General features: G+C 72.2%; 196 protein-coding genes, 2 tRNA genes, 9 pseudogenes and 1 riboswitch (2 of these 208 cut by a window edge). Of the genes and pseudogenes, 92 read left to right on the top strand and 115 right to left on the bottom strand.

Features of this window, described 5'->3' with window-relative positions:
* Positions 1–1772, bottom strand: the 5' portion of a protein-coding gene (locus tag FRADC12_RS21835; protein WP_157488983.1) for an ATP-binding cassette domain-containing protein. It extends 1138 nt beyond the left edge of the window; 1772 of the gene's 2910 nt are visible here — the first part of the coding sequence; it begins with the start codon at positions 1770–1772; its stop codon lies off the left edge, out of view.
* Positions 1773–2334: 562 nt separating this feature from the next.
* Here FRADC12_RS21835 and FRADC12_RS21830 point away from each other — a divergent pair.
* Positions 2335–4122, top strand: a complete 1788-nt coding sequence (locus FRADC12_RS21830) for a recombinase family protein (protein WP_084011093.1) — start codon at positions 2335–2337, stop codon at positions 4120–4122.
* Positions 4123–4738: 616 nt separating this feature from the next.
* On the opposite strand, the gene FRADC12_RS21825 is transcribed toward FRADC12_RS21830, so the two are convergent.
* The 5 genes from FRADC12_RS21825 to FRADC12_RS31630 form a co-directional block, all read right to left on the bottom strand.
* Positions 4739–6124 carry a replication initiator gene (locus tag FRADC12_RS21825; RefSeq protein WP_349305894.1) on the bottom strand — a complete coding sequence of 462 codons (1386 nt, stop codon included), beginning with the start codon at positions 6122–6124 and terminating at the stop codon, positions 4739–4741.
* A gap of 2 nt (positions 6125–6126) precedes the next feature.
* Positions 6127–7887 carry an FtsK/SpoIIIE domain-containing protein gene (locus tag FRADC12_RS21820; protein ID WP_052711077.1) on the bottom strand — a complete coding sequence of 587 codons (1761 nt, stop codon included), beginning with the start codon at positions 7885–7887 and terminating at the stop codon, positions 6127–6129.
* 131 nt (positions 7888–8018) lie between these two features.
* Positions 8019–8366, bottom strand: coding sequence for a hypothetical protein (locus FRADC12_RS21815; protein WP_045880005.1), 348 nt, complete (start codon positions 8364–8366; stop codon positions 8019–8021).
* Positions 8367–8482: 116 nt separating this feature from the next.
* The gene (locus FRADC12_RS21810) at positions 8483–8683 is read right to left on the bottom strand and encodes a hypothetical protein (protein ID WP_045878040.1); all 201 of its coding nucleotides are present in this window, start codon (positions 8681–8683) and stop codon (positions 8483–8485) included.
* Positions 8680–8844 (bottom strand): hypothetical protein, encoded by a 165-nt coding sequence (locus tag FRADC12_RS31630; RefSeq protein ID WP_157488982.1) that lies wholly within the window; start codon positions 8842–8844, stop codon positions 8680–8682. Before FRADC12_RS31630 ends, FRADC12_RS21810 begins: the two co-directional genes overlap by 4 nt.
* A gap of 364 nt (positions 8845–9208) precedes the next feature.
* Here FRADC12_RS31630 and FRADC12_RS21805 point away from each other — a divergent pair, with 364 nt between their 5' ends.
* Positions 9209–9781: a hypothetical protein gene (locus tag FRADC12_RS21805; RefSeq protein WP_045878039.1), complete on the top strand. Its 573-nt coding sequence runs from the start codon at positions 9209–9211 to the stop codon at positions 9779–9781.
* Entirely contained in the window at positions 9778–11808 is a 2031-nt protein-coding gene (locus FRADC12_RS34075; RefSeq protein ID WP_045878038.1) for a WD40 repeat domain-containing serine/threonine protein kinase, read from the top strand. Before FRADC12_RS21805 ends, FRADC12_RS34075 begins: the two co-directional genes overlap by 4 nt.
* Positions 11809–12142: 334 nt before the next feature.
* Here the strand turns inward: FRADC12_RS34075 and FRADC12_RS21790 are convergent, their stop codons facing one another.
* The 4 genes from FRADC12_RS21790 to FRADC12_RS21775 all read right to left on the bottom strand — a co-directional run bounded on the left by FRADC12_RS21790 (position 12143) and on the right by FRADC12_RS21775 (position 14608).
* Positions 12143–12670 carry a hypothetical protein gene (locus FRADC12_RS21790; RefSeq protein ID WP_157488981.1) on the bottom strand — a complete coding sequence of 176 codons (528 nt, stop codon included), beginning with the start codon at positions 12668–12670 and terminating at the stop codon, positions 12143–12145.
* Positions 12667–13680 carry an SAM-dependent methyltransferase gene (locus FRADC12_RS21785; RefSeq protein ID WP_232303953.1) on the bottom strand — a complete coding sequence of 338 codons (1014 nt, stop codon included), beginning with the start codon at positions 13678–13680 and terminating at the stop codon, positions 12667–12669. The genes FRADC12_RS21790 and FRADC12_RS21785 overlap by 4 nt, the downstream gene beginning before the upstream one ends.
* A gap of 38 nt (positions 13681–13718) precedes the next feature.
* A complete protein-coding gene (locus tag FRADC12_RS21780; RefSeq protein WP_157488980.1) occupies positions 13719–14231 on the bottom strand; it encodes a hypothetical protein in 513 nt (170 codons plus the stop codon).
* A 92-nt stretch (positions 14232–14323) separates the two neighbouring features.
* A complete protein-coding gene (locus FRADC12_RS21775) occupies positions 14324–14608 on the bottom strand; it encodes a DUF397 domain-containing protein (protein ID WP_052711302.1) in 285 nt (94 codons plus the stop codon).
* 275 nt (positions 14609–14883) lie between these two features.
* On the opposite strand from FRADC12_RS21775, the gene FRADC12_RS21770 reads away from it, so the two are divergent.
* A complete protein-coding gene (locus FRADC12_RS21770; protein WP_502685279.1) occupies positions 14884–16305 on the top strand; it encodes an NsdA family TPR-like regulatory protein in 1422 nt (473 codons plus the stop codon).
* A gap of 315 nt (positions 16306–16620) precedes the next feature.
* On the opposite strand, the gene FRADC12_RS21765 is transcribed toward FRADC12_RS21770, so the two are convergent.
* On the bottom strand, positions 16621–17025 hold the full coding sequence (locus tag FRADC12_RS21765; protein ID WP_045878033.1) for a hypothetical protein: 405 nt from the start codon (positions 17023–17025) through the stop codon (positions 16621–16623).
* A gap of 842 nt (positions 17026–17867) precedes the next feature.
* Here FRADC12_RS21765 and FRADC12_RS21755 point away from each other — a divergent pair.
* From FRADC12_RS21755 to FRADC12_RS21745, 3 genes are all read left to right on the top strand, one after another.
* Positions 17868–18275 carry a recombinase family protein gene (locus FRADC12_RS21755; RefSeq protein WP_045878031.1) on the top strand — a complete coding sequence of 136 codons (408 nt, stop codon included), beginning with the start codon at positions 17868–17870 and terminating at the stop codon, positions 18273–18275.
* Entirely contained in the window at positions 18272–18724 is a 453-nt protein-coding gene (locus FRADC12_RS21750; protein WP_084011092.1) for a hypothetical protein, read from the top strand. Before FRADC12_RS21755 ends, FRADC12_RS21750 begins: the two co-directional genes overlap by 4 nt.
* Before the next feature lie 416 nt (positions 18725–19140).
* Complete coding sequence (locus tag FRADC12_RS21745; protein WP_045878030.1) at positions 19141–19803, top strand: Hsp20/alpha crystallin family protein; 663 nt, start codon at positions 19141–19143, stop codon at positions 19801–19803.
* A gap of 149 nt (positions 19804–19952) precedes the next feature.
* Here FRADC12_RS21745 and FRADC12_RS21740 read toward each other — a convergent pair whose 3' ends face one another.
* From FRADC12_RS21740 to FRADC12_RS21720, 5 genes are all read right to left on the bottom strand, one after another.
* On the bottom strand, positions 19953–20870 hold the full coding sequence (locus tag FRADC12_RS21740; RefSeq protein WP_045878029.1) for an exodeoxyribonuclease III: 918 nt from the start codon (positions 20868–20870) through the stop codon (positions 19953–19955).
* Positions 20871–21260: 390 nt separating this feature from the next.
* Positions 21261–22454, bottom strand: coding sequence for a ferritin-like domain-containing protein (locus tag FRADC12_RS21735; protein ID WP_045878028.1), 1194 nt, complete (start codon positions 22452–22454; stop codon positions 21261–21263).
* Between the two features lie 276 nt (positions 22455–22730).
* The gene (locus FRADC12_RS21730) at positions 22731–23624 is read right to left on the bottom strand and encodes a crotonase/enoyl-CoA hydratase family protein (protein WP_084011394.1); all 894 of its coding nucleotides are present in this window, start codon (positions 23622–23624) and stop codon (positions 22731–22733) included.
* 423 nt (positions 23625–24047) lie between these two features.
* Positions 24048–24803, bottom strand: coding sequence for a DUF4230 domain-containing protein (locus FRADC12_RS21725; protein ID WP_045878027.1), 756 nt, complete (start codon positions 24801–24803; stop codon positions 24048–24050).
* 175 nt (positions 24804–24978) lie between these two features.
* Positions 24979–26838 carry a PP2C family protein-serine/threonine phosphatase gene (locus tag FRADC12_RS21720; protein ID WP_045878026.1) on the bottom strand — a complete coding sequence of 620 codons (1860 nt, stop codon included), beginning with the start codon at positions 26836–26838 and terminating at the stop codon, positions 24979–24981.
* 419 nt (positions 26839–27257) lie between these two features.
* Between FRADC12_RS21720 and FRADC12_RS21715 the strand changes: the two genes are divergently transcribed.
* The gene (locus FRADC12_RS21715) at positions 27258–28679 is read left to right on the top strand and encodes an ABC transporter ATP-binding protein (RefSeq protein WP_045878025.1); all 1422 of its coding nucleotides are present in this window, start codon (positions 27258–27260) and stop codon (positions 28677–28679) included.
* A complete protein-coding gene (locus FRADC12_RS21710; RefSeq protein ID WP_045878024.1) occupies positions 28679–29464 on the top strand; it encodes an ABC transporter permease subunit in 786 nt (261 codons plus the stop codon). The genes FRADC12_RS21715 and FRADC12_RS21710 overlap by 1 nt, the downstream gene beginning before the upstream one ends.
* A gap of 31 nt (positions 29465–29495) precedes the next feature.
* Here FRADC12_RS21710 and FRADC12_RS21705 read toward each other — a convergent pair whose 3' ends face one another.
* From FRADC12_RS21705 to FRADC12_RS21695, 3 genes are all read right to left on the bottom strand, one after another.
* Complete coding sequence (locus FRADC12_RS21705) at positions 29496–29747, bottom strand: hypothetical protein (RefSeq protein WP_198152998.1); 252 nt, start codon at positions 29745–29747, stop codon at positions 29496–29498.
* A gap of 256 nt (positions 29748–30003) precedes the next feature.
* Positions 30004–30984, bottom strand: a complete 981-nt coding sequence (locus FRADC12_RS21700; RefSeq protein WP_232303952.1) for a glycosyltransferase — start codon at positions 30982–30984, stop codon at positions 30004–30006.
* 338 nt (positions 30985–31322) lie between these two features.
* Positions 31323–32957, bottom strand: coding sequence for a lipopolysaccharide biosynthesis protein (locus tag FRADC12_RS21695; RefSeq protein ID WP_045878022.1), 1635 nt, complete (start codon positions 32955–32957; stop codon positions 31323–31325).
* Between the two features lie 158 nt (positions 32958–33115).
* On the opposite strand from FRADC12_RS21695, the gene FRADC12_RS21690 reads away from it, so the two are divergent.
* Positions 33116–34762, top strand: a complete 1647-nt coding sequence (locus FRADC12_RS21690) for a glycosyltransferase family 4 protein (RefSeq protein ID WP_045878021.1) — start codon at positions 33116–33118, stop codon at positions 34760–34762.
* A 99-nt stretch (positions 34763–34861) separates the two neighbouring features.
* Here FRADC12_RS21690 and FRADC12_RS21685 read toward each other — a convergent pair whose 3' ends face one another.
* Positions 34862–35764, bottom strand: a complete 903-nt coding sequence (locus FRADC12_RS21685) for a dolichyl-phosphate beta-glucosyltransferase (RefSeq protein ID WP_045878020.1) — start codon at positions 35762–35764, stop codon at positions 34862–34864.
* A gap of 333 nt (positions 35765–36097) precedes the next feature.
* Here FRADC12_RS21685 and FRADC12_RS31625 point away from each other — a divergent pair, with 333 nt between their 5' ends.
* On the top strand, positions 36098–36553 hold the full coding sequence (locus FRADC12_RS31625) for a hypothetical protein (protein WP_052711073.1): 456 nt from the start codon (positions 36098–36100) through the stop codon (positions 36551–36553).
* A gap of 16 nt (positions 36554–36569) precedes the next feature.
* Here the strand turns inward: FRADC12_RS31625 and FRADC12_RS21675 are convergent, their stop codons facing one another.
* The 3 genes from FRADC12_RS21675 to FRADC12_RS21665 form a co-directional block, all read right to left on the bottom strand.
* A complete protein-coding gene (locus tag FRADC12_RS21675; protein ID WP_045878019.1) occupies positions 36570–37064 on the bottom strand; it encodes a ribose-5-phosphate isomerase in 495 nt (164 codons plus the stop codon).
* A gap of 308 nt (positions 37065–37372) precedes the next feature.
* The gene (locus FRADC12_RS21670) at positions 37373–38071 is read right to left on the bottom strand and encodes a mycothiol-dependent nitroreductase Rv2466c family protein (RefSeq protein WP_045878018.1); all 699 of its coding nucleotides are present in this window, start codon (positions 38069–38071) and stop codon (positions 37373–37375) included.
* A 107-nt stretch (positions 38072–38178) separates the two neighbouring features.
* The gene (locus tag FRADC12_RS21665; RefSeq protein ID WP_502685318.1) at positions 38179–39570 is read right to left on the bottom strand and encodes an AI-2E family transporter; all 1392 of its coding nucleotides are present in this window, start codon (positions 39568–39570) and stop codon (positions 38179–38181) included.
* Between the two features lie 491 nt (positions 39571–40061).
* On the opposite strand from FRADC12_RS21665, the gene pepN reads away from it, so the two are divergent.
* A complete protein-coding gene (gene pepN, locus FRADC12_RS21660) occupies positions 40062–42620 on the top strand; it encodes an aminopeptidase N (protein WP_045878017.1) in 2559 nt (852 codons plus the stop codon).
* Positions 42621–42753: 133 nt separating this feature from the next.
* On the opposite strand, the gene FRADC12_RS21655 is transcribed toward pepN, so the two are convergent.
* From FRADC12_RS21655 to FRADC12_RS21625, 7 genes are all read right to left on the bottom strand, one after another.
* Entirely contained in the window at positions 42754–43365 is a 612-nt protein-coding gene (locus FRADC12_RS21655; RefSeq protein ID WP_052711072.1) for an MFS transporter, read from the bottom strand.
* A gap of 80 nt (positions 43366–43445) precedes the next feature.
* Complete coding sequence (locus tag FRADC12_RS21650) at positions 43446–43976, bottom strand: DUF5130 family protein (RefSeq protein ID WP_045878016.1); 531 nt, start codon at positions 43974–43976, stop codon at positions 43446–43448.
* Positions 43963–44355 (bottom strand): hypothetical protein, encoded by a 393-nt coding sequence (locus tag FRADC12_RS21645; protein ID WP_232303950.1) that lies wholly within the window; start codon positions 44353–44355, stop codon positions 43963–43965. Before FRADC12_RS21645 ends, FRADC12_RS21650 begins: the two co-directional genes overlap by 14 nt.
* Positions 44356–44648: 293 nt before the next feature.
* Positions 44649–47042, bottom strand: coding sequence for a 4-alpha-glucanotransferase (gene malQ, locus FRADC12_RS21640; RefSeq protein ID WP_045879996.1), 2394 nt, complete (start codon positions 47040–47042; stop codon positions 44649–44651).
* A gap of 34 nt (positions 47043–47076) precedes the next feature.
* Positions 47077–48876: a HAMP domain-containing sensor histidine kinase gene (locus FRADC12_RS21635; RefSeq protein ID WP_045878014.1), complete on the bottom strand. Its 1800-nt coding sequence runs from the start codon at positions 48874–48876 to the stop codon at positions 47077–47079.
* Positions 48873–49616 carry a response regulator transcription factor gene (locus FRADC12_RS21630; RefSeq protein WP_045878013.1) on the bottom strand — a complete coding sequence of 248 codons (744 nt, stop codon included), beginning with the start codon at positions 49614–49616 and terminating at the stop codon, positions 48873–48875. The genes FRADC12_RS21635 and FRADC12_RS21630 overlap by 4 nt, the downstream gene beginning before the upstream one ends.
* Before the next feature lie 84 nt (positions 49617–49700).
* Complete coding sequence (locus tag FRADC12_RS21625) at positions 49701–51035, bottom strand: mechanosensitive ion channel family protein (protein WP_045878012.1); 1335 nt, start codon at positions 51033–51035, stop codon at positions 49701–49703.
* A 565-nt stretch (positions 51036–51600) separates the two neighbouring features.
* Here FRADC12_RS21625 and FRADC12_RS21620 point away from each other — a divergent pair.
* Positions 51601–52116 carry an HNH endonuclease gene (locus tag FRADC12_RS21620; RefSeq protein ID WP_045878011.1) on the top strand — a complete coding sequence of 172 codons (516 nt, stop codon included), beginning with the start codon at positions 51601–51603 and terminating at the stop codon, positions 52114–52116.
* A 252-nt stretch (positions 52117–52368) separates the two neighbouring features.
* Here the strand turns inward: FRADC12_RS21620 and FRADC12_RS21615 are convergent, their stop codons facing one another.
* On the bottom strand, positions 52369–54789 hold the full coding sequence (locus FRADC12_RS21615; RefSeq protein ID WP_157488978.1) for an ATP-binding SpoIIE family protein phosphatase: 2421 nt from the start codon (positions 54787–54789) through the stop codon (positions 52369–52371).
* A gap of 420 nt (positions 54790–55209) precedes the next feature.
* Here FRADC12_RS21615 and FRADC12_RS21610 point away from each other — a divergent pair, with 420 nt between their 5' ends.
* Together FRADC12_RS21610 and FRADC12_RS21605 are read left to right on the top strand one after the other, a co-directional pair.
* Positions 55210–57072, top strand: a complete 1863-nt coding sequence (locus FRADC12_RS21610) for an alpha-amylase family glycosyl hydrolase (RefSeq protein WP_052711071.1) — start codon at positions 55210–55212, stop codon at positions 57070–57072.
* A gap of 117 nt (positions 57073–57189) precedes the next feature.
* A complete protein-coding gene (locus FRADC12_RS21605) occupies positions 57190–57627 on the top strand; it encodes a globin (RefSeq protein WP_502685278.1) in 438 nt (145 codons plus the stop codon).
* A 132-nt stretch (positions 57628–57759) separates the two neighbouring features.
* On the opposite strand, the gene FRADC12_RS21600 is transcribed toward FRADC12_RS21605, so the two are convergent.
* Positions 57760–59481, bottom strand: a complete 1722-nt coding sequence (locus FRADC12_RS21600; protein WP_045878010.1) for an MFS transporter — start codon at positions 59479–59481, stop codon at positions 57760–57762.
* Positions 59482–59648: 167 nt separating this feature from the next.
* Between FRADC12_RS21600 and FRADC12_RS21595 the strand changes: the two genes are divergently transcribed.
* Both FRADC12_RS21595 and ettA read left to right on the top strand, forming a co-directional pair.
* Positions 59649–59981: an ArsR/SmtB family transcription factor gene (locus FRADC12_RS21595; protein WP_045879992.1), complete on the top strand. Its 333-nt coding sequence runs from the start codon at positions 59649–59651 to the stop codon at positions 59979–59981.
* Positions 59982–60065: 84 nt separating this feature from the next.
* A complete protein-coding gene (ettA, locus tag FRADC12_RS21590) occupies positions 60066–61748 on the top strand; it encodes an energy-dependent translational throttle protein EttA (RefSeq protein ID WP_045878009.1) in 1683 nt (560 codons plus the stop codon).
* A gap of 166 nt (positions 61749–61914) precedes the next feature.
* Here the strand turns inward: ettA and FRADC12_RS21585 are convergent, their stop codons facing one another.
* The 3 genes from FRADC12_RS21585 to FRADC12_RS33350 all read right to left on the bottom strand — a co-directional run bounded on the left by FRADC12_RS21585 (position 61915) and on the right by FRADC12_RS33350 (position 67421).
* Complete coding sequence (locus FRADC12_RS21585) at positions 61915–63171, bottom strand: type II toxin-antitoxin system HipA family toxin (protein WP_052711070.1); 1257 nt, start codon at positions 63169–63171, stop codon at positions 61915–61917.
* Entirely contained in the window at positions 63172–64770 is a 1599-nt protein-coding gene (locus FRADC12_RS21580; protein WP_045878008.1) for a DUF262 domain-containing protein, read from the bottom strand.
* 236 nt (positions 64771–65006) lie between these two features.
* On the bottom strand, positions 65007–67421 hold the full coding sequence (locus FRADC12_RS33350) for an ABC transporter ATP-binding protein (RefSeq protein ID WP_232303949.1): 2415 nt from the start codon (positions 67419–67421) through the stop codon (positions 65007–65009).
* Between the two features lie 293 nt (positions 67422–67714).
* On the opposite strand from FRADC12_RS33350, the gene FRADC12_RS21565 reads away from it, so the two are divergent.
* The 4 genes from FRADC12_RS21565 (at position 67715) to FRADC12_RS21550 (ending at position 72478) form a co-directional block, all read left to right on the top strand.
* Positions 67715–69136 carry a PP2C family protein-serine/threonine phosphatase gene (locus FRADC12_RS21565; protein ID WP_045878007.1) on the top strand — a complete coding sequence of 474 codons (1422 nt, stop codon included), beginning with the start codon at positions 67715–67717 and terminating at the stop codon, positions 69134–69136.
* Between the two features lie 90 nt (positions 69137–69226).
* Positions 69227–70354: a phenylacetate--CoA ligase family protein gene (locus FRADC12_RS21560; RefSeq protein ID WP_045878006.1), complete on the top strand. Its 1128-nt coding sequence runs from the start codon at positions 69227–69229 to the stop codon at positions 70352–70354.
* Positions 70354–71730 (top strand): aldehyde dehydrogenase family protein, encoded by a 1377-nt coding sequence (locus tag FRADC12_RS21555; protein WP_045878005.1) that lies wholly within the window; start codon positions 70354–70356, stop codon positions 71728–71730. The genes FRADC12_RS21560 and FRADC12_RS21555 overlap by 1 nt, the downstream gene beginning before the upstream one ends.
* A gap of 472 nt (positions 71731–72202) precedes the next feature.
* The gene (locus FRADC12_RS21550) at positions 72203–72478 is read left to right on the top strand and encodes a hypothetical protein (protein ID WP_045878004.1); all 276 of its coding nucleotides are present in this window, start codon (positions 72203–72205) and stop codon (positions 72476–72478) included.
* A 236-nt stretch (positions 72479–72714) separates the two neighbouring features.
* Here FRADC12_RS21550 and FRADC12_RS21545 read toward each other — a convergent pair whose 3' ends face one another.
* A complete protein-coding gene (locus FRADC12_RS21545; RefSeq protein ID WP_045878003.1) occupies positions 72715–74454 on the bottom strand; it encodes a serine/threonine-protein kinase in 1740 nt (579 codons plus the stop codon).
* A 183-nt stretch (positions 74455–74637) separates the two neighbouring features.
* On the opposite strand from FRADC12_RS21545, the gene FRADC12_RS28645 reads away from it, so the two are divergent.
* The 3 genes from FRADC12_RS28645 to FRADC12_RS31620 are packed head-to-tail and all read left to right on the top strand — an operon-like array spanning position 74638 to position 75549.
* Positions 74638–75024 (top strand): hypothetical protein, encoded by a 387-nt coding sequence (locus FRADC12_RS28645; protein ID WP_052711069.1) that lies wholly within the window; start codon positions 74638–74640, stop codon positions 75022–75024.
* Entirely contained in the window at positions 75021–75317 is a 297-nt protein-coding gene (locus tag FRADC12_RS28640) for a DUF6036 family nucleotidyltransferase (protein ID WP_052711068.1), read from the top strand. The genes FRADC12_RS28645 and FRADC12_RS28640 overlap by 4 nt, the downstream gene beginning before the upstream one ends.
* A 58-nt stretch (positions 75318–75375) precedes the next feature.
* A complete protein-coding gene (locus FRADC12_RS31620) occupies positions 75376–75549 on the top strand; it encodes a hypothetical protein (protein WP_157488977.1) in 174 nt (57 codons plus the stop codon).
* Between the two features lie 49 nt (positions 75550–75598).
* On the opposite strand, the gene FRADC12_RS21530 is transcribed toward FRADC12_RS31620, so the two are convergent.
* From FRADC12_RS21530 to FRADC12_RS21515, 4 genes are read right to left on the bottom strand one after another with little or no spacing between them, the layout of a single operon-like run.
* On the bottom strand, positions 75599–78721 hold the full coding sequence (locus FRADC12_RS21530; RefSeq protein WP_045878002.1) for a type I restriction endonuclease subunit R: 3123 nt from the start codon (positions 78719–78721) through the stop codon (positions 75599–75601).
* Positions 78718–79968: a restriction endonuclease subunit S gene (locus FRADC12_RS21525; protein ID WP_045878001.1), complete on the bottom strand. Its 1251-nt coding sequence runs from the start codon at positions 79966–79968 to the stop codon at positions 78718–78720. Before FRADC12_RS21525 ends, FRADC12_RS21530 begins: the two co-directional genes overlap by 4 nt.
* Positions 79965–81947, bottom strand: a complete 1983-nt coding sequence (locus FRADC12_RS21520; RefSeq protein WP_232303947.1) for an HsdM family class I SAM-dependent methyltransferase — start codon at positions 81945–81947, stop codon at positions 79965–79967. The genes FRADC12_RS21525 and FRADC12_RS21520 overlap by 4 nt, the downstream gene beginning before the upstream one ends.
* On the bottom strand, positions 81944–83728 hold the full coding sequence (locus tag FRADC12_RS21515; protein ID WP_045877999.1) for an N-6 DNA methylase: 1785 nt from the start codon (positions 83726–83728) through the stop codon (positions 81944–81946). The genes FRADC12_RS21520 and FRADC12_RS21515 overlap by 4 nt, the downstream gene beginning before the upstream one ends.
* 625 nt (positions 83729–84353) lie before the next feature.
* Here FRADC12_RS21515 and FRADC12_RS21510 point away from each other — a divergent pair.
* Positions 84354–86867 carry an AAA family ATPase gene (locus FRADC12_RS21510; protein ID WP_045877998.1) on the top strand — a complete coding sequence of 838 codons (2514 nt, stop codon included), beginning with the start codon at positions 84354–84356 and terminating at the stop codon, positions 86865–86867.
* Positions 86864–87280: a hypothetical protein gene (locus FRADC12_RS21505; RefSeq protein ID WP_045877997.1), complete on the top strand. Its 417-nt coding sequence runs from the start codon at positions 86864–86866 to the stop codon at positions 87278–87280. The genes FRADC12_RS21510 and FRADC12_RS21505 overlap by 4 nt, the downstream gene beginning before the upstream one ends.
* Positions 87281–87377: 97 nt before the next feature.
* Here the strand turns inward: FRADC12_RS21505 and FRADC12_RS21500 are convergent, their stop codons facing one another.
* From FRADC12_RS21500 to FRADC12_RS21485, 4 genes are all read right to left on the bottom strand, one after another.
* The gene (locus FRADC12_RS21500) at positions 87378–88850 is read right to left on the bottom strand and encodes an AAA family ATPase (RefSeq protein WP_045877996.1); all 1473 of its coding nucleotides are present in this window, start codon (positions 88848–88850) and stop codon (positions 87378–87380) included.
* 125 nt (positions 88851–88975) lie between these two features.
* Complete coding sequence (locus tag FRADC12_RS21495) at positions 88976–89749, bottom strand: alpha/beta fold hydrolase (protein WP_052711067.1); 774 nt, start codon at positions 89747–89749, stop codon at positions 88976–88978.
* Positions 89750–89848: 99 nt separating this feature from the next.
* Positions 89849–91111, bottom strand: a complete 1263-nt coding sequence (gene glyA, locus FRADC12_RS21490) for a serine hydroxymethyltransferase (RefSeq protein WP_045877995.1) — start codon at positions 91109–91111, stop codon at positions 89849–89851.
* A gap of 160 nt (positions 91112–91271) precedes the next feature.
* Positions 91272–91358, bottom strand: a riboswitch (ZMP/ZTP riboswitch).
* Positions 91359–91481: 123 nt separating this feature from the next.
* The gene (locus tag FRADC12_RS21485) at positions 91482–93266 is read right to left on the bottom strand and encodes an alpha/beta hydrolase (RefSeq protein ID WP_045877994.1); all 1785 of its coding nucleotides are present in this window, start codon (positions 93264–93266) and stop codon (positions 91482–91484) included.
* 258 nt (positions 93267–93524) lie between these two features.
* Here FRADC12_RS21485 and FRADC12_RS21480 point away from each other — a divergent pair, with 258 nt between their 5' ends.
* Positions 93525–94298 (top strand): maleylpyruvate isomerase family mycothiol-dependent enzyme, encoded by a 774-nt coding sequence (locus FRADC12_RS21480; protein WP_045877993.1) that lies wholly within the window; start codon positions 93525–93527, stop codon positions 94296–94298.
* A 48-nt stretch (positions 94299–94346) separates the two neighbouring features.
* On the opposite strand, the gene FRADC12_RS21475 is transcribed toward FRADC12_RS21480, so the two are convergent.
* Together FRADC12_RS21475 and FRADC12_RS21470 are read right to left on the bottom strand one after the other, a co-directional pair.
* Complete coding sequence (locus FRADC12_RS21475) at positions 94347–95336, bottom strand: isopenicillin N synthase family dioxygenase (RefSeq protein WP_045877992.1); 990 nt, start codon at positions 95334–95336, stop codon at positions 94347–94349.
* Between the two features lie 65 nt (positions 95337–95401).
* Complete coding sequence (locus FRADC12_RS21470) at positions 95402–96382, bottom strand: LysR family transcriptional regulator ArgP (RefSeq protein ID WP_045877991.1); 981 nt, start codon at positions 96380–96382, stop codon at positions 95402–95404.
* A gap of 61 nt (positions 96383–96443) precedes the next feature.
* Between FRADC12_RS21470 and FRADC12_RS21465 the strand changes: the two genes are divergently transcribed.
* On the top strand, positions 96444–97157 hold the full coding sequence (locus FRADC12_RS21465; RefSeq protein WP_045877990.1) for a LysE/ArgO family amino acid transporter: 714 nt from the start codon (positions 96444–96446) through the stop codon (positions 97155–97157).
* Positions 97158–97178: 21 nt separating this feature from the next.
* Here the strand turns inward: FRADC12_RS21465 and FRADC12_RS21460 are convergent, their stop codons facing one another.
* On the bottom strand, positions 97179–98330 hold the full coding sequence (locus FRADC12_RS21460; protein ID WP_045877989.1) for a DmpA family aminopeptidase: 1152 nt from the start codon (positions 98328–98330) through the stop codon (positions 97179–97181).
* 195 nt (positions 98331–98525) lie between these two features.
* Here FRADC12_RS21460 and nudC point away from each other — a divergent pair, with 195 nt between their 5' ends.
* Positions 98526–99554 carry an NAD(+) diphosphatase gene (gene nudC, locus FRADC12_RS21455; protein WP_084011090.1) on the top strand — a complete coding sequence of 343 codons (1029 nt, stop codon included), beginning with the start codon at positions 98526–98528 and terminating at the stop codon, positions 99552–99554.
* A gap of 15 nt (positions 99555–99569) precedes the next feature.
* On the opposite strand, the gene FRADC12_RS21450 is transcribed toward nudC, so the two are convergent.
* On the bottom strand, positions 99570–100178 hold the full coding sequence (locus tag FRADC12_RS21450) for a Maf family protein (RefSeq protein WP_045877988.1): 609 nt from the start codon (positions 100176–100178) through the stop codon (positions 99570–99572).
* A gap of 220 nt (positions 100179–100398) precedes the next feature.
* Here FRADC12_RS21450 and glnT point away from each other — a divergent pair, with 220 nt between their 5' ends.
* The 6 genes from glnT (at position 100399) to FRADC12_RS21420 (ending at position 107057) form a co-directional block, all read left to right on the top strand.
* Positions 100399–101763 (top strand): type III glutamate--ammonia ligase, encoded by a 1365-nt coding sequence (glnT, locus tag FRADC12_RS21445; RefSeq protein WP_045877987.1) that lies wholly within the window; start codon positions 100399–100401, stop codon positions 101761–101763.
* Positions 101764–101821: 58 nt separating this feature from the next.
* Positions 101822–102742, top strand: coding sequence for a class II glutamine amidotransferase domain-containing protein (locus FRADC12_RS21440; protein WP_045877986.1), 921 nt, complete (start codon positions 101822–101824; stop codon positions 102740–102742).
* A 284-nt stretch (positions 102743–103026) separates the two neighbouring features.
* Positions 103027–103626, top strand: a complete 600-nt coding sequence (locus tag FRADC12_RS21435) for a GltB/FmdC/FwdC-like GXGXG domain-containing protein (protein ID WP_232303946.1) — start codon at positions 103027–103029, stop codon at positions 103624–103626.
* Positions 103627–103635: 9 nt separating this feature from the next.
* Positions 103636–105093 carry an FMN-binding glutamate synthase family protein gene (locus tag FRADC12_RS21430; protein WP_232303945.1) on the top strand — a complete coding sequence of 486 codons (1458 nt, stop codon included), beginning with the start codon at positions 103636–103638 and terminating at the stop codon, positions 105091–105093.
* Positions 105090–106277: an NAD(P)/FAD-dependent oxidoreductase gene (locus FRADC12_RS21425; protein WP_045877985.1), complete on the top strand. Its 1188-nt coding sequence runs from the start codon at positions 105090–105092 to the stop codon at positions 106275–106277. The genes FRADC12_RS21430 and FRADC12_RS21425 overlap by 4 nt, the downstream gene beginning before the upstream one ends.
* Positions 106278–106391: 114 nt before the next feature.
* The gene (locus FRADC12_RS21420; RefSeq protein ID WP_045877984.1) at positions 106392–107057 is read left to right on the top strand and encodes a helix-turn-helix domain-containing protein; all 666 of its coding nucleotides are present in this window, start codon (positions 106392–106394) and stop codon (positions 107055–107057) included.
* 124 nt (positions 107058–107181) lie between these two features.
* Here FRADC12_RS21420 and FRADC12_RS34070 read toward each other — a convergent pair whose 3' ends face one another.
* From FRADC12_RS34070 to FRADC12_RS21400, 4 genes are all read right to left on the bottom strand, one after another.
* Positions 107182–109170 (bottom strand): TerD family protein, encoded by a 1989-nt coding sequence (locus tag FRADC12_RS34070; protein ID WP_045877983.1) that lies wholly within the window; start codon positions 109168–109170, stop codon positions 107182–107184.
* 154 nt (positions 109171–109324) lie between these two features.
* The gene (locus FRADC12_RS21410) at positions 109325–109837 is read right to left on the bottom strand and encodes a hypothetical protein (RefSeq protein WP_045877982.1); all 513 of its coding nucleotides are present in this window, start codon (positions 109835–109837) and stop codon (positions 109325–109327) included.
* A 68-nt stretch (positions 109838–109905) separates the two neighbouring features.
* Positions 109906–111135 carry a toxic anion resistance protein gene (locus tag FRADC12_RS21405; protein WP_045877981.1) on the bottom strand — a complete coding sequence of 410 codons (1230 nt, stop codon included), beginning with the start codon at positions 111133–111135 and terminating at the stop codon, positions 109906–109908.
* 259 nt (positions 111136–111394) lie between these two features.
* Entirely contained in the window at positions 111395–111910 is a 516-nt protein-coding gene (locus FRADC12_RS21400) for a DUF4232 domain-containing protein (RefSeq protein ID WP_232303944.1), read from the bottom strand.
* Positions 111911–112331: 421 nt separating this feature from the next.
* Here FRADC12_RS21400 and FRADC12_RS21395 point away from each other — a divergent pair, with 421 nt between their 5' ends.
* Both FRADC12_RS21395 and FRADC12_RS21390 read left to right on the top strand, forming a co-directional pair.
* Entirely contained in the window at positions 112332–112994 is a 663-nt protein-coding gene (locus FRADC12_RS21395) for a response regulator transcription factor (protein WP_045879982.1), read from the top strand.
* A complete protein-coding gene (locus FRADC12_RS21390; protein ID WP_045877980.1) occupies positions 112994–114406 on the top strand; it encodes a sensor histidine kinase in 1413 nt (470 codons plus the stop codon). Before FRADC12_RS21395 ends, FRADC12_RS21390 begins: the two co-directional genes overlap by 1 nt.
* Before the next feature lie 11 nt (positions 114407–114417).
* Here FRADC12_RS21390 and FRADC12_RS21385 read toward each other — a convergent pair whose 3' ends face one another.
* The gene (locus FRADC12_RS21385) at positions 114418–115332 is read right to left on the bottom strand and encodes a COG4705 family protein (RefSeq protein WP_045877979.1); all 915 of its coding nucleotides are present in this window, start codon (positions 115330–115332) and stop codon (positions 114418–114420) included.
* Between the two features lie 13 nt (positions 115333–115345).
* Positions 115346–115600, bottom strand: coding sequence for a hypothetical protein (locus tag FRADC12_RS32465; RefSeq protein ID WP_198153182.1), 255 nt, complete (start codon positions 115598–115600; stop codon positions 115346–115348).
* On the opposite strand from FRADC12_RS32465, the gene FRADC12_RS21380 reads away from it, so the two are divergent.
* Together FRADC12_RS21380 and FRADC12_RS30295 are read left to right on the top strand one after the other, a co-directional pair.
* Positions 115599–116456: a COG4705 family protein gene (locus tag FRADC12_RS21380; RefSeq protein ID WP_232303943.1), complete on the top strand. Its 858-nt coding sequence runs from the start codon at positions 115599–115601 to the stop codon at positions 116454–116456. The two genes, FRADC12_RS32465 and FRADC12_RS21380, sit on opposite strands and share 2 nt — an antisense overlap.
* 37 nt (positions 116457–116493) lie before the next feature.
* Positions 116494–116895 (top strand): annotated as a pseudogene (locus tag FRADC12_RS30295) (LLM class flavin-dependent oxidoreductase); the annotation flags it as partial.
* 1 nt (position 116896) lies between these two features.
* Here the strand turns inward: FRADC12_RS30295 and FRADC12_RS21375 are convergent.
* Entirely contained in the window at positions 116897–117370 is a 474-nt protein-coding gene (locus FRADC12_RS21375; RefSeq protein ID WP_045879980.1) for a nuclear transport factor 2 family protein, read from the bottom strand.
* A 379-nt stretch (positions 117371–117749) separates the two neighbouring features.
* Between FRADC12_RS21375 and FRADC12_RS21370 the strand changes: the two genes are divergently transcribed.
* On the top strand, positions 117750–118655 hold the full coding sequence (locus FRADC12_RS21370) for a phosphatase PAP2 family protein (protein WP_045877978.1): 906 nt from the start codon (positions 117750–117752) through the stop codon (positions 118653–118655).
* Between the two features lie 569 nt (positions 118656–119224).
* On the opposite strand, the pseudogene FRADC12_RS35090 reads toward FRADC12_RS21370, so the two are convergent.
* Both FRADC12_RS35090 and FRADC12_RS21360 read right to left on the bottom strand, forming a co-directional pair.
* A pseudogene (locus FRADC12_RS35090) lies at positions 119225–119575 on the bottom strand (MmgE/PrpD family protein); the annotation flags it as partial.
* A 706-nt stretch (positions 119576–120281) separates the two neighbouring features.
* Positions 120282–120695, bottom strand: coding sequence for a GNAT family N-acetyltransferase (locus FRADC12_RS21360; protein ID WP_045877977.1), 414 nt, complete (start codon positions 120693–120695; stop codon positions 120282–120284).
* A 511-nt stretch (positions 120696–121206) separates the two neighbouring features.
* Between FRADC12_RS21360 and FRADC12_RS21355 the strand changes: the two genes are divergently transcribed.
* A complete protein-coding gene (locus FRADC12_RS21355) occupies positions 121207–121503 on the top strand; it encodes a hypothetical protein (RefSeq protein WP_045877976.1) in 297 nt (98 codons plus the stop codon).
* A gap of 900 nt (positions 121504–122403) precedes the next feature.
* Here the strand turns inward: FRADC12_RS21355 and FRADC12_RS32455 are convergent.
* From FRADC12_RS32455 to FRADC12_RS21340, 3 genes and pseudogenes are all read right to left on the bottom strand, one after another.
* Positions 122404–122724, bottom strand: a pseudogene (locus FRADC12_RS32455) (transposase); the annotation flags it as partial.
* A 104-nt stretch (positions 122725–122828) separates the two neighbouring features.
* Positions 122829–124286 carry an IS66 family transposase gene (tnpC, locus tag FRADC12_RS21345; RefSeq protein WP_045875598.1) on the bottom strand — a complete coding sequence of 486 codons (1458 nt, stop codon included), beginning with the start codon at positions 124284–124286 and terminating at the stop codon, positions 122829–122831.
* 93 nt (positions 124287–124379) lie between these two features.
* Positions 124380–125021, bottom strand: coding sequence for an IS3 family transposase (locus FRADC12_RS21340; protein ID WP_052711064.1), 642 nt, complete (start codon positions 125019–125021; stop codon positions 124380–124382).
* A gap of 214 nt (positions 125022–125235) precedes the next feature.
* On the opposite strand from FRADC12_RS21340, the gene FRADC12_RS30290 reads away from it, so the two are divergent.
* Both FRADC12_RS30290 and FRADC12_RS21330 read left to right on the top strand, forming a co-directional pair.
* Positions 125236–125931 carry a Clp protease N-terminal domain-containing protein gene (locus FRADC12_RS30290; RefSeq protein WP_198152996.1) on the top strand — a complete coding sequence of 232 codons (696 nt, stop codon included), beginning with the start codon at positions 125236–125238 and terminating at the stop codon, positions 125929–125931.
* A gap of 292 nt (positions 125932–126223) precedes the next feature.
* On the top strand, positions 126224–126664 hold the full coding sequence (locus FRADC12_RS21330) for an ATP-binding protein (protein WP_045877973.1): 441 nt from the start codon (positions 126224–126226) through the stop codon (positions 126662–126664).
* An 890-nt stretch (positions 126665–127554) separates the two neighbouring features.
* Here the strand turns inward: FRADC12_RS21330 and FRADC12_RS30280 are convergent.
* A pseudogene (locus FRADC12_RS30280) lies at positions 127555–128043 on the bottom strand (IS701 family transposase); the annotation flags it as partial.
* Positions 128044–128785: 742 nt separating this feature from the next.
* On the opposite strand from FRADC12_RS30280, the gene FRADC12_RS21320 reads away from it, so the two are divergent.
* A complete protein-coding gene (locus FRADC12_RS21320) occupies positions 128786–129889 on the top strand; it encodes a cytochrome P450 (protein WP_232303942.1) in 1104 nt (367 codons plus the stop codon).
* A gap of 747 nt (positions 129890–130636) precedes the next feature.
* Entirely contained in the window at positions 130637–131023 is a 387-nt protein-coding gene (locus tag FRADC12_RS34475) for a transposase (RefSeq protein ID WP_349305892.1), read from the top strand.
* Between the two features lie 162 nt (positions 131024–131185).
* On the opposite strand, the pseudogene FRADC12_RS21315 reads toward FRADC12_RS34475, so the two are convergent.
* A pseudogene (locus FRADC12_RS21315) lies at positions 131186–131377 on the bottom strand (DDE-type integrase/transposase/recombinase); the annotation flags it as partial.
* A 275-nt stretch (positions 131378–131652) separates the two neighbouring features.
* Here FRADC12_RS21315 and FRADC12_RS21310 point away from each other — a divergent pair.
* The gene (locus FRADC12_RS21310; protein ID WP_045877970.1) at positions 131653–132714 is read left to right on the top strand and encodes an integrase core domain-containing protein; all 1062 of its coding nucleotides are present in this window, start codon (positions 131653–131655) and stop codon (positions 132712–132714) included.
* A pseudogene (locus FRADC12_RS35085) lies at positions 132596–133216 on the top strand (recombinase family protein); the annotation flags it as partial. The gene FRADC12_RS21310 and the pseudogene FRADC12_RS35085, both read left to right, overlap by 119 nt.
* Before the next feature lie 616 nt (positions 133217–133832).
* Here FRADC12_RS35085 and FRADC12_RS21300 read toward each other — a convergent pair.
* Together FRADC12_RS21300 and FRADC12_RS21295 are read right to left on the bottom strand one after the other, a co-directional pair.
* Positions 133833–133908 (bottom strand) — tRNA-Arg (locus tag FRADC12_RS21300).
* A 326-nt stretch (positions 133909–134234) separates the two neighbouring features.
* Positions 134235–135116, bottom strand: coding sequence for an aldo/keto reductase (locus FRADC12_RS21295; protein ID WP_045877969.1), 882 nt, complete (start codon positions 135114–135116; stop codon positions 134235–134237).
* Positions 135117–135581: 465 nt separating this feature from the next.
* Here FRADC12_RS21295 and ssb point away from each other — a divergent pair, with 465 nt between their 5' ends.
* Both ssb and FRADC12_RS21285 read left to right on the top strand, forming a co-directional pair.
* Positions 135582–136184, top strand: a complete 603-nt coding sequence (gene ssb, locus FRADC12_RS28630; protein WP_052711063.1) for a single-stranded DNA-binding protein — start codon at positions 135582–135584, stop codon at positions 136182–136184.
* 170 nt (positions 136185–136354) lie between these two features.
* Entirely contained in the window at positions 136355–138556 is a 2202-nt protein-coding gene (locus tag FRADC12_RS21285; RefSeq protein WP_232303941.1) for a DUF7846 domain-containing protein, read from the top strand.
* 100 nt (positions 138557–138656) lie between these two features.
* Here the strand turns inward: FRADC12_RS21285 and FRADC12_RS21280 are convergent, their stop codons facing one another.
* The 3 genes from FRADC12_RS21280 to FRADC12_RS21270 all read right to left on the bottom strand — a co-directional run bounded on the left by FRADC12_RS21280 (position 138657) and on the right by FRADC12_RS21270 (position 141008).
* Positions 138657–139193: a glutathione peroxidase gene (locus FRADC12_RS21280; protein ID WP_045877967.1), complete on the bottom strand. Its 537-nt coding sequence runs from the start codon at positions 139191–139193 to the stop codon at positions 138657–138659.
* A gap of 76 nt (positions 139194–139269) precedes the next feature.
* The gene (locus tag FRADC12_RS21275) at positions 139270–139740 is read right to left on the bottom strand and encodes an acyl-CoA thioesterase (protein WP_045877966.1); all 471 of its coding nucleotides are present in this window, start codon (positions 139738–139740) and stop codon (positions 139270–139272) included.
* A gap of 251 nt (positions 139741–139991) precedes the next feature.
* The gene (locus FRADC12_RS21270; RefSeq protein ID WP_045879975.1) at positions 139992–141008 is read right to left on the bottom strand and encodes a TIGR03617 family F420-dependent LLM class oxidoreductase; all 1017 of its coding nucleotides are present in this window, start codon (positions 141006–141008) and stop codon (positions 139992–139994) included.
* A 788-nt stretch (positions 141009–141796) separates the two neighbouring features.
* Here FRADC12_RS21270 and FRADC12_RS21265 point away from each other — a divergent pair.
* Positions 141797–143857: a glycoside hydrolase family 26 protein gene (locus FRADC12_RS21265; RefSeq protein WP_232303940.1), complete on the top strand. Its 2061-nt coding sequence runs from the start codon at positions 141797–141799 to the stop codon at positions 143855–143857.
* Here FRADC12_RS21265 and FRADC12_RS21260 read toward each other — a convergent pair.
* From FRADC12_RS21260 to FRADC12_RS21240, 5 genes are all read right to left on the bottom strand, one after another.
* Entirely contained in the window at positions 143832–144626 is a 795-nt protein-coding gene (locus tag FRADC12_RS21260; RefSeq protein ID WP_045879974.1) for a DUF222 domain-containing protein, read from the bottom strand. The genes FRADC12_RS21265 and FRADC12_RS21260 overlap by 26 nt on opposite strands.
* 99 nt (positions 144627–144725) lie before the next feature.
* On the bottom strand, positions 144726–145133 hold the full coding sequence (locus tag FRADC12_RS21255) for a DUF3037 domain-containing protein (protein WP_045877964.1): 408 nt from the start codon (positions 145131–145133) through the stop codon (positions 144726–144728).
* Positions 145126–146019 carry a HipA family kinase gene (locus FRADC12_RS21250; RefSeq protein WP_045877963.1) on the bottom strand — a complete coding sequence of 298 codons (894 nt, stop codon included), beginning with the start codon at positions 146017–146019 and terminating at the stop codon, positions 145126–145128. Before FRADC12_RS21250 ends, FRADC12_RS21255 begins: the two co-directional genes overlap by 8 nt.
* Before the next feature lie 135 nt (positions 146020–146154).
* On the bottom strand, positions 146155–146907 hold the full coding sequence (locus FRADC12_RS21245) for a Crp/Fnr family transcriptional regulator (RefSeq protein ID WP_502685277.1): 753 nt from the start codon (positions 146905–146907) through the stop codon (positions 146155–146157).
* Between the two features lie 177 nt (positions 146908–147084).
* On the bottom strand, positions 147085–148053 hold the full coding sequence (locus tag FRADC12_RS21240) for a pirin family protein (RefSeq protein ID WP_045877962.1): 969 nt from the start codon (positions 148051–148053) through the stop codon (positions 147085–147087).
* Between the two features lie 705 nt (positions 148054–148758).
* Here FRADC12_RS21240 and FRADC12_RS21235 point away from each other — a divergent pair.
* Positions 148759–148834: transfer RNA gene (locus FRADC12_RS21235), tRNA-His, on the top strand.
* Between the two features lie 170 nt (positions 148835–149004).
* Here FRADC12_RS21235 and orn read toward each other — a convergent pair.
* From orn to FRADC12_RS21220, 3 genes are all read right to left on the bottom strand, one after another.
* On the bottom strand, positions 149005–149703 hold the full coding sequence (gene orn / locus FRADC12_RS21230) for an oligoribonuclease (protein ID WP_157488974.1): 699 nt from the start codon (positions 149701–149703) through the stop codon (positions 149005–149007).
* 81 nt (positions 149704–149784) lie between these two features.
* Complete coding sequence (locus FRADC12_RS21225) at positions 149785–150258, bottom strand: hypothetical protein (protein WP_045877960.1); 474 nt, start codon at positions 150256–150258, stop codon at positions 149785–149787.
* Positions 150259–150384: 126 nt separating this feature from the next.
* Entirely contained in the window at positions 150385–151176 is a 792-nt protein-coding gene (locus FRADC12_RS21220) for a ferric iron reductase (RefSeq protein ID WP_052711062.1), read from the bottom strand.
* A gap of 424 nt (positions 151177–151600) precedes the next feature.
* Here FRADC12_RS21220 and FRADC12_RS21215 point away from each other — a divergent pair, with 424 nt between their 5' ends.
* Entirely contained in the window at positions 151601–152140 is a 540-nt protein-coding gene (locus FRADC12_RS21215) for a DUF1697 domain-containing protein (RefSeq protein ID WP_045877959.1), read from the top strand.
* A gap of 155 nt (positions 152141–152295) precedes the next feature.
* Positions 152296–153249 carry a ribokinase gene (locus FRADC12_RS21210; RefSeq protein ID WP_232303939.1) on the top strand — a complete coding sequence of 318 codons (954 nt, stop codon included), beginning with the start codon at positions 152296–152298 and terminating at the stop codon, positions 153247–153249.
* Positions 153250–153359: 110 nt separating this feature from the next.
* Here FRADC12_RS21210 and FRADC12_RS21205 read toward each other — a convergent pair whose 3' ends face one another.
* Positions 153360–154991, bottom strand: a complete 1632-nt coding sequence (locus tag FRADC12_RS21205; RefSeq protein WP_232303938.1) for an aldehyde dehydrogenase family protein — start codon at positions 154989–154991, stop codon at positions 153360–153362.
* A gap of 674 nt (positions 154992–155665) precedes the next feature.
* Between FRADC12_RS21205 and FRADC12_RS21200 the strand changes: the two genes are divergently transcribed.
* The 5 genes from FRADC12_RS21200 (at position 155666) to cobT (ending at position 160365) form a co-directional block, all read left to right on the top strand.
* Entirely contained in the window at positions 155666–156385 is a 720-nt protein-coding gene (locus FRADC12_RS21200; protein WP_045877958.1) for a response regulator, read from the top strand.
* A gap of 321 nt (positions 156386–156706) precedes the next feature.
* Positions 156707–157027: a hypothetical protein gene (locus FRADC12_RS21195; protein ID WP_198152994.1), complete on the top strand. Its 321-nt coding sequence runs from the start codon at positions 156707–156709 to the stop codon at positions 157025–157027.
* Positions 157024–157650 carry a bifunctional adenosylcobinamide kinase/adenosylcobinamide-phosphate guanylyltransferase gene (gene cobU, locus FRADC12_RS21190; protein WP_045877957.1) on the top strand — a complete coding sequence of 209 codons (627 nt, stop codon included), beginning with the start codon at positions 157024–157026 and terminating at the stop codon, positions 157648–157650. The genes FRADC12_RS21195 and cobU overlap by 4 nt, the downstream gene beginning before the upstream one ends.
* Positions 157651–157803: 153 nt before the next feature.
* Entirely contained in the window at positions 157804–159105 is a 1302-nt protein-coding gene (locus tag FRADC12_RS21185; RefSeq protein WP_052711061.1) for an adenosylcobinamide-GDP ribazoletransferase, read from the top strand.
* A 147-nt stretch (positions 159106–159252) separates the two neighbouring features.
* A complete protein-coding gene (cobT, locus tag FRADC12_RS21180; RefSeq protein ID WP_198152993.1) occupies positions 159253–160365 on the top strand; it encodes a nicotinate-nucleotide--dimethylbenzimidazole phosphoribosyltransferase in 1113 nt (370 codons plus the stop codon).
* 520 nt (positions 160366–160885) lie between these two features.
* Here the strand turns inward: cobT and FRADC12_RS21170 are convergent.
* The 3 genes from FRADC12_RS21170 to FRADC12_RS32450 form a co-directional block, all read right to left on the bottom strand.
* Complete coding sequence (locus FRADC12_RS21170; protein WP_045877954.1) at positions 160886–162379, bottom strand: hypothetical protein; 1494 nt, start codon at positions 162377–162379, stop codon at positions 160886–160888.
* On the bottom strand, positions 162376–165018 hold the full coding sequence (locus FRADC12_RS21165; protein ID WP_045877953.1) for a GMC oxidoreductase: 2643 nt from the start codon (positions 165016–165018) through the stop codon (positions 162376–162378). The genes FRADC12_RS21170 and FRADC12_RS21165 overlap by 4 nt, the downstream gene beginning before the upstream one ends.
* Before the next feature lie 612 nt (positions 165019–165630).
* The gene (locus FRADC12_RS32450; protein ID WP_013426324.1) at positions 165631–165801 is read right to left on the bottom strand and encodes a hypothetical protein; all 171 of its coding nucleotides are present in this window, start codon (positions 165799–165801) and stop codon (positions 165631–165633) included.
* A gap of 593 nt (positions 165802–166394) precedes the next feature.
* Between FRADC12_RS32450 and FRADC12_RS21160 the strand changes: the two genes are divergently transcribed.
* Both FRADC12_RS21160 and FRADC12_RS21155 read left to right on the top strand, forming a co-directional pair.
* Positions 166395–166604, top strand: a complete 210-nt coding sequence (locus FRADC12_RS21160; RefSeq protein WP_045877952.1) for a hypothetical protein — start codon at positions 166395–166397, stop codon at positions 166602–166604.
* A 234-nt stretch (positions 166605–166838) separates the two neighbouring features.
* The gene (locus FRADC12_RS21155) at positions 166839–167714 is read left to right on the top strand and encodes an acyl-CoA thioesterase (RefSeq protein WP_502685275.1); all 876 of its coding nucleotides are present in this window, start codon (positions 166839–166841) and stop codon (positions 167712–167714) included.
* Here FRADC12_RS21155 and FRADC12_RS21150 read toward each other — a convergent pair.
* The 6 genes from FRADC12_RS21150 to FRADC12_RS33335 all read right to left on the bottom strand — a co-directional run bounded on the left by FRADC12_RS21150 (position 167652) and on the right by FRADC12_RS33335 (position 177190).
* Positions 167652–169271, bottom strand: a complete 1620-nt coding sequence (locus tag FRADC12_RS21150) for a flavin-containing monooxygenase (RefSeq protein ID WP_045877951.1) — start codon at positions 169269–169271, stop codon at positions 167652–167654. The genes FRADC12_RS21155 and FRADC12_RS21150 overlap by 63 nt on opposite strands.
* 128 nt (positions 169272–169399) lie before the next feature.
* On the bottom strand, positions 169400–170554 hold the full coding sequence (locus tag FRADC12_RS21145) for an ATP-binding protein (RefSeq protein WP_052711060.1): 1155 nt from the start codon (positions 170552–170554) through the stop codon (positions 169400–169402).
* 279 nt (positions 170555–170833) lie between these two features.
* Positions 170834–173443, bottom strand: a complete 2610-nt coding sequence (locus FRADC12_RS21140) for a beta-glucosidase (protein ID WP_045879965.1) — start codon at positions 173441–173443, stop codon at positions 170834–170836.
* Between the two features lie 285 nt (positions 173444–173728).
* Positions 173729–175024 carry an SAF domain-containing protein gene (locus FRADC12_RS21135; protein ID WP_052711059.1) on the bottom strand — a complete coding sequence of 432 codons (1296 nt, stop codon included), beginning with the start codon at positions 175022–175024 and terminating at the stop codon, positions 173729–173731.
* A gap of 173 nt (positions 175025–175197) precedes the next feature.
* Positions 175198–176505 (bottom strand): apiosidase-like domain-containing protein, encoded by a 1308-nt coding sequence (locus tag FRADC12_RS21130; protein WP_045877950.1) that lies wholly within the window; start codon positions 176503–176505, stop codon positions 175198–175200.
* A 325-nt stretch (positions 176506–176830) separates the two neighbouring features.
* A complete protein-coding gene (locus tag FRADC12_RS33335) occupies positions 176831–177190 on the bottom strand; it encodes a hypothetical protein (protein WP_232303937.1) in 360 nt (119 codons plus the stop codon).
* 380 nt (positions 177191–177570) lie between these two features.
* Between FRADC12_RS33335 and FRADC12_RS21120 the strand changes: the two genes are divergently transcribed.
* The 3 genes from FRADC12_RS21120 (at position 177571) to FRADC12_RS21110 (ending at position 179902) form a co-directional block, all read left to right on the top strand.
* Complete coding sequence (locus FRADC12_RS21120) at positions 177571–178326, top strand: enoyl-CoA hydratase-related protein (RefSeq protein ID WP_045877948.1); 756 nt, start codon at positions 177571–177573, stop codon at positions 178324–178326.
* Between the two features lie 87 nt (positions 178327–178413).
* Positions 178414–178971, top strand: coding sequence for a hypothetical protein (locus tag FRADC12_RS21115; RefSeq protein ID WP_045877947.1), 558 nt, complete (start codon positions 178414–178416; stop codon positions 178969–178971).
* 292 nt (positions 178972–179263) lie between these two features.
* Positions 179264–179902: a LysE family translocator gene (locus tag FRADC12_RS21110; RefSeq protein ID WP_045877946.1), complete on the top strand. Its 639-nt coding sequence runs from the start codon at positions 179264–179266 to the stop codon at positions 179900–179902.
* A gap of 184 nt (positions 179903–180086) precedes the next feature.
* Here FRADC12_RS21110 and FRADC12_RS21105 read toward each other — a convergent pair whose 3' ends face one another.
* Complete coding sequence (locus tag FRADC12_RS21105; RefSeq protein ID WP_052711058.1) at positions 180087–181199, bottom strand: enoyl-CoA hydratase/isomerase family protein; 1113 nt, start codon at positions 181197–181199, stop codon at positions 180087–180089.
* Between the two features lie 143 nt (positions 181200–181342).
* Between FRADC12_RS21105 and FRADC12_RS21100 the strand changes: the two genes are divergently transcribed.
* From FRADC12_RS21100 to FRADC12_RS21090, 3 genes are all read left to right on the top strand, one after another.
* The gene (locus tag FRADC12_RS21100) at positions 181343–182839 is read left to right on the top strand and encodes a CoA transferase (protein ID WP_052711057.1); all 1497 of its coding nucleotides are present in this window, start codon (positions 181343–181345) and stop codon (positions 182837–182839) included.
* 34 nt (positions 182840–182873) lie between these two features.
* On the top strand, positions 182874–184298 hold the full coding sequence (locus tag FRADC12_RS21095) for an amidohydrolase family protein (protein WP_045877945.1): 1425 nt from the start codon (positions 182874–182876) through the stop codon (positions 184296–184298).
* Between the two features lie 195 nt (positions 184299–184493).
* Positions 184494–185390, top strand: coding sequence for a sterol desaturase family protein (locus FRADC12_RS21090; RefSeq protein ID WP_045877944.1), 897 nt, complete (start codon positions 184494–184496; stop codon positions 185388–185390).
* Between the two features lie 42 nt (positions 185391–185432).
* Here FRADC12_RS21090 and FRADC12_RS21085 read toward each other — a convergent pair whose 3' ends face one another.
* The 3 genes from FRADC12_RS21085 to FRADC12_RS28625 form a co-directional block, all read right to left on the bottom strand.
* Positions 185433–185933 carry a pyridoxamine 5'-phosphate oxidase family protein gene (locus tag FRADC12_RS21085; protein WP_045877943.1) on the bottom strand — a complete coding sequence of 167 codons (501 nt, stop codon included), beginning with the start codon at positions 185931–185933 and terminating at the stop codon, positions 185433–185435.
* A 141-nt stretch (positions 185934–186074) separates the two neighbouring features.
* Positions 186075–186620, bottom strand: a complete 546-nt coding sequence (locus FRADC12_RS21080) for a DUF1442 domain-containing protein (protein ID WP_232303936.1) — start codon at positions 186618–186620, stop codon at positions 186075–186077.
* Between the two features lie 21 nt (positions 186621–186641).
* Positions 186642–187055 (bottom strand): hypothetical protein, encoded by a 414-nt coding sequence (locus FRADC12_RS28625; RefSeq protein WP_052711056.1) that lies wholly within the window; start codon positions 187053–187055, stop codon positions 186642–186644.
* Positions 187056–187137: 82 nt separating this feature from the next.
* On the opposite strand from FRADC12_RS28625, the gene FRADC12_RS21070 reads away from it, so the two are divergent.
* Positions 187138–187344 carry a helix-turn-helix transcriptional regulator gene (locus FRADC12_RS21070; RefSeq protein WP_052711300.1) on the top strand — a complete coding sequence of 69 codons (207 nt, stop codon included), beginning with the start codon at positions 187138–187140 and terminating at the stop codon, positions 187342–187344.
* Positions 187345–187404: 60 nt separating this feature from the next.
* Here FRADC12_RS21070 and FRADC12_RS21065 read toward each other — a convergent pair whose 3' ends face one another.
* Positions 187405–188082 carry a TetR/AcrR family transcriptional regulator gene (locus FRADC12_RS21065; RefSeq protein ID WP_052711055.1) on the bottom strand — a complete coding sequence of 226 codons (678 nt, stop codon included), beginning with the start codon at positions 188080–188082 and terminating at the stop codon, positions 187405–187407.
* A 141-nt stretch (positions 188083–188223) separates the two neighbouring features.
* Positions 188224–189339 (bottom strand): NDMA-dependent alcohol dehydrogenase, encoded by a 1116-nt coding sequence (locus FRADC12_RS21060; protein WP_045877940.1) that lies wholly within the window; start codon positions 189337–189339, stop codon positions 188224–188226.
* A gap of 320 nt (positions 189340–189659) precedes the next feature.
* On the opposite strand from FRADC12_RS21060, the gene FRADC12_RS21050 reads away from it, so the two are divergent.
* The 3 genes and pseudogenes from FRADC12_RS21050 to FRADC12_RS30265 all read left to right on the top strand — a co-directional run.
* Entirely contained in the window at positions 189660–189959 is a 300-nt protein-coding gene (locus FRADC12_RS21050) for a type II toxin-antitoxin system Phd/YefM family antitoxin (protein ID WP_045877938.1), read from the top strand.
* The gene (locus FRADC12_RS21045) at positions 189956–190246 is read left to right on the top strand and encodes a type II toxin-antitoxin system RelE family toxin (protein WP_045877937.1); all 291 of its coding nucleotides are present in this window, start codon (positions 189956–189958) and stop codon (positions 190244–190246) included. Before FRADC12_RS21050 ends, FRADC12_RS21045 begins: the two co-directional genes overlap by 4 nt.
* 96 nt (positions 190247–190342) lie before the next feature.
* Positions 190343–190615, top strand: a pseudogene (locus FRADC12_RS30265) (transposase); the annotation flags it as partial.
* A gap of 89 nt (positions 190616–190704) precedes the next feature.
* On the opposite strand, the gene FRADC12_RS21040 reads toward FRADC12_RS30265, so the two are convergent.
* On the bottom strand, positions 190705–192243 hold the full coding sequence (locus FRADC12_RS21040) for a class I adenylate-forming enzyme family protein (protein WP_045877936.1): 1539 nt from the start codon (positions 192241–192243) through the stop codon (positions 190705–190707).
* 669 nt (positions 192244–192912) lie between these two features.
* On the opposite strand from FRADC12_RS21040, the gene FRADC12_RS21035 reads away from it, so the two are divergent.
* Positions 192913–193662, top strand: a complete 750-nt coding sequence (locus tag FRADC12_RS21035; RefSeq protein ID WP_045877935.1) for an enoyl-CoA hydratase-related protein — start codon at positions 192913–192915, stop codon at positions 193660–193662.
* Positions 193663–193796: 134 nt separating this feature from the next.
* Positions 193797–194726, top strand: coding sequence for an aldose 1-epimerase family protein (locus FRADC12_RS21030; protein ID WP_045877934.1), 930 nt, complete (start codon positions 193797–193799; stop codon positions 194724–194726).
* A 90-nt stretch (positions 194727–194816) separates the two neighbouring features.
* On the opposite strand, the gene FRADC12_RS21025 is transcribed toward FRADC12_RS21030, so the two are convergent.
* The 4 genes from FRADC12_RS21025 to FRADC12_RS21010 all read right to left on the bottom strand — a co-directional run bounded on the left by FRADC12_RS21025 (position 194817) and on the right by FRADC12_RS21010 (position 199545).
* Positions 194817–195626 carry an SDR family NAD(P)-dependent oxidoreductase gene (locus tag FRADC12_RS21025; protein WP_045877933.1) on the bottom strand — a complete coding sequence of 270 codons (810 nt, stop codon included), beginning with the start codon at positions 195624–195626 and terminating at the stop codon, positions 194817–194819.
* Positions 195627–195650: 24 nt separating this feature from the next.
* Positions 195651–196862 (bottom strand): acetyl-CoA C-acetyltransferase, encoded by a 1212-nt coding sequence (locus FRADC12_RS21020; RefSeq protein ID WP_045877932.1) that lies wholly within the window; start codon positions 196860–196862, stop codon positions 195651–195653.
* A 355-nt stretch (positions 196863–197217) separates the two neighbouring features.
* Positions 197218–197943 carry a GntR family transcriptional regulator gene (locus tag FRADC12_RS21015; RefSeq protein WP_045877931.1) on the bottom strand — a complete coding sequence of 242 codons (726 nt, stop codon included), beginning with the start codon at positions 197941–197943 and terminating at the stop codon, positions 197218–197220.
* A gap of 456 nt (positions 197944–198399) precedes the next feature.
* Positions 198400–199545: a thiolase C-terminal domain-containing protein gene (locus FRADC12_RS21010; protein ID WP_045877930.1), complete on the bottom strand. Its 1146-nt coding sequence runs from the start codon at positions 199543–199545 to the stop codon at positions 198400–198402.
* A gap of 242 nt (positions 199546–199787) precedes the next feature.
* On the opposite strand from FRADC12_RS21010, the gene FRADC12_RS21005 reads away from it, so the two are divergent.
* The 8 genes from FRADC12_RS21005 (at position 199788) to FRADC12_RS28620 (ending at position 205547) form a co-directional block, all read left to right on the top strand.
* On the top strand, positions 199788–200279 hold the full coding sequence (locus FRADC12_RS21005) for a MaoC family dehydratase (protein ID WP_045877929.1): 492 nt from the start codon (positions 199788–199790) through the stop codon (positions 200277–200279).
* On the top strand, positions 200276–200689 hold the full coding sequence (locus tag FRADC12_RS21000) for a Zn-ribbon domain-containing OB-fold protein (protein ID WP_045877928.1): 414 nt from the start codon (positions 200276–200278) through the stop codon (positions 200687–200689). Before FRADC12_RS21005 ends, FRADC12_RS21000 begins: the two co-directional genes overlap by 4 nt.
* Before the next feature lie 8 nt (positions 200690–200697).
* Positions 200698–201186: an FAS1-like dehydratase domain-containing protein gene (locus tag FRADC12_RS20995; protein ID WP_045877927.1), complete on the top strand. Its 489-nt coding sequence runs from the start codon at positions 200698–200700 to the stop codon at positions 201184–201186.
* A gap of 275 nt (positions 201187–201461) precedes the next feature.
* On the top strand, positions 201462–202706 hold the full coding sequence (locus tag FRADC12_RS20990) for a CaiB/BaiF CoA transferase family protein (protein WP_045877926.1): 1245 nt from the start codon (positions 201462–201464) through the stop codon (positions 202704–202706).
* A 249-nt stretch (positions 202707–202955) separates the two neighbouring features.
* Entirely contained in the window at positions 202956–203300 is a 345-nt protein-coding gene (locus FRADC12_RS20985) for a hypothetical protein (protein WP_045877925.1), read from the top strand.
* 229 nt (positions 203301–203529) lie between these two features.
* A complete protein-coding gene (locus FRADC12_RS20980) occupies positions 203530–204348 on the top strand; it encodes a helix-turn-helix domain-containing protein (RefSeq protein WP_045879959.1) in 819 nt (272 codons plus the stop codon).
* A gap of 9 nt (positions 204349–204357) precedes the next feature.
* A complete protein-coding gene (locus tag FRADC12_RS20975) occupies positions 204358–204807 on the top strand; it encodes a GNAT family N-acetyltransferase (RefSeq protein WP_045877924.1) in 450 nt (149 codons plus the stop codon).
* Positions 204808–204974: 167 nt separating this feature from the next.
* On the top strand, positions 204975–205547 hold the full coding sequence (locus FRADC12_RS28620; RefSeq protein WP_198152992.1) for an NUDIX domain-containing protein: 573 nt from the start codon (positions 204975–204977) through the stop codon (positions 205545–205547).
* Positions 205548–205621: 74 nt separating this feature from the next.
* On the opposite strand, the gene FRADC12_RS33910 is transcribed toward FRADC12_RS28620, so the two are convergent.
* From FRADC12_RS33910 to FRADC12_RS20950, 5 genes and pseudogenes are all read right to left on the bottom strand, one after another.
* Positions 205622–205909 carry an acetate--CoA ligase family protein gene (locus FRADC12_RS33910; protein WP_045877923.1) on the bottom strand — a complete coding sequence of 96 codons (288 nt, stop codon included), beginning with the start codon at positions 205907–205909 and terminating at the stop codon, positions 205622–205624.
* A 101-nt stretch (positions 205910–206010) separates the two neighbouring features.
* A pseudogene (locus tag FRADC12_RS33905) lies at positions 206011–206343 on the bottom strand (acetate--CoA ligase family protein); the annotation flags it as partial.
* Between the two features lie 109 nt (positions 206344–206452).
* Complete coding sequence (locus FRADC12_RS20960; RefSeq protein WP_045877922.1) at positions 206453–207307, bottom strand: enoyl-CoA hydratase/isomerase family protein; 855 nt, start codon at positions 207305–207307, stop codon at positions 206453–206455.
* Positions 207308–207376: 69 nt separating this feature from the next.
* A complete protein-coding gene (locus FRADC12_RS20955; RefSeq protein WP_045877921.1) occupies positions 207377–208435 on the bottom strand; it encodes an acyl-CoA dehydrogenase family protein in 1059 nt (352 codons plus the stop codon).
* A 3-nt stretch (positions 208436–208438) separates the two neighbouring features.
* Entirely contained in the window at positions 208439–209686 is a 1248-nt protein-coding gene (locus FRADC12_RS20950; protein ID WP_232303935.1) for an acyl-CoA dehydrogenase family protein, read from the bottom strand.
* A 393-nt stretch (positions 209687–210079) separates the two neighbouring features.
* Here FRADC12_RS20950 and FRADC12_RS33900 point away from each other — a divergent pair, with 393 nt between their 5' ends.
* Genes FRADC12_RS33900 through FRADC12_RS35080 form a run of 3 tightly spaced genes read left to right on the top strand, consistent with a single transcriptional unit; the run spans position 210080 to position 212429 of the window.
* Complete coding sequence (locus tag FRADC12_RS33900) at positions 210080–210208, top strand: hypothetical protein (RefSeq protein WP_255355218.1); 129 nt, start codon at positions 210080–210082, stop codon at positions 210206–210208.
* A 30-nt stretch (positions 210209–210238) separates the two neighbouring features.
* Positions 210239–211963 carry an alkaline phosphatase D family protein gene (locus FRADC12_RS20945; RefSeq protein ID WP_084011084.1) on the top strand — a complete coding sequence of 575 codons (1725 nt, stop codon included), beginning with the start codon at positions 210239–210241 and terminating at the stop codon, positions 211961–211963.
* Positions 211857–212429, top strand: coding sequence for an aldehyde dehydrogenase family protein (locus FRADC12_RS35080; protein ID WP_255355217.1), 573 nt, complete (start codon positions 211857–211859; stop codon positions 212427–212429). Before FRADC12_RS20945 ends, FRADC12_RS35080 begins: the two co-directional genes overlap by 107 nt.
* A 54-nt stretch (positions 212430–212483) precedes the next feature.
* On the opposite strand, the gene FRADC12_RS20935 is transcribed toward FRADC12_RS35080, so the two are convergent.
* Both FRADC12_RS20935 and FRADC12_RS20930 read right to left on the bottom strand, forming a co-directional pair.
* Entirely contained in the window at positions 212484–213701 is a 1218-nt protein-coding gene (locus FRADC12_RS20935) for a CaiB/BaiF CoA transferase family protein (protein WP_045877919.1), read from the bottom strand.
* 159 nt (positions 213702–213860) lie between these two features.
* A complete protein-coding gene (locus FRADC12_RS20930; RefSeq protein WP_045878932.1) occupies positions 213861–214994 on the bottom strand; it encodes an IS630 family transposase in 1134 nt (377 codons plus the stop codon).
* 146 nt (positions 214995–215140) lie between these two features.
* On the opposite strand from FRADC12_RS20930, the gene FRADC12_RS20925 reads away from it, so the two are divergent.
* On the top strand, positions 215141–215476 hold the full coding sequence (locus FRADC12_RS20925; protein ID WP_045875263.1) for a hypothetical protein: 336 nt from the start codon (positions 215141–215143) through the stop codon (positions 215474–215476).
* Positions 215477–215643: 167 nt separating this feature from the next.
* On the opposite strand, the gene FRADC12_RS20920 is transcribed toward FRADC12_RS20925, so the two are convergent.
* On the bottom strand, positions 215644–216480 hold the full coding sequence (locus FRADC12_RS20920) for a mycofactocin-coupled SDR family oxidoreductase (RefSeq protein ID WP_045877918.1): 837 nt from the start codon (positions 216478–216480) through the stop codon (positions 215644–215646).
* A 229-nt stretch (positions 216481–216709) separates the two neighbouring features.
* On the opposite strand from FRADC12_RS20920, the gene FRADC12_RS20915 reads away from it, so the two are divergent.
* From FRADC12_RS20915 to FRADC12_RS20900, 4 genes are all read left to right on the top strand, one after another.
* On the top strand, positions 216710–217000 hold the full coding sequence (locus tag FRADC12_RS20915) for a hypothetical protein (protein WP_045877917.1): 291 nt from the start codon (positions 216710–216712) through the stop codon (positions 216998–217000).
* Positions 217001–217047: 47 nt separating this feature from the next.
* Positions 217048–217416 (top strand): AMP-binding enzyme, encoded by a 369-nt coding sequence (locus FRADC12_RS20910; protein ID WP_045877916.1) that lies wholly within the window; start codon positions 217048–217050, stop codon positions 217414–217416.
* A gap of 92 nt (positions 217417–217508) precedes the next feature.
* Positions 217509–218780, top strand: a complete 1272-nt coding sequence (locus tag FRADC12_RS20905) for a cytochrome P450 (protein WP_045877915.1) — start codon at positions 217509–217511, stop codon at positions 218778–218780.
* A 248-nt stretch (positions 218781–219028) separates the two neighbouring features.
* Positions 219029–219718 carry a TetR/AcrR family transcriptional regulator gene (locus tag FRADC12_RS20900; RefSeq protein ID WP_045877914.1) on the top strand — a complete coding sequence of 230 codons (690 nt, stop codon included), beginning with the start codon at positions 219029–219031 and terminating at the stop codon, positions 219716–219718.
* 317 nt (positions 219719–220035) lie between these two features.
* Here FRADC12_RS20900 and dmpG read toward each other — a convergent pair whose 3' ends face one another.
* The 6 genes and pseudogenes from dmpG to FRADC12_RS33305 all read right to left on the bottom strand — a co-directional run.
* Positions 220036–221103, bottom strand: coding sequence for a 4-hydroxy-2-oxovalerate aldolase (dmpG, locus tag FRADC12_RS20895; protein ID WP_084011083.1), 1068 nt, complete (start codon positions 221101–221103; stop codon positions 220036–220038).
* The gene (locus FRADC12_RS20890; protein WP_255355216.1) at positions 221103–222116 is read right to left on the bottom strand and encodes an acetaldehyde dehydrogenase (acetylating); all 1014 of its coding nucleotides are present in this window, start codon (positions 222114–222116) and stop codon (positions 221103–221105) included. The genes dmpG and FRADC12_RS20890 overlap by 1 nt, the downstream gene beginning before the upstream one ends.
* Before the next feature lie 5 nt (positions 222117–222121).
* Positions 222122–222916 (bottom strand): 2-keto-4-pentenoate hydratase, encoded by a 795-nt coding sequence (locus FRADC12_RS20885; RefSeq protein WP_045877913.1) that lies wholly within the window; start codon positions 222914–222916, stop codon positions 222122–222124.
* Positions 222913–223443, bottom strand: a complete 531-nt coding sequence (locus tag FRADC12_RS34065; protein WP_045877912.1) for an SDR family NAD(P)-dependent oxidoreductase — start codon at positions 223441–223443, stop codon at positions 222913–222915. Before FRADC12_RS34065 ends, FRADC12_RS20885 begins: the two co-directional genes overlap by 4 nt.
* 139 nt (positions 223444–223582) lie before the next feature.
* Positions 223583–223879, bottom strand: coding sequence for a hypothetical protein (locus tag FRADC12_RS33310; RefSeq protein ID WP_052711053.1), 297 nt, complete (start codon positions 223877–223879; stop codon positions 223583–223585).
* 61 nt (positions 223880–223940) lie between these two features.
* A pseudogene (locus tag FRADC12_RS33305) lies at positions 223941–224207 on the bottom strand (TauD/TfdA family dioxygenase); the annotation flags it as partial.
* Positions 224208–224360: 153 nt separating this feature from the next.
* Here FRADC12_RS33305 and FRADC12_RS20870 point away from each other — a divergent pair.
* Positions 224361–225827 carry an aldehyde dehydrogenase gene (locus FRADC12_RS20870; RefSeq protein ID WP_045877911.1) on the top strand — a complete coding sequence of 489 codons (1467 nt, stop codon included), beginning with the start codon at positions 224361–224363 and terminating at the stop codon, positions 225825–225827.
* Between the two features lie 138 nt (positions 225828–225965).
* Positions 225966–226112 carry a hypothetical protein gene (locus tag FRADC12_RS31600; RefSeq protein WP_232303934.1) on the top strand — a complete coding sequence of 49 codons (147 nt, stop codon included), beginning with the start codon at positions 225966–225968 and terminating at the stop codon, positions 226110–226112.
* Between the two features lie 66 nt (positions 226113–226178).
* Here FRADC12_RS31600 and FRADC12_RS20865 read toward each other — a convergent pair whose 3' ends face one another.
* From FRADC12_RS20865 to FRADC12_RS20845, 5 genes are all read right to left on the bottom strand, one after another.
* Positions 226179–226889 carry a Fic family protein gene (locus FRADC12_RS20865; RefSeq protein WP_052711052.1) on the bottom strand — a complete coding sequence of 237 codons (711 nt, stop codon included), beginning with the start codon at positions 226887–226889 and terminating at the stop codon, positions 226179–226181.
* The gene (locus tag FRADC12_RS20860) at positions 226886–227092 is read right to left on the bottom strand and encodes an AbrB/MazE/SpoVT family DNA-binding domain-containing protein (RefSeq protein WP_045877910.1); all 207 of its coding nucleotides are present in this window, start codon (positions 227090–227092) and stop codon (positions 226886–226888) included. Before FRADC12_RS20860 ends, FRADC12_RS20865 begins: the two co-directional genes overlap by 4 nt.
* A gap of 86 nt (positions 227093–227178) precedes the next feature.
* Positions 227179–227469 carry a DUF1330 domain-containing protein gene (locus tag FRADC12_RS20855; RefSeq protein ID WP_045877909.1) on the bottom strand — a complete coding sequence of 97 codons (291 nt, stop codon included), beginning with the start codon at positions 227467–227469 and terminating at the stop codon, positions 227179–227181.
* Between the two features lie 326 nt (positions 227470–227795).
* Positions 227796–228701 (bottom strand): LLM class F420-dependent oxidoreductase, encoded by a 906-nt coding sequence (locus FRADC12_RS20850; protein WP_045877908.1) that lies wholly within the window; start codon positions 228699–228701, stop codon positions 227796–227798.
* A gap of 165 nt (positions 228702–228866) precedes the next feature.
* Positions 228867–229196 (bottom strand): cytochrome P450 family protein, encoded by a 330-nt coding sequence (locus tag FRADC12_RS20845; protein ID WP_349305891.1) that lies wholly within the window; start codon positions 229194–229196, stop codon positions 228867–228869.
* Positions 229197–229328: 132 nt separating this feature from the next.
* Here FRADC12_RS20845 and FRADC12_RS35075 point away from each other — a divergent pair, with 132 nt between their 5' ends.
* Positions 229329–229919 (top strand): CoA transferase, encoded by a 591-nt coding sequence (locus FRADC12_RS35075; protein ID WP_084011082.1) that lies wholly within the window; start codon positions 229329–229331, stop codon positions 229917–229919.
* Positions 229920–230147: 228 nt separating this feature from the next.
* On the top strand, positions 230148–230686 hold the beginning of the coding sequence (locus tag FRADC12_RS20835) for an acyl-CoA dehydrogenase family protein (RefSeq protein WP_045877905.1). Its footprint extends 625 nt past the window's final position; 539 of the gene's 1164 nt are visible here — the first part of the coding sequence; the start codon lies at positions 230148–230150; its stop codon lies beyond the right edge, outside the window.

Below are 230686 nucleotides of genomic sequence, written 5' to 3'. Positions count from 1 at the left end.
TACTCCGAGCCGCGGAACCGGGCCGCCATCTGCTCGCCCGGGGTCTCCTCCAGCTCGCGGAAGGTGTCGACGAAGTCCTTGAAGTCGGTGCGCTGGAAGTACGTCAGCGCGCCTTCCGGCGGCCCGAAGTAGGCGATGTACCCGCCCGGCGAGAGCACCAGCACGTAGTCGCAGCGGTCGAGGAACAGCACGCTGTGGGTGACGACGATGACGGTGCGGCCCTGCTCGTCCGCGGAGCCCGCGCCACCGCCCTTCGCCAGGTTGCGCAGCGTGTCCATGACGGCCTTGTCGTTGGCCGGGTCGAGGCCGGAGGTCGGCTCGTCGAGGAACAGCAGCGACGGCCGCGTCAGCAGCTCGAGGGCCACGCTGGTGCGCTTCTTCTGGCCGCCCGACAGCCGCGAGACCGGGGTGTCGGCGTGCTGGGTGAGTCCGAGCTCGCCGATCACCTCCTCGACCCGGACGCGGCGCTCGTCCGCGGTGGTGTCGGCCGGGAACCGCAGCTCGGCCCCGTACTCCAGCGCCTCCCGGACGGTCAGCTGGGCGTGCAGCGGGTCGGCCTGCGGCACATAGCCGATCCGGCGGCGCAGCTCGTCGTACTCGTCGTAGAGGTCGCGGCCGGCGTAACGGACGGTGCCCGCGTCGGCCGGCCGGAAGCCGGTGAGCGCGTTCAGCAGCGTCGACTTGCCCGCGCCGGACGGCCCGACGACGCCGAGCAGCGAACGGGCCGGCAGCCGGAACGTCATGTCGTGCATGAGCTGTTTCGTGCCCGCCCAGACGTTGAGGCTCTGGGCCTCGAACGCGACGTCGCCCGAGTCGCGGTACTCGACCAGCGACGCGCCGTCGAGCTGGAAGAGGTGATGCCCGACCGCGATCACGTCCCGCTGACTGATCGGGGCCCGCGCCACCCGCTGGCCGTTGACGAACGTGCCGTTGGCCGTGCCCAGGTCGACGACCTCGGCCGCACCGTTCGGGTGCAGGTAGATCTCCGCGTGGTGGCGGGAGGCGAGCAGGTCGGGGACGGTCACGTCGTTGTCCCGCGACCGGCCGAGCCGAATCCGCCCGGCCGTGATCGCGTGGAACTTACGGGCGGTGGGCACGGACGGGTTCGCGCCGGTCGGCAGGTCGATCGCACCGCTCGCCGGGCCACCCGGGCCGTGCTGGCCCGGCTGGTCGTGCCGGGCCGTGCCGCGGGCCGAGAGATCGGCCGCATCCGATGGCACCGGCGCGCTACTCGCCGCGGGCGACAGCGGCGCAGCGGCGGGGCTGACGGGTCTGACGGGTCTGGGCGGTCCGGCGGGGCCGGCGGAGCTAGCGGGGCTGGCGGGGCTGGCAGAGCCAGACAGGCCGGCAGGGGTGGCGCTGTTCCATGGTCGCTCGGTCGGGGCCGAGGGTGAGGCCGGGGCGGCGGACGGCGTCAGCCGCCCGCTCGCCACAGGCGGCGAGACCGGCGGTGCGGCCGGCGACGCGGTCGCGGAGACAGCGGCGAGTACGACCTCCGGGCCGTCGACGCCGCCGAGCCGGATCCGGGCCTCTTCACCGAGGGACAGCTCCAGCTCGGTAATTTGCCGGCCGTCGCGCCAGATCCCATTGGCACTCTTGTCGACGGCCCGCCAGCCGGCGGCGGACGGCGAGAGCTGCACGTGCTGCCGCGACACCTTGCTGTCATTGACCCGCACGGCCGAGTCCCGGGACCGGCCGATGAACGCGGGTTCGGAGCCCTGGAGCCGCACCTCGCCAGAAGATGTCGTCACTCGAAGCGTGGTGCTGCCCACCCGGATTCCCCCAAAGAAGTCGACCTTTGGCCTGACAGGCTAGTGCGCCTGGGTAGCTGACGGAACGGACAGATGCCCCCCAGCCTGTCTCGTTTGCGACCCGAAAGGCCTCCGGCATCCAGTTACCTCGCGCTATCGGCAGAAGTCCGCCCCGGCCCGGTCGTGCCCCACGTCGCCGCGGGCCGCCCGCGCGAGGCCTGTCTCAGCGTGCCCGCGAGGCCGGCTCGACTCATACGTGGCGGTCACTGGCCAAGCCCCAGCCACAGCCACAGCAGATGAGTGACGAGACATTCCGCGGAGCGTCGCGCCTACATCGGCGGTGCCCCGGAGCCGCCAGCACCTGCGGTGTCCCTCCCCGGTTCGGACCTCGCCCCATTCCGCCAGCACGCGCGCTGTCCCAGCTCGGCCCAGACCTGGCGGTCACCAACCAGGCCGCCACCACAGCCAGGGCACATGAGTGAACACAGAGATTCCAAGAAACATCGCCCCAGTGCCTGCTGCACCGCGGCGCTTCCGACGCCCGGCCCGGACCCCGGCCCCCGTCCGCCCGCCCGCACTCCCGATGCCCGGCCCCATGATCCGCCAGCCCCCCGACGCCCGTGCCTGGGCTCCCCCGGTCACCGGCGCCGTCCCGCCTGATCCCAGGCGCCGACTTGCCTGCGCAGACGCCGATCAAGCGGCTACCTGGGCATTCTGCTGCACTTTGATCGAGAACTGCGCACCCATGTCTCAGGTGGTACACGCTTCCGGTCGGTCGAGGTCAGGCCGTAGGTTTGATCCCATGGCGCACCGTCGGTCACGGTATGTCGCGTATCTTCGTCGGTCGGTTGACCAGACGGGCGAAGCGTTGGGCGTCGAGGCGCAGCGGCAACTGATCTTGTCGTGGGCTGCGGTCCAGGGTGTGGAGATCGCCGAGTTCTACTGCGACAACGGGATCACGGCGAGCCGTGACGATGTCGTGCGGCCGGACTATGAGCGGATGATCGCGGAGGTCGCTGCCAGCGCCGATGTGCCGATGGTGCTCGTGGTGGAGGCGTCCCGGCTGAACCGGGAAGAGGTCGCGGTCGCCGCGTTCTCCAAGTTGATGCGCCAGGCCGGCGGTTCGGTCGTGGCGATCGACATCACCGGCGGGGCCACGGTCTATGACCTGGCGACGACAGCCGGACGGGTGGCGTTCCGTGACAAGGCGACGGATGCGGTCAACGAGTCCGAGCAGATCTCTGACCGGATGTACCGGTGGCACGCCCGTAAGCGGGCCGCGCACGAGTGGTCCGGTGGCGGACGGCCGTATGGGTGGCGCCGGACAGCGGCGCTGTCCCCGAACGGCAAGAAGATCATTGTGACGTGGGTGGTCGACGACGAGGCCGCGGCGGTCGTGCGGGAGATCGCCCGTCGTCTGACCGGTGGTGAGGCTACGGGGACGATCTGCTCCGACCTGAACCGCCGGGGTATCCCCGGGCCGGGTAAGACCCACCACGACCATGAACAGACGTGGTGGGCGATGACGTCGATGCGTCAGATCATGCGGAACCCGCGTCTGGCCGGCTGGTACGCCGAACGCACGGGTGATGGTGGCTGGTCACGGGTCGAGCGGACCGACCGGTTCCCCGCCCTGCTGTCTGACGCCGAGTTCGACGCGGTCCAAGTCGCGTTGGACGCGGTCAGCCGCCGGCGGGCCACGGGTACGGCCGCGCGCCGGCTGCTGTCCGGGATCGTGGTCTGTGCGGTATGCCAGTCGAAGCTACGGGCCGTCCCGCTGGGCGAGGGCTACCGGTACCACCACGCCCTGTTGACGATGTCGCGCAAACGGACCGTGAAGGACTGCGCCGGGCCGACGTCGATCGACGGCCCAGCCCTGGAGAACGCCGTCCGCAAGGCCGTAACCGGCTACCTGGCCCGCGAGCGCTGGGACCGGCCCGAGGACACCCCGGCAGGTCTGGTCGAGCAGAAAGCCGCGAAGGAACGCCGCCTGGACGAACTCGCCGCCCAGGTCGCCGCCGAGACGATGACGTTGGAGCTAGCCGGCCGCACCGAGAAAATCATCCTCGCCGAGATCGCCGAACTCGACCGCAAGATCCGAGGACGCCGCCAGGTCCGCCGCTCACTCGCCGGGCCAGACGCCGCGAAGACGTGGGCGACCGCGAACACGACCACCCCGCAGGGACTGGCCGCCGCCCGCAAGGTCCTCACCGACGTGGTCGACCGCGTCGAGATCACCCCGGGCCTGCAAAGCCGCCGGGCATTCGACGTCACCCGTGTCCGTATCCGCTGGGCCGACGAACTCCCCGACAACGACGGCCAGGACCCAGACCGCGCCGAGCGCCCCGACAGCGACACCGCGCACACCTAACCCGCCGGCACCCCACACCGTCCGGTCGCAGCGGCCCCCGATCCCCAGCCAGGATCGGGGGCACCGGCCCCCAGGCGCCCGACCCGTCAGCGGCGACCCGCAGAAGGTTCGCCGGTCTCACCGTCCGCCAACGCCGTCAGAACATCCACGATCGACGCCACCCGGGCAGCACTCGGCGCAGGAGCCCGCGCGAGCTGCGCAGCCACCCACCGCCCGACCGCATCCGACTCAGACACACCGGCAGCCGTCACCGCCCCGTCATCGCCGGCCAGGACCGGCGAGCCAGCCGCCCGCGCCACCGGCCGAGCACCACGCCCACCAGGCCCAGCCGCACGGCGACCCGCCCGCCGGGCAGACGCGGACCGGGCCGATCGGCCCGCCGCCGTGACCTCCGCCGCCGCGGCGGGGGCCCACCCACCCACCCCCGACACGTCCGCTCCCACCTCGTCGACCGACACCACCGGCACAGGGACAGGGTCAGGGTCAACAGCCAGAGCGGCACCTACGGTGCTCACCTCCACCCCGGCCAACAGCCCGCCAGGTTCGCCGGAGGGCTCCGGTTCGACGTCGAACGGCAACGCGTTCTCTCCCGGCAGCGGACCAGACCGACGCCCTCTCATGACCCACCACCCCGCACGGGGTCACGGCCACGGCCGGCATACCGCCAGGACCCGAGAACCACGGTCTGTGGGTCACCGTCGAGCCGGCCGAACTCATCGACCGCCACATAGCCGCCGGTCTCATCGGTGGCGAACGGACGGCCGGTCAGGGCCGCCGCGAGCATCCGCGCCCACCGGCGCCGCACCGACCGCACCGCCCCGAACGTCGTCGAGTACCGCCGACTTTTCGTGATCCAGTGGCCGCCGAACCCGAAACCGTGCGACCAGCGCAACAGCCCGACGGTACGGCCCGGAGCACGGCCCGCCGCAGCGTCGAGCGCTTCGGCAAAGGCCCGGTCGGTGCCCAGCCGCCAGCACGCTTGCACCAACCGCCGAGGGTGATCCCGCAGCCGCAGCCGCGCCAGGTGCGCCAGCGACCGGACCCGGGAGTCGAGCGCGCCGCCGTCGAGCGTCGATTTCGTCAGATACTTCGCGAGGTAGTTCGCGACCTTCCCCGCGTCCGTGTCCCCACCGAGGCGGATACGGCGGATATCGACCTGTCGGCCCCAGCCCACCGCGTACCGGCCATCCGTCGCAGGCTGCACGGGCAGCGCTCCGGCCGTGTCCAGCAACGCCACCCCGGCAGGGTCGGGAGCATCCACGGCCACCGTCGCGAGCACGTCACGCAGGCAGTCCGCGACCAGCTCCCCGGCCGCCCAGCCCGGCGCGACCGTCAGCCCGCCATCACCGTCCCGCCCATCAACCCGGATCACCACATGCAGGTGGACCAGGCCCCGCCGCTGCATCTCCGCAACCTTGATAAACGACACCCGGACCGCACGGCGCAGCCCGGTGACCGTCAGACCGGCAGCAGACGCCACCGCGGATTCCAACCGATCCCGCGTCGCCTTCCACAACGTGGGCAGCATGCTGTTCCAGACGACCGCCCGGCCGTAGTCAAAGCAGCGCGGACAGAGCGGTTCCCCGAGGCGCCGGTCATCGGCGCCGTGGCGCACGGTGCAGCCGAGCGCCCGGCCGTGTTCACAGGTCCCGCGTCGTTGCCGGCACACCTGCGATTCGGCGCCCTTGCCGGCCCGGCGGGAATGCACCGCCCCGAACGACGGAGCGGTCAACGTCACGAACCAGGCGGGACATCCCGCGAGCCGGGCCGCGCTGTCTTTCCCGCCGGCCAGGCCGGTCACGACGATCCGCCGCGCGTCGCGCTGGTAAAGCTTGGAGCAGGTAGGGCACGCCGACGCCCGCCGGTTGCTGCACCGCACATGCACCACCGGCGGACCCGACGCCCGGCGGATCTCCCCCGTCGCCAGGTCAACGTGATCGGTCTGTCCGGCCAGCCGGATCGGACGGACACACTCCCCGCCGCCTGCCGTGTCGGTGGCCATCGTCAGGCCCCGCCGCCGTCGAGACCGTCGAGGCCGTTGCGGCGCCGCCAGTCGGCCGCCCACCGCTCCCAGCCGTCTACATCGTCCTCGTCGATCCGGGGCGGACCAGCCGGCTCGGCAGGGGGCAGAGCCGCCGGCGGGGGCGGGGGCCACCAACCACGCAGCGGCACCGTCGGCGGATCGGCCAGGCCGCCGCCGTCCGCCCACGCCACACCACTGCCAGGCGCCGCCTGGTAAGGAGTCAGGTCCGGTACCCAGCCGCCCACCGGCCCCGGCAGCGCCGGCACATCCGGCACCCCGGGCATGTCCGGCGCGTCGGCTAGGTCGGGCCGGTCGGGTGCGGGGAACGGGTCCCCAGTGCCGAAGATCCGCGCGACTAGACGTATGTCGTCGTCGTCCTGCCAGGCCGCCCGGACCAGCGAGGGCACCGGCTGGTCATCGGTGCGGACGTAGCCCGTGCCGCCCGCGTCCATCGCGATCGTCTCGGCGTGCGCGCCGGCCGCCCACGACCCCCGGCCAAGGACAAGGTCCGCCTGCCCGGCTTCGGTCATCCGCAGCGCAACCCGGGTAGGGAACAGGTCCCGGAACGGGACCGTCTCCTTACGCGGGTCCTGCACCCCAGCGACTACGACGAAGCCGGGTGCGCGGCCTTCCGCGAGCAGCAGCGGCACCGACAACGCCACCCGCTGACGAATCGCCGACGGCGCATACGACGCGGCATGCGCCAGCTCATCGAGCAGGATGACCACCAGCGGATCACCCGGCGCCGGCACATGTGTCCGCGCGACCCCGCGCAGCCGCCCAGCACGGGCCTGCATCCGCTCCACCGCCTCATCGAGGAGATCGGCGATGTCGTCCAACGTGTAGGCGAACTTCGCGAACAGGGGTGCGCCGAAGGCGAGTTCCATCCCGCCCTTGGGATCACACGCCCAGATCTCGACGAGCCCGGCACGGACCGCCGGGGCGAGTGCCCGCACGATCGCCCACAACACCGAGCCCTTACCGGCCCCGGTCGCTCCGGCGACCAGGACGTGGGAGCCGGCCAGCGGCAGCAGCCACGGACGGCCGTCCTCCCGCCGCCCCACCGGCACCGCCCGCAGGTCCACCAGACCCGACCCGGCAGACCGTGTCGCCGGCCGCGAACCCGACCCCGGCAGCGACCGCGCCGCCGGCACGCCCGATCCGTCGTTGCTGTCCGTCGTGGCTGGCAGTGGGTCCGGGTCCACCGTCCGGGCCAGCGGGTCGTGCATCCGCAGCAGGACCGTGGCCCGCCCGGCGTGCAGCGGGTCACCGGACAGGGCCAGTGACCGGACGCCGAGTGCCGCCGCGAGCGCCGGACGGGCGTTGTCGAGGTCGCCGAGGGACTGGCCGGCGCGGACCTGGACCGCCAGCTCCAAGCCGGCCGGGGTCGTGCGTATCCGGCGGACCCGAGGGGTTCGCTCCCAGGCCACCGACAGCCGGCACGCCCGGCACGCTCCCGCCCACCGCCGCCGCCACCGGCCCCCGGCCAGCCACCCGGCCAGGCCCGCGCGTAGCCGGCCCACGCCCAGGACCAGCCCGCCGGCCACCACCAGCACCACCCGGCCGCCGGTCGAGCCGCTGAACATGCCCAGCGTCAGCAGCACACCGACCCCGAGGGTCAGCTCACGCCGCCAGTCCCACACCCACCGGGCCACCACCCGCCCGACCATCCAGGCCACCGACGGGCGCACCAGAAGGCGAAACCCCCGCGACGTCATCCGCGCCGAGCCCACCGTGAACATCCTTGACATCACCCGCACCCCACTTCCGATCACAGACCGAAGACCAGGACGAACCGGCGCGAAGGGCCGGGAGACGACGACGGGCGGCCAGCCCAAGGCCCGAAGGCCAGGGCCGCCGCCCGCCGCAGTGATCAGTTCTCGCGCTTACCGGGGTTGCCCGCCGGGGGCGTCGCGCCCAGCGGAGCCACCGTCTCGACGCTCCACGCGACGCCGTGGCGGCCGTTCATCTCCCAGACCCGCGCCCGCAGCCCGGACAGCGTCACGGGCTGGCACATCTCGACCTTCGGAGCCGACGCCAACGCGACCCGCAGCTTCAGCACCGACGCGCCGGCCCCGCTCACCGCGACCGTCACGTCCAGGTCCCACAGCGGAACCCCGTCGAAGTTCGTCCGCTGCTTGCCGTCGTACAGCGACGGCACCGGGTCCGACATCACGACCGCCGAAATCACCTTCGACATGTCGACCGGAATAACGTTCATGACCACTCCAATACGAAAGGAAAAAGGTTCCGGCCAGCCGGGTACCGGCCGGTTTCAGGGCGCACGAAACCAGCGCCCCGGCTAGGGAAAGGGAAAGAGGGGGGAGAGAGAAGGGGTTAGGTCTGGATGAGGTAGACCGGGTTAGGTGCCGGCGGCGCCGCGCGTTCCTCGTACCGGGCCGCGAGCCAGCCGAGCATGATCCCCGCCGCACCGACCGCGATCATGCACAGCACGTAGAGGATCAGCGCGGTAGCCGCGATACGTTCGGCGGCGCGGCGTTCCCGCTCGTCACGGGCCTGCTGTCTCGGGCTGGTCATGGTCGGCCCCGGCGTAGCCGCAGCCCGAACCAGCACATCCCGCCGCCGAGCAGCGCGACCGGCCACGGGAGCTGACCGTCCAGGCCCGCGAGCGTCAGATACAGGCCGCAGAACCCGAGAACCAGCGGCCGGAACAACGGCCGCCGCTCTGAGGGCAGCATCAAAGGAAACCTCCCAGCGTCAGACAAACGGAAACGACCCCCGGCCGGTGGTGGCCCGTGCCGGTGCCCTTTCAGGTTCCGCTGCCCGCGTGGATCGCGCAGTACGCAGACCGTCAAATATGGCCAGGTGTTTCCGGCGCCAACCCGGCGCCAACCCGGCGCAGAACCGGCGCCGATCCGGCGGCGCGAACCCGGCGCGAACCCGGCGCCGATCCGGCGTGGATCCGGCGTGGATCCGGCGGGAAGTGGGCGCCGCCGTCACAACACCGCGACAAGCCACCCGCGAACGCCGTGGTGTAGCTGTCTGATCGCGATAGGTGTTCGATGTGTCTTCCGTACGCGGACTGATCATCCGGGAGTAGCCGTGCCACAGCCTGACCCGCCCGCCGCCGACCCTGTTGACCTGCTCGACGGGCTCCTGCACGAGCTGTTGGCCTATGGGGTGTCCCACGCGGCTGACCTGGTCGCGACTGATCCGGGCCAGGCGCTGACCGACCTGCTCTGCCCGCCCGCGCAGGGAGCTGGGAGTCGTCATGACCGGGCGATCCGGGCGCACCGGGTCCTGGTCGCCGCCGTCGCCGCGCTCGGCCGGCCCGCCACACCCGCGTTGGAAGCGTTGCTCGACCTGCACCCGGCCGCGCGGCCCGTATCACGACGGGCGCCGTTGACCAGGACGGAGCGCCGCGAGCAGGCCGGCACCTACTACCGCGTCACGAGCGAAACGGTCCGCCGCCACCATGAAGACCGTCTGATCCACCGGCTCGCGGTGGAGCTGTACCAGCGGGCACACCTCGGCGAGGCCACCACCCACGCCACCGACCCGCAGCCCGACCACACCCCGCCACCGGCCGACCGTTTCCCCACCGCCGGCCCGCCGCCGCCGAGCCAGTACCCGGCGCCGGCCGGTGAGCGGGTGGCGGGCGTGGACCGGCCGTGACCGTGCCCGACGGGCCAGGAGGTGAGCCCCTCGGCGACACGGACCCGCGTTGGGTCGGCCCCTACCTGATCCGCCGCCGCCTCGGCACAGGCGGCATGGGCACCGTCTATCTGGCCCGCAACCCCGACGGCTACCTGGTCGCCGTCAAAGTCATCCACACCCCCAGCGGCCCCGGAGCCCGCGCCCGCCTGGCCCGCGAGGTTGCCTACGCCCGCCGCGTCCCACGCTTCTACACCGCCGCTGTGTTGGATGCGGTGGTCGAGGCGACGCCGCCGTACTACGTCACCGACTACATCCCCGGCGCCACGCTGGCCGACGCCGTCCGTACAACCGGGCCGCTCCCGCCATTGGAAGTCCTCGGCCTGGCCGTCAACGTCGCCGCAGCCCTCTCCGCGATCCACGGCGCCGGGCTGATCCACCGCGACCTCAAACCGTCAAACGTGATCCTGTCGCCGTCCGGCCCCCGGGTCATCGACTTCGGGATTTCCCGGGCCACAGACACCGACGTCACGCGCCTGACCGTCGAGGGCGCCCGCGTCGGGAGCCTGCCGTTCATGGCCCCCGAACAAGCCGACGCCCTACCCATCACCTCAGCCGTCGACGTGTTCGCCTGGGGTGGCCTGGTCCTCTACGCCGCCACCGGCCGCTACCCCTTCGGCCGGGCTACCACCGCCGAGGATCTGATCGAGAAGATCCTGTTCGAGCCGGTCGACCTGACCGGGATCGACGCCCCGCTGGCAGCCGTCGTCGCGGCCGCGATGGCGAAAGACCCCACCCGCCGGCCCAGCGCCACCGACCTGCACCACACCCTGGTCGATCTGCCCGCCGCCCACCAGCTCCCCGCCGGCCCGGTCACCCACGACGAGCCACCCCAGCATCCCGGCCCGGCCGCGCTCACCCCGCTATGGCCAGACCCACCCGCACCCCCACGCCACCGGCCAAGCCGCGGGCGTGCCGCTCTCGCCGCCGCGACCCTCACCGCGGGCGTTCTCGCCGTCGTCCTCACGCTCACCCTCACCCGCCCCCACCGGGCAGACCCGCAACGCTCCCGTGTCGTGGCAGGCACACCCACCAGCCAGACCACAACCCCCGGCCCGGACGTCTCACTCTCGCCGCTGACCAGCGCCAAGCCTCTCGCGACCCTGAAAGCCCCCGGCGCGATCACCGCCGTGCGCTACCTACCAGGCGCCCCGGCGCTTCTCGTCGCCTCGACCGGGGGCAGCGCCCGCCTGGTCGACATCCACGACCCCGCCCACCCCCTCACCCTCGGCTACCTACCCGGCCCGCCTACGCTCGCCGCCGTCTTCACGCCCGACGGGCGGACCCTTGCGACGACCGACAGCGGGACAGTCCGGCTCTGGGACGTCTCCGACCCCACGCACCCCACACTCACCGCGTCGATGCCCGACACCGCCGACCACCACATCGCGATCAGCGACGACGGGAAAATCCTCGCCGCCGGCAACAACGCCGGACGTGTCTCCCTCTGGAACATCACCAACGCGGCCACCCTCACCCCCAACGGCGCACTCCAGTTCCCCGGCCGCGCCGTGACCGGCCTCGCCTACGACTCCCGCGCCGATGACTTCCTCATCACCGTCCCCGACGGCATGCAACTCCGCCACGCCGACACGTTCACCATCGACACCTCCGACGCGGCCACCACCGGGCACCCCACCAGCATCGCGATGGCCGCCGACGGAACCCGCGCCATCGCGGCCCAGGACGACGGCACCGTCTTCCTCTGGAACATCGCCGACCCCGCCCACCTCACCGCATCTGGCATCGCGGTCGTCGCACCCGCCGGAACTGCGATCGCGCTCAGCCACGACGGCACGCTCGCCGCGATAGCCGCCGGCCCCGACCTCTACCTCATCCACATCGACGACCCGAAGGCCCCCACCGACGCAGGCGCGTTCGCCACCGCAGGCGCCCCCGTCACCGACCTCGCCATCAGCGCCGACGCCACGACCATCGCCACCGGCTCCACCGACGGCACCGTCGCTCTCTGGCACCGCCCCACCTGACCCGCACGACGCCGACCCGATCCGCACCCGAGCCATCCCCGGACACGAGACAGGGGCACAGACATCGTTGTCTGTGCCCCTGCCCGACGGAACGCGCAGCCGAAGGCCCATCTCCTGTGTGGTGGCCTTGTCGGACCACATTTTCAGCGTGAACCCTCACGACCTGTCGCGTCCGTACCCGCGCCTGGTTGGTCACCAGGCCGGGCAGTCTTCTTCTCGGCCGCCGCGTAGAGCCGGGCCGCCGCGAGCTGTTCCACGAACGACACCGGCGCCAGGTACGGCGGCACTCGCCACCCGTCTGACCACGGCAGGCTGATCGGTATGGTCCGGTCGTTCACGCGGTCGCCGCCGTGGCCCGGTCGGGCGACAGGCCCGCCAGCCAGTCCGGCGCGTACCACTCCGGGGTGACTTCCCAGACTGCCCGGACCCGGGTGTGACCGCCGTGGGACACGAGGACCTCATGAGGGATCGCGAGCTGACGCGGAGCCGGTAGCGGCCGGTCCGCGTAGGTCACCACCGTGCGCAGGTCATCGCGTCCGGCCCGCAGTACGTCCGCGACCGCCAGCGCGAGCGCCACCCGCACCGGCCACGCGCCGGCCCCGCAGATGACCGCCGATGCCACCGACGACGACCGGCGCAGGTCCCACGCGACCCGGGTCCGTTCCGACCACACGACCGGCACGAACCCGACCCCGTCAGCCGTGGCCGACAGCGACAGATCCAGTTCGGGATCACGGTTGCGGTACACCACACCGCCCCGCCGGGCCGGAAGCTCCACCGTCAGGCGCGGCACCGGCACGGTGATCTCGCCGCCGCCCTCCCGGGCCACCGTCACCGTCACCGGGGTTCCCGGCCTGCTCATGGCTTACGCGCCAGCAGCCCGTAGAGACCGACCTGCCCGTCTGTGACCCCGCCGGGTCCATGGTCCGGCCGCCAGCGCTGCACCGGCACGACCCCCGGAGCGCCGATCCGCATCCCAGCCGGCACCAGCGCCGTGACCTCGGCCCGGCTACGGACCCGCACGGTGATCCCGCTATCCCGGTAGGCCCGCACACCCGCGTCGGCCTCCTTCGGGCGGAAGTCCCCCGTGCCATGGCTCAGCACCAGGCAGCTTCCCGGCGCCAGCGCGCCCAGCAGATCGGCGACCATGCCGGCCGGGTCGTCCTCGTCCGGGATGAAGTGCAGCAGCGCGCCGACGCAGACCGCCACCGGCCGCGACAGGTCCAGCCAGTGCCCCGCGTCCCGCAGGATGTCCGCCGGCCGACGCACGTCCGCATCCACGTAGGCCGTCACACCTTCCGGCCGGCTGGTCAGCAGCGCGCGGGCATGAGCCAACACCAGCGGGTCGTTGTCGACGTAGGCGACCCGTGCCGCCGGAATCAGCCGTTGCACGACCTCGTGCAGGTTCGGATCCGCCGGCAGACCGGTACCGACGTCCAGGTACTGATCGATCCCGTCCTCCGCCAGGACACGCGCCGCCCGCAGCAGGAACGCCCGGTTCTCCAACGCTCCGGTTCGCAGGTCCGGCACCACCGCCAGCGCTCTCTCGGCCGCCAGCCGGTCCGCCGGGAAGTGATCTTTCCCGCCGGTCAGGTAGTTGTAGACCCGCGCCGCATGCGCCACATCCGTGCGCAGATCGACCGCCGTCACGGCCCGAGACCCGGACAGGCCGCTCAGCGGCCCGTACTCACCGTCAGGCCCGACGCCCTCAAACCCGCCGGAACCGATCCTGACCACGCCCGTTCCGTCCCGTCTCCTAGAACCACCGGCCCGCGCCACGCAGACCGGCCGAACACTTCCCGCCGACGCCGGCCCGGTAGCGCGCAGCCGGTCCGCGACCCGCCGCAGCGTGACCAGGTCGGTTGCGAACACCGCCGGCACATCCCGCCACACGGCTACCGGCCCGGCCCTCATCCGGAACCGGCCAGTCGGTCCAGCCAGCCGCGTACCGGCGCCCACGGGACGACCTGCCACACCAACGCCGCCGTGACCGCACCCGCCGCATCCCGGACCAGGACCGGATGCCCCGTCGCCCCAGGACCCGACACCATGCGCGGCATCACCTCGCACATCACCGCCGGGCGCCCCGTCCGGGCGTAGAGCACGTCACCGACCGCCAACGCCAGCGCCGACCGCTGCGCCGACACCCCGACCGGGCACAGCACCACCACCGACACCGCGACCGCCGACGACGCCACCAGGCCCAGACCCACCCGCGTCAACGACGACCGTTCCGCCGCGATGAAATGCAGATCCGCCGGATCCCCGACGACCGCCGCCGCGTTCTGTTCCAACACGGACAACGGGCTATGCGCCGCGACCGGACCCGCCGGGCGCACCAACAGCCCCGACCGGTCCGCCGGCAGCTCGACCGGCAGCACCGGGACGAACACCGCGCCGGACCCGTCCGCCAACGCCGCCATCCACATCACCGGGCACCCCCAGTCCGCCGGCCACACCCGCCCGCAGGTGCCGAGCCGGCCCCCACGAGCAGACCGACCCGGCACCCGGCCGGCTAGGACGTCGCGCGCTCCGCCGCGATCAGGAACCGATCCAGCTCCCCGCCCTTGGCTGCCCGAATGTGGCTGTCCAACTCACCGGCCGAGAACGCCAACAGCCGGTCCGGGTCCATCGAGTCGCGCATGGCGAACCCGCCACCCGGGATGGGTGCGATCTCCACGCACATCCCGCCCGCGCCGTTGCTCTCCGCCGAGTGAAACCAGTCCAGATCCCCAGCCGACACACCCGACAGGTCAGGCTTCCGACGCTGCGCAGCCGAATACTCATGCCGCTCGTCCATGATCAATCCCTTTCGCTGAGGGGGCCGCCCGGCCCGCGCGCCAGGCGAGGAGGGACGCGGACCGGGCGAGTCATCGCGGCCAAACGGCCGACAAGAGTCACTATCCGTCGCTTCTCGCCGTCTGCCAGTGACAGACCGAGGGCAGTCAAGGGCAACCATGGGCCACAGAAAGGCGGCTTAGCCACGCACCGAGGGCCATCGCGTGGCCCCGCTAGTGACATGACGACACCAACGCGCCACGATCAGCAGCAGTAGCCGACCACCCTGGAGCCCAGATGCCGCCCAGGCCACCGCGCACCCTGCTCGCTCAGCTCATGAACGAGCGAGCCTGGTCCGTCGCGCCGTTCTGCCGGCGTTTCAACGACACCGCCCAGACGATGGGCCTGAACGTCACCGCCAGCGAGCGGACCGTAAAGCACTGGCGAGCCGGTGCCGTAGGCCGTCCCCATGAGTCCGCATGCCGGGTTCTCGAACGGATCTTCGGAGTATCTGCCGATGACCTATTGGCCCCGCCGAAGCCGCGAGTTGCCTCACAACAGGTAGGCCGGGCGGAGCCACACGTCCAGGCTCCGACCTACCGTGGCGAGAGGGGCGCTGACGTACCCCGGCAGGCAGAGCTATCCGAGCCGCGCGGTCCAGCAGAGAGGGCATCTCTCGTGACAGGCGACGCTGGGGACGCCCTGCGCTTCCTCGTGCGCGTCGACGATGCCCTGCCGGCCGAGTTCGTTGACCTCCTGTCCTCCGACGTCCGCCGTCTCGCACGTGCGTACGGAGATCAACTGACCTTCCTAGCGGATGACCTGGTTGTGGCCCGTCGCGCCGCGTTCCGTCTTCTTGACCGATCGAACTCGCCAGCGCGCGGTCGTGACCTCTACTTCCTTGCCGGCACCATCTGCGCCATGCTTGCCCACACAGCCCGCGACATGGGACAACGCGAAGCCGCCTTGTCCTACCAACAGAGCGCCCTTCTATGCGCCGAGAGATCCGGCCATCACGGGCTGCGTGTCTTCGTGCGAACGGAACAGTCCGCCACCGCCTACTGGACTGGCGATTACACCGAGTCCGCCAACCTCGCCATGCTTGCCGCAGCCGAAGCCCCGTCGTTCACGGGATCACTCTCTGTCCTGCCAGCCATCCAGGAAGCCCGCGCCTGGGCCGCTGCCGGTCGAGCCGACCTCTCAGCCGCCGCCATCGGCAAGGCCACCGACCTCCGTGACCACGTCCGCTTGGACGACCTCGACGCCATCGGCGGCATCCTCGCTCTGCCCCTACCCGAACAACTCGGCATCGTCGCGGGAACCGCCGCTTGGCTTCCCGACGCTCCCAACGCCGAACGCGCGGCCCAGAGAGCCGTAGAAGCGTTCCAGACCGCCGCCCCACACGAACGCTCCTACAACTCCGAAGCGATAGCGCGCGCCGACCTGGCCCTAGCCCGTCTCCGGCAAGGAGTCCTGGACGGTGCCGCCGACGCGGTCACTCCGATCCTCGACATCCCACCTGAGCGTCGCGTACACCAGATCCGGACCAGCGTCGCCCGCGTCGCCCATGCCCTCAGGGACGACCGATTCCGCGACTCGACCGCCGCCCGCGACACCGCAGCCGCCATCGAGTCGTTCACCACCACTATGCAGACACATACGGCTGGCATTGAGTCATTCCCGCACCGAGACGGTGCAAGCGAAGATCGTCGCCAATAATCTGTACTACTTCAAGGGCCGGCTCCGCCGGCCGCGCCGTGCCGCCGCACGCGCCACGCACGGCCGGGGCCCCGTCAGCCCGCCACGCCCCGGGGCCCCGCCTCGCTTCGCTCGGCACCCCGGACGTGTCGGGCTGCCACCCCGCCCGCGCGTGTCGGAGACGTCGGCCCGTCGCTGACGACCGAAAGCGGCCCAGTGAAATCCGTCGGCGGTCGGCAGCTCCCATCGGACAGCGATCACGCACCACCGGGATCCGCCCGTGCGTCGCCAAGCGCCCGCCATGCCTTGCCCCTACCGTCGCGGGACCTGACGGTTCTAGATCGTCGTGCCGATTAGCAAGTCCCGAGCGCTCCGCACCAGCACACCCGCCGCATATACCTGCTCCTCTGACGCTGACGCCAGCCCGATCAAGATTTCGCCCAGAGCCGCGTACAGAAGGTCTCGCTCGTCGCTGCCCGAATGGGCTGGACCCGCGCTCGCCTCATCGAGCCGGGTGATCGTACCCACGGCGAGGCGGTAGGCCGTGCCGGCAGGCCAACCACCATCTGTCCCAGCCAGGGACTCGTCAAGCCGCTTAAGCGTCCCAGCCTGGATCGGTTGAAGCCGCAGAAGCCGCTGGTAGGTGCCAGGAGCCAGCACTTGGCCCATCGTCAACCCGAGTGCGATCCGCCGCCGCTCTACCTCTGGCTTGAGTCGAGCAAGCTCATCGGCGGTGACCATCCCCCCACCCGAGCCCTTGCGGCTACCGCCTGGGCCCCGGCGGTCTGGTGCAAGCGCATCCCCCGTGTCCTCCATCGACCGATTATGCCAACAGGGCCGCGCACCTCGGAAACTCCCTCCGAGAACGACTAGGTACAGCCGGCCCAGTCGGCGCGATGGAGCCCGGACCCACTCTGAGCCGTTCCTGCGTGCGCCAGCAGATCCCCCATTCGCGGCGTCGACCGATTCAACGGCTTACCGCCGGAATCCAGACGTGACCGACAGGCGACGTCGCACGGCGAGGACGGCCACACCGCGTCGCGCGGCGGGTAGCAGAGGGTTGCCCATTCCCCGGCTGTGCCGATGATCTAACGGCATGGCGACGGTATCAAGGGCGGGCTACGCCCGTCGCTACGCGATCACCCTTCGGGCGACCCTTGACACCGCCACCATGCCGCTAAGTGCGGCACCTATGGGGGATGGGGGAGGAAAAATGGGAGGGCCGAAGACAGCCGCTCCAGGCCGTCTACCTGCGCGGAAGCGGAAAGGGCTGGACGCTACTAGCGCACGGAGAAAGAAACGCCACGCAGCCGGGAAACCCCACGCCGCACGGCGCGGAAAGTCCCGCAAGAGAGCACGAGAAAGGTTCCACGTGAAACCAGGAAAGCGCAGGGAATGCGGCATCCGAGGGCCGGTAAATGTTCGCCTTTTGGCCGCTCGAATTCTCCGAATCGGCTGCACCATACGGCCCGATCCGGTATCGTGAGACACGAAAGATAAATCAATAAAGCGGCCCGGGAAGGTGCTACCAACACCAATCCCGGGCCTAGATCCCAATCCTTACGCAGAAGGAGTGGAACCTGATGGCGAGTATGTCAGATGGGGTACGGGCCGTGTGCTTCGCCCGTCGCGGAGCCGGAGCGGCTTCGCTCGCGGAGCAGCGGGCAGCGTTCGAGACCGAGTGCGCGGCGCGTGGCTGGATCGCGGGCACCGTGGTCTGCCAACTCGGACGGGGTGGCGGCGACGGCCGGGCCTGGGCAGCAGTCCGCCGGATGGTCCGGACCCGCCGGGCGGATGTCGTCCTGGTCGACACGTTGGAGACGATCGGCGCGACCGAGCGCGACATCGCCCGGGAGCTGGTGTTGCTGCGGCATGCCGGTGTCCGGCTACTGATCAGCGAATTCGGGTGGGACACCGCCGACACCGCATCGTTCGGCCCCCAGGCCGCCGCGTTCGGCGCCAGCGTCGCCCTGACGGCGGTCGCGGCATGAGTAGCTGGCCACTGGCCCGCGTCGTGCCCCTCCCCGGCAACGGCTACGGCCTGGAGATCCTCACCGGAGCGACCCCCGCCGAGATCGCCACCGTCGCGGCAGGACTCCCACCGGCCGCGTTCATCGACCACACCTCCCTAGACGGCGGGACCACACTGCTCTTCCGCCGATTCCCACGCGGCGTGCCCGACCCCTCCGCACCCGACACCACCCACCACGCCGACCCCGACGCGCAGACTGTGGCCGACGGCTGGACGCCCGACGTCACCGGCATGCCCGACCGAGGCCTGACCCCCTACCAGGTCGCGGTAGGAACACTTCTGACCGCCACCGACGACCCGGCCATCGGCGCCCGGATCTTCGGACTCATCCAACGCGAAGACCCAAACGCCGTCATCGCACTCGCCAGCATCACCCGGCCGCCAGGCTGCCACTGCCAGCCCCAATAGACCAATCCTCACACCAGGTCACATGTCCTAAATGAAAGATGGGCAGAGATAAAGAGGACAAATTGGGGTATAGAACGCCGCCCCGCCTGCGCGGCTAGTGATCAAAGCGTCGCGATGGGGCGCGCGACCGCCTTGATCACTGACTGCGCAGGGGAACTGGTGGCGCACCGCCCCCGGTTTCGACGCCACCGCGATCCGTCACCGGCCACGATCTTGGCCCGCGCGCCGCCCGTACCCGCGCCCACGTGGCAGGACGGCGTCGGACCTGGGCCAGTGGCGCCAGATTGCTGCCGTTCGACGAATCAACCTGCGTGATCGACAGTTGTAAGACTGAGCGTTCTGGACTCAATATTTGGTAGCCTTCAGGAGTGGTAGCCGACCCGGGCGCGCCCGGGCAACGAGAGGGGCGTCGTGGAATGAACACCTACGTGTGGGACCCGTTCGCGGTACTGGACCGTCTGGACCGGGAGTTCGACGCCGTCGTGCGTGGTTCGCTCGGGTGGGACCGGCCGCGTGCGCGGCGCGCGAGCCTCGCCCCGGCAGCGCGGACCGCGCCGGCCGGCAAGGCCGTGGCGGCCTTCGGCCCCGGGTTCCGGAGCGTCGTCCCGTCAGCGGACGTCGTGACCACCGGGGGCGACATCGTGATCAACCTGGAGTTGCCGGGTCTGGACGTCGAGAAGGACGTTGCGGTCGAGATCGCCCGTGGCCGACTGGTCGTGCGTGGCGAGCGCGGAAGCTCCACCGAGTCGACGGAGGGCAGCCGGATCCGTCGCGAGAGCTGGCACGGTTCGTTCCGTCGCGAGTTCTCGCTGCCGGAGAGCGTCGCGGCCGACAAGGTCGTCGCGACCTATGACCGCGGCGTGCTGTCCGTCCGCCTGCCAGGCGCGGGAGCGGCGCCCGCGAGCACCCGGGTTCCGGTGACGACCGCAGTCCCGGCCGCCGAGGCTTACGCCAGCGAGCCAGCCCCGGTGGCCACCACGGTGCCCGCCGCCGAGGTTCCCGCTGATGAGCCGGTCGCGGTCGGCCCGGCGGCCGAGGTCGGTACCTCCGTGGAGTCCGGCGACCAGGCCGCGGCCTGACGCAGGACCAGATGGCGGTCCGCTCGGCGGCGCAGGGCCAGCCGTCCGCGTCCCCCGGACGGCCCGGGACCGCGCCGCCAGTGTCTCCCCGGCGGCAACGAGCCGGGCACCCTGGCCAGGGTGCCCGGCCCGTTGCGCGTGCGCTCCGGTCAGTCGTCGGTGGCGGGTGGGCTCGCCGCCTTGCGGCGCATGGTCGCGGCGGCACGGTCACGCTGGCCCGAGCCCCGGCCGGAGGAGCTGCGGGCGGACGGGGGCGGGACCATCGGGCCGATGTCGCCGTCGGGCGCCGTGTCGAGATCGACGATCACCGGGGCGTGGTCGGACGTGCCGGTGCCCTTGCGGGCGGCTCGGTCCACGTAGACCGCCGCGACCCGCTTGGCCACGTCGGCGCTCGCCAAGGTCAGGTCGATGCGCATCCCCATGTTCTTGGGGAAGCACAACGCGCGGTAGTCCCAGTAGGTGTAGACGGCCTCGTCCGGCCAGCGGGCCCGCAGCACGTCGATGAGGCCGACGTCGGTCAGCTCGCGCAGCGCGGCCCGCTCCGGCTCGGTGACGTGGGTGGCGCCGACGAAGTCGGCCGGATCCCAGACGTCGGCGTCCGTCGGGGCAATGTTGAAGTCGCCGAGGGCGATCGCCGGCTGGTGCTCGGCCACCTCAGCCACGGTGTCGCGCAGCGCGGCCAGCCACCGCAGCTTGTAGGCGTAGTGCGGGTCGTCGGGAGCACGCCCGTTCGGCACGTAGAGCGACCAGATCCGGATGCCGCCGCAGGTCGCCGCGATCGCCCGCGGCTCCGGGTCGGGGAAGCCCGGGTCGTCGGCGAAGCCACGCGCGACGTCGTCGAGGCCCGCGCGCGACAACAGCGCCACCCCGTTCCACCGGCCGTCGCCGTGATGCGCGTAGCGATAGCCGCGGCGGAACAGGTCCTCGTCGAAGGTCTCCGCGAACGTCTCGTCGTCGAGCTTCGTCTCCTGCAGACAGAGCACGTCGGGCTGGGCGAGGTCGAGCCATTCGATCAGCCGAGCCTGCCGCGCCCTGGCCGAGTTGATGTTCCACGTCGCGATCCGCACATCGAGAACGTTAGTCCCCCGGTCCGACAGCCCCCGAGATCCCACCCGGAACTGTGACGGGAGGGCGGGGCCGGGGCCGGCAGCTCCGCGGCGTCAGCCTGCTCGCCGTTTCCACCCTCGGCTGATCCTGCTGGCCAATTACACGCAGCTACGATTCGGCCGGGGCTGGCCGCCGATCAGGGGGCGAGCGGCCGCTCCGGCGTCCGTTATGCGGCGTATGCCTGGGCGCCTCTTCTAGATCACCGAGGCTCTCCTGAATGAACCAGCAGGGTCTCGGCTGGTTGCGAACCGGCGGCTGGCGCGACCGCGGGAGGTCCGCAACGCCGATCAGGCTGGACGAACGCCTGGCTGACCGGTGCGAGGCTCACGGCTGGCCCGCGCGAGCGGGGATCAGATGCTGGCCTGCGCGGGCACGTCGGGTAGGGAGTGCAGGACCTCGAGCCGGGCGTCAGGGTCCGCCGCCCCGGCGGTGCCGTCCGCCCCGGCGATCGTCGCGGCGACCTCGGCGCGGCGGGCGGCGAGGCCGGCCTCGGCCCTGACCCGCTCGCGCTCGCGGTCGAGGTCGTCGGCGGACCGCTCGTCGGCGGCCATCAGCGCGCCGAGGTCGACGTTCGCCATCTCCAGCACGCCGAGCTTCTCGTAGGCGTCCCGGATCGTCGGCCCCCACAGCCCGATGTCCCGCATGCACGGCACGATCCGGCTGAACAGCAACGTCTGGAACATGCGCATGTAGTCGGACCGCTTGACCAGCTCGGTGCTCTCGGCGATGTCGAGCCCCAGGGTCGCCCACACCTCGGCGCCGTTGATCCGCTCGTACATCAGATAGCAGCCCTCGGCCGCGAACTCCTCGCGCTCAGCCCGCTCGGCGTCGGACAGCTGCCGGTAGTAGTCCCGCAGGGCGAGCCGGCCGAACGCGACGTGCCGTGCCTCGTCCTGCATGACGTAGGCGAGGACCTGCTTGGGCAGTGGCAGCGGCGTCAGATCCCGCAGCACGCCGAACGCGGCCAGCGCCAGCCCCTCGATGAGCACCTGCATGCCCAGGTACGGGATGTCCCAGCGGCTGTCGGAGAGCGTCTGGTCCAGCAAAGCCTTCAGATGGTCGTTGATGGGGTAGACGAGGCCGAGCTTCTCGTGCAGGAAGCGGGAGTACACCTCGACGTGGCGCGCCTCGTCGATGGTCTGCGTCGTCGCGTAGAACTTCGCGTCCAGGTCGGGGACCGACTCGACGATCCGGGCGCTGCAGATCATCGCGCCCTGCTCGCCGTGCAGGAACTGGCTGAACTGCCAGCTGGCCAGGTGGCGGCGCACCTCGTCGCGCTGGCGGTCGTTCATCTTGTCCCAGACGGCGGTGCCGAACAGGGCGACCGACTCGTCGGGCAGGCCCAGCGGCCTGCCGTAGGGGACGTCGAGCGACCAGTCGATCCGGGTGCCCGCGTCCCACTGCTTGTCCTTGCCCTTCTGGTACAGGGCCAACAGCCGCTCACGCCCGTCGTCGTACTCCCAGCTGAACCGAGCGGCCCCGAAGGAGGGCACGTCCCAGGTCCGCGGCGCGACGGGAGCGGTGTAAAGCGGAAAGGTGGACATGGCGCGCGGCCCCCTCACGGTCCGCCGGCTCGGCGCGGCCGGCGGAGTTCGGATCGGTTCCTGCTCGGTGCTCCCACTGGGCGCACGCCCTGAATTCGCTGTCGCGGATGACGATCGGCGACGGCGGTGCGGCCGCCAGCCAGCCGGCCGTGGTCCGGACGGTTCCCGCGGCGCCTGCCCGAGGTCATGGAACGTCAGCGGAACACCTCCCCTGATCGTGCCAAATCCGCCGCCCGCACACCACCCGCGCGGTGATCATCTTCCGGCGGCGGCCGGTCAGCGGCCCTCATAGTGCGGTGGCCGGCGCTCGAGGAAGGCGGTGACCGCCTCGTCCAGATCGTGGGAGGGCAGGAAGGCCGCGTTCCAGGTGGAGACGTAGCGCAACCCGGCGCCGACCGCACCGGCTCGGCCGGCGTCCAGAATCTCCTTCACCCCCTGGACGACCAGCGGCGGGTTCGCGGCGGCCGCGTCGGCGAACTCGTGCGCCGCGGCCAGGGCCGCGGCCTGGTCGGGCAGCACATCGTTGACCAGGCCGATCTTCTCGGCCCGGGCGGCGTCGATGTCCTTGCCGGTCAGGGCCAGCTCGCGCAGGTGGCCGTCTCCGATGATCGCCGGGAGCCGCTGGAGGCTGCCGAGGTCGGCGACGATCGCGACGCGCACCTCCCGGATGCTGAACCGGGCGTCCTGGCTGGCGAACCGGACGTCGCAGGCCGCCAGGAGGTCGACACCCCCACCGATGCACCAGCCCGAGACCGCCGCGGCGACCGGCTTGCGGCAGTCGGCCACCGTGTCGATGGCGCGCTGCAGGGCCCGGATGTTCCCGAGCATCGCGGTGCGGGCGCCGGCAAGCCCGCCGTCCCGCTCGCCGGCGCCGGTCAGCTCACCGAGCATCGAGGCCAGGTCGAGCCCGTAGCAGAAGTTCTTGCCGGAACCGGTCAGGACGACGGCCCGGACCGAGGGGTCCGCGTCCAGCGCGGCGAACACCACAGGGAGCTCCGCGAAGAACGCGGAGCCCATCGCGTTGCCCTTGCCGGGGCCGAGCATCGTCACCTGGGCGACCGGCCCGTCCGGCCCGCGCCGCTGGACCCGCAGCGCCTTGCCCGCCGCGACGGGATAGTCGGTGAGCTCGCCGACCGAGCCGTCGGTCGCGCGGTCGTCCGTCGTCGTCATCGCGGCGCCTCCCAGGTCCGTGGAACCCGCGACCGCGCCGCGTCGGGCCATGCCCGCCCGACGCCCACCCGGTCCGTGCCTACCGTCGCACAACCGCGCCGCCCGGGGCCTCCCCTCCCAGGCCGCCCACGCCCTCGACACACCGCCCGGGCTCACCTCGCCCACAAGCTCCACGCTCGACCTCGAGACAGATCTGCGGGCTGGGCCCACCAGGACCCAGCCCGCGACCCGACCGAGAAGACGGCCACCCGAGAGACCAACCGAGCCGGGAGCCCGACCAGCAGCGCAACTCGACCGAGGTAGCGACCAACGGTAGGGACCGGCCACAAGCTTCCAGGTCCGCGCCCGGCCAGCGTTGGGAGGGTGCTCGGCGCCCGACAGGCGGGGCCCCGCGGGCGCTCCGCGCCCGCGGGAGGCCTCGCCCTATTTCTTGTCCTCCTCGAAGTTGATGGTGACGTTCGTGTAGCCGAGGGCACCGAGCAGGCCACGCAGCATCCCGGCCGTGTTCTGCTTGCCCAGGTTGACCAGCTGACCGTCGGCGGAGGCGGCCGAGGTCATCTGCTGGGTGGCCTTGATGTAGACGTTCTTGTCGGAGCTCTGCCCGCCGAAGAAGTTGCCGATCCGGGTGAGCGCACCGCGCTGCCGGGCGACGACGTAGCTCTTCTGCAGGTCGAGGTTCGGTTTGCTCAGCGTCGGCGGTGGCAGCGTGATCGTCACGGACTTCCCGTCGGGAGAGACCTTGACCCGGCTCGCGTCGAGCCCCTTGAAGCTGACGACCGAGTCGACGGTGCCGACGCCGACGAAGAGCACCTGCTCCCCCGACAGCCAGGACGGGATGTACTTGGTGGAGCTCTGGGTGTCGACGACGACCTCGAAGTGCCCGCTGGCCGCGTGGTAGTCGTTGATCGTCTCTAGGGAACGCAGCACGGCAGGCTCACTGCGGTCGATGGTCTGGTGCTTGAAGGGGTTGTGCAGGAAGGAGGGCCGCCAGCCGACGACGAAGCTGATCGCGCCGACGGCGACCGCCAGCACGACCAACAGCGCCACGAGCCTGATCAGGCCCCCGAAGCCGGGCAGCTGCAGGCCGCGCCGGCCACCGCGGCCGGATGCGGCATCTGGGGTGGTGGGAGGCAGGGTGCCGGTGGACTTGGTGTCCCTCCGGCCGGACTCGTCGCTCATGGCGCGGAAAGTACCCAGAAACCCTGCTATCACGCAGGTCCGTCACCTGCAAGACAAACGGCGGGCTACAGGTTTGCCGAGATCCGGCCCGGCCACCCCCACCATTGGGCGAGCCGACGGCCCGAGCTGCCCGCACGAGGCCGCCCGGCCACCCGGGCCGCGGTGGCGCCGCTGCTCAGGCCTGTATCTGGCCGTCGCCGGACAGCGACAGTGCGATCGCGGTGCGGTCGTCGCTGGGCCGGCCCGGGGCGTGCCGGCGCACGGCGGCGAACACGTCGTCCAGCAGCTGTGCCGGGGTCCGCCCGCCGACCCGGACCAGCTCGTCGACCAGGCGGTGGCGCCCGAACAGCCGCCCTTCGTCGTCGCGGGCCTCGACGAGGCCGTCGGTGTAGACGAACAGCACGTCCCCCGGCCCGAGGCGCAGCCGGCCGGCCCGCCACGCCTCGGGCGCGGCGACCAGGCTGGACATCAGCGGTCCCGTCGACGCCAGCGGCTCCACCTCGCCCAGCCTGGCCAGCTCGTCGAGATCAGCCAGGTTGACCTCGCCGGCCAGGTCCTCGCAGCCGGTGCCGCCGAACTCGGCTCCGTCGAGGGCCGCGCCGTCGGTCGGCTCACGGTGCACCAGCCCGCGGGCGACGACCGCCCCAGGATCCAGGTCGCCACCGGGACCGCCGGGATCGCCCGGACGCTCCTCGACCGCCGCGAGGGCGAGGGCCGCGTGAGCGCCGGCGCGCGGTCGCGGCGGCCGGGCCGCCGTCCAGTCGGCCCGCAGCACCAGCGCGTCCGGATGGCCGGCGTTGGCGAAGACCACCTCACCGTCAAACGGGTCGATGAGCGCCACCAGCGCGGTCGCGAACGTCTCCCCGGTGTCACCGAGCGCCTCGACCACCCACTGCACCGCGGCCGCCGGCTCCATGCCACGGGTCAGCGCGGCGGTGAGCAGCTGCTTGAGCCGCAGCGCGAAGACACCGGAGGCCGCGCCGTGCCCGGCGACGTCGCCGACGACCACCGCCACCTGGCCTCCGGACAGCTCGATCGCGTCGAACCAGTCGCCAGCCAGTTCGCCCTCGGCCGGATCGACCCGGCCGAGCAGCTCCAGCCCGGCCGTGTCGCGCAGCGAGGACGGCGTGAGCGCGTCGCGCAGGGCGAGCACCGCCGGGCCCTCCTGGGCCAGCGCCTCCCACGACCGCTCGTTCTGGCGGACCAGGGTGACCAGCTGGGCCCGCATCGCCTCGACGTTGCCGGCCAGGTCGATGATCTCGCGGGGGCCGACGGCGGGGATGGTCGTGTCGTACCGGCCGGCGGCGACCGCGTTGACCGCCCACCGCAGCTCGTTGATCGGCACGAGCAGCCAGCGCCGCGACAGGATCAGCATCAGCGCGGACATCGCCAGCAGCACCGCGACGATCGTGCCGAAAGAGCTGAGCATGATGTCGCCGGAGCTCTGCACCCGGCCAGCCGCCTCGGCCTGCTCGGCGGTGATCGCGCCGTCGAGCTTCGTGACCGCCGCACGCAGGGCGACGAAGCGGTCCCGGCTGTCCGCGCCGAGCTCGAGAGCCTGGGCCTGCGCGGGCTGCCCGGCGTCCATCAGAGCGATCTCGGGGGTGACCGAGCCGGTCTGCCAGCGCTGGTGGGTCGCGTCGACGCGGTCGATCTGGGCGAGCAGCGTCGGGAAGTCACCCAGCCGCGCGCGCAGGTCCCGGCCGCGGGCCGCGATGTCGCCGAGCGCCTTCTGGTAGGGATCGAGCCGGTCGAGGTCGGCCGCCCCGCCACCGGAGGACGGCAGACCGTCGGACGAGACCGGGCCGGCGGAGGACATCAGGTAGCCGCGCAGCGCGTTGCGCTCGTCGACGTAGGCGGTCTGGAGCTGGGCCGTCAGGGTCTCGGCTGGGTCGAGCCGGTCGGCGCGCTCGGCGGCGGCGTGGTTGGCCCGTCCCGACGAGTACAACGTGAGCAGCAGCGTGGCCACGATCGCGAGGCCGGCGAGCCCGACGACCACCCAGATGCCGTGGCGCAGTCCCGTGGATTCACGCACGGTCTCACCCCTCCTGGCATCCGCGGGCCGCTACCCGCTGCGCAGGCGCCCGCTCGGCGCGGCCTTGCCGCCGTTGCGCGCGGCCGCTGTGGTCGGCTGTTGGGTCGTTCGCCCGCCTCTCACGCTGCCCGCCATCTGCCCGGGGCTGGCAGGTCCCGGCCAGGCGGGCTCTGGGGCCATTGTCGCCCGGCCACCTCACCGGGCCGTCGCCGGGCCGGCGCCATGACGCGCCGTCACGACTCTGGACGGTCTGGCAGCCGGTTGCTCCGCGTCGGTGCGCAGGCCACACCGGACCGTGCGACCCGGTACGGCCAACCCAACGGTGGGTAGGTCTCGACCACACCCACCCACCGTTACCAGTCGAGCGCTTCGTGTACCGATCGCCGGGACAACGACACCTCGCGGGAGGAAGCACGCCGATGACGCCGGGCGAGCGCAGGGACGTGGACCGGCGCGGAGACCTGGGCCGGCGCGGCCGCGGCCGGGCCGCCGAGGTCCGGGAGCCGAGCCGTTCGATCTTCCCGAACCTGGAGAACCTGCGGCTGCCGCACCCGGTTCACGGCCACCTGCACGTGCCGCACCTGCACCTGCCACACCGGGACCCGCACCGGGACCCGGCCGTGGGCGCCGCCCGCCGCCCGGACGCGGCGATCTGGACCCGTGGGCTGACCAAGTGTCACGATCACCGGGTCTCGGTCGACCACCTGGATCTCGACGTGCCGGTCGGCTCGTTGTCCGGTTTCGTCGGGCCCAACGGCGCCGGGAAGTCGACGACGCTGCGGATGCTGCTCGGGCTGGTCACCCCCACCGAGGGTGTGGGCTATGTGCTCGGCGAGCCGGTGAGCCATCCGGAGCGCTACCTGTCCCAGGTCGGCGCCATGATCGAGGGCCCGACCTTTCACCCCGGGCTGTCCGGCCGCCAGAACCTGCGCCAGCTGGCGTTGCTGCGCGGGGTCGACCGTCACCGGATCTACGAGGTGCTGCGGATGGTCCGGCTGACCGGCCGGGCCGGCGACCCGTTCGCGACCTACTCACTGGGCATGAAGCAGCGGCTCGGCATCGCCGCCGCGCTGCTTCCCGACCCGGAGCTGCTGATCCTCGACGAGCCGACGAACGGGCTGGACCCCGCGGGCATCCGGGAGATCCGCGCGCTGCTGCGTGAGCTGGCGGACGGCGGGATGACCGTCTTCGTCTCCAGCCACCTGCTCTCCGAGATCGAGCAGATCTGCGACCACGTCGTCATGATCCGTGGCGGGCGGCTGCTCTACCAGGGCCGGACGGGCGACCTGCTCGCGGTCGGGGACCCCCACATCCTGCTGTCCCCCGAATGCGGCGCCGACGCGCGCCGGCTGCTGCACGTGCTGGCCGGGTTCGGGGTACGCGCCGAGATCAGACTGGACGGGCCGCCGAAGGTGGCCGCCGGCTCCTGCGACCAGCGCACGCTCGTGGTCGCGCACGCGCCCGAACGGATGGCGGCCGACCTGAACCGGGCCGCCATGAACGCCGGCATCGCGCTGCGCGGGCTGCGCACCCACCGGCCCAGCCTGGAGGAGACCTTCCTGCGCGCCACCGGCGGCGCCGACGGGGATCTCGGCGCGACCGAGCAGGCGGCCGGGACCGGCCCCAGGGCGGACCCGGGGCGCGCCGCGGCCACCGGCGGCCAGGGGCCAGACCCGGCAGCACCGCGCTACTCATCCGAAGGCCGGCGGGCCGCGGCCGGGCGCCCGCGACGGCGCTGGGCCCGCCCGCAGGCGGCCGAGCCGTACCCACACGACGGCGACCCCACCGGACCGGGCGCGACCCGCCGGACCGGGGCCGGTCGGCTCTGGGGAGGTCACTGATGTTCCGCGCATTCCTGGCCGAATGGCCACAGCTGCTGCGGCGGCGGTTCGTCGTCGGCACGTTCGGCGCGACGGCGGCCATCGCCGCGCTCGGCGCCGTGCTGACCTTCGTCGCCAGCGACGGGCGTGCGATCTACGGCGAGACGCCACGGGCCGCCGAGCTGGGCCGGCCCGCTGGCCTGGTTCAGGGGCTGAACGCCATCAGCATCCTGCTCGGCGTCGTCGGGCTGTGCGTGGTCGCCGCGGCGCTGGCCGGCGACTACAGCCGCGGAACCCTGCGCAACCAGCTCGTCGCCCAGCCGCGTCGGCTCCGGCTCCTGCTCGGCAAATGCCTGGCGCTGGGGGCGTTCCTCGCGCTGGTGGTGCTCGCCGCCGCCGCCGTCAGCGTCGCGCTGTCGTTCGCGCTCGCGCCGATCAAGAACGTGCCGACAGGGGCCTGGAGCTCGCTCGCCGGGCTGGGCGAGCTCGGCAAGGCGGTGCTCAACAACGTGTTGAACGCCTGGGGGTTCGGCGTCCTCGGCGCGCTCGCCGCGATCGTGTTCCGGTCACCGGCGGCCGCGATCTCGGTCGGGGTCGCCTACGTCCTGCCCATTGAGATCATCGTCAGCGGTATCTGGCGGCCCGCCGAGAGCTGGCTGCCCGGCCAGCTGCTCCAGGACATCGCCAACGGTGGCTACGGCTACGCCACCGCGTACGCGGACGCGGGCCTGCGGGTCCTGTGCTACGGCGCCGTCGCGGTCCTCATCACCGCGCTGCTCTTCCGCTACCGGGACGTGACCTCCTGAGAGCGGGAGACACCTGCGGGACGGCCGTCCGTCACACCACCAGGGAGCCGTCAGCCGACGCGACGACGACCTCGCCGCCGGGGCCGCGGTCCTGGCGGACCAGTCCGGCCCGGATCGGGGCGGCGAGCAGCCTCGACGGCGCCGCGCGCAGGACCGCGTCGCCGGAAATGATCGCGAACCCGGTCGACACTCCGTCGACCTCGTCGGTCTCCACCCCGCGGACCGCGGACTCTGAGCCGCAGGGTGCCGGACGTCGTGTCCCGCCGGTCGCCGCCGCGTTCACGGTTCCCGCCTTCCCCGACAGGTCAGTGAATCCAATCGGTCCATGGGCTTCCCGGCAGACGCGCCCGCCGTGCCCGTGAGCCCAGCGGGGCCAGCCACGGCGTCGGCGGGCCGCAGCGCCCGCAGGAGTGGCACCAGCATCCACGGGAGCATGGCCCGCGCCACTCAGCGCGGCCGAGGTGGCCCCGCCCCCCCTGGCCCAGGCGCCGCCGGAGCGGCCGCCGGCCGGGCGTGGCGTCCTGGCCGGGCCCGTCACGTCAGGGCTGGCGGCGGGCGGCTGGCCCGGTCCTAGCGGTCCTGAGGGCGTCGCGCGGGCCGCTCCACCCGGGTGATGACGTCCATGGCCAGGCCGGGGCGACGCGTCGGCCGCTCCACCAGGCCGTTGGAGGCTGGCCGGTGCAGCGGGCCGGCCGCCGCCTGGCCAGCCCGACCTCGTGGGCCGAGGCGAATCCGTTCAGCTCGCCGCGTGGCCGGACGCGCCGCGGCGGCTCGGGTGCGGCGAGGCCAGCGTGCCGGACCGCCCGGCGGACGTTGCGGCGGGCCCGGACCACGTCGGCCAGCATCGCCGGGGTGTGCCGCAGGGCGTTGAACGTTCCGTGTGGCTGCTCGGTCCAGCGCACCGGCACCTCGGCGATCCGGTAGCCGAGCGACCGGGCGACGGCCAGCACCTCGATGTCGAACGCGAAGCCGGCGACCTGCGAAAGGCCGAAGATGATCTCCGCTTCGGTGTGCCGGAAAGCTTTGAATCCGCACTGGGTGTCGGCCAGATCGAGCGGGATGAACATCCGGGTGATCTGGTGGAACACCCAGCTGCCAAATCGGCGCCTGGCGGAACGGTCGGCGCACCCGCCGAGCCGGCGCGAACCGAGCGCCACCTCGGCGTGCTCCAGCGCCGCCAGCAGCGCCGGCAGGTCTGCTACGTCGGAAGCGAGGTCAGCGTCCATGAAGACGATCGCCTCGCCCGCGGCGGCGGCCACGCCCGCGCGGACCGCGGCGCCCTTTCCCCGGTTGCGAGGAAGCCTGATTACCTGGCTGTTTGGCACGTCGCGCAGCAGGTCAGCCGCTATCCGTGCCGTGTCGTCGAGACTGCCGTCATCGACGATGATCACCTCGGCGGCGTGAAGATGAAAGCGCCGTAAGGCCGCCACAAGTACAGGTAGCGATGACGGTAGCCGGCGGCTCTCGTTGAACGCCGGGATGACAACGCTTACTGGTACTCGGTCCAAGTCCAGACCCACGCCGCAGACCCCCTCAGCGACAGTTGCCCGTCGGCCGTAAACGGTTGACCTTTGTCATCATTCGGGAGGAGTCGACTATCGCACAGGACGCCCCACGTGTCGCACTTTGTCTGGGAAGCTAACGATCCGCGCAGATCGTTGAACCTTCATCGAGAAGCGCACGGGCGAAAACCCGCTGGTCCAGGCATTGACACGGGACGCGGTACGACTGGCACGCACCATCACCGCCCGCAAGAGATCCCAACCCCGCGGCACCCCGAGTCGACCGAGCGCGCAGGCAAGGCCACGAACCGCCGCGCGGCCGCCGTACCAGCGCGGCTCCCGTCGGCGGTGTGGTCCTAGGCGGAGGCGGGGCCGGGCGTCTCCATCGCCGGGGCCGCCGGGCCGGGCCGGCGCCCAGACGCCGGCGCCGCGGGGGCCAGCTCGGCGAACACGACCCGGGAGCCGCTCGTCGGCCGGCGCCGCGCGACCGTCCTGTCGTAACCGGCGGAGCCAGCCCGGCCGGCCTCCGGCTCGGCCGACGCGGCGGATCCAGCCACGCCCGACGGCCGCGCCGCCCCGGTGAGGTCACGGTCCGCCGGCCGCGCGGAGCCGTCCACAGCGCGGTCGCCCGCCGCGGCGAAGTGCCGGCGGTCCAGGCGGTACACCAACGCGCCCGCGACGGCCGCGGTGAACGCCTGGCAGCCGAGGCCCGCGGCGGCGGTCCGCCCGATGTCGCCGTTCGCGAGCGTCAGCACGGCCGCGGTCAGCGGCGTGCAGCAGGCGAGCGCCCAGACGATCTTGCGGTAGCCGGCGCCGAGCAGGTAGGTGGCGAACATCAGGCTGGCCGCCAGGTACGTCATCGCGAGGGCCAGCACCCACAGGTCGGGCGCGGCCCCGGCCAGCTTCGGGCCGAACACGAGCGAGAGGATCAGGTGGCCCGCCACCGCGCCGACCGCGGCCAGGAACAGGCCGGGCGTCACCACGCAGACCAGCGCCATCGTGAGCGCCCGCCCAGCGGGCAGGCCCTCCTTGCGCCGGCGGGCCGCCTCCGGGAGCAGGAAGTTCGCCACAGCCAGGCCGATGAACACCGGGACCTTGCAGGCTGTGGAGATCGCCGCGTAGCTGCCCACCCCGTCGGGGTTACGCCACCCGACGATCACGATGTCCATGTTCTGCAGCAGTGCGAGCGGCACCAGGGTGGCCAGCGCGACCGACGCCTCGGCGATCAGGCTGTCCCGGGTCCGCCGCGGGGCCGCCGCCGGCGGCATCATCGGGATCGGGCCGGTGGCGGTCGGGGTCGGTGTGACCACGTCGTCGCCACCGCGCAGCCGCGCGCGCGCGGACGGCGACCGACGGATCAGCGACGGGGTGCGGGCGACGGCCAGCCGGGCGTGCTCCCCGCCGGCCAGGCAGCCGAGCGCGAGCCCGATCCCCGCGCCGTTGACCCCCAGGCCCGCGGCGACCAGGACGACGACGCAGGTGATCCGGAAGGCCGACTCGAAGACCAGGTTGCGTGCCAGCGCCGGGTAGTTGCCCCTGGCCTGCAGCAGGCCGCGCTCGACGCAGAGCCCCACCCAGATCGCGGCCGCGATGGCCGCCTCGGCGATCGCCAGCGGATGTGGGTAGGACAGCAGGAGGGAGACCGGTTCGCACAGGGCGAGCGCGAGCAGTGAGGCCAGCACGACCCCCGCCAGGGTCACGTTGCGCAGCCGCCGAATCCAGATCCGCCGCTCACGACGGGTGTCGCCGATTTCGGCCGACTCGCGGTGCACGGTCGCGGTCAGCACGGAGTTGCCGACCACCGACAGGATCATGAAGATGCTCGTCTGGACGCCCACGGCGCCGTAGCCGGCCGGGTCCAGCGCGCGGGCCAGGACCAGGTTCATCACCAGGTTGAAGCCGTTGGTCACGGTTCCGGCCGCGGCGAGTGCCATCGGGCCACGCAACAGTTCCGCGACGAGATCCCGCCGCATCACCACCGCGAGTCCCATGGACCGCCTCCGCGTCGTGTCGCCGCCGGCCGTACTGGCCGTGGACCCGGGCAATCGTATGACCCCGGGCGGATGGGATATTCCTCGGCTAGGTTGGCCGGGCACTCCCCGCGCGCCCGGCGCCCGCACCGCCGACCACGAAGGCGAGGACCGCCCCCGTGCCCTCATCAGCGCCCGCCACCACCGGCCAGGCCGGCGGTGCGGCCGCGCGGCGCGCCCTGGAGGCGCTCGCGGGCCGGCATGTCGTCTTCCTGAACTGGCGGGACCTCGACCATCCGCAGTCCGGCGGCGCCGAGCTGTTCTGCCAGTCGGTGGCCGCCCAGTTCGCGGCCGGCGGTGTCGAGGTGACCCTGCTGACCGCCCGCCCGCGCGGCCTGCCGGCGACGGCGACCGTCGACGGCGTGACCGTGCGCCGCGGTGGTGGCACGTTCGGCGTCTACCCGGCGACGCTCGCACGGCTGGCGAGGCTCGCCCGGTCCGGCCGCGGGGTGGACGCGGTGGTCGACTGTCAGAACGGCATCCCGTTCTTCAGCCCGCTCGTCCTGCCCGGCCGGACGCCGGTGGTGCAGGTGCTCCACCACGTGCACCAGAAGCAGTTCCCGCTCTACTTCCCCGGCCCGGTGGCGCGGGCGGGCCAGCTGCTGGAGAAGCCGGGGAGCCGCCTGGTGTACCGCCGGCGCCCGGTCGCGGTCGTCTCGCCCTCCACCCGGGACGAGGCCCGCTCGGTGCTGGGCCTGCCCGGGCCGCGTTTCCTGGTGCCCAACGGGGTGACCACCTCCCCCACCGCCGGCTCCGCGGCCGGCGGCCGGGCCGTTGTCCCGACCATCGTGTGCGTCGGCCGGCTGGTGCCCCACAAGCGGATGCACCTGCTGATCGAGGCGATCCCGACGCTGGCCGCGCGCCACCCCGGCCTGGTGGTGCACTTCATCGGCGACGGCCCCGACCGCGAGCGGCTGGCCACGCGGGCCGCCGAGCTGGGGGTCTCGCAGGGCGGCCCGGCGACCGGCGCGGCGCTGCGCTGGCACGGCCACGTCGACGCGGCCACCCGGGACGCGGTGCTGGCGTCGGCCTGGCTGACCGTCAACCCGTCGCACGGCGAGGGCTGGGGCCTGTCCGTGCTGGAGGCGGGGGCGCTGGGGGTGCCCGCGGTCGCGTTCCGGGTTCCCGGGCTGCGCGACGCCGTCCGGGACGGCGAGACCGGCTGGCTCGTGGACTCCCCCGACCAGTTCGGCGCCGTCGTCGACGCGGCCCTGACCGAGCTGAGCGACCCCGCCCGCGCGGGGGCGTGGCGGGCGGCGGCCAGCCACTGGGCGGGCGGGTTCACCTGGGAAACGAGCGCGGCCCTGCTCGCGACGGTCCTGGCCGGCGAGCTGACCAGGGCGGGCCGGCGCGACCGCCGCCGGCTCGACGACGCCGTCACCCGGGTCTGGTTCCCGCTCGCCCCCGACGACCCGCCGCCCCCGCTGCGCGGCACCGACCTGCTGTACCGGACCAGGCCGGTCACCGCCGGCGCCCTCCAGGCTGCCGGAGCCGAACCTGGCCGGTTCGAGCCCGGCGGTGCGCCCGAGCCGGGCACCGACGAGCCTGGCGCCGTCGCGCTGCTCTACGGCGCGTCACAGGCGGCCGCCCGGACCGCGCTCGCGCGGCTCGGCATCGCGGCGAGCACGGCGCGGATGCGGCCGGCCAGCGGAGCGGACCTGCTCGTCGGCACCGGACGCGCCTGGGCAACGGACAGCCCGGGCCTCGCCGCCCGGCCGGTGGTCCCAACATCACCAACCACGCGGGCCGGCCGCGACACGCGCTGACGCGGACGCCGACGCGGACGCGCGGACTCAGGCCGAGCGCGCTGGCTCAGGACCGAAGCCCGGGTTCGGTCCTGAGCCCGGCTCGGGCCTGAACGCGGCTCAGGCCGAGCTGGACGGGCGGGCGTGCGCGGCGTCCTCGGCCGCGGAGGACCTGAGTGGGCTGCCCGAGCTGGTCGGTGCCGGCTGCGGATGGCCCCGGTCAAGCGGGATGACGTCGGCACCAGCCGCGTCATCCGAGCGCCGGGCGGCACCGGACCTCGTGCCGTCCGGCTGGCCCGCGCCCAGCGTCACCGGTCGGCCAGCCTGATGGAGGTACCGCCGCGCCCGAGCCAGGTCCACGATCATGGACGGCGTGTGCCGGATGACGCTGAACGTGCCACCCGGCTCCTCCGACCAGCGCACCGGCACCTCGACGATCCGATACCCCATCGCCGTGGCCATGGCCAGCACCTCGACGTCGAAGCCGAAGCCGCTGGCCCGTGACAGGCTGAACAACAGCTTGGCCTCGGCGCGCCGGAAGGCCTTGAAGCCGCACTGGGTGTCCGCCAGGTCGATGGCGGTGAACGACCGGGTCAGGTGGTTGAACGCCCAGCTGCCCAGCTGGCGGATGTAGGGGCGGGAGGCGCCCGCGCCGACGCGCCGCGACCCGATCGCGACCTCGGCGTCCGACAGGGCGGCCAGCAGCAACGGCAGGTCGTTGACGTCCGAGGCCAGGTCGGCGTCGGTGAACACGATCGCCTCACCCGTCGCGGCGGCCACGCCGGCCCGGATGGCCGTGCCCTTCCCGCTGTTCCAGGGAAGCCGGATCACCTGGCCGGCCGGCAGGTCGCGCAGCAGCCTGGTCGCGATCCCCGCCGTGTCGTCCGCGCTGCCGTCATCGACGACGATCACCTCGGCGCCCGGGAACTCGCGCAACGCGGCGACCAGGGCCGGGAGCGAGAATGGAAGCCGGCGCGCCTCGTTGAAGGCCGGAACCACAACGCTGACGGGAACCCTCCGCACGCCTCACCCCCAGCATCGCAAGAGATTCGCAACGCCCGCTCAGCCGTCAGCAAAGCGGGATCAACCAGCCGAACAACCCTGAAACATCACTAGCTCGGCATAGCGGGCTGCATGGCAGGGTACCCGTCGGCGCCATGACGCTCGACCGAAGGTCCATCGAACGCACCTGTGTTGCGAGACTGTTGATCTGTAACCTTTCGTCACTGTCAGCGGCGGAGACGCGCGGAGTGTCGAGTACGAAGGAGGAACCGCGTTGCCGGGTAGGCGGCCCGGTGGACAATGCGATCACCGAGGTGCCGGCGACCGGCACCCGTTGGGAGGGAGGCGACGACCGTGACCGGTCTCGGGCAGCACGGGCCCGACGGCGTGACCGGGCCCGGCCAGCCGCCCGAGAGCCCAGCGAGCCCTGAGGGCACGGCGGGCCGGGCGCCGCCACGACCCGCCCGTGACAGGCCCGGCGACGACACCAGCGGACAGGGGGGGCCGGCCCGACCAGCCGCCACCCGGTGGCCCCGGTCCGCGGAGACCGGCGACGGCGCGCTGCGCGGCCTGGTCGACGGCGGGCGCAGCAAGATCAGCCTCAGCTCCGCGATGCGGGCGCGCGACGTCGCCCGCCCCGACGCCGACGACCTGGCCGAGGCCGACCGCCTGATAGCCGAACGGATCGCCGCGGACCGGGCCAGGGCGGCCCGGCCGCCCGGCCGGCGGGCCCCGGCCATGTGGAAGCGCGCGCCACTGCCCGCGCCGCCGCCCGGCCCAGCCGACGAGACGGGCCAGGGCCGGGCCTGAACGTCAGCCCGGCTGCTCAGACGGCCGGCGGAGCGGGCGCGCCGACCGGCACCGGCGGCAGCTCGCCGGTCCGCTCGTAGCCGGTCAGCATCCGCAGCCGGCGGGTGTGCCTGGACTCGTCGGAGAACGGCGTGTCCAGGAACACCTGCGCGAAGCCGATCGCCTCGGACACCTCGTGCATCCGGGCGCCAAGGCTGAGCACGTTCGCGTCGTTGTGCTGGCGGCCGAGGCGGGCGGTCTCCTCGCTCCAGGCCAGCGCGGCCCGGACACCGTCAACCTTGTTGGCCGCGATGGCCTCGCCGTTGCCGGAGCCGCCGATGACGATGCCGAGGCTGCCCGGCTCGGCTGCGACGGCGGCCGCGGCCGCCATGACGAACGGCGGGTAGTCATCGTCGGGGTCGTAGTCGATGGGGCCGTGGTCGACCGGAGTGTGGCCGAGCTCGGCCAGCCGCTCGACGAGGGCGGCCTTCAGGTGATAGCCGGCGTGGTCAGAACCGAGATGGACGCGCACGACGAGTCATCATGCCCGCCCCGCCGCCAGAACGCGCAGCGCGTCCCCACCGCGTCGCACCAGAAAGCGGAGATCGCGTAAGGTGCCGGCCCTGGAACGGGCACAGTGCCGTCTTCCAGCGCCACCCCGATTTCGCGTTGGGAGGGCGCCCCAGCGGCCCGGACCTCCCAGATCGCCGACCTCCCAGATCGACTCCGTCGATCCGGCAGGAACCCTGCCGTCGATCCGGCAGGAACCCTGCCGTCGATCCGGCAGGAACCCTGCCGTCGATCCGGCAGGAACCCCGAGGCAGAGCGCCCCGCGGGCGCTCAGCGCCCGTTCGGGGCGAGCGCCAGGTTGTCGAAGGACGGACCGACGTCGCGGCTGCGCTTGAGCTCGTAGAAACCGGGCGTCTGGACGACGAGCAGGAAACCGTCCCAGAGCTTGCCCGCGGCCTCACCGGTCGGCGCCGGCGTGATCACCGGGCCGAACAGCGCGGTCTCGCCGACGGCGATCACCGGAGTGCCCACGTCCATCCCGACGCGGCCGATGCCGTCGGCGTGGCTCGCGCGCACGGCGTCGTCGAACTCGGTGGACTCGGCCGCGGCCGCGAGCTCGGTCGGAAGGCCGACCTCGGCCAGCGCCGCCTCGAGGACATCTCGGCTCCACTCGGCCTTGTCGATGTGCCGGCGGCGCCCGAGCACGGTGTAGAGCGGGCCGAGCACCTCGTCGCCGTGCGCGGCGGCCGCCGCGACAGCGACCCGGACCGGGCCCCACATCTTCGGGATCATCGCCTTGTACTGCTCAGGGATGTCATCCCGGCCGCTGTTGAGCACCGCGAGGCTCATCACGTGCCAGCGGACCTCGACGGCGCGGACCTTCTGGACCTCCAGCATCCACCGGGAGGTCAGGAACGCCCACGGACAGCTCGGGTCGAACCAGAAGTCCGCGACCACCGGTACCGCCGCGGCGGTCGTCCCGCTCTCGGCGGCTGGCTCCGGCCCGGTCCTGGCAGCTGACACAGTCACTTGTCTCTCCGTTCGCCCGGCCCGCGCAGGAAGGCGCGAGGCAACCGCCCCGACACCGCGGGGAGGCCCGAGCGGGCCGCGCGACCGTCGGTCCCGTGTCCCGGACGCTAGACCGCGTCGGGCGCCCCGACCGGGTCAACCTCCGGCTCGGGCGGCGCCTTCCCGCTGGCGGCGAGATAACTGGCCACCCTGTTGATCACCGCGACGGTCGGCACGGCGGCGATCGCGCCCGGGATGCCGGCGAGCACGGCACCGGCCGACAGCGAGATCACGATCGCCAGCGGGTGCAGGTTCACCGCGCGGCGCATCACCATCGGGTGCATGACATGCCCCTCGAACTGCTGCACGACGAGAACCACGCACAGCACGATGATCGCCGGGATGAGCCCCTTGGCGACCAGCGTGACCAGCACGGCCGCGGTGCCCGCCACCGTCGCGCCGACGATCGGGATGAAACCGCCGAAGAAGGTCACCAGCGCCAGCGGTGCCACCAGCGGTGTCCCGACGACGACCAGACCGATCGAGATGCCGAGCGCGTCGGTGAACGCGATGAGCACGGTGCCCCGGATGTAGCCGGTCAGCGTCGCCCAGGCCACCCGGCCGGCGCCCCGGACCCGCTCCTCCGCGGCCGGCGGGAACCTGGTCACGATCCAGTTCCAGATGCCGGCGCCGTCGTAGATGAAGAAGAAGGTCGCGAACACCGTCACCAGGAGGCTCGCGAGCACCTCGACCAGCACCGAGGCCGTCGTGATCACTCCCGACACGACCTTGCCCCGGTTCGCGGTGAGCGAGTGCTGGACGCTGTCGATCAGGTCCGTGATCTGCTTCTGGGAAAGGTGGAGCGGTCCGGTCGTCAGGTAGTTCCTGACCTGGGTGATGCCGTTGTTGACCTGGTCGATGACGGTCGGCAGCTCGCTGGCCGCATTGAAGCCCACGCCGACGGCGATGCCGCCCAGGACGATGAAGAAGGTAAACAACGCGATGAAGGCCGACGCGAGCCGGGGCACGCCGACCCGCTGCAGGCGGTGCGCGATCGGCACGATCAAGGCGCTGATCAGCAGCCCGGCGACGACCGGGATCACGATGGACCTGATCCGGCCGATCGCGATCACCACGACGTAGATGGCCGCGCCCACGACCAGCAGCCGCCACGACCAGCCGGCACTGACCCGTAACGCGACTGGGACCGCCCGCTCGGCCCGCTCGTGCGGCGAGGCCGCGATCACCGCGGCAGGCCGCTCCGCCGTCCGCGGCTTCACCGGCTCGCTGGGCGGGGGTGCCGTCGCGGCGGCGGCCTCGGCCTCCCTCGCGGCGGCGAGCCTGGCCGCCCCTCGCTCGGCCAGCCGGGCGATGCGTCGCGGCGGGCTGCCCGGGCCGTCGTGGCGTGCCTTCGTCCGCCCGCTGCTGTGCGACGGGACGTCCGCCGCGCCCGCGCCGGCCTCCGGGGCGTCCGGCGCCGACGCGCCGGCGGTCCCCCCGCGCGTGACCCGTCTCACCAGGCGCCCTCCCTCAGCCTCCGGGCCGCTCGCCCAGGCATCGCGATCAGACTCTTCTAGACGTCACATCCGGCCGGGTCTGTACCCAATTCGCCGAGTATCCAACGCGCTGGGCGGCCGGGCCTCATCGCGGGGTATCGCGGGGTACGCCGACGACGTGACCGGCCAGCCGGACACGCGGCCCCGAGACTACGCGAGTTGGTCACCTCTGCCGGCGGGAGGACACGACAGGTGCCCGACAGTCCGGCGCGCCCCGGCCGACCCGGCGCGTTTTCGCGTTCGCAACGGCCCGGGAACGCGCGCGCGGCCCGATCGCCCACGCAGCGTGGAAGACTGGCGGAAGTGGTTCTTCCGTCGCGGCAGCAGCCGCGCGGCCGTGACGGACCGCCGTCCAGTCCCGCGGCGCACCGCCGTCCGGTCCCGCGGCGCCCTGGCGGCCGCGCCGGACACCGCGGCTGTCTCGCGAGGGTGGTCTGAGTCCCGAGAGGATCCGAGTGCCGAACAACCTCACCCGCGACGAGGCGCGCGAACGCGCCCGCCTGCTAAACGTCTCCTCCTACGACGTCGAGCTCGACCTGACGACCGGTCACGAGACCTTCCTCTCGACGACCACCGTCACGTTCACCGCGACCGAGCCGGGCGCGACGACCTTCATCGAGCTCGCCGCGCCGACGGTGCGCGAGATCGCGCTCAACGGCGTCGTGCTCGACCCGGCGGAGGTGTTCGACGGCGACCGGATCACGCTGCCGACCGTGGCGGAGGCGAACCGGCTCACGGTGCTCGCCGACTGCGCGTACTCCCGCACCGGCGAGGGCCTGCACCGGTTCGTCGACCCGGTCGACGAGGCGGTGTACCTCTACACCCAGTTCGAGACGTATGACGCGCACCGGATGTACGCCTGCTTCGACCAGCCCGACCTCAAGGCGACCTTCACTCTGAGCGTCACCGCCCCGGCGGACTGGAAGGTCATCTCGAACAGCGCGGTCGCCGCGGTCGCGGACGCGGCGATCGGCGTGCGGGTCACCCGGTTCCTGCCGACCCCGGTGATGTCGACCTACATCACCGCGCTTGTCGCCGGCCCGTACCACGAGGTCCGCGACTCCCACGACGGGATCGACCTCGGGCTGTACTGCCGCGGCTCGCTCGCCGAGTTCCTCGACCCGGCCGAGCTGTTCGAGATCACCAAGCAGGGCTTCGACTTCTACCACAGGGTGTTCGACTACCGGTACCCGTTCGGCAAGTACGACCAGCTGTTCGTGCCCGAGTTCAACGCCGGGGCGATGGAGAACGCCGGCTGCGTCACGTACCTGGAGGACTACGTCTTCCGGGCCAAGGTGACCGAGGCCCGCCGGGAGCGCCGGGCCGAGACGATCCTGCACGAGATGGCGCACATGTGGTTCGGCGACCTGGTCACCATGCGCTGGTGGGACGACCTGTGGCTGAACGAGTCGTTCGCGACCTACGTCTCGGTGCTCGCGCAGGTCACCTCGACCCGGTTCACCAACGGCTGGACGACCTTCGCCAACGCCGAGAAGGGCTGGGCGTACCGGCAGGACCAGCTGTCCTCGACGCACCCGATCGTCGCGGACGCCGTCGACATGGACGCGGTGCGCACCAACTTCGACGGCATCACCTACGCCAAGGGCGCTTCAGTGCTCAAGCAACTGGTGAGCTGGGTCGGCCAGGAGGAGTTCCTCTCCGGCCTGCGCACCTACTTCCGCGCCTACGAGTACGGCAACACGACGCTGCGCGACCTGCTCGACGAGCTGGAGAAGGCGAGCGGCCGTGAGCTCACCGGCTGGTCGAAGGACTGGCTGGAGACGACGGGCGTCAACACGCTGCGGCCGCGGTTCGAGACCGACTCCTCCGGGCTGTTCACCGCGTTCGACGTGGTGCAGGAGCCGGCCGCGCACCCGCCGACGGCCTCCCAGACCCTGCGGCCGCACCGGATCGCGATCGGCCTCTACGACCGGGACGCCAAGGGCGACCTGGTCCGCCGGGAGCGGGTCGAGCTCGACGTCGTCGGCGCACTGACCGAGGTCACCAAGCTGGTCGGGGCGCGCCGGCCCGAGCTGCTGCTGGTCAACGACGACGACCTGTCGTTCGCCAAGATCCGGCTGGACGACCGGTCGCTGGCCACGCTGATCTCCGGCATCGGCAGGGTCCGGGCGTCGCTGCCCCGCACGCTGTGCTGGGCGGCCGCGTGGGACATGACCCGGGACGCGGAGCTCGCGGCCCGCGACTACGTCCAGCTCGTGCTCTCCGGCGTCGACGCCGAGGACGACATCGGCGTGGTGCAGACGCTGCTCGCCCGCGCCGCGCTGACCCTGGACAGCTACGGCGACCCGGCGAACCGGTCGGCCGCACTGCGCGCGCTCACCGAGCGGGCCGAGGCGCTGATGCGGGCGGCGGCGCCCGGCAGCGACCTGCAGCTGGTGTTCGCCACCACCTTCGCCCAGGCCGAGGAGGCCGACCAGGTCGAGAAGATCAAGGCGATCTTCGAGGGCCGCGACGTCATCGAGGGGCTGGCGCTGGACACCGAGCTGCGCTGGACGCTGCTCACCCAGCTCGTCGCCCGCGGCGTCTACGGCGACACCGAGATCGACGCCGAGCTGGCCCGGGACGCCACCGCCGCCGGCGAGAAGCGGGCGGCCACGGCGCGCAGCGCCCGGCCGACCGCCGAGGCCAAGGCCGCCGCCTGGGCGGCCGTGATGGAGTCCGACGCGCTCTCCAACCACCTGGCGGTCGCCACGATGGGCGGCTTCTGGGTGGCGAGCCAGCGCGAGCTGACCCGGCCGTACGTCGACCGGTACTTCGCCGAGGTGGCGGAGATCTGGAAGACCCGCAGCTTCGACACCGCCCAGACGATCACCCAGATGCTCTTCCCGGACGGGGTGATCGAGACCTCGACGCTGGACAAGGTGGACGCCTACCTGGCGAACGAGGACCCGGCGCCGCCACTGCGCCGCGCGCTGACCGAGGGCCGTGACGGCCTGGTCCGGGCGCTCGCCGCCCGGGCGAAGGACGCCACGGCCGGCCAGGCCGCCGGCTGACGGCGGCCACCGGCCGCGACCGTGGGGCCGGGCCGGCTGTGGCGAGTCGCCACGGCCCGGCCCGGCCTCTGCCGTTGGAAGCCGCGCCGAACGCCTGGCGCCCGTACGTCCGCCGGAGCCTGGCGACCGCCGCCTACCTCGCGGCTCCAACCGCGACCACCATCCGCCGTTCGCGCGCTCCGTCAGGTCGTCGATCAGGCGGCCAGCCGGCGAGGCACCAGCCACAGGCGGCGACAACGGTGGCCGCGAGCGACGCCGCGGCGCAGAGCCACCAGCCCGCGTGGAAGACGCCGACGACCGTCCGCAGTGACGGCGAGCCGATGACGGCGATCAGGATGGCGACGCCGAGGACGCTGCCGATCTGGCGGGCCATGTTCACCACCGCGCTGCCCGTCGCGAACCGGTCCGCCGGCAGCACGGACGTCGCCGCGGAGGTCAGGGTCGGCAGCGCCAGCCCGACCCCGATCCCGACGACCACCAGACCGGGGAGCATGACGGTCGCGTAGTCGTGGGCCAGTCCGATCCGCGACGCCCACCACACCGGGCCGGCGGCGAAGGCCAGCGTGCCGACGGCCGCGACCGGGCCGGCGCCGAACCGGCCGACCAGCCGGCCGGTCAGTGCCAGCGCCACCGGCGGCACCATCGCCGGCCCAGGCGCGAGGGCGAGCCCCTCCAGCAGCGGCGACCAGCCCCAGACGGCGTCCAGGTACGTCACGATCGACAGCAGCATCGCCGCGAACGCCACGCTGAACAGCAGCAGGCACGCCTCAAGGAGACAGCGTGCCTGAAGCAGACAGCGCGCCTGAAGCAGACAGCGCGCCTGAGTCAGACAGCGCTGATCGGGGTGGCCCGGCCCAGGCGCGCGGTCCCCGCGGCGGGCGCCACCGGACCAGCGGCGCTCTGTGGGGCCAGGCCCGCACCGGTCGACTCCTCGGCGGGACGAACGGCCTCGCCGGAGGTGTCACGCCGGCTCGGCGGACGGCCCGGCCGGCCCGCGGCGTCCGCGAGCTGGCGCAGGCCGCTGACCAGACCACCGACGAGATCACCGACGGCGAAGCTGGATGTCATCGACAGCGTCGCGAACGAGGCCGCGGCGTCGGAGATCCGCCGGCGGGCGGTCGGGGTCGTCACGACCCGGACGAACCGCTGCCCCGGCGAAACGAGAACGAGGACGTGGTCACCTGACTGATGGCCACCGGCAACCTCGGTGAGAATCCGCGCGGCCGCGGCCTCCGGGTCGCCGGAGACCGCGCCGACGCGGACGTGAAAGCGGATACCGGTCTGCTGCTCGGCGAGCAGCCTGGCCCGGTTCAGCCGGTCGAGCTGGTCCTGGCGGAACGCCTCACCACTTGCCACTGGCTCCACCGGAACCCGGTGTCGCCGTGCCGGCGGTCTCCTTCGACGAGTCAGCCGCGTCCTGCTCCGCGGACTCGCCGCCGAGCCAGATCGAGTCGTGCTGCCACGGCTGCCCCGGGCGGTAGCGCTCGGAGCTCTTGCGGCCCGACAGCGCGGTGAGGATCAGCGCGAGGAGGAAGCCACCGACGATGGTGCCGCCGTAGATCAGCCAGGTGTCCAGCGGCGACAGCGGGTCCGGGTTGTACTTCGTCCCGATCTGCCCCGTGTCCGCGAGGGCCGCGGCGGAGAAGAGCGGCACGGCGAGGGCGGTCAGCACGGCCAGCGTCGCGGCCCGACGAGCGCCACGGCGCACGGGCCTGGTCCTGGCAACAGCTGACACGGGCCCGTTCATGGCCCCGATTGACACGGGCCCGTTCATGGCCCCGATTGACACGGGCCCGTTCATGGCCCCGATTGACACGGGCCCGTTCATGGCCCCGATTGACGCAGGACGGCGAGTCACGGTTTCGAAGACTACCGGCATCGGCCTGACCACGAGACACCACGGTTACCCATGTGGTGCACAGGACTGGATACCGGCCCGTGCCGCTCGGCCGCGCCGGCACGCAGGCGTCTTCGCGGCCCCGGAGCCGCGCCCTCCAGGCCGGTCCGCCCGGCCAGCCGGGTCGTCGGTCAGGGGTTGGCGGCGGGCCCGCCAGGCCGCCCGCCCGCCTCGGCGAGGACGGCGACGAGGCGGGCGACGCGCTCGTCGGCCATGAGCTCCTCCAGGGTCACCTGGCGCCCGTCGGCGTCCCGGACCGGGAGGCGCCAGTTCGGGTAGCTGTCCACCGTGCTCGGCAGGTTCGGCTGGTGGCGGTCGCCGACGGCGTCGCCCGGCGCGGCCAGGATGATCCGCGCCGGGGTGGCGACCAGCAGGCGGTGCATCCCGAGCGCGGCCGCCCGGACCACCTCGGGTGCCAGCTCGTCCGCGGTCTCCGGCCCCGCCGCCGGCCCGAGCAGCCCGTGGGCCCGCAGGTGGGCGAGCAGGCCGGCCCTGCTCGCGCGCCACTCGGCCGTCTCCCGCGCGACCGGCCGGGCCAGCAGCCCACGCTCGGCGCGGGCACGGATGTGCTCGCCCAGCAGGAATCCCGCGGCGGTCGGCAGGTCGTGGGTCGTGACGCTGGCCATCGTCCGAGCCCGCCACGCGGCCGGCGGCACCGGGACACCGTCGGCGTCGTTCTCGAACCACAGCACGGAGGAGCCGAGGACGCCGAGGTCGGCCAGCGTCGTGGCGACCGTCGGCTCCACCGTGCCGAGGTCCTCGCCAACGATCAGAGCGCCGGCCTTCGCCGCCTCCAACGCGAGCACACCCAGCATCGCCTCGGCGTCGTAGCGGACATACGTGCCGTTCGCGGCGCCGGCGCCCCCCGGAATCCACCACAGCCGGAACAGGCCGAGGATGTGGTCCACCCGCAGCCCGCCGCCGCGGCCCAGCACCGCGGCGATCATGCGGCGCAGCGGCGCGTAGCCCGTCTCGGCGAGCCGGTCCGGCCGCCACGGTGGCAGCCCCCAGTCCTGGCCCTGCTGGTTGAACAGGTCCGGTGGAGCGCCGATGCTCACCCCGACGGCGTACGCGTCCCGGTCCGCCCAGGTGTCCGCGCCGGCGGGGTCGACGCCGACGGCCAGGTCGTGGATGATGCCGACCCGCATCCCGGCGGCCCGGGCGGCCGCCTGGGCCGCGGCCACCTGCTGCTCGGCCCGGGCCTGCAGCCAGCGGTGGAACGCGACGCGGTCGGCCAACTCGGCGCGCGCGGCGGCGAGGGCACCCGGCTCACGGTCGCGCAACGCGGCCGGCCAGACCCGCCAGTCGGGGCCGTGCCGCTCGGCGAGCGCGCACCAGAGCGCGAACTCGGCCACCTCGTCCCCGGCCGCACCCGCCGCGTCCGCCGGCTGCGGCGACCGGGCGAACAGCACCTCAAGGGCCGCGAGCTTGGCTGCCCAGACGCTGTCCCGGTCGATCAGCTCGCCGAACTCGTCGGCGCCGCCCCCAGGTCCACCGGTGGCGAGGTGGGCCTTGCGCGCGGCGGCGGCATGGGCGTCGACGGCCGCGCGGGTCGCCGGGCCGGCGGCGGAGTACTCGGGGGTGTCCTCTGGGCGCAGGTAGAGCGGCGAGAGGAACCGCCGGCTCGCCGGGTAGTAGGGCGACGGCTGGACCGGCAGCGTCGGTGCCGCGGCGTGCAGCGGGTTGACGAGCAGCACGTCGGCGCGCCCCCCGGCGGCCGAGCCGGACCAGGCCGCGAGCGTCGCGAGGTCGGCGTAGTCGCCCATCCCCCAGGAGCCGGCCGAGCGCAGGGCATACAGCTGGACCATCCAGCCCCACATCCGGTCGCCCCGACGGCTGTCGTCGCCAGGCGTCGACGCGGCGACGGCGGGCGAGCCGGCACCGGCCCGGCCTGGTCCAGCGGCGTCGTGAGCCGGCTCGGGCACCCGGTCGGGGACGGCGACGACCTGCGTCGTCGCCTCCAGACCGCCGGCGCGCACGCGCAGGAAGTGGTCCCCGAGCGGCAGCCCGCCGGGAAGCCGCGCGGGCCGGGCGACGAGCTGGGCTCCGTCGAGCTCCCGTCGCTCCTGCTCGGGGCCGACGGCGACCGCGAGGACCCTGCCGTCGGCCAGCGCCAGCTCGCAGCGGACGGCCTCAGGATCGAGCCCGGCCGGCAGCCGCAGCGTGACGGCGGCCGGGGCCGAGGCCTTCACGACGACGCTCGGCGGCGCCAGCCGCCGCCACGGCGCCGCCTGCGCGGCCGCCAGCGCCGCGACCGGATCGGCCGTGTCGACGCCCATCAGCTCCAGCACCCGGCGTACGGCGTCGACCGGGACGGCGACCGGCTGGTCCCGGGCGTCGAGGTAGCCGGTCGTGACGCCGTACGCCGCGGCGAGCCGCGCCAGCGCCGCACCGCCGTCACCGAACGGCTCGGCCTGGCCTGTCGCGGTGGCCGCCTGCCGCGAGCCGGGGCCGTCCGGGGCGATGGCGGCCGGGTCGGCCCGGTCGGCTGGGGGCACGGCAGGCTGGCGTTCGTCGGGGGTCATCCCCCAAATCCTGCCGCCCGCCGACCCGGCGGCCTCACCTGGGCCCGGCCCGCCCACCGGTGTCGGCCCACGCGGACGGCCCGGCGGCCTCCGGCTCGCCGTGGGCCGCCGCGTCGTGGGCTGGGCCTGAGGCGACCGGCCCGGCCACTGGCCCCGACGCCGCCGGGCCACCGGGCGCCCCCGAACCGCCGGCAGCCGGTGGCCCGGGTGGCAGCTCCAGCGGCGGGCCGGGCGCCAGCGGCAGCCACATCCGCATCCGGGCGCCGCCACCGGGAGCCGTGCCCGCCGTCACGGCGCCGCCATGCGTGCGCACGGCGTCGGCGACGATGGCGAGCCCCAGGCCCGAGCCAGGCAGGCTGCGGGCGTCCATGGACCGGTAGAACCGCTCGAAGACGTGCGGCTGGTCGGCAAGGGCGATCCCGGGGCCCTCATCGCTGACGATGACCTCGCCGCTCGCGGTGTGCACCCGCACGGTCGAGTCCGCCGGCGAGAACTTCACCGCGTTGTCCAGCAGGTTGGTGACCGCCCGCTCCAGCATGCTGGGCCGGCCGTCGACCCAGGACGGCGCCGACGTCACGTCGATCACGATGCCCTTCGTGGTCGCCCGCCGGCGCGCTCGGGCCGCGGCCGCGGCGACGACCTCGGCCAGGTCGAGCCGCTCCACCTCCTCGACCGGTGCCTCGTCACGGGCGAGCTCCACCAGCTCGCTCACCAGCCCGGTCAGCTCACGCATCTGCCCGTCGACGTCGCTGAGCAGCGCCGTCCGGTCGGCGGCGGGAAGTGCCCTGGTCGGGTTCGCCTCCGAACGGATCAACAGCTCGATGTTGGTCCGCAGGCTGGTCAGCGGTGTGCGCAGCTCGTGGCTCGCGTCGTCGATGAGCTGGCGTTGCCGTTCCTTGGACGCCTCCAGCGCCCGCAGCATGCTGTTCAGGCTCTCCGCGAGGCGGGCCACCTCGTCGGTGCCGTTCACCGGGATCAGCGCCGAGAGGTCCTGGGTGCGGGCCACGTGCTCGGCGGCGGCGGCCGCCTCGTCCACCGGTTTCAGTGCCGCGCGGGCCACGAACATGCCGGCGAGCATCGACCCGGCCACCCCGAGCAGGCCGACCACCAGCATCACCAGGCCGAGCTCGCGCAGGGTCTGCTGGACGTCCGACATCGGCCGGGCCAGCTGCACCGCCAGGTTCAACGGCGGCGGCGGGTCCTGGAGCGACCCGATGCCCAGCTCGCGGATCTGCTCCAGGGTGGAGATCGGCTGGGACGCCGTGGCGACGCGGTACTCCGTGCCCCCCACGGTGACGGTGCGCAGCCGGATCCCGCCCAGCTGGTCGCGGGCGAACGCGATGTCCTCGGAGTCGACCGGAAGCTGGACGTAGCCGGACTGGCGATACTGCGGCGGGACGATCGAGCCGTCGTCCTGGATCACCTGCAGCGGCAGGCCGAAGCTGGAGCCGACCAGGTGGATGGTGCCGCCCGGGGCGTCGGGGCCGAGCCGGATGCTGTGCGCGGCGAGTAGCGCCTGGTTGCTGAGCTGGGTGTCGATGGCGTTGCGCAGGACGATGTTCGTGGCGCCGAGGGCGACGCCGGCGACGACGGCCATGCCGCAGGTCACCGCGATCCCGACGAGGACCGCCATCCGGTTGCGCAGGGCCAGCCGGGAGAACCAGCGCTGGCGCCGGCGGCCGGCCGGCCGGGACCGCGCCGTCCCGCCCGCGCCGGAACCGGCGCCACCAGGCGTGGTCTCGCCGGATCCGGGGTTGCCAGGCCCGGCGCCGCCGGCTCCGGGAGTCCCGGACGGCGCCCGGGCCTCGCCGAGAACCACGACCGGGTCGGTCACGGCGACGGCTCACGGGGTGGCGACGCGGCCTGCTCCCGCAGGACGTAGCCGACGCCGCGGACGGTGTGCAGCAGGCGCGCCTCGCCGCCGGCCTCCAGCTTGCGGCGCAGGTAGCTCACGAACACCTCGAGCGAGTTCGACGACGGGCCGAAGTCGTAGCCCCACACCCGCTCCATGATCATGGAGCGGGACAGCACCTGCCTCGGGTGGGTCAGGAACAGCTCGAGCAGCTCGTACTCGGTCTTGGTCAACGTCAGCTCGCGCCCGTCGCGGGCCACCTGGCGGCTGCTCTGGTCGAGGACCACGCCGCCGTAGCTCAGCGGTGCCGGGCCCCCGCTCACGGCCGCCCCGCCGCGGCCGGCGCCGGCCCGGGCGGCCAGTGCCGACCGGCGGGAGAGGGCGCGCAGCCGGGCGAACAGCTCCTCCAGCGCGAACGGCTTCACCAGGTAGTCGTCGGCGCCGACATCGAGGCCGGAGACCCGGTCGGCCAGCCCGTCCCGGGCGGTGAGCATGAGCACGGGCAGGTCGTCCCCCCGGGCCCGCAGCTGCCGGCAGGCCTCCAGGCCGTCCATCCGGGGCATCATCACGTCGAGCACGGCGATGTCAGGGCGCTCCCTGGAGATCAGCTCGAGCGCCGCCAGGCCGTCGGCGGCGGTGGCCACCTCGTACCCTTCGAACCGCAGCGACCGCTCCAGCGACTGCCGTACCGCCGCGTCGTCATCTACCACCAGTACCCGCACGTGCCCAGTCTGCCTGTGCCCGGGGCCCACCCGGGTGGTCCGGGCCAACGCTCAGGGACATCTGCGGCCCCGTTCAGGATGTCTTCAGGCGCCGCCGCCGGATGCCGAGCCGGCGCCCGCCGCACCTGGCTCGCCCTCGGAAGCGCCTGCGGCGCCTGAACCGCTGGCGCCCGCCCTGGCAGCGGACCGGCCGCCGTGGCCGCCGCTGGGACCGGAGCCCAGCGGGCCGGGCTGGGCGGGCGGGTCGATCCGCGGCGGGGTGTCGCCACCGAGCTGGCTGGAGCCGTCGTCCTCGTCGTCGCCGGCCTCGTCATCGTCGTCATTGACCACGACGACGCTGTGCTGCACCGCGCCCAGGGTGATCCCCGCGTCGCCGAGGGCCAGCCTGACCCGTTGACGCAGCTCGCGGGCGACATCCCACTGCTTCAGCGGCAAGGTCTTGATCACGACCCTGAGGTCGTAGCCGTCGGCCGTCATCGCCTCGATGCCCCAGACCTCCGGCTCCGCGATGATCACCGCGGCCCAGTGGTCGTCGCGCCACATCGACTGCGCCGTCTCGAGCAGGACCTCCTTCGCCCGAACGACGTCGGTGTCGTAGTCCAGCGGGACGTCCAGCACGGTGCGGGCCCACTGCTGGCTCTTGTTGCCGATCCGGGTGATCTCGCCGTTGCGGACGTACCAGACGGTTCCCTCGACGTCGCGCAGCCGCGTCATCCGGAAGGTGACCGCCTCGACCGTGCCGGAGACCGCCCCGACGTCGACCACATCGCCGACGCCGTACTGGTCCTCCAGCAACATGAAGATTCCCGAAAGAAAATCCTTGACCAGATTCTGCGCGCCGAATCCGACGGCGATTCCAAGGACGCCGGCGCTGGCGACGATCGGCGCCAGATTGATGCCCAGCTCGCCCAGTACCAGGATGAACGCGATCCCGAACACCACGATCGACACGACGCTGCGCAGCAGCGACCCGACCGTCTCGGCCCGCTGGCGGCGCCGTTCCAGCAGGACGGCGGTGTCCCCGAACGCGCCGAGGAAGTTGCCCCGCAGCAGCCCCCCGTGGTTGGCGAGCCGCCGCGTCGTCCGCCCGATCACCCGGTGCATCAACGCCCGGATCACGGCGGCGACCAGCAGGATCAGCATGATCGTCAGCGGGGTCCCGAAGAAGACCTCGGCGCTGGACGCGAGGTAGTTGCTGTGGGTGGAGTCGTAGACCGTCCGGCACAGGAACCCGGGCGTGTTGCCGCAGGCGTCCATCAGCGCGCCCTTGACGCTCGCCAGCGTCACGTCGGGCAGGCTGCCCGAGCTCGGTGAGACGGTCGGCGTCGCGCCGGACGGCAACGACGCCGCGGGCCTCGACGGCGTCGCGAGGCCGGACGGCGTCGCGCTGGCAGCGGCGACGATCAGCGGCAGGGACACGGCCTTGGGTCCTCCATCTGCGTGGTGGGCGGCCCGAACGGGCGCGGAGCGCCCGCGGGCCGCCCGCCTGGCTCGGGCGCTGAGCGCCCTCCCCAACGTGGTTCGGGGTTGGCGGAGACGTGCTGCCATCCGCTTGTCCAGGGTCGGGATCAGGGTTGCGTGGCACCCGGCCGCCAGTCACAGGAGCCGCCGCAGGCTGCCTCGGCGCGAGGCGGTCGCTCCTTGCTCGGGCCCCCGGCGCCGCTCTCAAGCCTCTTGCCAGCCACCCTATAGGGGGGTCCGAACGGGTCCGGCCGGTCGGGATGCGGATCGTCCCGGGTCCGTCAGGCTGGCGACGGGCCGTCGCAGCCAATCGACGCAACGCGACACCTCTGTGATCCCACGGACATACAGTGGTCACAAAGACGGCCAGATATGCCCATCGCCACTTTCACTCGGCAGATGACCATGCAAACACGCTCGCGTTCGGCGCCGGAACACGCTTGACTATCCATTGTCACCGGAGACGCTGGTTAGAACGGGCTCCCGAGGGCGCCCGCCTCGACTCGGCTGAGGAGGTCGGCGCGTGGCAGAGGCGCTGGTTCTCAATGCCACGTACGAGCCTCTGTGCGTGGTGTCCCAACGTCGGGCACTGATACTTGTCCTGACGGACAAGGCGGTGATGGTCGAGGCCGGCGGGCAGGTGCTGCACTCCGCCGCCTCGTCCGTCGAAGTCCCCGTCGTCGTGCGGTTAGCTCGGTTCGTGCGGGTGCCGTACCGCTCACAGGTGCCGCTGACCCGCAAGGGCGTGCTCGCCCGCGACCACCACCGATGCGTGTACTGCGGCGCCCCGGCGACGTCGCTCGACCATGTGATCCCACGGTCCCGAGGGGGCCCGCACGTATGGGAGAACGTCGTGGCGGCCTGCGGCCGCTGCAACCATACAAAAGCGGACCGCGCCGTCGCTGATCTCGGCTGGCGGCTCCGCACGGCGCCGCGCGCGCCGAGCGGAGCCGCCTGGCGCATTCTGGGGAGCCGTCGGATGGATCCCCGCTGGTCGCAGTACCTCAACACCGACCTCGGCGAGGCCGCGTCCGCCTAAGGCGGCGATCGGCCAGAGACGGCGCTTCGCGCCTCTGGCCGATCCGCCTGGTCCGGGCGCTGAACGCCCTCCCCAGCGTGGTTCGGGGCTGGGGACAAGTGCCGAGGCGGGCGTCTGCCCAGGGTCGGGTCCTCGGTCGCGTTTCGCTCGGCGGCTCCCCCAGGCCAGGACCTGGGGTGCGTCTCGCCGCGGCTCCGCCGGATATCTGGGGTGCGTCTCGTCGGCGGCTCCGCCGGCCTGGGGTGCGTCGGCTTAGGGCGACGGGGCGGCGTCGGCTTCGAGTGGGGTCTGGCGGAGCAGGTCCAGGTCGAACCAGACGCGTTTGCCGTCCGAGGTGGTCTGGACGCCCCAGGCGTCGGCGAGGGCCTCGACCAGGAGCAGGCCCCAGCCCGACTCCGCCTCGGGGTCGCCCTTGGCCGCCCGGCCGGGTTTCGGCAGGGTGGCACCCTCCCGGTCCTCGACGCTGATCCGCAGCCGGGACGACTCGGCCCAGAGGCGCACGGTCAGCTCACTGCGGGCGTGCTTGATCGCGTTCGTGCAGATCTCGCTGACCAGCAGCGCCGCGTCGTCCGCCCGGCCGAGGTCCTGCTGCTCCACGGCCGCGCGGACGGCCGCGCGGGCCTGCCCGGCGGACGCGGCGACGGGCGGCAGCGCCAGCTCCAGCAGCGGCGGGCCGGCCGACTGGATCGTCAGCACCAGCAGTGCCGTGTCGTCGTCGGTGTCCTCCGGCAGGTCGGCGGCGAGCAGGCTGAGCTCCAGCAGCGCGCGGGCCGCGTTCTCCGACCAGCGGGTGTCGTCGAGGTCGACGGTGTCCGGGCCCGACCAGCTGCGGACCGAGAACCCGCCTCGGCTGTGCCGCCGCCGGTCGTTGCCGCGGCGGCGCTCGATGCCACCGGGCGGGCGGCCGGGCCCGGGCGCCCGGCGGTCCCGGGAGGCGCGGCGTTCGGTGCCGGCGCGCCGCTCGGTGCCGGCCCACTCCCCCGGCCCGCCGGCCCGGCGGTCGAGCGGCGGCTGGTCCCCTGGCGTGAGCGCGGTCCCCTCCGCGTCCCCAGCCGGGGTCGCCGCGGCCGCCGATGCCGGGCCGTTTCCCGGCCCGTCGGCCGAGGGCGCAGGCGGGCGCAGGTCCGCGCCGGACGGGTGCCGGCGACGCGACGCGGTCTCCAGGCTGCGTCGCTCCGCGGCCCGGCGCCGGCCCAGATGCTCGCCGACCCGGGTGCACAGCAGGTCCAGCCCCTCGGAGATCGACTGGTGGCGGGACTCGACCAGCCCGTCGGTGAAGAAGACGAGGCTGGAGCCCGGCGGCAGGTCCACGGTCGTCTCGGCGAACCGGGTGCCGTCGCCGACGCCGAGGGGCAGGCCCGGGTCCAGCTCGACGTACCGCGGCTCGCTGGCCGGGCAGACCAGCAGCGGCGCCGGATGACCCGCGCCGGCGAGCAGCACCCGGGCCGGGCGGTCGGCGGGCCCGCCGGTGCCCAGGTGGTCGTCCTGGGAGCCTGCGGCCCCCAGCGACGGGACGGCCGGCTCGTAGACGCCGTACAGGCAGGTCGCAAGCTCGAGGCCGGGCAGCGAGGAGACCACCAGGTCCAGCCGGGCCAGCAGCTCCGCCGGCGGCCATTCCTCCAGCGCGTAGGCCCGCAGCGCCGCGCGCAGCTGGCCCATCACCGCGGCGGCGCGCAGCCCCCGGCCCATGACGTCCCCGATCGCGAGGCCGGCCCTGCCGCCAGGCAGCTCGATCACGTCGTAGAAGTCGCCGCCGACCTCGGTGCCCGCGGTTCCCGGCCGGTACTCCATCGCCACGTCCGCGCCGTCGAGAGCGGGTGGGTTGGCGGGCAGCATCGAACGCTGCAGGGCCCGGCCGGCGTCCTGGGACTCGCGGAACACCTGGGCGTTGGCCAGCGCGAGGCCGGCCCGCCGGGCCAGGTCCTCGGCGATCGTCGCCTCGACGTGGTTACAGGGCGGGGCACCGGGGCGCCGGCTGATCGTGAGCGCGCCGGTGACCCGCTCGCCGTAGACCATCGGCACGGTGATCGAGTGGCCCCAGCCGAGCCGGCGGAACCGGGCGTACTCGACCGGATCCGGGAACAGCGGGCGCCGCAGCTCCGCGGTCAGGTCGTCGATCCACATCCGCTCCCCGGTGCGCACGACGACGCCCGGGCTGTAGTCGTCGGTGATCCGCGCCGGGCGGGTCGCGGTGAGGGCTCGCATGTAGGCGGCCGCGGCCGGGTCGACGTGGTCGACGGCGGCGAGGTCGATCATGTCGCCCTCGGGTGAGCGCAGCCAGAGCATGACGCCGTCGCCCAGCCGCCTGGCCAGCGCGACCGTCATCTCGATGATCTTGTAGGGCTCCAGCGAGCCGCCAAGCTGGAGGCTCGCCTCCGACAGGAAGGTCAGGCCCTCCAGCGCGGCCCGTTCATCGGCGTGCCGGCGCCGGGCCCGGCGGACCGGGCGCAGCGCGCCCCGCACGACGCCGGCGCCGAGCCCCAGCGCGCCGGCCCAGGCCGCGCCGACCCTCGCCGGCGCCGGGCTGTCCGGCGTACCGCTCGAGCCGCCGGTCGTGCCCTGGCCGCCGGTCGCCTCCGACCGCCCGGCCTCGCCAGCTCGGGTGCCCGAGCGCACCGGGCCGGTGGCGGCACGTCGGCCGGTCGCGGTCGCCTCGGGATCGGCCCTGCCCACGGCCAGCTCCGTGCCGCTCGCGCGGTTCGGCCGCCGGAACGGGCGGGCGCCGGCCCGACGGTCTCCGGGCACGGACCGCCACGGCGCCAGACAGCCGACCACGGACGGCGGACCCGCCGGGACGGCCCCCCGCGTGGCGCTCGGCCGCTCGCTGCTCTGGGTGGCGCCCGTCGTCGCCCCCACCGCCGGGATCCCGCGATCCTCTCGAAGGGGGCTCCTCGGATGGGACTGATTACTAGCAGTCACATCATCCACCCGGGAAGTGTAGTTCAGCCACACCAACACCCGCCTGTCGAACGCATCGACCACGGCCCACTACAAGCCGACACCGTCACCTGGCTAGACCGCGTCGATTGGCGCCGAACGCCTGTACCGGCGGAGGAGACGGACTCGCGGACAGGCTGGCCCGCGGCCGATTGAATGGCGGGTGTGGCCCTGACCAGCGGCTGGTGGCGCGACGCGGTCTTCTACGAGGTCTATGTCCGCAGCTTCGCGGACGCGGACGGTGACGGGGTGGGCGACCTCGACGGCGTCCGGGCCCGGCTGCCCGAGCTTGCCGATCTCGGCGTCAACGGCCTGTGGCTCACCCCGTTCTACCGCTCGCCGATGGCCGACCACGGCTACGACGTCGCCGACCACCGGGACGTCGACCCGCTGTTCGGCGACCTGGCCGCGTTCGACGCCCTGCTGGCCGCGGCGCACCGGCTGGGCGTGGCCGTCCTGGTCGACCTGGTCCCGAACCACTCCAGCGACGCCCATCCGGCCTTTCAGGCGGCGCTCGCCGCGGCGCCGGGCGCCGCGGCACGCCACCGGTACCTGATCCGGCCCGGCCGAGGTGAGGGCGGTGGCGCTCCGCCCAACAACTGGATCTCCGTCTTCGGCGGCTCGGCCTGGACCCGCCTGCGCGAGGCCCGCCGGTTCCCCGAGCAGACCGCGCCAAGCTCCTCCGCCGGCCCGCCGATCGCCTCGGAGGACTCCCCTGCCGACGCGGATGGGACCAGGCCCGACGACTGGTACCTGCACCTGTTCGCGCCCGAGCAGCCGGACTGGAACTGGTCGGACCCGGCGGTGCGCGCCGACCACGAGGCCACGCTGCGGTTCTGGCTGGACCGGGGTGTCGACGGCTTCCGGATCGACGTCTCCCACGGCCTGGTGAAGGACGACGCGCTGCGCGACAACCCGCCGGGCCCACCGGCCACCCCGGAGACCGGCTTCCGGGAGAAGCTGGAGCCGCACAGCTGGGACCAGGACGGCGTCCACGACGTCTACCGCTCCTGGCGCAGGCTGGTCGAGGGCTACCGCAGGCGCGACCGCCAGGAGCGCATTCTCGTCGGGGAGACCTGGGTCGAGGACCCGGAGCGGCTGTCCCGCTACGTCCGCCCGGACGAGCTGCACCTGACGTTCTCGTTCTCGCTGCTGTCCGTCGAGTGGTCCGCGGCCGCCTGGCGCCGGGCCATCGTCGACGGGTTCACCGCCACCGGCGCCGCCGGGACGCAGCCGACCTGGGTACTGGCCAACCATGACGTCGTCCGCCCGGCCAGCCGCTACGGGGGCGGCGAGGCCGGGCTTCGCCGGGCCAGAGCCGCCCTGCTCACCATGCTGGCGCTGCCGGGCGTGGTGTTCCTCTACCAGGGCGACGAACTGGGCCTGCCACAGGTCGACGTGGCGCCGGCGGCCCGCCAGGACCCGGTCTGGGAGCGATCCGGGCACACGTCGCCCGGCCGCGACGGCTGCCGCGTGCCGATTCCCTGGTCTGGCACCGAGCCGCCGTTCGGCTTCGCGCCCGACGGGGTCGCGCCCTGGCTGCCGCAGCCGGGCGAGTGGGCCGCGCTGACCGTGGCCGCGCAGCGCGCCGACCCGCGCTCCACCTGGCGGCTCGTCCAGGCCGCGCTGGCCTTCCGGCACTCCCACCTGCGGGTCACCGACCTCGGCTCGCGCATGACGCGGTGGCGCGCCGGCGTGCCCGCCGGAGTGCTCGCCTTCGACCGGATCGCCCTGGCCCCCGGTGGGCGGCTGCCGCGCACGCCGCTGGACGGTGGCGCGGCCAGCGGGACCGGCCCCCGGGCGCGCCTGGCTCTCACCTCGACGCGACGCCCGACCGAGGCCGGGCTGCTGACCTGCGTACTCGCCGCCGGATCCGGAGCGACGCTCGCGATGCCCGGCCGCGTCATGCTGGCCAGCGGCCCGGTCGAGCACGACGGCCAGACCCTGGTGCTGCCGCCCGACACCGCCGCCTGGGTTGTGCGCGGCAACGGCCCGCGGACAGGGGCCACCCGGCGCTGATCGTCCGCACCGGCCCGAGCCAGCTTGCGGTCGCGACCGGTGAGGCCGCTGTCGCCGCGGACTCGCCTGAGGCCGATCCGGCCCGGGAGGCCACCATGCGGTGGGCAGAATGGAGGCGTGAACCAGCCGTCGCCCGCACAGCCGACCCCACCGCGGCCGATCCCGTCGTTCTCGGCGCCGCCGACGGAGACGTTCTTCGAGACCGTCGGCGGCGAGGAGACCTTCCGCCGCCTGGTGGCCCGGTTCTACGAGGGTGTCGCCGCCGACCCCGTCCTGCGGCCGCTCTACCCGGAGGAGGACCTCGGCCCGGCCGAGGAGCGGCTGCGGCTGTTCCTGATCCAGTACTGGGGTGGTCCGGCGACCTACCACGAGACGCGCGGCCACCCCCGGCTGCGGATGCGGCATGTCCCGTTCGCGATCGGCCCGGCGGAGCGCGACGCCTGGATCGCCCAGATGCGCGCCGCCGTCGACTCCCTCGAGCTGCCGCCCGAGCAGGGGGCGACGCTGTGGGACTACCTCGTCTACGCCGCCCATTCCATGCAGAACCGGCCCTGACACCGCGGGCAGAACCGGCCCTGACACCGCGGGCAGAACCGGCCCTGACACCGCGGGCAGAACCGGCCCTGAGCCGACACGCGGCGGGACGGGACGGCCACCTTCGCCGCCACGCCCCGCCGTACCGCGTGGCTAGAGACTCGCCGACAGCTCCGGGCCACCGCTGACCTGCACCGGCACGGCCACCGCCCAGCCGGCCGGCACACCCGCCAGGGCGGGCACCTCCCTGATCTCGTCGAGGTCGTCGCCGCGGGCGGCGGCCCGGACCGGGCTCACCGCGACGGCAACGGGTCCAGCGTCGCCGCGTGGCAGCAGGAGCGTTCCGGCACCGGCGATGGCGACGGCGGCCAGACCGATCACGATCGACGCGACGAAGCCGTCCGCCAGCCCGTGACGAGCCGCCACCCCGAAGAACACGGTGCCGACCCCGGCCACGCCGAGTGCCGCCGACGCCTGCTGCGTCGTCGTGAGCAGCCCACTGACCGCCCCGCTCACGTCCGCGGGCGCCCCGGCGAGGACCGCCGCGACCAGCGCCGGGATGATCAGTCCGTTGCCGACGCCCATGGCCAGCAGCGGCGGCATCAGCTCGGCTGTCGGGACGCCGGTTCCCTCGGCGAGGACCAGCGCCAGCAGCACGGCCAGGCCGACGAAGCTGATCGCGGCACCGGCGGTCAGCGTCCGCGGGCCGTACTTGGCCACCAGGCCACGCGCGGCCATGGACGACAGCGCGAAGGCGACTCCCAGCGGGCCGAACACGAGGCCCGCGTTCAGCGGCGAGCGGTGCTGCCCGTCCTGCAGGAAGATCGTCGCCGCCAGCAGGAAGCTGCCGAAGAACGTGAAGAACCCGAAGCTGACCAGCAGCCCGGCGATGGTCCGGCGGGACCGCAGCACCGCCGGCGGGACGATCGGGTAGCCGCCGGTCCGGGCGAGCCGGACCTCCCAGCGGGCGAAGGCGGCCAGCACGACGGCGCCCGCGGCGAGCGTCAGCCAGATCCACAGCGGCCAGCCCTCGTCCCGGCCGAGCGTCAGCGGGACGAGCACCAGCCCGAGGCCGGCCGCGAGCGCCGCGAGCCCGGGCAGGTCGAGCGGCTCGGGCCTGGCGGACTTCGACTCGGCGAGCATCCGCCACACCACGGCCATCGCGACGATCCCGATCGGCACGTTCACCAGGAAGATGGGCCGCCAGCCGAGCCCGAAGACGTCCAGGTCGACCAGCAGACCGCCGATGACCTGGCCCGACACGGCGCCGAGGCCGACGGTGACGCCGAAGAACGCGAACGCGCGGGCCCGCTCGGCCGGCGGGAAGATCACGTTGATGATGGCCAGCGCCTGCGGCACCATCGCCGCCGCGCCGGCGCCCTGGGCCAGCCGGCCGACGATCAGCGCGGTCTCGCTCGGGGCGAACCCACAGACCGCCGACGCGACGGTGAACAGGGCCATCCCGGCCAGGAACATCCGGCGCCGGCCGGACCGGTCGCCCAGGCGGCCGCCGGTGATCAGGCCAGCGGCGTAGGCGAAGGAGTAGCCGGCGACGATCAGCTCCAGGCCGGCGTTCGACGCCTTCAGGTCCGCGCCGATGCTGGGGGCCGCCACATTCACCACGAAGATGTCGAACAGGGACATGAAGGTCGCGACGAGGATCGCGGGCAGCACCCGCCACCGGCGGGGGTCCGGCTCGGCCTGGCCCGCCGGCACGGGAAGCTGGGCGGGTGGCGCGCTGGTTGTGGTCGAGGGCGACAGCGTGGTCGAGGGCGACAGCGTGGTCGAGGGCGACAGCGTCGTGGCGGGCATCGGCGCCGGTCCGGACACGGACGTCACGGCGGCCGCCGGCTCGTCGACTCTGGTGGAGACCATGAGGCTCCTCAGGCTCTTAGTTCGAGATCTGTCGAACTAAGCGAAGGCGCCCGCGCCCCCAGGCATTCCCGGGAAGGCCGACGAGCCTCGGAAAGTTGTCCGTTGTGGTTGGGTGAGATCCCAACGGCGGACGGCACCTGAGTGCGCGGGAGGTGGGCGTGACGGCCATGCTGCCGGGCCCGGCAGCCGAGGACCTCGACCTGGTGACGGTGCTGGGCGCGCTGGGCGAACCGACGCGGCTGGCCATCGTGGTGGAGCTGGCCCAGTGCGACGAGCTGGCGTGCGGGGCGCTCCTGGACGGGCGGATCGGCAAGTCGACCCTCAGCCACCACCTGCGCGCGCTGCGGGAGGCGGGCATCATCGCGACCCGCGCGGAGGGCACCTCCAAGTACTCGCGGCTGCGCTGCGCGGACCTCGACTCCCGCTTCCCCGGCCTGCTCGCCTCCATCCTGGCTGGCGCCCCGGCGGCCGGGAGCCTCGGCGCGGCCACCGCACCGTAACCCGCCGCCGGGGCGCCGGGTCTCCTCGGTAGGGCTCGATCACCGCCTCGCCAGCTCCGGCCGGGCTACCAATAGGGTTGGCCCATGGCCCAGTACGTCTTCCAGATGCGCAAGGCGCGCAAAGCCCACGGCGAGAAGGTCGTCCTCGACGACGTGACCCTGGCGTTCCTGCCCGGGGCCAAGATCGGCGTGGTCGGCCCGAACGGGGCGGGCAAGTCGACGCTGCTCAAGCTGATGGCCGGCCTCGACCACCCAAGCAACGGCGACGCGATCCTCTCCCCCGGGTACACGGTCGGGATGCTCGCGCAGGAGCCGGTCCTCGACGAGACCAAGGACGTCCGCGGCAACGTCGAGGACGGCGTCGCCGAGATCCGCAAGGTCCTCGCCGACTACGAGTTCATCAACGAGAAGTTGGCCGACCCGGACGCCGACTTCGACACACTGCTCGCCGACCAGGCCGCGCTGATCGACAAGATCGAGGCCGCGAACGCCTGGGAGCTCGACAGCCAGCTCGACCAGGCGATGGACGCGCTGCGGCTGCCGCCGGGCGACGCCGACGTCTCCAAGCTCTCGGGTGGCGAGCGCCGCCGGGTGGCGCTGTGCCGGCTGCTGCTGGAGGCCCCCGACCTGCTGCTGCTCGACGAGCCGACCAACCACCTGGACGCCGAGTCGGTGCTCTGGCTGGAGCAGCACCTGGCCCGCTACGCCGGCGCCGTGCTGGCCGTCACGCACGACCGGTACTTCCTGGACAACGTGGCCGGCTGGATCCTGGAGCTCGACCGCGGCCGGGCGATCCCCTACGAGGGCAACTACTCCACCTACCTGGAGAACAAGGCCGCCCGGGTCAAGGTCGAGGGCCAGAAGGACGCCAAGCGGCGCCGGATGCTGGCCCAGGAGCTTGAATGGGTCCGCTCCAGCCCCAAGGCGCGCCAGGCCAAGAGCAAGGCCCGCCTGTCCCGCTACGAGGAGCTCGCGGCCGAGGCGGACAAGTCCAGGCCGCGCGACTTCGACGACATCCAGATCCCGCCCGGCCCGCGCCTGGGCAACCTGGTGATCGAGGCCAAGAACCTCACGAAGGGCTTCGGCGACCGGGTGCTGATCGACAACCTGTCGTTCAGCCTGCCGCGCGGTGGCATCGTCGGGATCATCGGCCCGAACGGCGTCGGCAAGACCACCCTGTTCACCATGCTCACCGGCGAGGCGACGCCCGACGCCGGCGCGCTGGCCGTGGGCGACACGGTCGACATCTCCTACGTCGACCAGTCGCGCAGCGGCCTGGACGGCAAGAAGAACGTCTGGCAGGTCGTCTCCGACGGGCTCGACCACATCATCGTCGGCAAGGTCGACTTCCCGAGCCGGGCGTACGTGTCCTCGTTCGGTTTCAAGGGCCCGGACCAGCAGAAGCCGGTCGGGGTGCTCTCGGGCGGCGAGCGCAACCGGCTGAACCTGGCGCTGACGCTCAAGCACGGCGGCAACGTGCTGCTGCTCGACGAGCCGACCAACGACCTCGACGTCGAGACGCTGCGCTCGCTGGAGGACGCGCTGCTGGAGTTCGCCGGCTGCGCCGTGGTCATCTCCCACGACCGGTGGTTCCTCGACCGGGTCGCCACGCACATCCTCGCCTGGGAGGGCGACGAGCAGAACCCGGCCAGGTGGTTCTGGTTCGAGGGCAACTTCGCCGACTACGAGGCCAACAAGCTGGAGCGCCTCGGCCTGGAGGCCGCCCGCCCCCACCGCGTCACCTACCGCAAGCTCAACCGCGACTGAACCACGCCAACGTGGCCCTGGGCCGCCGCATGCCGCGGCAGCCCAGGGCGACGACTGCTGATGACGTCCGTTCCGCACAGAGCGGTTCGTCGGTCCGTGTCCCACTCGGCGGCCGAGGGAGACCACCGGCTTCGAGCATCTGGAAATCGTAAGCCAGGCGATCGGCCTACACCGGTCGGGAGTGCCCGAGGAGAGCGAGCGTAGCTTGCCGATCAGTGAGGCGACGCAGGTCCTCTGCCGCCAGATGGTCCCGTAGCACCGACCAGTTGTCGAGCACCCTGCTCACAGCGTCGGCAACCCGCCGCCGGCTTTCCGTGACGCCGAATTGTGTGCGGCTCCCGATGCGGTCGAAGCTGCCGGCCGTGATGTCACTGAACTTCTTCGAGCCGCCAAGATTCAGGCCAAGGTCGTCGTTGGGCATGTAGAGGACAGTCGGAACCACATCGTAGACAGGGCTCAGAACGGGTCGGCGCCCGTCCGGGTACAACACCGCCCAGTTCTTCAGATGAGCGTCCCCGTTTCCAACAAGAACATTGAGAACGATCCTGTCGATGACATCACCGACGTTGGCCGTGCCGGTCAGCGCCTCAACGATCACAGCGATCGTCTCGAAGTTCGCGCGACGGTACTTGGCGGACTCCCTGGCTGTAGGAATATCCATGACCTGCGCGATCTCCTCCATATGCACACGCTTGTCCGCGAGCCCTCGGTCGAAACGCGGCACGGCAAGCGCCGATTCAGAGGTACGCTTCGCCCAGTCTTCGAGTCCTCCCACCGCGGACGGCGCCACGAGAAAAGCCTTTGGCGCCTCGATCTCAGCCGCGCGTGCCAGCTCAAGGCTCCCCAGCTCGGCCTGAGGCACACCGGAAAAACCCGGGCGCCCGTCGGGGAACTTCAGGATTACATTACCTGCCCGCCCACGCGCGGGAACCGTCAGGCCGCGTTCATCGCCATAGACCGAGAACTTCAGCTGCACACCCGCCAGGCTGAACTTGAGCAGCGGGTCGACATACTCCGCCGAATCATTCTCCGCCGGATGGCTGGGCGACACAGAGTCATCGCGAAGCACCGTCGTCGAGACAGCCCGGACTGCTCCAGGCAGATCTGCGGCGCCAAGGCGTCTGAGCAGCTCGAACTCTCGGTGGGTGTTCACGTGCGCGGCTTCCGCTACCGCCCGTCGAAGCATGCCCTCAGAAAGAAGATGAGAGAACCAGTGCGGAAGCGCGACGCGGGCACTCGGGGTCCAGGATCGGCCGTGTTCCTCGAAGACCTGACCCAGCACCGGCCTGTCCTGCAGGTTCCAATAGGACTCGAGAAACTCAAACCAGTTCGTCTGGTCGCGAGTGCTGCGAAGATAACCCACGTCGACCCAGTCACCTGTGACAGCTTGGAGCTGGATGAGCAGTACGGAGTCGGCAGACACTTAGACCTCCTCCGTAATCCCAGTCGCGATGAGGTCTGCGAGCGGCGGTCGGACGAGGCCTCCCGGCTCGATTCTGCTGTCCAGGAAACCACTCAGAATATTTTTGATCAGCTCTTCGCGCCGGACGACAAATCGTTCGACCTGGCCGGCGCGAAGAGCAGTGATGGCCGCCTCATCGATCGCATGGCTGGCGAGTACCCTCGGATCGCTGGTCAGGGCCATACGCGCCGAGCCACTGGGCCAGAAAGCTCGGGCTGCGGCGCGGGAGCGGTAGCCACGGACGATCGGCGTGATCGCACCGGAACCATGTGCTTCCACTTCTTCGGCCAGGTCGACAAGGATGCCATCGCTTGTCCTCGGGTGTAGCGATGCCAACGCCAGCATCACAAGCCTGCTGCGGGCGTGGTTCGGGTTGAAATTGTTCAACGGCAGGTCCGGCGCCGGGCCATCCGTGGAGCAGCCGAGAAGTGACCTGGCCGCGGAGTACTCGTCGGGTACCTGGCCAGCCAGTTTCTGCGGGTTGATGGAATTAATGGCGCGGCGAAGGATCGGAGTCTGTCCGCCGCCCTGCCCGAAGTCGTGTACCCAGCCACGCCAGAGCCAGCGCGCCAGCAGCCGGAGCGTCCACGGCTGCGGATCGGGATGGAGGTGGAAGAACGTGGCGAGCACCGGTATCGGCAATGTGTGAGGGACCAGCAGCAGGTGGTCCACTCCCTCGGCCCGGAGGAAGCTGATCGCTTTGGCAAGGGCCTGTTCAGTCTGGTCGTACCAGCTTGCCACGTTCTCATCGGCACCGAACTCGTCGTGGAGGTCTCGCTGAATGTTGCCCCCGCGGATTCCGAGCAGGCTCTGCACGACCCGGTCTTCGCCTAGCTCACCAAACTTCATCGTGCGCAGGGCGGCGACGACGCTGGCGGGGCTCCCCATCTTGGTCTCACCAGCGAAGAGCGCATGGAACACCTGCGCCCGGCTCATTGGTCTACCAGCGGTGTTGACTCGATCGAAAACCTTGCGTAGCAGTTCCTGGTCGTCGCCAGTAACGACGTAGGCAGGAATCCTGTAATCGCGGATCGCCCCGCCGAGACGATCCGCGAGATCGTAGTCAGCCACTTCCAGGTCATCGGCATGCTGCCGCAGCCAAGCGAGCAGCGACTTCGTCTCAAGAGCCTCTCGGACCGGAACAGCACGCGGTGGACGGACCCCCTTTCGGAGGTTGACGAAGCGCTGGCTCGCAAGATCGAAATATACCTCAAAACGCTCGTCGATATCCTCAAATTCCGACGCAAGGGAGCCAACCAGCGAGATAATACGCTGCTGACCGTCGACAACCCAGTACGCGTGTTCATCCGCTTCGACGTTCATCGCAATCGGACCGAGTGAGGCGGCACCAGCCGGGGCGCTGTGCCGCCAGAAGAGCAGAGTTCCTACCGGGAAGCCCCGATAGATGCTGTCAAAGAGGTCGCGAACATCGCCCGCATCCCAGACGAAGTCCCGCTGGTACACGGGGACGCGAACGGAACCCTGCCGCACGAGCTGGACCAGAGCGGGGATACTGAACCTCTCGGATCCCGAGCCATCGAGAAGAGCCTGGGTTGTCATGGCGCGCGCTCCTCGGTGCCTGTTCCTGAGACGGTCAGCGTTTTCGGGATCGAGTGGACTGCTGATTCTACCCCGCTTCGAACCGGTTGCGACGTAGGCCGCTCCCGCAGCGCCAGGGGCGTCAGAGGAGTTCGGCGGGACGCGGCCATTACAACCGGGCTACGGGCTTGATCGAGCCCATTGGGTCGAAATCAAACCAATACCCGAGCGGTGTCGTGGGTGCTGCCTGACCGCCGTCAACCGCTGGGCCGAGGATCCGGGGGTGATCCCGCCCTCGTACCTGGACGGTGAGACTGGGCTGGCCGCTCGGGGACCCCGTCGTCGGTGTAGGCGGCGGCCTGGAGGGTGAAGAGCTCGGCGTACTGGCCGCCCCGGGCCATCAGCTCCTGGTGGGTTCCGGACTCGGTGATGCCTCCGCCTTCCAGGAAGATGATCCGGTCGGCCTGGCGGACCGTGGAGAACCGGTGCGAGATGTAGAAGGCCGTGCGGTTGGTCGCGAGCGCGCGCAGCCGCGCGAACAGGTCGTGCTCGGCGCGGGCGTCGAGCGCCGCGCTCGGCTCGTCGAGCACCAGGATGCGGGCCTCGCGCATGAAGCCACGAGAAAGGGCGACCTTCTGCCACTGGCCGCCGGACAGGTTCACGCCGTTGCCGAACCAGCGGCCCAGAGCCGTGTCGTAGCCGTGGGCGAGATCCCGGATGAACTCGTCCGCGCCGCCCGCGACACCCGCCCCCTCCACGCGGGGCCGGTCCTCGAGCTCGTCGAGCTGGCCCAGTCCGATGTTCTCCGCGGCGCTCGCCTGGAACGACACATGGTCCTGGAAGACCGCGCCGAACTGCGAGCGGAGCACGTCCGCATCCACGTCGGCGATGTCGACGCCGTCGATGAGAATCCGGCCCTCGTCCGGCGAGTAGAGCCGGCACAGCAGCTTGATCAGCGTCGACTTGCCCGCTCCGTTACGTCCGACGATCGCGATCGTCTCCCCCGCCGCGACCTCGAAGGTGACGTCGACCAGGGCGTTGCGGTCGGTGCCGGGGTAGTGGAACGAGACGTGGTCGAACACGACGTCGCCGCGCAACGGGACGGGCAGCGGCGTCGGGGCGAACGCGGCGACGATGGACCGCGGAACCGGCTCGGGCGGTGGGCCTCCGGCCGTCCACGGACCTGGCTTCGTGAGCGCGGCCGCCGATCCGCGTGGCCGCTTCGGCCGGCCGTCCAACGAGCCGACAGCCGTGCCCGCGGTGACTGGTCCCGCCAGAGCCGATCCCGTTGGAACCGGCTCCGCCGGAGACGGCTCCGCCGGAGACGACCCACCAGTGGACCCCTCGTCAGCCGTCGAAAGCGCGTCCTCGGGCGATTGCCGTGGCGGGGGCGTCGATCCCGGCGCCACCGGCCCGGCCGTCGCGAGTTCGGCCCGAGCCGCAGCCCTTGCCGCCTGGAGCTCGGTCTCGGTCGGTGCCGCCAGCAGGCGGTAGAGGTCGTCGACGTAGAGGTTGTTCTCGTACATCTGGGTCAGCGAGCTGAGCATGCTCGAGACCCCGCCCTGCACGCTGGAGGCCGCCGTGCCGTACAGCGTGAGGTCACCGAGGGTCAGGGCGCCGGCGGCGGCCTGCAGGGCGACGTACAGGTAGCTGCCGGAGCGAGCGATCTCACTGAGCAGGCTCCAGCCCAGCTCGGCGAGCTGACGCCGGATGGACAGCTCCCGCAGCCGCTGGTTGTAGTTCGCGGACAGCAGCCGGAACCGCTCGACCAGGTACGGGCCAAGGTTGAAGATCTTGATTTCCTTGGCGTCGTTGTCCGTGGTCAGCAACCGCTGGAGATACACGATTCGCCGGTTGACCGGCGAGGTCCACCGGCTGCGGGCATAGGTCCACCGGCCATAGCGGGTGTCGACGATGAACGCAGGGATCGGGGCGACCAGCACGATGAGGCCAAGCCACGGGTTCAGGCCGATCAACAGTCCGATCATGCTGGCGAAGGTCACCAGCGTCTGTAGCAGCCCGAAGAACGTCGTCAGCGTGTTGAACGGCCTGGTGCCCTGGTCGGCGGCCCGCTGCAGCAGGTCGTAGGACTCGGACTGCTCGAAGAAGCTGAGCTCCAGCTGGCTGGCCTTGGCGACGACCATGGTCGAGACGGTCAGCGACAGCCGGTCGGACAGGACGCGCTGCACGATCGACCGCGCCGCCGTCAGCACCTCGCTGACCGTGTAGACGACGAACTGGGTGACGGCCAGCCAGAAGACGACGTGGGTGCTGGACGTCGTCGCCACGTGCGGGCTGCCCGGCAGGGGCAGCACCAGGGTCGCCCGGTCGGGCCGGTGCGACGCACGGATCTCGACCGCGTGCACCACGGCGTCGACGAGCAGCCGGGCCGTCGACGCCGTCAGCGCGGGGAAGAGGCCGACCACGACGGTCAGTACGGCGAGCAGGACCGTCGCCCACGGGCTGGCCTGCCAGCACAGGCGCAGCACCCGGGGCAGCCCGGCGGCCGTCGCCACGGCACTGCGCACACCCTGGCGGAAGCGTTCCCGCCGCGGCAGCCGTGGCGGCGGCGGCGGGTCCGGAATGTCGACCGGCCCGGTCAGCCCGCTCGGCAGCGCGGAGTCGTCAGGTTCGGGTACGCCCCTGCCACGGCGGCGCCGCGGTCCCGGCATCCATCCCCCTCAGCGGATCGCCAGCCCCGACCGGCCGGCCATCCGACGGTCGGGGCCGGGCGACGTGGCCCGCCCGTCCCAGCTGGAAGGACGCCGGCCGTGGCTCGGACCCTGCCGGCCCATCCTGCCTTGCCACGGATGCCGGACACGCGGCGTTCGCGCACGGCCGACGCTCGGCGATCCGTCGCCGTCCCGCGTAGCGGGCGCGGATCTCATTCCCGCAGGTCGCGACCACACCCGGACGACTGGCTACGTTCGGTTACCAGGATCGCGAGTCGGGTAGGGGCGAGGGTATGCGTGAGAGTCCCTCGGCCCATCACGGGCAGGGCGGACGATCGCCAGCCGCGGCGCGCCACGCCCCCGCACCTCACGGGTCCGCCTGGCCGGCGCATCCGCCGGACCCGCTGGCCGCCGCCGTTGCCCGCCGCCTGCGGCCCGGGACGACAGCACCGCCGAAGACCACCCGGCACGGCGGCACCCGCGCCGCCGTGCCCGCCCGGCCCACCATGCCCGCCCGGCCCACCATGCCCGCCCGGCCCACCGTGACCAGGCGGGCTGCCGCGCCGACGGCCGAGTCCCGGCCATCCGCCTGGCCGCCGTGGCGGGCGATCGTGCTCCCGCTGCTGACACTCGCCGCCGTGATGGGCGTTGAACTGAGCAACCGGACGTGGACATACATCGGATACACCGTGCTGGTCCCGATGGTGGCTGCGAACCTCGCCGGCCCCCGGATGACCTCGATCTTCGCCGGCCTCGCGCTCGCCGCGGGTGGTTTCTCGATCTGGTGGGAGCACCTGTGGGACCCGGCGCACGGCGGGTTGCCGGCGCTGACCGCCCGCCTGGCCGGAATCCTCGTCGGCGGTGTGATGGCGGTCCTCGCCAGCCGCTACAACACGGGTCGCGAGACGAAGCTCGCGAACATCACCCAGGTCGCCAACACGGCGCAGCGCGCGATTCTCTCGGACCTGCCGGCGACCTCCGCCGCCGGCCTACGCCTCGCCGTCCGCTACGAGAGCGCCGCGACCGAAGCGTCGGTCGGCGGCGACCTGTACGAGATGATCGACAGCCCCTGGGGAACCCGCCTGCTGCTCGGTGACACCCGCGGCAAGGGTCTCGACGCGGTCCGGCTCGCCAGCCGGGTGCTCGGCTGTTTCCGGGTGGTCGCCCGCAGGCGAACCGACGTCTGCGCCATCGTCCCGGACCTCGACGCCGAGGTCGCCTCGGTGGCTGGGCTGGACGACTTCGTGACCGGCATCGTCGCCCAGTTCGGCCCGGACCGGCTCACCCTCGTCAGCGCGGGCCATCCCGACCCGGTGCTGCTCCGCGACGGCCGCGCCCGGCTCCTCGCCCCGCCGCAGCGCCAGCCGCCCCTCGGACTGGGCGCACGCTCCTCGAGCACGCTCACGGTGCCGGTCCGTCCCGGCGACCGTCTGCTCCTCTACACCGACGGGATCGCTGAGGCGCGTGAGCCCCGGACCCGCGCGTTCTTCCCACTGCTGCCCGCCGTCGAGCGCGCACTCGGCCGGACCGGCTCGCTCGACGAGGGCCTCACGCGGCTGGTGGACGCGGTCCAGCACTGGACCGGCTCCGCTCTGCAGGACGACGTCGCCCTGCTGGTCGCGGAGGTGCCAGCCGGCCCGGTCCCGTCACCCACGGACCGGCCGGCGGGCCGGCGCCGGCGCGGCTCACTTCACGGCTGGCTGGGCCTCGGCTGAACACGACCACCAGTCCAGGGCGATACCGGGCCGGACCACGGATTCGACCGACCAGGAGGACGTGGACATGACGAACGGGGGCGACAAGTGATGTCTGGGCTCACCGATCTGGACGTGCGCCTGCCCGAGCCGGTGCTCGACCACCGGCCGGGCGAACCGGTGCCGGAGGCCGAGTTCATCGAGGCCGCGATGCGCTGGCACTTCGACCCGGCCACCGGCTCGCCGTTCTGGGTGCGGGTGGCCGACCAGCTGGGCTTCGACCCGCGACGCGACGTGCACACCATCGCCGATCTGGCGAAGTTCCCCAACCTGGTGGACCTGCTGCGCGAGATCCCAGCCCATGACCTCATCCCCCGCGGCTACGGCCCGGACCCGGGGATCACCGGGGTTTACGACAGCGGCGGGACCACCGGAGCGCCCAAGCGCGTGGTCTTCCTCGACGACTGGATGAACTGGCTGAACGACTACCTCACGGCCGACATGACCGCTCGTTCCTATCCCACCGGCGTCGACTGGCTGGCGGTCACACCGAGTGGCCCGCACATGTTCGGCGCCTTCCTCGAACGGGCCGTCCGCCGGGTCGGAAGGATGAGGTTCACCATTGACCTCGACCCCCGCTGGGTGAAGCGCTCCATCGCCGAGGGCCGGGCCGACGAGGCCGACCGCTACGCCGAGCACCTCATCGACCAGGCCCGGCACGTGCTCACGACGCAGGACATCCGGGTCATGGTCATCACGCCGCCGCTGCTGGAGCGCCTGGCCCGCCGCGAGGAGCTGGTGGATCTCGTCAACGCCAAGGTGCGGATCATCGAATGGGGCGGCGCGCACCTCGACGCCGACAGCCGCTACCTGTACATGACCGAGATCTTCCCCGACGTCGCGCTCTACGGCCGCTACGGCAGCACGATGATCCTCGGCGCCGCGGTCGAGCGCCTCGGGATCACGGCGCAGGACCGGTGTGTGTTCGACCCGCCGACGCCCTACATCACCTTCTCGGTGATCGACCCGGAAACCGGCCGGCCGGTCGAGTACGGCGCCCGCGGACAGGTAGTGATGAGCCACGTCAGCCGGTCCGCGTTGCTGCCGAACAACCTGGAGCGCGACGAGGCCACCCGCGTCGAGCCCGTGCCGGGGTCCATCCAGATCGGCGACTCGGTCGCCGACGTCGCGCCGCTGCAGGAGTTCGGCGGCGGGACCGTCATCGAGGGGGTGTACTGATGCCCGCCGCCGGGCTGTTCCAGCTGGACGCGCTCGGGCCAAACGGGCCCTTCCGGTCCAGGGAGCCACTGGCGATCAACGACGTGGCCGGGACGCCGGTCGCCGAGCTGAGCCTGGTGCCGAGGGTGTTCGTCCACCGGGCCATGGCCGCCCTGCGACGGGCGACGACGATGCCGTACGAGGAGCGGCTGGCTGCGCTCACCCGCGCGGCCGAGGCGTTCGAGCGGGGAACCCCGGCCGGGCTCGCGACCGAGGACTACGCGCGGCTGGTCAGCCGGATCTGCGGGATGCCGATCGCCGTCGTGCGCGAGGCCGCGAAACAGATCGCGCGCAGCCTCGCCGGAGCCGGCCCGGATGCCGACTGCGCCCGGCCGACCGCCGCCGTCGAGAGCTGGCGGGATCCGGCGACCAGGTACGGGCGGGCCGTCTGGACCCGGCGCGGCGACGTGTTCGGGGTGCACGCCGCCGGCAACCACCCCGGCGTGCACGCGCTGTGGCCGGAGGCGCTGGCTCTCGGGTACCGGGTCGCGGTCCGGCCATCGCGCCGCGAGCCGTTGACCCCGTTCCGCCTGGTCAGCGCGCTGCGCGACGCGGGCTTCGGCGCCGACCAGGTGGTGCTGCTGCCGACCGACCACGCCGTGGCCGACGACATCCTGCGTGAGGCCGACCTCTCGATGGCCTACGGCGGTGACGACGTCGTCCGCAAGTACGCCGCCGACAGCTCGGTCCTGCCGCAGGGCCCGGGCCGTTCGAAGATCCTCGTCTCGGGCGGCGACTGGCGCCCCCACCTCGACATGATCGCCGACTCGGTCGCCGCCGGGGGTGGCACGGCGTGCGTGAACGCGACCGCTGTCTTCGTCGACGGCGACCCGACGCCCCTGGCCGAGGCCCTCGCCGAACGACTCGGCGCGCTGCCGACCCTGCCCTCGACGGACGAGCGGGCGGTGCTGCCCATCCAGCCGATAGCCCAGGCCCGGGCCATCGAGAAGTACCTGCTCGACCACGCGGGCGACGCCACCCCACGCCTCGGCGGTGACGGGATCGTCGACCCGCTGCCCGACGGTGGCGCCGCCCTGCGGCCGGCCGTCTTCCAGGTCGACCGCTCCGATTCCCCGCAAACCGGCATCGAGCTGGGCTTCCCGTGCGTCTGGGTGGCCCCCTGGTCGGCGGCCGACGGGGTCGGGCCCCTGCGGGAAAGCCTGGTGCTCACCGCGCTCACCGACGACGCCGAGCTGGTCGACCGCCTGGTGGACGACCCGACGATCAGCAACGTCTACCTCGGGGACACCCCGACCTACTGGATGCGCCCCGACGTCCCGCACGACGCCTACCTCGGCGAGTTCCTCATGCGCACCAAGGCCGTAGCCCGCCCCTGACCGCCCGCCGCGCCGCCTGCCTGGGCCCACCTGCCTGTCATGATCGCCGGGGCCCGCCTACCGGGCCAGCCTGCCGAGCATGATCGCCGTTTCGGCCCCGGGGTGGTCGTGGAAACAGCCTCGTCACGACCACCACAGGGCCAAAACCCCGATCAAGGTCCCGCGAGAGCACCGGAGCCGCCGGACCGCGGCCCCGGGACGTCCCGGCTCAGCCGGCCGAGTAGCGATCACGTCACGCCTCCGCACCGCTGTGGCCGAACAGCAACTCCACCCGGGCGCCGCGCTGGCCGGGAGCCCCGAGATCGCTACAGACTCTCCGCGGGCCGGCGAAGACCGGATGCCCTGCCGGTCTGGCGGACTAGCCCGCGGAGCCGATGCTCGGTCGCGCTCGGGGTTAGCCTCTGATGGGGTACCTGGGAGGTACTAGAGGCACCCGCGAGCCCAGCGTTCGCATGGAAGGAGCGGACCGGCGATGATCGAGCCGACGCCCCGCCAGGTTACGGTCAAGATCTCCCCGGAAGGGGACAAACTGATCACCAGCGGGGCGCACTACCTGCACATGAGCAAGAAGGATCTCGTCGAGGCGGCGGTCGCCTTCTACCTGGACGCCCGCCGCGAGGAGATGCAGTCCGGGATGCGCGAGCTGCTGACCGAGCTCGACGGTAGCCGCGCGTCGCGGATAGCACTGCTCGCAGGGATGACCCGTGCTGAACTCGACGCCGTCGGCGGCGTCGAAGAGGACGGCTGACGGTGGCCGGACGGGCCCGCCCCACGCTGCGCTGCCTGCGAGAGGATCTCGACTACGCATGCTCCAGCGGGCAGTGGCCCCCGAAGAACAGACCTGGTCCAACATCATGGACCCAGCCGAGGCCGCCAAGTTTCTCGACCAGTAATCACGACCTTCTTGTCGTGGCGACCCACCCTTCGCCTAGACGCCCGCGCGCTCAGAGCGGTCGGCCGCAGGGTGGGGCGGGACTGGGTCGTTCATCCTGTGGCCGACCCGAGGCGCCTGATGATCTTGTCGAGGTTCTGCAGCTCGGCGGTTGCGGCGGAGCCGTGCACGGTGGCCAGGGTGTGACGAAGATCGGTAAAGGCGGCGAGCGCCGCCTTGGTCTGGCCGGTGGCGGCGAGCATGAAGGCGGCAGTGCGGCGAGCCTGCAGGAGGCGCAGCGGATCTTCCTTCGCGGTGTCGGCATTGTCGAGGTAGGCGCCTAGTCGGTTGAGGGCCTTCGCTGGCTCGCCGGTCCGGGCGTAGGCGAGTCCGGCGTAGTACGCGCAGCCGAGCACCCACTGATGACTGGGATCAAGGCCGTAGTGCAGGCACTCGGCGCGAACGGTGTCGTTGAGGGCGGCGGCCCGAGTGAACTTCTCCGCGAGATAAAGCGTCTCGGCGAGGACCCGACGCAGTTCGAGCCCGCGGGCAGGATCCCGGGCGCCGCGCGCGACTGCCGCCCCGAGCAGGTCGATGGCCTCTGCCGGGCGGTCGGCATCGACGAGCGACTCGACCTGAACGAGGTCCGCGTCGACCTCGTCGTCTGACAGGCGCGTGGCAACGATCGCCGGGGCGTTCCCACCTGTGGGGAAGCCGAACGGGCGGTCGGCGTCGCGCCACGCCAGGTCAGCTGGTTGGCCCGCATTCAATCGACGCGGTGCGACGCCCACACCGCTGGAAGGCGAGGCGAAGCTGCCGGCCGCGATCAGTAGTGGGCTCCGGAACGGTCGGGTGGGATCGAGGTCGTCAGCGGTGGCGCTGTCGAGTTCGTTGCTCGCTTCGCGGTCGGCCGGCTGACCGGACGCCCAGGGCGCAAGGACCTGGTATACGGCCTCCGCCGTGGGCCGATCGCGGAAGTCCTTGGCGAGCATGGCGCCGACGAGCGCGGCGAGCGGCGCGGGCACCTCGGGCCGCAGCGCGGTGACCGGCGGCGGTGCCGCCTGCACGTGCAGGGAGCGCAGCGACTCACCGCTTCCGGTGACGTAGAAGACCCGGTCACCGGTGAGCAGACCGAACAGCAGGCAGCCGAGCGAGTAGATGTCCGACGCCGCGGTGATGACGCTGCCGAGGTGCTGCTCGGGCGACATGTAGTCCGGGGTGCCGACCGTGTGATCGACTTGCGTCAGCCGCGGCGGAGCGTCGGCGCCGCGCAGGATGGCGATGCCGAAGTCGAGAACCTTCACGAAGCCGCCGGGCACGAGAACGAGGTTCGCCGGCTTGATGTCCCGGTGGACGACATCGACGGCGTGAACGCTGGCCAGCACCGCCGCGACCTGGGCGGCGATACCCGCGGCATGGGAAATACCGAGCGGCGCGTCCTCATAGTCGGTGCTGTCGATGAGCGTCTCGACAGTGGACCCGCGCAGCAGCTGCATGACGAGCCACACCCGGCGCCTGCCGTCCGGGAACGTGTCGACGCCGGTGTCGAAGACAGCCGGGATGCCTGGATGCTCCAGGCTGGCGGTTGTCCGGATCTCCCGGAGAAACCGCTTCTGGCTGATTCCCTGCTGCTCGTCGAACACCGCGCGTTCCGGGCTGCCCGGCCGGCCGGGCGGGTCACCGGGTGGCCTGAGCAGCTTGATGGCGACGGGGCGGTCGAGCCGCTCGTCGTAGCCGTAGAAGACCTCGCTCATACCGCCGCGGCCAAGCAGGCCGTCTATGCGGTACCGGCCGGCGAGCCGAGTCCGCTCGTCGGTCGAGCCCGCGCTGTTCGTCGTGTACGGGTCAGTCACGCCTCACCCTGCCGAGGTGTCGCAGCCGCTGTCGGCCCCACCGCGCCGAACTTGCCATGAGTTGTCCTGCATGGGAAGGGACATCGTGAAGAACGCCGCCCCAGGTGCCCTTCGAGGCTGGTGAGTCACGGCGTCGATCACCGACCAGGGACGGTCACTCGACGCAGAGGTAACGTTGACGCTGTGGAGACCCAGCCCTACCAGCCACTGAGCCTGGCCCGCCTCGGCCGGCTACTGGCCACAGCCGACGACAGCCGGCGTTGGCGCTTGGTCGCCGAGTTCCTGGAGGACTACCGCTGGGAGCCTGCCGAGGCTCGCCAGACGCTGCTCGCGGAGGAACCCGCACCCTCTGGTGACACCCGGTGGGATGTTTTCCTTGCGGCGCTGGCCGAGCACCTCGCGGCCCGTGATGATCAGGGAGCGCCCGACTGGGCAGACCAGCGGTCTCTGCACCAGTTCTGGTTTCCGTTCAACACACCTGCCGCCCGGGTCGACGCCTTTGTGCACGCACCTGCGGCCTTCCGTCGGCGGGGCGTATTTGTCGCGCCCGAGGAACTCCAGGTCGCGTGATCGACTCCGATCCGCTTCTTGATCGGGCGGCGATCGAGGATGCCTTTCGCCGCCTCGGCGAACGCCTCGCCCGCCGCGGCGTCGTGGCCGACCTCTATGTCTTCGGCGGCGCGGCGATGGCTCTCGCCCATGACGCCCGGCGATCCACCCGTGACATCGACGCCGTCTTCCACCCACATGGCATCGTGATCGACGAAGCCCGAGGGGTCGCCGACGAGCTCGGCCTCCCCCACTGGTGGCTCAAGGAGCAGGCAAGTACCTATGTCGCCGGGGAGGCGACCCGGCGCACGTAGGATCTTCGACCATCCCGGCCTTCGGGTATCCGCTGCCTCGCCCGAACATCTGCTCGCCATGAAGGTTCTCGCCGCCCGTCGCCGTGACGCCGACGACATCCGGCTGTTGGTCAAGCACCTCGGTCTCACCACGACCGATGAGATCCTCACGCTCTGCGCAGGCATCTTCCCCGACGAAGACGTACCCCCGCGCGCACGTCTGGTCATCGAGGACGTCCTCACCGATCGCTGACAATCAGCCTGATGCACCGGATTCTGTCGGTGCTGCTGGACGGTGTCCGTCAGGTCGTCTCGCGGAGCATTTCGGTGCGCAGGCGGGCGAGGGCCTCGTCACGGGCTGGGTCGGTGATGATCCGGTAGGCACGGGTGCGGGCGGCCTCCTTGAAGGCCTGCTGGAACTCGGCATTGTCGAAGTAGAGCTTCATGAACTCGTTGTTCCGCTCGGCATTGACGGCGACGATGTCGTCGAGGCGGTCGTCGGCGACCTGGCCGAAGCGCGCCTCGTCGTTCATCAGCGCGACCTGCTGCATCCGGGTGTCCTCGACCAGGCCGGCGACCTGCTGGAAGAGCAGGATCTGGTCGGACGTGCCCAGGTCAAGGCCGAAGCGGTCGTTCAGGTTGTTGATGACGTCGGCGAGCCGTGCCATCTCCGGCTCCACGTAGCCGCCGCCGTCGGCCGCGTGGCCGCGGACGACCTGGTCGCCGGACGCCGCGAGCGACACGTCGTGATGGCCAGTGAATTCCAGCCGGTAGTGGGTCAGGTCCGCGTCACCGATGTCGACGGCCGCCGCTGCCCGGCCGGGCAGGCGCCGGAGCAGGATCCGGCCGTACTGGTAGAGCCGCTCCAGCGTGGCGTCGCCCCAGTCGAGGATCTGCGCGAGCAGGCTGTAGGCCCGGCAGTACTTCTGCAGCGCGTCGCGGAACTCCTCCCGCTCCGCAGGCGTCTCCAGCGCGTTGAACCGGTCGATCGCCGGGTCGAGGAGCCGGTGCAACTCGGCGTGCAGCTTGCGCTCGGCCGCGCCGGGCATCCGGTCCGGTCCGGCCGCCGAGAGCACTCGCATGAACGCCTCCATTTCGGAGACGTCCAGGATCTGATAGCCCATGACCTCGGTCTGCTTCGCGTAGAGCAGGTTCGCGTCGGCCTGCTCGCTGAGCGAGGTGTTGAACCAGGGCTTGAACGACACCGCGATGTCCTCGGCGTCGTTGACGAAGTCGACGATCCGGACGTCGTCCTGGCTCTTGAGCGGGTGCGTCCGGTTCAGCCGCGACAGCGTCTGGACCGCGGCCACGCCGGTCAGCGGCTTGTCGACGTACATGGCGCACAGCAGCGGCTGGTCGAAGCCGGTCTGGTACTTGTCCGCGACGACGAGAATCCGGTACTCGTCCTGGTTGCGCGCCGCCGCGTCCGGGTCGTCGGCCTTCGTGTAGGCGAACTTCTTGGGCAGCTGCCCTTCCGGAAACCCATTGATCTTCGACTCGGTGAACTCGAGTTTGCTTTCCTCGTCAGTGAGCTTCCCGGAGAACGCGACCAGCGGGCGGCAGTTCGTGAGGCCAGCGTCGTCGACATACCGGCGGATCGCCTGGTAGAGGTTGAGGGCCTGCTGACGGCCGTCGGTGACGACCATAGCTTTCGCCCGGCCTCCCAGCCGGCCGGTGATGTTCTTCTGGAAGTCCTCGACGATCAGCTTCGCCTTCTGCGCCGCCGACGCTGGATGCGCTTCGACCAGCTGGACGAGCTTGCGCCGCGCCTTCTTCTTCTCGACCTCCGGGTTGGAGAGCTCCGAGTCCTGCTGCTCGACCGCTGCGCTGCTCAGGCGCCACATCGCCTCGTAGGTCAGGTAGTTCTCCAGCACGTCGAGGATGTAGCCCTCGTCGATCGCCTGCTGCATCGAGTACACGTGGAAGGGCGCGAGCAGCGGTTCGCCGGCCGGGCCGGGCCGCGCCGGGTCGAGAGTGCCGAACAGCTTCAAGGTCGCCGACGTCGGGGTCGCGGTGAAGGCAAAGTAGGACAGGTTGGGCTGCTTGCCGCGGACCCGAGTCTGATAGGTCGCTTCGTCCTCGTCGGGCTCGCGGTCCGACCGCACGCCGATCGCCTGCTTGAGCTTCGCCGCCTGCTCACCGGTCTGCGAGGTGTGCGCCTCGTCGATGATCACGGCATAGCGCTTGGCGCGCAGACCCAGGCCGGCGACCTTGTCGAGGATGAACGGGTACTTCTCCAGCGTCGAGATGATGATCTGCGACGTCGCGTCGGCCAGGGCGGCAGCGAGCTGGGCCGAGTCCTCGTCGATCTTCTTGACGACGCCCGGCGTGTGGTCGAACTGGTAGATCGTGTCCTGCAGCTGCCGGTCGAGCACGACGCGGTCGGTGATGACGACGACCTTGTCGAACACCTTCTGGTTCTTCTCGTCGAACAGGGTCGACAGGCGGTGCGCGAGCCAGGCGATCGTGTTCGACTTGCCCGAGCCGGCAGAGTGCTGGACCAGATAGTTCTGGCCGGCGCCATTCTCCCGGGCGTGGCCAACCATCTTCTGGACGGCGTGCCACTGGTGGTAGCGAGGGAAGATCCGTGGCAGGTCGTGGACACTGACCTTCGTGCCCTTCGTCGCGGGCACCTCGACGTGCACGAACCGCTGCAGCATCTCCAGCCAGTTATGCCGGCTCCAGACCTGCTCCCACAGGTACGCGACGCGGTACGAGCCCTCCGGCGCCTGCGGGTTGCCGGCCGCACCCGACTCCCCCGGGCCGTTCGAGCCGACGTTGAACGGCAGGAACCGGGTATTCGCGCCCTTCAGCCGCGTCGCGACGAACGCCCGGTCGGGGTCGACGGCGAAGTGCACCAGGGCACGCTTCGCGAAAAACAGCTCCGCCGGATCCCGTTTCCGGTACTGGGTAATCGCGTCCTCAGCGGACTTCCCAGTCATCCCGTTCTTCAGCTCGACGGACGCCACCGGCAGACCGTTGACGAAGAACGCCAGATCCACCGACTCCTGCGGATTCTTCGCACTGAAACGCAGCTGCCGGGCGACCGTCAGGACGTTGGCCTCGTACTCCTTGAGCGCATCGACGGCGAGCGTGTGCCCAGGCCGGAAGTACGCCAGGTCGATCTGGACCCCCCGGTCCCGCACCCCCTGCCGCAGCACGTCCAGCACCCCACGGGCGTCGATCTCGGACGCCACCCGCTGCGAGAACTGTCGATGCGCCACCACCTTGTCGCCGTAGAGTTCGACAAGGCGATCCCAGCTCTTCTGCTGCGTGGCCCCGATGAACCGGAGCAGATCGGCAGTGTCGAGCCCCAACCCGGCGTCGAATCCGACCGTTGGTTGGCCACGCTCCCATCCTCGGTGGAGTAGTTCCTCCTTCACCCGGTCCTCAAATGCGCGCTCGGTGTGCTCCCCTGGCGTCATGCGGCAGCCCCATCTGTTGACCCGAGCCCTCGCGCAGTCGTCGGATCGATCTGCCCGGTCACGGCGGCCGTGATCAAGCCCTGCCTGCGCTCGGAAAGAAGCCCGAGCTGGTCCGAGAGCCTGCTGTCGAGGTGACGTACGACTTCGATTTTGCTCACAACATCGTCGACGAGCTTCCGCTGTTCCGGAATACCGGGTAGGGGAATACGGAAGTCCCGGATCTTGCTGCTACTGGTCGATGCCAGGTTCGTTGTCTTGTTTCCAGTGCTCTCGAAATAACTCCGCGCTGCGGACGCGCGAGTGAGGACTGCGAGGTAGTCGGGATAGAGCACTCTAAGATCCGGTCGCACCGCAAAGACGTGATTCTGGTGCAAGCATTCGGGAATCTGTGCGCGCCAGACGGTTCCCCGGCCCAGTTTGTCGAGGTCCCCGCCCTCGGTCATCAGGACGTCGCCGTCGCGGAGCAGCGAGGTTGCTGCCGTTCGACGAGGGACTGTGATCTCGACGACTTCTTCCAGGTCGACATATCCAACCTGAACATTGGCCACGCGAAGGTAGGGCAAGGTCACGGTGTCCCCGTCGATTTGGCGGCCACTGTCGACGGTCACCCCCGTCTGTACTGCGGCAAGGTAGCCGAGCCGTGTCACGGGTGCCGCTCCGAGGCCGGCAAACGCGTCGTCGATCAAGACGATTTCCAGTTCGCCGAGCAACTCACTTTGCCGTGTTCTAGACTGAACAAGTCGATCAATCTGGGCGATCTCGGCGTCGAGGAAGTCGGCGATGCGGCGCTGCTCGTCGAGTGACGGAAGATCGACCACCCAGTTGCGAATCAGATCATCAGGGACACGCTTCTGTCCGGCGACACCATACATCTCGGCCGCACCGAATTTGAGGAAGTCGTAGGAATGGAAGGTGTATAGAAGGTATCGGGCATCCACTTCCGGGCCAGGCCGAACCACGTGCAGCTCGGTCGTTCCGGTGCCTACTTGGCTGGGAATGTCCGGGATCAGGATTGACCGACTCGCCTCAAAGGTCGGAGTGATCTTGGGGACGACCACATCACCTGACTGAAACCGGGTGTAGCCCGTGGAGACCGCCGATCGCTGTCGGACCTGACTGAGGTCCAGACGAGCACCTGGCCAGACGTTCTCCATCGGCAGAAACGTCACCTCGGCGTCGTCCGCGAGACGGTCGAACCGCGGGCTTGGCGGGTTTACCTGGGCGACGTGACGCAGGCGCGTCCTCACGCCGTCACCTCGCCAAGGAGCTTTTGAATCTGGGTTTCGAGGTCCCGCAATTCCGCGTCGATCTCGGCCAGGGGTCTGGGCGGGGTATACACGTAAAAGTGCCTGGTGAAGGGGATCTCGTAGCCGACCTTGGTCTTGTCGTGGTCGATCCAGGCGTCGGGGACGTGCGGAATGACCTCCCGGGCGAAGTAGGTCTCGATGTCCTCGTCGAGGGGGACGTTCTCGAAGTCGCGCAGGTCCGGGTCCGACAACGGGCTGCCGTCCTTGTCGCGCTGGACCTCCCCTTCGGGGTCGGAGACCGCGACCACGCCCCAGAACGCCTTGAGGTGAGCCGCGGTGCCGGGAAGGCTCGCTCCCCCGGCCATAGCGGCGGCGATCAGACCGGCCGTCGCCTCGCTCTTCGTCCACCAGACGGAGCCGATCGCGTCGTGCAGCGCCTCGGCCAGCTTCTCCCGGCCGTCCCACTTGGCCAGCGCCTTCGCTTCAGCCAACGCGAGCAGCGTGTCCTCCGTAACTTCAAAGCGCTGCTTCAGCGGGCGTTCGACGGTGATCCGGTGGTAGCCGAAGTCGCGCGTCCCGAAGATCTTCACCTTGCCGTGGTCCGGATGCGCCGGGTCGGCGGCGACCTCCAGCGCCCGGACGTACAGCTTGGTGACGTGCTCGATCTGGGGGTCGGAGATCTGCTTGCGCTTGTCGCCGAGGGACTTGGGCATCTTCTCCCACTGGTCGCGGGCGTCGAGCAGGATCACCTTGCCGGCGAGCTTGGCGGGCTTGCGGTTCGAGAGGATCCAGAAGTAGGTGGAGATCCCGGTGTTGTAGAAGAGCTGGTCGGGCAGGGCGACGATGCCCTCCAGCCAGTCGCGCTCCAGGATCCACTGGCGGATCCTCGACTCGCCGGACTCGGCCGCCCCGGTGAACAGCGGCGAGCCGTTGAAGACGATCGCGAGCCGTGCTCCCTTGTCCTCGACCTTCTCCATCTTCGAGATCATGTGTTCCAAGAACAGGAACGACCCGTCGTTGATCCGCGGCAGGCCGGCGCCGAACCGGCCGGCAAACCCGAGTTCGGCCTCCTGCTCGACGTCGTCCTTGACCTTCTTCCACTCGACGCCGAACGGTGGGTTGGCAAGCATGTAGTCGAACCGGCGGCCCGGGAACCGGTCCTCGCTGAACGAGTTGCCGAGCTTGACGTCGCCACGCTGGCCGCGCAGCAGCATCTCCGACTGGCAGATCGCCCACGACTCGGGGTTCAGTTCCTGGCCGAACAGGTAGACCTGCGCCTCGGGGTTCAGCGCCCTGATGTGGTCCGCGGCCTCGGTCAGCATGCCGCCGGTCCCGCAGGCCGGGTCGAGGATATTGATCACCTGGCCGGGCCCGGCGACGACGTCCGCGTCCAGCGCCACCAGCAGGTTGACCATCAGCTTGATGACCTCGCGGGGCGTGAAGTGCTCACCGGCGGTCTCGTTCGAGTCCTCCGCGAACTTGCGGATCAGGTGCTCGAACACGTAGCCCATGTCGTGGCTGGAGAGTCCGCCAAGGTCCATGGCCGCGAACCGGCCGACGACCTGGAAAAGCAGCCTCGACCCGGCCAGCCTGGCGATCTGGTTGTCCAGGTTGAAGGCGTCCAACACGTCCTGGACGTTCTGAGAGAAGCCGCGGACATAGTCCCGGAGGTTCTTGGCGACCACGGACTGGTTCGTAGCGTCCGAGGCGATCGTGGTGAAGTCCTGCTTCGAGACGTTGTAGAACGGGCGGCCCGCCGCGATCTCCAGCAGGCGCTGCTTGTTCGTCATGGTCAGGGACGCGTCCTTGTCCCGGACTGCCTGGCGGGTGTCGGCCATGACCGCGTCGAGGCGCCGCATCAGCGTGAAGGGAAGGATCACCGCGCCGTATTCGTGCCTCTTGTAGTCGCCGCGCAGGAGATCGGCCACCGCCCAGATGTCGGCGGCCATCTTGGAATGGCTGGGCCCCGGGGAAGTCACAGGTTCTCCTCTGGCGTCGGCGTGGGTCGAGCGGTCAGCCGGTCGGGGGTCAGAATCCCGGCCGTCAGCCCGTGCAGCGTGTGGTCGATCATGGTGGCACTCAGTCTGGCGAGCGTCGCCAGGGTGTCCCGCAGCTCGGAGAGCCGCCCGAACTCGGCACCAAAGCGGCGCTGCCCGTCGATCGCCAGCCGCGGAATCCGGCAGCGACGCAGGTCCTCGCGACCGAGCACCCCGAGCACCTTGTGAATCGGCACGGCGTCCACCTCGGGCCGCAGGAACATGGTCACGAACGCCGGGTCGAGCCGGGCCGGGTCCAGTTCGATGACGTGGCTCGCCATCGCGGCGATGCTCTCGCCACCGGAGGCGACGACAACGCTCGGGGTACGCGGCCAGACGAGGACATCGCCCGCCCGAGGCTCGGTGCCTCGCTGGCGGATGGTCAGCGCCCCGGCGCGTTCCAGCTCGGCCAGGGTTACGAAGGAGAACCCAGCGCCTCCGCCCGCAGCCCCATACCGCGGGAGGCCCGAACCGATCCGCCTGTAGAGCGCCTCGACCTGGCCGGTGAGGCGAGCGAGGTCGTCAGCACTCGGCTCCGCGCGGGTGGTCACATATCTCGATGGCAGCAGGTTCGTCTCACCGTCGAGGAGCCTCAGTCGAGAGACCGACCGGGCCACCGACGGGCCTGGCCGGTGCCGGCCAGCGCCGACGGGCGACGCGGCTGCGAGTTCATACAGCCGCTGCCAGACGGCGAACTGCTGCGGCACCTCGGCCATGTCCGGGACGGCGCTTAGGTCGATCATGACGATGGGATGGCCGTCGGACTCACCGTGCTGCCGGCGCAGCACCCAGAGGTAGGCGTCGACGCCGGACGAGCTCATCTTCGGCGGCAACGCGATCACCGCGCGCAACGCGCCTGAGCGGACCATCGCCTCCCTGATCGCCTGCCCGGACGGCGAGACGCAGGTCCGCGGCGAGACGGCCACGATCGCGATGCCGCGCGGGCGCAGGTGGGCGTAGCAGTGCTGCACCCAGGCCAACTCGCCGTCCCGGGGGGCGGGGATGCCGAACTCCCAGCGCCGGTCGAGGGTGAGCTCGTCGGCCGGCCAGTCGGGGCGGTCGAACGGCGGCTCGCACACCACCGCCGCCGCCCGGCCAAGCAGTTCGGTGAACCGGTTGCCGCGCAGCGAGTCGCCGAGCCGGATGTCGTAAGGCCCGGTGAGCGGGTGGCCGCGCAGGTTGAGCGTGGCGCTCTGCGCGAGCCCCTCGTCGAGCTCCTGGCCGAGCAGGCGGACCCGGTTGTCGAACCGGTCCGCGACCGCGAGCAGCAGGGTGCCCTGCGCGCAGGCCGAGTCCAGCACGGCCGGTAGATCGTCTGACGGCGGGAAGGGGCCGTTGCCACTGGCCACGCCGGCCGTCACCGAGGCCGGCAGCAGCGACACGACTACCCGGGCGAGCAGGTCGCCGGACTCGCGGCTGGTCACGGCCTGTTCGGCCACCCCGGACCGCACGGTCCAGCCCCCGGTGGGACCGTCGAGGGCCTCGGTGCCGGTCTCGGTACGGCCGGCCTTGGCCAGCTGCTCCGCGCGACCGGAATTCTCCAGCCAGGTCGCGACGTCAGCCCACCGGAACGTCGGAGTGCTGGGACCACCGCCGACGGGCTGCGGGAAGTCGTCGTAGCGCCGACGCCAGTTCGACACGGCGGCGCGGCCTACGCCGACGCGACGCGCCACAGCGGCAGCCGTCAGCTCCTCCTGCCCGTCGAAGTCCACATGGTCGACCATACCGGCTTGATCGCCCGACGACAAGGCGTGTAAACGCTTCGAGCATCTGTACACACGACACCAGTTCACGGTTGACATCTGTGGCGAAGCGCCCCTAACGTCATGACCGTCGCGGCAGTGCCGCGCTCAGTACAGGCCTTGCACGAGCAGCGCCGCCATCCGGACGCGGAGGCGGACCAGTTAGAAGGTCCCGGGCAGCCTCACCACGGCGCGCAGCTGCCTGAGGGCGGACCCGTCTCCTCATTCTCAGACGAGTCCCTTGACGTCTCCGGATCCTGGCCTCGCTCTGCCCCGGCGCGGCCATTCATTCCCATGACCTCCGGCCGCCGCCCGTCGGGCGACGGCTTGGTTCCACCTGAGTCAGTCGCCTGGTCGACACGGGGAGGGGACGGCGGCTGCCCGCGGGGCCCGGCGCTACAGGGGGGTGCCGGGGAACCCGCGGGCAGCGACCCACAGGTCCGTCCGAGCTGCGGAACATCGCGCGGCACTTGCCAGCAAGGAGAGGCCATGGAGCCGCACTATCGCCCGATCTCGACGGTCTGACACCGCCGAGAAATGACAGAGACAACGGCGCAGGGAGTCGAATTCTCTGTGCGACGCTCGCCGAGGAACCTTGGGGGGAACCATGACCGAGACGGATGTGCCGGCGCGGGAGCAGCTGCGCGAGGAGCTGGTGCGGGAAGAAGCGCCGGACCGGGTGACCGAGCTGGTGCTGGCCGCCTGCGCCGGTAGCGACCGGCTCGCCGCCGTCATCAACGGCTCCGCGGGCTCGACGACGGCGGAGAAAGACACGCCGGCCAGGCCGGCGGGCCGGACGAAGACGGACGCCGAGGTGCCGGCCGTCTTCCTGAGGTCGATCTCGGTGCGGGGCTTCCGTGGCGTCGGGCCGACGGCCACGCTGCCGCTGGTTCCCGGCCCAGGGCTCACGGTCGCGCTCGGCCGCAACGGCTCGGGCAAGTCGAGCTTCGCGGAGGCGGCCGAGTTCGCGCTCACCGGCGCGACGGACCGAGCGAAGCGTGGTGCGCTCTGGACGGACGGCTGGCGCAGCCTGCACCACACAGCCGAGCCGACGCGCGTCCAGTTGGAGCTGACGGCTGAGGGCTCCGGCACGCTGACCGTCGTGCACGAGTGGCCGGCCGGTGCTGGCCTTCACGACGGCACGACTACGGTCCACGGTGACGGCAAGCTGCCGATCCCCCTCGCGGATTTGGGCTGGCAGCCGTTGTTGGAGCTGTGGCGGCCCTTCCTCGCCTACTCCGAGCTGAGCGGCCTGATCACCGACCGGAGCAGCTCGATCTTCGACAGGATCAGCCGGCTGCTCGGCCTGGAGGACCTGACGGCAGCCGAGCAGCACCTGGTGAACGCGAACAAGGAGCTGACGCGCGAGCTCAGGACCGTTCGTGACGAACGGGCCGCGCTGCTCCGTGAACTGTCGGCAAGCGACGACCCACGCGCCTTCGCGGTCACCGCCGCGCTCGGCAGCCAGATGTGGAAGAGCTGGAAGCTTGAGGACGCCGAGGCGATCGCCCGCTCAGGCGGATGGCCCTGCTCCGGCCAGCCCGCGCCGCAGGTAGCCCTCGACCGGGAGGTGCTGGCGCTCGCCGTCGTCTCCGCGGAGGTCGTGGCCGTCGAGGTCGCCCGGTTGCGCACCGCGGCCCAAGGGCTCGCCGGACTGTCGGGAACGCCGGCCGACGAGGCCCGCCGGCTCGCGAGCCTGCTGCGCGCCGGGCTGGAACACCAGGAACGCCATGGTGACGGCCCATGCCCGCTGTGCCACGCGGGCACGCTGGATGCCGCGTGGCGGGTGACCGCCACCGCCGAGGTGGAGCGGCTGACGGCGCTCGCGGCGCACGCCGAGGCGACGCGCGTCGGCGCCACCGATGCTCTCGCCGCCGCGCGGATGCTCGTCGTCGCACCGCCAGCCGTACTGAGTACCGCCGCTTCATCGTCCGATGACGAGGGGCGACTCGCGGCCGAGGTGCTCACCGCCTGGGAACGATGGCTGCCGCTGCGCTCGGAACGAGACCCGGGCGTGCTCGCCGACGGGTTCGAGCGGTACCACCCGCCACTCGCCGGAGCCTTGACGGCGTTGCGCGCCGCCGTCGAGGGCCGGGTCGAGGCGCGGGACGCGGTCTGGAGCCCGCTGGCCGAGCGAGTGCTCGCCTGGGTGCGGGCCGCACGGGCCGCCTGTGCGCACCAGCCCATCGCGAAGGAGCTTGATCTCGCGGTCCAGAAGCTGCACGCCGTCATCGAGCGGCTGCGCGACCAGAAGCTTGAGCCCTACCGGGCCCAGCACGCGGCGATCTGGTCGAAGCTGCGGCAGGAGAGCAACGTCGACCTCGGACCGCTGCGGCTCGAAGGCCGGTCCACCTCCCGCCGGGTGAAGGTCGACGTCACCGTCGACGGCACGCAGACCCAGGCCCTCGGTGTGATGAGCCAGGGCGAGCTGCACACGCTCGGGCTCACCCTGTTCCTGCCGCAGGCGACCGCGCCCGAGAGCCCGTTCCGGTTCCTGGTCATCGACGACCCGGTGCAGGCCATGGACCCGTCCAAGGTGGACGGCCTGGCTCAGGTCCTGCTGGAGACGGCGAAGACCCGCCAGGTCGTCGTGTTCACCCACGACGACCGGCTCGGCGACGCGGTCCGCCGGCTGGCGAGCTTCGAGGACGCGGCGCGGCTGGTGGAGGTCGTCCGCTGGGAGGGCTCCGTCGTCACGGTCCGGCCGGTCGACGACCCCGCGAAGCGCTGCCTGGAGGACGCCCGTTCACTCGCCGCGACCCCCGACCTCCCGGACGGTGTGAAGCGCGGTCTCGTCCCGGGTTACTGCAAGTCGGCCCTTGACGCGGTCTGCAACGACATTCACCGCCGGCGCCGACTCGCCGGCGGGGCGAACCATCGCAGCGTCGAGAAGGAACTGCTGGAGGCGGGAACAGCAGCGAGGCGGGTCGCCCTCGTCGTCTGCAACAACGCGGACAAGCCCACGACCCAGGTTCGCATCGAGATCACGCGGCGATGGGATTCGGCGACCGGCGAAACCTTCATGACGCTGGCGCATGCCGGCCACGAGCGTTACACCGGCGACTGCAAGCAGCTGGTCAGGGACACCCGGGAACTCGTCAAGAAGCTGAGGACCCTGTGAGCGCGCCCGGCCGCTGGGCCAACGCCGGCGCGGGCTCGGACCTTGAGGCAGCCGAATACCTGACCAGCGCCGACCGGCTGCTGCGTGAGCGCCTGAGGGGAACCGAGAGCCTGTGGCCCCGGGCCTGCGTCTGGCTGCTGCGCCTCGCACTGGAGGCCGCGCTGCGCGCCCTCTGGCACCGCGAGAACGCCAGCGTCGCGACGGTGTCCATGCGTGCGCAGCTACTTTCCCTGAATTCCCTGGACAGCCTGGATCCGGCGGTCCCGGCTAGGGCTGACCATCTCTGGACGGTGCTGTCCGGAGCCTGCCACTACCACCCCTACGAGCTGTCGCCGACCGTGGCCGAGCTGCGTTCCTGGCACGCCGACGTCGCCGCCCTCACGCAGATCCTGGCCAGTCATGGCGTGTCCTGACAGGCAGGCTTTCCGCGGACCGGCGCAAAATCCGGATCGGGAAACGTCCGATGGCTCGCCGAAGCCAGTCGGCATCGGCTAACAATTGGCCGCAGGCTCAGTCGCCCTCGTAGAGGCGGCCCAGGTCGACCAGAACGACGTTCCGGTCACTGGCGGCTCCGGCACGCAGCTGGTCAGTGAAGCCAACCGCGGAGAACAGCAGCAAGCGCGTGCTGGACACGTCGAGGTTGTTGGTCTGCTCGACCAGGCGGGTGCCCCGGCGAAGTCGGTCGAGGTGTTCAAGTCCGAGCTGGATGCCCCACTTCGCCTCGCCGAGGGCCACCAGCCGGCGGCGCTGGCCATCGGCTGGCCCGAGGGCGACCACGTCGAACTGCATCGCCGCCCGCTGCTCGTGGTCGTGGACCGCGCCGTGTCCGACCTCGCCGAGATCATCGGTACCGAGTGTCTCCGCGGATGCGTAGGCCGAGGTCCAGGTCCGGCAGATCTCCTCGAAGTTGGGGCCGAGGACCTGGGAGGCGAACGTCGCCCGGCGTCCGGACCAGGTCCGCGCCGCCTGTCCCCTTGCCTCCAGCTGGCCGAACACGGGGCGCACGACGGCGTGGTAGAAGGCGATCAGCGGCTCCGCGATCCGCCAGACGGGCCGCCGGTCACGCAGCAGGTCGTCCGCCTTGACCAGGAAGCCGGCGTCCGCCAGCACCGTCAGCGGGTGGCCGAGCTCGTCCGCGCCGCGGCCCACGGCGTTGGAGATCGCTCCCCGGGTGACCGCGCCGGTGGCCACGGCTGCCAGCACCGAGCTGTACAGCCCTGGGTCGCGCAGGTCCGGCTCCTCAGCGAGCAGGTAGCGGGCTTCGCGGAACAAGGGTGAGTTGCGGTTGAGGACGGTACGGACGACCCAGGCGTCGAAGTCGTCGAGACCGCGCGGGGCGTCCCGGCGCGCGAAGTCCCGGTAGGCCGGCGTCCCGCCCACGACTGCGTGCAGCCGCGCCGCGAGCAGCGGGTCTTCTATCTCCCAGAACTCCCGGGCCAGGCGGAAGTCCAGCGACGGAACGACGAGTTCGAGTGCCGCGCGGCCGCGCAGCGGCGCCGACCCGGCCAACAGCCTGCCCATGACGCTCAGCGCCGAGCCGCAGAGGATCAGCCGGGTTCGCGAGGCGGTTCGCTCGGCCCGGCGTGGACCGAGCGCCGCCTGCACCGCCGACGGCAGCTCCGGAGCGGCCTTCATGAGATACGGGAACTCGTCGATGACGACGGTCGTGGGCGCGCCGAGGCCCAGGCCGAGCACGGCGTCGATCGCGGCCGGCCACGAACTGAACGCCAGCGGTGCGGCGGCGCCGGTGTGGGCGGCGAAACGCTCACCGAACAGCCGCAGCGACTCCGCCCCGGTTCCCTCCAGGGCCTGGTGGTAGAGCCCACCGGTCTGCTCGCAGGCGGCCTCGAGCAGGAAGGACTTCCCCTGCCTGCGCCGCCCGGTGACGACTCCGAGCATGGCGCCGGGAGCGGGGTCCTCGCAGAAGGCCGCGAGCGCCGCCCACTCCTCGTCGCGGTCGAACATGTCCGCAGGACGTTCCATACCCACCCGCCGGCCCTAGTGGAACTACACTTACAGTAAGTGTACTTCCACTAGGTTCGCCCAGGCGGGAGGCCTGATCAGTAACTGCAGGCGGCCGTGGCCGGGCTGAACCCGGAAGCCTGGCCTCAGTCCGGGGGCGTGCCGTGGAAGTCGACGATGGCCTGGGCGATCGGGACGAGATCCTCTTCGAGGGCGAAGTGACTGGTGTCGAAGAAGCGCAACTCCGACTCGGTGACCGCCTGGTGGATCGCTTCGGCCCCGGCCGGGACGAAGAACTGGTCGTTCCTGCCCCAGACGATCAGGGTCCTGGGCTGGCGCTCCCGCAGGAAGGCCTGCCAGTCCGGGTATCGCGCGATGTTGGTGGGATAGTCCGCGATCAGCGCCCGCTGGATCCGCACGGAGTCAGGGTGCGTGAGCGCGTAGGCGTCGAGGTTCCAGGCGTCGGGGCTCACCAGCTCCGGGTTGCGGACCCCTGTCTGGTAGAGGAACTTCGCGAACTCGACGTTGACGGTCTTGTCGGCGGTGGATCCCTGACCAGCCTCGCCCCCGTCGCCGTCAGCGGCGACCTGCTGGGGTGGGAACCCTTCGAGGAAGGTGTTGGCGTTCTGGACCACCAGCCCGGCGACCCAGTCCGGATGCTTCACCGCGAGGCGGAAGCCGACCGGGCCGCCGAAGTCCTGCATGTAGACGATGAACCGGTCCAGGCCGAGTGTTTCGACCCACTGCTCCATGACGTCGGCCAGGTTGGCGAACGTGGGGACGAACTTGTCCTCGGTGGGGAACTCGCTGTTGCCGCTTCCCGGATAGTCGGGAGCGAGCACGTGGAAGTGTGGCGCCAGCAGCGGGATCAGGTTGCGGTACATCGACGACGAGGAGGGAAATCCGTGGAGCAGCAGCATCGTGGGCCGGCTAGTACGGCCGACGGCCGTTGACGAGTCCGGCCGCCGGGCAAGCCCGGCGGCCGGATCGGTGGGAACGGAGCGGGAGCCCCTGCGGGCTCAGACCCAGCCGGGCATCGGGTAGTTCGCGGTGAGGTCGCGGACCTCGCCGGCGATCTGGGCCAGGACGGCCTCGTCGCCGTCGGCGGCGGCCTTGACGGCCTGGTCCATCCACGCGGCGATCTGGACCATCTGCTCCGGGCCCATGCCACGGGTGGTGACGGCGGCGGTGCCCAGCCGCAGGCCGGACGGGTCGAACGGCTTGCGGGTGTCGTACGGGACGGTGTTGTAGTTCAGCTCGATGCCGGCCCGGTCGAGCGCCTGGGCGGCCGGCTTGCCACCGATGCCCTTGCTGGTGAGGTCGAGCAGGATCAGGTGGTTGTCGGTGCCGCCGGACACCAGGTCGAAGCCCCGCTCGGCGAGCGCGCTGGCCAGTGCCGCGGCGTTCGTGACGATCTGGTGGGCGTAGGCGCTGAACTCGGCGGTCGCCGCCTCGCGCAGCGCGACCGCGATCGCCGCCGTGGTGTGGTTGTGCGGGCCACCCTGCAGGCCAGGGAAGACCGCCTTGTCCAGCGGCGCGGCGTGCGCGGCGTCGGACATCAGCATCGCGCCGCGCGGGCCGCGCAGCGTCTTGTGCGTGGTGGTCGAGATGACCGGGGCGTGCCCGACCGGCGACGGGTGGGCGCCGCCGGCGATCAGGCCGGCGATGTGCGCGATGTCGGCGACGAGCACGGCGTCGACCTCGGCCGCGATCTCGGCGAACGCCGGGTAGTCGATCGTCCGCGGGATCGCGGTGCCGCCGCAGAAGATGACCTTCGGCCGCTCGGCGAGGGCTACCTGGCGGACCTCGTCCAGGTCGACCCGTCCGGTGTCCTGGCGGACGCCGTACTTGACGCTGCGGAACCACTTGCCGGTGGCGGAGACCGACCAGCCGTGGGTGAGGTGGCCGCCCATCGGCAGCGCCATGCCCATCACGGTGTCGCCGGGCTGCAGGAAGGCCAGGTAGACGGCCAGGTTCGCCGGCGAGCCCGAGTAGGGCTGGACGTTGGCGTGCTCCACCCCGAACAGCGCCTTGGCCCGGTCGATCGCGAGCGTCTCGATCGGGTCGATGAACTGCTGGCCCTCGTAGTAGCGCTTGCCGACGTAGCCCTCGGAGTACTTGTTCGTCAGGACCGTGCCGCTCGCCTCGAGAACCGCGTTCGAGACGTAGTTCTCCGAAGCGATCAGGCGAATCTTCTCGTACTGGCGGCGCGCCTCGGACTCGACCAGGTTCGCGATCTCCGGGTCGGCGCTGGCCAGGTCGCGGATCGATGGCTGGTGCATGGGAAGACCTCCAGGAAGTGGCTGCCCGGCCCGCCCGCGCCCACACGACCGGGTCCGCCAGCGGTTCCTGGCCGGAGTGCCCGTTCACGTGGGCCACCGGCGGACGATCGCGCTGTGGGCAGGTCGTCCGGCCGGCGGCACCAGAAATCCGGTGCCGCTTCGGCGGCACCCAGGCGCACGGTGCCTCGCCGATCGGTCGCTTCCCGGTGGTTGATTCCACCCCAGCACGCCAGTCGCGACTCGGTGCCGAGTCTAGCGGGTCGCCCTGGGGCGCAGGGCCGGCCCCGGCTCGCCTCACACCCGCGTCGCCGGCACCACTTGGCGCGGCCCCGATGGCCAAGCGGTGCCGCGGCGTCCAGCGACCGCCAGCTCAGGAGCAGACCGTCCCGGGCTTCGGAACGACGAGGTTCACCAGGTACTCGTCAACGGCGTCGTGGACGCATGTGCTCGGGCCTTCATAGGCACCGTGCGTGTACGAACGCCACGTCAGCAGCACGCCGCTGGACAACTGGGCCGCGAGTGAGCGCGCCTCCGCGTACGGCGTCGCCGGGTCGCCGGTGGTGCCGACCAGCAGGATCGGCGGGGCGCCCTGGGCCAGGAAGGGACCGGTGTAGCGGGAGGCCGCCCTGACCTTCCAGAAGGCGCAGGTCAGCCCGCCGAGGGCCAGCGTCGAGCCGATCCGGGGCGCCTCAGCCGCCAGCTTCGCCGCGAAGCGGCGATAGGCCGCGAGATCCGTCGGGTAGTGCTGGTCGGCGCAGTTGATCGCCGTGTTGGCGTCGAACGAGTTGTCGTAGCTGCCGTCGGGCCGCCGGCCCGACTGCTGGTCGGCCAGCGACAGCAGCACGGAGCCGTCGTTCGCCTCGTCGGCCAGCCTCAGCGCGAGCGCGAGGATCGGCCACTGCTGCTGGCTGTACAGCAGCTGCAGGACAGCCGAGGTCAGCACGCCGCTGTCGACCGGACGGGTGGTCTCGACGTCCTTGCCCTGGGCGTAGATCGGGTGTTTCGCGATCCGGGCGACCAGCCGGTCGTAGTGGCCGACCGGGTCGCCGTCCCCGAAGGCGCAGGTGGCGTCGCGCGCGCAGGCGGTGAGGAAGGCGTCGAGCGCCGCCTCGAACGCCTTGGCCTGCAGCAGGGTCTCCGCGAAGGGGTCGGTGGTCGACATCCTCGGGTCGACCACCGCGTCGAGCACCAGGGCACGCAGGTCGGTCGGGAACAGCGCGGCGTAGGTGGCGCCCAGCTCCGACCCGTAGGAGCCGCCGTACGCGGTGAGCCGCCGCTCGCCGAGCGCGGCGCGCAGGACGTTCACATCACGGGCCGCCGCGGCCGTCGACAGATAGGGCAGCATCTTCCCGCTCCAGCGCTCGCAGCCCTCGGCGACCGCGCGGTCCGACGCCGCCATCCGGTCGAATCCGGCGGGCGCACTTTCGGCTGCCGTACCTCCGGGGGCCGCGCCGCCGCCCGATCCGCTCACCCGCTCGGCGATGCCCGCTCCGGCACCGCCGGCGGCGCTGCCCGCTCCGGCGCCGCCCGCTCCGGCACCGCCCGCGCCACTGCCCGCCCCGGCACCGCCGGCGGACGCAGACCGGGGCCGGGCAGCGCCGGCCGAGGCCGAGACCACCCGCCGCGACGGCGCGCCGACCAGGACGTCGGTGAGCTCCGCGGCCTTCTGCGCGTCGGTCAGGCAGCGGACCGGCGCGCTCGCGCCGACGCCCCGCTGGTCGAACCCGACGATGTCGAACCGGTCCCCGACCGCCGAGTCGAACAGCTGCGGGTAGGTCTTGATCGAGTGGACGCCGGAAACGCCCGGCCCGCCCTCCAGGTAGACGAGCGAGCCGATCCGGCGGGCGGGCTCGTGCGCCGGCCGGCGCACCACCGCCAGGCTGATCGTCCCCGCCGCCGGATGCGCGTAGTCGAGCGGGACGGGGAGCGTCGCGCACTGCACACCGTCACCGCACGCCCGCCAGGCCGACAGCCGGCCGACGCGGGTCGACGGCTCTGCCGCTCCGGCCGCCGGAACCGGCCCGGCAGCGCCCGCGACGGCGATCGCCAGCGCCGCGGCCCACGCTTGCGGCCGGCCCGGCCGGCGACGACGGCGCCGCTCGCGCGCACCGCGCCCGCTCGGGCCGCCTTCCTGCTTGCGCCTTGGCTGGTTCACGGGACCTCGGCTTCCATTGGAAGGCTTGCGGTCTGTGCCAGCGGCCGGGCCACCTCCGCGCCCGGCGCCTCGACCGCACGTCACGTCCGCGACGACCGTGCCGGCTCCGTCCCCCGCCCCGGGCGCGGGCAACCCTCCGGCACGGGAACCGCCCGCCCCGCGTGACCCGACCCGCGACGAGCCGGACGAACGCTACGAACAGGCGGTCGCGCGGACGGGTTGGTGCGTGCGGGCCGCCGAACCGGGAGACTCCGGGGCATGAACTATCCCGCGATGTTCCAGACGCAGGCCGAGGCGCTCATCGCCGCCGCGGCCGGGAACCTCGACGCCCCCGTGCCGTCCTGCCCAGGCTGGGACAACCGCCGGCTGGTCAGCCACGTCGCCCGGCTGCTCGCCTCGACCGCGGCGCACCTGCCACGCGGGGTGGTCGACCCGCCGGCGTTCACCGAGCGTCCGCCGGCGCAGGACGAGGCTCTGGTCGCGCACTACCGGGCCTCACTCGCCGCGACCCTGGCGGCGTTCCAGGCCGTCGACCCGGCCGCTCCCGCCTGGAACTTCACGAACGCGCCGCAGGTCGCCGGTTTCTGGCCGCGCCGGCTGACGCACGAGCTGCAGATCCACGCCTGGGACGCGGCCAGCGCGGTGGGGCCGGCGCCCGAGCTCGATCCGGCGCTGGCCGCGGACGGCATCGACGAGGTGCTGCGGGTCCTGCTGCCGGCGGCCCGCGCGGCCGGGCTCACCTCACACGCCGAGGGCACGGCGCACGTCCATCTCACCGACCCGCTGTTCACCGGTCCGCCGTCGGTCATGGACGAGGCCGCCGCGCCGCCGGCGCCGAACGGCGAGTGGATGGTCGCGCTGGCCGGTGACTCGGTCGAGGTCAGCGAAGGGCACGAGAAGGGGGACGCGGGCCTGCGCGGACCCGCCGGCCCGGCGCTGCTCGCGATCTGGGGCCGGACCGGCTTCGACGGCCCCGGTCTCTCCGCCTTCGGCGACCAGGACCTGCTGACGGCGCTGCGGCCCGGCCGCTGACCGCCGTCCTCCTGGCCCGGCTCACGGACGGGCGGCCCGCCGGCCAGCTCAGCTGCCGAAGTTGGCCTGGATGCGCTGGAGAAGGTAGTCGCGCGCGGTGATGTCCGGATAGCGCCCGGCCGGGCTGGAGATCACGACGTCGGTGTTGGCCTGGGCGAAGAACGCCAACGAGTAGCGCGGGCCCGCGTACTCACCGGGCGCTGGCAGCCGGACCCGGTGGAACGTCGAGGGCAGTGCGTCGTCGCTCCAGCGCATCAGCATGTCGCCGATGTTGCAGGTGATCGCGTCCGCCGTGGCCGGGACCGAGGTCCACCGCTCGCCGTCCGCCTCCGCACCCGGCATCACCTGCAGCCCGCCCTCGCCCTCGCGCTGGAACAGCAGGGTGAGGCAGTCGAAGTCGGTGTGCGCACCGGCCCGCCAGATCCCGGGCGTCGCCTGGGCCTCGGGCGGCACCGGGAAGTAGTGCAGCAGGCGCAGTGTGCTCTGGTAGGTCGGCGCCGCCGGGTCGTGGGCGGCGGTGAAGAAGTCACGCGGGAGGCCGAGCCGGTCGGCGAAGCAGGACAGCACGAGCGTCGCCACCTCCCAGCACCGCCGCTCGAAGCCGAGCATCGTCGCGGCGAAGCCGTCGAGCTCGGCGTCGGTAGGCCACAGCCCGGCCATCCGCGGCCGGGTGACCTGGTAGGACTCCTTCTGGTCCGGGGTGCCGGTCGAGGGGCGGATCTGGGTGAGCTTCTCCCAGCCGGCGTTGGTGCCCTTCCGCAGCGCGTACTGGCCCTTCACCTCGTCCGGCAGGGCGAACAGGGCCTCGGCCGCGCCGAAGGCCCGCTCGACCTCGGCGAGGTCGATTCCGTGGTCGACGAGCTGGAAGAACCCGATGTCGGCCGCGGCCGACCACAGCTCGCCGGTGACCTCCTCGCGCCGGCGTTCGAAGTCGCGCAGCGAGATCCGCCGGATCTCCCGGTCGGTCGCCTCGGTCCCGGCGCCTCCCATCCGGCTCTCGCGCGCCAGTTCGGTCAGGGCGTACTCCGGTGTGGTCATGACGTCGCTCCTGCTCGGACGGCTCGGCGGCGCGCACCGCCCTCTTCCTAGGTTGGGCTGGGGCGTCAGGCTCCGCCGGGGTTTCTACCCATGGCCTGCGACACAGTCGCGGGCTGCCCGCCCGGCCGGGTGGCGCGCAGGTGCCGGCCCGCGGCCGCCGTGACCGTGGTGGTCAGCCGGTCGAGCAGCGGGGATTCGAGGCGCCAGCGCTGCCAGTAGAGGGCGACGTCGACGTGGGTGTCGGTCAGGGTCACGAGCCGCCCGGCGGCGAGGTCGCCGTCCAGCTGCGCGTCGGGCAGCATGCCCCAGCCGAGACCGGCCCGGACCGCTTCGTGGAAGCCGGCCGTGGTCGGCACCCGGTGCGCCGCCGCCGGAGTGGTGAGGACACCTCGCTCCCGGAGCAGCTCGTGTTGCAGGCCGTCCTTCTCGTTGAAGACGAGGAGAGGCATCCGGTCCCAGCGGTAGTCCGCCGTCGCCGGCACCGCCGCACCGTCGGGCGGTCCGTCCGCGCGCCAGCGGGCCGCGAGCTCCGGGGTGGCGGCCGGGCGGTAGCGCAACGTACCGAGCGGCTCACACCGGCAGCCCTGGACGGGGACCGGGTCGCTGGTCACCGCCGCGAGCGCCTCGCCGCCGCGCAGCAGGCCGGCGGAGAACGCCTGGTCCTCGACGTGCAGTCGCAGCACGACGTCGTCCCAGCGCGCGATCTCGGCGACGACGTCGCGGAACCAGGTCTCGAGCGAGTCCGCGTTCACGGCCACCGACAGCTCGACCCGGCCCGACGGGCTGCCGCCAAGCGCCTCGACGGCCTCGGCGTGCAGCAACCTGGTCTGGCGCGCGAGCCGCAGCAGCGCCTCGCCGGCGGCGGTGGGCCGGCACGGCAGTGAACGTCGCACGAGAACCTGCCCGGCGGCCGACTCCAGCGCGCGGATCCGCTGGCTGACGGCGCTCGGCGTCAGGTGCAGGTGGCGGGCGGCCGCGTCGAAGCTGCCCAGCTCGACGATCGCGACGAGCGTGGCCAGCTGGGCGGGCGGCAGCTCCGGGTCCATGAAGTGATGCTAATGATTCTGAAGAATCTTTCGTTGGCCTTCAGGAAGTCCGCCGCCTAGCGTGGCGGCCGTGCTCGCCGCCGCCGCCACCGGTCTGCTGACCGGGTTCTCGCTAATCGTCGCCATCGGGGCGCAGAACGCCTACGTCCTACAGCAGGGGCTCGCCCGCCACCGGGTCGGGACGGTCGTCGTGATCTGCGCCGGCTCGGACCTGGCCCTGATCACGGCCGGGGTCGGCGGCGTCGCCGGCCTGCTGGCCCGCGCCGCGCCGCTGCTGGTCGCCGTCCGCTGGCTGGGCGTCGTCTTCATCCTGTGGTTCGCCGCCGGCTCGCTGCGCCGCGCCGCGCGCCCGTCCGTCCGGTCGATGGGAGGAGACCGGGAAGGCCAACGCGACCCAGGTGTCAGGGCCTCCGTCGGCGCCGGCCGCCAGGTGGCGACCCTCCAGGTGGCGACCGACAGGCACAAGCTGGCCGGCCCGGTCGGATCGGCGCGGGCGGCTGTCGCCGCGCGCTGCGCCGCCCTCACCTGGCTCAATCCTCATGTCTACGTCGACACCGTGCTGGTGCTCGGCACGGTCGGCGGACGGTCGGGGCCGACGGGGCGCTGGTGGTTCGCCGCCGGCGCGGGTGTCGCGAGCATCCTGTGGTTCGTCTGTCTGGGCTACGGCGCTCGCCTCGCGTCGCCCGCCCTTTCCAGCCCCAGAACCTGGCGCATCCTGGACCTCGGGATCGGCCTCACCATGCTGTTCGTGGCCGCCCGCCTCGCCTTCGGCTGACGACCAGGCTCGGCCGCGGCCCTAGGCTCGCCCGAGCCGGCGGGACAGCAGGTCCTCGACCCGACCGACCGGCAGTGCCTCGGCGTGGTGGTCGTCCCGGCCGGTCAGCGAGGTGGCGGTGGTCAGGACGTTGACGACCGCTTCCTCGACGGCCTGCACCGCCGCCTCGTAGAAGGCGTCGAGCCGGCCCCAGGGGATGAACCGCAGGGCCGCGTAGTCGTCGGCGGTCGGGTCCGCCGTCGGGAAGGTGCTGGTCAGGGCGCCGCGATTCGCGGTGGAGAAGGCGAGAACGAGGTCGCCGGAGAAGTGCGAGCCGGTGGTCCCGGTGCGGGCGAGCCCCAGCGGCGCGCGGCGGGCCAGCGACGTGCACTGGCCGGGCAGCAGCGGCGCGTCGGTCGCGAGGACCGCGATGCAGCTGCCGGCGCCGGGTGGCGCCGCCCAGTCGCCGTCCCACCCGCGTGCGTCGGCGTCGGCGTCGGCGTCGGCGAGCAGGCGACCTACCGGAACACCGGCGATCCGCAGCTCGTCGCGACGGCCGAAGTTGGCCTGGACGAAGGCGGCCACGGTGTAGGTGTCCGGGCCGTAGGGCACGACCCGGGACGCCGTGCCGCTGCCGCCCTTGAAGCCGTAGCACATCATTCCGGTGCCGCCGCCGACGATGCCTTCGGGGACCGGCCCGCCGACCGCCGCGTCGATCGCGGCCATCGCGTGGGCCGGGGTGACGTGCGCGCCGTTGATGTCGTTGAGATACCCGTCCCAGGTCTCGGCGACCACCGGGAGCAGCCAGCCGCGGGCCAGGTCCGGCCGGTTGGCGACCACCCAGTCGATCACGCCGCGGTGGCAGGGACCGACGGCGTGGGTATTGGTGATCATGACCGGCAGTGAGAGGCTCCCGGTCTCCGTAAGCCAGGCGTTGCCCGTCATCTCGCCGTTGGCGTTGAACGCGTGCACGCCGGCGGCGACGGCCGAGCCGATCGCGCCGCGGCCGGCCGGCAGGATCGCGGTGACCCCGGTCCGCACCGGCCCGTCGCCAACCCGCAGCGGCCCGTCACCGCTGATCAGCGTCGAGTAGCCGACCTCGACGCCCGGGACGTCGGTGATCGCGTTGAACGGTCCCGGCGTCCCATCGAAGGGTATGCCGTGCTCACGGGCCCGTCGGCGAGGCTCAGCCACGAGTCTCGATCCTGCCGGGCCGGGCCGGGTGGCGACAGTCCTGCGCGGCCGATGTGACCGGCGATCCGCTGCTTCCCCGCGCTGGACACCTACGAGACGTCCGCGGCGGCGAAGCTCCCGGTGCTGATCGCCATCCTGCGTCACATCCTCGACTCGCAGTAGCCATCCGTCCCCACCGAGAGGGACGATTCCCAGGTGACCGCGGCGACTGAGCAGACGAGCGACCCGGCGGAGCGAGTGGGCGACCCCACGCGGGCCTTCGAGCTGGTCGAGCCGCCGCCACTGGCGAGCGCGACCGTCATCCGCGACGAGTTCCTGCGCCTGGACGCCGCGCGCCAGCAGACCGGCTGGGCCCAGGCCCGGGTCGTCGTGCTCGACGCCACGGGGCGGACCCCGGTCGAGCTGCCGGCCCCGCCGGCGGTCCGGCGTCCCGGCGAGCTGGGCGACGCGGTCGAGGGCCGGGCCCGGCTGGTGACCCGCCCGGCGACCGAGCTCGGCGACACGCCGCCGCCTGACGCCGTGCTGCTCGGCGAGGCCGACGGTGTCCTCTACTGGGCGCTGCGCGTCGAGCCGGCCGAGCTCGCGGGAGACGCGCGCTGGCTGAGCCTGTTCACGGTCGGCGGGGAGCTGGCACCGCTGGACGCCGCCCTGCTGACGACGGCGATCGCGCTGCTGACCTGGCACGACCGGGCCCGGTTCTGCGCCAGGGACGGCTCGCCGACCCGGCCGACGAAGGCAGGCTGGGCCCGCGAATGTGCCGCCGAGAACCACGAGGAGTTCCCCCGCACGGACCCGGCGATCATCTGCCTGGTCCACGACGGGGCCGACCAGGTGCTGCTCGCCCGCCAGACCACGTGGCCAGCCGGCCGGATGTCGGTGCTCGCCGGCTTCGTCGAGGCAGGCGAGTCGCTGGAGGCCTGCGTCGCCCGGGAGATCGCAGAGGAGGTCGGGGTCGACGTCCGCGACGTCGGCTATCTGGGCAGCCAGGCTTGGCCGTTCCCCCGCTCGCTCATGGTCGGCTTCCAGGCCGTGGCGGACCCGGCGCAGCCGATCCGGCTGGACGGCGACGAGATCGCCGAGGCGAGGTGGCTGCACCGGGGCGATCTGCTGGAGGCCCTGAAGCGTGGCGACTGGGGCGTGCCCGCCGACGACGGCCAGCTGCTGCTGCCCGGCCGCATGTCGATCGCCCGCACGATGATCGAGTCCTGGGTCGCGGCCGGCTGACCGGACCGGCCCCGGTCAGGCCTGGGTCGCGGGGGTCTGGGGCGCGGAGACCTCGACGCCGAAGCCGGCGAGCAGCCGGCGCAGCGTCCTGGTCGGCAGGCCGATGACGTTGTCCAGGTCCCCGTCGACGGCGGCGACCAGCCGGCCGCCGAGCCCCTGGACGGTGTAGGCGCCGGCCTTGTCGAACGGCTCGCCGGACGCGACGTAGGCCCTGATCTCGTCGTCGGCGAGCACGCGCATCCGGACCGTGGACGTCGCCGCCTCCTGCCGAAGCAGGCCCGTCGCGGTGTCGAGGACGGCGAGCCCGGTCACGACGTGATGGGCCCGCCCGGACAGCCGGCCGAGCGTCGCGAGCGCCGCGGCCTCGTCGGCGGGCTTGCCGAAGATCGTCCCGTCGAGCTCGACCACGGTGTCCCCGCCGATCACGAGCGCGTCGGCCACCCGGCCGGCCACCGCGTGGGCCTTGCGCCGCGCGAGCTGGAGCGCGAAGTCCGCCGGGCCGTCGTAGGCGGCGACCGTCTCGTCGACATCGCTGGTCAGCACCTCGAACGGGATCCCCATGGCCGCGAGTAGCTCGCGGCGGCGCGGCGAGCCCGACGCGAGCACGATCCGTGTGGCGGGCATCGGGCTCCTCTCCTTCCGGGGACCTGGCGTCCTTCCGGGGACCTGGGGCGGCCGGCGGCGGGCCGCGCCAGCGCGCCGGCGTCCCGGTCTAGACAGGTCGCGAATCGTCATTCTCGCGTAACCCGTGGGGTTTCCTCCACAGATACCTTGTTTCTCGCTAGGACGCGCCCCGCTGGCGAGGCGTGGATCCGCCCTCGGTCCGGAGCCGCTGGAGCCTGACGTGACGATCGACGGAAGCGCCCCCCTCACCGACCCCAGCGGCGCGGCCACGCCCGCCAGGACCGATCTCGCCGAGCGTGCCCGCGCGGACGGGATCCGGTTCATCCTCGCGATGTTCGTCGACCTCGTCGGCAAGCCGTGCGCCAAGCTCGTACCGATCGAGGCGGTCGACGCGCTGGTCACGGACGGCGTCGGGTTCGCCGGCTACGCGGTGGGGGCGATCGGCCAGCAGCCGTCCGACCCCGACCTGATGGCCATCCCGGACCCGGCCAGTTACGCCCCGCTGCCCTGGGTCAGGGAGGGCCTCGCCCTGGTGCACTGCGACCCGCACGTCGAGGGGCGGCCCTGGCACTACGCGCCGCGGGTGATCCTCAAGTCGCTGCTCGCCGCCGCCCACGAACGGCGCCTGGAGCTGTTCGCGGGCGCGGAGATCGAGTACTTCCTCGTCGACCGGGGCGCGGACGGCGTGCTGCGGCTGGCCGACCCGCTCGACGTCGCGGCCCGCCCCTGTTACGACGCGCGGGGCCTGACCCGGATGTACGACCACCTCACCGAGGTGTCGACGGCGATGAACACGCTCGGCTGGTCGAACTACGCCAACGACCACGAGGACGCCAACGGCCAGTTCGAGCAGAACTTCGCCTATGCCGACGCGCTGACCACCGCCGACCGCGTCATCACAGCCCGATACCTGATCTCGGTGCTGGCCGAGCGGCGCGCCATGACGGCGACGTACATGCCCAAGCCGTTCGCCGACCGGACCGGCTCCGGGATGCACCTGCACCTGTCGCTGTGGCACGCGGGCACACCGCTGTTCCCGGCCGGCGACCCCGCCGCGCCGTTCGGCCTGTCCGACGTGGCCCACCGCTTCCTCGCCGGCATCCTGGAGCACGCGCCGGCCCTGCAGGCGGTGCTCGCGCCGACGGTCAACTCCTACAAGCGCACCGGCGCCACGTCGACCCGCTCGGGCGCGACCTGGTCGCCGCGCCGAGCCACCTACGGCGGCAACGACCGCACCCACTACGTGCGGATCCCGGACCGCGACCGCATCGAGCTGCGCGGCGGCGACGGCTCCGCGAACCCCTACCTCGCGCTGGCCGCGGTGCTCGCCGCCGGGCTCGACGGTGTCGAGCGGGCGCTGGACCCGGGCCTGCCCGGCGACGGCGGCCCGGCCCGGCCGGACCTGCCGCCGACCCTGCTGCACGCGGTGGAGGCGCTGGGCGCCGACCCGGTCGTCACCGCCGGGCTGGACGCCGCCGGGCCCGGCGTCGCCGACTACTTCGCGGCCCTCAAGCGGGCCGAGTTCTTCGAGTGGCACTCTCACGTCGGCGCCTGGGAGCACGACCGCTACCTGACCGCCTTCTGAACCCCCCGCTGACCGCCGAGACCGGCGGAACGCTGACCATCGAAGGGAGAGCGGGCCCGTGTGCGGGATCGTCGGGCTTCATCTGCGCGACCCGGAGCTGTATCCCCAGCTCGGCCGCCTGCTGGAGACCATGCTGGGCCAGGTCGCCGAGCGTGGCCCCGACTCGGCCGGCGTCGCCGTCTACGGTGACCGCCGCCGCTGCCCGGCGGGCCACACCGCCGTGTCGGTGCTGCTGCCGGGCGGCGGCCAGCCCTCCGATCCGGCCCGGGCGGGCCTCGAAGCCGCCGTGCGAGCCGCGTTGCCAGGCACCCCGGAGATCCTCGTGACGGCGGCCGGGGCAACCACCGTCCTCGCCGCTCCCGTCGCCCACGACGTGCTCGAAGACGCGGTCCGCCGGTCCGCCCCCGCGGCCCTCATCGTCGGGGTGGGCCGGGACCTCACCGTCTACAAGGGCATCGGGAGCCCCAGGAAGCTCGCCGCCACCTACGACCTGGCGAACGCCCAGGGCTGGCAGGGCCTCGCGCACACCCGGATGGCCACCGAGTCCGCCGTGGTGCCGGAAGGCTGCCACCCGTTCTCGGTCGGCCCGGACCAGTGCCTCGTGCACAACGGCTCCTTCGCCAACCACGCGACGATCCGCCGGGAGCTGATCGCCGAGGGCGTCCAGTTCGACTCGGAGAACGACTCCGAGGTCGGCGCCAGGTTCGTCGCGGCCCGGCTCGCCGACGGCGACGATCTGGACAAGGCGCTGCGCCTGCTCTGCGACCGGTTCGACGGTTTCTACACCCTGCTCGTCACCAGCGACGACGGCTTCGCGGTCGTGCGCGACGCCATCGCCTGCAAGCCCGCGATCATCGCCGAGACCGGCGCCTGGGTCGCGATGGCGTCGGAGTTCCGAGCCCTGGCCGACCTCCCCGGCATCGACACCGCCCGGATCTACGAGCCCGAGCCCGAAAGGGTCTACGCATGGCGCCGCTGAGCGGAGGAGATCGCGAGCGGAGGTCTTGTCCGAGGGACGAGGACGAGGCCGTAGCTCGCGGTCGACGGAGCGAAGCAGAGACACCGAGCGGAGGAGATCGCGAGCGGAGGTCTTGTCCGAGGGACGAGGACGAGGCCGTAGCTCGCGGTCGACGGAGCGAAGCAGAGACACCGAGCGGTCCGGTCGTCGGCGACACCGGGACCGTCACGTTCGATCTCGCCACGAGCCCGCTGCGGGAGCTGAACAGCGAGCTGCACGCTCCGACGGCGCGGTGCTATGAGGTCTTGCGTCCGCAGGGGGCGCACGCGATCGCCGCCGGGGTGCACGCGCCGTTGGCGATCGACGTGCGAGGCCATGCCGGCTACTACTGCGCCGGCATGAACGACGGCGCGACGATCACCGTGCACGGCAACGTCGGCACCGGCGTCGCCGAGAACATGATGTCCGGCGTCGTGCGGGTCCGCGGCGACGCGTCGCAGTCGGCCGGCGCGACCGGGCACGGCGGCCTGCTGGTGATCGAGGGCTCCGCCTCGATGCGCTGCGGGATCTCGATGAAGGGTGTCGACATCGTCGTCGGCGGCGACATCGGCCCGATGAGCGCGTTCATGGCGCAGGCCGGGCGACTCGTCGTCTGCGGCGACGCGGGCGACGGCCTCGGCGACTCGATCTACGAGGCGCGGATCTACGTGCGCGGCAAGGTCGGCTCCCTCGGGGCGGACTGCGTCGAGAAGGAGCTGCGCGCCGAGCACGTGGCGGAGCTGGCCGCGCTGCTCCTGGCCGCCGGCATCGAGCCGGCCGGTGAGCTCGCGCCCGAACGGTTCCGCCGCTTCGGCTCCGCCCGTGGGCTCTACCACTTCGCCGCGGGCAACTCGGCCGCCTACTAGGAGCGTTCCATGGCAGCGTCACCTGAGGCCACGAACGGGCCCGAGTCACCTGAGGCCACAAGCGGGCCCGAGTCGCTTGAGGCCACAGACGGGCCGGCGTCGCCAGAGGCCACGTACGGGCCCAGGCGGGCTACGGGCGGTCGCGGGCCGGACCCGGCCTCGCTCGGCCTGCGGGAGTCCTACACCTTCGACCGGGCCACGATCGCCGGCATCCAGCGCGCCGCGGCGACCGGGGTCTACGACATCCGGGGCGGGGGCGCCAAGCGCCGGCTCCCCCATTTCGACGACCTGCTCTTCCTCGGCTCGTCGATGTCCCGCTATCCGCTGGAGGGCTACCGCGAGAGGTGCGGCACCGACGTCATCCTCGGCGACCGCAACGCCCGGTACCCCTTGCGGCTGGCGATCCCGGTGACGATCGCCGGGATGAGCTTCGGCGCGCTGTCCGCGCAGGCCAAGGAGGCCCTGGGCCGGGGCGCGTCCGAGATCGGCACCTCCACCACCACCGGCGACGGCGGGATGACGCCCGAGGAACGTGGCCAGTCCAAGCACCTCGTCTACCAGTACCTGCCGTCCCGGTACGGCATGAACCCGGCCGACCTGCGCCGGGCCGACGCGATCGAGGTCGTGCTCGGCCAGGGCGCGAAGCCGGGCGGCGGCGGCATGCTGCTCGGCCAGAAGATCTCCGACCGGGTCGCCGGGATGCGGACCCTGCCGCCCGGGATCGACCAGCGCTCGGCCAGCCGCCACCCCGACTGGACCGGGCCCGACGACCTCACCATCAAGATCCTCGAACTGCGCGAGATCACCGACTGGGAGAAGCCGATCTACATCAAGATCGGCGGATCACGCACCTACTACGACGTGAAGCTCGCGGTCGCGGCCGGCGCCGACGTGGTCGTCGTCGACGGCATGCAGGGCGGGACCGCCGCGACCCAGGACGTCTTCATCGAGCACGTCGGACTCCCGACGCTGGCCGCGATCCCGCAGGCCGTCCAGGCCCTCCAGGAGCTGGGCCTGCACCGCAAGGTCCAGCTCGTCGTCTCCGGCGGGATCCGGACCGGGGCCGACGTCGCCAAGGCGATGGCGCTCGGCGCGGACGCGGTGGCGATCGGCACCGCGGCACTGATCGCGCTCGGCGACAACGATCCGCGTCACGCCGACGAGTACGCGGCGCTCGGCTCGGCGGCCGGGTTCTACGACGACTACCAGGACGGCCGCGACCCGGCCGGCATCACCACCCAGGACCCGGAGCTCGCCAGCCGCCTCGACCCGGTCGACGGCGGGCGGCGGATCGCCAACTACCTGCGGGTCCTGACGATGGAGGCCCAGGCCATCGCGCGGGCCTGCGGCAAGTCGCACCTGCGCAACCTGGAGCCCGAGGACCTCGTCGCCCTCACCATCGAGGCCGCCGCGATGGCCCGGGTCCCGCTCGCCGGCACCGACTGGATTCCCGGGCAGGGCCGGTGACCTTGACGGCGGACGTCGTCATCGTCGGCGGTGGGCTGGAGGGCACGTCGGCGGCCTGGAACCTGACCCGCCAGGGCGTCACCGACGTCGTCGTGTGCGAGCGCGCCACGGTCGGCTCCGGCGGCACGGGGAAGTCCAGCGGGATCGTGCGCTGCCACTACGGGGTCTCGTCGCTGGCCGCGATGGCGGCGGACAGCCTGGAGCTGTTCGAGAACGCCGCCGAGCTGCTCGGCACCGAGATCGGCTTCCACCAGACCGGCTACGTCGTCGGTGTCGGCGAGACCAATGTCAGCGCGCTGCGGGCCAGCCTCGCCGCGCAGCGCGCGGTCGGCGTCGACACCGAGGAGATCGACGCGAGCGAGGTCGCCCGGCTGTGGCCGGCGGCCCGGCTCGACGACTTCGCCGCGTTCGCCTGGGAGCGGCGCGGTGGGTACGGCGACGCGTATTCCACCGCGCAGGCCTACGCGGCGGCGGCGCGGCGGGCCGGGGTGACCGTGCGGCAGGACTGCCCGGTGACGGAGATCCTCGTCGCCGACGGCCGGGCGACCGGCGTGCGGCTGGCGGACGGCTCGGCGATCGGGGCCGGCGCCGTCGTGCTCTCGGCCGGGCCCTGGTCCGTCCCGCTCCTGGCGGCGCAAGGGATCGACCTGCCGATCACGGTCCACCGGGAGGAGATCGTCCTGGTCGACCCGGGCGCCGGCCTCGGCAGCGTGCCCGTCTTCTCCGACCTGGTGTCCCTCCAGTACGTCCGGCCGGAGGCCTCCGGGGAGATCCTGTTCGGCAACAGCGACCTGTCCGAGCCGTCTCCCGCGGACCCGGACACGTACTCCAACCAGGCGACCGAGGCGTGCCTGGAACGGGCCGCCGCCAAGATGACCCACCGGTTCCCGGGCCTGGCGGGCGCGGGCGTCGCCAGCAGCTACGCCGGCTGCTACGACGTCACCCCCGACTTCAACCCGGTGATCTCGATGGGCCCTTTCGACGGGCTGGTCATCGCGGCTGGCTTCAGCGGCCACGGGTTCAAGATCTCTCCCGCGGTCGGGCGGCTGGTCGCGGACCTGGTCGTCGACGGCCGCAGCCACGACCCGCGGATTCCCGAGTCCGACTTCCGGTTCACCCGCTTCGCCGAGAACGACCTGTTGCGCAGTCCGCACCCCTACGTCGGCGCGGGTGAGATGCGCTGACCCACCCGCTCGCACCTGCCCCACGGCGTCCCGGATCTGCCCGGGGGCCCGCCCAGGCTGACGACCGGCCTCGACTGGCCGTGGGCACCTATCCTTCGATCATGGACGGCCAGCGTGCGTGACGACGAGCCAGCGGATCTGGCCGCGCAGCCGGCGGCGGGCCCGGCGGCCCGGGAGGTCGACGCCGCCCCGTCCCAGGAGGGCCGGCTCGAACGGCTCATCGCGGCCCAGGTGCGCCGGCTGCGCCAGGCCGCCGGGCTCACGCTCGCCGAGTTCGCCACCCGCAGCGGCATCTCCAAGCCCATGCTCTCCAAGATCGAGAACGCGAACACCAGCTGCAGCCTGACCACGCTCGCCCGGCTGGCCGACGCCCTCGACGTGCCGGTCACCGCGCTGTTCCGCGGCGCCGACGACCAGCGTGAGGCCGTCTTCACCCCGGCCGGCGCGGGCGGCAGGATCGTCGCCCGCGGCACCCGGATCGGCCACGACTACACGTTGCTCGGCGGCCTGCGCGGCCCGCACAAGCGGATGGAGGCCCACCTGGTCACCCTCACCGAGCGCAGCGAGACCTTCCCCCTGTTCCAGCACGCCGGCACCGAGCTGCTCTACATGCTCGACGGCGAGATGGTCTACAGCCACGGTGGCTCCAGCTACACGCTTCGCCCTGGGGACGCCCTCCAGCTCGACGGCGAGGGCGTCCACGGCCCGCAGGAGCTGATCTCCCTACCAATCCGCTTCCTCTCCGTCGTCGCCTACGGCGCCTCGGAGGCGGCTGAGTAGGAGCCTGCGCCAAGCAGCCCCAGCCCAGTCATGTGCCGTGGTCGGGGTTCGCCTCGCCCGGCGTGCGGACCGCGCGCCCGCTGCGACGGTCCAGGCCGGGCCCGCTGCCGCGGCGTGGGCTGCGTCACCGGTCGCGGAGGCTCATTCCGTCGGGGTTCCAGTCGAGCGACCAGCCGTAGCGCAGTGCGGCCTCCGCCTGCGGCCCAGCCAGGAACTCATCCTCTCGCCGGATGACCAGGTCGTCCTGGGCGACGTGGAAGGACGCGACGACGCAGGTCCGCGACCCGGCCGGCGCCGCACCGAGGCGAATCTCGAGGTTCTCGCCGGTGCGCGCGCCGACGGTGAGGACCGGCCGCAGCAGGTCCCATTCCGGCGCTCCGTGCAGCCCGTAGGCGAAGGCGAAGAACCGCTTGAACGTGGCCAGCGCGTGCAGGTCGACGAACGTCGTCTGGCCCTCGTGCTCGTCGCGCGGGGTGAGGGCCAGGACCTGGCGGCCGGACACGCCGGAGCCGGGCGCGCTGGTGGCGCCGCCGAGGGTCTGCAGAACGCCGGAGCTGCCGTCGAGCGACTGCCACAGGCAGCCGAGCTGAAGGTCGCTCGGGCGCGGCAGCCCGGTCCTGGTGGTCAGCGCGGTCCAGCGCAGCGTGACGGTAAGCGAGCCCGAGCCGCGTTTCTCGGCGGTCCAGGCGGTCGCGGGGTGGCCCTCATCGAGCACGGTGACATGTTCGAGCCGCTGCCGGTAACGGGCCGAACGCTCACCGAAGACCACGGCGCGCGGCCCGTCGCCCGCCGATCGGCCCGAGCCGGCCGCTCCCGGCTGGCCACCGCCTCCCGGCTGGCCACCAGCTGCCGGCCGGCCACCGAGGTCGAGCGCCGAGTGCCCGGGCGCCTGACCCGCGCCCGGCCCTGCGGCGTAGGAGCCGCTGCCAAGATCCAGCGACGCGCCGCTGCCCGGGGAAGGCGCCTGCCCAGCCGCGGGCGACCCGCCAGCGGTCTCATCGTCGAGGTCGAGTGACGAGCGGCCCCCAGCGGGCCGACCGACGGCCGGTGGTGGCGCCTGCGCGCTGCCACCCAGGTCGAGCGCGGAACGACCTCCCGGCGAGGAGGGCCCGGCGGGCAGCGGGCTGGCCTCGTCCAGGTCGAGCGGTGACCCGGCCGCCGGCCGGCCCGCCGCGGGCGGCCCAGGCTGAGCGGTCGGCGCGGGCGGTGGCGCCGGCCTCGCCGGCGCAGGCGCGGCTGGCCGAGAGGTCGGCGCGGGCGGTGGCGCCGGCCTGGCCGGCGCGGGCGGGACGGGCCGGGGCGGCGCGGCCGGCGGGCGCGGCGTCACCGGTGGGCGGGAGAACACCGGGCCTCGCTCGCCTGACCGCGCGGTCACGGCCGGCCGGGGCTGGTGACCGCCCGCCGTCTGCCCCGCCGGCCCGGGCCGCGCCGGAACAGCAGCCGGCGCGGCGTGCGGCGGCGGGTGCAGATGGTCTGCGACCTTGCGCCGGGACCGGGTCGGCGACGACCGGGTCACGAATGCCGCGACGTCGGCCGGACGGGCGGCGGCGACCTCGTGCCCGTTCTCGGCCAGGCCCGGCAGACCGTTGGTGTAGCCCTGCCCGACGGCGCGGAACTTCCAGGTCCCGGCGTGACGGTAGAGCTCGCCGAAGACCATCGCGGTCTCCCGGCCGGTCTCCGGGGTGACGTCGTGCCGGGCGATCTCGACGCCGTCGGCTTGGTTCAGCACCCGGATGTAGGGGCCGCCCACCAGCCGGAACGTCTGCCGCCGGGCGGCGGCGTCGAAGATGGCCGCGCCGAGCCGCAGGCGGGCGACTGCTGGCGGGATCGCGGCCAGGGTGACGACGAGCGTCTCCACGTCGACGACGTCGGCATGGCCGGCGGTCGCCCTGGTGGCCACGCCCTCCGCCGGGTTCGGCGTCTGGTGGGCGAGCAGCACCCCAGGCGAGCCGCCGTCCGTGCCGGACTGGTCGACGACGATGACGCCGTCCACCTCCAGGGCGGCCGCGCCGCCGGGCTGGTCGCGCCAGCCGAGCTCGACGCGGACCTGTTCGATGCCCGGGGCGGCGTCGGTCAGCCGCAGGTTGCCGCCCTTCGGCAGGGTCACGCTCATCGGGCGCCGGCCCGGTCGGGGGCGCCGGCCCGGTCGCGGGCGCCGGCCCGCGCCCCGCCCGCGGGATCGGGCAGCCACGCCGTCGTCCTCGCGCGGACGACGGGGCGCGGACGTCGACGGTCCAGGTCTTCAGTGGTCAAGGCAGGTCGCCCGGTCAGTCGAGGTCGAGGTCGGAGCGGCGGAACTTGGCGTCCAGGAAGCGCGCCTGGATCGCGAGCTTCGCGGCATCTCCGGTGTACACGAGATCCTGCAGCTCGTTCACGCCTTCGTCGAGCAGCACCAGCTGGCGGATCAGGTCGTCGGCGGGCGAGCTGCCGGTGACGCCCGGCCGTTCGGCGTACCGCGCCGGCAGCGCCAGGTAGTCACCGAGGGCGCGGGGCAGGTAGTCGTTGATGATCGCGGTGAGGTTGCGCAGCTCCTCGGCCTGGGCGGACCGGGCCTCGATGTAGCGCAGCAGCGGGCGCAGCACGTCGTCGATGTCGCGCACCACCGGCACCGCGCCGGGTGGCAGCCGGGCGCCGTCCCGGTCCGCCTGGGCGACGATCCCGGCGAGCTCGGCCCCCAGCTCGCGAGCCCGCCCGGCGGCCTGCGACCGCGGGTCCTCCTCGCCTGGGGTGACGCGGGCGCCGCTGCCGGGTTCCGCCTCGTCTCGCCGTCGCCGGAACACCGCTCCTCCTGTCCGTCCCTCAGGCCGAGCGGGGCGCCGTGCCGGCCGTGGTCAGTCCTCGCCCGCGCTCAGCGCTCGTTCGCCCGGGCCCGTTCCAGGTACGACCTCGACCGCCCCACCTGGGTCTCCAGCGCCGCGACCGTCGTCGCCATGCTGTCGACCGCCTTCGCGCGGTAGGTGTCGATCGCGTCCATCGTCGCGAAGATGTTGTCGAACGCGGTCTGCAGCGCCTCCACGCTGACCGTGCTGGAGGCGGCCTGCTCCTGGATCTCGGCCGACTGGGTGCGCAGCAGCTCGCTGGTTCGCACGATCATGTCGTTCGTCGTGGCGTTCAGCGCGTTGATCTGGTCGAGCACCAGCTTCTGGTTCGCCAGCGCCTGCGCGACGATCACCGCGGTGCGCAGCGCGGCGACGGTGGTCGTCTGCGCCCGGTCGACGCCCTTGATCAGCTCGATGTTGTTCTTGCGGACCAGGTCGAGGGCCAGGTAGCCCTGCACGCTGACGGCCAGCTGGGTGAGCAGGTCCTGCTGGCGCTGGCGGATGGGGAACAGCGCGTCGGAGCTGAGCGACTCGGCGGCCTTCGGGTCGGTGTACCGCAGCTGCTCGACCTTCGTCGAGACCGCGCCGTCCAGCGCCTTGGCCAGGGTCGCGTACTCGGTGAGCTTGCCCATCGCCGTCCACAGGTTCGCCTTCTCCTGCTCGATGGCAGCGTTGTCCTGGCGCAGCTCGTCCTGGCCCGAGCCGAGCGCGGTGATGATCGCGTCGAGCTGCTTCTGGGCCGACTGGTAACGCTGGAAGTAGGCGGCGATCTTGTTGCCCATCGGCACCATGCCGAGCAGCTTGCGAGCGCCCTTGAGGTCGGCGCGGCCCGGGTCCAGGTCGGTCACCGTCTGCCGCAGCTCGACGAGCGTGCCGGCCACCCGGGTCTGCGCGTCGCCGACCGGCCCGCCACGGCCGCGGCTGGCCTTCATCGCCGCCGCCGGCCGGTCGAGCATCCGGTTCGACACCCGGGCCGACGCGACGATCTCCCGCTCCCCCATCCGGGCGATGTCGTTGACCTTCTCCTGGAAGGCGGGGCTGCGCGGATCCTGGCTCGCGAGCTCGTCCGCGAAGGCAGCGGCCCGCTGGCGCAGCTGGGCCCGCGTCGACTCGTCGATCGGGACCAGGCTGTCGACCTGGTCGTCCGGAATCACGGCCACCGGTGCCGGCGGCGTCAGCTGAACCGGGTTCACGCCGGGCTTGGTCGTGGTGACGGTCGGCGGCGTCAGTGGCCCACCGAGGTTCAACGCATCCGACATCTCAGCCCTCCCGCCGCACCCCGCCGTCCATCGCTCTCGGCAGTGCTCGTCTTCACCACTGCTCACGCGGGGTTTTCCACTGTCCACGACCCTACGCCGACATATCTAGCAGAAGGCCCTGCGCGCGTCGGTCGTCCAGCGGACAGGCTGGAAGCGGCGGGTGGCCGGGCTCGATCGGTGATCGTCTGCCGGCTCGGCGGGCGGGGCCGGGCGGCTCCGGGACACCGTCAGACGTCCCGGAGCCACCTGCCCCGTCGGGTCAGCCCATGATCGGGCCGACGGTGAGCTGCTGGACCGAACGGTTCAGGCAGGCGTTCGTGCCCTTGGCCGACAGATAGCGCGGGAAGCCGCCGCGCGGAGCGGTGATCCGCAGGCCAGCCGCGGGTCGGTACGTCTTCGCGGTGTCACAGCCGACCTGCAGGCCCGCGTGGACCTCGCGCAGCGTGATCCTCGCCTTCCCGCCGGGCCGGAGCGTCACGACCTTGGGCGGGCCACCGGTGCGGGCGGCCGTGGCACCGAGCTGGCGACCGCGCCCGTCCACGAACGCCACACCCGGATAGCCGCTCACGAAGCAGGTCCGCCCACCGACGTTGGTGTAGGTGATCGTCCAGTAGGTGCTGCCGGCGGCGCCTTCGGTCTCGGTGACCGACGGGCTCAGCGCCGCGCAGGGAAACCCTCGGTGCTCGGGGACCGGGCGCTGGGCCGGCGGCCGGCCCGCGGCGGCTCCGGTAGCGGCGGCGCACACGACGCCAGCCGACAGGGCTGCGGCCACCACAGACTGACTGATCCATCGCATGGCCTCTCCCTTCGCGCCCACAGGCGCGCCGTCGCGACGGTCACGACGGTCGCCACGACTTCCCGCGCGACTGAATGGCGACGGTCCGTCAACCGACGGTGACGCTCCGACTCAGTCTCACGGGAAGCGTCCTTCCCCGGAAAGCGGCAGCCGAACACAGACAGTGACCGCGAGACTTGCCGCCGAAGCCGCACCCACCGCGGCCGACCGGACGGAACCTCGACACCAGGTCACCCCGACAATCGTTCGCCCGACTGACGTAGTAGTTTGTAGTAGTCCAGGCGGGACGACGGGCGGAGACGATCGTGGTGCGTGACAGGGCCTTGTCGCCGCCGGCCACTGAAGATGGACAACCAGCCGGCCACCCACGCCGCGAGCGGGCCGCGTGCGGGAGCGCGTGATGCGCGGGACCGTCGCCGTCGTCGACGACGACCACGTCCTGTGCGCGACGATCGTCCGGGTGCTGCGGCTCGAGGGGTTCGCCGTCGCCTGGTCCGCCGGTAGCGGAGACGAGGCGCTGCGCCGGGCGGAGGGCGCCGCGCGACCGGACGCGTTGCTTCTGGACATCACGCTGCCCGACACCGACGGTCGCGACCTGCTGGGCGCGCTGCGCGGCCGTGGCGTCGCCGCGCCGGCGCTGCTGCTGTCCGCCAAGGGCTCGACAGCCGACAAGATGCTCGGCTTCGGCGCCGGCGCCGACGACTACCTGACGAAGCCGTTCGCGATCGACGAGCTGCTCGCGCGCCTCGACGTGCTCGTGCGCCGCTCCCCCGTCCCCGCGGCCCGGGAGCTGCTGCTCGACCCGGTCCGCCACATCGTCGCCGGGCCGGCCGCGGCGGCCCCGCTTTCGCCGACCGAGTACCGCCTGCTCGCCGCGCTGGTCAGCCGGCAGGGCGAGGTGGTCCGGCGGGCGAGCCTGATCTCCAGCGCGTGGCCGCCTGGCGCGGTGGTCCGGGAGAACACCCTGGACAGCTACGTCACGAGGCTGCGGCGCACCCTGCGCGTCATCGGAGCGACGTCGTCGATCGCCACCGCCCGCGGCGTCGGCTACCGGCTCGACTGATGCGGCGCCGGCTGGTGCTGCTCACCGTCACGGTGCTGGCGGCCTCACTCGCCCTGTTCACGGTCGCGTTCTGGCTGCTGCTGCACGGCTGGCTGCGTCACGACGCCGGCGTTCTGCTCGCCTCGCGGGCGCGGGCCGCCACGGCGCTGGTCGCCGTCGACGCCGGTCGGCTGGTACTCGAGGAGACCCCGGGCGACGAGGCGGTGGAGCCGGCGCTCTGGCTGTACGACCCCGGGCTGACGCTGGTCGCCCGCCCGCCCGGCGATCGCTCGCTCGACCAGGCCACCCGGGCGTTGGCCTCCGGCGGTCCGGGCACTCGGGTCGTCGGCCAGGTGGAGCTGCGTGCCATGACGGTCCAGGACGGGACTCGCCATGTCGGCATGGTCGTGGTCGCCTTGAGCCTTGCTCCGTACACGCACAGCGAGCGGCTGGCCCTCGGCGCGGCGGCGCTGCTCGACGTCCTGGTGTTGGCCGGCGCGGCGCTGCTCGCCCGCCGGCTGGTCGGCTCGGCACTGCGCCCGGTGGCGGCGATGACGGCGTGTGCCCGCGCGTGGGGCGCGCACGTCCCGGACCAGCGGTTCGGCCTCGGCCCACCGCGCGACGAGATCACCGGCCTCGCGGCGACCCTGGACGGGCTGCTCACCAGGCTCGCGGCGAGCCTTCGCCACGAGGCGCTGGTCACCTCGCAGATCGCCCATGAGCTGAAGGCACCGCTGACCCGGCTGCGTGCCGTCGCGGAGACCTCCGCCCGCTACGACACGCGCAGCGAGCCGCTGCGCGCCACGCTGGGCCAGGTCGTCGACGAGGTCGACCAGCTCACCGGCGTCGTCGAGACCCTGCTGAAGGCACACGGCGGCTCGGCGACCACCGGCGAGGTCGATCTCGTCGCCGTCGCCCACCGGGTCGCGCGGGCCGCGCCGTCCGGGACGCCGGTGACCGTCAACGGGACCGCCGGCGTGGCCCTCTGCGACCCGGAACTGGCGGAACGGATGCTGGCGCCGATCGTGGCCAACGCGCTGCGCTACGCCCGCGGGTCGGTCGCCCTGCGCCTGGACCGGCCCGGCGTGACCGCCGGCGGCCGGGCGGCGGTCCGGCTCGCCGTCCTCGACGACGGGCCGGGGTTCGCCGCCGGTGAGGCGGAGGCGGTATTCGAGCCGGGCTACCGGGGGGCCGCCTCGACCGGCGACGGCGCCGGGCTCGGCCTCCCGTTGGCCCGCAGGCTTGCTCGCCTCGCGGGCGGCGACGTCCGGGTGGTTCCCGAGGCACGCGGCCACGTGGTCCTCACGTTGCCCGCGCTCCCGGACGCCGGCTGGGACGACGCCGGGCTCGGCACCACCAGACCGCCGCTCGCCGCCGCCAGCACCCTGGGAGGGCAGGGCGCCAGCGGCCGCGAGGTGGGAGCGACCGGATGACCGGCCGCCGTCTAGCGCTGGCCGAACCGGCCAGCCGCCTCGTCCGCCCAGGCGCCGTCCTCCGACGCCGCGGCGTAGTCCCGGGCCGTCGGGATGACCGCCGGGTCAGCGACGGCGGCACCGTCCGCCCTGCCCGCCTGGACCTCCGTGCGGTCTCTCCCTGTGACGGTCAGGTAGACCACCGTGAGGATGATCGCGGCCAGGAACAGCAGGCTCGTGCCCAGCGTGCCGAGGCCCGAGCCACCCTCGTCGGGGGCGCCGCTGAGGTAGTCCCCGGTCGAGCCACCGAGCGGGCGGGTCAGCACGTAGGCGATCCAGAACGACACCATCGGCCCGAGGCCGAAGAACTGGTGCGCCACGAACACGACCGCGATCGCGGCGGCGAAGGTGATGACCGCGGTCAGCGGGGTGAAGCTCAGCCGGTCGACCAGCAGGTCGCCCGATGCCGTGCCGAGGGCGAAAGTGAACAGCACGACGAGCCAGTAGTACGCCTCACGCCGGCTGGTCACGATGCTGTGGATCGACAGTGTGCCCTCGGACCGGTACCAGGACACGAAGGTCAGCGCCAGCAGCGCGGAGAAGGCGATCGTGCTGACGATCAGGCTCACGTGCGCGCCGTCGGTGAGGTTGTCGGTCACCAGTGTGCCGACGACGCTGATCAGCACCACCGCCGTCCAGTAGACGCCCGGGACATACCGGTCGAGCCGGAACTGGGCGACCAGGGCGATGACGAGCAGCACCGCCATCAGCAGCGTCGTCCTACCGAGGCCGAAACCCAGCGTGCTGTTGATGTAGTCGGCCGCGCTTTCCCCGACCGTCGTACAGAGGACCTTGATTATCCAGAAGTAGACGGTTATCTCCGGGACCTTGTTGAACATCGTCCGGCCCGCGCGCCGCCGGCTTCCAGCCGAGTTTGTCAGGTTCACGCTGGAGACGCTTTCACCGCCGACCTGAAAACAACCTGACCAGCGTCGGCTGGCGCCGGGCCTGGGCCCGGACCGGCTCCGGCACGCTGATATGTATATGTTCGCGCGGCATTTCACTGACAAGACCGAAGACCTGCATGGTGCGCCGCGACCGCGCGGCCGGCATCGGCGCAGAAACCGAAGGGAACGTAATGACTTCGTCATCCCGAGGCGGGAGGCGGCACGCGGCACGGCAGATCGCGGTGAAGGTGCCCGAGATCACCGTCATGTTCTGGATCGTGAAGGTCCTCACGACGGGAATGGGTGAGGCCGCATCCGACTTTCTCGCCAACAAGAGCGTCCCGGTGGCCGCCGCGCTCGGGCTGCTCGGGTTCGCCGTCGGCATGGTGCTGCAGCTGCGCACCCGCAGGTATGTCACCGCCGTCTACTGGTTCGCGGTCGCGATGGTGGCCGTGTTCGGCACGATGGCGGCCGACGGCTTCCACAAGCTGATCGGCCTGCCGTACCCGGTGGTGACCACCGGCTATGCGATAGCCCTGGCCGTGATCTTCTATCTGTGGAACCGGTCCGAGGGCACACTGTCGATCCACAGCATCAACAGCCGCCGGCGTGAGGTCTTCTACTGGCTGACCGTGCTGGCGACGTTCGCCCTCGGCACGGCCGCGGGTGACCTCACCGCGTTCACGCTGAACCTGGGCTTCGGGGCGTCCATCGTCCTCTACGCGGTTCTGATCCTGGTGCCGCTCGTCGCCTACCGGATGCGTTGGATGAACGAGGTCGTCGCGTTCTGGTTCGCCTACGTGCTCACCCGCCCGTTGGGGGCGTCGATCGCCGACTGGCTCGGCAAGGACAAGAAGCTGCACGGCCTGGGCTACGGCGACGGGACGGTCACCGTCATCGCCGCGGTCCTGATCGCCGCCCTCGTCGCCTACCTGGCATGGACCGGGGCCGACGTCCAGGCCCGCGACGCCGCGGCGCCGGTCGCGCCCGCACGGACCGCGCCCAGACGAACGGCACCCGCACGACCGGTGCCCGGCCAGTACGGCGAGACCTACCGAGACGTCCCCTATGGCGAGCCCTACGGCAACCGGCGCACCGTCGAGGCGGAACCGACAGACTGGTGAACGGTCGCGGACACGCAGGGAGCGCGGGAGGTGGCGGGTGCGGGTAAACGGCACACTCGGCGGCCTGGAGACGGCGGCGAGCCAGGCGATCGCGGCGAAGGCCGCGGGCTACGACGGGGTGTGGACCGGCGAGGTCAGCTCGGACCCGTTCCTGCTACTGGCAGTCGCGACCCCGGCGACGTCCCGGCTGGGGCTGGGCACGTCGATCGCGGTGGCGCTGGCCCGTTCCCCCGTGGCGCTCGCCTACACGGCCAACGACCTGCAGCGCTTCTCGGGCGGGCGGTTCTCACTCGGCCTCGGCTCGCAGGTGAAGGCCCACATCACCCGGCGGTTCTCGATGCCCTGGAGCCGGCCCGCGGCGCAGATGCGGGAGTTCGTGCTCGCGATGCGGGCGGCGTGGTCGAGCTGGGAGCAGGGCACGCCACTCGCCTTCGAGGGCCTCAAAGGCCCAGATCGCTCAGCCCAGGGTGGTCGTCCGGCCGGCGGCCGATCGGCCAGTGGCAGAGCCGGTCGGACTCCGCGATCGGCAGATCGTTGATGCTGGCGTGCCGGCGGACCATCAGGCCGTCGGCGTTGAACTCCCAGTTCTCGTTGCCGTACGAGCGGTACCACTGACCCGAGTCGTCGTGGCACTCGTAGGCGAACCGGACCGCGATCCTGTTCGCGCCGAACGCCCACAGCTCCTTGATGAGGCGGTAGTCCAGCTCCCTGGTCCACTTGCGGGCCAGGAACTCGACGATCTCCGCGCGGCCGGTGACGAACTCGGCGCGGTTCCGCCACCGGCTGTCCTGCGAGTAGCCCAGGGCGACCGCGCCGGGATCGCGGCTGTTCCAGGCGTCCTCGGCCCGGCGCACCTTCTCCCGGGCGCTCTCCTCGGTGAACGGCGGCAGCGGCGGGCGGGGTGAGTCGGGCATCGCCTCTCCTCGGTAACTCCTGCGCGGCAGGTGGCACCGCCCGGCCGGGATGACGACGACCACGATAGACAGCCCGGCGGCCCGCATCTTCACGGAACGCGGTGAAGCGAGGCCGTGCCGTGAGCGTCCGGCGACTGAAGGCGGACGGTTCGCGGTCGCCGGTCCGCCAGGAGCGCAGGACCTCCGGACGAGGCCGCGAGCGCGCCAGCCCGGTTAGGGCCGCCGGCGGCGGCGACCGGTGACGCGTCGCCCAAAACGAACGTACGGTGACGAACAGGGGAACCGTCGCCTGTCCGACCTTCCGCGGCCGACGACGGGTCTGCGAGCACGCGCACCGCGGCTGGCTCGGTGACCGGTGGTCGACGGCGACGGGAGTCGAATGCTGATCTTGACCTGGCAGGCGGCCGTCATCGTGGCGGCCGTCCTGCTGGCGGGGGCGCTGATCGGCTCGATCGCCAACAGCTACTGGCCGCACCGGGCGGTGGAGATCGTCTCGGCAGCCGCCCGGGAGTCGGGGATCATCCTCGCGCTGTTCGGGCTGTGGCAGGTCGTGCGCATTCTCGCGATCACCCGGGTCGCCGGCGGGATCCGCAACGGGGAGTGGATCTGGCACGCGGAGCAGCGGGCTCACCTGCCCAGCGAGCTCACCCTGGAGCGGTTCATGCTCCGGCACGAGGGAGCGCTCCACCTGGCCAACACCTTCTACAGCACCGTGCACTTCCCGGCCATGATCGCCTTTCTGTGCTGGCTGTTCATCCGGCACCGGCAGAGCTACCCGTCGGCGCGCAACTCGATCGTGCTGCTGACCGGCTCGTGTCTGCTCATCCAGGTGTTCCTGCCGGTGGCTCCGCCGCGGATGCTCACCTCGGTCGGCTTCGTCGACGAGGCGGTGCAGCTCGGCCAGTCGGTGTACGGGGAGTTCGGCGGCGGCGTGGCCGCGCAGCTGTCGGCCATGCCGTCGGTACACGTCGCCTGGGCGTTCCTCATCGCCGTCGAGGTGATCCGGGCCAGCCCCAGCCGCTGGCGCTGGCTCATCGCCGTCCACCCGGTCCTGACGACCTTCGTCGTCGTCGTCACGGCCAACCACTACTGGGCCGACGGGATCGTCGCGGTCGTCCTGCTGGCGCTGGCCGAGCTGGGCAGCTGGGCCATCGCGGCCTCGCGGCGCCGCCTCTGGCCGGCCGGGCTGCTGCCCGCCCAGTCCCGGCGGCCCGCCCGCCACGATCAGCCGAGTGGCGTTGCGGGGTCACGCACCGCCGCGGACGAATGGGCGATCAACGGCTGACGACGAAGGGCCCGTTCTCGGGGGCCGCCTTGCGCGCCGCCAGAAGCACGTGGGCTGCTCCCACTCATCGCGCTTGGCGACGGGCACCGCGTATCGACCGAGTCGTGGCTCGATCTGCGCCGCGGCTGTAAGCGCCGTGGCATGGCCGCGCCGTTGCTCGCGGTCGGCGACGGCCGCCGACAAGGGTCAAGATCGTCATCTGACTCCCCCGCCGAGGTCAGCAGCGCGGTGAGATCCTCGACGCTCTGAGCGTCAGGAAGGGCGAGCGGCCGGGCCGCGAGCCCGGCCGCGCGCCCCTCCGGGAGGGACCTCACGGCGTTGTCGTGGAACTTCCTCGCCAGCTCCTCGGGTGGCTCGGCGATCGTGCGCAGGACGGGCTTGGCGACGCCCAGCTCGATCGCTGTGACGTCGGCGGGGGGCGAGCCCCTGGCCCCCCCCGCAGCCGCAGGGCGGCGTCCACGCTCGCGTGGGTGACGTGGTTGCACGGGTACGGCTTGAAGACCACGCGCGGCAGCTCCCAGTCCGTGCCCAGGCCGCGGCCGACGGCGTCCGGGTGGGCGCCGGTCGCCGCAGAACGCCTGCAGGAACCCGAAGCGGCCCTCCAGCACGGTCGGCCGGCCGGTGAGCCGGTCCCGGGCCAGGTCGGCCGCCGCCACGCCGCAGTGCGCGGCCCAGCCGCGGTGGACCCACTTGGCGGTCCCGCCGGTGCGGTTGGCCGCCAGCAGGCCGGCGCCCATGCTGGCCGCGATGCCGGCGGCGGAGGCGACCCCCGCCTCGTCCTGCCCCTGCAGCATCGCCACGGCCACCGCGGCGCCGACCGCGCCGCAGATGGACGTCGCGAGCAGACCACGCTCGAAGAACACCGAGTTACGCAGCGCCTCGTCGTAGCCGGGCTCGGTATTCAAGAACGGCAAGCTCATCGAACGACCCGACGAATCAGAGGATGGTGATCAGCAAGTCACGTGACACGCCGATCAACAGGTCTTGACTATTCCTCTCGTGGCGGTACGGATCATCGATAGCGTCATCGCCCACCTACACGTCCCGGACGATGTCACGGACGGTGACGGCCAGCCGCGGGGGTCTACGGGCAGCAGAACACACCTTGTTAGTAACGTCCCACAGGGGGGCATGCGCCTTGAACCCTGTGGCCTACGCTAACCCGCGGGCTGCCCGACCTTGATCGACTTTGCGCCAGCTGCCCTGCAAGACAAGGGTTTGTGCACCCGACCGCCATCAATGCGAACCTACCGAGCGTCACCGGCCCAACCATCGCCATCCCCGCCACACACACCAAGATCCGCCGCGGCGGCTACCTCGGCAACACCCACTGGCGCGCACGACCTGCACAAACGAACAACCCGATCCAACATGACAACGAACGAAACACTGAATCCGACCCAGCCGATGATGTAACACACCGTTACTAACGACAGCGGTCGACGCCCCCGGCCTCGCCACCAAGCGGCGACGCCGCGCACTGCCGGGCGCACCCAGACGGATGGGGGCCGAAGTGAGATCTAGGTTCCATTATATCCACCGACCTCGGTCCACGAATCGCCGATCGAACCGCTCGAACCGCATGCACGAGGTGTCCGTCTTCAGGGGCCAAGCTCACAATCGGCCTCACAGCTGCAGGAGGCCCGCAGCAGTCTGGCGGAACCCGCATCGCTGGTAGAAGGGTTTCAGATGTGGTTCGTAGTCGACGTGCAGCCACTCGGCGCCGCGAGCCCTCGCCTCGTCCGCGGCAGCTAGCACCAGGCGTATCCCGAGTCCCTGGCGGCGGACGTCCGGGTGCACGGTGGTGTCCAGGATGAAAGCGTGCACGCCGCCGTCACCGACGACGTTGACGAAACCTACCAGCCGCTCTCCTCGACGCGCCGCGATCCACGTAAGACTGCGAGACAGCACTGGCGCGAACGACGCAGGTCCGCGGCCCGGCCACGACGCGCCGAACAGCCCGTTGAGCTCGGCGTACGTCAGGCCAGGACGCACGACCAGCACTGCTCCGTCAGCCTGGGACGGTCTACCGGGCGCCATGTAAGCAGCCTGCCACGCAGCACCCATGTTGACGCTCGCTCGCCAACTATCGCGGCGCTCGCTATCCGCTCGCCAACGACGACGGCGATTCGCCACGTAGATCCGATCCCTACAGGTCGTTGTATGATCGGATCTACGTGGCGACTCCAAGCTGGCGGATCGCGGTTGCGGTGGACGCCTGGCCCTCGCAGGCGAGAGGCCGCACCCGTCGCTCACTCCCGGTTGTCGGGCGGCGTACTCGCGCCACCGGCGGCCAGCTCGCTCAGCGCCACCTCACGCCCCGCGCCGGGAGTGTCAGGCCGGTCGTGAGTGCCGAGGGTGGTTCTGATGGGTTGTCCCGCGCCGGGTGTGGGTGGCGATCGACGCAAGGGTTCCGCGTGGGACACGGCGTCCCCTGACCTGCGGGATCGAGTGCCTGCGCCGTTCACAGGCCAGTTCCGCAGGCAAGGGGGCAGGCCTGAGTCACGACACTGGCGATCGTCGGCGTGCGCGGAGCAGGGAGAAAGTCCAGGTGAGCGAGCAGCAGATCGGGTTGGTTGCGCATCTCTGGGTTATGCATCCATTTCCGTTTGGGTCGGACGTGGCTGCGGCGCTGCCGGACGAGGAGCGCCGCGGCATGAAAGCCGCGCTATGCCGCCTCGCAGCACCCCACCAGAGAGTTCACATCCTGCGCCACTACCACGCCCTGCCGGACGAGGTGATCACCCGAGACGCTCATGATCAGCCCGGCGACGGTCCGTTTCACCGCGAGCCGGCTGACGCGCGCACTGGCCGGTCCCTCGAAGAGGAGAGCCGATGTCTTCCCTAGAAAACCGCCTGCGTGACGCCACCCACGCGTCCGCTGACCTGGTGACTCCCGAAACGGAGCCTCCACCCGTCTTCCACCACGCGCGGGATGACCGCCCTACGCGAAACACGGCAACACCAGACCTGGAACGCAGATACCGCAGACGGGCACACGCGCTGGTACCAGCGTTGCTCGCCGCGGGATTGCTGGCCGTCGGCGTGGGGATCGTCCTGCCGAGGGTGATCCGCGCCGTGCCCAATCCGCCGGCCGCGCCAGCGCGACGGCGCCGGGAGATCCGGCCAGACCGAGATGCGCAAAATACCTACACACAGCCACCGCCGGATACCTGCCTCCTGTAGCGCGCCAGAACTCGATCCGCGGCCGTGGGCCGGTTGCGGGGGCGGGCAATCGGGAGGATCGGCCTATGTCAGCGCAGCCCGACTGGGCTCCGCCGCCATCGGCACCCGAACCCGCCGACCCAGCCTGGCCCGCCTTCGCTACCGTCTGCCGAGCCATCGTCGACGCCGAGGTCCGCCCGCTACGCAATCGCTACCGCCGCCGCGCCAACAGGCACCAGTTCTGCTACCGCCTCGACGGGTGCCGTTATGGCCGTTGCGCGCTAGATGGCCACACGATGTCGACGGTCTTTCCGGTGTTGTAGGCGTATGCGACGACGTCCGCCGGCACCGAAATCGCGGCTGGGCTGGCCGTCCCATACAGCAACGAGCAGCTCGGCGCTGTCCACGAGCCTTTGGCTGGCTTCTTGATCCGCGGTCGGATCTCCAGCCGGCGTGTACGGTCCTGCGCCGTGCTGGTCAGCCTGTGCGCGGCTGGATGGTCTGGTGGAGCCGACGACCGAGGCTGAGCTCGGCCCTTGAGCACGGACACCAGCATGTTGCCCCCGTTCAGCGGACACGCTGGTCAGGAGTTCGCGGTCGGCTGGCGGTTGACGGTCTCGTACTGGAGCGGGGTCTGCCAGTCGAGGGCGGAGTGGCGTCGACGGCGGTTATAGAACCCCTCGATGTACTCGAAGATGGCGTTGGCGAGCTCGATCCGGGTGTTCCAGCGTTGCCGGTTGAGCAACTCGGTCTGCATGCGTGCCCAGAACGCCTCCGCGACCGCGTTGTCGTAGGCATCCCCGACGGTGCCCAACGAGGGTAGAAGCCCGGCCTGATGGGCCCGTTCGGTGAACGTCCACGAGGTGAACTGCGTCCTGTGGTCGGCGTGGATGATCCCGCAGGGAATCTGCCCGTCGCTGCCACGGACTCGATCGCCATCCCGAGCGCACAGGTCGCCAACTCCGCGCGTAACTAGTCAGGTGTTTCTTGGCTGACGGTTACTGGTTGTCACGCGGTGGCGGTGGGGGCTTGGGTGTTGGTGGGCAGCCAGGGGCGGCCCTCGGCGAGTTGGACGAGGGCGTCGAGCATGGCGAGGCCGTGTTTGGCGGTGGTCGAGAGGTAGCTGCGCAGTGCGCAGAACTGGCGGGCGCCGGTGAGGGAGCGCAGGCAGCCGGAGACCTTCTGTCTCAGCTTGACCATTCTGATGTCGCGCTCCGGCCCGTTGTTGTCTGGTGGGATGGCCAGGTTGTTCAGGAAGCGCAGGTAGTCGGCCTCGCGGTCGGCGAGGCGGCGGGCCAGGGCGTTGTGCTTACGCATCAGCTTCGTCGAGCGGGCCTGGGTCTGGCTGATCCCGATCTGGACGGCGTGGCGCAGCCGGCGCAGCGGCTCGGCGGTCGCTTCGGGAGCGAGGGCGGTGGCGCCGGCGGCGCGGGCGTCGGCGGCGAGCCGCTCGAGGTCGACGAGCGCCTCGCCGGCCTGCGTCGCCCAGCACCAGCCGTCGGGCGGCGACGTGTCTGCGACCGCGGTCAACTCCCGCGCCACGTGGGCACAGCAGAGCTGGTGATCCGTCTGGACGTAGGTGTCATACGGCGACCAGCAGTCGTGCACCGCGACCCCGGTGTAGCCGGGCAGCACGCCCAGGTAGGCCATCCCCTCGACGCCGCGGCGGAGGTGGCAGACGAGCAGGGTGTACTTCTCGGTGCGGGCGCAGTGCACCCAGTGCAGCTTCCCGGCGACGCGCAGCCCGGTCTCGTCGAACCCGGCGACCGGCGCCGCCGCGATCTCGTCGCGGACCCTCGGGAGGAACTCCTTGGCCAGGCGGGCCGCGGCGCGGGCGAGCATCGCGGCGACCGTGCCCGCCGACAGCGGCGTGCCGAACAGTTCGGCCATCGCGGCGGCGGCCCGGTCGCGCGCCAGGAACTGGCCGCCATAGAGATAGAGGACCGTCGCCTCGACCCGCGGGCCGTACTGGACCGGGGCGTCGGCCCCGCGCGGTGCCGCCGCCCGGGTCCGGGTCCCGCAGCAGGCGCACTCCCGCTCGACCAACCGGTGCTCGACGACCAGCGGGACCGGTTCCGGCAGGTCCACGACCTGGCGCCGCTCGACCGAGGTGACCGCCGCCAGCACCAGCCCGTCCCCGCAGCCCCGACACACCGCCGGCTCATGGGTCACGACCCGGCCCGGGTCCGCGGCCAGCCTCAGCGTCGACCCCTCATGCCCTTCCTGACCCCCCGGCTTCCGGCCGGTCCGCGCACGCCGCGACTTCGGGTCCGGCTTCCCCAGCCCGTCCGAGCTCGGCGGCTTCGAGGAGTTCCGCGAGCTCGTCGCCACCTGGGCCCGCAACGCCTCGATCTCGGCGTGCGCCTTCTCCAACGCGGCCCGCAACCCGGCGACCTGCGCGGCCTGCGCCACGACCAGCACCGCGAGCTCGTCATACGACGGCGCGGGCTGATCGACGGAAGACACACGATCAACCTACGAGACGGTCACCCACCGCACCCACCCCGCGCCCACACCGATCGTCACCAAAACGACCCGACCTGCGACAACAGCAAAAGATCAGGAGGCCTGACTAGTTACCTCCGCGCATGCCCGGGAATCGATCGCCCAGCCGACGACTCGACGTGAGAAGACGTCCAACACGAGGCAGCAGTAGACCTTGCCTTCCCGGGTCGGGTGTTCGGTGATGTCGGTAACCCACAGCTCGTTCGGCCCGTCGTGGTGGAAGTCCCGGCGCACCAGGTCGGTGACCGTGGCCGCTGTAGGCACCTTCCTCGCCACCCGTCGCAGCGGCAGCCCAGCGAGCCGTGCCCTGCGCATCAACCCCGCGACCGTCTTACGAGACACGACCACGCCCTGGCCGAGGACCAGTTCGGCGCGGACCCGGGGCGCACCGTAGGTCTGCCGCCACGCCTCGAACACCGCGGTGATCTGATCGGTCAGCCAGACCTGGCGGATCGCCCGGGCCGACGGCGGCCGGCTCTTCGCGTCGTAGAAACCCGAGCGGGAGACCCCGAGGATCAGACACGCCTGCTTGACCGGGACGCCCTCAGCGGCGAGTTCCGCCACGAGAGCGAACCGTGCTTTGGGGGGCACCACCCGCTCGACCGCCGCCGCCTTCCGAAGGATCTTCATTTCGTTCTCCAACTCGACGATCCGCTCCGCCTCGGCCCGCAGAGCCGTCGACTCGACGGCCTTCATCGATAGCGGCCCGCCTGACGGCGGCGGCCCTCCAAGCCATCCTGGACCCCGGAGCGTCTACGGGCCTCGTGGCCAGGAGAAACAAGGCCAGGTAGGAACCTGGCCCCATCAGATGCGCGGCGCCGGGTACACCCACCCACGGGTTCCGCTCTAAGGAAGACGCCTCGTCAATGGAGCCTTGACGAGGCGTCCGCCATAAGCTATGGTCACCATTATGGAATCGCTTGAAGATCTTATCTCCTCCGTTGAAAGTCAGACGCAGAATGGCGCGATAGGCTTTAAGCTCTATCATGCCTCTTTTATATCTGAACGTCTTGCGGACCTCTCTGATCGACTCATTCTTCATTTCGTTCAAGAGGCGAGAGAATCCAATCTTTCCTGGACCTATATCGGGCAGAGTCTTGGTGTAACCAAGCAGGCGGCGCAGCAGCGCTTTGGGGGTAGGAAATCGACTGAGGTCACTTTTCCCAAGATGAGACTCCCTCTTTCCCTGTCTCCGGAGCTTAATCCGGTGATGCAAGCCGCAAACGCTGAAGCTTTCGGATTTGGGCATGAACTTGTCGGTACTGAACATCTCGTTCTTGGGTTGCTGTCTGATCAAAATAACTCTGCGGCCAAAGCGATAAATGGAATTGGAGTACCTTTGGAATCCGTCAGGGATGCGGCAAAGAAAGCCGTTTCGCCTGCACGAGAACGAACTGGTGTAGAGAACTTTCCCCATACGCTTACGCCTCGCGCACAGACGGTGATTACCGTACTGATGATAAAAGAAGCCCAAAGGAGGGGCCACAGTCAAGTCCTAGCCGAGGATCTGCTTATGGGAATTCTTGGTGACGATGGTGGCATTGGTGCAGCTATTCTTCTCGATGCGGGGATAGAGGCTAACTTGCTTAGGGAATGGCTTGGCTAGTGTCCTGACTCGATAGTGCAGGGCGAGCTGGCCGGCGCCCGCGGGGAAGGTGTCGTCGTCCATCGACACCCGGGTGATCCGGGTGTCGACGGTGGCGAGTGGAACCACAGGTCGTGGTAGGTCGGCGGGTCAAGGGGGCCGGTGATGGCCCACGACGAACCGGCAGAGTGGTGGCGGGATGATGTAGGCAACAGCCCACCGGGCGGGTACGTGCCCGGCGGGCGGCGGACAACTCGAACTCGACGCTGGCGACGAGTCTCGGAGCGAATGACCCAGCACTGGGGGTAGAAACGTGGATCCGACGCCTTCAGCCGATGGCGCGGGCAACTCCGGCGATGTCCACGGTGGCGGCCCGCGCGACGTCGTGCGGCTCACCATCCCCGCCGCCGGCGCTGACCTGGTCGTCCTGCGCACCGCGACCGCGTCGTTGGCCGCGCGGGCGGACTTCACCCTTGACGACATCGAGGACCTGCGGATCGCCGTGGACGAGGCCTCCGCCCTGCTATTGATCTCCGCAGTCCCGGAATCGGCGCTGGAGTGCGTCTTCACGCTGTCGCCACGCCTCATGCGGGTCACCGTCTCGGTCGACAGCCTTGACGGCGAGCCGCCGTCGAAGGACACGTTCGCCTGGACCGTGCTAAGCGCGCTGGCCGGCGAGGTCGGCAGCTCCACCGGGCCGGACCAGCGAGTCACGATCGAGCTGGCAAAAGGACGCGGCGACCGCGGCGGGTAGCCGATCCCCGCGTCTGCCGTCCAGCCCCCTGGCTGGCGATCGTCGACGGGCGCGGTGGCTGGTGATGTTGCCGCGGATGTCCGCGGTGGGGACACCGGCCTTGCGGCAGAGCGCCGGGATGATCGTGCGGTTGATGTTGATGTAGTACTTGGCGACCAGGTGAGCGCCGATACTGAACAGCAGGTCGACGCACTCGTTGGTCTTGCGGTCCAGGCGCTGGGGCTGGGCCGGCCGCAGGGCATATCAGGCCTCGATGGCCTGGCCGATGATCGGGTCGACCGGTTCGGTGAACGCGGTCCCGGTCTTGGGGACCGGCACGTCGAGCAGTCAGACGGCGTCCCGGGGCGAGGACGTCGCGGGCGTCGCCGGGCGCCAGGGAGCCGTTGTGTTGCCAGCGGCTGCAGCCAAGGCACAGCCGGCAGATCTCGTCGCTGCGCAGGCCGCGCGCCCGGTCCGGGCGCGTGCGCTCCTGGCCGCCCCGGTCGCGCACGGTACGGAGCCTGGCCCGGCCCCACGGCGCCAGCGGCGCACCGCAGTCCGGGCAGCGCAGCCGCCGTGCCAGCGCCTGGCGAGCCGCCGCCGGGTCGAACACCCCGATCATCGTCCATCCCGTCCGGTTCTGGCCTTGCCGCCGGGTCTCCGAAGGGGCGGCTGGTGTTGCACCCTGGCCCTCGACCACCGGTCGGGGCAAGCCGCCCGTGCCCGACACCGGAGGCGACACCGCGCCGACACTGTCGCGCCGTCGTTCCAGCGACATCGCAGCACCCACCGCGCGCGGGACGTTCGTCGGCGAGCTGCCGCCGCCGACGAACGAGGGAACTGGTCTCGACCGTCGGCACGCTCAACGCCCGATTCCGCCTCGACCTGAGCGTCCAGAGTGCCGCTCAACACTTGGTCGCGAACGCCACCTCCTCGTCGTTCCCGCCTTACGGCAGCGTTTCCGATCAGCGGTCCACGCCTGAGGCAGGTAGAGCTGGCGATCGGTCAGCGCATGCCCGAACCGGGACCGATAGGCAACAAACGTTCCGACCTGGCCGTTCTCCGTCCGGCCCGCCGTCCCCAAGTACTGCCCTGCACCCAAGCCGACCGAGTCCCCTATTTCAGGAACCCGGTGTCATCAATGACCAACATCGCTTTCGGGTCACCCAGCCGCTCCACGACATGATCACGGACGTCGTCGCGGACGCCGTCGACGTCTCAGTCAGCGCGGCGCAGCAACTGCGGCATCCCGTCCGGCGAGACCTCACCGCGCGCTCCGCCAACGTCCAGCCATCCTTGCGATCCAACCCCGCGACCAGCCCCGACACATACTCGGCCACCCGCCGCCGCGGCGCCGCTCGCCCGAACCGGCCCCCAACCAGCGAACACAGTCTCTCCAGCTAGGCCGCCCATGCCTCCACCACCACGACACAGATCATCCCACCCGCTCACCAGGTGATTGGGCTTGCTTGGAAAGCTCGGCTCAATGATGAGTGCCGGCGCCGGTTGGCGGGAGACCTCGTCGCCCTGTGGCCTTGGGAACCCGAGGTGTCGTAGACGCGACCGAACGCGTCGACCAAGTGACCTAGCCTCGATGACGTGATCGGCAACGATCCACTCGCGTCCGAGCGTCCAGGCCCAGATCAAGCTCACCTCGCCCCTGCGGCCAGCCGCTGCCGCACCACACCGCGGAAGTTATTCAGCCCGGACTCGTCGTGTGCGGGCCCGACGTGCTCGATGTCCCAGGAGCCCTTCCGCGGTGAGTCACGATCTACGCCGCCCCAGCCCCGACCTAGTCAAACTTAGTGTCCGTGACCTCGCGGCGGTCGCTGCCACTCTCAACAACGGCCCTCGCAGGGCCCGAAAACCCCCATGCAGGCACTGAACGATCACATACTCTCACGCCAGAAGGACAGTTATGCACCCCAGAACCACCACCACAGCACAAACCATCTACCATGACACAAGAGTCTCGACCATGGCGCCTGGCGCGCCCGCACACCCTTTTCCAGCTAAACCCCACGACCAGCAGCTTCGCGTGGCCACGGACCGCGGAAGCCGCGTAGCAGTATTGGGATTGTTTGGAAAACAAATCGGGCAAAAGTCTCTGCCGCCGTCCAACGTCCCATCTTTCCCTGTAGCGTGCAGCATCACTTGACAGTCAGACACGGCGACATCATCGAGGTCTCCCGCCGCCCGGCTGATTTCTGCTCCGGTCAGGGTGCCCTGTGGGTCAATGATCTCAGTCCCGAGTTCAACGAGTTCTTTGGCTCGATCATCAACCTCGATAGCCCTCGACACCTCCAGCTCCGCCGGATCGTCGCTGCCGCGTTCACTCCCCGCACCCTGCGCCGCCTGGATTACGACATCCAGCGCACAGCTGCCGCGACCGTCGCCGCTGCCGCTCTGCGCGGCGATATCGACATCGTCGCCGACCTGGCCGCGCCCTTCCCACTCACGGTCATATGCGACCTTGTCGGTATTCCAGAAAGCCACCGGGCCAGCGTCCAGACGGTGTCCAACGTGATCGTCTCCGGAGGCGATCCCGACTTCGTGCCCCACCAACAGGATCCGGTCAACGCGTTCCTCGATGCTGGCGCCAGCCTCGCCGACCTAGCAACCGATCTCGCCGAGCAGCGCAGGCGCAGGCCCACCGACGACCTGCTGACTGCCCTCGTCCAAGCCGAGGTCGACGGGATCCACCTCACGACGCGGGAAATCTCCTCCTTCTTCGTCCTATTGGCATTCGCGGGCCAAGAGACCACACGCAACGCGATCAGTCTCGGTATCTGGACCCTCCACAATAATCGCCACGCGCGCGACGCCTGGGTCGCCGACTTTGAACGGATGCACCCCACCGCCGTCGACGAAATCCTCCGCTACACCACACCCGTCGCGACCATGCGCCGCACTGCTACCCGGGACACCACCCTCAACGGCCACCGTCTCGCGAAAGGCGACAAGATCTTGCTATTCTATGCCGCCGCCAACCGCGATGAACAGGTCTTTCGCGAGCCCGATCGGCTGGACCTAACCCGAGCCCCGAACTCCCACCTCGCATTCGGAGGACCCGGTCCCCACTTCTGTCTCGGCGCCCAACTTGCACGTGCCGAGATCATTGCGATCTTTCGCGAAGCCTTCCGCCAGCTGCCTGAACTCACCATTACCGGCGAGCCCGAGTTCCTTCGCTCGATCTCCGTCAACGGCATCAAACGACTCTCGGCAAGGGCAAGGCCCCTTCCGTGAACGGTGTTCCCGACGGTTTGGTCAGGAGCCAGGCGCGGGCGGCCAGCGGTCATCGAAGGTGATCTCGCAGGTCGATTTGTGCGTTCTGGTCGAGCATCCCTCCGGCGCATCGCCGGCCGCGTGGCGGTAGAGAAGAGAAGGCCTCATGAATGACGATATCGACCCGTGTCATGTCTTCCGGGCCGCATCCTCGGACGCGAACTGGGACTCAACCGTCGAGGTCGAGAAGTACCTGCGTGCCGGGAAAGCCTCGATAATACGTGAGATCCATCGACTCCCTCCCCCCTTGGATCGGGCCATCAGTCGACATCGGCGCCGGCGGATCCTGGCGACAGCAACCGGATTGGCACTGATGGCGCTCGGGATACTATTACTGCTGTTGGAACGGGCCCCAACAGGGTAGCCAGACACACCCGTTGACTTCGGTATGTGCGATTACGTATGGCGCACCGGCTGGAATTCGAATGTCCCTATGCCGGCTACTGCACGCCTGCCCGACCTGCTTACCGGAGCTGTTAGAACCACCGTACTGACCGGCGAGATCAAAACTCAATATGCTTCCCCACAATGAGGGTTATCATCAACCGTCATGGAAACCCTAAGGAATCAGGATGACGTGGCCTGTAAGCTCTCTCCGAGTCATCTCTCACATCGGTTCAGTGAAGGCTTTTAGGGCATATTTGCGAGCTGTCTGGTGTCTGTCGGCGCTGGTGAACTGGCGTGATCTGACTTGGAAGATCAGCTATTGTGGCACGGGGTGACCTTACAAACGAGCAGTGGGCTGTGCTCGAGCCGTTACTGCCCTCGGAGACGGATAAGAAGAAGCCGGGTCGTCCACGGACGTGGTCGCGGCGACAGTTGATCGACGGGATCCGATGGCGGACGCGGACCGGTGCGCCGTGGCGTGACATGCCGGCCCGCTATGGGCATTGGCGCACCGTCTACGGGCTGTTCTTGGACTGGCATCGCGATGGGACGTGGAACAGAGCGTTGAACGCGCTGCGGTCTCGGACGGATGCCGCCAGTCTGATCACCTGGGAGGTTTCGGTCGATTCGACCCGCCACCCGTGCCCCCAACACGCGGCGGGAGCGTCGAACCTCGTGCCGCGCGCAAGCGACCCCCGGCGGCGCTGATTTGAGGCTCACTCGGCCAGTCAGAGCGTGTCCACGAAAGCCGCTCACGCCCACGTCCTATGTCGCCCGTGCGCCGCGCCGGAGGCGCACGGTCGGGAGGATCGAACGGCGCTGTTGCATTGAGTTGGTCCGGGGTAGGGCTGGAGTGGGCTGGTTGCCTGGTCAGAGAGCCAGGGCGAGCTCGGTGAACGCTGCTGCGAGTCGGTGGTGGGGTTCGGTGTCGAGGCCGAGTGCGTAGTGGCCGCGGCGGAGATTCTGGACGAAGGCGTGCCCGGAGCCGATCACCTGGGCGGAGCGCAGCCGTTTCAGCCCCCGCATCGGCCGTAGCCGTGCCTTCAACCTGCCGTGATCGGCTCACCTGCGGTTTCGCTGCTCGGTCAGGTGGCGCGGTGGTACTCGCGTCGAGCAAAGATCCGTCATGTCGGACATGCCCCGAGTCGGGGTCAGCCGCAGGTACTCGTTGGAGTAACGCTGAGGACCTGTGGGTGCCCGATATTAGATCGTGGGTGCTGACCTGGGGTTTTCGCCGCGGGCCCAGCGGTGGCGCGAGGTTCGGGCTGTGTCGTCTCGGCGTGGTCTGGTAGTCGTCTGGTGTCCGCGCCGGCGGCTACGGTTTCATGATCGTGGTTGTGGCGTTGCGGTTGGTCTATCTCGCTGTGCGCTGGTTGACCGGCTGGCTGGCGCTGTTCGCGCGGAGTTCCGCGTCGAAGGACGCCGAGATCCTTCTGCTGCGGCATGAGCTGGTCGTTCTACGCCGTCAGGTGGCCCGGCCACGGTTGACCTGGGCGGATCGGGCGGTGTTCGCCGCGCTGGCGCGGCTGCTTCCCCGGGCGTCCTGGCCGGTTCTGCCCGTGCGGCCCGAAACGATCCTGCGGTGGCATCGCCAGCTGGCCCGCCGACACTGGACCCAGCCGTATCGCCGGGTTGGCCGGCCCTCGACCGCGGCGGAGGTTCGCGCGCTCGTGTTGCGGCTCGCCCGGGAAAACCCCCCGTGGGGATACCGGCGCGTTCATGGCGAGCTGGTCGGGCTCGGTCACCGGATCGGTGCCTCCACTGTCTGGAAGATCCTGCGGACGGCCGGAATCGACCCGTCGCCCCGCCGGGCCGGTCCGACCTGGCGCCAGTTCCTACACGCGCAGGCCCGCGGCATCGTCGCCTGCGACTTCTTCACCGTCGACACGGTGCGGTTGACCCGGCTGTACATACTGTTCTTCCTCGAGCTTGACCGTCGCCGCGTCCATCTGGCCGGGGTCACCCGCCACCCCACCGGCGCCTGGGTCACCCAGCAAGCCCGCAACCTCCTGATCGACCACGACCTGCGACCATCGCCGATCCGCTACCTGATCAGAGACCGGGACACGAAGTTCACCACCGCGTTCGACGCGGTCTTCACCGCCGACAACATCACGATCCTCCGTACCCCCGTCCAGGCGCCGGTCGCGAACGCCTACGCCGAACGCTGGGTCGGCACCGTCCGACGCGAATGCCTCGACCACCTGCTCATCCTCGGCGAACGTCACCTGACCGCTGTCCTCACGGACTTTGTCGATCATTACAACGCACACCGACCCCATCGATCACTCCACCAGCGGCCACCCGCCGCGACCGGCCCGCCACCAGAACCAGCAGCCGCCGTGGTTCGACGGGACCGACTCGACGGTCTCGTCCACGAATACCTGCAGGCAGCATGACCGGATCCGATATCGGGCACCCACAGGCTACCAGATCGACCCACTGACCGACCACCTCGTCATCGACGAGGCCGAATCCCCCATAGTCCGGAGAATCTTTCGCGAATACGTCAGCCGCCGCCTCGGCAGCCAAGCAATCGCGCGTGCGCTCAGCAAAGAAGGGCTGCGTACCAAGACCGGCAACCACTGGTCGGGCGCCGCCATCGTCACCGTCCTACGAAACCGCGCCTACATCGGCGAGATCAGCTTCCGCGGCGTCGACTACCCGGCGCCGCACGCTCACATCATCGACAGAGCACTCTTCGACGAGGCCCAGGAGATCCTCGAAGCCCGAGCTGACGACGCCACAGCGAAGCACGCGGCGACTGGCTCCGACTACCTCCTCAGCGGGAAGATCATCTGCACGATCTGTGGCAAGCACTACGTCGGCACCGCCGCCCGCGGAAACCTCTACCGGTACCGCTACTACACCTGCTGGAGCCGAATCCGCCACGGCACCGCCCGCTGCCCCGCTGAACGCATACCCGCCGACCAACTCGACGCCGCCATCCTCGCAGCCATGATCGAGACTTACGCAGACAGCGCGCTCGCCGCAGAAGCCGCCGAGGCACTCACCGATGCGGTCACGGCCACGCACAGCGCCCGCCGTGACGAACTCCTCACCCTCGACGCCGAACTCGCCAAGGCCACCACGGCCATCGACCGCTACTTCGCAGCCTTCGAGTCCGGCGCCCTCTCGGACACGACCACAGGACAACGCGTTGAGCGACTGACCCTCAGGATCAGAGAACTACAGGAGCGGCGCGGCGAACTCTCGTGCCTCATCGCCGAGGACGGCCCCCAGCCCTCAGCCCCGACTGTCGACGACCTCGACCAGTTGTCCAACCTGATCAGCGAAGCAATCAAGCACGGCGACCCCACCACCCTGCGCCGGTTGACCGGCTCCCTCGTCTCCGAGATTCGCGTGACCGGCCGCCACAAGATCGAACCGATCTTCCGCATCCCGACATACAGCCCGGAGGCCGAACGTCCGGCCGCGACCCACACAGATCAGGACGATCTTCGCAGCCGTACGCACAGGCGCGGTGACGGTACGCAGGTTCGCACCTTGCCTGGATTGGTGCGCCCGGCAGGGATCGAACCTGCGACCCAGTGCTTAGAAGGCACTCGCTCTATCCGCTGAGCTACGGGCGCTCATGTTCCATTGTGCGGCCTCGCGTTCACCACACCGTGGGACGAGACGACCCGCGTCCGCGCCAGCCCGGAATGTCGGGTCGCTCGACGCGATCCGAGGCGGCTGGCTGGGACCCAGAGAGCGCTCAGAACAGGTGCTTCCGACGCCCTCGTGTGGGCCACGCCGATGATGCCCGTACAGAGGCCCTCGCGCCACAGGCTAAAGGTCCCGACGCGTGAGCCCACCTGGCCCAGTCTCGATCACCCTGTCAGCATTTTCCGCCCCGTCCAAGGCCGGCGCGCGTCTGGCGTCCGGCCTTGGACGGGTGGGCCACAGTCTGCCTACGTCAACGGCTGGCGGCCTCCAGGCTCTCGAACTCCGCGTCGCTGAGCACGATGTCCGCCGCGGCGACGTTCTCCTCGAGGTGGGCGACCGACTTGGTGCCCGGAATCGGGAGCATCACCGGCGAGCGGCGCAGCAGCCAGGCCAGCGCCAGCTGAGCCGGCGCCGCGCCGTGCGCCGAGGAGGCCTCGTCCAGCGGGCCGCCCGGCCGGGCGAGAGAGCCGGTGCCGACCGGGAACCAGGGGATGAAGCCGAGTCCCTCTCGCTCCGAGTACTCCAGCACGTCCTCGGAGGCGCGGTCCGCCAGGTTGTACCTGTTCTGCACGCTGGCGACGTCAACGATCGACCGGGCCTGGGCCAGCTGGTCGACGGTGACCTCGGACAGGCCGATGTGGCGGATCTTGCCCTCCTCCTGCAGCTTCTTCAGCTCACCCAGCGACTCCTCCACCGGGGTCCGCGGGTCGATCCGGTGCAGCTGGAACAGGTCGATGCGTTCCACCTTCAGCCGGCGCAGCGACATCTCGACCTCCTGGCGGAGGTACGCGCCGCGGGCGAGCGGGACCCAGACCGACGGCCCGGTCCGGACGAGGCCGGCCTTCGTCGCGATCACCAGGTCTTCCGGGTACGGATGAAGTGCCTTGGCGATCAGTTCCTCGCTGACGTACGGACCGTACGAGTCCGCGGTGTCGATGAAGTTGACGCCCAGCTCGACGGACCGGCGCAGCACCCGGACCGCGCCGTCCGGGTCAGCGGGAGGCCCCCACACGCCTGGACCCGTGATCTGCATCGCGCCATAGCCAAGCCGGTTCACGGTCAGGTCGCCGCCGAGCCGGAACGTCCCGCTGGCAATGGCCGACGGCTGTGACGTGCTCGTCGCACTCGACATGTTCGTCCTCTCACTGGTCTGACAGGCCTCCGCGCCGCGGGTGCCCACTCTGGTTCCGCGGGGTCGGCGACGCGAAAGCGGCTCAGCCGCTATGTCCTCAACGGCGGTGCCCCGCACTGTCGTCGCCGACGCCCGGAGCACCGGACTGTGCCCGCCTATCGACGCGACAGGCCAGGCAATCAGCGCCCTGACGCCTCTTGCTGTCCACGCCGCGGGGCTGCGCCCACCACCAATCGCTGGCAACCGCGCCTGCGGAGTGAGTGTTCCCGGCTCGACAAGATCGCGCTGGCCAAGCGGGCCAGTCTGTGGACACAAAGCCGCCGTCCACAGCCGGGGCCTACTCACTTCCCGTGCCTTCCGCGAGTGGCCATCCTGGCGTCGCGCCGGACGGTCCACCAACCGAACGTGGTGGTCCGAGCCCATCCGCGCACCAGTCGTCACAAACCCCTGTCCCGGGAGGTCGGCATGCTCGACGCGAACATCAACTTGGTCGGCAACCTCATCGACAACCCCAACCTGAGGGTCACCCCGACCGGGGCCTATGTGTGCTCGTTCCGGCTCGCGTCGACGGCGCGCCGGTACGACCGCGCGGAGGACCGCTGGGTCGACGGTCAGCCGCTGTTCATCGACATCATCTGCTGGCGCCGGCTGGCCGAGCATGTCGCCGCCAGCCTCGGTAAGGGCGACCGCGCGCTGGTATCCGGCCGGCTGCAACAGAACGAGTTCCAGACTCTCCAGGGCGAACGCCGCCGCCGCTACGAGATCTACGCGGAGGCGGTCGGCGTGGAGCTCACCTGGCATCCGGCCCGGATCAACCGAGCCGTCCGTGGCGACGGCGCCATGGCAGTCCAGCCCGGCGCGACGGACGGCGTCGGCCCTGTTCCCGCCGGCCCGCCGGATGCCGTCACCCTCGACAGTTCTGCCGAGCTCGCGGGCACGCCCTGGGCCGATGGAGCGGTGTCGACGGAGGCCGCCGAGGGATTCGCGCCAGACGCCGGCCTCGACGAGCTGACCGGCGAGGTCGGCCCGGGTTGGGCGGCCGTCGGCGCCATCGGCGAGGACCGGTAGCCGTGACGACGACGCACCAGACGGCCGGCGCCCGACCCATCCGTGGGACGACGCGCCGGCCGCCCGGCCTCCGGACGGAGTCGGGCCGGCGCGACCGTGGCAAGAAGCCACGATCGATACCATCTCGCCCGGCTCCAAGGCGGGCAGGCTCGACGGATACGCTCACCCTGGTGGAGAGCGTGCGGGATGACCGGGAAGGGAAGGCCGCGGCGGCCGCCGACCCAGGGCGGACTGTCACGCTGCCCACCGAACGAGGCGGCGAAGCCGCCCGACCCGCGACCGACGACGCCGACGGCGATCCCCGGCCCGCCGCGGTCGGCCATGCCTCGGACGGCCCTCTGAACGCCGGCGGTCCCCGCTCCGGCCCGCGTCAGCTCACGACCGCCGTCGCCACCCGGGTGAGGGCAGTGAGCCCGACCGGCTGGTACGTGACCGCGCTCGCTCTCGTCGCCGCGGCGATCGCGCTGCTGGTCAAATACCTTCTGTTCCCGCACCTGTCGGTCAACAACGACGAGGCGCTGTACCGCTTGCAGGCACAGACGTTGGCCTCCGGCCACCTGTTCCCGCGAGCCGGAACGCCGGCCGGGTCGTTCGCGCCCTGGCTCGCGGTCGGCGTTCACGGCCACTACGTCCTCAAGTACACGCCGTTCGTGCCGGCACTTTTCGCGCTCAGCCTGCTGGCAACCGGCGGCTTCGGCCCCGGGCTCGCCGTGATCGCCGCACTCGCCGTCGTCGTCACCTACCGGCTCGGCCTCGCGCTGTTCGAGGACCGGCGGGTGGCGGGGGTGGCCGCGACGTTGTTGGCCACCTCTCCCCTGGTCGTGCTGCTGGACGGCATGCTGCTGGCCTACCTGCCGGTCCTGGTGATGATCGAGCTGGCCGTGATCGGTCTGCTCCGCGGCGTGGCAGCGGCCAGGGCGCCGGCGACGCGGCGCGGCTGGCGGGACCGGAACGGCTGGGCGCTCGTCGTAGCGGGCCTGTCGGCTGGTTTCGCGGCTGCTGTCCGGCCCTTCGACGTGCTGACGCTGCTGGCGCCGCTGGCGGTGTGGGCCCTGGTGACGGCCCGAGGTGGCCGGTGGTGGCTGGCCGGGCGAACCGGCATCGGCCTCGCCTTGCCGGCGGTGTTGCTGCTCGCCTTTGACGCGGCCGCGACCGGATCGCCTTTTCGCCTGCCCTTCACCTACCTCGAATCCGAAGACAAGATCGGCTTCGGGGTACGCCGCCTCTACCCGACGGACCGAGCACACCACTTCACCCTGCTGGACGGCCTGTCGTCGGTCGGGCTCCACCTCTTCCTGCTGGGCGGGTGGGCCTGCGGCGGGGTGGTCCTGCTGGGCTGCGCCATCGGTGCGCTCGCCCGGCGCCGCATTGGCGGCGCCGGAGTCATGCTCGGCATCGGCGCGCTGGTCTTCCTGGCTGGATACGTCGCTTTCTGGGGCGGGTGGAACGCGGCCTTCCTATGGGGCGGCATCCGCTATCTGGGGCCGTTCTACGTCCTGCCGGTGCTAGCGGTCCTGGTCCAGCTGGGCGCCCGCGGGCTGGTGGACCTGGCGGCCTGGCGGCCGAGGCTCGGCGTCGGCGCCATCACGGTGATCGCCGGACTCACCTGTCTGGTACTGGCGACGGCGGTCCCGGCCAACATGACACTGACCCGCCATGACCGCGACCTCGACAGGATCGTCGACGCGCTGCCAGGCCGTCCGCTGATCTTTCTCTCCGTCGACCCGCTCTATCTGATGCACCCGACCTCGCTGGCCGCCAACCCACCGGGACTCGACGGCCGAGTGCTGTGGGCCGTGACTCGCGGCGGCGGACCCGACGAGGCGGTGCTCGCCAACAACGCCCACCGGCCCGCCTATCTCCTGCGCATCCCAGCCGCGTACAACCGGACGCCGGATGCGCCGGCCGGTGCCCGGCTCGAACGGCTGGCCAACCAGGTGGGCGACGAGGTGACGCTGGACGTCACCATCGACCCGTCGCACGACCCGGCGAAGGCCGCCCGGCTGGTACTCACCACCGATCTCGGCGACATCTCCTACCCGATCGACCCGACCCGACCGGTCCACGGACAGCTGGTCATCACCCCGAACGGGACGACACTGCGCGGCCTGACGGCGTCCACCGGCCTGCGGGGCACGCCCCGGTGGCTCAAGCACGAGAAGGCGCCCGCCGGCAAAGCCGGCAGCCGCCTGGTCAGCCTCGCGCTGTACACGACTCCCACGGCGTCCGGCAAGGAGCAGTGGGTCGACCGGGAGCTGGCCCCGACCGTTGTCGGCCGCGACGGCAAGGTCACCGTCCTGGCCTCCACCGGCCAGGTCGCCGCCACGCCCGACCCGGCTGCGCCCCCGATCCACCTGACGACAGCCCGCTGACCACAACCGCCGCGGCGGGCGCGCATGGGTGGCCACGGCCACCTGGCCGTCCGGCCTGAGTCAGCCCAGACAGGCCAGCGGTGGCCGTGGCGCGGGAGAGCTAGCCGAGAAGGGCTTCGAGGTCCGGGCGGATCTCGTCCGGGGTCACCGACGGCTCGTACCGGCGAATGACCTGACCGTCAGCGCCGACGAGGAACTTGGTGAAGTTCCACTTGATCTCGTCGGTTCCGATCCGGTCCGGGAAGGTCTTCGAGATGAAGTCGTAGAAGCCGCCGAACTGCGGCCCGAAGTCGCCCGGAGCCTCCGCCCGCAGATAGCCGTACAGGGGAGCGGCGCCCGAGCCGTTCACGTCGACCTTGCTGAAGACCGGGAAGGTCACGTCATAGGTGGCCCGGCAGAAGTCCTGGATCTCCGCGTCGGTGCCGGGCTCCTGCTCCAGGAACTGGTTGCAGGGGAAGCCGAGGATCTCCAGGCCCTTGCCCTGCAGATCCTGGTACAGCGACTGGAGGCCCTCGTACTGCGGGGTGAGGCCGCACTTGCTGGCGACGTTGACGATGAGCAGCGCCTTGCCGGCGTACTCACCGAGCGAACAGGTTCCACCGTCGGCGGTGGCGACCGTGTAGTCGTAGACACTCATGATGCGGTCCGACGCTCCCGAAACTCCGAATACTGACAGTCCTGACGTCAAGGACGAAACGTCGACCTGCCCCTGGTCAATTCCCAGCCCGGAAGGCCATTTTCTCCAGCAGCGCCCGGCGGTCCGGCGGGACAGCCGTAGTCGAGCCCGCGACCCGATGGACCAGCACCGCGTCGCACAGTCCGAGGCACCGGCCGTCACGGAAGAGCCCGGCGTAGTAGACCACTGACGACCTACCGATCGAGCCGATCGCGACGCCGACCTGGAAGGTGCCCGGGTAGTGCGCCTCGGCGAGGTAGTCGACCCTGGACTGGGCCACCAGGAAATGGAACGGTCCGGCCTTCGCCGAGCCGTGCAGGCTGAACAGGCCGAGCAGCTCGTTGTTGAAGGTGGCGCGGGCGTCCTCGTAGTACGAGACGACCGCGACGTTGTTGATGTGGCCCAGGTTGTCCACGTCGGCGAACCTGGCGCGGATCTCGTGCACCCACGGGTATCGCGCCAGTTCCCGGCGGCCCGGGTCCGGCGTCACCCGCTCCCGCGTCTCCATACAAAGCTCCTTCTGGTCCAGACGACCCCGTCTGGACGAACAAACTTCTTCCAGCGCCGACATCCAGCGCCCCAGCACAGGACGCCGCCGCTTTCCGGCCCGCTCGCCGCCTGGTGATCTCAACGGCGGCGGGCGGGCCGAAGGGCGGCGCCGCCCACTGCCGGGCGAGAGCGTGCCAGGCAGTGGGCGACTGACGAGAGCGGCGCCTCGCGGCGGGGCCTGATGAAGGTGGCGCCTGACGAGAGCGGCGGTCAGGCGGCTGTGGTCACCGCGGCGAGCAGCTCCGACCACAGCGCCGGCTCGGCGTCGTACGGGCTGTAGAACGTGAGGCGCTCGAAGACCTTGCCGACCTTCGCGACGAGCTTCGGCCCGACCTCGGCGGGGGTGCCGACGACGGAGAACTCGTGCAGCATCTCGTCGGTGATCACGTTCGCCATGTCGTCCCAGCGGCTCTGTTTGGACAGTGCGTTGAGCTCGTCCTGGGTCTCGCCCCAGCCGTGCAGCTCGAGGACCTGGCGGTAGGCGGGCGTCGAGCCGTAGAAGGCGATCCGGGCCTTGGTGCCCTGGATGGCGCTGGCCAGCTCCGCCTCGGTACGCCCGACGGTGACGAACGATGGGCCGTTGATGACGAAGCCGTCCAGGCCGTCCTTGCCGGCCTTCGCCCGCCCACGCAGCAACGCCGGGACGGTCACCTGCTCCAGGTACCGCATGGTGGTGAATGGGTGGACGAAGAAGCCATCCCCGACCTCACCCGCGACCTCGGTCATCTTCTCGCCCACGGCGGCCAGGAAGACCGGGGGCGGTCCGTACTCGTGCGGCTCGGGAGTGAAGAACGGGGTCATCAGCGTGTGGGTGTAGAAGTCACCACGGAAGTCGAGCTTGACGCCCTCGTGCCAGGTGGCCCAGATCGCCCTGGTGGCCAGGATGAGCTCGCGCATCCGGGCCGCAGGCGCTGACCATGGCATGGAGAAGCGTCGCTCGATGTGCGGCTTGATCTGGGAGCCCAGGCCCAGGACGAACCGGCCCTTCGCATAACGGGCCAGGTCGTAGCTCGTCGCGGCGAGCGTCATCGGGGAGCGCGCGAACCCGATCGCGATGGCGGTGCCGATGGTGATCGACTCGGTTGCCATCGCGGCCTGCAGGCTCTGCAGGAACGGGTCGTGCTTCGTCTCGGAGGTCCACGCCCCGGCGTAGCCGTCATCCTCGATCTTCGCGGCCCCTGCCTGTGTGGCGCCGATGTCGTCGGGCAGGCTCGCGTCGATCTTCATCCGGTTTCCTCCCACTGACTGCCGTCTGAGCATGGCCCGCCGCCGGAGACAGGGAGCGCCGGCCCGGCCCGAGAGCGTGGTCCCGGCACACGCTTCCGCCCTGCGGCCGGCTGGGGCAACCGATCGGGCGCTCACCTCCGGTGTGACATCCGCGACGCCTACCGCCCGCGTCACCGGCCCGCCTACCGCCCGCGTCACCGGCCCGCCGGGCGCCCGCGTCGCCAGCCAGCCCGGCACGGGGAGCCGACCGGCGACGACGCGCGGCCGCCCGCCAGAGGCGTGGCGCTCGAAGAACCGGACCTCTGGCGTCGGCATGCCGCCGAGCGCACCGATGGCGGCCGAACGCGCCACTCCGACCAGGTAACGGCGAAGGGTGGGGTGTCGAGCCCGAACCGCCGAACGTTGACTACCTAGCGCAATCAATTGCGACTCTGCGTATACGGTCGCGGCGCTCGTGAGTGCAACGGGCCTACGGATGGCCAACCAGAGTCATCGGGTCCGGGACGAAGGGATGATCAGTGCCCCTGGGAGTCGACGGCGCGCCGACCGAACCCACCTTTGCGCCGGTCTCGGCCGGCGGTCCGGTGGCCAGACGGGACGGGCCGCCGGTACCCGCCGGGAGACACCGCCGGGGCAGCGTGCCGATCCGCGCCTGGCTGAGCGCTCTTGCCGCCGCCCCAGTCTCGCCAGGCTCCACAGCGCCAGCCCCCGCCGGGCCAGCCCCCGCCGGGCCAGCCCCCGCCGGCCGCGCCGCGGTCCGCCGGCCACGGCTGCGGCCCCGCGTCCGCGTGACCAGCCTGGCCGTGCTGGCCGTCGCGCTGACGCTCGGCGCGGTCGTCACCCCGAACGCCGTCTATGCCGCGGCGCCCGGAATTCCCAGCTCGGACGTGGACCCGAGCACGCTGCCCGGCATTCTGCGCAACGCGGCCCAACCGCCAGCCGCGGCCGGAATTCAGCGGTTCCCGATCGTCACGACCACCTCGCCGGCCACCGAGCCGCTGGCCGCCGAGGACCTCCAGCGGACGATGATCCAGACCGGTGGGATCACTCCGCTCGCCGCCACCCGGTCGGCCGTGATCGAGGACACGAACGTCGGGGCCGGCGTCGGCCGGGTCAGCTACGGCGGCAACTGGACCGTCTGCGGCCGCTGTGTGCCATCCACCCCGAACCGCTCGTTCGGGTACTCCCTCGCCGCCGGCGATACCGCCACCGTCCAGTTCACCGGCACCCAGGTCAGGATCTACGGCGTCAAGGAGCGGGCCGGCGGCCTAGCCAGCGTGCAGGTCGACAACGGGCCGACCAACAAAGTCGACACGTACGCGTCCACCTCCAGTAACGCGCTGCTCTACGACTCGGGAACGCTGCCGAACGGCGTCCACACCGCGGTCCTGACCAACATCGGACAGCGCAACGCCGCGGCGGCCGCGTTCGCCGTCTCGTTCGACCGCGCGGAGATCTTCACCGATCCCAACGCTGGCAGCGGCGGCTCGACCAACCCGCCGCCGACCGGCACCAAGACGACAATCGAGGACACCTCGACCGGTACCGGCGACAACCAGGTCGTCTACAACGGGGACTGGACGCTGTGCGGCGGCTGCGTGCCGTCCACGCCGAACAGGTCCTTCCGCTACTCGCTGACCGCCGGCGCGACGACCACCATCCGCTGGACCGGGACCCGCATCCTGATCTACGGCGTGAAGGAGCAGGCTGGCGGCCTGCTGACCGTGAGCGTGGACGGCCGGCCGACCGCCACCGTCGACACGTACGCGCCGACCTCCAGCAACGCGCTGATCTACGACTCGGGATCGCTGTCGTTCGACGACCACATCGCGGTCGTGACGAACATCGGCCAGCGCAACTCCGCTTCGGCTGCCTTCGCGGTGTCGTTCGACCGCGCCGAGGTCTACAACGCCGCGAGCACGGACCCGGGGACGCCTACCGGCAACCGGTCCGGCCAGCCCTGGCTGTCCGGCGCGAACGGCGACCCACTGATCACCCCGCAGGACGTCGACGGGTTCTGCTCCTTCCGCGGCGACCTGTGTGACATCGCGCAGGTCTTCGTCGCGCGGGACAGCTGGTCGTCGATCGTCCAGCCCTCCTTCGCCGAGACGAACTTCAACGGCTGGCCGGGCAAGCTGGTGCTGACCGTCCCGCCGTACCCGGAGGACGGAACCTCCAACCTGAGGACCTGCGCGACCGGCGCGTACAACGGCAACTGGCAGCAGTTCGGCCGGACGCTCAACGCGACCGGGCGCCAGAACTCGATCGTCCGGCTGGCCTGGGAGGCCAACGGCGACTGGTACCCGTGGTCCGGCACGAACGCGTCGGACTACATCAACTGCTACCGCCAGATCGTCAACTCGATCCGGTCCACGGCTACCACCAGCCCGCAGTTCGACTGGACGATCAACGCCCACTACTCGCAGAACCCGCCGAGCCACGTCCCGACCGATCTGTACCCCGGCGACCAGTGGGTCGACATCGTCTCGGTCGACGCCTACGACCACTACCCGCCGTCGTTCACGCTCGACCAGTTCAACAACCAGGCCGCAGCCATGGGCGGCATCACCTGGATGTACAACTTCGCCCGAGCCCACGGCAAGCTGTTCGGCATCCCCGAGTGGGGCGTGGCCTCCGGGTCGGGCGAGGACGGCGGCGGGGACAACGCCAACTACATCCAGTTCATGCGCGACTGGATGGTCGCGCGGGCCGGCCACGGCATGTACTACGAGGCGTACTTCAACAACTGCGAGATGGAGAACGTCGGCTCGAACCTCTTCCGGCCGGTCGGCGACCACTGCCTCTACCAGAACACCGCGGCGGCTACCCGCTACGCGCAGCTGTGGTGAGGTCGGCGATGGCGCGGTAGCACCGCGCCATCGCGAGCAGCGCGTCGGCGCGCCGCTGGGCCGGGCTCGTGGAGTCACCCGGCCCAGCGGTCACCCGCGCCGCCAGGCGCAACGCGTCCAGCAAGGTGCGGGCGTCGTCGACGGGAACCGTCCCGTGGATCGTCACCCGGCCGCCCGGGCGGCCGGCCGCACCCGCCGGAACCGTCAGCAGTGACAGCGACCGGGCCCGCCGGGCGGCCTCGACGTCACTTGCCACCCCCCGAGCGTCGACGTCGCGCAGCCAGTGGTCGACGGCGAGGCGGACCTCGCCCGGGTCGGCCCGGCGGGCGAGCGCGGTGAGCTCCGCCTCGGCCGGTCCGGCCAGGGCGACCAGCCTGGGCGTGGACGTCGCCGGGATCGCCAGGGCGAGCACGTGGTCGAGGCCCACGTCCCCGCGCCGGAACGCCGCGGCGAGCACGGGCAGGCCCGACAGCGCCCGAGCCGCCACGAGCAGCGCGGCCGCGGCGGCCCAGGTCAGCCGGGCTCGCCGGGCGAGCCAGCCAGCCGCCGGCGCGGCGTCGTCGCCGGACCGCGCCGCGGCGGCGTCCGCCCGCGCACGCGAGCCGGCCGCCGCGCCGACCGCCCGCACCAGCGCCGCCTGAGCGGCCGCCACGACGCCGACCAGCTGGGCGATCAGCTCGACGGCGGCCTCGGGCTGCAGCGCCGTAGGCTCGATCGCGGCCAGCGCGCGGCGCAGCGCGGCCAGGGAATCCCGCTCCTCCTGGTCCATGTCATCGTCCTTCGAGCCCCCGAAGGTCCGGGCGGTCAGGCAGCCACCCGCGCCCGACATCGAACGCATGTTCGAGAATAAGCCAACCCGGGTGCCGCCTCAACCGGGCGTACCGCCGGGTGGCCGCTGCCGGTCGACCAGGATCTCCACGAGATGGTCCAGCTCGGCCGCCGGGTCGGCGGTGACGCCGGTGTGCACCGGCGAGGTCTGCACCACCGTGCTGCGCGGCGCGGTGAGCCAGCGGAACCGCTCCCCCGGCGACATCGCGCCGGCCGCGCCGGCCGCCAGGCCACCGACGCACACCCTGTGCAGCGCGTCCAGGTGGGTGCGCACCGCGCCGAGGTCGAGAAACGGATCCAGCGCGGTGAGCCGGTCGCCGTCAAGGACGCAGCGCAGCTCCAGGTAGCCGGCGCTCTGGCACCACAGCAGCACGCCGACGTTCATGCACTCGCCGCGCTCCACCCGCGGCACGACCCGCACCAGCGCGTACTCGAACAGCTCAGCCACGGCCGGCCTCCCGGGCCCGGGAGAGCGCCGGGCGCAGCCACGCCGGCGGAGCGGACCGGGCGGCGTCCGCCTCCACCCGCGCCGCGGCCACGGTCGCCGGGTCGGCCGCCGTCATCGCCTCCAGCCAGGGCCGGTCGCCCGCGCATCGCGCGGTGAGCCAGTCGACGTACCGCGCCGCGTCGACGTCCAGCCAGCCAGCCGCGACCGCGGCCACCACCGGGGCCAGCAGGCCGGGGCGGACCAGCGGGGCGAGCGCGGCGTCGGCGGCCCGCAGCGCCCCAGCCGGGTCGTCACCCAGCGCTGGGAGCAGCACGTGCTCCTCCCAGCGAGGCAGGACTCTCAGGTCGGGCGCCGGGGGTGGCCCGGGCGCGGGGTCCCGCTCGGCTGCCCGGGCCGACCAGCCGTGGTGCGGGTACAGGGCGGCGCCGTGGTCGATGAGCCACAGCCGACCGCCCCAGACGAGCAGGTTCGGGTTACGCCACGACCTGTCGACGTTCAGCGTCAGCGCGTCCAGCCATACCACCCGGGCGGCGAGCTGCGGGTCGACCGTGAACGCGAGCGGGTCGTAGGTGATCGAGCCGGGCAGGTAGTCGATCCCCAGGTTCGCGCCGGCGCTGGCCCGCAGCAGGTCCTGGATCTCCTGGTCGGGCTCGACCCGGCCGAGCACCGGGTCGACGTCGATGACGACGAGCTCCGGCACCGGGAGCCCGAGCGCGCGGCCCAGCTCGCCGACGATCACCTCGGCGACCAGCGAGCGCACGCCCTGCCCCGCGCCGCGGAACTTCACCACCCAGGTCCCGAGGTCGTCCGCCTCCATGATCCCGGGCAGGCTGCCGCCCTCGCGCAGCGGCGTGGCGTACCGGATCGCGCGGACCTCTCGCAGCACGCCTGCCACCACCGATCCGCCAGGCCTGGGCCGACGCCGTTCCACCGTGGGCACCAGCCCGGCGCGGGCGGGCGGTCCGGCGGGGACCCCCGGGCCCAGGTCGCCCACCGAGATCCAGCGTGTCGGCGTCGAAGATTACCCGGGGGGCAGACCGGCCGCGGTGCGCAGGGCTGGCAGGTCGCGGATCGTCGTGCACCGGTAGCCCCACTCGATGACGCCGTCCCGGCGCAGCGCGCGCAGCGCCTTGTGCACCGTCGGGTCCTTGGCGCCGACGAGGGCGGCGAGCTCCCCCTGGGTCAGCGGCATGCCGAGTGCCCGTAGGCCGGCGCCGTCGTCGACGCCGTAGGCGCGGTCCAGCTCGACGAGCACCCGGGCCACCCGGACGGCCACCGAGCAGCCGGCGAACTCGACCCGCCGGCGGATGCTGAACCGGGTCTTCGCGACGATGCTCTGGCTGATCGCCGCCGCCGCGCTCGGGTCGCCGGCCAGGTAGGCGGCGAACTCCTCCGCCTTGATCACCTTGGCGAGCACCTTGCCGACGGCGGTCACCGTCGCGGAGCGCGGCTGGGAGTCCAGGCCCGCGAACTCGCCGACGACGTCGCCGCCATGCCGGACGGCGAGCAGCGCGACGCCGCCGTCCTCGGTCAGCGCCGTCACCTTCGTCCAGCCGCGCAGCAACACCGCGACGAACGTCGTCGGGTCGCCCTCTCGCATGATCGGTGTGCCGGGAGTGAACTCGCGGAACCCGCCGAGCGCGAGCATGCCCGCCTGCGAGTCCGCCGGCAGCCGGCCGAGCAGCGTCTGCTCGGGCCAGCGCAGGCCCGCCAGCCGGTCGTCACGCCGGCCGGGCCCAGCCGACCGGTGCGCCTGTGCGTCCTGGTCTCCCACCGTGCCCCCCGCGCCTGCCCAGCCGCCGCGTCCCTGGTGCCGGCACGCGGCCAGGCCGCGAAGCCCACACAGCCAGCCATAGTGGCCTAGTTCCGGAACCCGCACCGCGACGGATCGGCCAGCCGGTGGCCACGGGGCACCCAGGCCACGTGGCCCCTCCCGGCCCGCGGCCGGCCGTCAGACGCGGTGCGGCATGAGGGCGTTGGCCGGGATCACGCCGAGCCTGCCCTTCTGGAAGTCCTCGATGGCCTGCTCCAGCTCCTGGCGGGTGTTCATGACGAACGGGCCGTACTGGGCGACCGGCTCGCGGATCGGCTGGCCCCCCAGCAGCAGGACCTCCAGGTTCGGGGTGCGCGAGTCCTGGTGGGCGCTCGCCGCGAACACCACCCGGTCGCCGGCGCCGAGCACGGCGAGCTGGCCGGTCTCGACGGCCGCGTCCGCCGGGCCGACGGTCCCGGCACCCGCGAGCACGTAGGCGAGCGCGTTGAACTCGGGGTTCCACGGGATGTCGACCCGGGCGCCGGGGCTGACGGTCACGTGCGCCAGCGTGATCGGGGTGTGGGTCGAGCCCGGTCCGCGGTGGCCGCCGATCGTGCCCGCGATGATCCGCAGCAGCGCGCCGCCGTCCGCGGTCGTCACCAGGCCCGCCTGGCCGCCCTCCAGGTTCTGGTAGCGCGGCGGGGCGAACTTGTCCTTGGCGGGCAGGTTGACCCACAGCTGGATGCCGTGGAACAGGCCGCCGCTCTCGACGAGTGCCGCCGGCGGCGTCTCGATGTGCAGGATGCCAGCGCCGGCCGTCATCCACTGGGTCGCGCCGTCGGTGATGATGCCGCCGCCGCCGTGCGAGTCCTGGTGCTGGAAGGTGCCGTCGATCAGGTAGGTGACGGTCTCGAAGCCCCGGTGCGGGTGCCACGGTGTTCCCTTGGGCTCGCCGGGGGCGTACTCGACCTCGCCCATCTGGTCCATGTGGACGAACGGGTCCAGGTCGGCCTTGCTGACCCCGGCGAAGGCGCGCCGGACCGGGAAGCCCTCGCCCTCGTAACCGAGGGGCGCGGTAGCGATCTTCCGGACCGGGCGCGGGATGTCCCCAAGCCCCGGCCCGGCAAGCCGAGGCAGCGAGACGGGGTCGGCGGTGACGGCGGGCATGGGACATCCTCCTTGATTGCACATGCAACTACCGACCACTGTAACGACGGTCGCCCCTCCTAGCTTCCTTGTCCCCCAGGCCCGTTCTCCAGCGAGACCGCCCGGCCCGGCCCGACGTCACGCTCGAAGCCGGGCCAGCCCTCGGGTCAGACCTGGGTGCGGCACGGCGGCCTCATCTCCGAGGCGCGACCGCCTCACTCCGGGTAGCGCCAGAGCACCAGGGGACTACGCCGCGCATGGGTAATGCGAGTGATGACCCGGTCCGCGTCGCTCATGACCCGCCGGGACTTTGGTAAACACCGTGTGACGATGGACACCGGATGCTCGACGGAACGCTACCTTCGGGGACGTGGATCGCCGATGCTCACGGCAAGAGCGGATCATCCAGGAACGCATCCTGGGCGTCAGCCGGCTACGTGGGCGCCAACGCCCCCGTGACAACCGCGGTGGCGCGCACCTCGCGTCCCGTCCCCCGGACCGCCGCCGGCTGCGCTGACGCAGCTCGCGGCCAGTCTGCCCCCCCCCGGGCGGGCCCGTCCGGGCCAGCCGTCGCGGCGCCCGGTCACCGCCCGGAACGCGGGCCGGGCCGGCTCGAAACCCGGTTGCCGCTCCGACCGTTCCGCCCGGTAGTATGGCGAAGCCCGGTCAGGACGGTCTTGCGCCGCCCCTCGCCGGGCCCTCTTGCCGGCACTCCGGCGAGGCATGGTGGGTGTAGCTCAGCTGGTAGAGCACCGGGTTGTGGTCCCGGTGGCCGCGGGTTCAAGTCCCGTCACCCACCCCAGGTCAGAGGGCATGTCGATCATCTAGCAAGATCCCCTGGGAGCGTACCGGGAGCAGCGCCTCGGATTGCTCCCGAGTTCTGGGCGCAGGATCCCAGGGCCTGCTTCCAAGGCGAACGGCCCGGCCGCGAGGAATCCCCGCGATGCCGAGCACCGCCGCGCCGACTTCGCGTCAGTCAGAGGTCGGGTCCGCTGTCGCGGTCGCTCCGGGGATCGAGGGCGTCGTGTCGTGGGCGCTGCCGTTGAGCGACGATGCCGCCGCCAGTTCCGCGTCGGATTCGGCCCGGGTCTCGGTGGCCGCCGCACGCGCCTCGTCGGTCGTGGGGCCGGGTGCGCCGACAAAGACGGTGCGGCGATAGTAGCGCAGCTCCTCAATGCTCTCCCGGATGTCGGCGAGGGCACGGTGCCCGCCGCGCTTGGCGGGGGCGGCGTAATAGGCGCGCGGGAACCAGCGCCGGGCCAGCTCCTTGACCGACGAGACGTCGATCATCCGGTAGTGCAGGTAGTCGTCGAGCTCGGGCATGTAGCGGGCGAGAAACGTGCGGTCGGTGGCGATCGAGTTCCCGCACAGCGGCGCCCGCCGGTTCTCCGGCACAAGGGTGCGGACGTAGGCGAGGATCTGCCGCTCGGCCTCGGCGACAGTGAGCGTGGAGGCGCGGACGGCCTCGGTCAGGCCCGAGGCCGCGTGCATGTCCTGGACCACCGGCACCATCGTGTCGAGAACCGCGTCCGGCGCCGAGATGACCAGGTCGACCCCGTCGCCGACGACATTGAGCTCCCCGTCGGTCACCAGGCAGGCGACCTCCAGCAGCACGTCCGAGGCCGGGTCGAGGCCAGTCATCTCGCAGTCAATCCAAACCAGGCGGTCCATCTGTCTGACCCTAGGGTTTCCCCGCGCCAGCGTCACGCGGCCCCCACCAGACGGCCACCCAGATCGGCCGGTCCGGGCCGGTCAGGGATTCTGAACCAGGAAGTGCACGGAGCGAGGAGTGATCTGGGTGTTGATGGGCGTCGCCATCAGCGTGTAGTCGCCGTTCGGGACCTGCGACGTGCGCCAGCCACCCGGCTGCGGCGAGAAGAGATACGGCGAGCTCTCAGCCGTCCACTGGCCCGGGAAGCCAACCAGGGTGTAGCTGATCGGGCCGACGCCACCCGTCGTGATCAGCGTGATCGCGACGTCCCCACGCAGTGTCTGGCCGTCCTCGACGCCCTGGAACGTCTCGATCGCCGGGCGGAGATCGACCTGCGCGCTCGACGCTCCCGCGCCGCGGCTGGGCGTGGCCGTGGCGCCGGCCAGCGCCCGATTCCTCACCCCGCCGTCGTCCTTCTCCGTCTGCCGGTGGTAGTCGATGACCAGCAGCGGCATCAGCACCAACGCGATGATGAACAGCATCAGGCCCAAATAGCCACGCCTGACCGCGTCCACGCTGCTCGTACCCTTCCGCCAGCACCGACCGGAATGTGGCCCCTGGGGCCGTCACTGTAACCCGCCGGCAGAAGTGACCTTGACACCAGCCTGTCGCCGGCCGTCATCGCTATCCGGGACGAACGGTCACGTCGGCGCGCGGCCGGGTGCCGAGGGTCCCGGGCCCAGCACGCAGTCCTCACACACCGGCCGGCCGGCGCCCTCGGCCAGCCGGTAGATCAGACAGCAGCTGCGCCGGCGGAACCGGGCGGGGCCGACCCGTCCGCCCGCGGTCACCAACGGGCCGCCGGCACCACCGCACAGGTCGTCGACGACCCGCCAGGCCGGCTCGGCCAAGGCCGGCTCGGCGAGGCCGATCATCTTCGCCGCGCCGGCCACGGCCGAGGCGACGTTGCCCCACAGCACCTTCTCCGACACCGGGTAGCCGCGCGCGACGGCCTCGACGATGGGCGTGATGACCGGGGCCAGCGTCCCGGCCGCGAACCCCGTGGCCAGGCGCTCTGGCCCCTTGGATGCCGCGGCATCGCCCGCGGTGATCTCCGGCGGGCCACCGAGCGCGAGGGGGAACGGGCCACCGAGGACGTCCCGCCAATAGAGCCTGCGTGGGTCCAACGACGGCGGCTGGCCGGTGAGCACGGTCAGCGCGAGCGCCGGCGCGACCAGCCGGGCGCACAGGCCGAGCTGGGCGACCGACACGGCCACCCGTTCCTCGACGGCGTCGGGCGGCGCGGACCGAGCGCCGGCGAGCGCCGCGCGGACCGAGCGGACCCGCCGGTCGAAGGCGCCGGTCGCGGGATCGGCGAGGTCGGCGAGGACCACCCAGCCGGGCGGAACCTCGCCATCCGGGAGCGGGTCCAGCGCGAAGTACGGCCCGAACCGCGCTCCCAGCTCGCCGGCGTAGTCCCGCACGCCGCCCATGCTAGGACGGGCGACTCGGGACAGACCGGCCTCGCGGGGCCGAGCCTGGGCCGGTCCGCCCAGCGGGTCACGCCCGGCCGGGACCGCTGGCTCTCATCCCCTTCAGCCGCACCTGGCCCCGCCGGCTCAGGTGGACACACACGACAGGGCGCGTGAGGACCATGCCGACGTCCGGATCAGGCCGCTGACCTGCACTGTCGAGCCGCGGACGTGTAACGACGCGGACACCACCCGTCCCGCTTGGCCGGTGGTGGCGACACCCGACGGGCCGTCGGACGGGTCAGCGCGAACGGCCGGGCATCCGCTGCGGCGGGCGCCCGTGCCATGTGACAAGCCGGTGAAGCCTTGGCGAGATCGGCGGAATGCGCTGGACCGCGCGGCCGGTGCTCGTAAGGTTCACCGGGGGGGTGATGGGAGGAGGCCGGTGACCACCTACGCGGCGCTGTTGCGGGGGATCAACGTGGCCGGGCACGCGAACGTCGCGATGGCGGACCTGCACGCCGTCTTCGCCGGCCTCGGGTTCGCCGGCATCTCCACCTACCTGCGGTCCGGCAACGTGCTGTTCGGCACCGAGGCGCCGCCCGCCGCGCTGGCCGCGGACATCGAGGCCCGCCTGAACCGGGAGATCGGTGTCCGGACCACCGTCCTGCTGCGCACCCGCGACGAGCTGGCCGCGCTCCCCGCCGCGAACCCGTTCCTCGGCCGGCAGGACGATCCGACCAAGCTGCACGTCACCTTCCTCGCCGAGGAGCCGGGCCGGAGCCGGGCCGCCAGCCTCGCGGCCCTCGCCGGCGAGGGCGAGGAGGTCTCGGTCGTCGGGCGGGACGTCTACCTGCACTGCCCGCACGGCTACGGGCGCACGAAGCTCAACAACACGAACATCGAGAAGAAGCTCGCGGTCACCGGGACCACCCGCAACTGGCGGACCGTTGTGGCGCTGCGCGACCTGACCTGCGCCGTCTGACGGTCGCGCGCCAGGCCGGCGAAGGGTGCCGGGCGACGATCGCGCTTCCTGACCGTCGGCGGAACCGGCCCTGCCGAGCGCCGATGGACCGGGTTTCGCGGAAGGTGTCGGTGTCCTCGCCTTTGCGCGCCGGCCGGGAGGGTTCACGATGAGGCGTGGCTGAGCGCGAACAGACCGCCGGGTGGCCGGGCGGGCGGGTGGTCGTGATTGGTTCGATCAACATGGACGTCGTCGTCACCGTGGAGCGGATGCCGCTGCCCGGCGAGACGGTCGCCGGCGGCTCGGTGCACCAGCTGCCCGGCGGCAAGGGCGCGAACCAGGCCGTCGCCGCCCGCCGGCTCGGCGCCCCCACGACGCTGGTGGGCGCGGTGGGGGCCGACGGCTTCGGCGCGGTGCTCTCAGGATTCCTGGGCGCGGAGCGGATCGACACCTCGTTAATCCGCACGGAGCACGGACCGTCGGGCACGGCCCTGATCACGGTCGCCAGCGGCGGCGAGAACACCGTGATCGTGGTGGCCGGGGCGAACGGTTCGGTCAGCCCGGCCCGGGTGGCCGAGGCGACGATCCGGGCCGGGGACGTGCTGCTGCTGCAGGACGAGATCCCTGGCGAGACCAACGAGGCCGCCGCCTTCGCGGCCAGGGCCGCCGGTGCGCGCACGGTCCTCAACCTCGCGCCGTTCCGGCCGCCGAGCCCCGGGCTGCTGGCCGCGACCGACGTGCTGATCCTCAACGAGACCGAGTTCGCCGAGCTGGTCGAGGTCCCGCGCGCCGGGGCCGAGGCGATCGCCGAACGGCTGCGCACCGGGCTGACCGCGTCGAACGGCCAGCCGGTCGGCGACCTCGTGGTGACCCTCGGCGCGCAGGGCGCGCTGGCCCGGATCGGCGGCGAGGTGCTGGCCCTGCCCGGCCGGCGCGGGCCGGTGGTCGACACGACCGGCGCCGGCGACTGCTTCTGCGGCGCGTTCGGCGCCTCGCTGGCCGCCGGGCTGCCCGCCACCGCGGCCCTGGCGCGAGCCAACGCGGCCGCTGGCCTCGCTGTCGGCCGTTTCGGCGCCGGACCCGCCATGCCCACGGCGACCGAGGTCGACGCCGCACTCAGCGCGGTCTGACCTCCGGGTAGCGGTCCCAGCCGTCCCGGATTCCTGACGTCGCCGCTGACGCCAGCCGAAGATCGCCGGTTGGGTGTCGGTGTGAGCGTGGCCGGCTGGATGGGGGCGGGTTACGTCTCCGGGTAGCGCGAATACGAGGGGAAGTTGCCGTAGAGGTGTTCGTGGGGGTCGGCGCCGACGGTGACAGCGTGGACGAGGTGTTCGCCGCCGACGAAGGCGCCCTTCCAGGAGGCGCCCCGGCCGCCGAACGGCTCGTCGCGGTCACCCCGGGACCGGGGCTTGTTGATTCCGATCTTGAAAGCGGCCAGCTCCGCGGACATCCGCCTGGCCTTGTCCTCGTCGTCACAGGCGAGTGAGGCGACCAGCGCGCCGTTCGAGGCGTTCATCGCGGCCAGCAGCTCGGCCTCCGAGTCGACCAGCACGATCGTGTCAACTGGCCCGAAAGGCTCGGCGTGGTGCAGCGCGCACGAGGTCGGCGGGGACAGGATGGCCGTCGGCGTCGCGTAGGCGGCGGTGTCCTGGCCGGGGAGGAACCGGCCGTCCGCCAGGCTGCCCCGGTACAGCGGGACGCCGCCCTTCGCGATCGCCTCGTCGACCCGGCTGGCGAGCTCGGCGGCCTTCACCGAGTTGATCAGTGGGCCGAAGTCCAGCTCGGGTAGCTCCTCGTCGGCGGCGGCGACCGCCAGCGGGTGCCCGAACCGGATCGACTCGACGACCGGCAGGTACATCTTCAGGAACTCGTCGAACAGCTGGCGCTGCACCACGTAGCGCGGATAGGCCGTGCAGCGCTGCTTGGCGTACTCGAAGCCCTTGCGCAGGTGGCCGGCCAGCAGGCCCCACTGCGAGAACTCCCAGATCCCCCAGGCGTTGAGGCCCTCCTGCTCGAGGAAGTGCCGCTTGCCTGTGTCGACGAGCGCGGCCGCGACCTGGCCGCCGGCCGAGCGGCCGCCGACGAAGGCGAGCGCGCCGATCTCGGGGGCCCGGACCAGCGCGCCGGACAGCCGCGAGCCGGGGCCGGACACGAGCGAGACCGGAAGTCCGGCCTGGTGGGCCAGCGCGCAGGCCAGCGTCAGGCAGGCGGCGCCGCCGTCGGTCGGCGTCTTGGCGATCGCGGCGTTGCCGGCGAGGACCTGCACGAGCATGGTGTGCATGAGCACGCTCATCGGATAGTTCCAGCTGGCGATGTTGCTGACCGGCCCGGGCAGCGAGGTGCGGCCGGCTACCATCCCGCCGATCTCGTCGAGGTACCAGCGGACGCCGTCGATCGCCCGGTCGACGTCGGTCCTGGCCAGCCGCCACGGCTTGCCGATCTCCCAGACGAGCAGCTGCGCCAGCGTGTCCCGGTGGGTCTCGAGGGCCTCGACCGTCGCGGCCACCCGGGCACGCCGTTCGGCCAGCGGCACCTCCCGCCAGGCTCGGTGGTCGGCCTGGGCGGCGCCGATCGCCTCCCGGGCCTCGCCGAGCTCGATCATCGGCGGACCGGCGATCGGGCTGCCGTCGACGGGCGAGACGGCGCTCGACAGCGGGACGCCGGTCGGGCGCCAGCTGCCACCCCAGAGGTTGAGCAGCCGGCCGTCACGGAACGCCTCGGGCGCGGCGGCCTCGGCGCGGGCAAGGACGTCGTTCCAGCCAGTCCCAGGCTTCAGGCGCAGGCGACGGCTCGCGGTGGATTCAACCCCGCCGGCAGGCTTGTCACCGGCGATGGTGCTGGTGGCGCGACGTGCGCCGGCGGCGGTAACCATGCCTGCACGGTGCGCCATATCGCGTCGGCGCGCCATCCAGGGCGGGCGAAGTCGATCAGCCAATGATCGCGGTGATATTGCCGCCGAGCGCCGGGATCGGGGAGTCCGCGAAGGCTCGAAGCAATTCGGCATCCAGTGCAGCAAATACTCAAAGAAGGCTCATAGAAAGACGATGCCTGGTTACTTCCCGGTACGATCAACGGGTCGACGTTGGGCGGGAAGCCGGATGACCAGCATTGCGCCCACACCGCCACGGAGAGTCCTCACCAGCCGGTACGGGCCCCGTCGACGGCTACTTGGGACGGAGATCATGCCAGTCCACGCCAATCCGCCGAACCGTCCCGTCTTGGCCGTGTTGTGGGCAAAACATTCCGGTTCACAGAGGTATCATCCGGTCATGTCGGAAGCGTTCGACCCGGGGGCGTCCAGCGGCGGCCACAGCCCGCCAACCAGCATCGTCGCGCCTCGGCTGACGCTACCGACGGACATCTTTTGATGACGCGGGATTCAGACCGGCCGAGCCACCGGGACTCGTGGCACGACACGGCACGAACGCCGACGCAACCACTGGTACACGCCTCATCACGTAGAGTGGACGGGTACTCGAACCGCTATTCGCCGGTAGTCCCATTAGTTACTTCCGAACGATCCGTTCGTAGATTTCCGGGTGTGTGATGACGGCCAGTGTCGTTCCGCCGTCGGCCGCCACCGAGGCCGACCCGATCCGTCAAGCGAGTCCGATCCGGGTTCTCGTGGTGGACGATCATGAGCTCTTCCTACAGGGTCTGCAGACCGTCCTGGAGATAGAAGATGACATCCGGGTTGTGGGCCGGGCCGGCAACGGTCAGGAGGCCGTTTCGCTGGCCGCCGGGACCACGCCGGACCTCGTGCTCATGGACGTCCGGATGCCGCTGCGCGACGGGATCGCCGCCACCGGCGCCGTGAAGCGGGCCGTCCCGGGCGTGAAGATCGTGATGCTGACGGTCAGCGACGAGGAGAACGACCTCTTCGAGGCGATCAAGGCGGGTGCCGTCGGCTACCTGCTGAAGTCGATCCCGCCGCACGAGGTCGCCGACGCCGTCCGCGCCGTTCACCACGGCCAGAGCCTGATCAGCCCTTCGATGGCATCGAAGCTCATGGCCGAGTTCGCCAGCATCGCCCGCGGCACGGATGACCGGCCCCGGCTGCACACCCCGCACCTGACCGCCCGCGAGCTGGAGGTGCTCAAGCTCGTCGCCGAGGGCCGGGCCAACCGCGAGATCGCGCGCAAGCTGTTCATCAGCGAGAACACGGTCAAGAACCACGTCCGCAACATCCTGGACAAGCTGCAGCTGCACTCCCGGATGGAAGCCGTCATGTACGCCGTCCGCCAGGGCCTCTTCGACATCGAATGAGGCTGAGGCGGCGGCATTCGCCGCCGCCTCAGCCGGTCCGGCGCTCAGCGCCCGACCAACGCTCGATGTCCAGTCACGCGGACGTCGGTGGTCGAGGCGGTCCGGGGCCGGTATCTCGCCCGGACACACCTCCCGGTGCCGGCGCGTTCGCGAGTGATCGCTCTGGCACCGACGAACGCCTGCCGGTGTCGGCTCGCGCGTGTCACGATGCTCTCGGCGACAACGGCGCACGCGTCGATGACGGCGCAGTCCCGTGCCCCGGGAGGACAGATGGCGAGCGTGGCCACCGCGCGGCGAGCGGCAGGAACGGCGGCCGTTGCCGTGTCGACCGCGACGGTCGTCGTGTCCGCGGCCACGGCGGCGGCCGTCGTCGGCTCGGTCGCCGCCGTCGCGTTCACCGTGCGCGTCGCCGCCGCCGCGGCCTCCGAGGTCGCCTCCGCGGCATCCGCCGTCGCCGTCTCCGCCTCGTCGAGTGCGGCCGCCGCCGCGGCGAGCGTCACCGCCAGCACCGTCGCGGCCGCCACCGCGGCCGTCGCGGCCGCCTCGGCGGCGCTCGCGTCGGCCTCCCTCGCCGTCCGCGCCCACTCGGCCGCCCTCGCCGTGCGTGTCGACGGCCGGTCGGAGGCATCCTCGGACGGGTGAGCTTTCGTCGTTTTCCGTCCTTCGCGCGCCGAGCCGCCCGCACGTCGGCGCAGGGCCGCCGGGTGCTCATCACCGGCGGCGCGCGGTCCGGCAAGTCCCAGCTGGCTGAGGAGATGCTCGCCAGCCGGCTCGAGGTCGTCTACCTGGCGACCGGCGCGGTGCCCACGGCTGGCGACCTCGAGTGGTCGGCTCGCGTCGCCGCGCACCAGGCCCGCCGGCCAGTGAGTTGGACCACCGTCGAGACCGCGGACGCCGCCGCAGTCCTCGCCACCGAGACGTCCATGCCCGGCACTGCCCGCGCCGTGCTGTTCGACTGCGTCGGCACCTGGCTCACGGCCGCGATGGACGCCAGCGGGCTCTGGGCAGCCGCGGAGGCCGGCGCCGAAGCGGTCTCCGCCGCGGACACGGCGCTCGCGCGCTCCGAGGATCGCCTGGTAGCGGCCTGGTCGGCCACCAAAACCGACGTCGTGGCCGTGACCAACGAGGTCGGTTCGGGGGTCGTCCCGGCGACGGTGTCCGGCCGCCGGTTCCGCGACGAGCTCGGCCGGCTCAACACGAGGCTGGCCTCGGTCGCGGACGAAGTCTGGCTGTGCACGGCCGGTATTCCACTACGTATCCGCTGACTTCGCCGACCTTCGCAGGAGTGTCGGGCTTGGGCGGCCTGCCCGGGATGAGGCAGGATGATCAGGTACCACCTGGCGCGGGAGCGTGCACGGCACGCGAAAACCACCTTGTACGTCGATACCGTCGAACGCGGCGGCAGAGGAGGACCGGCCATGACGACACCTGACGGTGGTGGCGGCCCCGGCGACGAGCCCGGCTACCCGAACGAGCGCTATTCGGGCTTTGACCCCGGCGACGACACCGGCAACTACACCCAGCCCCTCGGCGGCGCGGCACCCGGCGGCGCCCGCGGCTGGCAGCACGGTGGCGCCGAGGACGTGGGCGTGGACGACCTGATGTCCTACGGCGACTCGGACCTACCCGACCAGCGCCGGCCCCGGCGGGGCTGGAAGGCCCCGATGACCGGCCGTGACCGGGCCCGGCCACGCGTCGACGGCTATCCCGACGACGCCCCCTCGACCCGCCCAGCCTCGGGGCAGCGCCCGCCGACCCAGGCGACGGCGGCTCTCGGCCGTCGGGTCGGCGACGGCGTCGGCTGGGTGCGCGACCGGGCCGCCGGCGGCGTGACGGCGCTGCGCAGCCGCCGGGCCGAGACGCCGGCGGCGAGCCGGCGCCGCGCTCCGGGAGGCGAGCCGGCGGCGCTGCGCGCGCTCCCGCTCGCCGTGGGCATGTTCACCGTGATTCCCGTGCCGGCCCGCCGGGCCGGCCGGGACGCCGTCGACGCCGGTCTCGCCGGCTGGGCGCTGCGCTGGCTGCCTGTGCTGGGCGGGCTGCTCGCGGTGGCCGGCTGGGCCGTCTCGCTGATCTTCTGGCGTGGCTACGGCTCCGGCGCCGGCTTCCTCGGAGCGGCGGCCTGGGTCGGCGTGATGGCGCTGCTCACCCGTGGGCTGCACCTCGACGGGCTGGCCGACGTCGCCGACGGGCTCGGTAGCCGCCGGCCCGCCGAGGAGGCGCTGGCGATCATGCGGCGCTCGGACATCGGGCCGTTCGGGGTGACCGCGCTGATCGCCGTCCTGCTGCTGCAGCTGGGCGGCGTGCTGACGGTGCTGGCGTCGGCGAGCCGGGCGCAGGGGCTGGTGGTCCTGGTGGTCGCCGCGGTCGCCGGCCGGCTGGCCGCGCTCGACGCGGCGCGTCCCGCCGTCCCGCCTGCGCGTCCCGGCGGCTTCGGCGGCCTCGTCGCCGGGACCGCCCCGGCGGCCGTCCGGGCGACCGCCGCGGGAGCCACGCTGGTGCTCGGGTGGCTGCTCCTGGCCTTGACCCAGACAAGCCTCGCGCGGGCGTTGTGGCTGCCGTTCGCCGTTCTCGTCGGACTCGCCGCCGGCCGGCTGGTGACCTGGCACGCCGTCCGCCGGCTCGACGGCATCACCGGCGACGTCTTCGGCGCCGTCATCGAGATCACCACCACCGTCACCCTGCTGGCGGTCGGGGCGATCATCGCCTGGGGCGGCATCTAGCCCGCGGTGGCCCGCGGCGGCCGGACCCGTCGCGACCGGCGAGGCGGGACCGCTCCGCGCTCGGGGAGCGCGGCTGGTCGGTCACGTTCGGCCGCCGCGGGCCGTGGACCTTCGGTAGCGTCCGGGCCGAACCGAGGGAGGCGCCAGATGAGTCCCGAACCGCCGGACACGGCCGTGCTCGACGCGTTGACCGCGCGGATCGAGGCGACCGACCCGACCGTCGCGCAGGCCGCGCGCGAACACCAGGACAGGCTCACCAAGCCGCGTGGATCGCTTGGCCAGCTGGAGGACGTCTCGGTCCGGCTCGCCGCGCTGGCCGCGGCAGTGCCCGCGCCCGTCCCGGCTGCCCCCGCCGTCGCCGTGTTCGTCGGCGACCACGGGGTGCATGCCCAGGGCGTGTCCCCGTGGCCGCGCGAGGTCACCGGGCAGATGGTGGCGAACTTCCTCGCCGGCGGAGCGGTCGTCAACGCGCTCGCCCGCCAGGTCGGCGTGACCGTGCGCGTGGTCGACGTCGGCATGTCGCCGGAGGCCGCGGCCGTCGTCGCCGAGCTGCCCGGGCTGGACCGCCGCAGCGTGCGCGCCGGTACCGCCGACATCACGGTCGAGCCGGCGATGAGCCGGGCCGAGGCGCTCCGGGCGATCGCCGCCGGTGCCGCGGTGGCCGAAGGCCTGCTGGCCGACGGGCACGACCTGCTGGTGACCGGCGACATGGGCATCGCCAACACCACACCGTCGGCCGCGCTTGTCGCGGCCCTGCTGGGCGCGGACCCGGCCGCGGTGACCGGCCGCGGCACCGGCATCGACGACGCGGCCCTCGCGCACAAGGTCGAGGTCGTGAGCCGGGCGGTCGGCCGCGCCGCGGCCGACGGAGTCACCGCGGACGACCCACTGGGAGTGCTGGCGGCCCTCGGCGGGGTGGAACACGCGGCGACAGTCGGGTACGTGCTCGCCGCTGCCGCCGCCCGGGTGCCGGTCGTGCTCGACGGGGTGATCGCCTGCTCGTCCGCGCTGGTGGCCGCGCGGCTCGCCCCGGCGGCCCGCGCGGCGATGTTCGCCGGACATCGGTCGGTCGAGCCCGGAGCGTCCGCGGCGCTGGCCGCGCTCGACCTGGTGCCGCTACTCGACCTGGGCATGCGGCTGGGTGAGGGGTCCGGCGGCGTGCTCGCCGTGCCGGTCATCCAGGCCGCGGCCCGCGTCCTCGCCGAGGTCGCCACGTTCGACGGTGCCGGCGTCACCGACAAGACCGCTGGCGAGGAGTAGCCCGCCGCACAGCCCGCCGGACGTGCGTCGCGCGCAGGCCCGATCCGGGCCTGCGCGCGTCGCACGTCCGGGCCTCGCTCCAGGTCCTGGGCGCGCGGTCAGCTGGCGTCGGTGATGGTCCTGCGTGGTTTCGCCGGCCGGTCCTCGCCGCTCCCGCGTGTGGCGGTCCGGCGCGGTGTCTCCGCCTTCGCCACGGCACGCGTCGAGCCGGTGCCGGCGGAAGCAGCCGCCTTCGGAACCCCGGCCGCTGTCGCCCTGGCGGGCGCCGGCCTCGCGGCGGTAACCCGGGCTGCCGTGCCGACCGTGGCACGCGCGGTCGCCCGCGGGCTCGTGGCCCGTACGGTCGCCGGCCTCGCCGCCCGGGGGCCGGCCGGCCGCGGGCCTGGGCCGTCCCGTCGGGCTCCAGCGGCGGCGCCGCCGGTCCCGGGCTGCACGGTCGTGGCTTTCGCCGTCCCGGTCACCGGCCTCCCAGCCTTCGCCGTCCCAGCCCTGGTGCCCGCCGCCTTGGCAGGACCGGCCTTCACCACCGCCGGTCTGGCACTGCCACCTTCCCGGCGTCCGCCGCCCTGGCGGCCGTCGCCTTCACCGGGCCGGACTTCATCGCCGCCGGCTTGGCGGCCGTCGCCTGCGAGGTCACCGCCTTCGAGGTCCCGGGCTTCGTCGCCGCGGCCTTCGACACCGGCGCCTTCGAGATCCCGGGCTTGGTCGTCCCAGGCTTCGCGGGGCCGATCCCGGTCGCGGCCGGGGTCACCGCGCGGCTCCTCGCGCGATCGGCAGCCGTCCCGCCGATACCAGCCGGGCGCGCGGCAGGACGCCGGGGGGTGCGTTGGGCTGGCGCGCCGTCGGGGATGCCGGCGTGTGCGCGCCAGGTGCGGGCCAGCGCGCGGCCGGCCAGATCCGCGACCCTCGGGTCGTTCCAGTACCAGACGTGCGACAGCGGACCGCGGGCCGCCCACCAGGGGCCGACCGTCATCCGGAGATCCTCGCGGACCGCGAGCCGGTACTCCTCCGACAACGGCCGCAGCGGCTGGCTCACCAGGTCGTAAGGCGAGTAGACGTTGATCCAGCCACCGGCCCGCGTCCCGCCGGCCGCATCACGCCGTCGCGGGCTCGTCAGCTGGGCCTCGGCGTCGCCGGTGGCCGCGCGCCCGGGCCCCGCGAGGCCGCCCGCCGCGGTCGGCGCCGGTACGAGCAGCGGTCGGTGGAAGCCGCGCGAACGCAGCGAGTAGAGCCCCAGCGGGCTGCCGAGGGTGATCAGGTCGGTGAGGGTCTCGCCTCGTTCCAGCGCGGACGGCGCCGGGCCGATCGCCAGCCGCGTCGCCGCCGGTACCAGCCGGCGCGCGGTCGGCTGTTCGCCGGGGGCGCCGCGCAGCTGCGGCGGCACCCGGCCAGGACCGGTCGGGATTCCGCCGTCGGCGAGCGGCCCGCCGCGCGGGTAGTGACCGTGCTCGACCTGGAGGTCGTAGAAGTAGTTGCTCGCGATCACCGAGCCGAGGCTGTGCCCGAGCACGCACAGCGGCGCCTCCCGTCCGGCCGCCACGGCGAGCTCCCGCAGTGCCACCGCGACACGGGCGTGGATCGCGTCGTAGACGGTGTGGTCCCGCTCGCCGGCGATCTGGTAGGCGATCGCGTCCCCGGCGAACTCGGTGGTGACCCAGCGCAGCGTCGGCCACGGCAGCGGGCCGGCGAACGGGACTCGCGGCAACAGCGCGGACGACGACAGCGCGAGCATCGCCAGCCGCGACCCGTGGTCGACCCGTTTCGTCTGGCGCTTCAGCCAGCGCACGTAGCGCGCCTGGCCCGGGCCGAAGCAGCGCTGGAACAGCTCGTCCTCGGCCGGCTGGAGCACCGGCGCCCAGAACGTCGGCCGCACGACGAGCGCCTCGTCCGGGTCGGCGCCGGAATGCTTCGCGAACGCCCGGCGCAGCAGTTCGACGGCCCGGTCGGCGTAGCCGGCGTCGGCCGTCTCCACGCCGTGAATCAGCGTCACGGCGATCCGCGGGGTGGCCGTCATCGGGTCACCGCCGTCCGGCGCGCACCGGCGCCGCCACCTGGCGTGCTCGGCCCGGCACCCTGCACCGCCGAGCGGGCCGGTCCAGCGGCCTGCAGAGGCACGTCAACCCCTGCGGCGCGACCGGACCTCGGCCTGCTCTGGTCAACCGGACCGCTGCCGGCCGCGCGGACGGCCGCAGGGCGGCCGGTCACGGCCCGGCCGCCACCCGCCGACGCCTTGGCGCGCGCGCCGCCGGGCTTCGCCGTACTCACGCGGCGCGCGGCCTCCGGCGCGCTCACCCGCTCGCCGGCCTTCGCCGCGCTGGCACGGCCAGCCACCTTCGGCGTGATCGCGCTGCCCGCTGCCTTCGTCGTGGTCGCAGGGCCAGCGGCCTTCGCCGTGCTCGCAGGGCCAGCGGCCTTCGCCGTGCTCGCAGGGCCAGCGGCCCGCGCCGCGTCTGCTCGGCCGGAGGCCTTCGACGCCGGTGCCTCGGCTGCGGCCCTGGGCGCGCTCCGGTCGGCCGCCGCCTTCGGCGTACCGGTCCCGGTGGTCTTACGCGCCTGGGTCGTGGCGGTCCTCGTGCCCGCCGCCCGGCTCCCGGTGGGGGCCGTCGTGGACTTCATCGCCGTGGTTCCCTTCGTCCCGCTGCCGGCTCCAGTGGCGGACGACAGGCGGCTCGTGTTCGCCGCGCTGGACGCCGTGCCACCGGCGGAGGTGGGCGCGCCCGCGGCGCCGGCGGACGTCAGCGACCGGGCCGTCCTCGCGCCGGCGGCCCCGGACGGCGCTACCAGGGCACGGGTGCCCGGCGAGGTCCGCGGCCGGGGCACCGTCCGCGCACGGCGGCGGCCGTCGGCGACCATCCGCTGGGCGGCCCGGTCGGCGAACGCCGCGATCGTGAGTGCCGGTGCCGCCCCGACGGGGCCGGGGAACACCGCGCCGTCGACGACGTAGAGGCCGGGGTGCCCGAACGCCTGGCCGAACTCGTCGACGACGCCGTCCTGGGCGTTGTCTCCCATCGGCGCGCCGCCGAGCGGGTGCGCGGTCGTCCCCCGGTTCGCCGCCCCCGCGCCCGGCTCGAAGCGGCCGGCGAGCTCGGCGGCAAGCTCGGCCATCATCGCGTGGACCCGATCGGTGTACTCCTCGTGCCGGGCCCCGGCGCGCTCGACAGCGAGCCGGTCACCGTCGAGGCGCAGCACCCCGTCCGTCCCAGCCCTGCCGACGGCGAGCAGCGCGAGCAGCGGCTCGGGGCCGGCGCCCGCGTCGGCCAGCCGGGCGAGCCGTCCCCGCAGGTCGCCACCCGCGCCGCCGAACAGCCGCGCGGCCACCCACTCCCGCGCGTCCCGCGCCAGCCGCAGCGAGCGCCCGACGCCGGGCAGTCCCAGGCCGGCCGGCAGACCGGGCACGCCGAGGCCACCGGAGCCGGCCACCGCCAGCTCACGAGCGGCGAGCAGCCAGGAAAGGAAGGCCGGGACGCCCGCGTCATGCAGGACGAAGCCGGGGTCGCCGCCCTGGGGCGTCCTCGGGAGCTGGACCGTGCCGGTGATGGTCGGCGCACCGCCGGCCGGCCAGGCTGGCTCGCCGTCCCGCCGGGCGCCGACGACCAGCCCGAGAACGTCACCGTCGCCGGTGAACTCCTGACCGAGCAGCGGGCTGACGGCCGGCAGGCTCGGTCGGGCGCGCAGGAGCAGATAGGTCGAGCCGAGCGCCCCGGCCGCCAGCACCACCCGGGAGCAGCGCACGGCCCGCATCGGCAGCGCGACCGTGTCGAGCGGCCTGCCGTCGACCGCACGGTGGTGCTCCACGTAGCTGACGACCCAGCCGCCCTCGCCGTCGGGCGCGATCCCGCGCACCTCACAGCGGGTTCTGATCTCGGCGCCGTGGTAGGCGGCCGCCGAGAGGTAGGTGTGGTCGAGGCTGTTCTTGGCGCCGTGGTTGCAGCCGAGCACGCAGTCGCCGGCGAGCTGGCAGGTGGTGCGCGCCCGGCCGTGCACGTTGCCGTACACGGCTTCCGGCAGCGCGAGCCCTGGGGCCGTGACCCCCCGCGCGCCGAAGCTGACGGCGAGCGCGGGCGCCCGCCAGTCCATCCCGGCGCGCTGCGCCGCGGCGCGGACGGCACCGGCGCGCCCGGCGGTCTCGAAGCCCGCCCGGCCGGCCGGGAACGGCGTGGCGCCGAGCATCTTCTCGACGGCGTCGTAGTGCGGCTCCAGATCTGCGCGGCCGATCAGCCAGGGCTGGGCGCCGGCCGTCCGGCGGCGCCCGGAGCCACGGCCCGCGCCGCTCGCCCGCGAGCCGGCGCCACCGCCGCCGCGAGACGCTCCGCCGGCCGGCGGGCCCACCCGGGTGAACCAGCTCTCATCGGCCCGCTCCAGCGCGTTCGCGAAGATCAGCGAGCCGCCGCCGAGGCCGGCGGACACCACGGCGTCGGTCCCGCCGAGGGACCAGACGTCGAACAGCCCGTGCCGGCCGGCGTCCGGGTCCCAGAAGGCCCCCGCCAGGTCGCCGGGGGTACGGGGAAAGGAGCCCGGCGGGTACGCCCGGCCACGTTCAAGCACCAGCACGTCTCGCCCGGCCTCGGCGAGCCGGAACGCGGTGACCGATCCACCGAAGCCCGACCCAACGACGACGGTCTCGACCTGTTCGGGCGCGGACTTGCGGACCATGCGGCCTCGGCCCCTTCGCTGCGGCAGTCGGTCAGCACCGATTCGTAGCGCACGGTAGTCGATCGACTGCCTTCTGTCGAAGGGTCGGGGCCCCGCGCCGAGGGTCCGGTCTCCGGGCTTCTGCTGGCCCGCTGTGCCCCAGCGCATCAGCACGCCACAACCCCGCCGGCCGGCGGGTTGATCCGGCTCCCAGCGCAGTGGCGTCCCGAGACTGCGCGAGGAGCACCGCGGGCCGGCTGACGGCGATCGACACCGGGCGGCCAGGGTGGGCGAGCCGGCTGGTGTCGCGTAGCGGACCTGAATGCAGTGGCGCAGCGCACGGGCCGTGGCGTAAAACACCCGGAGCCGGCCGGGGAATCCCGACCGGCTCTGAAAGGTGCGCGGCCACCGGCGTCTGCCGGCGGTTTTACTCAGGCCAGCCGACCGACATCCGCAGGCCGGTCTGTATGGCTGCTACCCGCCCTCTCGCCCGCCGCATTCAGGCCCAATGACCCTCCGTCCGAAAACGGCGATCGGGGTACCCGGGGTAATGCGGCCCACGCGCGGGCCAGGAAAGGTGACACGGACCACTGCCCGGCCGCGGGCGGACCGCCCGCGGCCGCGAGGGCGTTCCTACCAGGCAGCGCCCTGGCGGAAGAGGATGACCTCGATCTCCTGCCGGGCGTTCGGGGAGAGCGCGTCCTGGGACAGGTAGGTCTCGAGGGCCCGGCGCTCGCGACGGGCGGCGCGGCGGGCGCTGGCGGTGGTGAGCAGGCGCTCGATGGGGGAAGTCTCGTTACGCATGTCTGGCTCCTGGGACAGGTGTGACGGCGACCGCTTTCCGGTTGCCGCACCTTTATTCTGAACCTCCTTTTCAAGTTTTTCGAGCTTCCACGGCGTGAGCTGGAACGCATACCAGAAGCGTGCGCAGAACGCCATCGGCCGCACGTGTCCCGGGCCACAATCATGAGGGAATGCCCGCCATTTCAGTGGCGCCGGTCACAGCCATTCCTATTCACTCAGTACTCCGCACATTCCTTTGGATTGGCCGCCGCCAGTCCGCCCGCCCGAGGTCTTCGCGCAGGTCATCGCCGGGCCCGCGGCGCGCGCCGCGCGGTCGCGGCGGGCACCGCAGCGCGGCCCCGGGGCGGCCGCCCGGCCGGGTGCGTCGGGGCCGCCCGGTGCCGGCCCACCCGGCAGCACTGCGCCACCGAGCGTGACCGCGAGTGCCGTCGACCCATTCAGGCAGGCCGCGCCCCGGTCGTGGCCGAGGGCCATCCGAGGACAACACGGTGAGCCGTGCCTCAGCGTCATCAATCCTTTACTCTCAGGTAGAAGTTCGAACCGCTGGACCGGGCGAGCCGCGGTGTCGCGGCCCCGACGCGACGGGAGGTCGGGTGTTGCGCCATCAGCTGCGGCGGGCAGCCGCGGCCATCGCGGCAGCCAACGACGAGGACCTGCTGCGCCTGCGCGGCGACGAGGACCCGGCCGACAACCGGGCCGCACGCCGATGGCACCCCGTCGGCCGGCTGCCCGCGCCACGCGACTCCCCGGACCACGCGGGCCACTGGCACCGGGCCGCCCGCCCGGCCTCCGACGCCGTCTGACCAGCGCTTCGGCGATGCCCGGCCCGGAACTCACCCCGCGCCCGACGGGGTAGCGGCGGTCACGCGAGACCGGGTCCGGCCTTGGTCGACCGATACGGTCACGGAGAACGTTCGACGAACGTCGCCTGGCACGTCCGGTCCTGTCCCGCGCGCGAATGCGGCGCGCCTCCGCCGGCGGGCGCACGGCCCGGCGACGGTGAACCTGGGGCTGGCGGCGAGAGCGGTGGGCGAGCGATGAGCATGGCGGACGGGCCGAACGGGACCGAGGCGGCCAGCCTGGCAACGGCAGCCGGCACGGGCAGGTCGTTCGACGACGGGACCGTGCCGCCGGGCCAGGCGGGCGTCACCCTGCTGGACCTGCTGGACCTGGAGGAGCTCGACCAGGACCTCTACCGCACCACCGCCGTCTTCGACGAGCCGTACTCCCTGTTCGGCGGCCAGGTCGCGGCGCAGGCGCTGCTGGCGGCCGGCCGGACGGTCCCGCCCGACCGGCTGCCGCACTCGATGCACGGCTACTACCTCAGCCGCGGCAACGCCTCCCGGCCGGCGATCTTCCGGGTGGAGCGGGACCGGGACGGCCGGTCGTTCTCCGCGCGCCGGGTGGTCGCGATCCAGAGCGGACAGGTGATCTTCAACATGTCCTGCTCGTTTCACCGGCCACAGACCGGCCTCGACCGGCAGGCCGGCCCGCTGCCCGCGGCGGGGGCGCCGGCGACGCTGCCGCGGATGCAGCTCCCCCGGCTGTTCGACGTGGAATGCCGGCGCCCGGCTCAGCCGTACCCGGACGCCGACTGGGAGACCCGGTTCTGGGCCCGCGCGACCGTGCCGCTCACCGAGGACCCGCTGCTGCACGCGAGCGTGCTGACGTACCTGTCCGACGTGTCCGGCGGGCTCGCCGCCTGGCACGACGGGCGCTCCCGCTCAGGCGCGAGCCTCGACCACGCCGTCTGGTTCCACCGCCCGGCCCGGTTGGACGACTGGGTCCTGATGAACGTCACGCCGCTGTCGGCCGCCGGCGGCCGTGGCCTCTACAACGGCACCATCCACTCAGGCGACGGCCGGCTCGTCGCCACGATCGCCCAGGAGTGCCTCTTCCGCGACGCCGGCTGACCGGCGCTGGGCCGGCAACGGTTCGAGGCGCAGCTCCGGGCCGCCGACCCGGCCGAACCGCAGCGCCCGCACGTCGGTCAGGTAGCTCATCCGGGTCCGCCACGGCCCGCGGGTGCCCTGCCTGGGCAGTTCCCCCGCCGACCGCAGCACGTAGCCAGAGCTGAAGTCGAAGAAGGTCCCCTCCCCCGGCTCGGCCGGCTCGCCGGGCGGGTCGGCCGGCTCCGGGACGAAGGCGCCCAGCCCGTGGCGGTCCAGGTGGCGCAGCAGGCGGGCGAGGTGCTCGCCGACGAGGTCAACCTTCAGGGTCCAGGACGCGTTCGTGTAGCCGAAGGCGAAGACGAAGTTCGGGACGCCCTCCAGCATCAGGCCCTTGTACATCCGCCGGTCCGGGACACGGACGAGGACGCCGTCGACGGTGAGCGGGATGCCGTCGAACATCTTCAGCCGCAGCCCGGTCGCGGTGACGACGAGATCGGCGGCCAGCTCCCGGCCGGAGCGCAGCCGGATGCCCCGCTCGACGAAGGTGTCGATCTCGTCGGTGACCACGTCGACGCGTCCGCCCCGGATGGCGGCGAACAGGTCGCCGTCCGGCACGAGGCACAGCCGCTGGTCCCACGGGTCGTAGCGGGGCGTGAAGTGCCTGGCCACGTCGTAGCCCGGCGGCAGCGCCCGGGTGACTCGAGCCAGCAGCGCCCGGCGGACCAGCTCGGGGCGCCGGCGGCTCAGCCGGAACAGCAGCTGCTGGCGCACGATGTTGCGCCAACGGACCAGCCAGCCGGCCCAGCGGTCAGGCAGGACGCGACGCAACCGGGTCGTCGCCGGGTCGACCGCCGGCACCGAGACCACGTAGGTCGGCGACCGTTGCAGCATCGTGACCTGGGCGGCTCGCTCGGCGAGCGCGGGCACCAGCGTCATCGCGGTCGCGCCGCTGCCGATCACCACGACCCGGGCGCCGCTGTGGTCCAGGTCGTCGGGCCAGTGCTGCGGGTGCACCACGCGCCCGGTGAACGCGGCACGGCCGGGGAAGTCCGGCTCGTACCCGCGGTCGTAGTGGTAGTAGCCCGTCGCCGCGACGAGCACGTCGCAGGTGAGCTGGATCCGGCGCGGCCGCTCGCCGGACGGCACCGACGACGCGGCGGCCTCCGCGACGACGCCCGCCGGACCTGCCGCGTCGGGAGCGAGCTCCACGTCGACGGTCCAGCGGGCCTGCGCGCTCGACCAGCTGGCCGCGGCGACCCGGTGCCCGTAACGGATCCGCTCGTCGATGCCGTGCTCGCGGGCGGTGTCGGCCAGGTAGCGCAGGATGGCCGAGCCCTCGGCGATCAGGCGCGGTTCGGTCCACGGCCGGAACCCGTAGCCGAGGCTGCTCATGTCCGAGTCCGAGCGGACGCCCGGGTAGCGGAACAGGTCCCAGGTTCCGCCCAGCGCGCCGCGGGCCTCCAGCAGGGCGACGGCCCGGCGCGGGTGGTGGGCCTTGAGGTGGACGGCGATCCCGATGCCGGACAGGCCAGCCCCGATGATCAGTACGTCCAGATGCTCGACCGGTCGCTCTGCCATTGCCGCCCCCGTCCCCTGACCTGCGCTGTCAGGGCAAGTCAACCCGAAGGCGACGGTAGGGGACCAAGGGGCCCGTCGGGTAGCCCGCGGCGAACGCCAATCGCGACGCGGCCGTCGCGACGAGGAGGTCAGGTGGGCTCGGCGTCGATGGCGGGCCGCGGGCGCGGCTGGGAGCTGTCGCGCTGGCGCAGGAAGTCCTCGAAGCTGAGCGGGTCCGGCGGCGGCTCGCCGCTGGCCGCGGCGCGCAGCTGGTCCACCAGCGACGAGACGTACCAACGCCGGAAGGCCCAGTGCCGCGCCGGCGCCTCCAGAGTCAGCAGCCGGTCCTGCCGGGCGTACTCGTCCGCCTGGTCGAGCGCGGCCAGGTACCGCTCGCCGGCCTCCGCGGCGCTCGCGGGCAGGAACAGCTCGAGGCGGCTGGCCTCCTGCCCGGCGGCGGCGGCCTCGATCGCCTGCTCACGGATCACCCGCCTGGCCTCGGCGAACCCGGTGGTCACCTCTCTGATCAGCTCGGCCAGCCCGGGTGGCACGGCCGAGCTCTCGCCACTGGTCGCGCCCGACGCGGCCAGGGCGAACTCACGCACGATGTTGTCGACGTGGCTCTTCGCCGCGAGCAGCAGCTCCGTCGGGACATCGCCGAGGCAGACGCGATAGCGCGGCTCGGCCGCCGGTTCGAGCCAGCTGGGCGGCCGCTGCTCGACCGCCGCGGGCGGTCCTGGTAGCCCTGGTCCGGTGGCCGGCCGCACTGGCTGTGGCGCCGGCTGTGGCGCCGCCGGCTCTGACACCCCTGGCGGTGGCCCGGCTGCCGATGACATCTGCGGTTCGGAGAGGTCCAGCTCCGCCCAGACGACCTTGCCGTGACCGTTGGTCAGGGTGCCCCAGCGGGCGGCGAGGGCGGCGACCAGCGCGATCCCGCGGCCGGTCATCGTGTCGGCGCCGCCGCGGGCCCGCAGCGGTGGCACCGGGCTGGTGTCGGCCACTTCCAGGCGCAGGCAGCCGGGCTGGGTGACGACCCGCAGGTCGACCGGCGGCCTTCCGTGCAGCACCGCGTTCGTCAGGAGCTCGCCGGCCAGCAGCTTGACGTCCCCGATCAGGTCTTGCACCTGCGCCGACCTGCTCGCGAGACCGACGCCCAGCGCCCGCCTGGCCCGCGGCACCGCGTCAGGGGAGGCATCGACCCGTAACTGGACGAGGACCTCGCCGTCGGGCCGGTCGCCCCCGGCGGCTGTCTCTCCTTCGGGGACCACGCTGTGCGCGCTCGTGTTCAGGTCGGCCACTCGCATCCCCTGCTCGGCGGACGGCTGGAGAAAGCGCGCAAAACAGTTCTCCGCCGCTCTTGAGGTCCTTCAGGACTTTGCCGTGCGCTGCGGGCGTACCCGGCCAGAGCGGCGGCGAACCCCAGAGGGGCCCCCATGACAGTCAGGCCGATCCCCGGACGGCCGCGGAGGTCGGGGCAGTCATGGACGATCCCCCGGCACACCGTCCCGCTACCGGGGCTCGTCCCCCGGCGCGGGGTGCGCACGCTGCCTGGCCGCGCGCGGGAGCGGCGCGGCAGGGGCCGCTCAGAGCACCCGCTTCGCTCCGTCGGCGGTCACCAGGACCGTCGTACCGAGCGGAAGGCTGGCGCTGGACGGGCCGACGCGCAGCTCGAACGCGCCAGGCTCGCTCACCCAGCCGGCCTCGGCACCGGCCACGGCGGGCCGCCAGTGCTCGAGGACCCGGCCGGTGAGCCGGACGGGGACCGTCACGTCCTGGCCGGGTTCGGCGTCGACGGTGGCGAACCCGGCCAGCCAGAGCGCCGGGCGTTCCACCTCCGTGCTGGGCCGGCTCAGATAGGCCTGGACGACGGTCCGGCCCGGACGGGCGCCGGTGTTGCGAACGGTGACGATCGCCTGGGTGGACTCACCCGACTGGACGACGGCCGGAGCGTCGAGCGACTCGTACGACCAGGTGGTGTACCCCAGCCCATGCCCGAACGGGTAGGCGGGTGCCGGGCCGGTACGCCGGGCCCACCCGCGGTAACCGACGTGGACGCCCTCGGCGTAGTCGAGCGCCCCCTCGACGGGTGTGACCGACAGGACCGGGCAGTCCTCGGCGCGGTCTGGCCAGGTGGTCGGCAGCCGGCCGCCCGGCTCAGCCCGGCCGAGCAGCACATCGGCGAGCGCCGCGCCGAACTCCTGGCCCGGGAACCAGGACAGCAGCACGGCCGCCACCTCGTCGCGCCAGGGCAGCGCCACCGGCGCGCCCGCGTTCACGACCGCCACCGTGCGCGGGTTCACCGCGGCGACCCGGCGGACCAGTTCGTCCTGCCCGTCCGGCAGCGCCAGCCCGGCGCGGTCGACGCCCTCGCTCTCGGCCCGCTCGCTGGTCCCGACGACGACCACCACCGCGTCGGCCGACGCCGCCAGCGCGACGGCCGACTCCAGCTCCACCTCGGGCGGCGCCGACGGCTCCTCGGCGAGCAGCCCGAACGAGGCGACCGGCATCCCGGCGAGCAGCTCGTGGCGCAGCGTGACCAGCACATCCTGGCCGGCTGTCACGTCCAGGCCGTCCCACCAGACCGCGGGCCGCAGGAAGCCGGCGACGATGTCCCCGTCCGGTGGCTCCATGACACCGTCGAACAGAACGGTCTCGACGCCGTCGACCGTGACGGTCAGCGTGAATCCGCCGGTGCCGGCCAGGCCGAACGAGTGACGTCCGGTGGCCTGCGCCCGGATGAGTGCGGTCGCCTCGATCCGCGCGCAGTCCGTCAGTACCGGGTCGTCCATGAACAGCAGCCGGCCGGCCAGGCGGCGCTCGGCGCGCAGCTCCTGGCCACGCGTGCCGAGGAAGCGCAGCCGCAGCCCGGGCTGCCCGGAGACCGGGTCCCGGGCGTTGTCCGTCGTCAGCGGCGCCGGCCAGGGCTCGGCGCGCACGCCGGTCGCGGTCACCACCTCGACGTCGTCGCCAAGCGCGGCGCGCAGCCCGGCCGCCGGACCGACCAGGTGCGGCGGGAAGACGGTGGCGCTGCCACCGCCCTGGCCGCGCGGCAGCGTGGCGTTCGGCCCGATGACGGCGATCCGCCGCCGGCCGGCGGCCTGGGGCCGCCCCGGGCCGGGCGGCCCGAAATCATTCCACGGAAGCAGCGCGCCCTCGTTGCGCAGCAGCACCATGCCGGCCGCGGCGGCCTCCCGCAGCAGGGCCCGCGCCCGCGGCCCGGCCGGGTCGGCGCCCTCATCCACCGGCCGCGGGTCCACCGGCCGCGCGTCCGCCGACGGTCCGGAACCGGCGGTACGCCCGACCGCCGAGTCGTCCGGAGCGGGTCCGGGCAGGGCGCCGACCCGGGCGGCGAGGCGCAGCAGCCGGCGAACCTTGTCCTCGACGAGCTCCGCCGGGACCTCGCCGGACTCGACGGCGGCTACCAGCGCCGGCCCCCACGGGCCGAACGGGCCGGGCATCACGAGGTCGAGGCCTGACAGCGCGGCCGGGACCGCCGACCGACTCGCGAACCAGTCCGAGACGACGACGCCGTCGAAGCCCCAGAGGTCCTTCAGCGGGTCGCGCAGCAGCGGGTTCTCGGTCATCGTCACGCCGGCGACGCTGTTGTAGGCGGCCATCACCGCCCAGGCGCCGGCCTCGGTGACGAGCGACTCGAAGGGCGCGAGGTAGACCTCACGCAGCGCGCGCTCGTCCACGCGGGCGTCGACGGTGAACCGGTCGGTCTCGGACTCGTTCGCGACGTAGTGCTTCACCGTCGCGGCGACCCCGCCCTCCTGGATGCCGCGGACCAGCGCCCCGCCGGCCCGCGCGGTGAGTAGGGGGTCCTCCGAGAGGCACTCGAAATGACGGCCGCCGAGCGGGCTGCGGTGCAGGTTGACGGTCGGCCCGAGCACGACGTGCACGCCCTTCGCCCGGGCCTGCGCGGCGACGAGACGCCCGACCCGGCGCAGCAGGGCCTCGTCCCAGCTGGCCGCGAGCGCGGACGGGCAGGGCAGGCTCGCTGACGGTTCCCGCTCGTCGGCCCGCTCGCCGCGCACACCGGCCGGCCCGTCGGACAGCACCATCGCCGCCAGCCCGACCTCGGGTGCCGGGTGGGTCCGCCAGAACGTGGCCCCGGTCAGCAGCCGGACCCGGGCCGCCAGGTCCAGCCCGGCGAGCGCCTCGACGACGAGCTTCTCGGCTGTGTCCGTCACGCGCTCATCGTCCACCCGGCAGGCCCCGGCCGTCTCTCATCCAGCGGGGTGGCCGGCTGGCCCCGGCGGGGCTGGCCACCGCGTGTGGTCGGCGTCGCCGGGAGCGGGCCCAACTTCCACAATGAAATAGTAGTAAGTTCCAGTAGCTGGAGAGTTGTACCGAACCGACCCTTAGGACGTCGTGCGTACCCACCCGCGGCCACCCACCCGCGGATTCGGTGCGCGCTCGTTCCGGGCGCCGGGTACGTGACCCGGCCGGGGCGAGCGGGCGACCGCCGCGGCGAGCTACGGGCGGGCGCCGGGCTGAGCCTGCAGGGGCAGGGACGCGGGCCGGCCCTGGCCGGCGACCCCCAGCGTCGAGCGAGCCGCCTCGAGCGTCCAGCGCCAGGCCCGCAGGGCCAGGCTCTCCGGCACGGACACGTCGGCGAACCGCAGCGTCTCGCCGGGGGCGACCGGGCGCTCGACGGTCGCGCCGGCCAGCAGGCCGATCGGCACGTGGTCGGGCTCGTCGGCGATCAGCACCGCCTCGCCGCGCACCGCGAACCCGCCGATCGCGGTCTCGATCCGCTCACCCGCCGCGAGCGGGCGCTTGGCGACGGCCGCGACACCCACCCGCGGGCGCTGGCCGTTGTTGAAAGCGACCGGGTCGCCGCGCAGCAGCCGGTCGACCGTGAGCGGGACCTCCAGGTTGCAGAGGTGGAACGGCCGCTCCAGCAGCACATACGGCGAGTCGCCGAGCCGGACCTTGTAGTACCGGAGGAACTCGCCGAGCTCCTCCTCGAACGTCGCGACGACGAACACGCCAGGGCTACCCCGCTCTGGGAGCACGTAGTCGGCGATCGCAGTGCCGAGGGTGGTCGCCGCCTCGGCGAGCGGCAGGGCACCGGTCGGGACGGAGTCCGTGCGCGGCCCGAGCAGGCCGCGGCGGGCGATCGTCGCCCCCAGGCCGTTGGCGACCAGAGCCTGCTCGATCTGCAGCTTCGTGCCGTCCGTGAACGACGTGACCTGGGTCAGCGAGATCCCCTGGCGCTCGGCCCAGTAGGCCATCTCGGCCGGTTTCGGGTCGTGGTTCAGGAACCCCTTGATGTTGCCGTAGACCAGCGGGGTCAGGCCCATCTGCCTGACCTCGTGCGCGAGCAGGGCGAGGCTGCCCGGCTGGTCGCCCTGGGCCTCGACGACCACGCCGAGACTCGCCAGGTAGGAGCCGGCGGTCACCTGCAGCTCGGCGTCCATCGTGATGACCGGCAGCCTGGCCGCCAGGGCCTCGACGGCGACCTCGGTCCCGTGGACCGGGTCTCCGGTGGTGATGATGACGAGGTCCGACTGCGCGACGAGCCGGTCGGTCGAGTGGGTCAGCAGCCCGGCCCACGGCCCGTCGACCTCGTCGAGCGGGCGCCGGGTCAGGACGCTGGACACGGTCAGCCGCGGGGTCCGGCTCAGCACGTGCGCGAGGCCGCGCGCGGTGTAGCCGGTGCCGACGATCCCGACCCTCACGTCGGTCGGCAGCAGCATCGGCGCCGCCGCGGCGGCGGCGGTCGGCCACACGACGTGGGAGGCGGACCGCACGGTTCTTGTAGTCATTCAGCGCTCACTAGTCGTCAGAGTGCCGGCGCGCATGCCGCCGCCATTCGGGCTGAAGAGGACACGCCACCACCTACCGGGCATCAGTGACCTCCCTCACTTACCGTTCCCCACAGTTGGCCGTGGGCTCGTCACGCCCGCAGCTCCCGCCGTCGCACCAGCTCCGGGCCAGGTCAGGTCAGCACCACGAGTGGGCCCTCCCGTGCCCCGTGCGCGACGAACTCACCCAGGTCAGGGGCGAAGTAGCGGGCACCGGCGGCGCCCGGCGCCCGGACGGCGCGCGAGCCGTCGGGGAAGAACGTCACCGCGCCCACCCCGCCGTGCCTGGACCGGTTGATGGACCGCAGCGCGCCCCCAGGGGCGTCGACGGTGGTCGTGCCGGCGGCGTCCGGCCAGCCCGCCGCGCGCAGCACCCGGTGGCTCGCGCCGAGCAGCGCCGGGGTGGTCAGCGCGGCGGCGTCATCGAGGCTCTGCTTGCCCCAGTGGGCGAGGAACGCGCCGTCGCCGACGTTCCACATCCCGTGGGCGCCGTAGCAGTAGGCCGCAGCGCCGGACAGCATCGACACCCAGTACGCGAAAAGCTGGTCGTCGGTGCCGAAGTCGTCGAGGATTCCCTCGTACCAGGGCTCCAGGTTGACGAATGGCCGGCCCGGGAACCGCTCGGCGACCCGCGCGGGCCACTCCCACAGCAGCCGCCGGCTGGCCTGGTCGTGCCCGGTCTGCACGGTCACGGCGGCAAGCAGGTCGTCACGGTCGAGGGCGTCGGCGCTGGTCTCACCCGAGACGACATGCGCGAGCAGCGGCCGGCCGGTCGCCGCGGCGAGGCCGGCCAGGACGGTGTCCCAGCCCGTGCGGCGGGCCCCAAGGGCGCTGGCGTGCCGGTTACGGACGTAGGAGCGCCGAAGCCGGCGCAGCACGGCGCGAGCCGCCGGGGACCCGCGGCTGGTCAGCACCCGGCTGGACAGCTGGCTCCTGACGGCGGCGGGAATCAGGTCGTCGGTCGTCCGGTCCGGGAGAAGCATGGACTCGGCGCCGATCCACAGATTGGTCTCGCCGCTCACGCAGTAGACGACGTCCAGGTCGTCAAGCCGTTCGACGAGGCTGTCCCACCAGCGCCGCGCGCCGGACACCCCGAGCCACGCGAGCTGGTGGCCCCAGCAGCCGTAGACGACGGCCGTGAGCCCGGCGGCGTTGAGAGTCTGGATCTTCTCCCTGGCCCGGTCGAGATAGCCGGGGTTGGGCCGGCCGTCCAGGAACCAGGCCGGGCCGGCCGCGCTCCAGGCGTTGCGGTTGCCGGGGCCGACCTCGGGCGGTATGCCCACGACGAGCTGCACGGCGGTGAAGCCCTGGCCGGCGCGGAGCCGGGCCAGCTCGGCGAACCGGTCGTCGGAGAGCCGTCCGGTGAGCGCGAACCACCATGTGTCAGCCAGGAAGCATGGGAGGCCCCAGCGGGACGCGTCCGGCACTCCTGACGACGGCATGGACCTCAAGGCACTCCAGAAACCAGTCACTCGCGTCGCACGAGGCGCGGACCGTGGTCGACGAGCGAGGCCAGACGGATCACCACGGCCGGGACATAAGGCAACGATCGTGGGCAGCCCGAACTGTACCCGGGCAGCCTGAGACCCCGGCAGCACGTGTCTGTTGACAGACAGCGAAACCGCGTGCTAAAGCCGGCCAGGGCACCTGTCGACGCGGTCCGGCGCGGCCATCCGGCGCACGGCCGGCAGAGGCCGGCTCCCGCAGGCGGCCAGGCCGTGACCGGCTGCGGCCGTTCCGGGCCGGCGCCCCCGGCGAGGCTGCCCTTCAAGAGGTGGCCGGCGTCCCAGCCGAGCCCGGGACACCGGGCACGGCCATGGGGCCCAGCACGTCTTGGACCGCCGCGCGCAGCTCCGTCCGCAGCTCGTCGATCGGGACGTCCTCGAACATCTCGCTGGACATCGCCATCCCCGGGGCCACCGCGCCGAAGGCGAACGACAGCCGCAGCCGCGGCACCCGCGGCACCCGTGCGTCGCTCAGCAGTGCGCGGAACCGCTCCTCGATGTCCAGGTTCTCGTCGTCGTGGCTGTGCGCGATCCGCTCGAGCGAGCCGTGGTTGCGCATGTGCAGGAGGAACAGCTTCCGGTTCTCGAACAGCTGGTCGATGAAGTCGTCCAGCATGCCCACCCAGTCGCTCGGGGCGACCCGGTCCCAGCCGATCTGCTCGATGGTGGCCCGCCCCAGCTCGTGCAGCCGCAGGTGCAGCGCCAGCAGGATGTCGTCCTTGCTGGCGAAGTGGTAGTAGAGGGCCGCCTTCGAGAAGCCCGTCCGCTCGGCGTTCTCACGCAGCGAGGCGGCGGTCCTCTGGTCGGTGGCGATCCTCGCGGTCTTCGCCCCGCTCGCCGTCAGCCTCTACCGCCGCCGGGCCACGGACTGACGCGGGCTAGGGCACAGCCGCAGGCAGCGCGCGTTCCGCACTAGTAGCTTGCCTTCGACGGAACGGGCCGACGGCCAACCCGGCGCCCGTTCCCGCGTTCCCCACCCGCCTCACCGCACAGGGACGGACCATGAGCGAGATCCGTTACGAGGTCAGCGACGGTGTGGCCGTCGTGACGCTGGACGCGCCCGCCCGGCGCAACGCCCTCACGCTGGCGATGGCGGCGGAGCTGGTCGCGGCCCTCGACGAGGCGGACGCGGACCGAGGGGTCGGCGCGGTCGTCATCGGCGGCGGCACGTCGTTCTGCGCCGGCGCGGACCGCGCGGTGCTCGGCGCGGCCGGAACGGATCCCGCCGCGGACGTCCACTTCACGGCCATCGAGGCGATCTACCAGGCCTTCCTGCGGGTCGGCCAGGTGAAGACGCCGACCATCGCGGCGATCCGCGGCGCGGCCGTCGGCGCCGGGATGAACCTGGCGCTCGCCCCCGACCTGCGGGTCGTCGCCCACGACGCCCGGCTGATCTCCGGGTTCCTGCGGATCGGGCTGCACCCCGGCGGCGGCCACTTCGCGTTGCTCGACCGCGCGGCCGGCCGGGAGACCGCGGCCGCCATGGGCCTGTTCGACGCGCAGCTGTCCGGGACGCGCGCGGTCGAGCTCGGCCTGGCGTGGACCGCCGTCGAGGACGCCGACGTCGACGCGACCGCCTTCGAGCTGGCCGCCCGCGCCGCCGCCGACCCGGACCTCTCCCGGCGGGCCGTCGCCTCGTTCCGCCGCGAGACCGGCAATCCAGGCGTCACCTGGGACGTCGGCGTCGAAGTCGAACGCTCCCCCCAGATGTGGTCCATGCGCCGCAAAGCCGAGCCACAGACGGCTCACCTGGCTTGAGGGGGTAGCCCGGCCGGGCACCACCCCTGGTGGCGGACGGCTGGACGGCTGGGTTTGCGGCCGGGCGTGGAGGGTGAGCCTTGGGGGATGACGGAACCGCGCCGGGCCGCGCCGCCGGGGTGGCTGGCGGGTGAGGACGGGCACCGGCTGCTGACCGGCTACCTCAACCATCAGCTCGTCGACGCGGCGGCGGCGCTGCGGCTGGCACGACGGATGGCCGAGGCGCACCGAGACTCGGCCATGGGCGTGGCTCTCACCGGGATCGGCATCGAGCTCGCGCAGGACCAGGCGTCGGTGCGCGCCCTGATGGAACGGCTCGGTATCGCGGCCAGCTACTACCAGGCGGCCGTGGGCCTGCTCGTCGACGCCGCGTCCCGGTGCACGCCCACCGGTCAGCGGATCGCCCGTTCGCCGCTGCGCCCGGCGCTCGAGCTGGAGACGCTGCGACTCTCGGTCGAGCGCAGGTGGACGGCCTGGACGACGCTGCGGGCGCTCGCCGAGCAGGACTACCGCCTCGACCCGGGCCGCCTCGATGCCCTGGTCCACCGCGCCCGCAGGCAGGCCGACTCGCTCGACGAGCTCCGGCTCGACGTCGCCCGCGCCGCCCTCTATCCCCGAACCAGCGCCGACGCCACCGGCAGCTAGCACGGCCGCCAAGGCCGGCGAGCTGACTTGATCGTTGCTTTGGCCCTCCGATGGCTGCGAAGCGGCTGTGGACACGACCCCGGGAAGGTCGAGACGGCGATCAATCTCGGCGCAGACAACCGCAGCTCGGCCAAGGCAACCGGCCGAGCGAGGCCAACCCAGCCGGAGCGGCACCAGCCCGGCGGCCGACCGCAAGCCGCGGCGCTGGCCGGCAGGCAGAACGGCGCGGGCAGCGCGGGCAGCGCAGAAACTCACTGGCTGGCCCGCTACGGCCGGGCCAGACTGTCGGGCCATGAGTGGATCATCTGTCGCCGGATTCGCCGTGGCTGTGACGCTGCTGGCCATGGTCCCGGGGCCGGCGACGGCACTCGTCGTTCGGCGCAGCATCCTGCACGGGCCACGGGCCGCCGCGCCGCTCATCGCGGGCATCGAGATCGGTCTGTACTGCTGGGCCCTCGCGGCGGCGTTCGGGGCGGCCGCGCTGGTCACGGCGAGCGTCACCGCCTTCGTGCTGCTCAAGGTCGTCGGCGCGGCGGTCCTCGTCGTCCTCGGGATCCGGGCCTGGCGGTCGGCGCGGGACCTCCCCGGCCTGGACGACGGAGCGGATGGCCGGGCCGGAGCGACGCCGGGTGGCTGGCGGGCCGTGGGCACCGGAGCCGTCACCAACCTGGCGAACCCGAAGGCGGCGACGTTCGCGTTCGCGTTCTACCCGCAGTTCGTGCCGGCGGGCACGGACGTCGTGCGCACCACCCTGCTGCTGGCGCTCGGCCAGGTCGTCATCGACGCGTGCTGGTACCTCGCCGTAGCGCTGCTCGTGGGCCAGGCGCGGGCCTTCTTCGCACGCGGGCGGATCCGCGCCTGGATGGAACGCGCGACCGGCACCGTGCTGATCGGGCTCGGCATCCGGGTAGCGGCGGCCCAGCACCGCTAGCCCGGATCCGCGGTGGCGCTCGGCCGTGTCGGTGTCGGCCAAGGCGCATACCAGCACAGGCCCGGACCAGCTCGGGGACCCAGGTCGGATCAGGCTTTACCAGATCAGATCCGCGGTGACGCACGGCCGCTCTGGGCCAGGCCCAGCGCCGGCACAGGACCTCGCCAGATCAGGCCGTACCGGCTCAGGGCCGTACCGGCTCAGGGCCGCGTGGACTCGCCCGGCGATGGTCCTCGACGGCGTCGACGAGGCCCCAGCGCAACGCCGTCGGCGCGTCGAGAAAGGTACGGGTCAGCACGAGCCAGGCGGTGCGGCGCCGGCCGATCCGGCGGGTCACGCTCACCGTGCCGCCCGCGCCCGGAACCAGACCGAGCGCCAGCTCGGGCAGCTGGATGGCGACGTCCGGCGCCGCGACGACCCGGTCGGCGAACGCCGGGATCTCGATGCCGGCCCCGACGCAGGCGCCGTGGAGGTACGCGACGACCCGGCGCGGGCAGCGGACGATCTCCGCGCCGGCGCTCACGCCGGTCCGGACCAGGTGCGCGCGGGCCAGGTCGCCCGCGGTGCCGAACTGGCTGAGGTCACCGCCGGCGCCGAAAGACGGCCCGGTCGCCGTCAGCACGACCTCGGTCAGCGTCGCGTCGGCGGAGGCAGCGCGCAGCGCCGCGACGAGCGCGTCGCGGGTGAACGTGTCGAAGGCGTTGCGCGCCTCGGGGCGGTTGAACGTCAGGACAAGCCGGTCGCCGTCGCGCCGGCGCAGCAGCGGCCGGTCCGCGTCCCGGTGGCGGCGCGGACCGCGGGCGGCCAGCCAGCCGGCGAAGTCCCCGCCGGCCAGCAGCGTCGAGTAGGCCAGCGACTCGGCCACCAGCCCGTCCAACGGTTCGAGCCGGGGCACCATCCGCAGCAGGCCCACCAGGGCGACCGCGGCCGCTGGATGGTCGGTGACGGCCCGCTCGAGCGCGGCCACGGCCGTGGGCACGTCATCGCCAGGCTGGAGCACCTCGGGAAGCAGCACGTCCAGCGCCTCCGCCGCGACGCCGGCGCCGGGACGACCCGGTTCGCCCGGACCACCGAGCACACCGGCCGGACCGGCGCCGCCGCCGGGGCCGACCCCGACGAGCACCAGCGGCGGGCGGCGGGCGGCGAGCGCCGTCAGGTCCGCCGGGGCGGCGTCAGCGAGGTCGACGCACAGGATCGGCGCGGGGAAGAGGTCGGCGAGGTCCGCCGGCTGGAGCGACCTGACCAGGTCGAGCGCGGCCGCCGCCGGCAGCGGGTGGGCACCCAAGGTCGCGGTCACGGCTCTACCGTAGGCCTGCACGGTTCGGCGGGCCGACGACCGGCTCGCCCTTGGCCGTCCGCGGGCCACCAGTCGTCTGGCGGCCAGGTCTGTCACGCCGGCCCGGGCGTGGCTCGGTAGCGGCTCATGAGCAGGGGTGAATCATGGCGGGGGCCCGGCTGGACGCGGTGCTGACCGACTGGGCCGCCGATCTGCGGGCCGGCCGGATCGGCGCCGCCGGACGGGCTGGCGGTACCGAGCCCGGCTGGGCGGCCAGCGGCGCGATGGCGCTGACGGGGCAGCCCGACGGCCCGCCGCTCGGGCTCACCGTGCCGTTCGTCGCCCGGCTGGACGCGGCGCTGACGGTGCTGCGGACGCTGGCCGCCGACCTGGGCAGCCCGTTCCCGCCGGCCGGCGCCGTCCCGTCGAGCGCCGGCCCGCTGCTGGGCGAGCGGGCCGCCGCCCTCGGGCTGACCCGCGGCGGGATCCGCTCCGCCGGCCGTGCGGCGCGGCTGGTCCGGGCCGCCGACGGCTGGCTGGCGGTGAACCTGGCCCGTCCCGACGACGTCGATCTGCTGCCTGCCTGGCTGGAGGCGGAGGTGGAGCCAACCGCCGCTGACCGGGCCGACGACGTCCGCCCGGTGGCGGAGCGGACCGCGCCGCCGACAACCGCCCGGCCCTGGACGAACCTGGCCGCCCTCGTCGCCACCCGCCAGGCGGCGCCGCTGCTGGAACGGGCCGAGCTGCTCGGGCTCGCGGTCTCGCTCGCCGTCGACCCGGCCGCGGCGGCAGCCGACGACCAGGCGAAGGCCCGCGGCCAACGGTTCCCGTTCGCGCCGTTCCTCGTCGACGGCCTGCCTCCTGAAGCCGCCGCAGGGACCGCGGCGCGCCAGCCGGTCCGGCGTGACGGCGGCTTCACCGTCGTGGACCTCTCGTCGCTGTGGGCCGGACCGTTGTGTGCGCACCTGCTGGGGCTCGCCGGTGGCCAGGTCGTCAAGGTCGAGGGAGCGGGCCGGCTCGACGGAGCCCGGGAGGGGCCGCGCGACTTCTACGACCTGCTGCACGCCGGACACGCCAGCGTGACCGTGGAGCTGCGGACGCCGGCCGGCCGGGCGGCGCTGGTCCGCCTGATCGAGCAGGCGGACGTCGTGCTGGAGGCCTCCCGGCCCCGGGCGTTCGAGGCGCTCGGCATCCACCCGGCCGCCATGATCGCCCGTAACCCCACGCTGACCTGGGTCAGCATCACCGGCTACGGCCGGACTGGGCCGTGGCGGCAGCGGCCGGCCTTCGGTGACGACGCGGCGGTCGCGGCCGGCGGGGTCGCCGTCGACGCGGCCGGCGGCCCGGTCTTCCTCGGCGACGCGATCGCCGACCCGGTGACCGGCGTGCTCGCCGCGGCGGGCGCGCTCGCCAGCGTCGCCGCCGGCGGTGGCCACCACCTGGACGTCGCGCTGCGCGAGGCGGTCGGGTCCCTGCTCGCCGACCGGCCGACGCTGCCCGACCACGACCCGGCCGCGAGCGGGCCGGTCCGGGTCGCGCCGCCGCGCCTGCGCGCGCCGCGGGGACGGGCGGCCGCCGCGGGCCAGGACAATGCCCGGCTGATGCCCGGCCCACTCACGGGAGCGGGGCCTTCCAACGCCGTCGCCACGGGGCAGCCGTGACGACGGGCGCCGGCCGCGGGCCAAGGCGGCCAACATGCTGATCGTCAACGCGGAGATCGACGGTGTGGCCGGCCGGGCCGTGCGGGTCGAGAACGGCGGGGTCGTCGCGGTCGGTGCCGGGGCGGGTGACGTCCCTCGGCCGCGCCCGGGAGAGGACGTCGTCGACGCCCGCGGCGGGATGCTGCTGCCTGGCCTGCACGACCACCACGTGCACCTGCTGGCGCTCGCGGCACTCGCCTCGTCGGTGCCGGCCGGCCCCCCGGCCGTGCGGACCGCGGCCGAGCTCGCCACCACCTTGCGGGCCGCGGCGCGTCCGGGCGGCTGGGTGCGGGCCGTCGGCTACCACGAGTCCGTGGCGGGCGACCTCGACCGGGCGGCGCTCGACGCGATGGTCGGCGACGTCCCGGTGCGCGTGCAGCACCGGTCCGGGGCCATGTGGATCGTCAACTCGCCCGCGCTCGCGGCGCTGCGCGCGGCCGGTGACCGGGACAGCGGGGGCGGTGCGCTGCCCGCGGACGGGAGGCTGTTCCGGTCGGACGAGCGGCTCGGCCGGCTGTTGGGCCTCGTCGGCGCCGGTGGCGCCGTGGAGCTGGCCGAGCTGGCCTCCGTCGGCGCCCGGCTGGCCGGCTACGGCGTCACCGGGCTCACCGACGCGACGGCGACCACCGGCCCCGCACAGGTCACGACCCTGCGCGGGGCGGTCGAGGCCGGCGCTCTCCCACAGCGCCTGCTGCTGACAGGGCCGCCCGGCCTCGATCTCGCCGGCGCCGTCCCGGCCCGGCTGCTGCTGGGACCTGTGAAGATCGTGCTGGATGATGGGCAGCCGGTCGACCTCGACGAGCTGGCGCAGACCGTGCGGGCGGCGCGGGGGCACGACCGGCGGGTCGCGGTGCACTGTGTGACCCGGCTCCAGCTGGCGCTCGCCCTCGCCGGGTTCGACGCGGCCGGTGGGGCACTGCCCGGGGACCGGATCGAGCACGCCGCCGTGCTGTCGCCCGACCTGCTCGACGCGGTCGCCGCGGCCGGGCTCACCGTCGTCACCCAGCCGCACTTCCTGGCCGAACGCGGTGACGCCTACCTCGCCGACGTCGACCCGGACGACGTGCCCTGGCTCTACCGGTGCGCCGGCCCGATCGCCGCCGGCGTTCCCCTCGCCGCAGGCACCGACGCCCCGTTCGGCGGGGACGACCCGTGGGCGTCGATGCGCGCGGCGGTCCACCGCCAGGCCCCGTCCGGCCGGGTGCTCGGCCCGGCCGAACGGCTCACCGCGGCCCGGGCCCTCGACCTCTACCTCGGTGACCCCGCCGATCCCGGTGGAGCACCGCGCCGCATCGTCGCGGGCGCCCCGGCCGACCTGTGCCTGCTGGCCGAGCCCCGCCACGCCGTCCTCGCGGGCCTCGACCCCGGGCCCGCCGTGCTGACGATGGTCGCCGGCGCGGTCGTGCACCACGGCCGGTGAGGCTCGCGACCGAGCGCCCGGCCTGACCGGCTCGCGCCGGCCGACGGGTCGAGTCCCGGCCGGGCGCGGCGGGCGACACCGCAGGTCAGACACAGGGCGACGGTCAGAGCAGGAGCATTCCGCGTATACGTGCCATTCTTCCCGTCGCGGGACAGTCCCCAGCTCGACACCTGACGGCCACGTACAGTCCACTGTATGGTTAACGGCTTCGGCCCGCGGTCGGTCGCACGGCGGCTGGGCCCCGCTGGTTCCCTGCTGGTCGGCACGGTCAGGCACGCCCGGGCCGACGACGGTCCCGTCATCACCCGCGCGCGCGGGCTGCGCGCGGCCGCGCGGCTGCGCCACCGCCAGCTTCTCCAGCGGATCGACCCGCCCGGACCGCACGGCCGGGCCACCGAGATCAGCACGCTTCCCGGCGCCGCCCGCCGGTTCCTGGCCCACCCGCGCCCGCCGGTGCTGCTCGGCGTCGTCGGCACGCTGGCGGCGACGCGGCTGGCACGCGGGGACTTCCGCCGCTCCGACGCCGCGGTCGCCCTGGGTTTCGCCGCCGCGCAGCCGTTCGTCGAGTGGGGCATCCACCGCTACGTGCTGCACGCGACGCCGACCGGCCGGTTCGGCCGCGCCGCCTACCAGAGCGCCGGCTGGGGCCATGCGCAGCATCACCAGGACCCGGCGAACCTGAACTCGATGTTCATGCGCGGCCAGGACGTGCTCGGCGCGGGCGCCCTGGCGCTGGCCGCCGGGGCAGTCGGCTCACCGCGGGTCTCGACCGGGATGCTGTGCCTGGGCGTCGCGGTGCTGGCCTACGACTGGACCCATTTCTTGATCCACACTCGTTACCAGCCCAGGTCGGAGCTGTACCGGCGGATCTGGCGCAGCCACCGGCTGCACCACTACCGCAACGAGCGCTACTGGCTCGGCGTCACGTCCCCGCTCGCCGACCTGGTGCTGCGCACCAGCCCAGCGCGCGAGGACGTGCCCGTCTCGCCGGCCGCCGCCCATCCGGAGATCCGCCCGGTCCAGCGGCCGGCCGACGCGGACGTCGCCGGTGCCGCGGCGCGGCCAGCGGCCGGGTCACCCCGCCCCGCGTGACGCCTCAGGCCGGCGGGCCTCACCGCCGGCCGTGAGTGGCGCCTAGAACCCGGTCTTGCGGAAGTCCCAGCTGACGATCTTCTCCGGGACGAGCTTCAGCCAGGCGTGCCGGCCGTCGATGTGGAACTTGCCGTTGCCGTACTTCTCGCCGAAGAGCCGCTCCGGCTCGGCGAGCAGCTCGGTGTTGGCCGCCTCGCCCGTCCGCGGCACCTCGCCCACCTGTGCGACCTTGCCGATCAGCTCGACGCCGCGCAGCTCCCCGAAGCCGTGGCCGGTGTCGATGATGACCGAGACCCGCGGATCGCGGTTCAGGTCGGTCCAGCGCTGGCTCTTCACGATGCTGTTGAGCCAGAACGCCGAGCCATCCCACACGAACCACAGCGCCGAGGTGTGGGGAGCCCCGTCGGCACCCACGGTAGACACCCGGCACGTCCGCTCGTCGGCGAGGAACGCGTCGATCTCCGCCGGTGTCATCGCGATCCGCCGGCCGCGCCGTTGCGGGCGCGGCGCGGCCTGGCCGTCCGTCGCGGTCTCGAGACTCATCCTCGCCGCCCTTCGTCGCTGGCCCGGAACCTCTGGGTCTGTCGGCATCCGGGTTGGCCCGTCCCCGCCTGCGACTTTAGTGCGCCCCACCGCCCCGACGCCCGAACTGCCGCCGGACCCGGCACCGCCCATCGGCCCTCACTAGCGCAGACCCGCGAGCCACGTCGGGACCTGTTCCCACGTGAGCAGCTCCCAGACGACCCGGTACTGTGCCCGCCCGTCCACCTCGACGCGGACCTCGTGCGGAACGGCCGTGCGGCCCATGCCCAGGGGCGGGCAGACCGCGCAGGTCACCACCGGAGCCCGCGCGGCCCGCCGGTCGCGCAGCAGGTCGGCGACCGCGAGCGCGAGCGCCGTCCGCCCCGGCGACACGCCCGCAGGGCACACGACGACCGCGCCGACGTGCCCCAGCCGCGCCATGCTCAGCGCCACCCGGGCCAGCTCGCCGCCGCGCAGCTCGATGAAGTGCAGGTCGGCCCGCAGCTCGCCGACGACGTCACGCGAGCGCTTCGCCAGCAGCTTGTCCGACCGGTCCGCCTCGGCGGCGCGGCGCTGCAGCAGCAGCCCCGCCCGGTCCGGCAGCGCGAGGCTCACCAGCTCGGTCCGCCGGGCACCCCCGGCCGCCCCGACGCCGGGCACGTCGATCCGCGCGACGTCCAGCCGCACCCTGGTGACCATCTCGTTCATCCCCCTGTTCATCGGTGGTGGTCAGCGGAACAGCGAGCGCCAGGGCCGGGCCGGCCCGTCGCCCGTGGCGGACGGCCAGAAGAAGGACGCCGCGAAGTCCTCGTCCTCGTCCTCGTCCTCGGCCAGGTCAGGCACGGCCGGGGCGTCCGCGTCGGCCGGCCCGGCGGGCTCTGCCTCGGGTTCGGCGGCCTCGACGCGCCCGGCCGGCCCGCTCGACACAGGGTCGTCCGTCGGGGTAGCCGCGAGGACCGCCTCCGCGACCTCCTGCGCCCAGGGCGGCTCGCCCGGCCATGACCGGGCTCCCCGCGGGCCGAGCCTGGATGCCAGCGCGGAGCGCTTCGTCCTGGGTCCTCGGGTGTCATGCGGCGCGGTCGGTGGATTGGCGTCGACCGCTCCCGTCTGTTCCTCGTTGCCGGCCTGATTCGGGTTACGCATCGCCTCTCCTGACGCTCCTGGCACTGCCGTAGCTGACAGTGTCGCACCCGTCGGTTCTAGCGTCCGCGCCGTGGAGCGCTTCGTGACCATCGGTTACCTGATGAGGCGGCTGAAGGTGTCGCGTACGCGGGCCTACCAGCTCACCCGTCGCCCGTCCTTCCCGGTTCCGGCCGGTTTCGCCGACCACATGCGGATCTGGCGGAAGTCCGACGTCGACGGCTGGCTGACCGCCCACCGCCCCGACGCCCTCCCCGACGAGGAGGCGGCCCCAGACGACGACCCCGAGTAACGCAACCCCGAATCCGGCAGCGCCAGGCAACCCCGAACCCGGCCACCGGCCGGGAGGGCGCTAAGCGCCCGGCTTCCGGCCGATCGCCGAACAGAAGTCGATGAGGTGGCGGCACTCCTGCTCGTCGGGGACGGTGCCGGCGCCGACGTGGCGGGCCAGGGTGCCGATCGCCGCGCGCTGGATGACCCGGGCGTCGAGCTCGGGATGCGGGCGGCCGGCCGCGGCGAACGGGGCGATCAGCAGCTCGCCGAGCTGGTCGTCGAGCACCGCCCGGCCCGCCGGGTTCCCGCTGACCGACAGCCGGCTGAGCGCCGCGTCCGGCCGGGCCTGGTCCGGCCGGGCCAGCGGCGCGAGCAGGCCCTCGACCCAGGCGGCGATCTGGCCGGCGGGCTCGGTCTGCTTCGACATCTGGTGGCGCAGGTAGGAACGGGTGCGCTGCACGCCACGCTCCATCACGGCGTGCAGCAGCTCGTTCTTCCCGGCGAAGTACCGGTAGAAGGTCTGGTTGGACGTGCCCGCCTCGGCGACGATGTCGGCCACGCGGGGCTCGGCCGGCGCGATCCGCTCGACCACCCGCATCGCGGCGTCGAGGATCTGCTCGATCTCCTCGAGCGCGTCCTGCTGCGCGCGCCCGAGCGCCCGGTCCACCGCGGCCCGTACGGTGTCAGGCAGCTGCTCCCAGTCCACCGCGCGAGTGTCCCGCGCGGGCCGCGCGCGGGCCGCGCCGGTGGTCGTCACACCGGGAAATATAGTTCCCCCAAGACGGAAATACCATTCTGCGCCCGACTCAACGGCAGTACGGACAGGGCGCGCGGGCCGAATCACGACCTGCCAGGCCGCGCTGGACAAGCCGGGTCGCGACGCGCCACGGCCGGCAGCCTAGAAGACGAGCGCCCCGCGCAGGATGCGGCCGGCGTCGAGGTCGGCGTAGCCCTCGTTGACCTGGTCGAGGCTGTAGGTCTTCGTGACCAGCTCGTCGATCTTGAGGATGCCGGCGCGGTAGAGGTCGAGCAGCTTCGGGATCTGCGCCCGCGGGCTGCTGGAGCCAAACAGGCAGCCGCGGATCTCCTTGTTCATCATCGCCATCGTGAACAGGTTGACGTCGGCCTGCCTCTGGGCCATCGGGGCCACCGACGTCACCACGCAGATGCCGCCCTTGGCGGTCAACGTCAGCGCGGGCTCCAGCAGGCTGCCGAGCATGACGCCGAACGTGCAGATCACCGCGTCGCACATCTGGCCCCGGGTGAGGGCCCTGACGCCGGCGATCGCCTCCTCAAGCGAGGCGTAGACGTGCGTCGCGCCGAACCGCTCGGCCTGCTCCCGCTTGAACGCGACGGGGTCGACGGCGATGATCTCGCGAGCGCCGGCGATCTTCGCGCCCTGCACGGCGTTGATGCCGACGCCACCGACACCCAGCACCGCGACGGTGTCGCCGGGACGCACCTCGGCCCGGTTGACGGCCGAGCCGAACCCGGTCGCCACGCCGCAGGACACCAGCGCCGCGGCGGTCCACGGGATATCCCGGTCGATCTTCACGACGCTCGACTCGGCGAGCAGCTGGTGCTCCGCGAACGCGCCCAGCTGGGTGAACCGGGCCACCGGCTCGGCGCCGATCCGGTGCGCGACCCGGCCGTCGGTGATCATCCCGAGGTCGAACAGCTTCATGCCGTCGTCGCAGAGGTACCCGCGGCCGGACCGGCAGGACCGGCACCTCCCGCAGGACGGGATGAACGACATCGCCACGTGGTCGCCGGGCGCGACCGAGGAGACACCCGGGCCGACCTCGACCACCTCGCCGGCCCCCTCATGGCCGCAGATCACCGGATAGTGCGGCATCGGCACGTCGCCGGTGCGCGCATGCTCGTCGGAGTGGCACAGCCCGGTCGCGTGCAGCTCGATGAGGACCTCGCCCGCCCGGGGCTCGTCGACCTCGACCGTCTCGATCTTGTAATCCTGACCGATGCCGAACAGCAGCGCCGCCCGCGTGCTGACCATGCCAGCTGTCCTTCCCTGCGCTCAGCGACGGCTGTCCGGCGAGGCGCCCTCTGATGGTGGCCAGATCGACGGAAACAGGTGGCCCAGTTCCGTGGCCTGCCACGGCGGAGCGATCATGCCGCCTACCAGGCACCTTCGCCTCTCGTCGTCTCGCACGCTACAGGGCGGCGCACCCGCGACGGACCTCTTCGCATCCCTCCCCGAAGACATGCGCGCGCGGTACTCACCCGCCCGTCCGGACCGCCGCACTCTTACCGGTGACGCGACCGGTCGCACGCTGCTGGTCGAAATTCTGACCAATCCGGACTAGACTTCGAGCCATGACGATCGACGCGACATCCGTCCCGTTGTCCGAAGCCAAGACCCACCTGTCCGCCCTGGCCCGTCGCGTACGCCACCAGCACGAACGGATCACGCTGACCCGCAACGGCGAAGCCGAGGCCGTCATCGTCTCCGTCGACGACCTCGAGGGTCTCGAGATGACACTCGAGATCCTCAGCGACACCGAGGCCGTCGGACGGATCACCGAGAGCCTGGCGGCACTCGGCCGCGGCGAGCAGGGTGTGAATCTCGCTACCATGCGCGCCGAGGTGGCCCGCCGCCGAGTCACCGGAGCATGAACTCCGGCGGGAGCCCCGAACCCTACGCCATACGTTTCCAACCGGCCGCCCGGCGAGCCTTGGCCGAACGGCTGCCCGAACCGGTCGCCGCCGCCGTCCTCGAGTTCTGCGACGCCGCCCTGGCCACGAACCCGTACCGCGTCGGCAAGCCGCTGTTCGGCCCGCTCAAAGGGTGCCACGGCGCCCGACGCGGCACATACCGCATCGTCTACCGCATCGACGACGATGCCCGAACCGTGCATGTTCTTGAAGTTGATCATCGCCTCGACCTCTACCGACCGCGCTGATGACGTCGACTCCGGACAGTCCCGGCAACGGCTGGCAGGGGCATCCGGCCGCCGGTCAACCACCGGCAAATCACCGGAAATCACCAGAAATGGCGCAAGCACGCCCTGGGCTGCTGGATCCAGGACACCGAGGGCGCGAAGTTCTGGCAGAAGGTCCTGGCCGACCTGCGTAACCGTGGCGTGCGCGACCTGCTGATCGTCTGCTGCGACGGGCTCACCGGGCTGCCCGAGGCCGCCGTCGCGGGGTTTCCCGAGACCGTGGTCCAGACATGCGTAGTAGTACACGTGACCCGCAACGCGATGCGTTTCGTCTCCTACAGCGACCGGAAAGCCGTCGTGCAGGCCATGAAGGAAATCTACACCGCGCCTACTCGGCGACGGCCGCCGCGCGGCCGCCCCGCACAGCCCCGGTCCACCGGGCGGGCCCCGGTCCACCGCGGCGGACCGGGGCGACGGCCTCAGGACCCGACGGACTCCGCCTGGTCCGCGACGAGCGCGGCGACCTGGTTGCGCAGCAGCTTCCCGGTGGGCGTGTAGGGAAGCTCCCCGAGGAAGACGACCTCGTCCGGGGTCCTGGAGCTACGCAGCTTGCCGCGGACGTAGCCGCGCATCTCCTCGGCCGTCGCGGTCTCGCCGTCGTGCAGCACGACCGCGGCCACGATCCGCTGGCCCCAGGTGTCGTCGGGAGCGCCGTAGACGGCGACGTCGCGCAGCTTCTCGTGCCGGCCCAGGACGTCCTCGATCTCGGCCGGGGCGATGTTCTCGCCCCCCCGGATGATGGTGTCGTCGCTACGGCCGGTGATGAAGACGTAGCCATCGGCGTCGACGTAGGCGCCGTCCTTGGTCGGGAACCAGCCCTCGGCGTCCAGCACCGAGCCGAGGCCCTCGTATTCGCCGGAGACCTGCTCACCGCGGACCCACAGCAGGCCGGGCTCGCCGACGCCGACCGGGGTGCCGGCCTCGTCGCGGATCTCGAACTCGACGCCGGGCACCGGGCGCCCGGCCGAGCCGAGCCGGGCGCGGACCGCCGGGTCGTCGCTCACGAACGCCTCGCGGTGGTCGTCCGGGCCGAGGACCGCGATCGTCGACGAGGTCTCGGTGAGGCCGTAGGCGTTGACGAAGCCGGTCTCCGGGAAGGCGCCGAGAGCCGCCTCGAGCACCTTGCCGGGCATCCGGGCGCCGCCGTAGGCGATCGAGCGCAGGTGCGGGGTCTCGGCCGGCTTGCCACCGAGCGTCTCGACGACGCGCACCAGCATCGTCGGCACCAGCATCACGTTGGTGATCTGCTCGGACCGCACCAGGCCCAGCCAGGTCTGCGCCTCGAAGTTCGGCAGGTAGCAGATCCGCCGGCCGGAGTAGAGGTTCGTCAGCACGGTGCCGATGCCGGCGACGTGGTAGGGCGGGACGCTCACCAGGATGGCGTCGTCCTCCTCGGCCGAGGCGAAGTCGACCGTGCCGAGCACGTAGGAGACCAGGTTCGAGTGCCGCAGGATGACCCGCTTGGGCGCGGACGTGGTGCCGCTGGTGAACAGCAGCACCGCGGTCGCGTCCGGGTCGACGTCCGGCGGGTCGAGGTCCGCGAACGGGTCGGCACCCTCGGCCGGGGTCGCGGAGGCGGCGAACCAGTCCTCGGTGCTGACGAGGCCCGCCACGCCCTCGATACCGCTGAAGGTGTCCAGGTAGGCAGTGTCGGCGACGACGAGAGCCCGGCCGAGCTGGCCGATCTGGCCGCGCAACTGGTCGGCGGACAGCCGGTAGTTCAGCGGGGCGATCGGCACCCCGGCCGACGCGGCGGCGAACAGCAGGACCGGGAACGCCGGCCCGTTCACGCCGACGAACACCACCCGCTCGGCGCCCGACTCCCTGATCGCGGCGGCGCCGGCGGCGGCCCGGGAGCCGACCTCCTCATACGACAGCCCGCCGCCGGAGCGCGAGCCCAGGGCGACTCGGTCGCCGTAGGCGCCGCGGGCCATGTCCAGCAGCATCGCGATCGTCATCCGTACTCCCGCTCCTTAAGGGTCACCGGAACATCCGAACCGAGCGTCCCCAGCGGGCGCCCTCGGGCGCGGTGTCGGGGACCCATGCCCAGCTCAGGGCAGTCGGTGGTTAGACGCTTGCACCCCCCGGTCTACCCGCGCAACCGTTCGAAGCGATCGTCACAGCCCGGCCAATCGGACCTGAGCCGCCGGCCGCCGGCCGGCGCGTGGACGCGATCATCAGGTGCTCGCCAAAACGATTGCCAATCACATCAAACCGGCGGTGAGCGCGCCGAATTTCCGTTCTATGGTGCTACGCGGAGGCCGCGCCGACCAGCCCGGCAGATGGCCGGGACCAGCCCGGACGACAGGGAACAGCCAGCCAGGGCACCCGACGGCTAGCTGGAACGGTCAACCGGCCAGCGATAGAATCCAGTTTCAGATTGTCCGGCTATCAACCCCACCAGGGCCGCCACGGCCCGCTGGTTGGCCGCCGGACTAGCAAGCTATCACTATCGCCAGGCGGTATCACTTTTCCGCCAAGCGAGAATGTGATTCTATGACCGCTGGGGTCGCGGAAGGCCTCCCCCACGGCGGCCAGTGCCCTCAGGCGCGACCACGTCACCCCGACATTCCGCGCCCCGCCGGCCTCGCGAGAATCCCGGCGGGCGTCCCGCGAAGGAGCTGCCCATGTCCGTCGACGTCGAACGGCGCGGCCCGATCACCGTCGTCACGATCAACCGGCCGCAGGCCGGCAACTCGCTCGACGGCGCCACGATGACCGGGATCGGCTACGCCTTCGAGGAGGCGGCGAAGGACTCCGAGGTCCGGGTGGTGGTTCTCACCGCCGCCGGCGAGAAGATCTTCTGTGCCGGCATGGACCTCAAGGCGTTCATGACCCCGGGCGCCATGAAGGTGCAGGGCCCCGGCCTGGGCGTTCTCAGACGCCAGGCCTTCCCCAAGCCGGTCGTCGCGGCCGTCAACGGGACCGCGCTCGGCGGCGGCTTCGAGCTGGCGATGTTCTGCGACATCATCGTCGCGGCCGAGACCGCGAAGTTCGGCCTGCCCGAGGTGAGCCGCGGCCTCGTCGCCGGCGGCGGCGGTACCCGGCTGCCCACCCGGGTCCCGCTCGCCTTCGCGCTCGAGCTGGGCCTCACCGGCAAGCCGGTCACCGCCTCCCGGCTCTACGAGGTGGGCCTGCTGAGCCGGGTCGTCCCCGCCGCCGAGGTGCTCTCGGCCGCGCTGGAGGTCGCCGAGGCCATCGCCGACAACGGGCCGCTCGCCGTCGAGTGCACCAAGGCGCTGATGCTCGGCGAGGTCCCGGCCGCCGACTGGGACGCCATCAACAAGGCCATCGCCCCCGTCTTCGCCAGCGACGACGCCAAGGAGGGCGCGACCGCGTTCGCCCAGAAGCGCAAGCCGAACTGGGTCGGCCACTGACCTTCCCCGCGCTCCCCGAGCCCGGGCCACCGGCCCGGGCTCGGGGAGGCCCGGCCCATACGGACCGCGCGACATAACCAAGAACGTCGGGTCGTCCGGCGGACGCTCCGCGACGAGGCCGCGATACTGGCCCGATGGATCCGATCGCGCCGTCGGGGCGTCAGCTGGAGCTCGTGCACGCGGACGCCTCGGTCACGATCGTCGAGGTCGGCGGCGGCCCGCGTGCCTACCGGGTCGGCGGCGTCGCCGTGCTCGACGGTTATCCCGTCAACGCCATGGCCAGCCACGGGCGCGGCCAGCTGCTCGTGCCGTGGCCGAACCGGATCGCCGGGGGCCGTTACCGCTGGGACGGCGCGGCCCAGCAGCTGGCGATCAGCGAGGCGAAGACCGGCAACGCCATCCACGGCCTGGGCCGCTGGTCGGCCTGGGAGCTGGAGCGGGCCGGCCCAGCCGCGGCCGCCGCGTCCTTCACCGTCCGGGCGCAGAGCGGCTACCCGTTCACCGTCGCGTTCCGGGCGGCCTACGTCCTCGCGGACGACGGCCTGACCGTGACGATGACGGCGACCAACCTGAGCGGCCGCCCCGCCCCGGTCGGCATGGGCGCGCACCCCTACCTCTTCGTCCCCGGGCCGCACGGCACGCCGGCGCGCGCGGACGACACCCTGCTCACAGTCCCGGCCGAGCGGCGGCTGCTGGTGGACGACGCCCTGATCCCGACCGGCGACGAGAAGATCGCCGACGGGCCGTACGACTTCCGCTCCGCCCGCCAGGTCGGCGACCTCGTCATCGACCACTGCTTCTCGGAGCTGCGCCGCGGCCCGGACGGCCGGGCCAGGGTCATTCTGGCGGGCGACGGCGGCTCGGTCACCGTCTGGATGGACCAGGCCTGGGAGTACATCCAGGTGTTCACCGGCGACACGCTCAGCGTGGACCAGCGGCGGCGCAGCATCGCCGTCGAGCCGCAGACCTGCCCCGCCGACGCCTTCAACAGCGGCCACGGCCTGCGTATCCTCGAACCAGGCGAGAGCTTCGGCGGCAGCTGGGGCATCAGCCCGGCCCTGTAGGCCGGCCCGCTGGATCCGCGCCGCGTTCTCGGATCCTTGAGCTACCCGGTCAGCTTCCCCTGCGGCCACCCAAACCAGTCGCGGCTCGGATCAGAAGTCGCTGCCGCCGTCGACGTTGATGTCGGCGCCGGTCATGTAGGAGTTGACGCGGGAGCCGGCGAACGCGATGACCGGGCCGATCTCGGCCGGGTCGCCGGCCCGCGGCAGGAACGCCGGGTGACCGAAGTCCTCCTTGATCACGCGCATCGTGTCGGCGAGGCTGTCCGGGTCGATGCCGCGCTCGGCCGGCAGCCTCCGCAGGTAGCGCTTCATCCCCTCGGACAGGAACGACCCGGGCGAGACCGTGTTGACCAGGATCCCCTCGGGCGCGAGGGTCTGCGCCAGGTTCTTGCTGAGGCTGGTCAGCGCCGCCTTCGACGCCGTGTACGCGATCAGTCTGGGCGACTGGCGCCGGGTCGAGTGTGCCGAGACGTTCACGATGCGGGCCCACTCGGCGGCGCGCAGCAGCGGGAGGGCGGCGCGGACGGTGCGCACCGCCGAGAGGGTGCCGATCTCCAGCGTGGCGATCCACTCGGCGTCGTCCGAGCCCTCGAAGCCCTTGACGCCGGCCTCGACTGGGCCGGCCGCGTTGACCAGCACGTTCAGCGCGCCCCACCGGGCACCGACCTCGTCGAGGGCCGCCGTCACCGCGGCGCTGTCGGTGAGGTCGGTGCCGACGCCGAACGCCTCGGCCGCGCCGAGCGCGAGCGCGCGCTCGGCGGTCTCGTCGAGCGCCGCTCTGCCGCGGGCGAGGATCGCCACCCGGGCGCCCTCCCGGGCGAAGCACTCGACCGCGGCCCGGCCCATCCCCTTCGAGCCACCGCTGACGACGACGGCCGCGCCGCCCAGACCCAGATCCATTCCTGTTCCTCCCCGCGAACGCGGTCAGTCGATCTTCTCGAAGATAGCGGCGATGCCCTGGCCGCCGCCGATGCACAGCGTCTCCAGGGCGTAGCGAGCGTCCCTGCGGTGCATCTCGTGCAGCAGGGTGGCGAGGATCCGGCCGCCGGTGGCGGCGACCGGGTGGCCGAGCGAGATGCCCGAGCCGTTGACGTTGAACCTGTCCCAGTCGCGCTCGGTGAAACCCCACTCACGGGTGCAGGCCAGCACCTGGGCGGCGAAGGCCTCGTTGAGCTCGATCAGGTCCATGTCCGCGAGCTTCAGGCCGGCACGCTCCAGCGCCTTGGCGGTCGCCGGGACCGGGCCGATGCCCATCGTCCGGGGCGGCACGCCGGCCACGGCCCAGGAGACGAGCCGGGCCAGCGGGCGCAGCCCGAGCCGCTCGGCCTCGGCCGGGTGGGTGACGACGCAGGCCGAGGCGCCGTCGTTCTGGCCGCTGGCGTTTCCGGCGGTGACGGTGGCCTCGGGGTCCGTCTTACCCATGATCGGCTTGAGTCGGCCCAGGGTCTCCAGCGAGCTGTCCGGGCGGGGGTGCTCGTCGGCGGTGACGACGACATCCTGCTTCTTGCCCGGGACGGTCACCGCGATGATCTCGTCGTCGAACAGGCCGGACCGCTGCGCGGCGACGGCGCGCTGGTGCGAGCGAAGCGCCAGCTCGTCCTGCTCGGCGCGGGAGATGCCGTACTCGCGGCGCAGGTTCTCCGCCGTCTCGATCATGCCGCCGGGGACCGGGAAGTCGCGGCCGCCCGCGGTGACGCGGCCCCGGGCGAGCGCGTCGTGAAAGGTCAGACCCGCGCCGCGGATGCCCCAGCGGCCCTCGTGGGAGAAGAACGGCGCGTTGCTCATGCTCTCGGCGCCGCCGGCGACGACCAGGTCCGCCACGCCGGTCTGTACCTGCATCGCGCCCAGCGTCATCGCCTGCACGCCGGACCCGCAGCGCCGGTCGAGCTGCAGGCCTGGGACCTCGACGCCCAGGCCGGCGTCGAGCCCGACCACCCGGCCGAGCGCGGGGGCCTCCATCGACGGGTAGCAGCAGCCGAACAGCACGTCGTCGATGTCCGCGGGGCCCAGGCCCGTCCGCTCGACCAGGCCGCGCAGCACGGCCGCGCCCAGCTCGTGGGCGGCGAGCGGCCGCAGCGCACCGCCATACCCACCGACCGGCGTCCGCACCGGGCTACAGATCACGGCGTCACGCATGAGGTCCCTCCACCACCAGACCGACTCGGGCCACCCGGGCGGTCTCGCCCGCCACGGGCATCCGGCCCCCGCCCGCACGTTAGCCGGGTGGGGCGACGGCAGGCTCCCGATCGGCTTGCCGCCCGGTATCCGTGCCGACGCTCTGCCCCGGAATGCGCTCCGACGGCGGGCCGCGCCGTGCGCGAGCGGCGACAGCGTGCTGGCCTGCCACCGACCGGCCACATGGGATGCCGAGGCGGCGGGTATCGCCTACGACAAGCGCTGAGCCAGGGCACCAACGAACTGGGGGCACCAACCAGAACCGCCTCGCCCGTCCCGGTGCCGGGACGGGCGAGGCGAGGGCCGTCGGGCGGGCCTATTTCTCCGGCGCCCAGAGGATGTTCCGGGACTGGAGCAGGTCGACGACGAGGTCGCCGTGGCCGCGCAGCATCCGCACGAACTCCTGGGACGCCTTCACCCCATTGCCGGCCTTGATGGCCCGGTTGACGGCGGTAATGCCCCGCTTCTGCGGCTGGATCGTGCCGGGGACGAGCGCGAAGAAGTTTCCCGGAATGACCCCGGTCATCAGCCGGCCGAACGACGACAGCCGCGGCGAGTGGGCCATCGTGAAAATCTGCCGGATATACGCCTCGTTCGCGTGCAGGATGTCTTCCGGATCCTCGGCGGCGCGCAGCGCGCGCTCGGCCGCGGACAGGGCCTCGATCCCTTCCTCGTCACCACGCTCGGTCGCCCGTTCGGCGGCCAGCCCATAGAGCTGGCCGAGCAGCGCGTAGTGATCGCGAACCGAGTTCAGGTCCAGGCCGTGCACGAACGCGCCGCGGTGCGGCTCGATCGAGATCCAGCCCTCACTCTCCAGCGCGATCATCGCCTCGCGCACGGGGATACGGCTGACGCCCAGCTCCTCCGCGATCTCGTCCTGGCGGACGTGGTCACCCTGGCGGAGCGTGCCGGCGAAGATCAGGCTCCGGATATGGTCGGCGACCTGGCTTCCGCTGCTCCTGCGGTCGACGACGGACCGTTTGCCCGGGGCATGATGCGAAAGCGGGCTTACGGCGGTCGCCGTCCGACGGTTGGGAGGTATGACCGTGCTCCTTCAACTGATGGCGAGAGCGTCCGTTGTGCGCGCCCGTTCACCTGTGGTCGAGCCAAGTCGCGAGCAGCGGACCGCGAAGTTGCAGGAAGTATACGACCGTACCCCGCCTACGACGCCGACCTCCGTGTTCGGGGCGCGCATTAGATCCATCACGTCCAGGTAGTCCTGTGACGCTTCACACTGATCGAGCGAGACGCCGCAAAGGCCGGTTGTCGGCCCCGCGGGCGTTCGCCGCCAGGCATCGCCCGTCGCGCACGAAAGCTGCCCGGAAACGAACCGACTCAGTCGTCCCCGTCCCGTCCCGGTGCACCAGAGGTCGCCAGCGACTGGATCGGCTCCCCGTGGGTGGGTCACCGGGCCACGCGGGATCTGTCGCGCCAGACCGGATAATGATCGTGAATACTATATCCAATCTTACGGCAGCAACAAGTATCAGTCGGGCGACTAGTCGACGCCGAGAAGCACCGTCGACGCCGAGGAGAACCAGCCGCCGGTGCCGTTCACGCACGCCACCCGGGCCTCCGGCACCTGCCGGCCGGTGGCCTCGCCGCGCAGCTGCTTCACGGCCTCCACCAGAAGGAAGATGCCGCGCATGCCCGGTTGGCAGGAGGACAGCCCGCCGCCGTCGGTGTTGGTCGGCATCCGACCGCCGACCCGCATGGTCCCGCCCTCGAGGTAGGCCCCGCCCTCACCCCGTTCGCAGAAGCCGAGCGCCTCGAAGGTGAGCAGCACGGTCGAGGTGAACGAGTCGTAGAACTCGCAGACGTCCACGTCTCGCGCGGTCAGACCGGCCCGCTCGAACGCGAGCTTCCCGGACACGGCCGCCGGCGAGATCGTGAAGTCGGTCCACTCGGACATCGTCGTGACGTTGCTGGCCGTGCCAGTGCCGAGCACCCGCACGACCGGGTGCGGCAGGTCCGCGGCCCGGTCCGCCGCCGTCAGCACCACCGCCCCGCCGCCGTCGCTGCGAATGCAGCAGTGCAGCTTCGTGAACGGCGTCGCGACCATCTGCGCCGACAGGACGTCGTCCACGGTCATCGGATCCCGGTACATCGCGTCGGGATTCAGCCCGGCGTTGTAGCGGGTGTCCACGGCGATGTTCGCGAGCTGCTCGATCGTCGTGCCGAACTCGTGCATGTGGCGCCGCGCCGTCATCGCGTACTTGGCGATCAGCGTGTGGCCCCACGGCGCCTCGAACTGGCTCGGGCCGCGGCTGGACAGCGACAGGTTCGCCGTACGCAGCCGCTTCTTGATGTCGGCGCGGGCCGTCGAGCCGTAGACCAGCAGCACGGTCTTCGCGGTGCCGGCCCTGATCGCATCGACGGCGTGCTCGACCATGACCTCCCAGGTCGACCCGCCGACGCCTGTCGAGTCGACCCACGTCGGCCGCAGCCCCAGGTACTCGGCGAGCTCGACCGGCTGGAGCACGCCCAGCCCGGTCGAGCCGAAGCCGTCGACGTCGGCGTGACTGAGCCCCGCGTCGGCCAGCGCGCGCGCCGCCGCCTGGTGATGCAGCGCGAACGGCGTCATAGTGTCGACCCGCCCGCAGTCCGACAGGGCCGCCCCGACGACAGCCACCTCGCCCGGCATACGCCCTCCCGCGGCTCTTCCAGCTCCGGCTGCCCGTTTCGCAGCCCAGGTCATCACTCCGACCGCGGCCGCCCTGGTCAGCCGCTCGGCCGCACCCGCGCCGCAGTTTGTATATACTATGCGATTATGGGATCGGGCACCCCTCCAGCGCGACCGGGTTCGGAGCAGCCCGGTCCAGAACAACCGGGTCCAGAACGAGCGGGCCGAGCACGAACGGGCCGCGGCATCCGGCGGGAGAGCGCATGAGCGACGGCATTCCGGCTGCCTCCAAGGAGGCCGTCTTCTTCGAGGACCTCGAGGCCGGCGGCAAGGCACCGGTCCGCACGCTGCGGCTGACCCGCACGGACCTGGTCCGTTACGCGGGCGCGTCCCACGACTTCAACCCGATGCACCACGACGACAAGCGGGCCCGCGCCGCCGGGATGAAGAGCGTCTTCGGCCACGGCATGTTCAGCGCTGGCCTGCTCGCGACGGCGCTGACCGATCTCGTCGGCATCGGCAACCTGCGTAACTACAAGGTCCGCTTCACCACCCAGGCCTGGCCGGACGACGTCCTGTCGACCGATATCACGGTCACCGGCAGGGAGGAGGCGACCGGCCTGGTCGAGCTGGACTGCCAGGTCGTCAACGCGGACGGGGCCACCGTCGTCGCCGGCTCCGCCGTGGCGTCCCCGGCCCGCCGGCCCGCCGACGCGCCGACGGCGAGCGCACCCCAGACCAGGAGTCGGGCATGAGCGGCCCCCGGTTCGACCTGCCGACGATCGAGGAGGAGACCGCTCCCTGGTGGGAGGCGGCCCGCAAGGGCGAGCTGCTGATCCGCCGCTGCGGCGACTGCGGGAAGGCGCACCTGTACCCGCGGCCGTTCTGCCCAGCGTGCTGGAGCGAGAACGTCAGCTGGGAGAAGGCGGCCGGCACCGGCACCCTGTACACCTGGTCCGAGGTCCGGTCGAACGACCTGCCTCCGTTCAAGGCAAGGGTGCCGTACCTCGCGGCGATCGTGGACCTCGACGAGGGCCCTCGGCTGGAGAGCACGATCGTCGACGCGGCCGAGGCGGGCCTCGCCATCGGCATGCGGCTGACGGTCGACTTCCAGCACGACGACGAGGCCGGCCTGACCATCCCTGTCTTCCGCATCCCCGGCTGAGGATCATCGTGACCGTCACCGGCCTCATCGGCGCCGAGCTGCCGGCGGCGACCGTCGTCGTGGAGCGCGGCGCCGTCACCGACTTCGCCGCGGCCGTCACCGACACCTCGCCGGTCTACCGCCGCGCCGACGCCGCCGCCGCCGCGGGCTTCGATGCCATCCCCGCCCCGCCGACGTTCACCTTCGCCGCGCGGCTGCTCGGCGCCTTCGAGGACCTCCAGCCCGGCCGGCCCGCGGGCGCCCTCGACGTCGCCGAGGTCATCGCCTCGCTGCGCGCGGACGGCGGGCTGATCCTGCATGCCGAGCAGGAGTTCACCTACCACCGCCCAGTGCTGGCCGGCTCGACCGTCCGGCTCACCGGCCGCATCGAGGACGTCCGCGTCACCACCAACAGCCGTGGCAAGCAGCTGACTTTCATCCGGATCCGCACCGACACCCACGACGAGGCGGGCGAGCTCCTCGTCACCGAGGCCATGACCCTGCTCCATCGGGCCTGACGGCTGGCTCCGGCCGTTCGCGGCGCCAGATCGCGGTGTTCCCGTGGATCGAGATCGGCCTCGGATTTCCGGCTCCAGGAGATCAGGGGCGCGAAGGTCGCTCAGCGCCCGACAGGCGGAGCCGGGCTTCCTGCCGGATCGACGGAGTCGATCTGGGAGGTCCGCGAAGGGCGCTCAGCGCCCGGTTCCGGACGATCGCCGTGGTGGTGGTCGCATTTGGCCGGGGAGCACCCGGGCGGAATGCGGGAGAGGGCAGGTCACGAAATCATGCGAACGTGACGACTTCCGCCTCGACGACCGAGTCCGCCTTCCCCGCCGCTGCCCAGGGCGGGCCGGGCACGCTGCCGCTCGCCGGGCTGCTCGTCGTCGGCTTCGAGCAGGCCGTCGCCGCACCACTGGCGACGCGGCACCTGGCCGACTTCGGCGCCCGGGTCATCAAGGTGGAGAACCCCAACGGCGGCGACATGGCGCGCTCCTACGACGGGGCCTGGCATGGCGAGCTCGGCGCGCACTTCGCCTGGCTGAACCGCGGCAAGGAGTCGTTCGCCGTCAACCTGCGCGACCCACGCGGTGCCGCGGCGCTGGAGGAGCTGCTCACGAAGGCGGACGTCGTCGTCCAGAACCTGGCGCCCGGCGCCGCCGCCCGCCGGGGCCTGGCCGCCGAGCAGCTGGTGGAGCGCTTCCCGCGGATCATCGCCGTGGACATCTCCGGCTACGGTGACGGCGGCCCGCTCTCGCACAAGCGGGCCTACGACCTACTGGTCCAGTCCGAGTCCGGCTCGTGCGCGATCACCGGCCACGAGGGCCACCCGGCGAAGGCCGGCATCCCACTCGCCGACATCGGCGGCGGCATGTACACCCTCACGTCCGTGCTCGCCGCGCTGCACGCCCGCACCGCGACGGGCCGTGGCGCCGCGATCCAGGTGAGCCTGTTCGACGCGGCGGTCGAATGGATGGGCTACGCGCTGAACTTCACCATGGGCTCGGGCCTCGTCCAGGAGCCGAACGGCGTCAGCTCCCCCGCGGTCTCGCCCTACGGCAACTACCGCACCAAGGACGGCCAGGTGCTCGTGCTCGGCACGACGAACAACGGCGAGTGGCAGCGGCTGGCCCGTGAGATCCTCGGCAGCCCGGGCCTCGCCGAGGACAAGCGGTTCACCGAGAACGACGGCCGGGTCCGCCGCCGGGCCGAGCTCGACGTGCACCTCGCCGCCTGGGCCCGCAGCGTCACGCTCGCGGACGCCCGCGAGCAGCTCGACAAGGCCGGTATCGGCAACGCCCGGCTGAACACCGTGCCGGACGTCGTCGACCACCCGCACCTGGCGGCCCGGGACCGCTGGCGCGAGGTCGCCAGCCCCGCGGGCCCGATCCGGGCGGTCCTCCCGCCCCCGGTGAACAAGGACTGGACCTTCCCGATGGGCGGCATCCCCGCCCTCGGGGCCCACACCACGTCGATCCTCGCCGAGCTCGGCCGCACCCCCGACGACCTGGCCGCCCTCCGTGCCGACGGCGTCATCTGACCTACCGGCCGCCGACTTGCTTACGTGGGACGTAACTTACGTGGTGCGTAACTTACGTGGTGCGTAACTTACGTGGTGCGTATGTAACCAGGGCTGCGGCGAGATCGCTCTCGGCAGTGCATGACTACTCAAGGTAGTCGGATTCGGCCGGCACGGATAGGCCGGCAGCGACGTGAACCGCCTGTGGTTGCTGGGTTTCCTGATCAACTCTAAGCACTTCTCCAGGCCCGACCAGACTGGAAGTGTAGTTTGATCAATCTGGACTGTTATCTTGCCGCGGCCCTGGTATGTAACGCCCCGCGTAGATACTGGAACTCCGCCGGCACCGACCAGATCGACGCCGTCGTTCTCGCCGGGCGAGCGCGCCATCCGATCCTTTTCGGCGAAGCGAAATGGGCCCGGTCCGTGGACGCGCGCCGCCTCGCCCCCAGGCTGACTGACAAGGCTCGCGACCTGCTCGTCGCCACCGTTGGAGCCACGGAGGCGGAAATGGCCGACACGCCGCTTCGACTCTCCTACTGCGCCCGCGAGCAGGTCCGCAACGCCCCGCTGGACACGCTCGTCGTCACCGCGGCGGACATCTTCCCGGGATGAAGATGGGGTTTCCGGCCGCGCTGTAGCGGCGTCCGTCTACGCGGAACGAGCGGCCCGGCCGCCGGGACAGCGCGGCCGGGGCTCGGTCAGCGGTCGGGTCGGATCAGCTGCCGACGGCGCGGTAGGTGGTGGCCTCGCTCTTGCTGTCGAGGTCGGTGACGAGCCCGCCCTTCACAGCTCACGAGTGAGCACGAAGAGGCTCAAGATGGTGCTGGAAGGGAGCATGGCCATGGCGACGGGACCCGAGACCCGGTTACGGGCGGACGCGCGCCGCAACCGCGACCGGATCATCGCCACCGCGAAGCTGGCGTTCGCCGACGACGGCCCCGACGTGCCGATGGAGGAGATCGCCCGGCTGGCCGGCGTCGGCGTCGGCACGCTCTACCGGCGGTTCCCCGACCGTGAGGCCCTCGTCCTCGCCGTGGTACGCGACAGCCTGGCGACCGCGCTGGCCCGAGCCCGGACCGCGGTGGCCGCGGCGGAGGCCGAGACCCTGGAGCCAGGCCGCGCCGACGGCCGGACTGGCTCCGCCGGCGCGGGAGCCGCCACATCGGTGGGCGACTGCGCCGGTGACGGCTCGGCGGGCGCCGCAGGCCCAGGGCGAGCGTGGGAGACGCTGGTACACAGCCTGAGCAGCCCACGCGAGCTGCGGCTGACGATGCGGCTGGCCAGCCTGTTCTCACCGGCGACAGCCGCGGCGGTGCAGGCGGACCCGTCGATCCAACAGATCCGCCGGGAATACTCCGAGACGCTCGACAGCCTGGTCCGCGCGGCGCAGGCCGAGGGCTCGCTGCGCCCGGACGTCGGCGCGGGGGACGTCGCGAACCTGCTCTCCCTGGTCGCCTACAGCCTGAACCGCGCCCCCCACGAGAACGCCGAGATCGCCTTCGAGCGCGCCCGCGCGATCGTCCTCGACGGCCTGCGCGCCCACCCCGCCGCCCCGCTGCCGGGCCGCCCCCTCACCACCCAGGACCTGGGGCCGAGCACCCAGCCGGAACCAGGGCAGCCGCCTCCCGGCGCCCTCCTGTCCCCGCCAGCCGAGCCCTAGGCTCGGGCAATGCAGATCTCGGATGCCGTTGAGCCGCCACCGATCGTCATCGGCCACGCGACGCCCGCCGACGTGGACGAGCTGCTCGGGTTGTGGGAGGTAGCGGCGGAGAACGACGCCCGGCCGACCGACACCCGCGAGGCTGTCCAGGCGTTGCTGGCCCGCGACCGCGAGGCCTGCCTGGTCGCGCGCGAGAACGGCAGAATCCTCGGCACCCTCATCGCCGGTTGGGACGGCTGGCGCGCCCATCTCTACCGCCTGGCCGTGCACCCCGATGCTCGCCGGCGCGGCATCGCGCAGGCTCTGCTGGCCGCCGCCGCGACGAGGCTGACCGCGCTCGGCGCGATCCGGCTGGACGCCATGGTTCTCGAAGGCAACGCCGTCGGCCACGCCTTCTGGCGAAACGCGGGCTACACGTCGCAGCCGGAATGGCGCCGCTGGGTCAGACCGGCGGGCTGACGACTTCCGGTCACGATTGATGTTTGGTCAGCCCTGGATCCAGTACGGTCCTTGCTGAACGGCTGACAGGAACAAAACGGTAGCTACCGTCACCGATGCCGAGGTCAGCGGCCACACCGGCCTCGGCCACGCGGGCGCGTGATCCTCGCGATTCGGGAACTAGAAACGTGAACAGGATTCGTCACACCACGGCGGGCATGTTCCTGCTGCGCTGGCCGGCCACGGAAGCCCGATGGGTGCTGGAGCTGGTTCGCCGCCCCGGTGAAGCCCGGTGGGCCCTTCCCGGCGGGCACGTCAAACCGGACGAGAATCCAGCTCAGGCCGTACTGCGGGCAGTTCGTGACGAGACCGGATATTCGGCCGTCCTGGTGGCCCCGCCCCATCAGGTCCCGGTGCCGGCCGGATTCGGGATAGGCAGGCAGAAGGCGATCCAACTGCCCTGGTGGATCGTCCAGGAGCCGGTCGCGGGCGACCGGCAGCCGGGACCGCACATTCATGTGGACTTCCTGTACGTCGGCCTCATCGACGTCGGATGCCCCGTCACCCGAGCGGGACCGCGACCGCTGTTCCGCTGGGTCGCCGCCGATGACCTGCCGGGCCTGGACCTGACCGACGGCACCCGGCTCCTGGCCGCGGACATCCTCGACCGGGCCACAGCCGGCCGTCTGGTGCCGCGGCCGGCCCGGTCAGGACGCCGCGACGAGCCAGACCCCGGCCGCCGCCCGGCGCCCAGGCCGTGAGAACACGCGGCCGGGCGCCGGCTCGGACCGGGTGAAGGCGAGGCCGGTGCGCCCCGCGAGCGCGGCCCCGACCGTCAGGTCGCCGGCGGGATCACGAGCGCGCCGACGGCTACCACTCCCCTGCCGGCGGGGCGGACCAGGATCGGGTTGATGTCGAGTTCGGCGATCGAGTCGCCGAGGTCCTGCGCGAGTGACTGCAGCCGCAGGATGACGTCGACCAGGGCGTCGAGGTCGCCGGCCGGGCGTCCTCGGGTGCCGCGGAGCAGCATCGCGCCCTTGGTCGACTCGATGACCTGGCGAGCCCGGTCGGCGTCGAACGGCGGGACCGCGAAGGCGACGTCCTTGAAGACCTCGGTGAACACGCCGCCGAGGCCGAAGGTGATGGTCGGGCCGAAAACGGGTGCTGGTGGGACAGGCCCAGGATCACCTCGGCGACGGCGTCGGTGACCTGCTGCGCGACGAGCACCCCGTCGGGCCTCGCCGAAGGCGCGGCGGACGCGGCGGTGGCGAGCAGGTGGTCATAGGTCGCCCGGACACCGGCCTCATCCGCGACACCGACCACGACGAGGCCGAGGTCCGACTTGTGCCCGATGCCGGCGGACACGATCTTCATCACGACCGGGAGGCCGAGCTCGCGCGCGGCCGCGGCGGCCTCGTCGGCCGAGCCGACGACCCGCTCCCCGGCGACGGGGATGCCATAGCCGGCGAGCAGCTTCTTCGAGTTCGCCACGACCTCCGGGGAGAGCAGCCGCGACCAGTCGACATACCTCAGTTCGGGGCGCTGCGGCTCGGGCATGAACAACCTCCTATTTCGGGGCCGGACACCGAGAGATCAGTCGCCGGGCCATCGAGAGAAACGCGGCCCCGGTCGGTTCTCGGGGCGGCACTCGGCGACTCGCCGGTCGTCAGAAGCCGCGGAAGCGGGTGGGGCGGCGCTCGACGAAGCTCGCGACGCCCTCGCCTGCGTCGACGGTGTTGGAAAGGACGTCGACGATCCAGGCCTCCTCCTGCGCGAGGGTGTGCCGGTCGACGTCAAGGGAGCGGTTGAGCAGCCACTTGTTGGCGGAATGCGCCCTGGTCGGGCCGTCCGCGAGCCGCTTCGCGATGTCGGCGACGGTCGACGCGAACTCCTCGGCCGGCACGGACCGGGTGATGAGCCCGATCTCGGCGGCCCGGGCCGCCGGCACGTCCTCGGCGAGCAGCACCAGTTCACGCGCCCGGGTGAGGCCGACCAGCCGGGGCAGCAGCCAGGTGCCCAGCCCGTCGACGGCCAGGCCACGGCGCGCGAAGACCTCGATGAACTTCGCCTTCTCGGTGGCGATCACGAGGTCGCAGGCGAAGGCGATGTGGGCGCCGATGCCGGCGGCGGTACCGTTGACGGCGGCGATCACCGGCTTCTCGCAGTCGAGAATCGCGTGGATCAGCCGGATCGCGCCACGCAGCATGCTGCGCCGGACGTCGCCGACAAGCTTTTCCGGAACGTCGTCCGGCCGACGCGGCGGCGGCGGCGAGTTGCGCAGGTCGGCACCGGTGCAGAAGAACCGACCGGTCGCGGTCAGCACGACGCAACGGACCGTCGAGTCCTCGTTGAACTGGTCCAGCCAGCTGATGATCGCCTCGCGCTGGTCGCCGGTCAGCGCGTTCCCGGCGTCGGGCCGGTTCAGCGTGATCGTGGCGATCCCGTCGGAGATGTCGAGCGTGACCTCCGGGGGCGGAACGCCAGCCCCTTCGACACCTTCGATGACGGCCGAGCTGGTCATGCGGCGTTCCTTTCTCTACGGCACGAACGTCGCTACGGCACGAACGGCCGGCCCGGCGGCGAGGGGAGGTCACCGCCGCGCCGCGTCCGGTCGGGCGAGGGAGTTCGCGACCGTGTCGGCCGCCTCCTCGGGAGTGGTGAACGCGTTCTGCACGAGCCACGCCCGCTTCAGGAAGAGGTGGATGGTGGTCTCCCAGGTGAAGCCCATGCCGCCGTGGACCTGGATCGCCGTCTTCGCGTTCTGGGACGCGGCCCGCGCGGCCAGCACCCGGGCGCCGGCGACGGCGCGGACCGGGTTCGCGGTCGGGTCGGCGAAGTCGTCGGCCGGGTCGCCGGCCGCGTCGCCGAGGGCCGCGTCGTCGAGGGCTACAGCCGCCGCGTCGACGGCGACCCGGGCGACCTCAGCCCGGGTGAACGCCTCGGCGAGCAGGTGCTTGACCGCCTGGAAGCCGCCGATCGCCCGGCCGAACTGCTCGCGCTGCTTGGCGTAGGCGGTGGCGAGCTCGACGGTCCGCTCGGCGTTGCCGGCGAGCAGCGCCGAGCTGAGCACCGAGCCGCGCAGCTGCCACGCCCGCGCGAGCTCCGGGCCGCCGACCCGCTCCCCGGCGGGGACGTCGTCGGCCAGCCAGACCGGGGTCGCCGGGTCGAGTGGTTTCGGCACCAGGCGGCCGTCGATCGCGGCGGCCTCGACCCGCGAGACGCCCTCGTCGTCGAGGACGTAGACCGCCTCTGCGAGGTCGAGATGCGGGATCACCCAGGGTCCGCCGGAGCGGGTCGGCCCGGAGCCCGCGGGTGGCCGGGTCACGACGGTCACGAGGGCCTCGCCGGTGGCGACCCGGTCGTCCAGGTCGGCGACCAGCGCCGCCGCGACCAGCGGCCCGGGTACCAGCTCGGCGCCGAGCACCTGGAAGACCAGGCCGGCCTCGGCGACGCCCAGCTCGAGGCCGCCGCGCTGCGCCGGCTGGGTCATCGTGAACGCGCCCAGCTCGGCGAGGGTGCGCCAGGCGTCCCGCCCGAAGCTCGCGGCGTCCGTCCAGTCCCGGGTCCGCTCCAGCGGGAGGTACTCGACGCACAGGTCGCGGACGGTCGCCCGCAGGGCGAGGGAGTCCTCGTCAAGATCGAACTGCATCGCTCAGCGCTCCCGGGGCAGGCCGAGGACCCGCTCGGCGAGGATGTTCTTCTGGATCTGCGAGGTGCCGGCGCCGATGCTGATCGCGAACGCGTGCAGATGCTCCAGCAGGTGCCGCCCGGCCGGCAGCGTCGCGCCGCCGGGCAGCGCCAGGTCGTCGAGGCTGACCGCGTAACGCTCCAGCACCTTCAGGGCGACCTCGCCGAAGTGGTGGAGCGCCTCCGAGTAGGTCAGCTTGAACGCGGAACCGCCTGCCGGCGGGACTCCGCCACCGCCGGCGGCCCGGGTGACGTTGCGCCGGGTCAGCGCCCACATCGCGTCCAGCTCGGCCGCGACCTGGCCGATCTCCCGGCGGATCGCGTCGTCGTCCCAGGCGGTGCCTCGCGCTCCGTGCCCAAGCGTCTTCGCCAGCGCCGCCAGCTCCTCGACCATGGTCATCGCGGTGAGCAGCTCGCGGACGAGGGCCGTGCCGCGCTCGAAGCTGAAGGTCACCATCGCGACCCGCCAGCCGTCGTTCTCCCGGCCGACGAGGTTCTCGACCGGGATGCGCACGTCGTCGAGGAACATCTCGGCGAACTCGCTCTCGCCCTGGATCGTGCGCAGCGGGCGGACGTCGATGCCGGGGGTGTCCATCGGCATGATCAGCCAGCTGATGCCGCGGTGCTTGCCGGCGTCCGGGTCGGTCCGGACCAGCAGCTCGCAGTAGTCGGCGGCAAAGCCGTACGACGTCCAGATCTTGCTGCCGTTGACGACGTAGTGGTCGCCGTCGCGGACCGCGCGGGTCCGCAGGGCGGCCAGGTCGCTGCCCGCGCCCGGCTCCGAGAAGCCCTGACACCAGATCGACTCGCCACGCAGGATCTTGGGCAGGTGGAACGCCCGCTGCGCGTCGGTCGCCTCGGCGATCAGCGTCGGACCGGCGTGCAGCTGGCCGACGAAGTGCACGCCAAGGTCGGGAGCGCCGGCCGCGGCCGACTCGGCCAGGAAGATCAGCTGCTCGGACGCGGTGGCGCCACGGCCGCCGTAGGCCGCGGGCCAGTCGATGCCCGCGTATCCGGCGTCGAAGAGCATCCGCTGCCAGCGCTGGTCGTAGGCCTTCTTGGCCGGCCAGTCCCTGTAGGGGGGCGGCGGCCCGAGGGCCGGCGAGTTCTCGGCCAGCCAGGCGCGCACCTCCTTGCGGAACCTCGCGTCGGACTCGGAGTCCCGCAGCCGCATCGTCCACCTCGTCTCGTCCCCGCCGCCGGCGACACGCACCCGGTCTCCCGCCACCGGACGGCGGCTCGACCGGTTGGCCACGCAGATCGCATACATTATGCGCTGGAGTCGAGCCAGGGTTCCACGGGCCGCGGCGCGGCCAGAACAGGAACCCGTTCTATCCACGTGGGCAGGCCACGGCCAGGCAGTGCCGGGGCGGTGCCAGCCAGGGTCGGGCGGGCGACGAGAGCGACAGAGGACGACCGAGCCGGATCGGCGGTGCGATTGCCATGACAGACCTCGCGACAGACCAGGCGAGGCCGGGCCTCGAGGCCGACATCGACGCCTCGGTCGTGGCCAGAATCCCGGACATCGTCGACATGGAGTCTCTTGTTCCGCGCCGCCAGTCTCACAGATGGTGATGTCCAGACTGTGGGACAGAGGCTCGCGGCGGTGGCCCGGGACGGACTCATCCCGTACCATGTCCCGGCCCGCTTCGTGAGGCTCGACGAACTGCCCCGCACCGAGGTCGGAAAAGTTCGCGCCGCCGACCTCGTCCAGATCGCGAAGGAACACGTCTGAGGCACCGGCTTCCACTACTCTGCGGGACCTGTGACGCGTGACGGCGCTGAGACGCCAGCAGGCCTGAAGCACGGGGCGACCGACCGCGGAGCGGCCTCGCCGACCGGCGGACGGACCGGCCCCGATCGACGCTCCCTCCTGTGGGGCGGGCTGAGCCTCGGCGCCACCGCGCTGGCCGCGGCGGCGTGTGGCGGGTCCGGTGGCGCCGCCCCGGCGGGCCTGCGCGCGGCGACGCCCGTTCCCGGCGTGGCGGACGGGGTCTTCGGGCTCGGCGTGGCGAGCGGCGACCCGCTGCCCGACGGCGTGATCCTCTGGACCCGCCTCGCGCCGAAGCCCACCACCGGCGGCGGGATGCCGGCCCGCGACATCCCCGTCGACTGGCAGGTCGCCACCGACGCGGGCTTCCGCTCGGTCGTGCGCGCCGGCACGGCGACCGCGCAGCCGGCGTTCGCGCATTCGGTCCACGTCGACGTCCGCGGCCTGGAACCGGGGCGCGACTACTACTACCGGTTCCGCGCCGGCACGGTGCTGAGCCCGGTCGGCCGCACCCGGACGGCGGCGGCGCCGGGAGCCGGCCCGGACGCGGCCGGCGGGTCGCTGGCGTTCGCGCTCGTGTCCTGCCAGGACTTCCAGAACGGCTACTGGCCCGCGTTCGACGCGATCGCCGCGGACCGGCCCGACCTCGTCGTGCACGTCGGCGACTACATCTACGAGTACGACCCGGACAGCAAGTTCCCGGACCGCCGGCACACCACCCCGCAGACGCCCGGGCTCGACCAGCTCCAGACTTTGGCCGACTACCGGAACCGCTACGGCCAGTACAAGGCCGACCCGGCGCTGCAGGCCGCCCACCGGGCCGGGCCCTGGGTCGTCACCTGGGACGACCACGAGGTCGAGAACAACTACGCGGGCCTCGTCGACGAGCCAGGCGACACCGGAGCCAAGCACCAGGACCCCGCGACGTTCGCCCGCCAGCGCGCCGCCGCCTACCAGGCCTACTACGAGCACATGCCGATCCGCGCCACGCCGCACCCGGGCTCCCCCGACCTGCGGATCTACCGGCGGCTGACGTTCGGCAGCCTGGCGACGCTGAACGTCATGGACACCCGGCAGTACCGCACCCCCGCGCCGGGCAGCATCGCGACGGCCATCGGCCCCGCCGCCCTGGGTGCCGCCAACGCCACCGGCTCCATGGCCGGCGCCACCCAGGAGCGGTGGCTACAGGACGGGCTGACCGCCTCCCGCACCCGCTGGAACCTCATCGCGCAGCAGACGATGATGGCCCAGCTCGACGGCCAGCTGCCGCCCGGAAGCGGCCAGACGCTGACGAACCTCGACCAGAACGACGGCTACCGCCCCTACCGCGCCCGTGTGCTGGCCGGCGTGCGCGACAGCGGGGCGCGCAACCCGGTCGTCCTGTCCGGGGACCTGCACTGCGCCTGGGTGAACGACCTGCGGGTCGACTTCGACCGGCCCGAGACGCCGGTCGTCGCGACCGAGTTCGTCTGCACCTCGATCAGCTCGGCGTTCTTCCTGGTCAGCGACGACTTCGTCCGCGACAACAACACCCGGCTCAACCCGCACGTCCGCTACTTCCGGGGTGACCGGCGCGGCTACACCCGCTTCCGGGTGACGCCGACGGAGTGCCGTGCCGACCTGCGGATCGTCGCCGACATCTCGCAGCGCCACTCCCCCGCCACCACCGACACCTCCTGGGTCATCGAGGACGGCCGCCCGGGCGCCAGACCCGCCTGATCCTCCTCTTCACCCGCGAAGTCACCCGCGAACCGACGGTCGCCGCCCAGGCCCGCGCCGGCGCAGCTCAACCGGTGTCCACGGCCGCCCTCATCGCCGGCTACCACGAGACCATGGTCCATCTGCTCGCCGACGCCCTCGGCGTGACCCGCCTACCCGGTTTCACCTGCCTCGGACCGGCCCGGCGCTGCCCGTCATCCCCTACCGGGACATCGACGAGGTGGTCGCCCGGGCCAACGCCACGATGTTCGGCCAGTCCGGCTCGGTGTGGTCCGCCGACCCCGACCGGGCCGCCGGGGTCGCCGAGCGCCTCGGCTGCGGGACGGCCTGGGTCAACGCCCACGTCGCCCTCGGCCCGCACCAGCCGTTCGGCGGGTTCAAGTGGAGCGGCCTTGGCGTGGAGAACGGCCCCTGGGGCCTGGCCGGCTTCACCGAGATCCAGGTCCAGTACCGCGCCAAGGGCTGAGCTGAGTGGCCCGGCTCCGTGCCGGAACCGGGCCACCCCGCGCTCCCCGCCGCCCTAGGCCACGACGCCGTTGACCTTCAGGTCCACGATGGCGTCCCAGTCGAAGCCGAGCTCGGCGAGGATCTCGTCACCGTGCTCGTTGAACTCGGGCGCACGGCCGGCGGGCGCCGGCGCCCCGCCGAACTGCACCGGGGCGGCGACCATCTTGAACGGCTTGCCGGCCGCGGTCGCGCAGTCCTGGACGTAGCCGTTCGCGACCGACTGCGGGTCGGCCGCCGCCTCGAGGGTGTCCTGGACGACGGTCCACTGGCCGTCGAAGCCCGCGAGCAGCTCCCGCCACTCGGCCAGCGGCCGCGCGGAGAAGACCGAGCGCAGGACGTCCCCCGCCTCCAGGCCGTTCGCCATCAGCGTCTGGTGGCTGTCGAACCGGGGGTCGGTGACCAGGTCGGGCCGGCCGACGGCCGCACACAGCGCCGGCCAGTACTTGCCTGCCTGCAGGCAGCACAGCGCGAGCCAGCGCCCGTCCGCCGTCCGGTAGTTGGCGACCAGCGGGTTCGTCCGCATCCTCTCCGCCGGCGGCGGCATCCAGGGCACGCCCATCAGGAGCGAGAGCGCGAACGCCTGGCCCATCGCCCACATCCCGGTCGCCAGCAGCGAGACGTCGACCTCGGTCGTCTCACCGGTCCGCTCCCGGTGGAACAGCGCGCCCATGATGCCGCCGGCGATCGTCATCGCGCCGATCGAGTCACCGAAGCCCGGCCCTGGCGGCGAGACCACCTGGCCGTACTCGGGCCGGGAGAGCCCGACCGCCGTGCCGGAGCGGGCCCAGAAGGCCAGCGAGTCGTACGAGCCCCGGTCGGCGTCGGGGCCGCGCTCGCCCTGGCCGGTGCCGCTCGTGTAGATGATCTGTGGGTTGTGCGCCCGCACGGACGCCAGGTCGATCCGCAGCTTGTCCCGCACCCGGGGCAGCTTGTTGGTGAGGAAGACGTCCGACGTGGCGATCAGCCGGTGCAGGATGTCGAGGCCGGCATCGCTGGTCAGGTCCAGGCCCAGGCTGCGCTTGCCACGGTTGGAGTGCTCCAGCAGCGCGTGGACGTCGGACGGCAGGTCGACCACGCCGCTGGACGCGAGGCCGCGCATCGCGTCCCCGCGCTCGACATGCTCGATCTTGATGACCTCGGCGCCCCAGTCCGCCAGCAGCGCGGACGCCGCCGGGACGAAGGTGTGCTCGGCGACCTCAAGAATCCGAACTCCGTGCATGATCGCCGTCATCGACCATCTCCCATGTTGTAGGCGCTACGGATCAGAAATCAGTCACCGGGCGCCAGATTCCGCGCGGAGGCGCTGGTAGATCACCTGAGCGGCCGCCCCGGCCACGCTAGTGCAGCGCCTCAGTAGTTCCTTTCCGGCGTCTGGTGACGATAAGTGATGTCAGGCGGCGGTCGGCAGGGCGTCGGTGGCGGGCTGCGGTTGCGGGGCGGGGTGGCGGTCGAGGTAGCGGGCGTGCTCGGCTTCGGCGTCGTAGCGCCACTGGTAGGGCGTGGCGGTCGTGTTGTGGTCGAGGGTGAAGTCGATGATCTGCTGTTCGAGGTCCTCGCGGCTCGTGAAGTCGCCGCGGCGTAGCAGCCTGCGGGTCAGTGCCCCGAACCACTGCTCCACCATGTTCAACCAGCTCGCGTGCTTGGGCGTGTAGGTCACCGTGAACCGGGGGTGCGCGGCGAACCAGGCCCGGGTCGCGGCCGAGGTGTGACTGGACCCGTTGTCGAGGATCAGGTGGATCCGCAGATCAGGGGCGGTGCACTGGTCGAGGGTGACCAGGATGTCGAGAAACGTCCGCGAGTCGTTGCGCCCGATGCGGTGCGCGAGGACCTGTCCGGTGAACACGTCCATCGCCGCGAGGATCGAGACGGTGCCGTGGCGGACGTACTCGAACTCGCGGCGCGCGTCGCGGCCCAGCCTGGCCGGGATCTCGGGATGCCTGCGGCTTTTGGCCTGGATCCCGGTCTTCTCGTCGACCGAGAGCAGCAGCGTGCCCTCGGCGGGCCCGTCGAGGTAGAGCCGACAGACCTCGCCGGCCTGCCGCCAGAAGTCGAGGTTGTCGGCCCGGTGCAGCCAGCCGCGGACCCGGTGCGGGCGGACCTCGGCCTCGGCCAGGACCCGCCCGACGGTCGCCGGCGAGACCCGCAGGCCGCGGCCGGCCAGATGGCCGGCCAGCGTCCGGTGCGTCCAGACGCTCGCCCCGGACGGCGGGAACGAGGTCGCGGTCGCCACGACCGCGAGCCTGGCCGACGGGCCATGCACCGGCGGGCGGCCCGGCCGTGGCCGGTCGAACAGGCCCGGGATCCCGCGCGCGGCGAACCGTGCCGGCCACACCCGGGCCGTCGGCAGCGAACAGCCCGACACCCGCGCGATCTCTGCGGGGCCCGCCCCACCGGCGGCGAGCAGCACGATCCGCGCCCGCCGCACGAGGCGCGCCTCGCTGCTACCCGCCGCGAGGATCTGGTCGATCTTCCTGCGCCGTTTGACGGTCATCGCCTCGGCGACCGTCCGCCGACCAGGGCCCATCAGCTGCTCACCGCTCCACAAGCCCCAGATCACAGGCCCGCGGGCCGCTCACCGGGGGCAGGCGGTGAGCCGCGGGCAGCGGCCCCTGGCAAACCGGCCACGGACGTGATCCCATCACGGCATCGGAGGCAGCCCACACTGGTGGCATGCCCGTACCGGCCAAACGCCTCAAGGACCTCGTCGAGGGGACTGTCGACCACCACGCCTCCCAGACCCACCCAACCCTGCAGGAGATCACGATCCGCTGGCGCGGCGGGTCCGGGTACCTGAGCGCCTGGGCCGGCGAGGGCGACGAACACGACGAACAGATCCGGCTCTGCCGGATCGAGTACCTCGGCGGCGACGCCTGGGCGTTCGCCCTCTACGACCCGGCCACCGAGAGCTACACCCCGGCCGTACTCGTCACCGGCAGCCGGATCGGATCGCCCACCGAGGCGTACGACACCGCCGCCCTCGTCCACCTCACCGACTACCAGAAGTAACGATCAATCCGGACGCTCACAGCAAGGAACTATTGAGGTGCTGCACTAGACGGATGCTCCGGGCAATGTCGAACAGTTGGTCAATTCACGAGCCAGTCCAGGAGTCGCGCGCACCCGACGGGGTGCCGGCCACGCCCCTCGGCCCGGCCGGCGCCCCTCGGGCCCGGCTACTTGATCAGCGTCCCGGCGTCGACGGGCAGGGTCACCCCGGTGATGAACCGCGCCTCGTCTGAGCACAGGAACAGCGCCGCGTTGGCGATGTCCTCGGCATCCACCCATGGCGTGGGCAGCACGTGCAGGGCCTGCGACCGCGCCGCGAAGTCGTCGACGGTCGGGTTCGGTAGCTCCGGGCAGAACATCTTGTAGGTGAGGTCGTGCATCACCATCGGCGTGCTCACCTGGGTGGGATGCAGCGAGTTGACCCGGATGCTGTGCCGGCCAAGCTCCAGCGCGAGCGTCCGCATGATGCCGACCACCCCGTGCTTGGCCGTGACGTAGTGGCCGACGAACTGGTTGGCCGACAGGCCGCCGACCGAGCTGGTCAGCACGATCGAGCCGCCCCGCTTGCCCGCGATGATGTGCGGGAGAGCGACCTTCGTGGACAGCCAGACACCGGTCAGGTTGATGTCGATCGTGTCCTGCCAGGTCTGCTGGTCCATCTTGTGCATCAGGTAGCCGTCCGGCCCGATGCCCGCGTTCGCGACGACGATGTCGAGCCGGCCGAACTGGGCGACACCCTCGTCGACGACGGCCTTCATCGCGTCATGGTCGCGGACGTCCGCCTGCACCGCGTGGATCCGCCGGCCGGTCTTCTCGACCAGGCTCACCGTCTCGGCCAGGTCCTCCGGCGTCGACATCGCGAACGCCACCCGCGGCAGCTGCTTGCAGACGTCGATCGCGATGATGTCTGCGCCCTCCTGGGCTAACCGGACGGCGTGGGCACGGCCCTGGCCGCGCGCGGCACCGGTGATGAAAGCGACCTTGCCCTCGGCTCTTCCCGCCATCGTTGCCTCGCTGTTCTGTCACGCGGGCCGCCGGCACGGCTCCCACAAGATCATGCTGAGCGATCGCCAAGCACGTCTGCTCGGTGTCTAGCACCGCACGGACCGGCTCTCAAGAGATCGGCCGCGACCGGCGCTCCGGAGTGGACGGCGCCACCAGTAGAAGGGCATGACAACCGGCGGGCGAGGACCGCGAGACGCCGGCCGTCGCCCGCCCGCGCGGGTCAGCTCAGTGGAGGACCGGCTCCCAGATCCGGCGAGAGACGGCCTCGGGGCCGGCGACGACGTCGGTCGGGACGTCCCAGCGCCGGACCAGGCCACCCTCGGCGGAGCCGAACTGCGGCCAGCCGACGTCGGCGGGGCTGGGGTTCAGGTAGCCCTCGGTGACACCGACGAAGAGCCGGGAGAACCGGCCGCCGCCGGCGAGATACGTCCGGCGCCCGTCACGGCCACGACGCGACGGTCGAAGGTCAACCTGCTCATCGGCTGGCTACCGTTCCTCTCGGCTGTGGGGCTGGGCTAGTCTCTGTTGGACCGACCGGTCAGCCAGACGACCAGCGGGGGACGGCGGTGGCACATGACGCCGAGGAAGGTGCGCGGGCCGTCGGACCAGACGGCTACGTCTTCATCGTCGACCGGCTCAAGGACGTGATCCTCTCCGGCGGCGAGAACATCGCCGGCTCCGAGGCCGAGCGTGTCCGCTACGAGCACGCGGCGGTGCTCGAGGCCGCGGTGATCGGTCGCCCTGACGAGAAGTGGGGCGAGGTGCCGGTGGCGTCCGTCGCGCTGCGGCCGGGAACCTCGGTCACCGCTGACGAACTGGTCGAGCACTGCCGCGGCAGCCTCGCGAAGTTCAAGGCGCCGAAGGCCGTGACGTTCATTGAGGCGCTCCCCGCAACCCGTCGGGCAAGGTGCTCAAGCGCGAGCTCCGGGGCCTGAGCAGCCAACCGGCCCTCCGCGGACCTTGACTCTTCGGCCGGCCGCCACCACTCTCCCAGCGACAGCCCCGCCAGGGAGGACGTGAGGCCACCATGCCGGTCGTAGCCGGTGCCGGGCCAGGCCAGGCCGTCGACGACATCGACCTGTCCGACCTGTCCTTCTGGGTCCGGCCGCGGGCCGAGATCGACGCGGCGTTCGCCCTGCTGCGCGCGAATCGGCCGCTGCCCTTCTACCCGGAGCCGGCGACGGCCAGCGAGATGATCACGCGGGGGCCCGGCTACTACGCGGTCACCCGGCACGCGGACATCGTCCGGATCAGCTCGGAGCCGGGGGTCTTCTCCTCCGCCCGCGGCGCGACCTCGGTCCCGGACCTGCCCCCGGAGTTCCTCGAGTTCTTCGGCGGGATGATCAACATGGACCCGCCCCGGCACCACCGGCTGCGCCGGATCGTCTCCCGGGCGTTCACGCCGCGGTTCATCGCCCAGACCGAGGACGACATCGCCGCGCTCGCCCGCGGGATCGTGACCGAGCTGCGCGACGAGGGGCCAGGCGACTTCGTGTCGCGGGTCGCGGCGCGGCTGCCGTTGGAGGTCATCTGCCGGATGATGGGCCTGCCGCCCGAGCGCTACGGCGACGTCTTCCACTGCACGAACGTCATCCTCGGCTCGGGCGACCCCGACTTCGTTCCCGAGGGCGCGGACATCGTGGCCGCGCTGCTGGGTGCCGGCGCGGAGCTCGCCGAACTGCTGCACGAGATGGCCACGAAGCGCCGGGCCGGCCCTACCGACGACCTGACCACCGCGCTCGCCCTGGCCGAGGTGGACGGCGAGCAGCTCGACAACGCCGAGATCGCCTCGTTCTTCATCCTGCTGCTGGTCGCCGGCAACGAGACGACCCGGACCGCGATCAGCCACGCGCTGCTGGCGCTGACGGCGTTCCCGGAGCAGCGGGACATCTGGCGCAACGACCTTGCGGGGGTGAGCCGGACAGCCGTCGAGGAGATCGTGCGCTGGGCGAGCCCGGTGCGCTGGATGCGCCGCACGGTCACCAGCGAGGTCGAGCTCGCCGGCCAGCGGCTGAACCCCGGCGACAAGGTGCTGCTGTTCTACTCGTCCGCCAACCGCGACGAGGCCGTCTTCACCGGCCCCGACCGTTTCGACGTCCGCCGCGACCCGAACCCGCACCTGGGCTTCGGCGGCGCGGGACCGCACTTCTGCCTCGGCGCCCACCTGGCCCGCCGCGAGATCTCCGTCATCTGGCGCGAGCTGCTCACCCAGCTCCCTGACATCCACGCCTCCGGCGAACCGGAATGGCTGGCCAGCAGCTTCATCAACGGCGTGAAGAGGCTGTCAACCGAGTGGTAACTACGACCTTGGTCGATGATCGACGATCAGTACCTTGGCCTCATGCCACGTGCTGTGGCAACGAGCTTTTTCCACGAGACGCTACTGATGGTAGGGCCACCGTCGAGCACCGGCCCGGCCGCCTGCCTCAGCGAACGTAGTCAGCTTTGTACCGGACGGTCAACTTTGGGCCGCGTATCCTGACCGGGCAGGACCCCAGGCGGCGAGCACAAGGCGAGCACACGCTGAACGGAGCGACGACGACGGCCATGACCGAGGTCCAGGTTCGGCGCAGCGCCAAGTGGGAGCTCAGGCGCCAGGCAATCATCGACACCTCCGCCCACGTCTTCGCCCAGCGGGGCTTCCATGCGACCAGCACGGCCGAGCTGTGCCAGGCGAACGAGATCGGCAAGGGCGCGCTCTACTACTACATCGGCTCCAAGGAGCAGCTCCTCGTCGCCATCCACGACCGGGTGATGGACGAGGTGCTGCTGTCCGCGGACCGGGTCGCGAGCACCGGCGGCACGCCACCCGAGCGGCTCGCCCTGCTCGGCGCCGGGCTCCTCGACGTCATCCACAGCTTCCCCGACCATGTCTGGGTCTTCCTGCACGAGTTCCCGGCCCTGACCGGCGCCAACGCCGAGGTGTTCCGCCGCCGGCGCCGGGAGTACGAGCAGCGCGTCGAGCAGCTGTTCGAGGAAGGCCAGCGCTCGGGCCACTTCCGCGCGATCGACCCGCCGATGGCGGCGAAGGCGTGGCTCGGGATGCACAACTACACGTATCTCTGGATGCGCGCCGGCGGGCGCGTCGGCGTACAGGATCTCGCCGCGCAGTACGCCGACATCTTCGTCCGAGGCATCTCGAACCCGCTGGTCGACGGAGCCGCCGCCACACCGCCGACCAGCCCGGTCGCCCCGGCCCAGCCGGGCCCGAAGAAGCGGGGCTACGGGGCCGCGTAGCCGCCGTCGACGACGATCGCCGACCCGGTCGTCCAGCGGGAGGCGTCGCTGCGCTGCTGCGCGCGGCCAGGTCGAAGTCGACCAGCGTCTGCAGCATCCGGTACGTGATCGAACCGTGGACCTCCAGCAGCTCGCTGACCTGCTGGACGGACATCCCCCGCCTGGAGCCGGCGATGGCGAGCATCACGCGCAGGCCTCGGGCGAAGGTCTGGTTGCCGTCGCGCGCCTTGCCCGGCTCGCGCGCGCTCAACTCCGGCGCATCGCTCAGCATAGTGACGGCTCCAGGACCAGCGGGGCGACGATGATCACCACGCGGCTCAGGACGCCTGGGCCTGCAGCGTCAGCGCGATGTCGGTGAGCAGGTCCTCCTGGCCGCCGACGAGCTTGCGCCGGCCGGCCTCGAGCAGGATCTGGCGGGCGTCCACGCCGTAGGCCGCCGCCGCGGTCTCGGCATGGCGCAGGAAGCTGCCGTACACCCCGGCGTAGCCGATCGTCAGCGTCTCGCGGTCGACCCGCACCGGCCGGTCCTGCATCGGGCGCACGATGTCCTCGGCGGCGTCCTGCAGCGCGAACAGGTCGCAGCCGGTCTCCCAGCCGAGGATGTTCGCCACCGCGATCAGTGCCTCGATCGGCGCGTTGCCGGCGCCGGCACCGAGGCCGGTCAGCGAGGCGTCGACCCGGTAGGCGCCCTCCTCGACGGCGGCCACCGAGTTGGCGACCGCCAGCGAGAGGTTCTCGTGCGCGTGGATGCCGACCTGCGTCTCCGGCTTCAGCACCTCGCGGTAGAGGCGGACCCGCTGGCGGACCTCGTCGACGGTCAGCCGCCCGCTGGAGTCGGTGATGTAGACACAGTGCGCGCCGTAGGACTCCATCAGCAGCGCCTGCTCGGACAGCTCCTTGGCGCTGATCATGTGCGCCATCATGAGGAAGCCGGAGACGTCCATGCCGAGGTTGCGGGCCTCGGCGATGTGCTGCGCGGCGACGTCGGCCTCGGTGCAGTGCGTCGCTACCCGGACCGAGCGGATGCCCATCTCGTAGGCGCGGCGCAGGTCGTGGATCGTGCCGACACCGGGCAGCAGCAGCGTGGTGAGCACCGCGCTCTTCGCGTGCGAGGCGGCCGCCTCGATCCACTCCCAGTCGGTGTTGCTGCCGGGGCCGTAGTTGAGGCTCGATCCGCCCAGGCCGTCGCCGTGGGCGATCTCGATGGCGCCGACGCCGGCGGCCTCCAGGTTCTCGACGATCCGCCCGACCAGCACCGGCGTGATCCGATGCCGGAGTGCGTGCATGCCGTCGCGCAGGGTCACGTCCTGGATGTAGGGCCGCGCCGTCGGCCCGGAGGCCTCCGGGTCTGGCGCCGCAGTCCCTGTCGCCGGGGCTTCGGTCATCAGGCCACCGCCTTCGCGCGTCGGGCAATCCGCTCCGCCACCCGCATCGCGGCGGACGTCATGATGTCGAGGTTTCCCGCGTAGGCGGGCAGGTAGTGGGCTGCGCCCTCGACCTCCAGGAAGACCGAGACCTTGGTGTCGACCGGGCCCGCGCCCGCGGGCAGCAGGGTCGCGACCTCGGCCGGGTCGACGGGCGTGAACTGGATCTTCTGCACCAGCCGGTAGCCGGGCACGTAGGTCGCCACCTCGGCGATCATCGCCTCGATCGAGGCCCGCACCGCGTCATGGTCGGCGCCGCCGATCAGGCACAGCACGGTGTCCCGCATGATCAGCGGCGGCTCAGCCGGGTTCAGGATGATGATCGCCTTGCCGCGGCTCGCCTTGCCGACCTTCTCGATGGCCAGCGCGGTGGTCTCGGTGAACTCGTCGATGTTGGCCCGCGTCCCCGGCCCGGCCGACTTCGACGCGACGGCTGCGACGATCTCGGCGTAGGGAACCTCGGTCACCCGGGACACCGCGGCCACGATCGGGATCGTGGCCTGGCCACCGCAGGTGACCATGTTGATGTTGGGCGCGTCGAGGTGCTCCTCGAAGTTCACCGCGGGGATCACGTACGGGCCGATCGACGCCGGGGTCAGGTCGACCAGGCGCAGGCCGTAGGGCTCGAGCAGCTTCGCGTTCGCGATGTGCGCGCCGGCGCTGGTGGCGTCCAGGACGATCTCCACCTCGCTGAACTCGGGCATCTTGATCAGCCCGGCCACGCCCTCGGCGGTCGTGGCGACGCCGAGGCGCTGGGCCCGGGCAAGGCCGTCGGAGGCCGGGTCGATGCCCACCATCGCGACCACCCGGAGGTTGGTGTCGCGACCCAGGATTTTGATCATGAGGTCGGTGCCGATGTTGCCGGAACCGACGATCGCGACCCCAATGAGGCGTTTCCCTTTCTGCCCCTCGTCACCAAGGTCGGTGCGATTGGCCGGCGGAAAGGGAAAAGCCTCAGTTTTCTTCTCCGTCATCCCTGCTAGTCCTTTCCGGAGAACCGTGCCGTGACCGTGCCGAGCGGCGCGATGCCGGCTTCGAAGACGTCGCCGGGCCTGACCGCGGCCATCGGCCCCAGCGCGCCGGACAGCACCAGGTCACCGGCCCGCAGCGGGGTCCCGACCTCGATCAGGGCGGCGGCCAGCCAGGCCAGCGCGTTGAGCGGATCGCCCAGGCAGTCGGCGCCGGTGCCGGTCGAGACGACCTCGCCGCCGCGGCGCATCGTCATCGTGACGTCGATCGGCTCCACCTCGGCCAGCGGAGTCCCGGTCGCGCCGACGACGAAGACGCCGGACGACGCGTTGTCGGCGACGGTGTCGGTGATGCTGATCTTCCAGCCGGCGATCCGGCTGTCCACGATCTCCAGCGCCGGGAACGCCAGCGCGATGGCGGCCCGCACGACCGCCGGGCCGGAGGCGTCGTCGATGTCGCGGGCGAGCAGGAACGCCACCTCGGCCTCGGCCTTCGGCTGCAGCAGCCGGCCGACCGGGATCAGCTCCCCGTCGGCGTAGCTCATGTCGTCGAACAGCACGCCGAAGTCGGGCCGGTCGACGCCGATCTGGCTCTGCACCGCGGCGGAGGTCAGACCGATCTTGCGGCCGACGATGCGGGCCCCGGCGGCGAGCCGGCGCTCGGTCAGCCGGCGCTGGACCTGGTAGGCGGTGTCGATGTCGCCGTCGGCGAGCAGGTCGACGAGCGGCGCGCAGGCGATGCCGCTGGTGGCCGCGAGCTCCAGGCGTTCGACGGCCGCATCGATGGACTCCGTACCGGCGGTCACACGCCCCTCCCGACGAACTCCCGCGCGATCCCGTCGAACTCCTCCTGCTGCTCCCACTGGGGCCAGTGGCCGGCGTCCTTGATAAGCCGGAACTCTCCCGCCGGGAGGCGCTCGGCCGTGTCCAGACCGGCCTTCGCGGGGCCGGACGGGTCGTCGCTGGTCCAGATCACCAACGTCGGCGCGGTGATGGCGGCGAGTTCCTCGTCGCTGACCAGGCTGCGCAGCCGGACCTCCGGGCTCTGCGGGCAGGTGATGCCCGCGCTGTTGACCAGGGCCAGGACCGGGCCGGGCTGGGCAGGGACGGTCTCCACCGCGGCGTTGACGGCAGCCCGGTCGGACACGTCGACGCCGCCGGCGGCGATCGCCTCGTTGCCGGCCTCGGTGATCTCCTCCACCACCTGCCTGGTCGTGTCGGAGTTGAGGTCCAGGACAGCCACCGCGAAGCCGTCCGCGGCGAGCCGGTGGGCGACCGCCCGCCCGATTCCCGAGCCACCGCCGGTGACGAGCGCCGTTCGTCGTTCGGTCACTGTTGCGAACCTCCCTTGGTTCCTGGATACGCCGATGATCGGCTGAAGGCGCGGGGCCCGCGCGACGGCCGGCGCCACGCGTTCACCGGCCCGCGAGCGCCCGCTCGCGTATCGCGCTGTGCCTGGTCAGGGCGCGTTCCTAGGCGATGGCCTCGTCGCCGACGATCGACGTGCGATGCATCAGCCGGCTGAAGCCCTCGCCGTAAGGCAGCGCCCGGTGTGGCGTACCACAAACTCGGGCCGAGTCGCTCGTTCCAGCAGGCGGTCGAGCAAGGGCCAGCCCCGCCTCGTTGAAGGCGCCGACGACCTCGCCCGCCGTGGAGCCGAGCAGCGGCGACCGGCGGCCACTCCGCTGGTTCCAGACCAGCGGGTGTTCCCGGGCTGGACTGCGGTCCCAGGCCGCCCGCTCCTCCGGAGAGGGGTTCGGGGTACACATTCAGCTGCGACGCGGCGAAGCTGTGCACCACTCGCACGCTCGCCAGGTCCGCCCTCTCCTCGTCGGCGAGGGACTCGTAGGCGGCGTACGTGTTGGCGAACTCGGTGTCGCCGTCGTCGTCGCCGGAGACCTCCCGCGCGGTCAGCAGCGTGTACTTGTCCGGCACCGTGTCGGTCGAGCCGTCGAAGTGCCGCCAGAAGGTCGCCTCGCGGTAGGCCGCCATCTTGCTCCTCGACGCGTCGCGGGTGATCGCCTGGACCTCCGGGTGGCCCTTGACCGAGCCATGCCGCGGCGGGACGACCTCGCCGAGCAGACGACTGAACGCCACCAGTTCGTCGTCGTTGACGCCGGGAGGCCTTCGGCGTGAACTACGTCAGAGTTCAGCAGAACCAGCTGCGGACGCCCGCCGGCCTGATCGACGAGGTCTGACACCCACGCCCCGCCCGGCCCAGCCGGCCGGGAGAGCCCTCCGGAGGGTCACATGCAGGTACAGGATCGACTGTTCATCGGTGGCGAGTGGGTCGCGCCGAGCGGACCTGACACGTTCGACGTCGTCTCGCCGGCCACCGAGGAGGTCATCGCCCGCGTCGCCGAGCCGACGACCGCGGACGTGGACAAGGCGGTGGCCGCGGCCCGCACGGCGTTCGACGAGGGCCCGTGGCCCCGGCTGCCCGTCGCCGAGCGGGTGGCCGCCGTCCGCCGGCTCGCCGCGCTGTACAAGCCGGGCCGAGCGGAGCTCGCGAAGCTGATCAGCGCCGAGATGGGTGCGCCGATCAGCTTCGCCAAGGTCGGCCACGTCGCCATCCCGATGTTCATGATGAACGCCTTCGCGGGCATCGCGGAGAACCTCGTGCGGGAGGAGCGCCGGCCCGGCTTCTACGGCCAGGACATCCTGGTGCGCAAAGAGCCGGTCGGTGTGGTCGGCGCGGTCGTGCCGTGGAACATGCCCATGCACCTGATGATCGGCAAGCTGGTCCCCGCGCTTCTCGCCGGCTGTTCGGTCGTGGTCAAGCCGTCGCCGGAGACGCCACTGGACGCCTACTGGCTGGCGGGCCTGCTCGCCAAGGCCGAGCTGCCGGCGGGCGTCGTCAGCATCCTGCCGGCCGGGCGGGAGATCGGCGAGTACCTGGTCGCGCACCCGGGAATCGACCAGATCTCGTTCACCGGGTCCACCGCCGCCGGCCGCAAGGTCGCCGCCGCCTGCGGCGCGGACCTCAAGCGGGTGAGCCTGGAGCTCGGCGGCAAGTCCGCCGCCGTGGTGCTCGACGACGCCGACCCGGCCGCGATGGCCAAGGGCGTCCAGGTCGCCGGCCTGATGAACAGCGGCCAGGCCTGCGTCGCGCAGACCCGCGTGCTGGTCCCCCGGTCGCGTTACGCCGAGTACGTCGACGCGCTGGCGGCGATGGTCGGCGGTCTGCCGACCGGCGACCCGTCCGACCCGGCCACCGAGGTCGGCCCGCTCGTCGCCCAGCGGCAGCAGGAGCGGGTGCGTGGCTACATCGAGCTGGGCCAGAAGGAGGGCGCCCGCCTCGTCGTCGGCGGCGGCGGCCTGCCAGCCGGCGTCGACCGCGGTTGGTACGTCCGCCCGACCCTGTTCGCGGACGTCGAGAACTCGATGCGGATCGCCCAGGAGGAGATCTTCGGGCCGGTTCTGTCGGTGATCCCCTACACCGACGAGGCCGAGGCCATCAGGTTCGCCGACGCGACCGAGTACGGCCTGTCCGGCTCGGTGTGGACCGCGGACGTCGAGCGCGGCCTGGGCGTCGCCCGCCGGGTGCGCAGCGGCACGTTCGGCGTGAACGAGGCCTACAGCATGGACCCGGCCGCGCCGTTCGGCGGCGTGAAGGCGTCCGGCATCGGCCGCGAGCTCGGCCCCGAGGGCATCGAGGGCTTCCTCGACTCCAAGTCGATCTCGGTCGCCGCGGCGTTCGGCGAGAACGGCCGCTGAGCGCCCCGGACCTGCCAGATCGGCTTCGCCGATCCGGCAGGGACCCCGGGCCGCCTCGCCTGTCGGGCGCTGAGCGCCCTGCCGACGCCTGTTCGTCGTCGAAGTGGGCCGTGACCGGCCCGTTCGCTGCCGACGAAGATGATCACCCCGAAGCGCCTCAAGGAGAACGAGGAGGGGATGGGCGGGATCACCGACCAGCTCCTCGACACCATGCTGGAGCGGGGCAAGGGCGAGTTCGTCGGGCCGCTCGCGCTGTGCCCGGAGCGCGCCATCACAGTGGAGTGACCTGGCGCGACGGCGGGCGGTGGCAGGCTCCCCCGCCACCGCCCGTCTGGCATGCCGATACGCCGTCTAGGTCGCAGCGCGCCGACCCGCCTCGTCGGCGAGTGACACTGCGAGCAGACGGGTCAGGGCAGGCGTGTCCTGCGCGTCGAGCATCGCGAGGTAGGCAGGTCGCTGGCCGACCTCGATGATCGCCGGGAATCCGAACCGACGGATGGCCTGATAGGCGATGATCGCGCGGCCGGTGCGGCCATTGCCGTCGGTGAACGGATGGATTCGTTCGAACGCGATGTGCCCGCTGGCGACCGCCTCCAGCAGGGCCTCGTTGTCCAGGTTGGCGGTCTGCCACTCGGCCTGGTCGGCCCACTGGAGCATGAGCTCGGAGACGCGCGCGGGCGGTGCCGGCCGCCATGAGGCGCCTGCGACGATGTTGCTGGAGGTCTTGTACTGACCGTGGTCGTGGGCCAGGTGATCCATCAGTGCCGAATGCAGGTCCCTGACCAGGCTGGTGGTCAGGGGCTCGTCGTCGGCGATGGCCCGCAGGAGGCGGGCGAGGGCCTGGTAGTGGTTGGCGACCTCGTACAGTTCGCGCATCGGCGTGCCGGCCACGGGCGCTCGCTCGTCGATCAGCAGGGTGATCGCGTCTGACAGTGTCAGGGTGTTGCCCTCGATCGCCGCCGAATGGTGCGCCAGACGCACGAGCACGTCGTCGGCGTAGGCCGCAGGAAGCACCCCGCTGCCAGCGACGTCGGCCAGGAACTCCTGCCTGGTCCACGTCACGAACGAGTCCGAGCCGCGTTGATCACGGCGAGGAGTTCGGGCAGCGGGGTGTTCTCGTGCTGACTGACCGCGCGGACCTCGAGCACCCCGGCGCGGACAGTCGCCTCGACTGTGTCTCCGGGGCTGACACCCAGAGCGCGCAGCTCGGCCGGGCTGATCGTGATGCCCGCCGAGTTCCCGATCGTGACGACCTTCTTGCGCATACGAACATGCTACTTGCAGTACGAACGAAGGACGGCTACGAGGTCGACGGCGGTGCCAGGTCCGATCCCGGGCGGCCTTCGTCCGGTCAGAAGCCGGGGATGATGACCGCGCTGCAGTCCGCGGCGGCCTGCCGCAGCGGGATCGCCTTGGCGTAGGCCTCCGAGGTGTACCAGGCCTTCGCTTCCTCGACCGAGTCGAACTCGAGGATGACCGTCTGGTTGCCGTGCCACTCCCCCTCAAGGACCTCGGTGGCCGGCCCGACAGCCAGCGGCCGAGCAGTGTGCCCCGCGAACGAGGCCATGGCCAGCTTGCTGTACTCGGCCATCCCGTCCGGGTCGTTGATCGCCTCGGTGAAAACCACATACGCCTTCGGCATGGGCTCGGCTCTCCTCAGGTCGGTTCACAGATCCAGACGTCGACGACGCCGCTCCGGCCATCCTCGCCCGCCGCCACCGTCAGGCGCGACGCCTGTAGGCAGATGGGACAACTCACCTGATACCCGGCTTGTTACTGTCTGAGCAGACACTGACGTATCCATCACCCAGCCTCCCCAGAGAAGGCTGGGCCGGCGATATCTGAACGTAACCGACCGACTGCGCCGCAAAAACCCGGGGACTTGCCGCTCTAGGCGGTAGAGGTCCTCCCGGGGTGTGTGGCTACCTCCTGGAGGACCAGAACGCACGCCCCTGGGCTTGGTGCCTGTCAGGACAGGTAGGTGGCGCCGAAGGACTCGATGAAGTCCAGCGTCGTCTCTCGTGACTGGGAGTGGCAGGAGATGACGCACCAGGTCGCGCCGGCCTTCCCCAGCTCGGCGAACTGTTCGCGGTGCCGGTCCGGTTCGATGGTCGGGGTCGAGCTGATCACCGGGTCGCTGTAGGAGCAGGTGAAGTCCAGCGGCTCGGTGCGCCCGGCGGCCGCCGCCGCGTCCTTGACGCCCTGGATCAGCCCGGCGAGCTCGTCACGGGAGTTGATCGCCGTGGTCTGCGCGGTGACGGCAACGGACGGCGGGGCCATCATCGGCAGCCAGCCCTGGCCCTTCTGCGCGGCCCGGCGCCGGGCGGCCGGGGTGTTGCCGCCGATCCAGATCGGGATCGGGTCCTGCACCGGCTTGGGCCGGGCGATCACGTTGCGGGCGGTGAAGTGGCGGCCCTGGTAGCTGAACGGCTCGCCGCGCCAGTGCAGCGGCAGCACGTCCAGCGCCTCCTCGAACAGGGCGCCCCGCTCGGCCGCGTCGACGCCGAGCGCGAAGAACTCGGACTTCTGGTAGCCGGCGCCGAGGCCCAGGATGAGCCGGCCGCCCGACACCTTGTCGACCGTAGCCGCCGCCTTGGCCAGCAGGAACGGGTTGCGATACGTGGCGACGGACAGGTTCGTCATCAGCCGCAGCCGGGTCGTCGCCGCCGCGGCGAAGGCGAGCCCGACGAACGGGTCGAGGCTCTGGTGCCCGCCCCTCTCCAGCCAGCCGGCCCCCGGAATCGGGTGCTCGGTCAGCGACAGGCCGTCGAAGCCCGCCTTCTCGGCCGCCGCGGCGACCTCGTCCAGCGGCCCGGCGTCGAGCATGTCGCGGTCGGTGCCGTTGGTCTCCGGGTAGTTGAGGATGAAACGCATCGAGGTCCCCTAGCGCGCGTCGGTCGGTCGAGCGGCGCCGGCCGTCGCCGGCGGCGGAAACACCGCGGATCGGTCAGATGCTCGGGCAGGCTGCCGAAGGCCGCTTTCGCGATCCTGCCCGCGGGTGGGTGCCTCGCGCGCGGGATCGCGGCAGCCCGCGGTCGGTCAGGACAGGCGGATCGCGATCAGCGCGCGGTGCAGGTCGTGGACCGGCGGGTCCTCGCCGAGCACCATGCCCGGCGGCACGCCTCGGCCGGCCTTGATGATCTCAAGCACCGAGCCCTTGCCGGAGATGTAGGTGTCGTGGTCGGCGATGGCCGCGTCGACGTCGTCCCACCGGCTCAGCGCATGGAAGTCGTGCGCGTCGTTGTAGTACAGCGGTGCCTCGTCGCGCATCCGCTGCCAGACCGGGTAGGGACCCGTGTCGATCTCTACGTCGTAGGGGCCGCAGTAGACCGCCCGGTCCGCCGTGGCCTTGGCTAGGCCGAGTTCCATCCGCCCGCCTCCTTCCGCGCCGCCGGCGGCGCGGAAGCGATCCCTCCGGTTCATGGCAGTAGCATGCCATCAACCTGAGTCCACGGGCAACCTGTGCCCGCCACGGCGGCGGCTAGCCATCCGGGCCCTTGCATGGCACCTGCGCAGCCACAACTATCAATCGACGTCGATGTGAAATGGCTGGCGAGCGGCTTCGGCGCGACCGGCCCGCGGGCGAAGCTCCCGGCGAAAGACCACCTGATGCAGGCTCTGTCCGGCGTCGAAGGCTCGCAGGGCGGCGCCGGCCAGCCGCCGACCTTCCTGGTCTGGGGCGCGATCGACTCGGCGAGCGGCTGGGTCGCCGCCTGCGGCATCCTCGCCGGCCTCCATGCGCGGCGGCGGGGCGGCGGCGGGGCGGCGGCGGGGCGGCGGGCAGTCGGTCGCGACGTCGCTGCTCGGCGCCGGGCTGATGCTCAAGTCCGGCGCGTTCCTCACCAGCGACGGCACCGGCACTCGACGGCCAGCACCGCGGCACCCTCGGCGACCAGGCGAACCGTGATCGCCCGCCCCATCCCGGGCCCCGCGCCTGTGATCAGCGCTACTTTTGTTGAAGCCGTCCCGCCATGGCCGTGTTCTATCCCACGCGCCACCGGGACGCACCCGTTGACAACTTTTGACGTCAAAGTCAGTAAGTGGCGAAGGCCACTCCGAGGCGGACGCCGGACCCGGGCCGCCGCCTGCTAGGCGCCCCCCCCGCCCGGCAGGTTGGACGCCACGAGTACCGGCGGTGGGACGGTGCCGCGAGGCGGGCCTGGGGCCTGCACGTCGATTGACAAACTTCGACGTCAAAGTCGATAAATGAAGGACTGCCCGGAACGGGTGGTCAGCACAGCTGACCACCCGGTCCCAGATGACGGCGGCCGTCCACGCGTGCTCGCCCAAGCTGCTCGACTCTTCGATCGAGGTAACCGAATGCTGCTAGACCTCACTCCCGACCAGGAGGTCTTCCGGGAGGCGACCGCACGGTTCCTCGCCGACCGGGTTCCGCCCGAGGAGATCCGCCGGCTGCGGGACGACCCCGCCGGCTTCACGCCGGACTTCTGGCGCGCCGGCGCCGAGCTGGGCTGGACGTCGCCCCTGGTGGCCGAGGAGCACGGCGGCGGCTCGATCAGCGGTGCCGGGCTGACCGACCTGACGATCCTGGCCCACGAGTTCGGCGCCCGGGCCGCCCCCGGCCCACTTGCCGCGGCGAACGTCGTCACGTCGGCGCTGCCCGGCGCGCTGTCGCGGGAGGGGTCCGACGGCCACCTCGCCGTCCTGGAGGAGCTGCTGTCCGGCGACGCGTTCGCCACCTGCGCGCTGGGCGAGCCCGGGCTGACACTCGGCGTGCCCGACAAGGTCCGCGTCCAGGTGCGGGCCGACGGCGGCGACGTCGTCCTCGACGGGCTCGCGCGCCCGGTCGAGTCGGCCGCGCAGGCCTCCTACATCCTCGTCACGGCGAAGGTCGCCGG

The sequence above is a fragment of the Pseudofrankia sp. DC12 genome (assembly GCF_000966285.1).
Classification (GTDB): domain Bacteria; phylum Actinomycetota; class Actinomycetes; order Frankiales; family Frankiaceae; genus Pseudofrankia.
This window is presented reverse-complemented; position numbering and strand designations above follow the sequence as displayed.

What these genes read in the sequence shown, in the direction of transcription:
- FRADC12_RS21090 (WP_045877944.1), top strand. Translation starts at nt 184,494, where the DNA reads ATGGTTAACGGCTTCGGCCCGCGGTCGGTCGCACGGCGGCTGGGCCCC.
- FRADC12_RS34070 (WP_045877983.1), bottom strand. Translation starts at nt 109,170, where the DNA reads ATGAGCGTGACCCTGCCGAAGGGCGGCAACCTGCGGCTGACCGACGCC.
- FRADC12_RS21815 (WP_045880005.1), bottom strand. Translation starts at nt 8,366, where the DNA reads ATGAACGTTATTCCGGTCGACATGTCGAAGGTGATTTCGGCGGTCGTG.
- FRADC12_RS21715 (WP_045878025.1), top strand. Translation starts at nt 27,258, where the DNA reads ATGACGCCGGGCGAGCGCAGGGACGTGGACCGGCGCGGAGACCTGGGC.
- FRADC12_RS21130 (WP_045877950.1), bottom strand. Translation starts at nt 176,505, where the DNA reads ATGCCGTCGTCAGGAGTGCCGGACGCGTCCCGCTGGGGCCTCCCATGC.
- FRADC12_RS21450 (WP_045877988.1), bottom strand. Translation starts at nt 100,178, where the DNA reads ATGCCCGCCACACGGATCGTGCTCGCGTCGGGCTCGCCGCGCCGCCGC.
- FRADC12_RS21775 (WP_052711302.1), bottom strand. Translation starts at nt 14,608, where the DNA reads ATGGACGAGCGGCATGAGTATTCGGCTGCGCAGCGTCGGAAGCCTGAC.
- FRADC12_RS21010 (WP_045877930.1), bottom strand. Translation starts at nt 199,545, where the DNA reads ATGCCGGGCGAGGTGGCTGTCGTCGGGGCGGCCCTGTCGGACTGCGGG.
- FRADC12_RS21515 (WP_045877999.1), bottom strand. Translation starts at nt 83,728, where the DNA reads ATGGTCGACCATGTGGACTTCGACGGGCAGGAGGAGCTGACGGCTGCC.
- malQ (WP_045879996.1), bottom strand. Translation starts at nt 47,042, where the DNA reads ATGACCCCCGACGAACGCCAGCCTGCCGTGCCCCCAGCCGACCGGGCC.
- FRADC12_RS21040 (WP_045877936.1), bottom strand. Translation starts at nt 192,243, where the DNA reads ATGACGATCGCGATGCTGCTGGACATGGCCCGCGGCGCCTACGGCGAC.
- FRADC12_RS21755 (WP_045878031.1), top strand. Translation starts at nt 17,868, where the DNA reads ATGGCGAGTATGTCAGATGGGGTACGGGCCGTGTGCTTCGCCCGTCGC.
- FRADC12_RS21695 (WP_045878022.1), bottom strand. Translation starts at nt 32,957, where the DNA reads ATGGGACTCGCGGTGGTGATGCGGCGGGATCTCGTCGCGGAACTGTTG.
- FRADC12_RS21205 (WP_232303938.1), bottom strand. Translation starts at nt 154,991, where the DNA reads ATGGTTACCGCCGCCGGCGCACGTCGCGCCACCAGCACCATCGCCGGT.
- ettA (WP_045878009.1), top strand. Translation starts at nt 60,066, where the DNA reads ATGGCCCAGTACGTCTTCCAGATGCGCAAGGCGCGCAAAGCCCACGGC.
- FRADC12_RS28625 (WP_052711056.1), bottom strand. Translation starts at nt 187,055, where the DNA reads ATGCGTAACCCGAATCAGGCCGGCAACGAGGAACAGACGGGAGCGGTC.
- FRADC12_RS21240 (WP_045877962.1), bottom strand. Translation starts at nt 148,053, where the DNA reads ATGCCCGCCGTCACCGCCGACCCCGTCTCGCTGCCTCGGCTTGCCGGG.
- FRADC12_RS21005 (WP_045877929.1), top strand. Translation starts at nt 199,788, where the DNA reads ATGAGCGACGGCATTCCGGCTGCCTCCAAGGAGGCCGTCTTCTTCGAG.
- orn (WP_157488974.1), bottom strand. Translation starts at nt 149,703, where the DNA reads ATGGACCGCCTGGTTTGGATTGACTGCGAGATGACTGGCCTCGACCCG.
- FRADC12_RS32450 (WP_013426324.1), bottom strand. Translation starts at nt 165,801, where the DNA reads ATGCGTAACGAGACTTCCCCCATCGAGCGCCTGCTCACCACCGCCAGC.
- FRADC12_RS21710 (WP_045878024.1), top strand. Translation starts at nt 28,679, where the DNA reads ATGTTCCGCGCATTCCTGGCCGAATGGCCACAGCTGCTGCGGCGGCGG.
- FRADC12_RS21020 (WP_045877932.1), bottom strand. Translation starts at nt 196,862, where the DNA reads ATGCGTGACGCCGTGATCTGTAGCCCGGTGCGGACGCCGGTCGGTGGG.
- FRADC12_RS21395 (WP_045879982.1), top strand. Translation starts at nt 112,332, where the DNA reads ATGCGCGGGACCGTCGCCGTCGTCGACGACGACCACGTCCTGTGCGCG.
- FRADC12_RS21495 (WP_052711067.1), bottom strand. Translation starts at nt 89,749, where the DNA reads ATGCTGCTGCTCCACGGATTTCCCTCCTCGTCGTCGATGTACCGCAAC.
- FRADC12_RS20845 (WP_349305891.1), bottom strand. Translation starts at nt 229,196, where the DNA reads ATGGAACTCGGCCTAGCCAAGGCCACGGCGGACCGGGCGGTCTACTGC.
- FRADC12_RS21145 (WP_052711060.1), bottom strand. Translation starts at nt 170,554, where the DNA reads ATGCGAGTGGCCGACCTGAACACGAGCGCGCACAGCGTGGTCCCCGAA.
- FRADC12_RS21340 (WP_052711064.1), bottom strand. Translation starts at nt 125,021, where the DNA reads ATGAAGGCCGTCGAGTCGACGGCTCTGCGGGCCGAGGCGGAGCGGATC.
- FRADC12_RS21110 (WP_045877946.1), top strand. Translation starts at nt 179,264, where the DNA reads ATGAGTGGATCATCTGTCGCCGGATTCGCCGTGGCTGTGACGCTGCTG.
- FRADC12_RS21600 (WP_045878010.1), bottom strand. Translation starts at nt 59,481, where the DNA reads ATGGTCTCCACCAGAGTCGACGAGCCGGCGGCCGCCGTGACGTCCGTG.
- FRADC12_RS21280 (WP_045877967.1), bottom strand. Translation starts at nt 139,193, where the DNA reads ATGAGTGTCTACGACTACACGGTCGCCACCGCCGACGGTGGAACCTGT.
- FRADC12_RS20955 (WP_045877921.1), bottom strand. Translation starts at nt 208,435, where the DNA reads ATGCAGTTCGATCTTGACGAGGACTCCCTCGCCCTGCGGGCGACCGTC.
- FRADC12_RS21170 (WP_045877954.1), bottom strand. Translation starts at nt 162,379, where the DNA reads ATGACGGCCACCCCGCGGATCGCCGTGACGCTGATTCACGGCGTGGAG.
- FRADC12_RS21580 (WP_045878008.1), bottom strand. Translation starts at nt 64,770, where the DNA reads ATGACAACCCAGGCTCTTCTCGATGGCTCGGGATCCGAGAGGTTCAGT.
- FRADC12_RS21510 (WP_045877998.1), top strand. Translation starts at nt 84,354, where the DNA reads ATGACCGAGACGGATGTGCCGGCGCGGGAGCAGCTGCGCGAGGAGCTG.
- FRADC12_RS31630 (WP_157488982.1), bottom strand. Translation starts at nt 8,844, where the DNA reads ATGCTGCCCTCAGAGCGGCGGCCGTTGTTCCGGCCGCTGGTTCTCGGG.
- FRADC12_RS21790 (WP_157488981.1), bottom strand. Translation starts at nt 12,670, where the DNA reads ATGAGCAGGCCGGGAACCCCGGTGACGGTGACGGTGGCCCGGGAGGGC.
- FRADC12_RS21030 (WP_045877934.1), top strand. Translation starts at nt 193,797, where the DNA reads ATGGATCCGATCGCGCCGTCGGGGCGTCAGCTGGAGCTCGTGCACGCG.
- FRADC12_RS21565 (WP_045878007.1), top strand. Translation starts at nt 67,715, where the DNA reads ATGCGTGAGAGTCCCTCGGCCCATCACGGGCAGGGCGGACGATCGCCA.
- FRADC12_RS21295 (WP_045877969.1), bottom strand. Translation starts at nt 135,116, where the DNA reads ATGTCGAGTGCGACGAGCACGTCACAGCCGTCGGCCATTGCCAGCGGG.
- dmpG (WP_084011083.1), bottom strand. Translation starts at nt 221,103, where the DNA reads ATGACCGAAGCCCCGGCGACAGGGACTGCGGCGCCAGACCCGGAGGCC.
- FRADC12_RS20920 (WP_045877918.1), bottom strand. Translation starts at nt 216,480, where the DNA reads ATGGCGGGAAGAGCCGAGGGCAAGGTCGCTTTCATCACCGGTGCCGCG.
- FRADC12_RS21035 (WP_045877935.1), top strand. Translation starts at nt 192,913, where the DNA reads ATGTCCGTCGACGTCGAACGGCGCGGCCCGATCACCGTCGTCACGATC.
- FRADC12_RS21810 (WP_045878040.1), bottom strand. Translation starts at nt 8,683, where the DNA reads ATGACCAGCCCGAGACAGCAGGCCCGTGACGAGCGGGAACGCCGCGCC.
- FRADC12_RS21595 (WP_045879992.1), top strand. Translation starts at nt 59,649, where the DNA reads ATGCTGCCGGGCCCGGCAGCCGAGGACCTCGACCTGGTGACGGTGCTG.
- FRADC12_RS21200 (WP_045877958.1), top strand. Translation starts at nt 155,666, where the DNA reads ATGACGGCCAGTGTCGTTCCGCCGTCGGCCGCCACCGAGGCCGACCCG.
- FRADC12_RS21165 (WP_045877953.1), bottom strand. Translation starts at nt 165,018, where the DNA reads ATGGTCCGCAAGTCCGCGCCCGAACAGGTCGAGACCGTCGTCGTTGGG.
- FRADC12_RS33350 (WP_232303949.1), bottom strand. Translation starts at nt 67,421, where the DNA reads ATGCCGGGACCGCGGCGCCGCCGTGGCAGGGGCGTACCCGAACCTGAC.
- FRADC12_RS20960 (WP_045877922.1), bottom strand. Translation starts at nt 207,307, where the DNA reads ATGACCAGCTCGGCCGTCATCGAAGGTGTCGAAGGGGCTGGCGTTCCG.
- FRADC12_RS21480 (WP_045877993.1), top strand. Translation starts at nt 93,525, where the DNA reads ATGAACTATCCCGCGATGTTCCAGACGCAGGCCGAGGCGCTCATCGCC.
- FRADC12_RS21275 (WP_045877966.1), bottom strand. Translation starts at nt 139,740, where the DNA reads ATGGAGACGCGGGAGCGGGTGACGCCGGACCCGGGCCGCCGGGAACTG.
- FRADC12_RS32465 (WP_198153182.1), bottom strand. Translation starts at nt 115,600, where the DNA reads ATGACGGTGATCTCGGGCACCTTCACCGCGATCTGCCGTGCCGCGTGC.
- cobT (WP_198152993.1), top strand. Translation starts at nt 159,253, where the DNA reads ATGAGTCCCGAACCGCCGGACACGGCCGTGCTCGACGCGTTGACCGCG.
- FRADC12_RS20900 (WP_045877914.1), top strand. Translation starts at nt 219,029, where the DNA reads ATGACCGAGGTCCAGGTTCGGCGCAGCGCCAAGTGGGAGCTCAGGCGC.
- glyA (WP_045877995.1), bottom strand. Translation starts at nt 91,111, where the DNA reads ATGCACCAGCCATCGATCCGCGACCTGGCCAGCGCCGACCCGGAGATC.
- FRADC12_RS31620 (WP_157488977.1), top strand. Translation starts at nt 75,376, where the DNA reads ATGAAGGTTCTCGCCGCCCGTCGCCGTGACGCCGACGACATCCGGCTG.
- FRADC12_RS20855 (WP_045877909.1), bottom strand. Translation starts at nt 227,469, where the DNA reads ATGCCGAAGGCGTATGTGGTTTTCACCGAGGCGATCAACGACCCGGAC.
- FRADC12_RS21095 (WP_045877945.1), top strand. Translation starts at nt 182,874, where the DNA reads ATGCTGATCGTCAACGCGGAGATCGACGGTGTGGCCGGCCGGGCCGTG.
- FRADC12_RS21185 (WP_052711061.1), top strand. Translation starts at nt 157,804, where the DNA reads ATGACGACACCTGACGGTGGTGGCGGCCCCGGCGACGAGCCCGGCTAC.
- FRADC12_RS21430 (WP_232303945.1), top strand. Translation starts at nt 103,636, where the DNA reads ATGGCAGCGTCACCTGAGGCCACGAACGGGCCCGAGTCACCTGAGGCC.
- FRADC12_RS30290 (WP_198152996.1), top strand. Translation starts at nt 125,236, where the DNA reads ATGGAATCGCTTGAAGATCTTATCTCCTCCGTTGAAAGTCAGACGCAG.
- FRADC12_RS21500 (WP_045877996.1), bottom strand. Translation starts at nt 88,850, where the DNA reads ATGGAACGTCCTGCGGACATGTTCGACCGCGACGAGGAGTGGGCGGCG.
- FRADC12_RS21560 (WP_045878006.1), top strand. Translation starts at nt 69,227, where the DNA reads ATGTCTGGGCTCACCGATCTGGACGTGCGCCTGCCCGAGCCGGTGCTC.
- FRADC12_RS21610 (WP_052711071.1), top strand. Translation starts at nt 55,210, where the DNA reads ATGGCGGGTGTGGCCCTGACCAGCGGCTGGTGGCGCGACGCGGTCTTC.
- FRADC12_RS20850 (WP_045877908.1), bottom strand. Translation starts at nt 228,701, where the DNA reads ATGCGTTTCATCCTCAACTACCCGGAGACCAACGGCACCGACCGCGAC.
- FRADC12_RS21390 (WP_045877980.1), top strand. Translation starts at nt 112,994, where the DNA reads ATGCGGCGCCGGCTGGTGCTGCTCACCGTCACGGTGCTGGCGGCCTCA.
- FRADC12_RS20930 (WP_045878932.1), bottom strand. Translation starts at nt 214,994, where the DNA reads ATGGGCCCTGGTCGGCGGACGGTCGCCGAGGCGATGACCGTCAAACGG.
- FRADC12_RS20905 (WP_045877915.1), top strand. Translation starts at nt 217,509, where the DNA reads ATGCCGGTCGTAGCCGGTGCCGGGCCAGGCCAGGCCGTCGACGACATC.
- FRADC12_RS21085 (WP_045877943.1), bottom strand. Translation starts at nt 185,933, where the DNA reads ATGAGTCTCGAGACCGCGACGGACGGCCAGGCCGCGCCGCGCCCGCAA.
- FRADC12_RS21120 (WP_045877948.1), top strand. Translation starts at nt 177,571, where the DNA reads ATGAGCGAGATCCGTTACGAGGTCAGCGACGGTGTGGCCGTCGTGACG.
- FRADC12_RS20980 (WP_045879959.1), top strand. Translation starts at nt 203,530, where the DNA reads ATGGCGACGGGACCCGAGACCCGGTTACGGGCGGACGCGCGCCGCAAC.
- FRADC12_RS20860 (WP_045877910.1), bottom strand. Translation starts at nt 227,092, where the DNA reads ATGCGCAAGAAGGTCGTCACGATCGGGAACTCGGCGGGCATCACGATC.
- FRADC12_RS20925 (WP_045875263.1), top strand. Translation starts at nt 215,141, where the DNA reads ATGCCCGTACCGGCCAAACGCCTCAAGGACCTCGTCGAGGGGACTGTC.
- FRADC12_RS21115 (WP_045877947.1), top strand. Translation starts at nt 178,414, where the DNA reads ATGACGGAACCGCGCCGGGCCGCGCCGCCGGGGTGGCTGGCGGGTGAG.
- FRADC12_RS21745 (WP_045878030.1), top strand. Translation starts at nt 19,141, where the DNA reads ATGAACACCTACGTGTGGGACCCGTTCGCGGTACTGGACCGTCTGGAC.
- FRADC12_RS21380 (WP_232303943.1), top strand. Translation starts at nt 115,599, where the DNA reads ATGTTCTGGATCGTGAAGGTCCTCACGACGGGAATGGGTGAGGCCGCA.
- FRADC12_RS21000 (WP_045877928.1), top strand. Translation starts at nt 200,276, where the DNA reads ATGAGCGGCCCCCGGTTCGACCTGCCGACGATCGAGGAGGAGACCGCT.
- FRADC12_RS20975 (WP_045877924.1), top strand. Translation starts at nt 204,358, where the DNA reads ATGCAGATCTCGGATGCCGTTGAGCCGCCACCGATCGTCATCGGCCAC.
- FRADC12_RS21045 (WP_045877937.1), top strand. Translation starts at nt 189,956, where the DNA reads ATGAACTCCGGCGGGAGCCCCGAACCCTACGCCATACGTTTCCAACCG.
- FRADC12_RS21825 (WP_349305894.1), bottom strand. Translation starts at nt 6,124, where the DNA reads ATGGCCACCGACACGGCAGGCGGCGGGGAGTGTGTCCGTCCGATCCGG.
- FRADC12_RS21360 (WP_045877977.1), bottom strand. Translation starts at nt 120,695, where the DNA reads ATGGCGCCCGGTAGACCGTCCCAGGCTGACGGAGCAGTGCTGGTCGTG.
- FRADC12_RS21155 (WP_502685275.1), top strand. Translation starts at nt 166,839, where the DNA reads ATGAGCATGGCGGACGGGCCGAACGGGACCGAGGCGGCCAGCCTGGCA.
- FRADC12_RS21780 (WP_157488980.1), bottom strand. Translation starts at nt 14,231, where the DNA reads ATGGCGGCGTTGGCGGACGGGTCCGGCGCGGTGTTCGTCCCGGTGCTG.
- FRADC12_RS21470 (WP_045877991.1), bottom strand. Translation starts at nt 96,382, where the DNA reads ATGGACCCGGAGCTGCCGCCCGCCCAGCTGGCCACGCTCGTCGCGATC.
- FRADC12_RS20870 (WP_045877911.1), top strand. Translation starts at nt 224,361, where the DNA reads ATGCAGGTACAGGATCGACTGTTCATCGGTGGCGAGTGGGTCGCGCCG.
- FRADC12_RS21270 (WP_045879975.1), bottom strand. Translation starts at nt 141,008, where the DNA reads ATGAAGATCGACGCGAGCCTGCCCGACGACATCGGCGCCACACAGGCA.
- FRADC12_RS20935 (WP_045877919.1), bottom strand. Translation starts at nt 213,701, where the DNA reads ATGACGGCGATCATGCACGGAGTTCGGATTCTTGAGGTCGCCGAGCAC.
- ssb (WP_052711063.1), top strand. Translation starts at nt 135,582, where the DNA reads ATGCTCGACGCGAACATCAACTTGGTCGGCAACCTCATCGACAACCCC.
- FRADC12_RS35075 (WP_084011082.1), top strand. Translation starts at nt 229,329, where the DNA reads ATGGCACCTGCGCAGCCACAACTATCAATCGACGTCGATGTGAAATGG.
- FRADC12_RS21475 (WP_045877992.1), bottom strand. Translation starts at nt 95,336, where the DNA reads ATGACCACACCGGAGTACGCCCTGACCGAACTGGCGCGCGAGAGCCGG.
- FRADC12_RS31600 (WP_232303934.1), top strand. Translation starts at nt 225,966, where the DNA reads ATGATCACCCCGAAGCGCCTCAAGGAGAACGAGGAGGGGATGGGCGGG.
- FRADC12_RS21260 (WP_045879974.1), bottom strand. Translation starts at nt 144,626, where the DNA reads ATGGACCAGGAGGAGCGGGATTCCCTGGCCGCGCTGCGCCGCGCGCTG.
- FRADC12_RS21530 (WP_045878002.1), bottom strand. Translation starts at nt 78,721, where the DNA reads ATGACGCCAGGGGAGCACACCGAGCGCGCATTTGAGGACCGGGTGAAG.
- FRADC12_RS21135 (WP_052711059.1), bottom strand. Translation starts at nt 175,024, where the DNA reads ATGACTACAAGAACCGTGCGGTCCGCCTCCCACGTCGTGTGGCCGACC.
- FRADC12_RS21750 (WP_084011092.1), top strand. Translation starts at nt 18,272, where the DNA reads ATGAGTAGCTGGCCACTGGCCCGCGTCGTGCCCCTCCCCGGCAACGGC.
- FRADC12_RS21080 (WP_232303936.1), bottom strand. Translation starts at nt 186,620, where the DNA reads ATGAACGAGATGGTCACCAGGGTGCGGCTGGACGTCGCGCGGATCGAC.
- FRADC12_RS20890 (WP_255355216.1), bottom strand. Translation starts at nt 222,116, where the DNA reads ATGACGGAGAAGAAAACTGAGGCTTTTCCCTTTCCGCCGGCCAATCGC.
- FRADC12_RS21220 (WP_052711062.1), bottom strand. Translation starts at nt 151,176, where the DNA reads ATGGGCGGCGTGCGGGACTACGCCGGCGAGCTGGGAGCGCGGTTCGGG.
- FRADC12_RS21725 (WP_045878027.1), bottom strand. Translation starts at nt 24,803, where the DNA reads ATGAGCGACGAGTCCGGCCGGAGGGACACCAAGTCCACCGGCACCCTG.
- FRADC12_RS21830 (WP_084011093.1), top strand. Translation starts at nt 2,335, where the DNA reads ATGCCCGGCCCCATGATCCGCCAGCCCCCCGACGCCCGTGCCTGGGCT.
- FRADC12_RS33310 (WP_052711053.1), bottom strand. Translation starts at nt 223,879, where the DNA reads ATGTGTACCCCGAACCCCTCTCCGGAGGAGCGGGCGGCCTGGGACCGC.
- FRADC12_RS21100 (WP_052711057.1), top strand. Translation starts at nt 181,343, where the DNA reads ATGGCGGGGGCCCGGCTGGACGCGGTGCTGACCGACTGGGCCGCCGAT.
- FRADC12_RS21370 (WP_045877978.1), top strand. Translation starts at nt 117,750, where the DNA reads ATGCTGATCTTGACCTGGCAGGCGGCCGTCATCGTGGCGGCCGTCCTG.
- FRADC12_RS21735 (WP_045878028.1), bottom strand. Translation starts at nt 22,454, where the DNA reads ATGTCCACCTTTCCGCTTTACACCGCTCCCGTCGCGCCGCGGACCTGG.
- FRADC12_RS21025 (WP_045877933.1), bottom strand. Translation starts at nt 195,626, where the DNA reads ATGGATCTGGGTCTGGGCGGCGCGGCCGTCGTCGTCAGCGGTGGCTCG.
- FRADC12_RS21550 (WP_045878004.1), top strand. Translation starts at nt 72,203, where the DNA reads ATGATCGAGCCGACGCCCCGCCAGGTTACGGTCAAGATCTCCCCGGAA.
- FRADC12_RS21050 (WP_045877938.1), top strand. Translation starts at nt 189,660, where the DNA reads ATGACGATCGACGCGACATCCGTCCCGTTGTCCGAAGCCAAGACCCAC.
- FRADC12_RS21375 (WP_045879980.1), bottom strand. Translation starts at nt 117,370, where the DNA reads ATGCCCGACTCACCCCGCCCGCCGCTGCCGCCGTTCACCGAGGAGAGC.
- FRADC12_RS21730 (WP_084011394.1), bottom strand. Translation starts at nt 23,624, where the DNA reads ATGACGACGACGGACGACCGCGCGACCGACGGCTCGGTCGGCGAGCTC.
- FRADC12_RS21405 (WP_045877981.1), bottom strand. Translation starts at nt 111,135, where the DNA reads ATGTCGGATGCGTTGAACCTCGGTGGGCCACTGACGCCGCCGACCGTC.
- FRADC12_RS21555 (WP_045878005.1), top strand. Translation starts at nt 70,354, where the DNA reads ATGCCCGCCGCCGGGCTGTTCCAGCTGGACGCGCTCGGGCCAAACGGG.
- FRADC12_RS21150 (WP_045877951.1), bottom strand. Translation starts at nt 169,271, where the DNA reads ATGGCAGAGCGACCGGTCGAGCATCTGGACGTACTGATCATCGGGGCT.
- FRADC12_RS21820 (WP_052711077.1), bottom strand. Translation starts at nt 7,887, where the DNA reads ATGTTCACGGTGGGCTCGGCGCGGATGACGTCGCGGGGGTTTCGCCTT.
- FRADC12_RS21060 (WP_045877940.1), bottom strand. Translation starts at nt 189,339, where the DNA reads ATGGTCAGCACGCGGGCGGCGCTGCTGTTCGGCATCGGTCAGGATTAC.
- FRADC12_RS21765 (WP_045878033.1), bottom strand. Translation starts at nt 17,025, where the DNA reads ATGGTCACCGCCGATGAGCTTGCTCGACTCAAGCCAGAGGTAGAGCGG.
- FRADC12_RS21770 (WP_502685279.1), top strand. Translation starts at nt 14,884, where the DNA reads ATGCCGCCCAGGCCACCGCGCACCCTGCTCGCTCAGCTCATGAACGAG.